Source organism: Paractinoplanes bogorensis, assembly GCF_018829635.1.
In the GTDB taxonomy this organism is placed as follows: Bacteria; Actinomycetota; Actinomycetes; order Mycobacteriales; family Micromonosporaceae; genus Actinoplanes; species Actinoplanes bogorensis.
In genome coordinates, this window is record NZ_JAHKKG010000001.1 from 618,491 (window position 1) to 847,017 (window position 228,527).

Annotated in this window: 203 protein-coding genes, 5 tRNA genes, 3 pseudogenes and 1 riboswitch (2 of these 212 running past the window's edge); of the genes and pseudogenes, 126 read left to right on the forward strand and 85 right to left on the reverse strand. The window is 70.3% G+C overall.

All coding sequences use genetic code 11. From position 1 onward, the window contains the following. The 6 genes from KOI35_RS02990 to KOI35_RS03015 all read left to right on the forward strand — a co-directional run. Positions 1-540: the 3' portion of an ABC transporter substrate-binding protein gene (locus KOI35_RS02990; protein ID WP_215784414.1), read on the forward strand. Its footprint begins 360 nt before the window's first position; 540 of the gene's 900 nt are visible here — the last part of the coding sequence; its start codon lies off the left edge, out of view; it ends in the stop codon at positions 538-540. Further along, positions 537-1,517: an ornithine cyclodeaminase family protein gene (locus KOI35_RS02995; protein WP_215784415.1), complete on the forward strand. Its 981-nt coding sequence runs from the start codon at positions 537-539 to the stop codon at positions 1,515-1,517. Before KOI35_RS02990 ends, KOI35_RS02995 begins: the two co-directional genes overlap by 4 nt. A gap of 32 nt (positions 1,518-1,549) precedes the next feature. Continuing rightward, on the forward strand, positions 1,550-2,755 hold the full coding sequence (locus KOI35_RS03000) for a plasmid pRiA4b ORF-3 family protein (protein ID WP_215784416.1): 1,206 nt from the start codon (positions 1,550-1,552) through the stop codon (positions 2,753-2,755). Positions 2,756-2,797: 42 nt separating this feature from the next. Further along, positions 2,798-4,846, forward strand: coding sequence for a TRAP transporter permease (locus KOI35_RS03005; protein ID WP_215784417.1), 2,049 nt, complete (start codon positions 2,798-2,800; stop codon positions 4,844-4,846). After that, on the forward strand, positions 4,843-5,847 hold the full coding sequence (locus KOI35_RS03010; RefSeq protein WP_215784418.1) for a TAXI family TRAP transporter solute-binding subunit: 1,005 nt from the start codon (positions 4,843-4,845) through the stop codon (positions 5,845-5,847). Before KOI35_RS03005 ends, KOI35_RS03010 begins: the two co-directional genes overlap by 4 nt. Before the next feature lie 153 nt (positions 5,848-6,000). Then, positions 6,001-6,669 (forward strand): DUF6745 domain-containing protein, encoded by a 669-nt coding sequence (locus KOI35_RS03015; protein ID WP_215784419.1) that lies wholly within the window; start codon positions 6,001-6,003, stop codon positions 6,667-6,669. Here the strand turns inward: KOI35_RS03015 and KOI35_RS03020 are convergent. Then, on the reverse strand, positions 6,666-6,959 hold the full coding sequence (locus KOI35_RS03020; RefSeq protein WP_215784420.1) for a hypothetical protein: 294 nt from the start codon (positions 6,957-6,959) through the stop codon (positions 6,666-6,668). The genes KOI35_RS03015 and KOI35_RS03020 overlap by 4 nt on opposite strands. 574 nt (positions 6,960-7,533) lie before the next feature. Between KOI35_RS03020 and KOI35_RS03025 the strand changes: the two genes are divergently transcribed. Then, positions 7,534-7,606 (forward strand) — tRNA-Trp (locus KOI35_RS03025). Between the two features lie 166 nt (positions 7,607-7,772). Here KOI35_RS03025 and KOI35_RS03030 read toward each other — a convergent pair. Next, positions 7,773-8,159, reverse strand: coding sequence for a VOC family protein (locus KOI35_RS03030; RefSeq protein ID WP_215784421.1), 387 nt, complete (start codon positions 8,157-8,159; stop codon positions 7,773-7,775). A gap of 50 nt (positions 8,160-8,209) precedes the next feature. On the opposite strand from KOI35_RS03030, the gene KOI35_RS03035 reads away from it, so the two are divergent. From KOI35_RS03035 to KOI35_RS03055, 5 genes and pseudogenes are all read left to right on the forward strand, one after another. Next, positions 8,210-8,281 (forward strand) — tRNA-Met (locus tag KOI35_RS03035). 40 nt (positions 8,282-8,321) lie between these two features. Further along, positions 8,322-8,639 (forward strand): annotated as a pseudogene (locus KOI35_RS03040) (ArsR/SmtB family transcription factor); the annotation flags it as partial. Positions 8,640-8,763: 124 nt separating this feature from the next. Continuing rightward, on the forward strand, positions 8,764-9,216 hold the full coding sequence (locus KOI35_RS03045; protein WP_215784423.1) for an SRPBCC family protein: 453 nt from the start codon (positions 8,764-8,766) through the stop codon (positions 9,214-9,216). Further along, the gene (locus KOI35_RS03050; protein WP_215784424.1) at positions 9,209-9,649 is read left to right on the forward strand and encodes a DUF6069 family protein; all 441 of its coding nucleotides are present in this window, start codon (positions 9,209-9,211) and stop codon (positions 9,647-9,649) included. The genes KOI35_RS03045 and KOI35_RS03050 overlap by 8 nt, the downstream gene beginning before the upstream one ends. After that, positions 9,646-10,335, forward strand: a complete 690-nt coding sequence (locus tag KOI35_RS03055; protein WP_215784425.1) for an ArsR/SmtB family transcription factor — start codon at positions 9,646-9,648, stop codon at positions 10,333-10,335. Before KOI35_RS03050 ends, KOI35_RS03055 begins: the two co-directional genes overlap by 4 nt. Here the strand turns inward: KOI35_RS03055 and KOI35_RS03060 are convergent. Next, complete coding sequence (locus KOI35_RS03060) at positions 10,301-10,993, reverse strand: TetR/AcrR family transcriptional regulator (RefSeq protein WP_215784426.1); 693 nt, start codon at positions 10,991-10,993, stop codon at positions 10,301-10,303. The genes KOI35_RS03055 and KOI35_RS03060 overlap by 35 nt on opposite strands. Before the next feature lie 27 nt (positions 10,994-11,020). Between KOI35_RS03060 and KOI35_RS03065 the strand changes: the two genes are divergently transcribed. Next, positions 11,021-11,854 carry an alpha/beta fold hydrolase gene (locus KOI35_RS03065; protein ID WP_215784427.1) on the forward strand — a complete coding sequence of 278 codons (834 nt, stop codon included), beginning with the start codon at positions 11,021-11,023 and terminating at the stop codon, positions 11,852-11,854. On the opposite strand, the gene KOI35_RS03070 is transcribed toward KOI35_RS03065, so the two are convergent. Continuing rightward, on the reverse strand, positions 11,838-12,620 hold the full coding sequence (locus KOI35_RS03070; RefSeq protein ID WP_215784428.1) for an SDR family NAD(P)-dependent oxidoreductase: 783 nt from the start codon (positions 12,618-12,620) through the stop codon (positions 11,838-11,840). The genes KOI35_RS03065 and KOI35_RS03070 overlap by 17 nt on opposite strands. Before the next feature lie 71 nt (positions 12,621-12,691). Here KOI35_RS03070 and KOI35_RS03075 point away from each other — a divergent pair, with 71 nt between their 5' ends. Continuing rightward, positions 12,692-14,431: a pyruvate dehydrogenase gene (locus tag KOI35_RS03075; RefSeq protein WP_215784429.1), complete on the forward strand. Its 1,740-nt coding sequence runs from the start codon at positions 12,692-12,694 to the stop codon at positions 14,429-14,431. Here KOI35_RS03075 and KOI35_RS03080 read toward each other — a convergent pair. Then, entirely contained in the window at positions 14,428-15,414 is a 987-nt protein-coding gene (locus tag KOI35_RS03080) for a fatty acid desaturase family protein (RefSeq protein ID WP_215784430.1), read from the reverse strand. The two genes, KOI35_RS03075 and KOI35_RS03080, sit on opposite strands and share 4 nt — an antisense overlap. 102 nt (positions 15,415-15,516) lie before the next feature. On the opposite strand from KOI35_RS03080, the gene KOI35_RS03085 reads away from it, so the two are divergent. Further along, positions 15,517-16,812, forward strand: a complete 1,296-nt coding sequence (locus tag KOI35_RS03085; RefSeq protein WP_215784431.1) for a sensor histidine kinase — start codon at positions 15,517-15,519, stop codon at positions 16,810-16,812. Continuing rightward, positions 16,764-17,399, forward strand: coding sequence for a response regulator transcription factor (locus KOI35_RS03090; RefSeq protein WP_215784432.1), 636 nt, complete (start codon positions 16,764-16,766; stop codon positions 17,397-17,399). Before KOI35_RS03085 ends, KOI35_RS03090 begins: the two co-directional genes overlap by 49 nt. Here the strand turns inward: KOI35_RS03090 and KOI35_RS03095 are convergent. After that, complete coding sequence (locus KOI35_RS03095) at positions 17,384-18,310, reverse strand: LLM class F420-dependent oxidoreductase (RefSeq protein WP_215784772.1); 927 nt, start codon at positions 18,308-18,310, stop codon at positions 17,384-17,386. The genes KOI35_RS03090 and KOI35_RS03095 overlap by 16 nt on opposite strands. Positions 18,311-18,582: 272 nt before the next feature. Between KOI35_RS03095 and KOI35_RS03100 the strand changes: the two genes are divergently transcribed. Then, positions 18,583-19,563 carry an ABC transporter substrate-binding protein gene (locus KOI35_RS03100; protein ID WP_215784773.1) on the forward strand — a complete coding sequence of 327 codons (981 nt, stop codon included), beginning with the start codon at positions 18,583-18,585 and terminating at the stop codon, positions 19,561-19,563. A 56-nt stretch (positions 19,564-19,619) separates the two neighbouring features. Then, positions 19,620-20,447, forward strand: coding sequence for an ABC transporter permease (locus tag KOI35_RS03105; protein WP_308120754.1), 828 nt, complete (start codon positions 19,620-19,622; stop codon positions 20,445-20,447). On the opposite strand, the gene KOI35_RS03110 is transcribed toward KOI35_RS03105, so the two are convergent. Further along, positions 20,444-21,208, reverse strand: coding sequence for a phytanoyl-CoA dioxygenase family protein (locus tag KOI35_RS03110; RefSeq protein WP_246612379.1), 765 nt, complete (start codon positions 21,206-21,208; stop codon positions 20,444-20,446). The two genes, KOI35_RS03105 and KOI35_RS03110, sit on opposite strands and share 4 nt — an antisense overlap. 97 nt (positions 21,209-21,305) lie before the next feature. Between KOI35_RS03110 and KOI35_RS03115 the strand changes: the two genes are divergently transcribed. From KOI35_RS03115 to KOI35_RS03130, 4 genes are all read left to right on the forward strand, one after another. Then, positions 21,306-22,058: an SIMPL domain-containing protein gene (locus tag KOI35_RS03115; protein WP_215784433.1), complete on the forward strand. Its 753-nt coding sequence runs from the start codon at positions 21,306-21,308 to the stop codon at positions 22,056-22,058. Between the two features lie 9 nt (positions 22,059-22,067). Then, positions 22,068-22,343 carry a DUF2199 domain-containing protein gene (locus KOI35_RS03120; RefSeq protein ID WP_215784434.1) on the forward strand — a complete coding sequence of 92 codons (276 nt, stop codon included), beginning with the start codon at positions 22,068-22,070 and terminating at the stop codon, positions 22,341-22,343. Beyond that, the gene (locus tag KOI35_RS03125) at positions 22,340-22,627 is read left to right on the forward strand and encodes a hypothetical protein (protein ID WP_215784435.1); all 288 of its coding nucleotides are present in this window, start codon (positions 22,340-22,342) and stop codon (positions 22,625-22,627) included. Before KOI35_RS03120 ends, KOI35_RS03125 begins: the two co-directional genes overlap by 4 nt. A gap of 108 nt (positions 22,628-22,735) precedes the next feature. After that, positions 22,736-23,029, forward strand: coding sequence for an OsmC family protein (locus tag KOI35_RS03130; RefSeq protein WP_308120755.1), 294 nt, complete (start codon positions 22,736-22,738; stop codon positions 23,027-23,029). Here the strand turns inward: KOI35_RS03130 and KOI35_RS03135 are convergent. Genes KOI35_RS03135 through KOI35_RS03145 form a run of 3 tightly spaced genes read right to left on the reverse strand, consistent with a single transcriptional unit; the run spans position 23,026 to position 25,153 of the window. Further along, on the reverse strand, positions 23,026-23,460 hold the full coding sequence (locus KOI35_RS03135) for a nitroreductase family deazaflavin-dependent oxidoreductase (protein WP_215784437.1): 435 nt from the start codon (positions 23,458-23,460) through the stop codon (positions 23,026-23,028). The two genes, KOI35_RS03130 and KOI35_RS03135, sit on opposite strands and share 4 nt — an antisense overlap. Before the next feature lie 31 nt (positions 23,461-23,491). Continuing rightward, a complete protein-coding gene (locus KOI35_RS03140; protein WP_215784438.1) occupies positions 23,492-24,697 on the reverse strand; it encodes an FAD-dependent oxidoreductase in 1,206 nt (401 codons plus the stop codon). A gap of 3 nt (positions 24,698-24,700) precedes the next feature. Further along, positions 24,701-25,153 carry a MarR family winged helix-turn-helix transcriptional regulator gene (locus KOI35_RS03145; protein WP_215784439.1) on the reverse strand — a complete coding sequence of 151 codons (453 nt, stop codon included), beginning with the start codon at positions 25,151-25,153 and terminating at the stop codon, positions 24,701-24,703. Between the two features lie 64 nt (positions 25,154-25,217). On the opposite strand from KOI35_RS03145, the gene KOI35_RS03150 reads away from it, so the two are divergent. The 4 genes from KOI35_RS03150 (at position 25,218) to KOI35_RS03165 (ending at position 28,269) form a co-directional block, all read left to right on the forward strand. Beyond that, complete coding sequence (locus KOI35_RS03150; RefSeq protein ID WP_215784440.1) at positions 25,218-25,826, forward strand: DUF3159 domain-containing protein; 609 nt, start codon at positions 25,218-25,220, stop codon at positions 25,824-25,826. Next, on the forward strand, positions 25,823-26,248 hold the full coding sequence (locus KOI35_RS03155; RefSeq protein WP_215784441.1) for a hypothetical protein: 426 nt from the start codon (positions 25,823-25,825) through the stop codon (positions 26,246-26,248). Before KOI35_RS03150 ends, KOI35_RS03155 begins: the two co-directional genes overlap by 4 nt. After that, a complete protein-coding gene (locus KOI35_RS03160; protein WP_246612380.1) occupies positions 26,245-27,765 on the forward strand; it encodes a multicopper oxidase family protein in 1,521 nt (506 codons plus the stop codon). The genes KOI35_RS03155 and KOI35_RS03160 overlap by 4 nt, the downstream gene beginning before the upstream one ends. A gap of 111 nt (positions 27,766-27,876) precedes the next feature. Next, positions 27,877-28,269 carry a hypothetical protein gene (locus KOI35_RS03165; RefSeq protein ID WP_215784443.1) on the forward strand — a complete coding sequence of 131 codons (393 nt, stop codon included), beginning with the start codon at positions 27,877-27,879 and terminating at the stop codon, positions 28,267-28,269. Between the two features lie 95 nt (positions 28,270-28,364). Here the strand turns inward: KOI35_RS03165 and ligD are convergent, their stop codons facing one another. The 5 genes from ligD to KOI35_RS03190 form a co-directional block, all read right to left on the reverse strand. Next, positions 28,365-29,336 carry a non-homologous end-joining DNA ligase gene (ligD, locus tag KOI35_RS03170; protein ID WP_215784444.1) on the reverse strand — a complete coding sequence of 324 codons (972 nt, stop codon included), beginning with the start codon at positions 29,334-29,336 and terminating at the stop codon, positions 28,365-28,367. A gap of 52 nt (positions 29,337-29,388) precedes the next feature. Continuing rightward, on the reverse strand, positions 29,389-29,967 hold the full coding sequence (locus KOI35_RS03175) for a hypothetical protein (RefSeq protein WP_215784445.1): 579 nt from the start codon (positions 29,965-29,967) through the stop codon (positions 29,389-29,391). Positions 29,968-30,068: 101 nt separating this feature from the next. After that, entirely contained in the window at positions 30,069-31,802 is a 1,734-nt protein-coding gene (locus KOI35_RS03180) for an acyl-CoA dehydrogenase (protein WP_438870577.1), read from the reverse strand. A 40-nt stretch (positions 31,803-31,842) separates the two neighbouring features. Continuing rightward, on the reverse strand, positions 31,843-33,630 hold the full coding sequence (locus tag KOI35_RS03185) for a sensor domain-containing diguanylate cyclase (protein WP_215784447.1): 1,788 nt from the start codon (positions 33,628-33,630) through the stop codon (positions 31,843-31,845). A 58-nt stretch (positions 33,631-33,688) separates the two neighbouring features. Next, complete coding sequence (locus tag KOI35_RS03190) at positions 33,689-35,614, reverse strand: alpha-amylase family glycosyl hydrolase (RefSeq protein WP_215784448.1); 1,926 nt, start codon at positions 35,612-35,614, stop codon at positions 33,689-33,691. Between the two features lie 72 nt (positions 35,615-35,686). Here KOI35_RS03190 and KOI35_RS03195 point away from each other — a divergent pair, with 72 nt between their 5' ends. Next, complete coding sequence (locus tag KOI35_RS03195; RefSeq protein ID WP_215784449.1) at positions 35,687-37,384, forward strand: alpha/beta hydrolase; 1,698 nt, start codon at positions 35,687-35,689, stop codon at positions 37,382-37,384. Here the strand turns inward: KOI35_RS03195 and KOI35_RS03200 are convergent. After that, a complete protein-coding gene (locus KOI35_RS03200; protein ID WP_215784450.1) occupies positions 37,361-37,915 on the reverse strand; it encodes an antibiotic biosynthesis monooxygenase in 555 nt (184 codons plus the stop codon). The genes KOI35_RS03195 and KOI35_RS03200 overlap by 24 nt on opposite strands. An 83-nt stretch (positions 37,916-37,998) precedes the next feature. Between KOI35_RS03200 and KOI35_RS03205 the strand changes: the two genes are divergently transcribed. The 4 genes from KOI35_RS03205 to KOI35_RS03220 all read left to right on the forward strand — a co-directional run bounded on the left by KOI35_RS03205 (position 37,999) and on the right by KOI35_RS03220 (position 44,313). Next, a complete protein-coding gene (locus tag KOI35_RS03205; protein ID WP_215784451.1) occupies positions 37,999-39,033 on the forward strand; it encodes a beta propeller repeat protein in 1,035 nt (344 codons plus the stop codon). A gap of 222 nt (positions 39,034-39,255) precedes the next feature. Beyond that, positions 39,256-42,045: a tetratricopeptide repeat protein gene (locus tag KOI35_RS03210; RefSeq protein ID WP_215784452.1), complete on the forward strand. Its 2,790-nt coding sequence runs from the start codon at positions 39,256-39,258 to the stop codon at positions 42,043-42,045. A gap of 16 nt (positions 42,046-42,061) precedes the next feature. Next, the gene (locus KOI35_RS03215; protein WP_215784453.1) at positions 42,062-43,858 is read left to right on the forward strand and encodes a penicillin acylase family protein; all 1,797 of its coding nucleotides are present in this window, start codon (positions 42,062-42,064) and stop codon (positions 43,856-43,858) included. A 5-nt stretch (positions 43,859-43,863) separates the two neighbouring features. Then, entirely contained in the window at positions 43,864-44,313 is a 450-nt protein-coding gene (locus KOI35_RS03220) for a YdeI/OmpD-associated family protein (protein WP_215784454.1), read from the forward strand. Between the two features lie 161 nt (positions 44,314-44,474). Here the strand turns inward: KOI35_RS03220 and KOI35_RS03225 are convergent, their stop codons facing one another. Beyond that, on the reverse strand, positions 44,475-45,686 hold the full coding sequence (locus tag KOI35_RS03225) for a hypothetical protein (RefSeq protein WP_215784455.1): 1,212 nt from the start codon (positions 45,684-45,686) through the stop codon (positions 44,475-44,477). Between the two features lie 230 nt (positions 45,687-45,916). Here KOI35_RS03225 and KOI35_RS03230 point away from each other — a divergent pair, with 230 nt between their 5' ends. After that, the gene (locus tag KOI35_RS03230; protein ID WP_215784456.1) at positions 45,917-47,608 is read left to right on the forward strand and encodes an alpha/beta fold hydrolase; all 1,692 of its coding nucleotides are present in this window, start codon (positions 45,917-45,919) and stop codon (positions 47,606-47,608) included. Between the two features lie 25 nt (positions 47,609-47,633). On the opposite strand, the gene KOI35_RS48210 is transcribed toward KOI35_RS03230, so the two are convergent. Continuing rightward, on the reverse strand, positions 47,634-47,762 hold the full coding sequence (locus tag KOI35_RS48210; protein ID WP_281419967.1) for a hypothetical protein: 129 nt from the start codon (positions 47,760-47,762) through the stop codon (positions 47,634-47,636). Between the two features lie 93 nt (positions 47,763-47,855). On the opposite strand from KOI35_RS48210, the gene KOI35_RS03235 reads away from it, so the two are divergent. Then, the gene (locus tag KOI35_RS03235; protein WP_215784457.1) at positions 47,856-48,815 is read left to right on the forward strand and encodes a GlxA family transcriptional regulator; all 960 of its coding nucleotides are present in this window, start codon (positions 47,856-47,858) and stop codon (positions 48,813-48,815) included. A gap of 30 nt (positions 48,816-48,845) precedes the next feature. After that, a complete protein-coding gene (locus KOI35_RS03240) occupies positions 48,846-50,237 on the forward strand; it encodes a glucose-6-phosphate dehydrogenase (RefSeq protein WP_215784458.1) in 1,392 nt (463 codons plus the stop codon). Here the strand turns inward: KOI35_RS03240 and KOI35_RS03245 are convergent. Further along, positions 50,231-50,899, reverse strand: coding sequence for a VOC family protein (locus tag KOI35_RS03245; protein WP_215784459.1), 669 nt, complete (start codon positions 50,897-50,899; stop codon positions 50,231-50,233). The genes KOI35_RS03240 and KOI35_RS03245 overlap by 7 nt on opposite strands. Before the next feature lie 94 nt (positions 50,900-50,993). Here KOI35_RS03245 and KOI35_RS03250 point away from each other — a divergent pair, with 94 nt between their 5' ends. From KOI35_RS03250 to KOI35_RS03260, 3 genes are read left to right on the forward strand one after another with little or no spacing between them, the layout of a single operon-like run. Beyond that, positions 50,994-51,431, forward strand: coding sequence for a MarR family winged helix-turn-helix transcriptional regulator (locus tag KOI35_RS03250; protein WP_215784460.1), 438 nt, complete (start codon positions 50,994-50,996; stop codon positions 51,429-51,431). After that, entirely contained in the window at positions 51,428-52,843 is a 1,416-nt protein-coding gene (locus tag KOI35_RS03255; protein WP_308120756.1) for an MFS transporter, read from the forward strand. The genes KOI35_RS03250 and KOI35_RS03255 overlap by 4 nt, the downstream gene beginning before the upstream one ends. A gap of 11 nt (positions 52,844-52,854) precedes the next feature. Continuing rightward, positions 52,855-53,433, forward strand: a complete 579-nt coding sequence (locus KOI35_RS03260; RefSeq protein WP_215784461.1) for a hydrolase — start codon at positions 52,855-52,857, stop codon at positions 53,431-53,433. A gap of 468 nt (positions 53,434-53,901) precedes the next feature. On the opposite strand, the gene KOI35_RS03265 is transcribed toward KOI35_RS03260, so the two are convergent. The 3 genes from KOI35_RS03265 to cbiE form a co-directional block, all read right to left on the reverse strand. After that, complete coding sequence (locus tag KOI35_RS03265) at positions 53,902-54,615, reverse strand: cobalt-precorrin-6A reductase (RefSeq protein WP_308120757.1); 714 nt, start codon at positions 54,613-54,615, stop codon at positions 53,902-53,904. A 127-nt stretch (positions 54,616-54,742) separates the two neighbouring features. Further along, on the reverse strand, positions 54,743-55,489 hold the full coding sequence (gene cobM / locus KOI35_RS03270) for a precorrin-4 C(11)-methyltransferase (protein ID WP_215784463.1): 747 nt from the start codon (positions 55,487-55,489) through the stop codon (positions 54,743-54,745). Next, positions 55,486-56,742, reverse strand: a complete 1,257-nt coding sequence (cbiE, locus tag KOI35_RS03275; protein WP_215784464.1) for a precorrin-6y C5,15-methyltransferase (decarboxylating) subunit CbiE — start codon at positions 56,740-56,742, stop codon at positions 55,486-55,488. Before cbiE ends, cobM begins: the two co-directional genes overlap by 4 nt. Positions 56,743-56,906: 164 nt before the next feature. Here cbiE and KOI35_RS03280 point away from each other — a divergent pair, with 164 nt between their 5' ends. From KOI35_RS03280 to KOI35_RS03330, 11 genes are all read left to right on the forward strand, one after another. Further along, positions 56,907-58,529, forward strand: a complete 1,623-nt coding sequence (locus KOI35_RS03280) for a ferredoxin reductase family protein (protein ID WP_246612382.1) — start codon at positions 56,907-56,909, stop codon at positions 58,527-58,529. A 20-nt stretch (positions 58,530-58,549) separates the two neighbouring features. Beyond that, entirely contained in the window at positions 58,550-59,041 is a 492-nt protein-coding gene (locus KOI35_RS03285) for an FMN-binding protein (protein WP_215784465.1), read from the forward strand. A 32-nt stretch (positions 59,042-59,073) separates the two neighbouring features. Then, a complete protein-coding gene (locus tag KOI35_RS03290) occupies positions 59,074-59,787 on the forward strand; it encodes an FAD:protein FMN transferase (protein WP_215784778.1) in 714 nt (237 codons plus the stop codon). Between the two features lie 187 nt (positions 59,788-59,974). Then, positions 59,975-61,558, forward strand: a complete 1,584-nt coding sequence (locus KOI35_RS03295) for an ABC transporter transmembrane domain-containing protein (RefSeq protein WP_246612383.1) — start codon at positions 59,975-59,977, stop codon at positions 61,556-61,558. Further along, positions 61,555-63,273 (forward strand): ABC transporter ATP-binding protein, encoded by a 1,719-nt coding sequence (locus KOI35_RS03300; RefSeq protein ID WP_215784467.1) that lies wholly within the window; start codon positions 61,555-61,557, stop codon positions 63,271-63,273. Before KOI35_RS03295 ends, KOI35_RS03300 begins: the two co-directional genes overlap by 4 nt. 263 nt (positions 63,274-63,536) lie before the next feature. Next, positions 63,537-63,746: a hypothetical protein gene (locus KOI35_RS03305; RefSeq protein ID WP_215784468.1), complete on the forward strand. Its 210-nt coding sequence runs from the start codon at positions 63,537-63,539 to the stop codon at positions 63,744-63,746. Between the two features lie 39 nt (positions 63,747-63,785). Further along, on the forward strand, positions 63,786-63,980 hold the full coding sequence (locus KOI35_RS03310; RefSeq protein WP_215784469.1) for a DUF1737 domain-containing protein: 195 nt from the start codon (positions 63,786-63,788) through the stop codon (positions 63,978-63,980). A gap of 31 nt (positions 63,981-64,011) precedes the next feature. After that, on the forward strand, positions 64,012-64,968 hold the full coding sequence (locus tag KOI35_RS03315) for a DUF4261 domain-containing protein (RefSeq protein ID WP_215784470.1): 957 nt from the start codon (positions 64,012-64,014) through the stop codon (positions 64,966-64,968). 137 nt (positions 64,969-65,105) lie between these two features. Then, a complete protein-coding gene (locus KOI35_RS03320; RefSeq protein ID WP_215784471.1) occupies positions 65,106-65,633 on the forward strand; it encodes a hypothetical protein in 528 nt (175 codons plus the stop codon). Beyond that, complete coding sequence (locus tag KOI35_RS03325) at positions 65,630-66,280, forward strand: hypothetical protein (protein ID WP_215784472.1); 651 nt, start codon at positions 65,630-65,632, stop codon at positions 66,278-66,280. Before KOI35_RS03320 ends, KOI35_RS03325 begins: the two co-directional genes overlap by 4 nt. Beyond that, positions 66,277-67,266, forward strand: a complete 990-nt coding sequence (locus tag KOI35_RS03330; protein WP_215784473.1) for a hypothetical protein — start codon at positions 66,277-66,279, stop codon at positions 67,264-67,266. The genes KOI35_RS03325 and KOI35_RS03330 overlap by 4 nt, the downstream gene beginning before the upstream one ends. On the opposite strand, the gene KOI35_RS03335 is transcribed toward KOI35_RS03330, so the two are convergent. Both KOI35_RS03335 and KOI35_RS03340 read right to left on the reverse strand, forming a co-directional pair. Beyond that, positions 67,251-67,562 carry a hypothetical protein gene (locus tag KOI35_RS03335; protein WP_215784474.1) on the reverse strand — a complete coding sequence of 104 codons (312 nt, stop codon included), beginning with the start codon at positions 67,560-67,562 and terminating at the stop codon, positions 67,251-67,253. The genes KOI35_RS03330 and KOI35_RS03335 overlap by 16 nt on opposite strands. A gap of 321 nt (positions 67,563-67,883) precedes the next feature. Further along, positions 67,884-68,147, reverse strand: a complete 264-nt coding sequence (locus KOI35_RS03340) for a hypothetical protein (RefSeq protein WP_215784475.1) — start codon at positions 68,145-68,147, stop codon at positions 67,884-67,886. Positions 68,148-68,257: 110 nt separating this feature from the next. Here KOI35_RS03340 and KOI35_RS03345 point away from each other — a divergent pair, with 110 nt between their 5' ends. After that, a complete protein-coding gene (locus KOI35_RS03345) occupies positions 68,258-70,858 on the forward strand; it encodes an amidohydrolase family protein (protein WP_215784476.1) in 2,601 nt (866 codons plus the stop codon). Positions 70,859-70,865: 7 nt separating this feature from the next. Here the strand turns inward: KOI35_RS03345 and KOI35_RS03350 are convergent, their stop codons facing one another. Continuing rightward, a complete protein-coding gene (locus KOI35_RS03350) occupies positions 70,866-71,795 on the reverse strand; it encodes a LysR family transcriptional regulator (protein WP_215784477.1) in 930 nt (309 codons plus the stop codon). A 124-nt stretch (positions 71,796-71,919) separates the two neighbouring features. On the opposite strand from KOI35_RS03350, the gene KOI35_RS03355 reads away from it, so the two are divergent. Then, complete coding sequence (locus tag KOI35_RS03355) at positions 71,920-73,530, forward strand: methyl-accepting chemotaxis protein (protein ID WP_215784478.1); 1,611 nt, start codon at positions 71,920-71,922, stop codon at positions 73,528-73,530. Positions 73,531-74,476: 946 nt separating this feature from the next. Further along, positions 74,477-74,947: pseudogene (locus KOI35_RS47025) on the forward strand (GGDEF domain-containing protein); the annotation flags it as partial. Between the two features lie 18 nt (positions 74,948-74,965). Here the strand turns inward: KOI35_RS47025 and KOI35_RS03365 are convergent. From KOI35_RS03365 to KOI35_RS03375, 3 genes are all read right to left on the reverse strand, one after another. Further along, positions 74,966-75,688 carry a lysozyme gene (locus KOI35_RS03365; RefSeq protein ID WP_308120758.1) on the reverse strand — a complete coding sequence of 241 codons (723 nt, stop codon included), beginning with the start codon at positions 75,686-75,688 and terminating at the stop codon, positions 74,966-74,968. Positions 75,689-75,864: 176 nt separating this feature from the next. After that, positions 75,865-76,464: an ICP22 family protein gene (locus KOI35_RS03370; RefSeq protein ID WP_215784480.1), complete on the reverse strand. Its 600-nt coding sequence runs from the start codon at positions 76,462-76,464 to the stop codon at positions 75,865-75,867. A gap of 230 nt (positions 76,465-76,694) precedes the next feature. Continuing rightward, complete coding sequence (locus KOI35_RS03375) at positions 76,695-77,015, reverse strand: tetratricopeptide repeat protein (RefSeq protein ID WP_215784481.1); 321 nt, start codon at positions 77,013-77,015, stop codon at positions 76,695-76,697. 433 nt (positions 77,016-77,448) lie between these two features. Between KOI35_RS03375 and KOI35_RS03380 the strand changes: the two genes are divergently transcribed. Continuing rightward, positions 77,449-77,841 carry a hypothetical protein gene (locus tag KOI35_RS03380; RefSeq protein ID WP_215784482.1) on the forward strand — a complete coding sequence of 131 codons (393 nt, stop codon included), beginning with the start codon at positions 77,449-77,451 and terminating at the stop codon, positions 77,839-77,841. A gap of 154 nt (positions 77,842-77,995) precedes the next feature. Beyond that, a pseudogene (locus tag KOI35_RS03385) lies at positions 77,996-78,372 on the forward strand (tyrosine-type recombinase/integrase); the annotation flags it as partial. Positions 78,373-78,389: 17 nt separating this feature from the next. Here the strand turns inward: KOI35_RS03385 and KOI35_RS03390 are convergent. The 3 genes from KOI35_RS03390 to KOI35_RS03400 form a co-directional block, all read right to left on the reverse strand. After that, a tRNA-Val gene (locus KOI35_RS03390) sits at positions 78,390-78,461 on the reverse strand. Positions 78,462-78,491: 30 nt separating this feature from the next. Then, positions 78,492-78,562 (reverse strand) — tRNA-Cys (locus KOI35_RS03395). A gap of 34 nt (positions 78,563-78,596) precedes the next feature. After that, positions 78,597-78,669 (reverse strand) — tRNA-Gly (locus tag KOI35_RS03400). 175 nt (positions 78,670-78,844) lie between these two features. Here KOI35_RS03400 and KOI35_RS03405 point away from each other — a divergent pair. Continuing rightward, positions 78,845-80,026 (forward strand): GNAT family N-acetyltransferase, encoded by a 1,182-nt coding sequence (locus KOI35_RS03405; RefSeq protein ID WP_215784483.1) that lies wholly within the window; start codon positions 78,845-78,847, stop codon positions 80,024-80,026. Positions 80,027-80,055: 29 nt separating this feature from the next. Next, entirely contained in the window at positions 80,056-80,352 is a 297-nt protein-coding gene (locus tag KOI35_RS48735) for a hypothetical protein (protein WP_308120759.1), read from the forward strand. Between the two features lie 217 nt (positions 80,353-80,569). Here KOI35_RS48735 and KOI35_RS03415 read toward each other — a convergent pair whose 3' ends face one another. After that, complete coding sequence (locus KOI35_RS03415; RefSeq protein ID WP_215784484.1) at positions 80,570-82,111, reverse strand: CocE/NonD family hydrolase; 1,542 nt, start codon at positions 82,109-82,111, stop codon at positions 80,570-80,572. Positions 82,112-82,326: 215 nt separating this feature from the next. Between KOI35_RS03415 and KOI35_RS03420 the strand changes: the two genes are divergently transcribed. Beyond that, positions 82,327-82,899, forward strand: coding sequence for a TetR/AcrR family transcriptional regulator (locus KOI35_RS03420; protein ID WP_215784485.1), 573 nt, complete (start codon positions 82,327-82,329; stop codon positions 82,897-82,899). A gap of 30 nt (positions 82,900-82,929) precedes the next feature. Beyond that, on the forward strand, positions 82,930-83,898 hold the full coding sequence (locus KOI35_RS03425) for an NYN domain-containing protein (RefSeq protein WP_215784486.1): 969 nt from the start codon (positions 82,930-82,932) through the stop codon (positions 83,896-83,898). 56 nt (positions 83,899-83,954) lie between these two features. Here the strand turns inward: KOI35_RS03425 and KOI35_RS03430 are convergent, their stop codons facing one another. Genes KOI35_RS03430 through KOI35_RS03440 form a run of 3 tightly spaced genes read right to left on the reverse strand, consistent with a single transcriptional unit; the run spans position 83,955 to position 86,773 of the window. Then, complete coding sequence (locus KOI35_RS03430; RefSeq protein WP_215784487.1) at positions 83,955-85,286, reverse strand: hypothetical protein; 1,332 nt, start codon at positions 85,284-85,286, stop codon at positions 83,955-83,957. A gap of 48 nt (positions 85,287-85,334) precedes the next feature. Continuing rightward, entirely contained in the window at positions 85,335-85,835 is a 501-nt protein-coding gene (locus KOI35_RS03435; protein ID WP_215784488.1) for a pyridoxamine 5'-phosphate oxidase family protein, read from the reverse strand. A 26-nt stretch (positions 85,836-85,861) separates the two neighbouring features. Next, positions 85,862-86,773: a phosphotransferase family protein gene (locus KOI35_RS03440; RefSeq protein WP_215784489.1), complete on the reverse strand. Its 912-nt coding sequence runs from the start codon at positions 86,771-86,773 to the stop codon at positions 85,862-85,864. Positions 86,774-86,809: 36 nt separating this feature from the next. Between KOI35_RS03440 and KOI35_RS03445 the strand changes: the two genes are divergently transcribed. Next, on the forward strand, positions 86,810-90,043 hold the full coding sequence (locus KOI35_RS03445; protein ID WP_215784490.1) for an NACHT domain-containing protein: 3,234 nt from the start codon (positions 86,810-86,812) through the stop codon (positions 90,041-90,043). A 7-nt stretch (positions 90,044-90,050) separates the two neighbouring features. Here KOI35_RS03445 and KOI35_RS03450 read toward each other — a convergent pair whose 3' ends face one another. Beyond that, a complete protein-coding gene (locus KOI35_RS03450; protein ID WP_308120761.1) occupies positions 90,051-90,437 on the reverse strand; it encodes a DUF1801 domain-containing protein in 387 nt (128 codons plus the stop codon). A 119-nt stretch (positions 90,438-90,556) separates the two neighbouring features. Here KOI35_RS03450 and KOI35_RS03455 point away from each other — a divergent pair, with 119 nt between their 5' ends. Continuing rightward, positions 90,557-91,204 carry a hypothetical protein gene (locus KOI35_RS03455; RefSeq protein ID WP_215784491.1) on the forward strand — a complete coding sequence of 216 codons (648 nt, stop codon included), beginning with the start codon at positions 90,557-90,559 and terminating at the stop codon, positions 91,202-91,204. A gap of 24 nt (positions 91,205-91,228) precedes the next feature. Beyond that, positions 91,229-91,858: an NADPH-dependent FMN reductase gene (locus tag KOI35_RS03460; RefSeq protein ID WP_215784492.1), complete on the forward strand. Its 630-nt coding sequence runs from the start codon at positions 91,229-91,231 to the stop codon at positions 91,856-91,858. Between the two features lie 158 nt (positions 91,859-92,016). On the opposite strand, the gene KOI35_RS03465 is transcribed toward KOI35_RS03460, so the two are convergent. Next, positions 92,017-92,505, reverse strand: a complete 489-nt coding sequence (locus KOI35_RS03465) for a DUF6463 family protein (protein ID WP_215784493.1) — start codon at positions 92,503-92,505, stop codon at positions 92,017-92,019. Between the two features lie 32 nt (positions 92,506-92,537). Here KOI35_RS03465 and KOI35_RS03470 point away from each other — a divergent pair, with 32 nt between their 5' ends. Together KOI35_RS03470 and KOI35_RS03475 are read left to right on the forward strand one after the other, a co-directional pair. Next, positions 92,538-93,131 carry a TetR/AcrR family transcriptional regulator gene (locus KOI35_RS03470; protein WP_215784494.1) on the forward strand — a complete coding sequence of 198 codons (594 nt, stop codon included), beginning with the start codon at positions 92,538-92,540 and terminating at the stop codon, positions 93,129-93,131. A gap of 274 nt (positions 93,132-93,405) precedes the next feature. After that, positions 93,406-93,816 (forward strand): hypothetical protein, encoded by a 411-nt coding sequence (locus KOI35_RS03475; protein WP_215784495.1) that lies wholly within the window; start codon positions 93,406-93,408, stop codon positions 93,814-93,816. Between the two features lie 4 nt (positions 93,817-93,820). On the opposite strand, the gene KOI35_RS03480 is transcribed toward KOI35_RS03475, so the two are convergent. Further along, positions 93,821-95,503, reverse strand: a complete 1,683-nt coding sequence (locus tag KOI35_RS03480) for a substrate-binding domain-containing protein (RefSeq protein ID WP_215784496.1) — start codon at positions 95,501-95,503, stop codon at positions 93,821-93,823. A 1,188-nt stretch (positions 95,504-96,691) separates the two neighbouring features. On the opposite strand from KOI35_RS03480, the gene KOI35_RS03485 reads away from it, so the two are divergent. Both KOI35_RS03485 and KOI35_RS03490 read left to right on the forward strand, forming a co-directional pair. Beyond that, positions 96,692-97,174, forward strand: a complete 483-nt coding sequence (locus KOI35_RS03485; protein WP_215784497.1) for an Lrp/AsnC family transcriptional regulator — start codon at positions 96,692-96,694, stop codon at positions 97,172-97,174. A 499-nt stretch (positions 97,175-97,673) separates the two neighbouring features. Then, positions 97,674-98,225: a hypothetical protein gene (locus tag KOI35_RS03490; RefSeq protein ID WP_215784498.1), complete on the forward strand. Its 552-nt coding sequence runs from the start codon at positions 97,674-97,676 to the stop codon at positions 98,223-98,225. 349 nt (positions 98,226-98,574) lie between these two features. Here the strand turns inward: KOI35_RS03490 and KOI35_RS03495 are convergent, their stop codons facing one another. After that, positions 98,575-100,113: an APC family permease gene (locus tag KOI35_RS03495; protein WP_308120762.1), complete on the reverse strand. Its 1,539-nt coding sequence runs from the start codon at positions 100,111-100,113 to the stop codon at positions 98,575-98,577. A 62-nt stretch (positions 100,114-100,175) separates the two neighbouring features. Then, entirely contained in the window at positions 100,176-100,874 is a 699-nt protein-coding gene (locus tag KOI35_RS03500) for a GOLPH3/VPS74 family protein (RefSeq protein ID WP_246612387.1), read from the reverse strand. 170 nt (positions 100,875-101,044) lie between these two features. Here KOI35_RS03500 and KOI35_RS03505 point away from each other — a divergent pair, with 170 nt between their 5' ends. Continuing rightward, complete coding sequence (locus KOI35_RS03505; RefSeq protein WP_215784499.1) at positions 101,045-101,893, forward strand: helix-turn-helix domain-containing protein; 849 nt, start codon at positions 101,045-101,047, stop codon at positions 101,891-101,893. Between the two features lie 46 nt (positions 101,894-101,939). Next, the gene (locus tag KOI35_RS03510) at positions 101,940-102,170 is read left to right on the forward strand and encodes a DUF397 domain-containing protein (RefSeq protein WP_215784782.1); all 231 of its coding nucleotides are present in this window, start codon (positions 101,940-101,942) and stop codon (positions 102,168-102,170) included. A 110-nt stretch (positions 102,171-102,280) separates the two neighbouring features. On the opposite strand, the gene KOI35_RS03515 is transcribed toward KOI35_RS03510, so the two are convergent. The 3 genes from KOI35_RS03515 to KOI35_RS03525 form a co-directional block, all read right to left on the reverse strand. Then, positions 102,281-103,345, reverse strand: coding sequence for an SIS domain-containing protein (locus KOI35_RS03515; RefSeq protein WP_215784500.1), 1,065 nt, complete (start codon positions 103,343-103,345; stop codon positions 102,281-102,283). A gap of 5 nt (positions 103,346-103,350) precedes the next feature. Continuing rightward, positions 103,351-104,586 (reverse strand): hypothetical protein, encoded by a 1,236-nt coding sequence (locus tag KOI35_RS03520; protein WP_215784501.1) that lies wholly within the window; start codon positions 104,584-104,586, stop codon positions 103,351-103,353. Between the two features lie 205 nt (positions 104,587-104,791). Then, entirely contained in the window at positions 104,792-105,403 is a 612-nt protein-coding gene (locus KOI35_RS03525) for a TetR/AcrR family transcriptional regulator (protein WP_215784502.1), read from the reverse strand. A 116-nt stretch (positions 105,404-105,519) separates the two neighbouring features. On the opposite strand from KOI35_RS03525, the gene KOI35_RS03530 reads away from it, so the two are divergent. After that, positions 105,520-106,800 (forward strand): glycosyltransferase, encoded by a 1,281-nt coding sequence (locus KOI35_RS03530; RefSeq protein ID WP_215784503.1) that lies wholly within the window; start codon positions 105,520-105,522, stop codon positions 106,798-106,800. Beyond that, positions 106,797-108,209: an aminobutyraldehyde dehydrogenase gene (locus KOI35_RS03535; protein WP_215784504.1), complete on the forward strand. Its 1,413-nt coding sequence runs from the start codon at positions 106,797-106,799 to the stop codon at positions 108,207-108,209. The genes KOI35_RS03530 and KOI35_RS03535 overlap by 4 nt, the downstream gene beginning before the upstream one ends. 6 nt (positions 108,210-108,215) lie before the next feature. Here the strand turns inward: KOI35_RS03535 and KOI35_RS48740 are convergent, their stop codons facing one another. The 4 genes from KOI35_RS48740 to KOI35_RS03555 all read right to left on the reverse strand — a co-directional run bounded on the left by KOI35_RS48740 (position 108,216) and on the right by KOI35_RS03555 (position 113,118). Next, positions 108,216-109,616, reverse strand: a complete 1,401-nt coding sequence (locus tag KOI35_RS48740; protein ID WP_215784505.1) for a GMC family oxidoreductase — start codon at positions 109,614-109,616, stop codon at positions 108,216-108,218. 78 nt (positions 109,617-109,694) lie between these two features. Beyond that, positions 109,695-110,348: a helix-turn-helix domain-containing protein gene (locus KOI35_RS03545; protein WP_215784506.1), complete on the reverse strand. Its 654-nt coding sequence runs from the start codon at positions 110,346-110,348 to the stop codon at positions 109,695-109,697. A 111-nt stretch (positions 110,349-110,459) separates the two neighbouring features. Beyond that, positions 110,460-110,972, reverse strand: a complete 513-nt coding sequence (locus KOI35_RS03550; protein WP_215784507.1) for a CAP domain-containing protein — start codon at positions 110,970-110,972, stop codon at positions 110,460-110,462. A 193-nt stretch (positions 110,973-111,165) separates the two neighbouring features. Further along, positions 111,166-113,118 carry a M4 family metallopeptidase gene (locus tag KOI35_RS03555; RefSeq protein ID WP_308120764.1) on the reverse strand — a complete coding sequence of 651 codons (1,953 nt, stop codon included), beginning with the start codon at positions 113,116-113,118 and terminating at the stop codon, positions 111,166-111,168. Between the two features lie 153 nt (positions 113,119-113,271). Between KOI35_RS03555 and KOI35_RS03560 the strand changes: the two genes are divergently transcribed. After that, positions 113,272-114,084 (forward strand): LLM class flavin-dependent oxidoreductase, encoded by an 813-nt coding sequence (locus tag KOI35_RS03560; protein ID WP_215784508.1) that lies wholly within the window; start codon positions 113,272-113,274, stop codon positions 114,082-114,084. Between the two features lie 109 nt (positions 114,085-114,193). Beyond that, positions 114,194-115,147, forward strand: coding sequence for a helix-turn-helix domain-containing protein (locus tag KOI35_RS03565; RefSeq protein WP_215784509.1), 954 nt, complete (start codon positions 114,194-114,196; stop codon positions 115,145-115,147). 117 nt (positions 115,148-115,264) lie between these two features. Here the strand turns inward: KOI35_RS03565 and KOI35_RS03570 are convergent, their stop codons facing one another. The 6 genes from KOI35_RS03570 to KOI35_RS03595 form a co-directional block, all read right to left on the reverse strand. After that, positions 115,265-116,230, reverse strand: a complete 966-nt coding sequence (locus KOI35_RS03570; RefSeq protein ID WP_215784510.1) for a class I SAM-dependent methyltransferase — start codon at positions 116,228-116,230, stop codon at positions 115,265-115,267. A 167-nt stretch (positions 116,231-116,397) separates the two neighbouring features. Next, positions 116,398-117,276, reverse strand: coding sequence for a hypothetical protein (locus tag KOI35_RS03575; protein WP_215784511.1), 879 nt, complete (start codon positions 117,274-117,276; stop codon positions 116,398-116,400). A gap of 140 nt (positions 117,277-117,416) precedes the next feature. After that, complete coding sequence (locus KOI35_RS03580) at positions 117,417-118,610, reverse strand: CynX/NimT family MFS transporter (RefSeq protein ID WP_308120765.1); 1,194 nt, start codon at positions 118,608-118,610, stop codon at positions 117,417-117,419. A 31-nt stretch (positions 118,611-118,641) separates the two neighbouring features. Then, positions 118,642-119,466, reverse strand: coding sequence for a siderophore-interacting protein (locus KOI35_RS03585; protein WP_215784512.1), 825 nt, complete (start codon positions 119,464-119,466; stop codon positions 118,642-118,644). Positions 119,467-119,731: 265 nt separating this feature from the next. Further along, positions 119,732-121,189 carry a hypothetical protein gene (locus tag KOI35_RS48745; protein ID WP_215784513.1) on the reverse strand — a complete coding sequence of 486 codons (1,458 nt, stop codon included), beginning with the start codon at positions 121,187-121,189 and terminating at the stop codon, positions 119,732-119,734. 359 nt (positions 121,190-121,548) lie between these two features. After that, on the reverse strand, positions 121,549-122,316 hold the full coding sequence (locus KOI35_RS03595) for a TetR/AcrR family transcriptional regulator (RefSeq protein WP_215784514.1): 768 nt from the start codon (positions 122,314-122,316) through the stop codon (positions 121,549-121,551). Positions 122,317-122,392: 76 nt separating this feature from the next. On the opposite strand from KOI35_RS03595, the gene KOI35_RS03600 reads away from it, so the two are divergent. Beyond that, the gene (locus KOI35_RS03600; protein ID WP_215784515.1) at positions 122,393-123,484 is read left to right on the forward strand and encodes an SDR family NAD(P)-dependent oxidoreductase; all 1,092 of its coding nucleotides are present in this window, start codon (positions 122,393-122,395) and stop codon (positions 123,482-123,484) included. 832 nt (positions 123,485-124,316) lie between these two features. Here the strand turns inward: KOI35_RS03600 and KOI35_RS03605 are convergent. Continuing rightward, positions 124,317-125,078, reverse strand: coding sequence for a glycerophosphodiester phosphodiesterase family protein (locus tag KOI35_RS03605; RefSeq protein WP_438870578.1), 762 nt, complete (start codon positions 125,076-125,078; stop codon positions 124,317-124,319). Between the two features lie 86 nt (positions 125,079-125,164). On the opposite strand from KOI35_RS03605, the gene KOI35_RS03610 reads away from it, so the two are divergent. The 14 genes from KOI35_RS03610 to KOI35_RS03675 all read left to right on the forward strand — a co-directional run bounded on the left by KOI35_RS03610 (position 125,165) and on the right by KOI35_RS03675 (position 143,471). Further along, a complete protein-coding gene (locus KOI35_RS03610; protein ID WP_246612390.1) occupies positions 125,165-126,796 on the forward strand; it encodes a GMC family oxidoreductase in 1,632 nt (543 codons plus the stop codon). A 13-nt stretch (positions 126,797-126,809) separates the two neighbouring features. Further along, the gene (locus tag KOI35_RS03615) at positions 126,810-127,844 is read left to right on the forward strand and encodes a quaternary amine ABC transporter ATP-binding protein (RefSeq protein ID WP_215784517.1); all 1,035 of its coding nucleotides are present in this window, start codon (positions 126,810-126,812) and stop codon (positions 127,842-127,844) included. Further along, on the forward strand, positions 127,841-129,781 hold the full coding sequence (locus KOI35_RS03620) for an ABC transporter permease (protein ID WP_215784518.1): 1,941 nt from the start codon (positions 127,841-127,843) through the stop codon (positions 129,779-129,781). The genes KOI35_RS03615 and KOI35_RS03620 overlap by 4 nt, the downstream gene beginning before the upstream one ends. After that, complete coding sequence (locus tag KOI35_RS03625) at positions 129,778-130,728, forward strand: ABC transporter substrate-binding protein (protein ID WP_215784519.1); 951 nt, start codon at positions 129,778-129,780, stop codon at positions 130,726-130,728. The genes KOI35_RS03620 and KOI35_RS03625 overlap by 4 nt, the downstream gene beginning before the upstream one ends. Then, a complete protein-coding gene (locus KOI35_RS03630; protein WP_215784520.1) occupies positions 130,725-133,079 on the forward strand; it encodes a GcvT family protein in 2,355 nt (784 codons plus the stop codon). Before KOI35_RS03625 ends, KOI35_RS03630 begins: the two co-directional genes overlap by 4 nt. A 3-nt stretch (positions 133,080-133,082) precedes the next feature. Then, positions 133,083-134,201, forward strand: a complete 1,119-nt coding sequence (locus KOI35_RS03635) for an aromatic ring-hydroxylating oxygenase subunit alpha (RefSeq protein ID WP_215784521.1) — start codon at positions 133,083-133,085, stop codon at positions 134,199-134,201. Between the two features lie 87 nt (positions 134,202-134,288). Beyond that, a complete protein-coding gene (locus KOI35_RS03640) occupies positions 134,289-135,068 on the forward strand; it encodes an L-type lectin-domain containing protein (RefSeq protein WP_308120766.1) in 780 nt (259 codons plus the stop codon). A gap of 79 nt (positions 135,069-135,147) precedes the next feature. After that, positions 135,148-135,960, forward strand: coding sequence for a glycosyltransferase family 2 protein (locus KOI35_RS03645; protein WP_215784522.1), 813 nt, complete (start codon positions 135,148-135,150; stop codon positions 135,958-135,960). After that, positions 135,957-137,081 (forward strand): glycosyltransferase family 4 protein, encoded by a 1,125-nt coding sequence (locus KOI35_RS48750; RefSeq protein ID WP_215784523.1) that lies wholly within the window; start codon positions 135,957-135,959, stop codon positions 137,079-137,081. The genes KOI35_RS03645 and KOI35_RS48750 overlap by 4 nt, the downstream gene beginning before the upstream one ends. Positions 137,082-137,092: 11 nt before the next feature. Continuing rightward, positions 137,093-139,021 carry a glycosyltransferase family protein gene (locus KOI35_RS03655; protein WP_215784524.1) on the forward strand — a complete coding sequence of 643 codons (1,929 nt, stop codon included), beginning with the start codon at positions 137,093-137,095 and terminating at the stop codon, positions 139,019-139,021. Beyond that, entirely contained in the window at positions 139,018-139,791 is a 774-nt protein-coding gene (locus KOI35_RS03660; protein WP_215784525.1) for a hypothetical protein, read from the forward strand. Before KOI35_RS03655 ends, KOI35_RS03660 begins: the two co-directional genes overlap by 4 nt. After that, the gene (locus tag KOI35_RS03665; protein WP_215784526.1) at positions 139,785-141,041 is read left to right on the forward strand and encodes a lipopolysaccharide biosynthesis protein; all 1,257 of its coding nucleotides are present in this window, start codon (positions 139,785-139,787) and stop codon (positions 141,039-141,041) included. Before KOI35_RS03660 ends, KOI35_RS03665 begins: the two co-directional genes overlap by 7 nt. Continuing rightward, a complete protein-coding gene (locus KOI35_RS03670; protein ID WP_215784527.1) occupies positions 141,038-142,270 on the forward strand; it encodes a glycosyltransferase family 4 protein in 1,233 nt (410 codons plus the stop codon). Before KOI35_RS03665 ends, KOI35_RS03670 begins: the two co-directional genes overlap by 4 nt. Next, positions 142,242-143,471 (forward strand): glycosyltransferase, encoded by a 1,230-nt coding sequence (locus tag KOI35_RS03675; RefSeq protein WP_308120767.1) that lies wholly within the window; start codon positions 142,242-142,244, stop codon positions 143,469-143,471. The genes KOI35_RS03670 and KOI35_RS03675 overlap by 29 nt, the downstream gene beginning before the upstream one ends. Here KOI35_RS03675 and KOI35_RS03680 read toward each other — a convergent pair. From KOI35_RS03680 to KOI35_RS03695, 4 genes are all read right to left on the reverse strand, one after another. Then, positions 143,405-144,862, reverse strand: coding sequence for a cellulase family glycosylhydrolase (locus KOI35_RS03680; protein WP_215784528.1), 1,458 nt, complete (start codon positions 144,860-144,862; stop codon positions 143,405-143,407). The two genes, KOI35_RS03675 and KOI35_RS03680, sit on opposite strands and share 67 nt — an antisense overlap. A gap of 295 nt (positions 144,863-145,157) precedes the next feature. Next, positions 145,158-146,633 carry a precorrin-2 C(20)-methyltransferase gene (locus KOI35_RS48755; protein ID WP_215784529.1) on the reverse strand — a complete coding sequence of 492 codons (1,476 nt, stop codon included), beginning with the start codon at positions 146,631-146,633 and terminating at the stop codon, positions 145,158-145,160. Further along, positions 146,630-147,247 (reverse strand): precorrin-8X methylmutase, encoded by a 618-nt coding sequence (locus tag KOI35_RS03690; RefSeq protein WP_215784530.1) that lies wholly within the window; start codon positions 147,245-147,247, stop codon positions 146,630-146,632. The genes KOI35_RS48755 and KOI35_RS03690 overlap by 4 nt, the downstream gene beginning before the upstream one ends. Continuing rightward, entirely contained in the window at positions 147,247-148,569 is a 1,323-nt protein-coding gene (locus KOI35_RS03695; RefSeq protein ID WP_308120768.1) for a ferredoxin-like domain-containing protein, read from the reverse strand. The genes KOI35_RS03690 and KOI35_RS03695 overlap by 1 nt, the downstream gene beginning before the upstream one ends. Positions 148,570-148,699: 130 nt before the next feature. After that, a riboswitch (cobalamin riboswitch) is annotated at positions 148,700-148,773 on the forward strand. A gap of 48 nt (positions 148,774-148,821) precedes the next feature. On the opposite strand from KOI35_RS03695, the gene cobN reads away from it, so the two are divergent. Next, positions 148,822-152,355 carry a cobaltochelatase subunit CobN gene (cobN, locus tag KOI35_RS03700; RefSeq protein WP_215784531.1) on the forward strand — a complete coding sequence of 1,178 codons (3,534 nt, stop codon included), beginning with the start codon at positions 148,822-148,824 and terminating at the stop codon, positions 152,353-152,355. Here cobN and KOI35_RS03705 read toward each other — a convergent pair. The 4 genes from KOI35_RS03705 to KOI35_RS48760 all read right to left on the reverse strand — a co-directional run bounded on the left by KOI35_RS03705 (position 152,352) and on the right by KOI35_RS48760 (position 156,649). Next, complete coding sequence (locus KOI35_RS03705) at positions 152,352-153,293, reverse strand: hypothetical protein (protein WP_215784532.1); 942 nt, start codon at positions 153,291-153,293, stop codon at positions 152,352-152,354. The two genes, cobN and KOI35_RS03705, sit on opposite strands and share 4 nt — an antisense overlap. Positions 153,294-153,361: 68 nt before the next feature. Next, positions 153,362-154,009, reverse strand: a complete 648-nt coding sequence (locus KOI35_RS03710; protein ID WP_215784533.1) for a hypothetical protein — start codon at positions 154,007-154,009, stop codon at positions 153,362-153,364. Between the two features lie 100 nt (positions 154,010-154,109). Then, positions 154,110-154,754, reverse strand: a complete 645-nt coding sequence (locus KOI35_RS03715) for a LuxR C-terminal-related transcriptional regulator (RefSeq protein WP_215784534.1) — start codon at positions 154,752-154,754, stop codon at positions 154,110-154,112. Continuing rightward, positions 154,745-156,649: a sensor histidine kinase gene (locus KOI35_RS48760; protein ID WP_215784535.1), complete on the reverse strand. Its 1,905-nt coding sequence runs from the start codon at positions 156,647-156,649 to the stop codon at positions 154,745-154,747. Before KOI35_RS48760 ends, KOI35_RS03715 begins: the two co-directional genes overlap by 10 nt. Positions 156,650-156,757: 108 nt before the next feature. On the opposite strand from KOI35_RS48760, the gene KOI35_RS03725 reads away from it, so the two are divergent. The 7 genes from KOI35_RS03725 to KOI35_RS03760 all read left to right on the forward strand — a co-directional run bounded on the left by KOI35_RS03725 (position 156,758) and on the right by KOI35_RS03760 (position 163,694). Further along, complete coding sequence (locus tag KOI35_RS03725; protein ID WP_215784536.1) at positions 156,758-157,318, forward strand: hypothetical protein; 561 nt, start codon at positions 156,758-156,760, stop codon at positions 157,316-157,318. A 64-nt stretch (positions 157,319-157,382) separates the two neighbouring features. Beyond that, positions 157,383-157,895, forward strand: a complete 513-nt coding sequence (locus tag KOI35_RS03730; protein WP_215784537.1) for a permease-like cell division protein FtsX — start codon at positions 157,383-157,385, stop codon at positions 157,893-157,895. A 214-nt stretch (positions 157,896-158,109) separates the two neighbouring features. Next, positions 158,110-159,867 carry a galactose-binding domain-containing protein gene (locus KOI35_RS03735; protein WP_215784538.1) on the forward strand — a complete coding sequence of 586 codons (1,758 nt, stop codon included), beginning with the start codon at positions 158,110-158,112 and terminating at the stop codon, positions 159,865-159,867. 126 nt (positions 159,868-159,993) lie between these two features. Continuing rightward, on the forward strand, positions 159,994-161,199 hold the full coding sequence (locus KOI35_RS47040; protein WP_308120770.1) for a DUF1996 domain-containing protein: 1,206 nt from the start codon (positions 159,994-159,996) through the stop codon (positions 161,197-161,199). 59 nt (positions 161,200-161,258) lie between these two features. Continuing rightward, the gene (locus tag KOI35_RS03750) at positions 161,259-162,305 is read left to right on the forward strand and encodes a LacI family DNA-binding transcriptional regulator (protein ID WP_246612392.1); all 1,047 of its coding nucleotides are present in this window, start codon (positions 161,259-161,261) and stop codon (positions 162,303-162,305) included. Between the two features lie 9 nt (positions 162,306-162,314). Then, positions 162,315-162,959: an SDR family oxidoreductase gene (locus tag KOI35_RS03755; RefSeq protein ID WP_215784539.1), complete on the forward strand. Its 645-nt coding sequence runs from the start codon at positions 162,315-162,317 to the stop codon at positions 162,957-162,959. 21 nt (positions 162,960-162,980) lie between these two features. Further along, entirely contained in the window at positions 162,981-163,694 is a 714-nt protein-coding gene (locus tag KOI35_RS03760) for a tetratricopeptide repeat protein (protein WP_215784540.1), read from the forward strand. On the opposite strand, the gene KOI35_RS03765 is transcribed toward KOI35_RS03760, so the two are convergent. Continuing rightward, a complete protein-coding gene (locus tag KOI35_RS03765) occupies positions 163,691-164,623 on the reverse strand; it encodes a GNAT family N-acetyltransferase (protein WP_215784541.1) in 933 nt (310 codons plus the stop codon). The two genes, KOI35_RS03760 and KOI35_RS03765, sit on opposite strands and share 4 nt — an antisense overlap. A gap of 213 nt (positions 164,624-164,836) precedes the next feature. Between KOI35_RS03765 and KOI35_RS03770 the strand changes: the two genes are divergently transcribed. From KOI35_RS03770 to KOI35_RS03805, 8 genes are all read left to right on the forward strand, one after another. Then, on the forward strand, positions 164,837-166,246 hold the full coding sequence (locus KOI35_RS03770) for an Hsp70 family protein (protein ID WP_215784542.1): 1,410 nt from the start codon (positions 164,837-164,839) through the stop codon (positions 166,244-166,246). A gap of 21 nt (positions 166,247-166,267) precedes the next feature. Then, positions 166,268-167,182: a TIGR03619 family F420-dependent LLM class oxidoreductase gene (locus KOI35_RS03775; RefSeq protein WP_215784543.1), complete on the forward strand. Its 915-nt coding sequence runs from the start codon at positions 166,268-166,270 to the stop codon at positions 167,180-167,182. A 730-nt stretch (positions 167,183-167,912) separates the two neighbouring features. Then, positions 167,913-168,935 carry an ABC transporter permease gene (locus tag KOI35_RS03780; RefSeq protein WP_215784544.1) on the forward strand — a complete coding sequence of 341 codons (1,023 nt, stop codon included), beginning with the start codon at positions 167,913-167,915 and terminating at the stop codon, positions 168,933-168,935. Positions 168,936-168,966: 31 nt separating this feature from the next. Further along, positions 168,967-170,712: an ABC transporter substrate-binding protein gene (locus KOI35_RS03785; protein ID WP_215784545.1), complete on the forward strand. Its 1,746-nt coding sequence runs from the start codon at positions 168,967-168,969 to the stop codon at positions 170,710-170,712. 187 nt (positions 170,713-170,899) lie between these two features. Continuing rightward, positions 170,900-171,877 (forward strand): ABC transporter permease, encoded by a 978-nt coding sequence (locus KOI35_RS03790; protein ID WP_215784546.1) that lies wholly within the window; start codon positions 170,900-170,902, stop codon positions 171,875-171,877. 49 nt (positions 171,878-171,926) lie between these two features. Next, positions 171,927-172,967, forward strand: coding sequence for an ABC transporter ATP-binding protein (locus KOI35_RS03795; RefSeq protein WP_215784547.1), 1,041 nt, complete (start codon positions 171,927-171,929; stop codon positions 172,965-172,967). A gap of 10 nt (positions 172,968-172,977) precedes the next feature. After that, entirely contained in the window at positions 172,978-174,033 is a 1,056-nt protein-coding gene (locus tag KOI35_RS03800) for an ABC transporter ATP-binding protein (RefSeq protein ID WP_215784548.1), read from the forward strand. Between the two features lie 2 nt (positions 174,034-174,035). Then, a complete protein-coding gene (locus tag KOI35_RS03805; RefSeq protein ID WP_215784549.1) occupies positions 174,036-174,656 on the forward strand; it encodes a carbohydrate-binding protein in 621 nt (206 codons plus the stop codon). 45 nt (positions 174,657-174,701) lie between these two features. Here KOI35_RS03805 and KOI35_RS03810 read toward each other — a convergent pair whose 3' ends face one another. Together KOI35_RS03810 and KOI35_RS03815 are read right to left on the reverse strand one after the other, a co-directional pair. Further along, positions 174,702-175,064, reverse strand: coding sequence for an Hsp20/alpha crystallin family protein (locus KOI35_RS03810; protein ID WP_215784550.1), 363 nt, complete (start codon positions 175,062-175,064; stop codon positions 174,702-174,704). Positions 175,065-175,200: 136 nt separating this feature from the next. After that, the gene (locus KOI35_RS03815) at positions 175,201-175,392 is read right to left on the reverse strand and encodes a cupin domain-containing protein (RefSeq protein WP_281419973.1); all 192 of its coding nucleotides are present in this window, start codon (positions 175,390-175,392) and stop codon (positions 175,201-175,203) included. On the opposite strand from KOI35_RS03815, the gene dinB reads away from it, so the two are divergent. Further along, positions 175,393-176,586, forward strand: a complete 1,194-nt coding sequence (gene dinB / locus KOI35_RS03820; RefSeq protein ID WP_215784552.1) for a DNA polymerase IV — start codon at positions 175,393-175,395, stop codon at positions 176,584-176,586. 9 nt (positions 176,587-176,595) lie between these two features. On the opposite strand, the gene KOI35_RS03825 is transcribed toward dinB, so the two are convergent. Beyond that, positions 176,596-176,970: a hypothetical protein gene (locus KOI35_RS03825; RefSeq protein WP_215784553.1), complete on the reverse strand. Its 375-nt coding sequence runs from the start codon at positions 176,968-176,970 to the stop codon at positions 176,596-176,598. A 175-nt stretch (positions 176,971-177,145) separates the two neighbouring features. On the opposite strand from KOI35_RS03825, the gene KOI35_RS03830 reads away from it, so the two are divergent. Beyond that, positions 177,146-177,793 (forward strand): response regulator, encoded by a 648-nt coding sequence (locus KOI35_RS03830; RefSeq protein WP_215784554.1) that lies wholly within the window; start codon positions 177,146-177,148, stop codon positions 177,791-177,793. After that, positions 177,790-179,523, forward strand: a complete 1,734-nt coding sequence (locus KOI35_RS48765; RefSeq protein ID WP_215784555.1) for a sensor histidine kinase — start codon at positions 177,790-177,792, stop codon at positions 179,521-179,523. Before KOI35_RS03830 ends, KOI35_RS48765 begins: the two co-directional genes overlap by 4 nt. Before the next feature lie 3 nt (positions 179,524-179,526). On the opposite strand, the gene KOI35_RS03840 is transcribed toward KOI35_RS48765, so the two are convergent. Then, positions 179,527-181,194 (reverse strand): caspase family protein, encoded by a 1,668-nt coding sequence (locus KOI35_RS03840; RefSeq protein ID WP_215784556.1) that lies wholly within the window; start codon positions 181,192-181,194, stop codon positions 179,527-179,529. Then, positions 181,194-181,571: a hypothetical protein gene (locus KOI35_RS03845; RefSeq protein ID WP_215784557.1), complete on the reverse strand. Its 378-nt coding sequence runs from the start codon at positions 181,569-181,571 to the stop codon at positions 181,194-181,196. The genes KOI35_RS03840 and KOI35_RS03845 overlap by 1 nt, the downstream gene beginning before the upstream one ends. Positions 181,572-181,666: 95 nt before the next feature. On the opposite strand from KOI35_RS03845, the gene cobF reads away from it, so the two are divergent. Next, entirely contained in the window at positions 181,667-182,422 is a 756-nt protein-coding gene (cobF, locus tag KOI35_RS03850; protein ID WP_215784558.1) for a precorrin-6A synthase (deacetylating), read from the forward strand. Position 182,423: 1 nt separating this feature from the next. On the opposite strand, the gene KOI35_RS03855 is transcribed toward cobF, so the two are convergent. Further along, positions 182,424-182,939 (reverse strand): hypothetical protein, encoded by a 516-nt coding sequence (locus KOI35_RS03855; protein ID WP_215784559.1) that lies wholly within the window; start codon positions 182,937-182,939, stop codon positions 182,424-182,426. 90 nt (positions 182,940-183,029) lie between these two features. On the opposite strand from KOI35_RS03855, the gene KOI35_RS03860 reads away from it, so the two are divergent. Next, a complete protein-coding gene (locus KOI35_RS03860) occupies positions 183,030-183,629 on the forward strand; it encodes a lipoprotein (RefSeq protein ID WP_308120771.1) in 600 nt (199 codons plus the stop codon). A 56-nt stretch (positions 183,630-183,685) separates the two neighbouring features. Here the strand turns inward: KOI35_RS03860 and KOI35_RS03865 are convergent, their stop codons facing one another. The 5 genes from KOI35_RS03865 to KOI35_RS03885 all read right to left on the reverse strand — a co-directional run bounded on the left by KOI35_RS03865 (position 183,686) and on the right by KOI35_RS03885 (position 193,851). Continuing rightward, the gene (locus KOI35_RS03865) at positions 183,686-184,873 is read right to left on the reverse strand and encodes an MFS transporter (RefSeq protein WP_215784561.1); all 1,188 of its coding nucleotides are present in this window, start codon (positions 184,871-184,873) and stop codon (positions 183,686-183,688) included. A gap of 158 nt (positions 184,874-185,031) precedes the next feature. Beyond that, positions 185,032-188,742: a patatin-like protein gene (locus KOI35_RS03870; RefSeq protein WP_215784562.1), complete on the reverse strand. Its 3,711-nt coding sequence runs from the start codon at positions 188,740-188,742 to the stop codon at positions 185,032-185,034. A 52-nt stretch (positions 188,743-188,794) separates the two neighbouring features. After that, positions 188,795-190,027, reverse strand: a complete 1,233-nt coding sequence (locus KOI35_RS03875) for a hypothetical protein (RefSeq protein ID WP_308120772.1) — start codon at positions 190,025-190,027, stop codon at positions 188,795-188,797. Beyond that, positions 190,020-191,159: a type III PLP-dependent enzyme gene (locus KOI35_RS03880; RefSeq protein ID WP_308120773.1), complete on the reverse strand. Its 1,140-nt coding sequence runs from the start codon at positions 191,157-191,159 to the stop codon at positions 190,020-190,022. Before KOI35_RS03880 ends, KOI35_RS03875 begins: the two co-directional genes overlap by 8 nt. Next, complete coding sequence (locus tag KOI35_RS03885) at positions 191,152-193,851, reverse strand: putative bifunctional diguanylate cyclase/phosphodiesterase (RefSeq protein WP_215784563.1); 2,700 nt, start codon at positions 193,849-193,851, stop codon at positions 191,152-191,154. Before KOI35_RS03885 ends, KOI35_RS03880 begins: the two co-directional genes overlap by 8 nt. A gap of 148 nt (positions 193,852-193,999) precedes the next feature. On the opposite strand from KOI35_RS03885, the gene KOI35_RS03890 reads away from it, so the two are divergent. From KOI35_RS03890 to KOI35_RS03920, 7 genes are all read left to right on the forward strand, one after another. After that, on the forward strand, positions 194,000-197,185 hold the full coding sequence (locus KOI35_RS03890) for a GH92 family glycosyl hydrolase (RefSeq protein ID WP_215784564.1): 3,186 nt from the start codon (positions 194,000-194,002) through the stop codon (positions 197,183-197,185). A 66-nt stretch (positions 197,186-197,251) separates the two neighbouring features. After that, the gene (locus KOI35_RS03895) at positions 197,252-197,869 is read left to right on the forward strand and encodes a hypothetical protein (RefSeq protein WP_308120775.1); all 618 of its coding nucleotides are present in this window, start codon (positions 197,252-197,254) and stop codon (positions 197,867-197,869) included. Between the two features lie 23 nt (positions 197,870-197,892). Further along, positions 197,893-198,168, forward strand: coding sequence for a hypothetical protein (locus KOI35_RS03900; protein ID WP_215784565.1), 276 nt, complete (start codon positions 197,893-197,895; stop codon positions 198,166-198,168). Continuing rightward, positions 198,165-198,512, forward strand: a complete 348-nt coding sequence (locus tag KOI35_RS03905) for a hypothetical protein (RefSeq protein WP_215784566.1) — start codon at positions 198,165-198,167, stop codon at positions 198,510-198,512. Before KOI35_RS03900 ends, KOI35_RS03905 begins: the two co-directional genes overlap by 4 nt. 25 nt (positions 198,513-198,537) lie before the next feature. Further along, positions 198,538-200,850 carry an ATP-binding protein gene (locus KOI35_RS48770; RefSeq protein ID WP_215784567.1) on the forward strand — a complete coding sequence of 771 codons (2,313 nt, stop codon included), beginning with the start codon at positions 198,538-198,540 and terminating at the stop codon, positions 200,848-200,850. 43 nt (positions 200,851-200,893) lie between these two features. Beyond that, on the forward strand, positions 200,894-201,607 hold the full coding sequence (locus KOI35_RS03915; RefSeq protein ID WP_215784568.1) for a hypothetical protein: 714 nt from the start codon (positions 200,894-200,896) through the stop codon (positions 201,605-201,607). A 40-nt stretch (positions 201,608-201,647) separates the two neighbouring features. Beyond that, a complete protein-coding gene (locus KOI35_RS03920) occupies positions 201,648-202,844 on the forward strand; it encodes an MFS transporter (RefSeq protein ID WP_215784569.1) in 1,197 nt (398 codons plus the stop codon). Positions 202,845-202,922: 78 nt separating this feature from the next. On the opposite strand, the gene KOI35_RS03925 is transcribed toward KOI35_RS03920, so the two are convergent. Both KOI35_RS03925 and KOI35_RS03930 read right to left on the reverse strand, forming a co-directional pair. Further along, positions 202,923-203,156: a toxin-antitoxin system HicB family antitoxin gene (locus tag KOI35_RS03925; RefSeq protein WP_215784570.1), complete on the reverse strand. Its 234-nt coding sequence runs from the start codon at positions 203,154-203,156 to the stop codon at positions 202,923-202,925. Continuing rightward, positions 203,153-203,497, reverse strand: coding sequence for a hypothetical protein (locus KOI35_RS03930; RefSeq protein ID WP_215784571.1), 345 nt, complete (start codon positions 203,495-203,497; stop codon positions 203,153-203,155). The genes KOI35_RS03925 and KOI35_RS03930 overlap by 4 nt, the downstream gene beginning before the upstream one ends. Positions 203,498-203,516: 19 nt before the next feature. Here KOI35_RS03930 and KOI35_RS03935 point away from each other — a divergent pair, with 19 nt between their 5' ends. Then, complete coding sequence (locus KOI35_RS03935; RefSeq protein ID WP_215784572.1) at positions 203,517-204,506, forward strand: PIN domain-containing protein; 990 nt, start codon at positions 203,517-203,519, stop codon at positions 204,504-204,506. A gap of 59 nt (positions 204,507-204,565) precedes the next feature. On the opposite strand, the gene KOI35_RS03940 is transcribed toward KOI35_RS03935, so the two are convergent. Continuing rightward, complete coding sequence (locus tag KOI35_RS03940; protein WP_215784573.1) at positions 204,566-206,608, reverse strand: NAD(+) synthase; 2,043 nt, start codon at positions 206,606-206,608, stop codon at positions 204,566-204,568. Positions 206,609-206,762: 154 nt separating this feature from the next. Here KOI35_RS03940 and KOI35_RS49400 point away from each other — a divergent pair, with 154 nt between their 5' ends. From KOI35_RS49400 to KOI35_RS03965, 5 genes are read left to right on the forward strand one after another with little or no spacing between them, the layout of a single operon-like run. Then, complete coding sequence (locus KOI35_RS49400; RefSeq protein WP_215784574.1) at positions 206,763-208,811, forward strand: glycoside hydrolase family 76 protein; 2,049 nt, start codon at positions 206,763-206,765, stop codon at positions 208,809-208,811. A gap of 30 nt (positions 208,812-208,841) precedes the next feature. Beyond that, positions 208,842-209,615: a class I SAM-dependent methyltransferase gene (locus KOI35_RS03950; RefSeq protein ID WP_215784575.1), complete on the forward strand. Its 774-nt coding sequence runs from the start codon at positions 208,842-208,844 to the stop codon at positions 209,613-209,615. Positions 209,616-209,626: 11 nt separating this feature from the next. Next, a complete protein-coding gene (locus KOI35_RS03955; RefSeq protein ID WP_215784576.1) occupies positions 209,627-210,193 on the forward strand; it encodes a dihydrofolate reductase family protein in 567 nt (188 codons plus the stop codon). Positions 210,194-210,238: 45 nt separating this feature from the next. Next, entirely contained in the window at positions 210,239-210,967 is a 729-nt protein-coding gene (locus KOI35_RS03960) for a hypothetical protein (protein WP_215784577.1), read from the forward strand. A 4-nt stretch (positions 210,968-210,971) separates the two neighbouring features. After that, positions 210,972-212,201, forward strand: a complete 1,230-nt coding sequence (locus tag KOI35_RS03965) for an MFS transporter (protein ID WP_215784578.1) — start codon at positions 210,972-210,974, stop codon at positions 212,199-212,201. A 68-nt stretch (positions 212,202-212,269) separates the two neighbouring features. Here KOI35_RS03965 and KOI35_RS03970 read toward each other — a convergent pair whose 3' ends face one another. Continuing rightward, positions 212,270-213,340, reverse strand: a complete 1,071-nt coding sequence (locus tag KOI35_RS03970) for a DNA glycosylase AlkZ-like family protein (protein ID WP_215784579.1) — start codon at positions 213,338-213,340, stop codon at positions 212,270-212,272. A 100-nt stretch (positions 213,341-213,440) separates the two neighbouring features. Beyond that, positions 213,441-217,640 carry a GH92 family glycosyl hydrolase gene (locus KOI35_RS03975; protein WP_215784580.1) on the reverse strand — a complete coding sequence of 1,400 codons (4,200 nt, stop codon included), beginning with the start codon at positions 217,638-217,640 and terminating at the stop codon, positions 213,441-213,443. Between the two features lie 213 nt (positions 217,641-217,853). Here KOI35_RS03975 and KOI35_RS03980 point away from each other — a divergent pair, with 213 nt between their 5' ends. Next, complete coding sequence (locus KOI35_RS03980) at positions 217,854-218,669, forward strand: PhzF family phenazine biosynthesis protein (RefSeq protein WP_215784581.1); 816 nt, start codon at positions 217,854-217,856, stop codon at positions 218,667-218,669. Here the strand turns inward: KOI35_RS03980 and KOI35_RS03985 are convergent. The 5 genes from KOI35_RS03985 to KOI35_RS04005 all read right to left on the reverse strand — a co-directional run bounded on the left by KOI35_RS03985 (position 218,648) and on the right by KOI35_RS04005 (position 222,671). After that, a complete protein-coding gene (locus KOI35_RS03985) occupies positions 218,648-219,166 on the reverse strand; it encodes a hypothetical protein (RefSeq protein ID WP_215784582.1) in 519 nt (172 codons plus the stop codon). The genes KOI35_RS03980 and KOI35_RS03985 overlap by 22 nt on opposite strands. A gap of 128 nt (positions 219,167-219,294) precedes the next feature. Continuing rightward, entirely contained in the window at positions 219,295-220,419 is a 1,125-nt protein-coding gene (locus tag KOI35_RS03990; protein ID WP_215784583.1) for a hypothetical protein, read from the reverse strand. Continuing rightward, complete coding sequence (locus KOI35_RS03995) at positions 220,389-220,916, reverse strand: P-loop NTPase family protein (protein ID WP_215784584.1); 528 nt, start codon at positions 220,914-220,916, stop codon at positions 220,389-220,391. Before KOI35_RS03995 ends, KOI35_RS03990 begins: the two co-directional genes overlap by 31 nt. Positions 220,917-220,920: 4 nt before the next feature. Next, a complete protein-coding gene (locus KOI35_RS04000) occupies positions 220,921-221,568 on the reverse strand; it encodes a response regulator (protein WP_215784585.1) in 648 nt (215 codons plus the stop codon). Beyond that, a complete protein-coding gene (locus KOI35_RS04005) occupies positions 221,565-222,671 on the reverse strand; it encodes a sensor histidine kinase (protein ID WP_215784586.1) in 1,107 nt (368 codons plus the stop codon). Before KOI35_RS04005 ends, KOI35_RS04000 begins: the two co-directional genes overlap by 4 nt. A gap of 120 nt (positions 222,672-222,791) precedes the next feature. Here KOI35_RS04005 and KOI35_RS04010 point away from each other — a divergent pair, with 120 nt between their 5' ends. From KOI35_RS04010 to KOI35_RS04020, 3 genes are read left to right on the forward strand one after another with little or no spacing between them, the layout of a single operon-like run. Further along, the gene (locus tag KOI35_RS04010) at positions 222,792-223,322 is read left to right on the forward strand and encodes a hypothetical protein (RefSeq protein WP_215784587.1); all 531 of its coding nucleotides are present in this window, start codon (positions 222,792-222,794) and stop codon (positions 223,320-223,322) included. 33 nt (positions 223,323-223,355) lie between these two features. Beyond that, positions 223,356-224,120, forward strand: a complete 765-nt coding sequence (locus KOI35_RS04015; protein WP_308120777.1) for an ArsR/SmtB family transcription factor — start codon at positions 223,356-223,358, stop codon at positions 224,118-224,120. Next, positions 224,117-224,554 (forward strand): hypothetical protein, encoded by a 438-nt coding sequence (locus KOI35_RS04020; protein ID WP_215784588.1) that lies wholly within the window; start codon positions 224,117-224,119, stop codon positions 224,552-224,554. The genes KOI35_RS04015 and KOI35_RS04020 overlap by 4 nt, the downstream gene beginning before the upstream one ends. A 147-nt stretch (positions 224,555-224,701) precedes the next feature. Here KOI35_RS04020 and KOI35_RS04025 read toward each other — a convergent pair whose 3' ends face one another. Next, a complete protein-coding gene (locus KOI35_RS04025) occupies positions 224,702-225,559 on the reverse strand; it encodes an NAD(P)-dependent oxidoreductase (RefSeq protein ID WP_215784589.1) in 858 nt (285 codons plus the stop codon). 334 nt (positions 225,560-225,893) lie between these two features. Here KOI35_RS04025 and KOI35_RS04030 point away from each other — a divergent pair, with 334 nt between their 5' ends. The 3 genes from KOI35_RS04030 to KOI35_RS04040 form a co-directional block, all read left to right on the forward strand. Beyond that, positions 225,894-226,874 carry a LacI family DNA-binding transcriptional regulator gene (locus KOI35_RS04030; protein ID WP_246612395.1) on the forward strand — a complete coding sequence of 327 codons (981 nt, stop codon included), beginning with the start codon at positions 225,894-225,896 and terminating at the stop codon, positions 226,872-226,874. A 116-nt stretch (positions 226,875-226,990) separates the two neighbouring features. Then, positions 226,991-227,428 carry a YfbO family protein gene (locus KOI35_RS04035; RefSeq protein WP_215784591.1) on the forward strand — a complete coding sequence of 146 codons (438 nt, stop codon included), beginning with the start codon at positions 226,991-226,993 and terminating at the stop codon, positions 227,426-227,428. Positions 227,429-228,014: 586 nt separating this feature from the next. Beyond that, a protein-coding gene (locus tag KOI35_RS04040; RefSeq protein WP_215784592.1) for an ABC transporter substrate-binding protein crosses the window boundary here: on the forward strand, positions 228,015-228,527 show its 5' portion. The gene runs 756 nt beyond the window's last position; only the first 513 of its 1,269 coding nucleotides appear in the window; its start codon is at positions 228,015-228,017; the stop codon falls past the right edge of the window.

Below are 228,527 nucleotides of genomic sequence, written 5' to 3' on the forward strand. Positions count from 1 at the left end.
ACCGCCGGCCTGATCCGTGAGGCGGGCGTGGATCCGGCCGGAATCACGTTCCTGCGGGACCTGTCCACCGCGATGTTCGTCGAGCTGTTCCACGCCGGGCTGGGCGATGCGATCGTCCTCGACCTCGTCACCGCGCTCGAGGTCGAGGCGTCCGGCGCGGGCACGATCGTCTATCGCCACCTGGACAGCGGCGGGACCATGCCGAACAGCGTCTACTACGCCCGCACCGACCGGGTGGCCGAGCTGGCCGACCGGTTCACCCGCTTCACCGCCTGCATCGACGCCGCGATGCAGGCGGTGCCGGGCACGCCGGCCGCGACGATCGACGCGATCCTCACCGCTCGCTGGCCGGGCAAGGATCTCGGCATCCTGCGCGAGGCCACCCGCCAGATGACCGCGAGCACGGTGTGGAAGACCGTGGCCGTCGATCCGGCCGGCAGCGACCGGTGGATGGGCATGATCGCCGAGGCGGCCATGGTCCGGACGGCCCCCCGGTTCGCCGACCTGTCCGACGACACCTTCATGAAGGCGTACCGATGACCCTGTTCCTCACCGAGGACGAACTCGCCGGGGTCGTCGACCTCGGCGACCTCATCGACAGCGTGCGCGCCCTGCACGCCGACCTCACCCTGGGCCAGGCGACGCAGCCCGTCCCGGCCATCATCGACACGGCGCCGTCCACCGTGCTGCTGCCGATGGTGTCCACCTCGCACCGCCTCGGTCTCACCGCCGTCAAGATCCTCACCGACGCTCAGGGTCACGGTTCGGTGCAACAGTCCACCGTGCTGCTGCTCGACGCCGCGACCGGGGACCGGCTCGCCGTCCTGCCCGGCCGCACGTGCACCCGGATGCGGACCGCGGCCACCAGCGCCGCGGCCACCGACGCGCTGGCCCGGGGCGACAGCCGGGTGCTGGGGCTGGTCGGAGCCGGGCCGCTGGCCGTCGAGCACGTCGCGGCCGTACGCCGGGTCCGGCCGATCGAGCGGGTGGTCGTCTGGTCGCGTACGAGGGAACGCCTTTCGTCCTTCCGGCAGGCTCTGCAGCGACGCGACATCGCCGACGGGACCACCCCGCTCGACGTGGTCGAGGCGGCCGGCATCCGGGAGGTCGTCGAGGCGGCCGACGTGTTGTGCACCCTCACGCCCGCGCGCGAGCCGGTCGTACGGGGGGAATGGTTCCGGCCCGGCCAGCACGTCAACGCCGTCGGGGCGCCACCCCGGCCCGACCATCGTGAGATCGACTCGGCCGGTCTGGCCCGCGCCACCGTGGTGGTCGACAGCACCGACGTCAGCCTGGCGAAATCCGGCGAGGCGGTGCTCTCGATCCGCGACGGCGCCACGACCGCCGACGACTTCCGGTGTGAGCTGGGTGACGTGCTGACCGGTCTCGCACCCGGTCGCCTCGGGTCCGAGCAGATCACGCTGTTCAACTCGGTCGGGCTGGCGCTGCAGGATCTGGCTTTCGGTGCCCTGGTGCTCCGGCCGGTTGCGGGCACCGTACGGGTGAAGGGCGGCTGAAGCCGGCCGCGGGCTTACGGCAGGATGGCCGGATGAGTCCTGTCAGTCGCGGTCGGAAGAAGTCGAAGTCCCGTCAGCCGGGCGAGCGGGTTCTGCGGGCGGTGCCGGCGGTTCCCGAGGAATGTGACTGCCCCGACTGCACCGGCGAGCCGCTCGATCCGGCCGAACTGCTGCCGTTGGCCGCCGACCTGCTCGCGGTCTCCGATCCGCTGGAAGCCGAGTTGTTCGGCGCGAACGTCGTGGCCGCGGGCGTCGACGTCGTTCCCGCGCTGGCTCAGAGCCACACGACCGAGTCGGTCGCGATGCTTCTCGCGATCGGGGCGGTGGAAGCGGCCGAGCAGATGACGCAGGCCGGCGTGCCCGCGCCGGCCTGGGCGGCCGAGCTCGCGCAGCCGATCACGGTGGGGCAGTGCCGGGTCTACGGCGACCAGGTCGGCGAGACGTCGATGCTGCTGTGCACCTTCGAGCGGGCCGGGCGCGCGCACGGCTTCCTGGTCGACGTCGACCACCTCGACTGTGACTCGGCGGCGGACATCCTGCTCTTCCCGATCCAGGCCCTGGGCGACGTCGAGCAGATGGTGCTGGGCGATGCCCGGGCGGCCGGCGTGGAGCCGTCCGTGGCCGAGCTCGATCCGGCCGAGTTCCGGTGGCAGGTCGAACGGGCCCTCGACGCCCGTGCCGTGCACGACGACGAGGACGGCGACGCCGACGACGACCTCGACGAGGAGGACGGGCCCGGTTATCACCCGGTTGCCGTGCTGCTGCGGGCACGGATGGCGGTTCTTCCCGAGCCACCGCGGCCGCCCGCCCCGCACGGGAACGACAAGGGGCCGGCCGCACTGGCCCGGCCCGTGGCCCGGCCCGCGGCCCGCAAACTGCCGGCGAAGCGCAAGACGTCCGACGGCCCGGCCCCGATCTATCAGGTCAAGGTCAGTCTGGTCGGCGCGGTCCCGCCGAACTGGCGACGTCTCGAGATCCCCGGCGACATCGGACTGGCCGACCTGCACCGCATGATTCAGACGTCGTTCGAGTGGGATGACAGCCACCTGCACGTCTTCGAGACCCCGTACGGCGAATTCGGTTTCGCCGACCGGGAGCTGGGCCATCGCGCCGAGAAACCGGTGACGCTGGAACAGGTCGCGCCCGACGTTCGGGACCGGGTGGGCTATGTCTACGACTTCGGCGACAACTGGGAACTCGAGATCGTGGTCGAGGAGATCCGCGACCGCCGGGAGTGACGACGGTTACCAACCGGTTGTCCAACCGGTACTGTCCGTTTCATGGACGGCAATCGATCTCCAACGCCGGAGGTCCTCCACGTCGACGACGAGGAGCTGCCCGCCCGTGACCTCAAGGGGCGCATCGGCCTGGGCGTCGCGATCGTCGCGTTCGCGGTCGCGCTGCTCGTGCTGTGGCAGGTGTTCCGGCCGCTCGCCCGGGGCAGCCAGTACTACCTGATCATCTTTCTGGCCGGCACGTTGCCGCTGGTCTTCCTGGCCTACCGGTCGCGCCACACCCGGCGCAGGAGCGACCGCCCGACGGTGGTCGACTGGGTGCTGGCTGTCGCCACGCTGATCGTCTGCCTCTATCCGGTCAACCCGTTCGGCGGCGGCTACGACGGGTTCCTCGACCGCCAGGGTCTGCTCGAGCCGGCCGACATCGCGTTCGGGGCCGTTCTGCTCGTGCTGGTCGTCGAGGCCTGCCGGCGGACCACCGGGTGGGCACTGCCGGTCGTCTGTCTCGCTTTCCTCGCGTACGGGTACTACGGCGGACTCCTCCCGCAGAACTGGCCGATCGCCCACTCCGGACTCGACTTCTCGCAGATCGTCGACGCGCTCTACAACTCGGGCAGCGGGTTCTACGGCACCCCGCTCGACGTCGCCGCCACGTACATCGTGCTGTTCACCATCTACGGCGCCGTGCTCGACCTCTCCGGGGCCAGCCGGTTCTTCGTCGACCTGTCGGTGGCCGCGTTCCGCAAGTCGCGCAGCGCCGCCGGCCGCACCGCTGTCGCCGCCGGGTTCCTGCTCGGCACCGTCTCGGGTTCGGGCACGGCCACCGCGGTCAGCGTCGGCGCGGTCACCTGGCCCATGCTGCGCCGCGCCGGATATCCGGCCGACCAGGCGGGCGGCATGCTGGCCGCGGCCGGTGTCGGGGCGATCCTCTCGCCGCCCACCCTCGGCGCGGCCGCGTTCATCGTCGCCGAATACCTCGACGTCTCCTACCTGACCGTCCTCGGCTGGGCGACCGTCCCGACGCTGCTCTACTACCTGGGCATCCTGCTCGCGGTCGAGATCGATGTAAGGCGTTTCCGCGTACGCTCCCTCGAGACGCCCCCGGTCAGCACGCTGCGGCTGCTGGCCCGGTTCGGCTACCACTTCTCGTCGCTGCTGCTGATCGTGCTGCTGCTCGCTCTGGGCCAGAGCGCGACCCGCGCCGTCGTCTACGCCACGCTGCTCGCGCTCGTTCTGTCCTTCCTCGACCGCAGCACCTGGCTGACCCCTCGACGGGTGTTCGCCGCCCTCAGCGCCGGCGTCCGCGGGGTGCTGCCGGTCGTCGCGGTATGCGCCGCCGCGGGCATCATCACCGCCACCACGACCAAGACCGGTCTCGGTACGCAGTTGGCCTCACTGCTCGTGCGCGGGGCCCGGGCCGTCACCGACAATCCGACCGCAGTGCTCGCCCTGACCGTGATCCTGGCCGCGATCGCGCTGGCCATCCTCGGCCTGGCCGTGCCGGTCACCGCCAGCTTCATCATCGGCTGGGTCATCATCGGACCCGCGCTGCTGGCCCTGGGCGTGCCCAAACCGGCGGCGGCGATGTTCGTCTTCTACTACTCGGTGCTCTCCGAGGTGACCCCGCCGACGGCGCTGGCCGCGGTGGGTGCGAGCGCGATCACCGGCGGCCGCACGATCCCGACGATGTGGCAGGCCCTCAAGTACGCGCTGCCGGCGTTCCTGGCCCCGATCGCGTTCGTGCTCACGCCGTCCGGCTCGTATCTGCTGGCGCGGGGGCCGTTCGCCGACATCGTGTGGGCCACGGCGGCGGCGATGCTGGGCGTGGCCGGGCTGGCCGTCGCGACCGGCGGCTGGGTGCTGGGCGTCGGCCGCGCCGGGGTCGGATCGCGTGTGCTGGCCGCACTTTCGGGGCTGCTGCTGCTCTATCTGGAGCCGCTCACGATCGGCGCGGGGATCGTGTTGCTGGCTGCCTCCGCCGTCTGGGCCGCCTTCGATCGCCGGTCCGCGACGCTCGCCGACGGCCCGCCCTCTTCGACCCGGGATGAGCCGGGCCGGGACTCCACGCGTACGGAAGAAACGGGGTTGAAATGAAAAGAATGGCAGTCGCCGCGGTCACGCTGGCCCTGACCGGCGCGGCGCTCACGGCCTGCGGCGGGCGGCAGGACGCGGCCCAGACCGACACCGGTGGTGACGTCACCTGCGAGGTCCCGAACGAGACGCGGATCGGCATCGCCACCGGCAACGCGACCGGCGTGTATTTCGCGCTCGGGAACGCGTACGCGGAACAGATCGGTGCCACCGGCGGCAAGGTCAAGGCGACCGCGTCCGAGACCGGTGCGTCGGTGCAGAACATCCAGCAGCTCGTCGCCGGCACCTACAACGTCGCGTTCTCGCTGGCCGACACCGCGGCCGACGCGATCAACGGCACCGGCAGTTTCGACAGCAAGCAGCCGATCGCCGCCCTGGCCCGCATCCACACCAACTACACGCAGGTGATCGTCCGTAAGGCGGCCGGGATCAAGGACGTGGCCGGGATGAAGGGCAAGCGGGTCTCCACCGGCTCACCGAAGTCCGGCACCGAGGTCATCGCCAACCGTCTGCTCACCGCGGCCGGACTCGACCCGGCCCAGGACATCAGCGCCCAGAAGCTCGACCTCACCAAGACCGTCGACGGTATGAAGGAGGGTTCGATCGACGCGCTGTTCTGGTCGGGCGGCCTGCCCACCCCCGGTGTCACCGATCTGCTCACCACCGCGGGCGGCCAGGTGCAGTTCCTCGACATCACGCCGCTGCTCCCGGACATGCAGAAGATCAACGAGGTGTACGAGGCCGGCACCATCCCCGCCGCGACGTACAAGCTCGCGGCCGACACCCCGACGATCGTCGTCCCCAACGTCCTGCTGGTGAAGGACGATCTCGACGCCAACGTCGCCTGTGTGCTGACCAAGGCCCTGTTCGACCGGAAGCCCCAGCTCGAGCAGGCCAACGCGGCCGCCAAGGAGATCACCCTGGACCAGGCCCGCAAGACCGACCCGGTGCCGCTGCACCGTGGCTCGGTCAAGGCTTTGGACGATCTTGGGGCACCCAAATAACCGATGGCGCACCGACGGGCGGTGGGTCATCATGGTCGCCATGATGACCTTCTCCCGGAAGGGCGCGTGCGCCCTCGCGCTTTGATCGCGACCGCGCGGCTCCGTCCCGCACTCTGGACCGACGCCGCCGAGATCCGCCAAGAGTGGCTTGACGTGGGACTCACCACCAAGCCGGTCGACCACACCACCACCGAAGAGGCGATCGCCTCGATCTACGCCCGGCATCGACGGCGTCGCCCCGAGTTCGTCTGGGTGACCTCGCCCCGAGCCGCGATGCCGTTCCTCGACGGGCTGCCCACCCACGAAGACCTGCGGCGTCCGCAGTTCCCGTGGCCGCTGGCCAGTGACATCGCGGCCGGGTTGTCCCAGCTGCGAAGTGACCTCGAGGCCGACTACACCGAACCACCGGCCGACCGTCCCGCGCCCAAACGCAAGAAGGGCGATCCGTGGCCGGTGCTCCCACCCGAACAGGCGCTGGCCGCGGGCTACCCGTTCCGCGAGGTGCTGCTGCAGGGCGTACGGAATGATCTGTTCCGTCGTCTGTCCAGTGTGTACCTGCCGGTCCGGGCCGCGCTGGGGCCGGTGCCGGTCGGGTGGTACGGGCATCAGGACGCCTACTGGATGGCCTTCGCCGACGTCCTGCGCCGGCTCGGACTCACACCGCTGCGGCGTCAGCACGAGTTCGAGACGTGGGCCGCCCTGACCCGCGCCGGCGGCTGGTGGTGGCCCGGCGAGCATCGGTGCGTGCTGGTCGAACGCCCGGTGACCCTGCGAACCGACCCGCTGTTCGTCGAATACGGCGACGGCTGGGCCGTGCACTAGTCACGTTCCCGGGCCTCGGCCAGCACTTCGCATTGTTCACGCCAGCCCGCACCGGCCAAGCCGATGACCAGATGGGTGGCGCCCGCATCGGCGTCGGCGGCGAACCACTCGGCCGCCTGGTGTGCGCTTCCGACGATGGGCAGTTGTCCGGCCAGGTTCTTGCTTTTCCCGTACGCCCGGAAGATGTTCGCGGCCATCTCCTCCGCTGACGGTCGTCCCGGGCCCGATCCGAGTGCTCCGGCCGCGCCGATGGTGATCGTCGGCGCGGCCCGGTTCTCCGCGGTCGCCATCTCGCTGAGCCGCGCCCGGTGCCGGGCGGAAATAAAAGGATTGCGGGCGGGAATGGGAGGCCCTATTGTTTGGGGAGTCCGCGAGAGAGCCGCACGAAAGGGGTCCGAGATGAAGTGGCATGACGCCGTTGTCGTCCGCCCGGGTGTGAGCGCCGCGGAGATGCCGGAATCGTTCCAGGGTCGAATGCCGCGAATGCCGAGGCCTCAACGCGAACGGCGGCTGGGTCGCAGTTGGCGCTGCGCGACGAACGGGCGATGGTCCTGACGTCGTAAGGCGACCGGCGTCCGGCGGCTGTGCCGGTCTCTCGTTGGGCCGTTGCGTTGTGGCTGCTCAGGGTGGTACCAACGGCTGTCGGGGGCGTTGGTGCTGGCTGGGAGGCCGTCGCAGGTGTCGAGCGTGGCTTTGCTGAGCATGCCCGGGTGATACTTCTGCTCGTGCTCGGCTGAGCCCGGTGAAGTGGCGGCTCGGTCATCACTCGCGATCGGCTCCGTGGTCCTGGCCGCACATTCTGACGTTTTACGGGCCGGCGGTTTCGCCATTCTTTTGACTGCGGAAGTCGTTTTTCTGTGTCCTATGGGTGTAGCTCAATTGGTAGAGCGACGGCCTCCAAAACCGTTAGGTGCGGGTTCGAGTCCTGCCGCCCGTGCTCGTCACATCTCGACAATTTCATAGGCATGTCCACATGAGAGGGGGCAGGGCGGCGGCGCACGCGGGCCGGCTGCGGCGGGTAGGGCGACCGTCGGGCTGGCTGGAGGGGAACACTTGCGCTACCCCACCAACGCGCTCCCGCCGTCCTGCCCCACGCGCGGCGATCAGTTGTCGTCCCGTACCAGGCAGAAGGGGTGGCCGACCGGGTCCAGCAGGACGCGTACGTGGGACTGCGGCTGGTGGTCGGCCAGTTTGGCCCCCAGGGCCTGCGCCTCGGCGACGGCTTCGTCCAGGTCGCCGACCTGGAAGTCGAAGTGCATCATCGGGCGCTGTCGTCCGTCGTTCGGGGGCCAGACCGGTGGTTCGTAACCGTCGGCCTGCTGGAAAACGACGAAGTTCGAGCCGTCGGGGCGTGTGGCCAGCACCGACGTGCCGGGCTCCTCGTGCACGAGCGGCCAGCCGATCAGATCGGAGTAGAAGCGGGCCAGTGCGGCCGGGTCCGGGGCCTCGACGGCCATGCCCCACCACATGCCCTGGATGTGTGACTGCATCCCCGCACCATAGGACCGGTTGCGGACGGTACGCGTCCGGAATGAGACCCGTCGTCGTAGCTCAGCGGGAGAGCGCCGCCCTCATAAGGCGGAGGCCGGTGGTTCGAGACCACCCGACGGCACATATTGAACTCTTCGGTTCAGTGTCATAAGGTGAACCGCATGGTTCAGCAAGAGGAACTGGATCGCGTGTTCGCCTCCCTGGCCGACGCGCAACGCCGAGCCGTGCTGATCCGTCTCGGCGACGGGCCGGCGACCATCGGCGAACTCGCCGAACCGGCCGGCATGACCCTGACCGGCATGAAAAAACACGTGCAGGTGCTGGAGGGCGCCGGCCTGGTCGTCACCGAAAAGGTGGGCCGCGCCCGGCAGTGCCGCCTCGCCCCGGCCCCACTCGACGAGGCGATGGCGTGGATCGCCTTCTACCAACGCTTGTGGGCGCGCCGCCTGGACGGGCTGGACGCCTACTTCACCCTGCGCCGAGGCCTCAGCGATTCCGCGCAGCCGGGCGGTTCCGCGCAGCCGGGCGGTTCCGCGCAACGAGACGCAGCTTGGCAATCCGACGAGAACCGCGCCCAGCGCACACCGACGATGGAGCAGAACGATGACGCTTGACATGCGACTGACCCGTGAGCTTCCGGCCACGCCGGAGGAGGTGTTCGACGCCTATACCGACGCTGAGAAGCAGAAGATCTGGTTCAGCATTCTCGACGAGACCCCGGGCATCGTGGAGATCGAGGTCGACCTGCGGGTCGGCGGTAAGCAGACCGCGGTCTGGGGGCCCGACAAGGACACGCTGTTCCGCGAGACCCAGACGTTCCTCGAGATCGACCGGCCCCGCCGGCTGGTCACCGAGTCGATCGGATCCGGGCCCGACGGTGCCGAGATGGCGACCCGCATCGAGATCACGTTCGAGGCTCAGGGCGACAACACGCTCGTGACCGTCGTGCAGAGCGGCTTCCCCGTTCCCGAGGTTCGCGACTTCTTCGTCAACGAGGTGTGGCAGGGCGCGTTCGCTCGCATCGAGGCGTTCCTCAAGCAGTCCGCCGATGCGTAAGGCCGCGACCGTCATCGCCGCCGCGGCCGGGGTCGCCGTCGTCGTCAACCTGGCCATCTACGCAGTGGGCCGGGCTGCGGGCGGCAGCTTCCGATTCACCGGCAACGGTGTCGTCAACGAGGTGGACGCGGCTACCGTCGCCGGCTTCACGGCGGTTCCCTTGCTGATCGGCCTGGTGCTGGTGGCGCTGCTGTCGCGTTTCGGGGGCTGGGTCACCCGTACGGCGGTGGTCGTCGCCCCGGTGCTGGCCGTGGTCACGATCTTCGTGATGACGATCCCGGCCGATCTGGACACCGCGAGCACGGTCACCCTGGCTCTCGCCCACTTGGTCCTGGCGCCGATCAGCGTGCTGGCCGTCCGCGCCCTGGCCCGCACACCGAGGCATGACGATGCGGCGCCGGCCGAACTGTCCCGGGCTCAGAATGAGGCATGACTTCGGCATCGGAACTGGCCCGGCTGGCGAGCCTGCTCGCTGACGAGAGCCGCGCCGCCATGTGCCTGGCTCTGCTGGACGGGCGCGCGTGGACGGCGGGCGAGCTGGCGGGCCAGGCCGGTGTCGCGGCGTCCACGGCGACCGAGCATCTGCACCGGCTCGTGCAGGGTGGGCTGCTGGTCGAGCGGAAACAGGGACGGCACCGGTACGTGCAGCTGGCCGATCCGGCCGCGGCGCAGCTGATCGAGGATCTGGCCGCCCGGCTCGACCCGCGGCCGGCCCGGGTGACCGGGTTGCGGGCGGCTACGGCGTCGGCCGCGCTGCGCCGGGGCCGGACCTGCTACGACCATCTCGCCGGGCAACTCGGGGTGGCGGTCACCGATGCCATGACGGCGCGCGGGCTGCTCGACCAGGACGGCGGGTTCGCGCTCACCCCGTACGGGAAGGAATGGCTTGTCGATCGTCTTGACCTGGATCTGCGGAGCCGGAGCCGGCCGCTCGCCCGCGGATGTCTGGATTGGACGGAGCGGCGGCAGCATCTGGCCGGGCTGGCCGGAGCAAGGCTGTGCGAGACCTTCCTCGAACGGCGCTGGGTGACCAGAATCGGATCGGGGCGTGCGGTGCGGCTGACCGCGGACGGCCGCGCCGCGCTCAGAGCGGACCTCGGTCTGGACGGGCTCGACTGAGTTGCAGGCCCGTGGCCAGCACGTCGACGGCGGCCAGCAGGCCCGCGTAGGGCATGTCCCGCCAGTCCGTCGCGACCGGTGGCAACGACGTGGACAGCGGATAGCGTTCGGCGAAGTCGGGGATCGGGGCGGCGCCGGCCACCCAGGCCTGTTCGTCGGCCGGGGTCAGCTTGCGATAGGCGGCGGCGGTCTGGGCCGTGGCCCGCACGGTCGCGTAGAGCATGGTGACCGCCGGCGCCCGCTGCGGATGCCCGCCGAGGATCGCGAGCAGCGCCTCCATCCAGTCCTGCTCGTTGGGGCCCTGCGACGCCTGCGCCCACGAGCGCTCGGTCAGCCACGGATGGGCCAGATAGAGCTCGAACAGCCCGGTCGCCCATCCGCGCAGCCCGGGTTGCAGCGCGGGGAGGGCGCTGGCGTGGTCCTGCATCAGCGCGACCATGTTGTCTTTCGTTCCCACGTACGGATACAGCGCCATCGCCGTCCGTTCAAAACGCGCGGCGACCGCACGGGTGGAGACGGCGTCGAGCCCGGACGTGTCGGCGATCGCGATCGCCGCGTCGAGGATCTCGTCGAGGTCGAGCTGCTGGCGCGGTCCGCGGCGGGGCGTGGGCAGGGTCGTCCCGCGGTGCCGCCAGAGCCGTCGAAGGTGATCGTCCATAACTCCTGACAGTGTATAGTGTTTTGCATGCCGAACGCGCGATTGCACGACGGATCCATCATCGAGGTCAACGTTCGAGGCGCCGGTCCCGCCATCCTCACCCCGGTGAGCACGGCGCTGATCGAGGGGGAGCAGGCCGAGACGATGCGGGCGTGGGGCGCCGACCCCCACCTCGGGCACAACCTGGCGACCGGACTGGCCGAGGCCGGCTTCCGGGTGATCACCGCCGACTACGAGGGCCATCGCCTCAATGAGCAGCCGGCGCCCCTCTCCCTGACCGTCGACGCCGTGGCCGCCGACCTGCTGGCGATCGCCGACGCGGCCGAGGCCGAGCGGTTCGCCTATTACGGCTATTCCTGGCTGGCCCTCTCCGGGCTGCAACTGGCCCTCCGGACCGATCGGCTGACCGCCCTGGCCATGGGCGGATACCCGCCGCTCGACGGCCCGTACGACGCGATGCTCGCCGTCACCAACAGCGCCCACCGGCTGGCCCTCGATCCGCCGCCCCCGCCGACCGGTGAGGCCGTGGCCGGGGACTGGGACTCGGTCGCTTTCACCCAGACCCCCGACCAGACCCGTCAGTTCGTGACGCTCTACGAGTCGTTGCGCGACTTCGACGACAGCCAGGTGCGGCTCGAGCTGCCGCGACTCGCGTTCGCCGGCGAGAAGGACAACATCCAGTACGGCCCGGACTGGGACAACGCCTACGTCACCCTGGCCGAGCCGTTGATCCGGAACCAGGACGCGCTCCGGTCCCAAGGCTGGCAGGTTCACATCGTCCCCGGCGCCGATCACATGGTCGCGATGCAGGCCGCCGCCGTGCTCCCGCTGCTCGTGCCGTTCCTCAGGTCGTCACGTTGAGCCAGCCGCCGTCGACGTAGTAGGTCGAGCCGACCGAATAGCCCGACCGCTCCGAGCACAGGAACACGAAGAAGTCCGCGATCTCGGCCGGCGTGGCGAACCGGCCGATCGGTGCGTTGTCGTCGGCGATCTTCTGCAGGTACTGCTCCCAGGTCTGGTCGGTACCTTCGGTGAGCGACTTCGCCGTCTTGATCCAGTCGCCGGTCATGACCAGGCCCGGGTTGACCGCGTTGACCCGGATGTTGTCGCCGATCAGCTCGTTGGCCAGGCACTTGGAGAACATCACGAGCGCCGCCTTGGTGGTGTTGTAGATCGGCTCGTAGCCCAGCGGCTGGGTGGCGCAGATCGACGCGTTGTGCAGGATCACGCCCCCGCCGCGGGCCTTCATCTGCGGCGCGATCGTGCGGGCCAGCCGGACGGCCGCCATCACGTGCAACTCCCAGTAGAACTGCCACCGCGCGTCGGGGGCGGTGAGGATCTTCTCCTCGCTGCCGGTGCCGGCGTTGTTGATCAGGATGTCGGCCCCGCCGAACTCGGCCTCGACGGCGGCGGCCACCTGGTCGGCGCTGTCGGGGGCGGTGAGGTCGGTGGCGACCGTGAGAACCCGCCCGTCGATCGAATCGGCTACCTCGCGCAGGCGGTCGGGGTCGCGGGCGACCAGCGCGACGTGTGCCCCCTCGGCCGCCAGACCGCGGGCGATCGCCTCACCGATCCCAGCATTACCTCCGGTAACCACCGCCACCTTGTCAGTGAGACGCAGATCCATTCCGAGCTCCGTTCGAGTGCGGGAGAAGCGGGTACCCCCAGAACGTTGCCACGAAGAGGCGGGAGTCCGGGGTGTTCGGGAAGTCGAAGTCGGTCGCCGACCAGTTGGTCGAGGTGCTGGTGCAGGCGGGCGTCGAGCGGATCTACGGGATCGTGGGGGACAGCCTGAACGCGTTGTCCGACGCGATCCGGCGCCACGACGCCATCGAGTGGGTGCACGTCCACAACGAGGAGGCGGCGGCCTTCATGGCGGCGGCCGAGGCCCAGGTCACGGGCAAGCTGGCGGTCTGCGCGGGCAGTTGCGGGCCGGGCAACACGCACCTGATCCAGGGCGTGTTCGACGCGCACCGATCGGCCGCGCCGGTGCTGGCCATCGCCTCGCACATCGTCTCGGGTGAGATCGGCACCGGCTTCTTCCAGGAGACCGACCCCAAGCGGCTGTTCGAGCAGGCCAGCCACTGGACCGAGCTCGTCTCGGCGCCGGCCCAGATGCCGCGGATGGCCCGGATCGGCATCCAGGAGGCGGTCGGCCGGCGCGGCGCGGCGGTGCTGGTCGTGCCCGGTGACGTGCTCGAGGCCGACGCGGTCAACGACACCGGGACCGGGCACGCGGTGGCCGGGCCGGTGCTCGGAACGCCGCCCGACGACGTGATCGCCGAGCTGGCCGAGCGCATCAACGCGGCCGGGACGGTCGCCGTCTTCGGCGGCATCGGGTGCGCCGGGGCCCGGGCCGAGGTGCTGGAGCTGGCCGAGAAGCTGGGCGCGCCGGTCGGGCATTCGCTGCGCGGCAAGGAATCGCTGCAGTACGACAACCCGTACGACGTGGGCATGTCGGGTCTGCTCGGCTACGGCGCCTGTTACCAGGCGACGCACGAGGCCGACCTGCTCCTGCTGCTCGGCACCGACTTCCCGTACCGGCAGTTCCTGCCTCAGAAGAACACGATCCAGATCGACATCGACCCGTCCCGTCTCGGTCGCCGCACCCCGCTCGATCTGGGCGTGGCCGGTGACGTCGGGCTTACTCTCCGCGCGCTCCTTCCGAAGCTGGAACGCAAGGATCACAAGTTCCTCCACATGATGCTGAAGAAGCACGTGGATGAGCTCGAGCGCGTCGTGGGGGCGTACACGGAAAGGGTGGAAGATCTTGTCCCGATCCACCCTGAGTACGTGGCGGCGATCCTGGACGAGGAGGCGGCCGACGACGCGATTTTCACCGCTGACACCGGGATGTGCACGAGCTGGGCGGCCCGCTACATCACGCCGAACGGGCGGCGCCGGCTGCTCGGATCGTTCGTGCACGGGACGATGGCCAACGCGCTGCCGCACGCGCTCGGTGCCCAGAAGCTCGACACATCACGGCAGGTCGTCTCGATGTCGGGTGACGGCGGTCTGGCCATGCTGCTCGGCGAACTGCTGACCGCCAAGCTGCACGATCTGCCGGTCAAGGTGGTCGTGTTCAACAACTCCAGCCTCGGCATGGTGCGTCTCGAGATGCTGGTGGCGGGCGATCCGCCGTACGAGACCGACCACGATCCGGTCGACTTCGCGGCGATCGCGCGGGCGGCCGGCCTGCACGCGATCAGGGTGGAGAAGCCGGACGAGGTACGCGGGGCGATGCGTGCGTTGCTCGACCACGACGGGCCGGCGCTGCTCGACGTGGTCACCGATCCGGACGCGCTGGAGATCCCGCCGCACATCACCAAGGAGGAGGCGGCCGGGTTCGCGCTCGCCGCCGGACGGTCGGTGCTGTCCGGCGGCGTCGGGCAGATGCTGCACCTGGCCCGGACCAACCTGCGCAACGTCCCGCGCTAGGACGAAGCGCGGAGATCAGCGCCGACGTCGTGCAGGTGACGCAGGGCCTGCCGGTACGAATCGGTCAGGCTGGTCATCTCGTACGGGACGCCGATCTCCGCGCAGTACTGCTGCACGATCGGCTGGGCCCGGCGCAGGTTCGGGGTCGGCATGCCGGGGAACAGGTGGTGCTCGATCTGGTAGTTGAGCCCGCCCAGGGCCACGTCGACGAACCGGCCGCCGCGTACGTTGCGCGAGGTCAGCACCTGCTTGCGCAGGAAGTCCTCGTCGCCGGTCGGGTGCGGCATGCCCTTGTGGTTGGGCGCGAACGTCATGCCCAGGTAGACGCCGAAGATCGCCTGGTGGACGACGAGGAACGCGAGCGCCTGCAGCGGGCTGAGCACCATGACCAGCGCCCCGACATAGGTGATCAGGTGCACCCCGAGGAGCGCGGCCTCGAGCGGTTTCTTCTTCTCGTTGATCCACCGGATGCTGTCCCGCTTGAGCGAGAGCCCGAGCAGGGTCAGCAGCGGGAAGAACAGGTAGGCCTGATAGCGGCCGATGAAACCGCGGGCATTTTCCGGTGACCAGGCCAGCACGCCCGGCCCGACGTCCGGGTCCAGATCGTCGTGGTTCGGGTTGGCGTGGTGCTTGGTGTGCTTCTCCATCCAGTAGCCGTAGGACATGCCGATCGCCAGGTTGCCCGCGATCAGGCCGGCCCGCGAGCTCGGCTTGTTGGTGCGGAACACCTGCCGGTGCGCGAGATCGTGGGCGACCAATGCGGTCTGCGCGAACACCACGGCCAGGAAGGCCGCCACCGCCAGCGTCCACCACGACGCGCCGATCAGGAAGAACGCGCTCCAGCCGAGCACGAGCGCACCGGCGACCAGGCTCAGCCGTACGGCGTAATAGCGCGGCTGCCGGCGCAGCAGCCCGGCCTCGTTGATCCGGCGGCCGAGTTCGGAGAAGGCGGTCGTGCGCGGCCGCTCTGCCATCGTCGTCATGCCCTACAGCAGACCGTGCCGGACCCCGCAAGGTCAGGAGTGCGGGCCCCCCAGCCGGTGGTAGGGCTAGCACTACTGAGTTGATCTCCCCGGTGGTTCAGGATGGAAAGCGTGGAGACAAGAGACTGGATTCGTGACGGGCTTCGAGCGGTGGCCGCCGGGGCGCTGTCGATCGTCCTGGCCGTGCTCAACCTTCCGCTCTTCGTGCTCTTCGTGCTGTCGCTGGTGCTGACGCCGGTGCTCGGCATCGGGTTCTTCCTGCTGCCGGCGGTGACCGCGCTGATCCGGCTCAAGGCCAACGCGGCCCGGGGCATGGCGGCCTGGCACGGCGTGCCCATCCCGCGGCCCTACCGCCCGAAGCCGGCCGGCGTCGCCCCGGTCGGCTGGAAGCGCTACCACTGGATCATCACCGACCCGGCCACCTGGCGCGACTTCGCCTGGCTGCTGCCGGGCGCGGTCGCCGGCCTGGTGCTCGGCATCCTCACGCTGGCCATCCCGGCCTACGGCGTCGAGGGCATCGTGCTGCTGCCGCTCTGGATCTATCTGGCCGAGGGCTGGTCCGGTTACGCCGCGATGTGGCCGATCGAGAGTGTCGGCGAGGGCTTCCTGTCGCTGCCCATGGGGCTGGCCATCCTCGCCCTCGGCATCGCGGTGGCGCCCTACCTGCGCCGGGCCGACGCGTGGTTCGTCCGGCTGTTCCTGGCCCCGACCCGCGCCGCCGAGCTGCGCCTGCGGGTCGACCAGCTGACCGTCACCCGGGCCGACACGGTCGACGCCCAGGCCGCCGAGCTGCGGCGGATCGAGCGCGACCTGCACGACGGCGCGCAGGCCCGGCTGGTGTCGCTCGGCATGACGATCGGGCTGGCCGAGGAGCTGATCGAGCGCGATCCGGCCACCGCCCGCAAGCTGCTCTCCGAGGCCCGCGACAACAGTTCCACCGCGCTGGTCGAGCTGCGTCACCTCGTCCGGGGAATTCACCCCCCGGTGCTGGCCGAGCGCGGTCTCGACGGGGCCGTGCGGGCGCTGGCGCTCAGTTCCCGGATACCCACCACAGTGGACTCCGACCTCACCGGCCGGCTCGAGACGCCGGTCGAGTCGGCCGCCTACTTCGCGATCGCCGAGGGCCTGGCCAACGTGCAACGGCACAGCGGCGCCACGTTCGCGTACGTGAGCATGCACCGGCTCGGCGACGTGCTGCACCTCGAGGTCGGCGACGACGGGCGGGGCGGCGCCGACATGACCAGCGGCACCGGGCTGGCCGGAATGGAGCGACGCCTGGCCGCCTTCGATGGCACGATGAGCCTGTCCAGTCCGCCAGGTGGACCGACCATCGTCTCCATGGAGCTGCCGTGCGCGTCGTCATCGCCGAGGACCATGCTCTCCTCCGGGACGGACTGACCCGCATCCTCGAGGCGTTCGACTTCGACGTCGTGGCCGTCGTCGACCGGGGGCCCGACGTCGTTCCGGCGCTGCTCGAGAACAAGCCCGACGTGGCCGTTCTCGATGTGCGCCTGCCGCCCACGTTCACCGACGAGGGGCTGCAAGCCGCGATTTCCGTACGCCGGGAGGCGCCGGGCCTGCCCATCCTGGTGCTCTCACAGCACGTGGAACCGCTCTACGCCCGGGAACTGCTCTCCGACCGCCGGGGCGGGGTCGGCTACCTGCTCAAGGACAGGGTCTCCGACGTGGCCCAGTTCATCGACGCCGTACGCCAGGTGGCCGGCGGCGGCACGGTGATGGACCCCGAGGTGGTGGCCCGGCTGCTCGACCGCTCGCGGCCGCTCGACGTGCTGACCGCCCGCGAGCGCGAGGTGCTGGGCGAGATGGCGACCGGGCGCTCCAACGCGGCGATCGCGGCCAAGCTCTTCGTCACCGAGAAGGCGGTCAGCAAGCACATCAACAACATCTTCACCAAGCTCGGCCTGCCGGTCTCGGAGGACGACAACCGCCGGGTGCTCGCCGTGCTGGCCTACTTGGACAGCTGAGGCAGCACCTCGGCGGCGATCAGGTCGATGTGGTCGAGGTCGTCCATCTCGATGATGCGCAGGTGCACGCGACCGGCGCCGATCTCGCGCATCTGTTCGATCCGCTCGACCAGCGCGGCGGGGGAGCCGGTTACCGGGTCTTCCGGCGGGAGGGCGCTCTTGACGTGCAGGGGAGCGGCCCGTTCGGCGGCCTCGGCATCGGTGCGGCCGATCGCGACCACGATGCCCGCCGACAGGGTCAGCTCTCGTCCGGTCTTCTCCGACGCCTGCCGCACGCGGTCGAACGCCGCCGCGGTCTCGGCCACGGTCTTGAACGGCATGTTGAACTCGTCGGCGAACCGGGCCGCCAGTTCCGGCGTACGGCGTGGGCCCTTGCCCCCGATGATGATCGGCGGGTGCGGTCGCTGGACCGGTCGCGGCAGTGCGTGGGCGTCCACCAGTTGGTAATGCTTTCCCTCGTACGAGTACATCTCGTCCTCGGGGGTGTGCCAAAGTCCGGTGAGGATCTCGAGCTGCTCCTCGAGGCGGTCGAAACGCTCGCCCACCGGGGGGAACGGGATCCCGTACGCGGTGTGTTCGCGCTCCACCCAGCCGGCGCCCATGCCCAGCTCAACGCGGCCGCCGCTCATCTGGTCGACCTGCGCCACGATGATCGACAAAGGACCGGGCAAACGGAATGTGGCGGAATTCACCATCGTGCCGATCCGCAGGGTGGTGGTCTCGCGCGCGAGCCCGGCCAGCGTGACCCAGGCGTCGGTCGGCCCGGGCAGTCCGGGCTCCGGGGTCAGCGCCCGGTAGTGATCGGCCCGCAGAAGTCCCTCGTAACCAGCGGATTCGGCGTGCCGCGCGAACCGCAGCTGGGTGTCATAAGAGGCACCACGATGGGGCTCGACGAACAGGCTTACGCGCATCATCGTCCTCAAGAGGCAGACGTTCCGGACGCATACCGGCTCATCATGATCGAATGTGAGAGATACGTCTACTTCGCTATTTGAGATGAATCTGTCATCGATGCTTGTGCCAGTTTGCCCTACGATCCCCGGTCGGGGCACCCCTGTCCCACGTTCGACCCCTACGACCGCGGCGCGCCCTTTGCCGTCGTTGTCGATTCCCCTCGGGAAGGATTCCGGTGCAGAGAAGGACCCTCGTACGTTCCGTTGTCGCCGGCGCGCTCGCTCTGACCATGAGCGCAGCCGCCGGGTGCAGCGACGACTCGGCTGACGGCGACGGAGGCTCCGGCTCCGCGTCGCTCGAAAAGATCACTTACCTGACCTCGTTCGGCACCTTCGGACGTGACTCATACGCGTACGTCGCCCTCGAGAAGGGCTACTTCAAGGACGCCGGCTTCGACGTCGAGGTCAAGCCCGGCGCCGGCTCCGGTGAGGGCATCAAGGCCATCGTCTCCGGTGCCGCCCAGTTCACCCCGATCGACCTCACCGGTGGCCTGATCGCGGCCGGCGGCAAGGACAAGACCACCGGCTTCACCGCGGTGAGCGCGATCCAGCAGCGCACGATGGCCGCCATCATCTCGCTCGACGGCAACGGCATCGCCTCGCCCAAGGACCTCGAGGGCAAGACGCTGGCCGACGCGCCCGGCTCGGTCGTGCGGACGCTGTTCCCGACCTACGCCAAGCTGGCCAACATCGACGACAAGAAGGTCACCTTCCAGAACGGCCAGGCGCAGACCCTGATCGGCACGCTCGCGTCGGGCAAGGTGCAGGGCATCGGTCAGTTCGTGGTGGGCAAGCCGACCGTCGAGACCGTCTCCAAGAAGACGGCCGTCGTGCTGCCCTACAGCGACTACCTGCAGGACCTCTACGGCAACGTCCTGATCACGTCGACCAAGTACGCGACGGACAACCCCGAGAAGGTCAAGAAGTTCACCGAGGCGCTGCTCAAGGGTCTGCAGTACTCCATCGACAACCCGGCCGAGGCCGGCACGATCATGGCCAAGTACGTCCAGACGGCCAACCCCAAGGGCGTCGAGGCCGAGCTCAAGCTGATGGGCCCGTACGTGAAGTCGGCCGCGGCCGGCATCCCGGTCGGTGCGCTCGACGCGGAGCGGGTCGCGCGCAGCATCGCGATCCTGCAGGGTTCCGGCCAGATCGACCCGGGTCTCAAGCCCGAGCAGGTCATCAACTTCGATCTGACCCCGAAGGCCTAGTTTTCCGGGGCGTGCCGGTGACGGCACGCCCCTTTCTTCTCGTCGGAGGAGCACCGGTGCAAGACACGCTGACGCCACCGTCGGAGGCCGCCGTGACCAGTCCCGCCCGTCCGGCCCGACGGTTCTCGGCCTCGCTGGTGGCCTGGCCGGTGCTCGGCATCGTCGTGACGGTCGCGGTGTGGTGGGCGGCCGTCGAGATCTTCGACATCCAGCCGATCATCCTGCCCTCCCCGCTGGACGTCGCCGAAAGCTTCGGCACCTACCCCGACCTGCTGCTCAGCACCACCTGGGACACCGTGCGGGTCACCCTGATCGGCTTCGCCCTGTCGATCGTCATCGGGGTCGCCCTCGGCACGGCCATCGCCGCCTGGAAGCCGTTCGAGCGCGCTTTCGGCCCGCTCCTGGTCGCCCTCAACGCGGTGCCCAAGGTGGCCCTGGCCCCGCTGATGATCGCCTGGTTCGGCTTCGGCACCACGCCGGTTCTGGCGATGGCGTTCCTGCTGTGCTTCTTCCCGATCGTGCTGTCCACGGCGACCGGCCTGACCAGCACGCCGGCCGACCTGGTCGAGCTGACCCGCTCGCTCGACGCGACCCGGGTGCAGACCTTTCTGCGCGTACGGGTTCCGGCCGCCCTGCCCCAGATCTTCGTCGGTCTGAAGCTGGCCATGCCGCTGGCCGTGATCGGTGTGGCGGTCGGCGAGATGCAGTCGGGCAGCGTCGACGAGGGCCTCGGCACGATCATCGTTCAGACCGCGGGCCAGGGCGACACCGCCACGGCGTTCGCCGCCCTGACCTTGATGGCCATCGTGAGCATCATCCTGTACTACGCGATCGTCGCCATCGAGCGCGTCGCCCTGCCCTGGGTCCGCGGCACCACGGCCTAAGCCAAGGCCTGACGGATCGTGCGGGCGACCGGGCCGTGGTTGTCGGCGTAGGGCGCTTCGCGGTGCTCTTCCGACGGGCTGATGCACGGCTGGGCCAGGAACCGGGGACGGGTGCCGTGGTGCGGTTGCGCGGCGTGCACGAGGAACGGGTGGCACACGAACACGTCGCCCGCCCGGCCCGTGGCCAGGGCGACCGGCCGGTGTGCCGAGGCGGTGTCGACCAGTGGTGACAGCACTTCGCCGGAGGCGCCCGCAGTGCCGTAGCGGCGCAACACCGGCGGAACGTCCATGTGCGACCCCACGCGGATCCGGGTGGGCGCATCACTCTCGTCGACGTCGGTGAAGAGGAACAGCGTCAGCATCGCCCGGTAGCTCGAATGCACGTTGGTCCAATAGGACGACTCGCCGGGCGGCGTGTAGGCACCCTCGATGTGCCAGCCGGCGTCGTCCGGTTCCTCGACATGCGGGAACCGCAACGGAAAGGCCCCGATCCCGTCCCGCCGCGGCTCCCAGCGGCCCGGCCCGACCAGGGCGTCGAGCGCATCGAGCAGAACGGGCATGGTCGCCGCCCGCGCGAACGGCGCCTGTGGCATGTGCCCGATCCAGTGGACGGGTTGCTTCCAGGTCGCGGGATCGCCGGGTTCCGCGTCGATCTCGGCCCAGAGCAGCCGCACACACTCGTCGACCAGATCGGCGGGCACCGCCTGCTCGATCCGCACGAACCCGTCGCGGACGAACTGCTCGATCACCTCAGCGTCCATGATTGGAGGCTGGCCGCTCCCGCCCGGGACAGCAACCGAATATGCCGCCCCGCCTGAGGTCCACCGAATCGGACAAAACGTACATTAGTCTGACGGAATGATTCGATCGCGCTTTGGCATTCCGGCTCTCGCTGTGCTGGCCGTCCTGGTCGGTGGCGGCCCGGCCTTCGCCGCTGAGGCCCGCTCGGCTTCGGTTGTCGCCCGCCCGGATTCGGCCGGCGACCTTCGACCCACCCCGGACAGCGTGGTGGTCACCGGCAACGGCGAGGTGTTCGGCCGGCCCGACGTGGTCACCGCTTCGTTCGGGGTCGAGGCCGAAGCCGCCACCGTGGCCGAGGCCCTGAAGCAGGCCACCGCGGCCGCCACCCGCATGCGGGACACGCTCGCCAAGGCCGGCCTGACCACGGACGACCTGCAGACCTCGAACGCCGGCATCAGCTCGAAGACCGACAAGAACGGCAAGGTCATCGGCTACACCGCCAACCAGGGCCTGACCGCGACCATCCGGAACCTGCCCAAGGCCGGCGAGATGATGACCGCCGCCATCAAGGCCGGCGGCGACGCGGCCCGGCTGAGCGGCGTCACCTTCAGCATCGAGAACAAGACCAAGCTGATCGCCGGGGCGCGGAAGAAGGCGTTCGCCGACGCCCGCGAGGCCGCCGCGCTCTACGCCCAGGAGGCCGGCCGCAAGCTGGGCCAGGTCATCAAGGTGACCGAGACCAGTTTCGGCGGCGGCGCCCTGCGCGGGTGGAGCAACGACATGGCCGCGGCCGACGCACCCATGCCGATCGAACCGGGCCGCCTGCCGCTGACCGCGACCGTCACCGTGGAGTGGGCGCTGGTCTCGTAGAGCGCGTCCGTGCCCGAACACCCCGTTGGATGCCACTGCTGCGGCGCGCCGCTCGACGGCGTCGATCTCGATATCCGCACGACGCTGCCGGATGCGATCCAGGCCCTGTCCGAGGAGCAACGCGCCGTGGCGTGGGGCAACAGTGATTTCCAGCGGGTCGAGGGCATCGGCGGTTTCCTGCGCTGCCTCATGCCGGTGCGCCTGACCGGCGGGGGCAGCGTACCGCCAACCACGTCATCCGCTTCGTCGGACCGGGCCGGACCGTCCACATCGAGCCGTTCATGACACCACCGCAGACGCCCGCGGCCGAGACGATCGCCGCGATGACCGAGGGTCTGCCCGCCAGGGCCATCGGCGAACTGACCGAGCACGACACCACCGTGGCCCGGCGGGCGTTCTGGCTCACCACCACCCCGAACGGCCGTGTCCAGCACGAGTTCTACGGCTACGCCGCAGCCCCCGGCACCCTCCTGGCCGTCACGTGCATGTACGACGACCCCGCCGACCTGGAGTGGGCCCAACACGTCTGGCGCTCGATCCGCCACACTGGCGGAACACGCGAATGGTGAATAACTGATGGGGGCGGCGTGGACGGGTTTTCCGTAGTGGTGGGGGCCGGATCATTTCGGGGGGACGGGGTTCGGTTTCCGCACCGGTGGACCGATGAGGGCGTCAGCGTGGAAGCCGATTTCACCGGGGCCCACCTGCTGCATCTGGCGGCGGCCGGGTGCGTGCTCAACGACCTCTATCGGGAAGCCCAGCAACTCGGGCTCGTGCTGAACGGAGTGCGGGTGACGGCGTCGGGCGGGTTCGACAGCGCGACGTGGGTTTCGACCGGGATCACGTACGGGATCGAACTGGATTCGACCGCCTCTGAAGAGGAGCGGACCGCGCTGGTGGCCCGGGTCGACGAGGTGGCCGAGATTCCGCGCGCGATTCGGGCCGGTGCGCCGGTGCAGCGCCGAGACTAAGGCAGCGGAAGCAATTCGAACACCGGGTGACGGTCGGCCTCGGCGGCGAACTTCTCGGGTGGCGCGTCCGGGCTCGCGTCGAAATACGGGCGGGTCGCGGTCGCCACGCCTACGTAGCGTTTGAGCACCATTCCCGTTTCGGCCGGGGCCATTTCCCGTACGGCGTAATCGTGGGTCTTTCCGCGACGAGTCAGACTGACCCGGCCGTTGGCGCGCGCGTTGTGGACCCAGGACACCACGCCGTACGGGGAAACCAGCCATTGCTTCGTTCCCTCCCGCACCACCGTGGCCGGATGCGTGAGCGGGCGCCCGGTCTTGCGGCCGGTCGTGGTCAGCATGTAAGTGCCGGGCACCACCCCGGCCCGCACGAACAGCCCGATCACGACGTCACCGATGCGGCGCCCCCGGCTGCGGCGGAACTGTCGTGGCATGGTTCCAGCCTGATCCCGGTGTCCACATGAGTCAACGCACGGTCGGGCCGAACATCTTCTGCCGCAGTCTCGGCACGCGCTGGCCCAGGCGGAGCAGGGACCGGAAGACGGCTCGGTTGGCCGGCCCGGCGAGTGTGGCGTTGCGGGCGTTGCGGGTCGAGAGCGCGAGCGCCCGATTGGCATAGGCGCGCATCGCGGTCTCGTAGCGGCCGACGGCACGCACCGGATCGTCGCCGGCGGTCAAGGCCTGGCGGAGCTGGTCGGCATCGCGCAGAGCGGTGTTGGCGCCGATGCCGGCCATCGGGGTCATGTTGTGGACGGCGTCGCCGAGCAGGGTGACCGCTGACGGATCCCAGTCGGGCAGGGTGGGCATGGTGCGTAGCGGCACGGTGCCGACGGTGCCGGGGTCGGTGGCCTCGACCACGGCCCGCAGGTGCGGGGCCCAGCCGCGGACCCGGTCGAGCACCAGGCTCTTGAGCCGCGCGCCGTCGAGGTCGCCGACGCCGGCCGGATAGGACGACGTGGCGGCGGCCCAGGCCCAGACGATGGTGCGATCGGCGCCGGCGGCCCACGTGGACAGGAACAACCAACCCCTTCCCGCCGGTACGACGTTGTTGATCCCGCCGTCGGTCAGTTCCCCGGGCAGCCGGGTGGCGAGGTCACCGGTGAGCGAAGTGCGGCCCGCGATGTTGAGGATGCCCAGTTCCTGACGTCGCAGCTCGGGCAGGCGCTGGCGGCGGACCCGGCTGTTGCTGCCGTCGGCGCCGATCAGCAGATCACCGTCGGCGTGGGTGCCGTCGGCGAAATGGGCCCGGACGCCGGAGCCGGTGAGTTCGTAGTGGTCGAATTCCTTGTCCCAGTGCACGGCGGGTTCGGTGCCGAGGAGCAGGGCCGCACGCAGGTCGTCGCGGTTGACGGCCCGGCGCTTCGTGACCGGGTCGGTGGCGTTGACGGGGAAGCGCTTGTCGACGGTGGCCAGCACCGAGCCGCGGGGGTCGTGGAAGCGGACGATCATCGGGGCGGGCACGCCGTCGGCGTCGATCTGCTTCCAGTTGGCGGCGGGCAGGCAGTGGTGCAGTGCTCGCAGGCCGTCGGCGTCGAGGTGGATGCCGTAGCTGGCCGGCTGTCCACCGTCGCGGGGCGATCGCTCGTAGACCTGGGCGTCGATGCCGGCCCCGCGCAGGCCGTGCAGCAGGGTGAGGCCGCCGAGACCGGCCCCGATGATGAGGACGCGCATCGCTCAGCCGCCGATCATCGTGCGCAGCAGGTGGTGCAGCTGCTCGGTCTGGTCCGGGCTCAGGGCCTTGGTCGCGGCCGCCTCGGCCGGCCGGGCGGCGTCGCGGGCCCGGCCGAGAACCTCGCGCCCGTGGTCGGTGAGAGTGACCGCGCGCAGCCGCCGGTCGCCCGGCACCAGCTCGCGGGAGGCGAGGTCGAGACGCTCGAGGTCGTCGACGATCCGCACGATCGACGCCTTGTCGTGGTCGGTCTGAGCGACCAGGTCGCGCTGGGTGAGTGGCCCGTCCGCCCGGAGGCGCATCAGAACCATCAGGTGGCGTCGCTCGAAGCCGAACGGAAGGAGGGCCTCGTCGATCGCGGCGGCCACCCGGTCGTGGGCGCGGCGCAGCAGGAGGCCGAGCGCGAACGGCGAGCCGGTCTGCGGGTTGTCCGGAGTTTCTGGTCGGTTGTCTGGCACACGCCGATACTATCTCACAAGAAACAGACTTGCTAGAAACAGTTTCTAGTGAAACGATCTGGTCATGAACGATTCCCCTCTGGCCGCCGTCCGGCTGGCCTGGAGCGACCCGCAGCGGTGGATCACCGCCCTGGTCGCCGCCGCACCGAGCCTGGTCTTCGTGGCCGTCAACGCGGCCACGTCGCTCTATCCGGCGATCACGGCCGCGGCCGTGGCGGCGCTGGCCGGACTGGGCTACCGCCTGGCCCGCCGGCAGTCATTGCGTTCCGCCCTCGTCGGCATCCTGATCGTGGCGGTCTGCGCGATCGCGGCTGCGGTCACCGGGCAGGCGCGCGGCTTCTTCCTGGTGCCGGCGCTGATCCCGTTCGCCGTGATCCTGGTCTGCGTGGTCAGCATCGTCGCGCGGCGGCCCCTGACCGGGCTGATCCTCAACCGGGTCACCGGCGGCCCCCGCGACTGGTGGCGGCACCCGGGACTGCTCCGGGTGCACCTGATCGCGACCGGCACGGCGATCGCCATCAACGTCGTCAACGCCGCCATCCAGGTGATCTTCTACGGTCGCGGCGACACCGTGGTGCTGGCCGTCGCGCACGCCGCCACCGGCCCGATCTTCGGAACCCTGGTCGCGGTCACGATCGTCGCGGTCCGGCGCACCCTGGCCCGGCCGCGGTGACTCCTCGTACCTGGCCGGCCGGGCTGTTCCGCCTGACCACCACGGTGGCCGCCGTGCTCGCCTGCAACCAGGCCGTCTTCGCCGGTCAGTTCCTGTCCGGCACCTACGTGGCACTGCGCCTGCACCGCGACGGGTCGACCTACACGGTCGCGGCGGTCGCCTCGACCGTCCTGGCTGCCGTCCTGTGGCGCCGCCTCGGCCGCGGACCGGCCTGGCCGATCCCGGCGACGATGGCCCTGGTCGCGCTGACGGCGGTGCAGACGTTCCTCGGCTACCGGCTGGTCCTCGCCGTCCACATCCCGCTCGGCGTCACGGTGATCATGCTGCTGATCGCCCTGACCGTGGCCGGATGGAGGCGCGGCCCGGTCCGGTCCGCATCGGTGCGCGGCCTGATCGCGTCGGGCCGGGAGCGTGGCCGATGACCACCCTCAGTCGTCGTGCGCTGCTCGGGATGGCCGGTCTGAGCGCCGCGGCCGGCATCGGCATTCCGCTTGGCCGTGGCCTCGCCGCCCCGACCTCGACCGGGCAGCTGCTCCGCAGCCGAGCGCCCCGCCCGCCGCTCTTCCAGCGCCGGCTCACCGTGCCGCCGGTGTTGCGACCCACCCGCTCGGCGGGCGACACCGATCACTACGAGATCGTCCAGACCGCCGTACGGGCGGAAATCCTCCCCGGTCTCACCACGGAGCTGTGGACCTACAACGGCAGCTTCCCCGGCCCGACGATCCACAGCACCCGGGGCCGCACGGTCCGGATCCGGCACGTCAACCGACTGCCCGTGCCGACCGTCGTCCACCTGCACGGCGGGCGCACGCCGGCGGCCGACGACGGATACCCGATCGACTTCGTCCACCCCCTCGACATGGCTCAGCACGTGGGACACCACATGGGCGGCGACGTCAGCCACGGCGAGCGCACCTACACCTATCCGCTGGACCAGCGCGCGGCGACTCTCTGGTATCACGACCACCGCATGGACTTCACCGGTCCCAGCGTCTGGCGTGGACTTGCCGGCTTCCACCTGCACCACGACGACGAGGAGGCCGCGCTGGGCCTGCCCGCCGGTGTCCCGCTCATGATCGCCGACCGCAGCTTCGACCGCGACGGCTCGCTGCTCTACCCCGCTCGTGCCGGTGGGCATGGGGTGACCGGCGACTACGTGGCCGGCGTGCTCGGCGACGTCATGCTGGTCAACGGGGTGCCCTGGCCCACCCACCCGGTCGGGCGTGGCACCTACCGTTTCCGGCTGCTCAACGCGGCCAACGCCCGCCGCCTGTCCGTACGCCTCGATCCGCCACCCCCGACCGGCCTCGTGCGGATCGGCACCGACGGTGGCCTGCTGGCCGCCCCGATCCGGCACGACCACCTCGAACTGGCCCCGGCTCAGCGCTTCGACATCCTGGTCGACTTCTCCGCGTACGCCCCCGGCACCGTGGTCACGATGGTCAACGACTTCGACATCGGTGCCATGGGGCAGATCATGCGATTCGTCGTCGGTGACGAACGGCTCGCCCCGTTCGCCGTTCCCGACCGGCTGTCCACGGTCACCCCGCCGCGTGCTTCGGACGCGGTGGTCACCAGGAGGTTCGATTTCCGTACGGGCGAGATCGCCGGCCACGACGGCTGGCTCGTCGGGCAGCAGCCGTTCCACCCGGACGTGATCGCCGCCCACGTCAAGCTCGGCACCGTCGAGATCTGGCAGCTCAACGCAGACTTCCACCATCCCGTCCACCTGCACCTGAGCCCGTTCCAGGTGCTCGGCCGGGGGAGCGGGGGACCCGGCCCGTACGACGCCGGATGGCAGGACACGATCGATCTGCGCCCCGGCGAACAGGCAAAGATCCTCGTCCACTTCGACGGCTATCCCGGCAAGTACGTCTTCCACTGCCACAACCTGGAACACGAGGACATGGCAATGATGGCCAACTTCGTCGCCACCTGATTCCCGGCCGCTTGTCCGACCGCGACGAAGGCGCGGTGAGCAGCGACGCAGGGACCTGCTCGGCGGACCTCACGCTGGTCCCGGGCTTCCGGGGGTCGATAGGGTCTCCGGATGTCTTGGGACGTGTTCCTGTTCAGGGCGCCCGCCGACGTGGCCGCGGTCGACGAGATCGCCGAGGACTTCGATCCCGACGCGCTCGGGCCGCTCGCGGAGGTGCTGCGCCGGCTCGGTGACGCGCTGCCCGAGGTCGATCTCGGCGATCCGGCCTGGGGCATGCTCGACGGGTCGTCGTGGCACATCGAGCTGAACATCGGGAAGCGCGACCCGGTCGACTCGATCATGCTCCACGTGCGCGGCGGTGGGGACGACGTCCTGCCGGTGATCGCCCGGATCGCGGCGGCGGTCGACGCGCGGGCGCTCGACATCTCGACGGGGGAGTTTCTGACCGGCGATCCGGGGCAGACCGCCGGTTGGCGCGGATTCCAGCAGTACCGCGATCGCTAGCGCAGTCTGGCTAGCGGGGACATGCCGCGGCGATGGTGAGCAGGGCCGTGCGCAGGTCCCAGTTGGCGGCCAGGTAGCAGCGCGCGGCCGGTCCCTCAGCTGCCGCCGGGGTCGGCCGGGCCTTCCAGTCCGGCTTTCTCGTCGCGGTCGGCCCATTCCAGCAGGGTCTCGAGCGAGTGTGCTTTGTCATCGATCGTGGCGTGCAGGTCACCGAGTTCGGCGAACCGGGCCGGGACCGTACGGATGGTGAAGTCGTGCGGATCGGCGTCGGGGATCTCGTCCCAGGTGACCGGGGTCGAAACCGTGGCGGTCGGGACGCCGCGCACAGAGTAGGCGCTCGCGATCGTGTGGTCGCGCGCATTCTGGTTGTAGTCGACGAACAGCTTGGCCGGGTCGCGATCCTTGCGCCACCACGTGGTCGTCACGTCGTCGGGGGCGCGGCGCTCCACCTCACGGGCGAAGGCGAGCGCGGCCCGCCGCACATCACCGAACCCCCACTCCGGCGTGATGCGCACATAGATGTGCAAGCCGCGGCCGCCGGACGTCTTCGGAAAGCCGGCGATCCCCAGGTCGTCGAGCACCTCGTGGGCCACGGCGGCCACCCGCCGCACCCGGTCGTAGTCGCAGTCGGGCATCGGGTCGAGGTCGATGCGCCACTCGTCGGGTTTCTCGGTGTCGGCCCGGCGCGAGTTCCACGGATGGAACTCGACCGTCGACATCTGCACGGCCCAGATGACGTCGGCCGGTTTGGTCACGCACAGTTCGTCGGCGTGCCGGTTGTAGCGCGGAAACTTCACCCGAACCGTCTCGAGCCACGGCGGCGCACCGTGCGGCACCCGCTTCTGGTGCACTTTTTCGCCGGCCAGCCCGTCCGGGAAGCGGTGCAGCATGCACGGCCGCTCACGCAACGCCCGCACGATGCCGTCGCTCACCGACAGGTAGTAGTTGACCAGGTCGAGCTTGGTCAGCCCGAGCTCGGGAAAGTAGATCCGGTCGGGGTTCGACACGCGCACCGCAAGGTCGCCGACCTGCACCTCGGTCGCCGGGCTCTTGCTCGAAGAGGCCATGCGCCCACCTTAGGTCCCGCCCCCGGCCCGCGCACCAACATCACCAAGGGCCTCAGCCCCGGAACGCCCGGATGGAATTGCTGCGTTGCCGAGCGCGGTCGTATTGATCCACCGCGTCGGGCCGGCTGACCATGATCGTGCCTCGGCTCTGCTCGTCGTGCCGCCTCTGCAACAGGGCCACACAGCGTGGGCAGGCGTCCAGCTTCGGCTTCTTCCGCGATCTCGAGGTGGCCGTGGCGTCCGACAGTCCGCACAGCAGATGGCCCGGACGTTCGGGATTCGGGCGGTGAGCCCGGCGGCTGTCGGCCAGCACGGTCCAGCCGATCGAGCGCCACGCCTTCAACGACTCGTTGCGATGGCGCTCGCCGTCCTCCACCGCGCGCTCCCAGGTCTCGGCGCGGCGCGATGCTCTTTCGGGGCGGCCCTCGTCCGGGATGGCCCGATCACGCACCGCGCCTGGACGTGCGCGCGCCATGTCCCGGCACGCGATGCATGGCGGCCAGTCCGGCGGCCGGACATGAAGAATCCGCTCGGCGGGATCGACTTTGCTGCCGCACAGAGTCCGCCCGGAGCGCACGGGATCGGGCCGATGCAGGAATCCGCCTGGGAGCCGAACCCAGCCGGGCTTCATGGAACTCATCCGCGACCACCCTTCGCCTGCTCCAGCTAAGCAACCGGCGAAGGGTGAGCGCGACGGTCGTGCGGCCGATCGGACCTCACCCGGATGACCAGTCAGCCCAGGACGGTGTCGTCCAGGTCGGCCAACAGGGTGTCTCCCGAGTCGAGCAGGTCGAGCAGCGGGCCGATGCGTGGCAGCTCGTGCGTGATGAAGTAGCGCGCGGCGAGCCGCTTGCCGTCGTAGAAGGCGCCCTCCTTGTCGCCTGCAGCAAGAAGCTGCGAGAGCCACAACCAGGCGATCACCAGGTGGCCGGTCGCCTCCAGGTAGGCGGTCGAGTTGGCCAGCGCCGCCGTCGGGTCGCCCGCCGCCCACAGCTTGCGCGTGGTGGTGGCCAGGCGGTCGCACATCGCGATCACCGGCTGACCCAGCTCGGTCGGCGCGGCCACCGCCGTGGTCACGATGCGGCCGATCAGCAGCTGCAGGCCGGCCCCGCCGCGCATGACCACCTTGCGGCCCAGCAGGTCGAGGCCCTGGATGCCGTCGGTGCCCTCGTGGATCGAGTTGAGCCGGTTGTCGCGGTAGAACTGCTCGACCGGGTATTCGCGGGTGTAGCCGTAACCGCCGTGCACCTGGATCGCGTGGTCGTTGGCCAGGCGGCACCACTGGGACGGCCACGCCTTGACGATCGGGGTCAGCACGTCGAGCAGCAGGTCGTTGTCGTCGGAGGGCTCGTCCAGCAGCTTGGACGCGTACAGGATCAGAGCCAGACCCCCTTCCACGTACGCCTTCGACGACAGCAGGAGGCGGCGCACGTCGGGGTGCTGAACGATCGGCACGGCCGGTGCCGCCGGGTCTTTGTCGGCCACGAGGCGACCCTGGGAACGGGAGCGTGCGTAGTCGAGGGCGTGCAGATAGCCGGTGTAGCCCAGCGCCACCGCGCCCGCCCCGACACCGATGCGCGCCTCGTTCATCATCTGGAACATGTAGACGAGGCCCTTGCCCTCTTCGCCGACCAGGTAGCCGGTGGCGTCGTCGAAGGAGAGCACGGCGTTGGTCGTGCCGCGGTAGCCCATCTTGTGGTTGAGCCCGGCCAGCGACACCCCGTTGCGCTCGCCGACCGTGCCGTCGGCCTCGATGTGGTGCTTGGGCACGATGAACAGCGACAGCCCCTTGACCCCGGCGGGCGCGCCCGCGGCCCGGGCCAGCACGAGGTGCACGATCGTCTCGGTGAGCTCGTGGTCGCCGCCCGAGATCCACATCTTCGAGCCGGTGACCCGATATGTCCCGTCGCCGGAGGGAACGGCTCGTGTCAGCACGTCGGCCAGAGACGACCCCGCCTGCGGCTCGGACAGGCACATCGTGCCGGTGAAACGGCCCTCCAGCATCGGGCGCACGAAGCGATCGATCTGAGCCGTGGACCCGTACGAGAGAAGCAGGTTGGCATTGCCCGCGGTGAGCAGCGAGTATGACGACGTGGCCAGGTTGGCCGCCTGGAACCACGCGAAGCAGGCGCGGGCCACGACGTGCGGCAGTTGCAGCCCGCCGACGTCGGCATCCATGGTGGCGCTGAGCAGACCGGTGTCGTTGAAGACCTTGAGCGCGGCCGCCACCTCGGGAATCACGTGCACCCGGGTGCCGTCGAAGGTGGGCTCCTCGAGGTCGGAGCGCCGGTTGTGCGGGGCGAAGTCGCGCTCGGCGATCTGGGCCGAGACGTCGAGGAAGGCGTCGAACGTCTCGCGGGAGTGTTCGGTGAACCTCTCGCGGGCGGTCAGCGCCTCGACGTCGAGCCACTCGTAGAGCAGGAAGTCGAGATCACGCCGCGAAAGGATCTTGGACACCGCCGGCACCGCCGTTCCTCGATGAATGCGAGGCCTCCAGTGTGCCCTCTCAGTCGGCCGCGCGGTGCCTCCCCACACGCTCCTGAGAAGAAGCCGGGCGAGCGTGCTTCATCGCGTACATGGCATGATCCGCCGCCCGCAACGCCGCATCCGGGTCGGAGGCGCCGGCCGCCAGGTGCACGCCGACACTCGCACCGATCTGCACCTGATGCCCGCCGATCGTGAACGGCTGCGCCAGCGCGTGCCGGATCCGGTCGGACATGCCGGACGCGTCGTCGGACGACAGCACCCCGGGCATCAGGATCACGAACTCGTCCCCACCGACCCGGGCCAGCACATCCCATTCCCGTACGCAGGAGGACAGTCGCCCGGCCACCTGGCGCAACAGTTCGTCACCGGCCTCGTGCCCGTGCACGTCGTTGACCGGCTTGAACCCGTCGAGGTCGACGAAGAGCACGGCCACCGGCTGGTTCCGCAGCGACGTGCCGAGCGCGTCCTGCATCCGGCGCCGGTTGGGCAGACCGGTCAGCGCGTCGTGCCCGGCCTCGTGTTTGAGCTGCTCCTGGGCGGCCTTGTTCTCGGAGATGTCGCGGGCGTTGATGACCACGCCGTGCAGCGACGGGTTGTGCATCTGGTTTGACGCGGTGAACTCGAACCAGCGGTACTGCCCGTTGCCGCCGCGCACCAGGCACTGCAGGCGCAGCACGGCGTCACTCCGCGCGATCAGCAGGGCGAACTGCTCCCGCATGTAGTCGCGGTGCTCGGGGTGCACGATGTCGAAGACGCTGGTGCCGACCAGCACGCCCTCGGAGAAGCCGAGCACGGCGGCCGCGCTCGGGCTGGAGTATTCGATGTTGCCGTCGCCGTCGAGCACCGACACCATGTCCGGCGCGTGCTGGAACAGGGCCTGGAAGCGCTCGTCGGCCCGGCGGCGCTGGATCTGGGTGCGGTAGCCGAGCACACCCATGGCCAGGACGCCGATCAGCAGCATCGCGCCCAGGGTCATGTTCAGCGTCTGGCTCTTGGTGTGCACGGCGCCGTCGAACGACTTCTTCGTCTGGATCCGCGCGTACGACCAGCCGCCGGGCAGCCCGCGCACCACGATCGCGATCATCGGTGTGCCGGCGACGGTGGTGTATTCGACGAACTCGTCCTGCGTGTTCGCGATGGCGTTGCGGACGGCCGGGTCGATCTGGGTGCCGAGCAGTTTCTCCTGGTTGGAGGCGGCGATCGTGCCGGTGCTGTCGGCGACCGCGGTCAGGTGCACGCTCGAGCTGAGTGTCACGGTGTACTGCTGCAGCGAGGTGGTCGCGACGTTGTTCAGGCCGATCATGATCGCGGCCGCGCTGCCGCCGACCACGACGGGCACGCCGACCGCCTCGAGGTAGACGCCGTCGACGGCCATGATCGAGGAGAAGCCGGCCTTCTGACCCGACTTGAGCATGGTGAACAGGGGCTGCCAGCCGGTGTTGCCGGCCGCGGGCACGCCGGTGCTGCGCGAGCTCGTGAGCACCTGGCCGTCGAGGGTGACCAGCAGGGCCCCGTACGAGAAAGTGCCGCTCTTGCTCGCGAACGCGGTCAGCGCGGCGCGGTCCTGAGCGTTGCCGCGGCCCAGGTGCAGGGTGGTCTGGCCGAGGAAATCGCCGAGCTCGCCGGCCGAGAGCAGCTGGAGCTGTCCGACCAGGGTGCCGTTGTTGACGGCGAGGGCGCGGGAGTCGGCCTTGTGCACGTCGTCGGCCGCCTGCAGGGCCGAGTGGTTGACCCAGAAGCCGATCGCTCCGGCGGCAGCCAGCAGCACCACGCCGACCACCACGGCGATCCAGTTGCGCAGCCGCATGTATTCGCCCCTCCTCGCTGTCTGAATTCGGCAGGGAGGGGCGGATCTGTAACGAAAATCAGCGCTCTATCAGCCAGACAAACCCCAAACCGGGCAAAAGCGCACGACCTTCCCGTACGACGAGAGGGCCGTCGCTGCTGAGTGCGGTCTCGAGCCAGCCGTACCGTCCGACCGCGGCCGCCTCGATCGTCTGCGGCTGCTCACTGAAGTTGGCCAGACCGACGAAGGTGCCGCTGCGCGGGTGCCGGCGCCGCCACGCGAATACATGCCCGTTGTCGACGCCGACGATCGAGGTCTCGCCGCCGCCGCGCAGGGCGAGCAGGTCCTTGCGGGCGGCGATCAGTTCGCGGAGCCCGGCGAACACGCGCCCCTCGAGCGAGGCCGGGTCGTGGCGCCGGGCCGCGGCCGCCCAGTCCATGTGCGGGCGGTGCATCCAGCGGTTGTCGTCGGCCAGGGCCGGATCGTCGAGGTACGAGAGGTCGTTGCGCATGCCGAGCTCGTCGCCCATGTAGATCAGCGGGATGCCGCCGTACGCGAACGCCACCGCATGCAGAAGCAGCAGCCTCCGTACGCCGGTGGGCCAGCTCGCCGGGTCGTCGGTGATCCCGCACAGCGACGCCGCCGAACCCGAGATCCGCGCGTCCCCGGTGTCCGGATTCTCCTGGAAGAGCGCTCCCCGGGCGTACGAGGAGGGAAATCGCCCGGAGAAGAACGAGTTGAGGAAATTACGGTGGTTCCACCAGTCCCAGCCGACCGCGGCCGCGTCCTCGGCGCTGATCGCCCAGCCGATGTCGTCGTGCCCGCGCACATAACTCACCCACGTCGCCTCGGCCGGGATCGGCTTCATCCGCGCGAGTGACTGGGCCATCAGCCGGGCGTCCTTGGTGGCCAGGCTGCTCCAGAGCATGACCATGAGCTGGTTGTGATAGGCCAGCTCGCACTCGGGCCGGTAGCGGTCGTGCCCGCCCAGATAGGGCACGAGGTCGTCGGGGGAGACGATCGCCTCGGCCTTGAAGATCACGCCGGGGGCGGCCAGCCGGACCAGAGCGTGCAGCGCCTGGACGATCCGGTGCACCTCGGGCTCGTTGAGGCAGGTCGTGCCGAGCCTCTTCCAGAGGAACGGGACGGCGTCCAGCCGGAAGACGTCGACGCCCTGGTTGGCCAGCCAGAGGATCGTCTCGAGCATGGCCCGGAACACGTTCGGGCTGGCCCAGTTGAGGTCCCACTGGTAGCTCCAGAACGTGGTCCAGACCCACCTTTTGTCGAACTCCGTGAACGACCCCGGGGCGCGGTCGGGGAAGACCGGCACGATCGTCCGCTCGTACGCGTCCGGCATCTCGCGGTCGGGAAAGGACATGTAGAAGTCCGCGTACGCGGGATCGCCCTCGCGCCAGGCGACCGCCCACGGATGTTCCATCGCGGTGTGGTTGAGCACCAGGTCGACGCAGAGGCTCATGCTCCGCTCGTGCAACCGGCCGGCCAGCGTGCTCAGGTCGTCCATCGTGCCCAGCCGGGGGTCGACCGCGCGATAGTCCATCACCGCGTACCCGCCGTCGTTCTCGCCCGGCCGGGGTTGCAGCAGCGGCATCAGGTGCAGATAGGTGACGCCGAGCTCGTCCAGATAGTCCAAATTGTCGGCTACCGCGCGAAGGGACCCGGCGAATCGGTCGGCATAGGCGACGTATCCGACCTGTCGGGCCCGCTGGTACCAGCGCGCGTCGATCTCTCGCCGGCGGTCGAGTTCCCGCAGTTCCGCGGGCCGGGCCGCGGCCGCGTCGAGCGCGGTCGTCACCAACTCGTTCAGGGGAACTGTGCCGTAGACGATCTCCAGCGGCTCGAAAATGTCGAGTAAGGATGTCTCGAACCGGGCAAGAAAGGCATGCGCCTCCGCTCGGCCCAGTCGTTCGGTGGCGTCGATGGTCAAAGATGGCAGCAGGGCCTCGAAAGCGCTTGCGGCCCGCGTGCGAACGGAAGATCCTGCCATCGGGTCAACGTAACCGCCGGTGGCGCTCGGGTCACGCATATCGACGGCCGTGACGAGGGGCAGGGAGAGTCGATGCGCAGATTGATGGTCGCCGCTCCCCTGATCCCCGCTCAGCGCCGCGTGATCGACGCGGTCACCGCCCCCAGCGTCGTCCCGCGCCGCCGCGTCGTGCGCTGCGGTCTGAGCGTGACCGGGTTCGGGTTGTGCGCCGTCTTCTACTGCCTCACCTACACGCCCTCCCTGCTACCGCGGCCCTGGTTTCTGCAGGGTGTCGTGGCCGGGCTGACCGCGACCTTCGGGTACGCGGGAGGGACGGCCCTCGGGGCGGTGGTTCGCCTGCGGTGGTCACCGTCGCGCCGGGTGGAACGGATCGCCTGGCGCGTACTCCTGATCCTCGTCCCGCCGCTGATCCTGCTGTCCCTCTGGCTCGGCGCCCGCTGGCAGCGGGAGTTGCGGCTGCGCCTGGGCATGGCCCCGCAACAGGAATACGACCTGGTCCGTACGGTCGGCATCAGCCTGCTGACCTTCGGCGTCCTGCTGCTGCTGGCCCGGTGCCTGCGGCTGGCCGCGTACGGATGCGCGCGCCTGTTCGGCCGGCTGGTGCCCGAGTCGGCGGCCTACTGCGCGGGTTTCGTGGTGGTGACCGTGCTCGGCTACTCGGCCTTCGACGGCCTGCTGGTCAGCAACCTCTACACCAGCGCCGACCGCTCGGCCGCGATCACCGACAGCGGGACGGGTAGTGGGGTCGTCCAGCCTGCTTCTCCGTTGCGGTCGGGGAGTGCCCAGTCGCTGGTGACGTGGGACTCGCTGGGCCGGCAGGGTCGGAATTTCGTCACCAAGGCGCCGGCTGTTCCTTCCCTCTCCGATTTCGCTGGTCGGACCGCTGTCGATCCCGTACGCATTTATGCCGGTTTGTCGTCGGCGGACACTCCCGCCGAGCGGGCCGCGCTGGTGGTGCGCGAGATGGACCGTACGCACGCCTGGGACCGCTCGGTCATCGCGGTCTTCACCCCGACCGGCACCGGCTGGGTCGACAACGACGTGCCGAGCTCGCTCGAATACATGTACGCGGGCGACACCGCGCTGGTCTCGATGCAATACAGCTATCTGCCGAGCTGGATCTCGTTCGCGGTCGACCGCTCGACGGTGGTCGAGGCCGCGTCCGCCCTGATCGCCGCCGTACGGACGCGGTGGGCTCTCATGCCGCACGACACGAGGCCGAAGCTGCTGATCTTCGGGGAGAGCCTGGGCACGTACGGAACCGAAAAGACCTTCGGCACGGCCGCCGCGATGGTCGAGGGGGCCGACGGCATCCTGCTCGAGGGCCCGACCTTCGCCAACCCGGTGCATCGCGAGCTGACCGCCGGCCGCGCCCCCGGATCGCCGGTGTGGGACCCGTCCTACCCCGGCCTGCCGGTCGAGTTCTCGTCGCAGTCGCACGACCTGCGCGACCTGACCGGCCCGCCGCGCAAGGTCGTCTACATGCAGAACTCGTCCGACCCGGTCGTCTGGTGGAGTCCGAGCCTGCTCTGGCACAAGCCCGACTGGCTCAAGGGCACCCGCGGCCCCGACGTCACGCCCGACATGCACTGGTACCCCGTGATCACGTTCTGGCAGACCACGGTCGACCTGCTCTTCGCCAACAAGGCCCCGGTCGGCCACGGTCACGTCTACAAGTCCGGCGCCGTCGACGGCTGGGCCGCGCTGGCCCCGCCGCCCGGTTGGACGGTCGCCGACACCGTACGGCTACGGGCCCTTCTTGACGGTTAGCCATGGCCGCAGCGCTCGGGTGATCTGGGGGAGCACCAGGTAGGTCATGATCGGCGTCAGGCAGAGCGTGCTGATCAGCGTCCGCAGCACGACGTTGAGGTCGACCAGCAGGTGATTCAGCGTCACGGCGGCCAGCAGGCTCACCGGGAAGAAGCCGAGCCAGATCGTCACGGCCTGCTTCCAGCGCGGCGGCGCCTTCTCGGTTATTTCGCGGGTGGTGGGTGGATCAAACCAACCTTCGATTCCCGTACGCCGTTCCGTGCGCGTGTGCTCCACGAAACCCTCGGCGGAGGACAGCCACCACTTTCGCTGGGGCGATTCCTCCCAGTTGCGCAGAGCGTCGGCGTCGGCGAACCGGTAGAGCATGTGCCAGTCGAGCGACGTCTGGTCGGGGCGCACCCAGCCCGTACCCAGGAAGCCCGGGAAGTCCTCGGCCAGCGTGGTGCCCGCGTTCACCCAGGCGATCATCTCGGCGGTCCGGGACGGGTCGGCGCGGCGGGTGATCGCGACGGTGACGGCAGGAGACTCCATGTCTCACATTGTGGTATCCCGGCGTTTCCGGCCGTGGGCGCTTCCGGTTTCCGTGCCGTGGCCCACACGGTAGGTTCCGCAGCATGACCTTGCAGCGAAAGTTGTCGATGGTTCTGGCGGTCGCTCTGATGACCGCGGGCGCCCCCGCGCCCGCCCAGGCCGGCGGCTCGGCCTCCTGGACTTTGACGCCGACCGGCACCGAGGCCCGGTTCCGCGGTCTCGCCCCGGTGAGCGACCGGGTGGCCTGGGTCGCCGGCTCGGCCGGCACCGTCCTGCGCACCGTCGACGGCGGCCGCAACTGGGCCTCGGTCGGCCCGGCCGACGCCGCCGCCCTCGAGTTCCGCGACATCGAGGCGTTCGACGCTCGCCACGCCGTCGCCCTGACCATCGGCAACGGCCCCGAGTCCCGCCTGTACGCCACCTCGGACGGCGGCCGCACCTGGAGCGAGACGTTCCGCAACGAGGACCCGGCCGCCTTCTACGACTGCCTGACCTTCCTCGACCGCCGGCACGGGCTGGCCCTGTCCGACCCGGTCGACGGCAAGTTCCGCATCCTGGCCACCCGCGACGGCGGCCGCACCTGGGCGGTGCAGCCCACGGCCGGCATGCCGGCCGCCCTCGACGGCGAGTTCGCGTTCGCGGCCAGCGGCACCTGCCTGGTCTCGGCCGGCGGCAAGGCCCTGTTCGCCACCGGCGGCGGCGCCACGGCCCGGGTCTTCACCTCACGCGACCTCGGCCGCACCTGGTCGGTCACCGGCACCCCGGTGCCGAGCGGCCCGAGTGCCGGCATCTACAGCCTGGCCGTACGCCCGTCCGGCGCCGCCATCGCGGTCGGCGGTGATTACACGACGCCGACCGCGGCCCCCGATGGCGCCGCCTACCTGCGCGGCCGCACCTGGACGGTGTCCCGAACCGTCCCCGGCGAATACCGTTCCGGCGCGGCCTGGCGAGGCAGCACGGCCCTGGCCGTAGGCCCGACCGGCAGCGACCTCTCCCACGACGGCGGCCGCACCTGGAAGCGCTTCGACACCGGCAGCTTCGACGCCGTCGAGTGCACGTCATCCGGCGCGTGCTGGGCCTCCGGCGAGAAGGGCCGCGTCGCTCGCCTGACCCGCTGATCCGCCGTCCGGCTCGGGGCGAGCGCCAGGCCCCCACCCGCGCCCACCCCGAGCCAGATCGATCGGCGCCGGACCCCGCGCCCGCCCCCGTAGCGGGCTCGACGCCCGACCGCGCCGTCCGTGCCAGACCTCCATCGTGGACGTCCACCGACGTCGGTGACAGGAGATTTACCGGAGATCGGGCCGGAGCCATCGGGGTTTGTCGTTGATACGATCCCGCCCATGAACGGCGCCTTCGCGCAGCGGCTGCGCGCTCGGCGCCGGCGGCTCGCGCTGACCCAGGAAGAGCTGGCCGAACGGGCGGGCATCAGCTCGCGGCACCTGCGCGATCTGGAAGCCGGGCGGATCGGCCGGCCCCAGCCCGCCACCCTGCGATTGCTGGCCGAGGCGCTCGAACTCGACGGTGCCGAGCGCGATCAGTTCTGGGCCACGCCCACGCCTCATCCCCTGCTGTTGCCGCCCGACGTTCCGGGGTTCTCCGGGCGTGCGGCCGAACTCGCCGAACTGGATCGAGCGACCGGACCCGTCGTGGTCACCGGACCGGCCGGCATCGGCAAGACGGCCCTGGTGGTGCGATGGGCGCACGGTGCGGTCGGGCGGCTCTTCGACGAGGTGCTCTACGCCGACCTGCGGGGATTCCATCCGGACGCGGCGCCGGCCGATCCGGGGGAGGCCGTCCGCGGATTCCTGGAGGCCCTGGGCGCCGAGTCGTCCGACGACGCCGCGCTCTATCGCGACCTGGTCTCCCGCCGCCGGATCCTCGTCGTCCTCGACAACGCCCGCAACGCCGCCCAGGTCCGGCCGCTGCTGCCGACCGGCTCGACGGCCCGGGCGGTCATCACCAGCCGGCATCGCCTGACCGACCTGGTCGCCACGAGTGCGGCCGCCTTGATCGCGTTGGATCTCCCGTCGAGCGACGAGGCGGTCGTGCTGCTGCACCGCCGAATCGGCCAACCGGCCCCGGACCCGGATCGCGCCGCCTCCGCCGCGGTCGGCGGAGCTGCGGACCCGGATCGCGCCGCCTCCGCCGCCGGGGCCGGCGCAGCTGCGGACCCGGATCGTGCTGCCTCCGCCTCCGCGGTCGGCGCAGCTGCGGACCCGGAACGTGCTGCCGTCGTGGAGCTGGCTGAGACGTGTGGGCGGCTGCCGCTGGCCCTGGTGATCGTGGCCGCCCGCGCGCGGCTCTCCGGACTGCCGCTCCCGGTTCTCGCGGCTCAACTGCGCTGGCCCGGCGGACGGCTGGAGGCGCTGGACGAGGGCGGCATCCGTGAGGTCTTCTCGTGGTCCTACCGCGCGTTGAGCCCAGCCGCGGCCCGCCTGTTCCGGCTCCTCGGTCTCGTCAGCGGTGACGACATCGCCGCCCCGGCGGTCGCCGCGCTGGCCGGGCGACCGCTGCCCGAGGCTCGCCGTGCCTTGGCCGAGCTCACCGCGGCCAACCTGATCGCCGAGCGCGCCCCGGGCCGGTTCACCTGGCACGACCTGCTCCGCGCCTACGCCGGTGACCTGGCCACCGAGCAGGAACCCGAGGAGGATCGCCGGGCCGCCCTCACCCGCCTGCTCGACCACTACACCCACAACGCCTACCACGCCGACCTGCTGATCAACCCGACCCGCGCCGCCCTGCCGATCGCCCTGACTACGCCCGACCACGCCGACAGCGCCGACCACGCCGACAGCGCCGTACGCGCCGATAGTGCCGTCCGCGCCGCCCGGGCCGACAACGCTGCCCGGGCCGACAACGCTGCCCGGGCCGACAACGCTGCCCGGGCCGACAACGCTGCCCGGGCCGACAACGCTGCCCGGGCCGACAACGCTGCCCGGGCCGACAACGCTGTCCGCGCCGGCAACGCTGTCCGCGCCGGCAACGCCGACAACGCCGACCACACCGTCCGCGCCGACAGCTCCGCCCTCGCCGACAATGCGCGGCCGTTGGACATGCGCGCGGCCATTGACTGGCTCACGGCCGAGCGCAGCTCCCTGCTGGCGGCGCTGCATCAGGCCAAGGAGGAAGGCCTCGACGCCCATGCGTGGCAGCTGGGCTGGGCGCTCGACACCTTCCTGCACGACCGCCGCGACTGGCACGAGGAAGGTGCGGCCTGGGCCGTCGCCCTGAGCGCTGCGACCACGATGGTCAACCAGCCCGCGGCCGCCCACGCGCACCGCTTCCTGGCGGTGGCCGATGCGCGGCTGGCCCGGTTCGACGAGGCCCGCCGGCACATGGCCCGCGCGGTCGAGGTGAGCCGAGCAGCCGACGACCGGGCCGGTGAGGCCGAGGCGATCTACGTCCTCTCCTATCTGCGCTGGCTGCAGGGCGACGTGGACGGCGCGCTCGATGACGCGACCCGGGCCCGAGCCATGTTCGCCGAGGTGGGCGACCCGTTCTGGGCGGCCAAGGCGGCCAACGCCGTCGGCTGGTATCAGACCGCGCGCGGCAAGTTGCTCGAGGCGATCGACGCGCACCGGGCCGCCCTCGACCTGCAGATCGACGACCGGCCCGGCCAGGTGGTCACCCTCGCCTCGATCGGGCAGGTGCACACCTATCTCGGCGATCCCGGCGGCGCCGTCTCGTGGCTGACCCGCGCGCTGGAGCTGGCTCGCGCGATGCCGAGCGAGCTGCTGGAGGCGCAGACCCTGGCCCAGCTGGGCGACGCCTACGACGCGGCCGGCGACGACCGGTCGGCTCGCGACTTCTGGTCGCAGGCGCACACGATGCTCGCGAACGCCCACCATCCGCAGGCCGCCGACGTCGGCCGCAAGCTGGACACCGCGGATCCCGGGCGCCGCGAGGACGCCGCGGATCCCGGGCGCCGCGAGGACGCCGCGGGTCCCGGGCGCCGCGAAGACGCCGCGGGTCCCGGGCGCCGCGAAGACGCCGCGGGTCCCGGGCGCCGCGAAGACGCCGCGGGTCCCGGGCGCCGCGAAGACATCGCGGGTCCCGGGCGCCGCGAAGACGGCGCAGGTCCCGGGTGCCGCGAAGATGCCACGGAACCGGGTCGCCCGGACCGAGGCTGATGGGTAAGGATGGCGGATGCGGGTTTTTCGGGACGGGTACGGGGTTCCGCATCTGCGGGCCGACTCGGTGGATGAGCTGGCCTTTCTCCAGGGGCGGATCACCGCCGCCGATCGGGGTGAGCAGATCGAGATCGAGCGCCGCCGCTCCGAGGGCCTGCTGTCCGAGCTGATCGGACCGGAGGGGCTCGGGTGGGACCGGTTCGCCCGCCGCGCCCGGATCGACGACACCGCGCGCCGCTGTTTCGCCAAGCTCGAACCCAGGACGCGGGAGTGGCTGCGGGCGTACGCGGAAGGGGTTCGCGCCGGCGGCATCGCCTGGCATCCGTGGTCGTCGCTCGGCGTGTTCCTGGCCCGGCACATCATGTTCGCCAGCTTCGGCAGCAAGCTGTGGAACGCGCACGTCGAACGCACCCTCGGCCCGCAGGCGGTCGGCTGGTTCCGGGCCGAGTCGGCCGCGAGTTCGGGCAGCAACGCCTGGTCGATTCCGGGCGAGATCGCCGGCGACCCGCATCGGCTGATCGAGCTGCCGGGCGTCTACCAGCAGATCCGGCTGTCGTGCCCGGAGTTCGACGTGGCCGGCCTGACCTTCGCCGGCGTCCCGGGCGTGCAGCATTTCGGGCACGCCGGCGGTGTCGCCTGGGCCGTCACCAACGCGATGGCCGACTACCAGGATCTGTTCATCGAAGAGGTGCGCGGTGCCGAGGCGCGCGGTCCGCGGGGGTGGGAACCAGTCAAGATCCACACCGAGACCATTCCCGTACGAGGGGGAGGCAGTGAACTGGTCGAGATCACCGAGACGGCCCGCGGGCCCCTCGTCGAAGGTTCACTGAGTCTGCGCACGCCCGCCCGGGTCGACTTCGATCTCGGCTTCGACGCGTTGCTGCCGCTGCTGCACGCGTCCACCGTGGACGATGTCGCCGCCGCCCTCGAGCGCTGGGTCGAGCCGGTCAACAGCATCCTCACCGCCGACACCAGCGGGCGTGTCCTGCAGCTCACCGTCGGCCGGGTTCCGGTGCGCGACAAGCGGAACGGGCGCGTTCCGGTGCCGGCGTGGGATCCGGCCTATGCCTGGGAGCCCGGTCATGTGCCGATGACCCGGGTCGAGGTGACCGGCACCGCGGTCAACGCCAACGACCGCCGGCCGGACACCGAGGCGTACGGGAACGCCTTTGCCTCGAAGAAACGGGCTCACCGGATCCGTCGGCTGATCGACGACGGGGTTCCTTCCCCGCGCATCCACATGGACACGCCGATGCCCGCCGACAGCGTCGAAGCCGGTCGGCTCGCGGCCTGGCGCAGCGAGATCGCGCGGCGGCTGGCCGAGCAGCCGGCGCTGAAGCCGCTGCTCGAGCCGACCGGGTTCGACCCGCTGTTCGACGGCTGGACCGAACCTCGCGCGCGGATCGGCACGACGCTCGACGGGGTGCTGGCCGGGCTCGGGCTGACCGCCGAAGAGGTGGTCGATCCGGCGACGATCGAGTCCGGTCCGTGGGGTGAGAGGCACCTGCTTGATCCCGTACGCCTCCCGGGGTCGGACGCCACCATCCCGCGCACCGAACTCGGCGGCGAACGCGACTCGGTGCTCTGCCTCTCCAGCATCCCGGGCGTGACCGACCTGTGCTCGAAAGGCCCGGTGGCCCGCTACGTCTGGGACATCGCCGACCGGCAGCGCAGCCGCTGGATCGTGCCGTTCGGGGCGTCCGGTGATCCCGGTTCGCCGCACTTCGCCGACCAGTTGCCGCTGTGGGCCGCGGGCGAGCTGATCCCGCTGGTCACAGACTGGTCCGCGCTGGTCGAGGAAGATCTAGGCTGAGTCTCATGGAGTTTCGCGCGGAGCTGCAGCGTACGGGGAACACGACCACCGGCTTCCAGGTGGCCGACGAGATCGTCACCGGGCTCGGCGGGGGCGGCCGGCCCAAGGTCACCGTGCTCGTCAACGGCTACACGTTCCGGTCGTCGATCGCCAAGATGGGCGGCAGCTACTGGCTCGGTGTCAGCTCCGAGCGCCGCGCCGAGGGCGGTCTGACCGGCGGTGAGACGTACGACGTGGTGGTCGAACTCGACACGGCCAAGCGCGAGATCGAGGTGCCGGACGACCTGCAGGCCGCGCTCGACGCCGAGCCCGCGGCCCGCGACTTCTGGGCCACGCTCTCGTTCTCGAACCAGCGCTACCACGTCGACCAGCTGACCGCGGCCAAGACGGCCGAGACCCGGGCCCGCCGGGTCGCCAAGTCGGTCGCGACCCTGGCCTCCGGCAAAGCGCGCTAGGGTCCGTCTGGCGGATCACGAGGGCCCGCGCCGAGGCCCAGGCGGCGCCTGACGGCGTCCGCAGGACGGCCGAATCCAACACCGGGATGCGACCGCCCTGCGGCCGACGTCAGCCACCACCTGGACCGCACCGCAGACCCGCGTGATCCGCCCGACGCACCCTAGACCGGCCGGTACGCCACCTCCGGGTCGAGCAGCCGCATCCAGGGCGGCTGCCACGGCGTGGCCCGGCCGCTCATCTCGTCGAGCAGGTTGGTGCGCCACGGGCCCGAGACGCCGTCGTCGGCCCACCACTTCGGCCACGAGTCGTAGCGCCGCTCGATCAGGACGCTGGTCGCGGTGGTCTGCACGCGCAGGAACAGCCAGCGCCCGTAGCGGGGGTCCGACTCGGCCCGCCGCAGCCCGCGCAGCAGCTCGCTGACCTCGCGGAAGGCGCCGAAGCTGGTCTCGCCGGGCCGGTCGGCGGGCGGGTGCGGGCCGGCCTGCACGCTCAGGCTGGTGGCGTCGGCGTAGGCCAGCACCGTGCAGCGGCCGTCGTGCCCGGGCGCCCGGTCGCGCATCCAGGCGGCCAGCGACTCGAGCTCGGCCGTGTCCGGCGGCTCGGGCCGGCTGAGCTCGCCCGCGTCGTGCATCGCGGCCCACACCAGGCGGTCGTGCTCGCCCTGGCTGAGCCGGCGGACCCGGCGCATCGGCGGGCGTTCCCCGGCCGGGATGCGCGGCGGCCGGGTGCCCGACGTGATGCCGCCCCGGCCCGCCGCGAACAGCGCCGCCCGCAGATCGAGCGCGGGCTCGGTGAGCCGGCCCAGCAGCCGTTCGAACGCCGCGCCGCCGACCTCGCCCCGGACGGCCGCGGTGACCAGGTCTTCGCTCGCCGTCCGCACCTCGTCGCGTTCGGCCGGTGTCGACAGCTCGTGCTGGCCCCACTCGGTGACGATCTCGCTGAGTTCCTGCAACGCGTTCTCGGTGCTCAGTACGGGACCGACGGTCTGCACCAGGCCGTCGCTCAGCCCGTCGCGATAGCGGACCCGCGACCAGCGGCCCTCGGCGTGCCACACCACGAAACCGAGCCGGTCGGCCTCGGCCAGCGCGGTCAGGTCGGTCCAGGGCAGCCACTCGGGGGCGCCGGTGAGCAGGTCGATCGGCGGGTCGGCGTCGGCCGTGGCGCTGTGGTCGCGGTCGTAGCCGAACAGGACCGCCCGGGCGCCGTCGATCAGGGCCAGGCGGGCCCAGCTGCCGCCGTGGTCGTCGCGGTGGGCGCCGCGCTCGTCGACATACCAGATGTCCGCGTAGCCGATGCCGCTCAGTGCGGCGGACAGCGTCGCCCAGCGGGTCCAGAGCAGTCCGGGGGCGGGCAGGTCGACATCGGTGAGCATCCGTCCACTGTGCCAAATGGCCGTGTGCCAATTACACCCCCCTCTCGGCTACTGCGCATGCTCTGCTAAATCGAGTCCCAATCACCATGCGTCACCGGCGCCGGGGTTCTCGCCCGGCATCTCCGTTTTTATGCGCATCGAGCAAGATCACTGTGCGTGCATCGACTATCTACAATGCCGGGGGTCCGCGGCACCGCAGCCGCGGTCCCACCGTCAGAAGGGTCGTCCGTATGCCACTGAAGACGCACCGACTACTGACCGCGGCACTCGCCGGCGTTGTCGCGGCCGGCGCCGCTCTGGTCGGCGCCAGTCCCGCTTCCGCCGGGGGCGCCAACTCGGAAGCTCGGCTCGTCGACGCTGTGCCTACGCCGAAGCTCGACTGGTACAAGTGTTACGACATCGCCGAGTGTGCCACCGTCCAACTGCCGCTCGACTATCGCAAGCCCAAGGGCAAGACCACCGAGATCGCCGTGCTCCGGGTCAAGGCCAAGAATCAGGCCAAGCGCATCGGCAGCCTGTTCGTCAACCCGGGTGGCCCGGGTGGCTCGGCCACCCAGCTCGCGCTGGCCGCGCCCTACTTCCTGAGTGACTCGCTGCTCGAGCGCTTCGACGTCGTCGGCGTCGACCCGCGCGGCATCGGCGCCAGCGAACAGGTCCGGTGCTTCCCGTCGGTCAAGGCGCAGACCGAGGTGCTCAACCTGATGAACGTGCCGTTCCCGGTCACTGCGGCCGAGGAACGCAACTACGTGGCCGGCTCCAAGAAGCTGGGCCAGGCCTGCTCGACCACCGGCCGTCCGCTGACCGCGCACTCGTCCACGGCCGAGGTCGCCCGTGACATGGACGTCGTCCGCCGGGCCGTGGGCGACAAGAAGCTCAGCTACCTCGGCTTCAGCTACGGCAGTGCACTCGGGCAGTACTACGCCAACATGTTCCCCGACCGCTTCCGGGCCCTGGTCGTCGACGGCGTGCTCGACCCGCAGTCGTGGGTCGGCAACAGCCGCCAGATCCTCGACCAGCGTCTGCGTTCGTCCGACGGCGCCCACAAGGCCCTGATCGAGATCCTGAAGCGCTGCGACAAGGCGGGCGAGACCAAGTGCGTGTTCGCCGAGGGTGACCCGGTCAAGCACTTCGACCAGGTCGCGCAGCGGCTCAAGACCGATCCGGTCGAGTTCCCGGACGGTGCCGGCGGCACGATCCAGGTGACCTACGCGGTCTTCATCGGCGCCGTCCTGGGCTCGCTCTACAGCCCCGACGCCGGGGCCGGAGTGACCCAGTTGGCCGACGAGGTCGCCACGGCGCAAGAGGGCGGCACGACTGCTCCGCTGCTCCAGCGGGTCAACGCGGCCAAGGCGTCCCGGGCCTACGACTTCCCGTACGAGAACGGCCTCGACGCGGGCAGCACGGTGATCTGCACCGACGGCTACCACCCGGCGAACGCGTCGTCGTGGCCGGCCGCCGTGGACCGCCGTGACAGCCAGGCGCCCTACTTCGGACGCTCGTGGGGCTGGATCGACAGTCAGTGCGCGAACAAGACCTGGACCGTGCGCGACCCGATCGCGTACACCGGGCCGTTCACCAACCGTACGAGCAGCAAGTTCCTGATCGTCGGCAGCTTCTGGGACCCGGCGACCAACTATGCCGGGGCGGTCTCGTCCCGCGCGCTGGCTCCGAACGCGAGCCTGCTGTCCAGCAACAACTGGGGTCACACCGCGTACGGGACCAGCGTCTGCTCGACCACCACGATCGACAACTATCTGCTGACCGGCACGGCTCCGCAGGACGGTAAGACCTGCACCGACGCGCCGCAGCCGTTCACCGAGGCGCTGCCCGCGGCTCCGTCGTCGCTCAAGGCCGCCACCGCCAAGCGGCTGCCGCCCGTCGCGACGCCGAAGCCCAACTCGATTCTGATTCCGGCCGGCTGATTGATTCCGTACGGGGCTTCCGTCGCTATTGAACGATGTGACGGAAGCCCTCGTCGGAAGGCTTCCAGTCGGCGCTGTCACGCGTGTCGGCGGTGTGACCGGTGATGGCGGCGGCGAGGATCAGGACGAAGAAGAGCGCGATAACGAAGGTCATGACAGAGAGTCTCGTCGCGCTCGCCCATGGTCGACAGTGGCAGTGATGCCATGCACCTTCAAAATCCTGCCAAACGGCCGTATGCTCCGTCACATGCTGCGCAATGTCGCCGTGATCGCCCTCCCGCCGGTCGCCGTTTTCGAGCTCGGCGTGCTGTGCGAGCTGTTCGGCTACGACCGCACGGCCGAGGGGCTCCCGGCCTACGACTTCGCCGTCTGCTCGCTCGACGGCGGTCCGGTGCCGAGCCGGGCCGGTTTCGACATTTCCGTACGCCATGACCTGTCCCGCACCGACGACGCCGACCTGGTCGTCGTCGCCCCGTTCGACAGCGTCGAGTTCGAGCCTCCTTCTGAAGTCCTCGACGCGCTGCGCCGGGCCCACGAGCGCGGTGCCTGGGTGATGAGCGTGTGCACCGGGGCGTTCGCGCTGGGTGCGGCCGGCCTGCTCGACGGGCGCCGCTGCACCACCCACTGGCTGCATGCGGCCCGCCTGGCCCAGCGCTACCCGGCCGCGATCGTCGACCCCGACGTGCTCTACGTGCAGGACGACCGCATCCTCACCAGCGCCGGCACGGCCGCCAGCATCGACGCCGGGCTGCACCTGATCCGCCAGGAGCACAGCACCGCCGTCGCCACGATGCTGGCCCGGCGGATGGTCGTGCCGCCGCACCGCGAGGGCGGCCAGGCGCAATACATCGAGACCCCGCTCCAGGCGATCGAGTGCGCGACCCTGCAGCCTGTGCTCACCGCCGTGCTCGCCGTCCTCGACCAGCCGCACACCGTCGACTCCATGGCCGAGCTGGCCCACATGGCCCCGCGGACGTTCGCCCGCAAGTTCCGCGACGAGACCGGCGCCACCCCGCACGATTGGCTGATCAGCCAGCGCATGCTGCTCGCCCGCAACCTGCTCGAGGAGTCCGACCTCGGCGTCGACACGATCGCGGCCCGGGTCGGGTTCGGCAGCGCGGCGACCCTGCGGCACCACTTCGCCCAGCGCCTGGCCACCACTCCGCAGGCCTACCGGGGGACGTTCCGATCGTCACAGCCGGTGTAGGGCCGCCCTCGGTGGGGCACGATCGAGGTCATGGCGAAAACTCCCGGCCCCACGGTGTTCGTGCTCTTCGGGGCGACCGGTGACCTGGCCCGGCGAATGGTGCTGCCGGCCTTCTACACACTGGCCATCGAGGGTCTGCTCCCCGAGGACTGGGTGCTGATCGGCAACGGCCGCGGGGACGTGTCGCACGAGAACTTTCGTGGACACGTACGGGAAGCGCTCGAAGAATTCGGCCCGAAACCGTCGAAGGGGCCGTGGAAGGAGTTCGCGTCCCGGTTGCGGTTCGCCGGGGGCGGGTTCAACTCGGATGACCCGGGCAGCCTGCTCGACGTGATTTCCGAGGCCCGCACGCGGAACTCGCAGCTCGTGCACTATCTGGCCATCCCGCCGGTCGCGTTCGAAGAGACGACCAAGGCGCTGGGGGAGCACGGCCTCGCGAAAGGGTCGCGGGTCGTGTTCGAGAAGCCGTTCGGCACGTCGCCGTCGTCGTTCCGCGCGCTCAACCGGCTCGTGCACCGCGTGCTCGACGAGGAGCAGGTCTATCGGATCGACCACTTCCTCGGCAAGGAGGCGACCCAGAACCTGCACTTGGCCCGGTTCGCCAACCAGGCACTGAGCGCGATGTGGAGCCGCGAGCACATCGAGAGCGTGCAGATCGACGTGCCCGAGACCCTGGGCGTCGAGCAGCGGGCCGAGTTCTACGACGCGACCGGCGCCGTGCTCGACATGCTGGTGACACACCTGTTCCAGGTCGCGGCCGAGGTCGCCATGGAGCCGCCGGCCAGCTTGGACGCGGCCGGCCTGCAGGCCGCGCGCGAACGGGTGATCCGGTCGTTCCGCCCGCTCGACCCGGCCGAGGTGGTGCTCGGGCAGCACACCGGCTACAAGTCGATCAAGGGGGTACGGCGGGGATCGGACACCGACACGTACGTGGCCGCCAAGCTGTGGATCGACAACCCGCGGTGGAAAGGGGTGCCGTTCCTGCTCCGTACGGGAAAACGGCTTTCCGCCAGCCGGCAGGTGGTCAGCCTGGTGCTCAAGACGCCCGCGAAGCCGCTGGCCGGACTGCCCGCGCAGGGCAACGTGCTGTCGTTCGACCTGGCCGGCGACGGCACCATCGACCTTTCGCTGCTGGTGAAGAAGCCCGGGGTAGCGCTCGAGGTGGAGCCCGGGTCGGTGCGGTTGCCGCTCGACACCCTGCCGGACGGGGAGCCGCTGCCGCCGTACTCGCGCCTGATCCACGACGTGCTGCTGGGGGACCGGTCGCTGTTCACCCGGCCCGACGGGTTGAGCGCGACGTGGAAGACCGTGGAGCCGTTGCTGACTTCCAAGCCAAAGCCTTCCCCGTACGCCCAGGGGTCGTGGGGCCCAGCGGCGGCGCGCAAGGTGGCGGCGCCGCACCGGTGGCTGCTCGGTCAGTGAGTCCTCAGGAAGACGGCGTTGCCGTCGGGGTCGGCCAGGCCGTCGGCGGTGCGGGTGGCGCCGAGCGCCAGCAACTCAGCCACGGTCTTCTCGTCGGCCTCGATCTCGAATCGGACGCGGTCCGGCCCGATCCGCGGGCTGTAGGGCGGCCCGCCCCACGTGATCTTCGTGCCGCCCCGGGGTGACTGGATCGCCGTCTCCTCGTCCTGGTCCCAGACCAGCGGCCAGCCCAGCGCGGCGCTCCAGAAATAGCCGACCTCCGGAGGGCCGTCGCCGGCCAGATCGCCCACGGCGCCGGTGCCGGCCAGGAAGTTGTTGCCCGGCTCGATCACACAGAACTCGTTGTCCTCGGGGTCGGCCAGCACGATATGGCCCTCGTCGCCCTTCTGCCCGACGTCGAAACGGCGGCCGCCCAGCTCGAGGGCGTGCGCCACCATGCGTTGCTGGTCGTCCAGAGACTGGCTGGTCAGGTTGAAGTGGGCGAGGTTGAGGCCCGGCTTCGGTACGTCGACCGGGAAGAACCGGATCGGGATCGCGCGGTCGTCATCCGGCGACACGAGGCGGTGGCCGTCCCGGTTCCAGCCCAGCAGGGCCGACCAGAAGGCGGCCAGCCGCTCGGGGTCCTGGGCGGCGAAGCAGATCGCGGTGAGGCGAGCAGTCATCTTCGCTTTCTACGACGTGGTGCGGTCGATCGCATCCGATTAATTGTTCAGGTAAGACTGGTCAGTTTTACCTGAAGGAATTACCGTTAGCCTGGTGAACGACATTCCGGAGAGTGCGGCCCGCGCCGCCACCGACCTGCGCGTGGTGTTCAGTCGCGTGCGGCGCCGGCTGCGTGAGGTGGCGGCGCTCGGCGACCTCACCCCTTCGCAGACGTCGGTGCTGAGCCGGCTCGACAAGGGCGGACCGGCCTCGATGAGCGACCTGGCCGCGGCCGAGCAGGTGCGCCCCCAGTCGATGGCGGCGACGCTGGCCGCGCTGGGCTCCGATGACCTGATCACCAAGCAGCCTGACCCGACCGACGGGCGCCGCCAGCTCGTCTCGCTCACTGAATCGGGCCGGGAGAAGATCGCCGTGTCGCGCCGCAGCCGCGAGGAGTGGCTGGCCCGGCAGCTCACCGACGACTTCACCGAGGCCGAGCGCCAGACCCTGATCGAGGCGATGGCCCTGCTCGACCGGCTGGCCAACCGGTGACCGGTCCGGCTGCTTCGCGGTCCGCCGGCGTCTCCGCTTCGGCCGGCTCGCGTTTCGATCGCAAGCTGATCGCGCCGATGGTCCTGGGCTCGATCCTCAACCCGGTCAACTCGTCGATGATCGCGGTCGCGCTGGTGCCGATCGGGGTCGCGCTGCACGCCCAGCCGGCCGCCACCGCGTGGCTCGTCTCCGGGCTCTACCTGGCCACGGCCACCGGCCAGCCCGTGGTCGGCAAACTCGTCGACCGCTACGGCCCCCGCGCCCTCTACCTGGCCGGAAGCGCACTGGTCGGCATCGCCGGCATCATCGGCCTGCTCGCACCCACGCTGGGCGTGCTCGTCGTCTCCCGCGTCCTGCTGGGCCTGGGCACCTGCGCCGGTTTCCCCGCCGCCATGTACCTGATCCGCCGCGAATCCGAGCGCACCGGCCTGGACAGCCCGCGCGGCGTCCTGACCACGCTCTCGGTCTCGGCCCAGACAATCGTCGTGATCGGACCCAGCCTGGGCGGCCTGCTCATCGGCGTGGCCGGCTGGCGCGCGATCTTCGCCGTGAACATTCCGCTGGCCGTCGCATGCATCATTCTTGCCCTCGTACGACTCCCACGCCCGGCCCGCCCCGCGACGCGTGAGCCGCTCGACCACCTCGGCATCGGCCTGTTCGCGGGCATGCTGACCGCGCTGATGCTGTTCCTGATGAGCCCCTCGATCGGCGAGCTCTGGCTCCTCGCCGTCACCGTCGCCTGCGGGGCCGCCTTCGGCTGGCGCGAGCTGCGTATCACCGAGCCGTTCCTCGACCTGCGCGTCTTCGGTGGCAACGCGCCGCTGATCGCCACGTACGGTCGCGCCCTGCTGGCCCAGACCGCCGCCTACGCGTACCTCTACGGCTTCACCCAATGGCTCGAAGCCGGCCGCGGCCTGAACGCCACCCACGCCGGCCTGCTCCTCCTACCCATGTCGCTGCTGGCCATCGGCGTCTCCACGGTCAGCGGCCGCCGCCCCGGTTTCCGGGCCAAGCTGCTGGTCGGCGCGACCGCCCAACTGGTCGTCAGCGTGCTGATGCTCGTCCTGAACGCCGGCAGTCCCGTGTGGCTGCTGGTCCTGATATCGGCCGTGTGCAGCCTGCCCCAGGGCCTGAACTCGCTGGCCAACCAGAACGCCCTCTACTACCAGGCCGACCCCGCCCGGATCGGCGCCTCGGCCGGCCTGCTCCGCACGTTCTCCTACCTGGGCGCCATGGTCTCGTCGGCCGCCACCGGAGTCTTCTTCGCCCACGGCGCCGACACCGCGGGCCTGCACTCGTTAGCCGGCTTCCTGATCGTCGTAGCGGCCTTGCTGATCATCATGGTCGCCGCCGACCGCTCCCTGTCCGGCCTGGGCCGCGGCACGTCCCCGGCCCCGTCCGCCCGCGTCTGAAAGGCTCCGCCATGCCCGTCACCACGCTCGATCCGCGCACCGCGCTGGTCGTGATCGACCTGCAGCAAGGCATCCTCGCGACCCCGGCCACACCGATCTCCGTAGCCGAAGTGGTCGCCCGCACCGCCACTCTGGCCGACGCCTTCCGCATTCACGGCCTGCCGGTGATCCTGGTCCGAGTCTCCGGCCACCCCGACGGCACCGACTCGGTGCCCGGCCGCACCGACACCGGCCCGCGCCCGTCCGCACCCCGCCCCGACGGCTGGGACGCCCCCGTCCCCGAGATCCGTGGAACCGACGACATCGTGGTGACCAAGCGCAATTGGGGCGCCTTCTACGGCACCGACCTGGACCTGCAACTACGCCGCCGCGGCATCACCCAGATCGTGCTCACCGGCGTTGCCACCAGCATCGGCGTCGAGTCAACGGCCCGAGCCGCCCACGAACACGGCTACCACGTCACTATCGCCACCGACGCCGTCTCCGACCGCGTCGAGGCCGCGCATCACAACAGCATCGACCACATCTTCCCCCGCCTGGCCGAGACCGGCTCCACGGCTGACATCCTCGCTCTGCTGAAACAACGCTGACGCCGGCCCGCCGGACGGTCGCGTCGTCGCCCTCTGCCGGCCACGATCACGCCGACCGCGGCTGGTCCGGCGTCGTCGAAGCTGTAGCCGACGGGACCCGGGATCTCCACCGCGCGGCCACGCGTTACAGCGGGGAAGGCCGCGTTCCGCCGTTTACCGGTCGCAAGCTCGGCCGGTCTTGGTCGGCGAGTTCGCGAGCTGTTTTGATTCGGGGACGTCGGCGGCCGGGTTCCACCCCGAGATCGCAGGCCAGTCGTCTGCTGCGTGACCCGGCCTACCACTGCTGTCGCCGTCGGAGTGCGGCCGCGCTCAAAGCGATGGGCGACGACGGTGCGGGTGACCACGGGCGGGACGCCTCGTCGGCGCGAGCGGTCGGTGGTTTCGCGAGGTCGATCATGCGCGGGCTCCGCACGAAACTCGGCGTTGCCGGGGGATCAGCCTCCGCGGGCTGACGCCGGGGCTGAATCGTCAGGGGGCGATCAACCGGGCCGCCTCGGCGACCGTGCTGACCGTTCGGGCCGACGGTGCCGTGGCCGGGCGATTCACCATGATGACCGGGATGTGACGCTCGCGGGCCGCGATCAGTTTGGCGTCCGGACCGCCGCTGTCCTTCGTCACCAGCACGTCGATCCGGTGCCGGGTCAGCAACCGGCGTTCGCCCTCGAGCGTGAACGGACCCCGGTCCAGCACCACCTCGAGCCGGGCGGGCATCGGCGGCTCCGGCGGCTCGACCGAACGCGCCAGGAACCAGGCGTCCACCGAAGCGAACTCGCCGATGCCCTGCCGCCCGGTCGTGAGAAAGACGCGGTGGCCGAGCCGGGGGAGCAGGGCGGCAGCTTCCCCCAGTTCCCGTACGCGGTGCCAGACGTCCCCGGCCTGCTCCGACCATCCGGGTCGACGCAGCACGATCAGCGGCACCCCGGTGACGGCGGCTGCGGCACCCGCGTTGTCACTGATCACCGCGGCGAACGGGTGCGTCGCGTCGACCAGCACGTCGATGCGCTCGGCCTCCAGATAAGCGGCCAGCCCCGGAGCGCCCCCGAACCCGCCGATCCGCACCTCACCGGCGGGCAGCAGGGGAGTGGACGTCCGGCCGGCAAGCGAGCTGATCACCGCGATGCCGCTCTGCGAAAGCGATCCCGCCAACGCCCGCGCTTCGCTGGTCCCGCCAAGAATCAGCACCCGTCGATCGGCCGGGCCCGATCCAGTCCGAGCGGCGCCGATGGTGGAGCCGCCGGCAACGACACCCTCATGCGGATTCAGGCTGACCTCACCGGGCTGCCCGTGCTCGCCGGAAATTTCTGACATGTCAGGTGTCGCGGCAGCGGGCGGCCGAGTACAGGTGACTGTCGGGGAACTGGGCCGCGGTCAGCGCCGGCCCCACGACGATCACTGCGGTTCGACGGATGCCGGCCTCGGTGATCTGGGCGGCGATGTCGTCCAGGGTTCCGCGCACGATCACCTCGTCGGGGCGGGAAGCGCGCGCCACCACCGCCACCGGGCACGATGGGCCGTAAGCGGGCAGCAACTCCTCGACCACCGCTTCGATTCGCTGTACGGCCAGGTGCAGCACCATCGTGGCGCCGCTGGCCGAGAGGGTCTTCAAGTCTTCGCCGGGTGGCATCGCGGTGGCCCGTTCGGCGGTTCGGGTCAGGATCACGGTCTGGGCCACCCCGGGAACCGTGAACTCGCGGGCCAATGATGCCGCCGCGGCCGCGAAGGACGGGACGCCGGGCGTCACGTCGTACGGGATGCCTTTCTCGTCCAGGCGGCGCATCTGTTCGGCCACCGCGCTGAACACCGACGGGTCGCCCGAATGCAGGCGGGCTACGTCGTGCCCGGCCGCGTGGGCGTTCGCCATCTCGGCGATGATCTCGTCGAGGGTCAGCGGCCACGTGTCGACCTGGCGGCTGCCGGGCGGGCCGAACTCCAGCAGTTCGGGCGGCACCAGACTGCCCGCATAGAGGCACACCGGCGAGGCGGCGATCAGGCGTTGCCCCCGCACGGTGATCAGGTCCGCCGCCCCGGGACCGGCCCCGATGAAGTGAACCGTCAAGACGTCACCGCGCCCGGAAAGGGCGTCACCGCGCCCGGAAGGCCGGCGGAAAGCCGGGTCACCGACCAGATCGTCACCGGCATCATCGGTCTCCATCCTGTGAAGCCGCCCACCGGCGAACCCCGGCTCACCGACAGGCGGGTCAGCTCGCCGCCCAGCTCGGCGTACGCGGCGGCCAGCGTGGCCTCGGACTCCAGCGTCACCGCGTTGGCGACCAGGCGGCCGCCGGGACGCAGCGCCGCCAGGCAGGCCTCGAGCACGCCCTCGCGGGTCAGGCCGCCGCCGATGAACACCGCGTCGGGCGTGGGCAGGCCGGTCAGCGCATCGGGCGCCGGGCCGGTGACGACCTCGAGCCCGGGCACACCGAGATAAAGAGCATTTGTCCGAATTGTGGTGACGCGAGCGGGCGAGGACTCCACGGCATAGGCCCGGCAGTCCGGATGGCTGCGCATCCACTCGATGCCGATCGACCCCGACCCGGCGCCGACATCCCACAACAGGGCGCCCGGCGTCGGCGCCAGCACGGCCATCGTCACCGCCCGCACCTCGCGCTTGGTGAGCTGCCCGTCGGTCTCGTAGAGCGAGTCGGACAGACCCGGCGCGACCGATATGCCGGAAACGCCAGGGGGGCACGACACGGCGATCACGTTCAAGGCGTCGCCCGGCGGATGCGCCCACGACGACGCGACCCCGGAGCAGATGTGCTCCGAAGGGCCGCCGAGCTGCGACAGCACGGTCATCGAAGCCGCGCCGAACCCGGCCTCGACGAGCAGTGACGCCACCCGACCCGGGGTCGTGGCGTCGCGGGACAGCACGAGCACGCGGCGGCCCGGGTTGAGGGCTCGGCGCAGGGTCGCCGGATCAGCGGTGACCAGGCTGATCACCTCGGTCGTGGCAAGCGGCCAGCCCAGGCGGGCGGCGGCCAGCGATACGGACGACGGGTGCGGAATTATCCGTACGCGGGAAGGGTCCGACAGCCGCATGATCGTCGCCCCGATGCCGTGGAACATCGGGTCGCCGCTGGCCAGCACCACGACCCCGGGCTCGAGCAGCGTGCCCAGGCCGGGCAGCAGCGGCGACGGCAGCGGAACCCGGCGCGCGGTCACCGACGGCGGCAACAGCGACAACTGTCGCGCGCTGCCCACGATCACCGGTGCTGAGGAGAGCGCGCTCACCGCCGTACGGGAAAGATCGGACCACCCGCCGGCGCCGATGCCGACCACCGTGACCAGGTCGGGGTTGTCGGCATCCACCCGCTGAACCTATCGCGCTCCTGGTCCGCGAGATTTTCCGCATCCGGTTGAGCGAAGGTGAGCCCGGGTGCGTAGAACACACCGACGGCTCCCCGAGACCGGGTCGTCACGTCAGCCGCAGGGGGTGGCCGGCGCCGAAGACGACCGCTGAACGGATGAGAACTATGGCGCAGGGACCGCCGACGTTCCAGACCTTTCAAGATCAGCGCTACTCGCCGGACGAGGACGCCCAGTTCTTCCGTGACCTGCGGGACGCGCCCGGGCAGGACCCCTGGGGTGACCAGGACGACGACCGAGGCCTGTCCGACGGCTACGGCGTAAGAGAGGTCGACGAGCCCTGGCCCGACGACCCCTATCGCGAGGACCCCTACCGGCGCAGCGACATCCTGGTCGAGTCGAACACCGACCCGACCGGCTGGAAGGCGTCCGGCCCGGCTCAGCCGCCGATCCCCGACGACCGTCCGCCCGCCGAGGCCATCTCGGGCAACCGCCTGCTCACCGTCCTGTTGTTCTTCGCCGGCCTGGCCACCAGCGTCTCGCTCTGGCTGTTCGAGACCGAGGCCGGCACGGTCGGCGACACCGCCAGCCTGATGCTCGCCGCGGGCCGGATCACCGGCCTGATCGGCGGCTATCTGCTCTTCATCCAGCTGCTGATGATGAGCCGGGTCAGCTGGCTCGAGGAGTGGGTGGGTGCCCGCGACCTGCTGCGCTGGCACCGCTGGCTGGGCACGTCGCTGACCTTCTTCGTGCTCGCCCACGTGGTGTTCATCGTCTACGGCTACGCGCTCACCGCCGAGACCGGCGTCGTCGAGCAGGGCTGGACGATCATCACCACGCTGCCCGAGATGCTCAGCGCCACCGCCGCCACGATCATCCTGGTGGTCATCAGCCTGATCTCGATGAGGGCGGCCAAGACCCGGCTCCCGTACGAGTTGTGGCACCTGATCCACCTCACCGGCTATCTGGTGCTCCTGCTCGGCTACGGTCACCAGGTCGCCACCGGGGCCAACCTGAGCGGCCCGTTCGCCTCGATCTTCTGGCCCGCCCTGACCGCGCTGGTCATCTCGGCGCTGGTCTGGGGCCGCCTGATCGAGCCGATCTGGCTCAACCTGCGGCACAAGTTCGAGGTGGCCGAGGTCGTCTCCGAGGGCGGCAACACGTTCTCGATCTACATCGACGGCAAGAAGCTGCAGAAGCTGCCCGCGCAGGCCGGCCAGTTCATGCGCTGGCGCTTCCTGACCCGCAACGGCTGGTGGCAGTCGCACCCGTTCTCGCTGTCGGCCGCGCCCAACGCGCAGTGGCTGCGGCTGACCGTGACCGCGGTCGGCGGGCACACCCGCAAGCTGGCCGCGATGAAGGCGGGCACGCCGGTCTGGGCCGAGGGGCCGTTCGGCGTGTTCACCGCCCAGCGGCGCACCCGGCGCCGGGCCCTGCTGATCGCCGGTGGCAGCGGCATCGCGCCGATCCGGGCCCTGCTCGAGGACATGCCGCCGGACACGATCGTGATCTACCGGGCCGGCCGCCCGGACGAGCTGGTGTTCCGCGGCGAGCTCGAGGAGCTGGCCGAGCAGCGGGACGCCTGGGTCCGCTACATCGTCGGCGGGCGCAACGACCCCGGGCCGCGCCGGCTGTTCACCCCCGAGGGCATGGTCGGCCTGGTGCCCGACGTGAGCCGGCGCGACGTCTACCTGTGCGGCCCGCCCGGGCTCGTCGAGGCCGCGGTCGAGACGTTGCGCGAGCTCGACGTCCCCGACAGTCAGCTGCACCTCGATCCCTTCGAGTTCTGATCCGACGAGGAGTTCTCCCCATGCGACGTAGTACCGCAGCCGCCGTAGGCACCCTGACCGGCGCCGCCCTGATCATCGGGGTGCGACTGAGCGTGACGCCGCCCGAGGCTCCCGTCGCCCAGTCCCAGGTGGCCGACCTGGCCGACGCCACCCCGGCGCCCTCCAAGAAGCCCGCGGCCAAAGAGACCTCGAAGCCGCCGGCCAAGGAGAAGGAGGCGGCCGCCCCCAAGAGCGGCCTCAAGGACGGCGTGTTCAAGGGCAACGCGGCCGCCAACCCGTACGGGAAGATCCAGGTCACCATCAAGGTCGAGGGTGGCGAGATCACGGCGGCCGAGGCGACCTACCCGACCGCGAACGACAGCGCGACGATCAACCCGCCGGCCATCGCCGCCCTCAAGCAGTCGACCCTCGACGCCCAGAACGCGGACGTCTCGGCCGTCTCCGGCGCCACCTACACCAGTGAGTCCTATGTCAAGTCACTGCAGGCAGCGCTGGACGCCGCAAAGGCGTAAGGTCACGCTCTGTGCGCCATGTCGAGCATGTGATGGGGACGACGGTCAGCATCGAGCTGACCGATGAGCGGCCGGACCTGGTCGCGGACGTGTGCCGGTGGCTGCACGAGGTCGACGCGAGGTTCAGCACCTACAAGGCCGACAGCGAGGTCTCCCGGTTCGGGCGCGGCGAGCTGCGGATCGAGGACTGCTCGGCCGACCTGCGGCACGTGCTCGAGGTCTGTGCCGATCTGTGGCGCGATACGGACGGTTACTTCGACGCGTACGCCTCGGGTTCGCTCGACCCGTCCGGCTATGTGAAGGGCTGGTCGGTCGAGGTGGCCTCGGCCCGGCTGGCCGCCGCCGGGTCGCACGACCACTACATCAACGCGGGCGGCGACATCCGCATGCGCGGGCGGCACCCCGAGGGCGGGCCGTGGCGGGTCGGCATCCGGCATCCGTGGGAGGCCGACAAGGTCAGCTGGGTGCTCGCGCTGCACGATGGTGCGGTGGCGACGTCGGGCACCTACGAGCGCGGCGATCACGTGATCAATCCCCGTACGGGAAAGCCGGCCTCGGGTCTTCGCTCGGTCACCGTGGTCGGGCCCGATCTGGCGGTGGCCGACGCCTATGCCACGGCGGCACTGGCGATGGGGGAGGCCGGGATCGCCTGGCTCGCGAAGCGCGCCGCCGACGGGTATGAGTCGGCCGTCGTGACCGACGATCAGCGGGCGTTCAGCTCGGCGAACCTGCCCGCGGCCGTCTGATACCACCTATTTTAGACGGCCGCTCCAGCCGTCCACAGGCCGCGTGGCCCGTCCGTGCGGTTATCCACAACCGGGTGAAACTGGGCGGCGTTCATCGACCCTCATGAGGCAGCATGGCGGCGTGGACTTACGGGGACCGGCACGTTTTCTCTGGTGGCTGATACGCACGAACAAGGGCCGAGTGGGGATGGGGGCGCTCTTCGGCTCGCTCTGGTTCCTGAGCCTGGCGACCACGCCGTGGCTGCTTTCCCGGGCCATCGACCACGGCCTCGCCCCGCGCCGTCCCGGCGTCCTGATCGGCTGGGCAATCGCCGTGCTGGTCGTCGGCGCGGCCAGTGCGGGCCTGGGCATCATGCGTCACCGCAGCATGACCCGGCTGCGGATGGCGGCCGCCCTGCAGACCGCCGACCTGGTGATGACCCACGCCACCCGGCTCGGTTCGGCCCTGCCCCGGCGCATCACCGCGGGCGAGGTCGTCACGATCGGCATCTCCGACGTCTGGACGATCGGCCGCGCCATGAACGTGGGCGGTGTCGGCGTCGCGTCGACCCTGGCCATCAGCGTGGTGGCGACGATCCTCTTCCGTACCTCACCGATGCTCGCCGTCGTCGTCCTGGTCGGCGTCCCGGTGCTCGCGTTCTTCGTCGGCCCGCTGCTCCAGCGCGGTCAGAAAGCCGGCCTCACCTACCGCGAGCAGCAGGGCGAGCTCAACACCCGCCTGGTCGACGTGCTGGGCGGCCTGCGCATCCTCAACGGACTCGGCGGCAAGGAGACACACCTTTCCCGGTACGACCGTGAGTCCGCGCACCTGCGTGACCAGGGATATCGCGTCGGCGGTCCGTTCAGCTGGATCGGTGCGCTGGGCGACGGGCTCCCGGTCGTCTTCCTGGCCGTGGTCGTCTGGCTGGCGGCCCGGCTCGCGGCCGGCGGGGAGCTGACCGTCGGCGAACTCGTGGCCGTCTACGGCTACACCGCCATGCTCGTCATCCCGGTCAACGTCCTGATCTTCTGCTCGTTCGACGTGACCCGCGGCCTGGTCGCGGCCCGCCGCGTGGTCGACTTCCTGCGCCTGCCCGCCGACGACCCGGGCGGCGTCCCCGGCCCCGACCGTGCGGCCACACTGCGCGATCCCGGCTCCGGGGTGGTCGCCGAGCCCGGGCAGCTGACCGCGCTGGCCGGCGCCCGCCCGTCCGACGCGGCCGGCGTGATCGACCGGCTCGGCCGCTACGGCCCGACCGACGCGACCTGGGGTGGCATCCCGCTCGCCGAGATCGCGCAGCCGGTGATCCGCGAGCGCATCCTGGTCGCCGAGCCCGCGGCCGACCTGTTCGCGGGCGAGCTGCGCGACGTCGTGGCCGGCCGCGACGACCCCGACGACGAACGGGTCCGGGCCGCGATCAGGGCCGCCGTCGCCCACGACGTGGCGTCCGAGCTCGACCGTCCGATCGAGTGGTCCGGTCGCAACATCTCCGGGGGCCAGCGTCAACGCGTACGGCTGGCTCGGGCCGTACACGCGGATCCGGAAATGCTGCTGGCCGCCGAGCCGACGTCGGCCGTCGACGCCCACACCGAGTCCGCCATCGCCGAACGCCTCACCGCCGCCCGGCGCGGCCGCGGCACGGTCGTGGCCACCACGTCACCCGTGCTGCTCGACCAGGCCGACGTCGTGCACTACCTCGTCGACGGCCGGGTCGCCGCCACCGGCACCCACCGGTCCCTGCTCGAATCGTCGCCCGGCTACCGCGACCTCGTCACCCGGGTGTTCTCGTGAACCTCCCTGCCAGTCTTCCGGTCGCTGATCAACGCGCCGTCGCCCGGGCCGCCCTGCGCCTCATCACCGCCGACCGCCGGTCGATCGCCGCCATGGCCGTCCTCAACGTGCTCGCCGCCGTGGCCGGCCTCGGTGGCCCGTGGCTGCTCGGCCGCATCATCGACACGGTCGCCTCGGGCGGTGGGCTCTCGACCGTCAACCAGCTCGCCGCGGGCGTGCTGGCCTGTGCGATCGCCCAGACCCTGCTGGCCCGCCAGTCGCTCGGCATCGCCTACCGCTTCGGCGAACGCACCGCCGCCCGCATCCGCGAGAGCTTCCTGCGCCGCTCGCTGGCCCTGCCCGCCGCCGTCATCGAACGCGTCCCGGCCGGCGACCTGGCCGCCCGCGGCACCACCGACGTCGACGCCGTGGCCAACACGCTGCGCGACATCCTGCCGAACATCCTGATCGGCGTCGTCCAGATCGTCTTCATCGTCGTGGCCGTGCTGGTGCTCAACCCGCTGCTCGGCCTGGTCGGCCTGCTCGGCCTGTCCGGCATCTGGTTCACCACCCGCTGGTACCTGCGCGTCGCCCGTCCCGCCTACCTGCGCGAGGGCGAGGCCAACTCCCGCCTGGCCGAGGAACTCGCGGCGACCACTGCTGGCGCCCGCACCATCGAGGCGTTCGGCCTGGCCCAGCGCCGCCTCGACGCGGGCCGCGAAGCCATCGCCGAGACCCGCCGCACCCGCCTGGCCACACTGCGCCTGCGTACGGTCTTCTTCCCTTCGGTCGAGATCTCGTACGCCGTACCCAGCGTCCTGGTCCTCACCGTGGGCGGCTTCCTCTACTTCAACGGCCACGCCACCCTCGGCACGGTCGGCGCCGCCGTCCTCTACCTGCGCCAGCTCGTCGGCCCGCTCGACATGATCCTGATCTGGATCGAGTCGCTGCAGAGCAGCAGCGCCTCCTTCGCCCGCATCGAGGGCCTGGCCGCCGTTCCCGCCGGCCCACCCTCCGCGACGAGTCTGCCCGAGAACGACCGCCTGGAGATAACGGACGTCCGCTACGCGTACGACGAGGGCCGCGACGTCCTGCACGACGTGACCCTCACGGTGCGCCCCGGCGAGCGCCTGGCCATCGTCGGCCTTTCCGGCGCCGGCAAGTCCACATTGGGTCGCCTGGTCGCCGGCGTCGACCGCCCCTCGACCGGCTCGGTGACGGTTGGTGGCGTCCCCGTGGCCGACCTGCCGCCCGACGAGCTACGCCGCCAGGTGGTCCTGGTGACCCAGGAGCACCACGTCTTCCGCGAGACGCTGCGCGACAACCTGATGATCCCCGCCCCCGACGACGAGTTGCGGCGAGCCCTGAAAACGGTAGGCGCCGACTGGGCCGACGACCTGGACCGAGACCTGGGCGTCTCGCCGCCCGACGGCGCCCAGGCCCAGCAGCTGGCCCTGGCCCGAGTGGTCCTGGCCGACCCGCACACAGTGATCCTCGACGAGGCAACGGCCCTGCTGGACCCCACCGCGGCCCGAACAGCCGAGCGCGCGTTGGCCGCAGTTCTCCACGAACGCACGGTGATCGCCATCGCCCACCGCCTGCAAACGGCTCACGACGCCGACCGGGTAGTGGTCATGGACGACGGCCGAATAATCGAGGTAGGCACCCACGACGACCTGGTAGCCGCAGACGGTTCCTACGCAGCGCTGTGGCGTTCCTGGCACAGCCGCGACTAGGCCGCGTCTGGCGGATCACGAGGGCCTGCGCCGAGGCTCAGGCGGCGCCTGACGGCGTCCGCAGGACGGCCGAATACAACACCGGTATGCGGCCGCCGTCAGCCACCGCCTGGACCGCACCGCAGACCCGCGTGATCCGCCAGACGCGCCCTAGCCATCTCCCGTTCAGGCATTTCATCGCAGCTCGTCGTGGGATCGATTCCGGCTGATGATTTGCGTTGACTCGGGGAATGGATATCGGTCAGGGGCCACCGCCCGGAGGCATGGAACTCCTCATGGCCTTCTGCTGCTGTGGCCCTTTCGTCCTGGTCGCCCTGTGGTTCCTCATGATCAAGAGCAGCGTCGACCGGGACAACCGCAAGGGCCGATGCGCTTCCTGCAGCGGCCGGGGCAAGGTCTTCCAGGGCACCAACTCGTACAGCACCACTTGCACGTCCTGCAACGGCACCGGCCAATATCGGCCGTATTCGTGAGCGGTTGGGCAGCGTAGCCCCGTGGGGCACGATGTCGTGATGACTGAACTTGCTCAGCGACTGCGCTATCGGCTCATCACGGGCCCCGACGATGCTGAGTTCTGTGGCCGGGTCAGCGACTTGGTGGAACAGGGGTACCGGCTGCACGGGTCTCCCGCGTTGACGTTCGATGGTCGACAGGTCATTGCCGCTCAGGCGTTGGTGCTGCCAGACCCGGCGGGCGGCGCCGGGTAGCCGGTGTCCGGGCCGTACTACCCTCCGCTGCATGCCTGACGATCACGTTTACGGAGTTCGGCTCTTCGTTCCAGGAACGGCAGCGTCGATGTCGCAGTGGCAGGCCGCGCTCGGCCGTTCCGGTCTGACGCTGGACGGGCCGTCGCTGACGTCGCCGCGGCTGGGCTTTCGCGGGCTGGTGGAGTGGGTCGGCAACGACGGGTCGTTCGGGGCGGCGTTCGGGCACGGGACCATGACGCCGGAAGAGCAGCGCGCCGTCGCCGGGGCCGGCAGTGCCCTCGTCGTGGATCTGCCGGTCTACCTCGGTGAGGCGGCCGGCGAGGTGGCGACGCTGATTGCCGCGCTGGGCGACGCGGGAGCGTTGGGCGTGCGGCTGGAGCAGTCCAAGCTCGGCTGGCCGATCGCTCGGTGGGTGGAGGCTCTTGCGGGCGGCGACCCGTGGCTTCTCTACCGCTGCGCCGTCGTCATGCTCGAGGACGGCGGGGTTTCACGATCCTGCGGCATGCACGCGTTCGGGTTTCCCGATGCGGCCGTCGAGGCCCCGCCGGCCGTGGCCAACGAGCTGCTCGGCGTGCTCAACGTGTATCAGCTGGCGGAGGACCCGACGCTGGTCAGCGGCGACACCTTCCAGCCCGACCAGGAGACTCCGCGCCGCCGGCTCGAGCGCTGGCCCGACGACGGCTACCCGGCGGGCCACGCCTGCCACAACCCGTTCGGCGTGTGGCGGCTCGGCGCCGAGGGAACTACGGCCGACTCGCGCAGCGAACTCCGGCCCGTGTTCATTCCGCCGCTGGTCGCCCTGCTCACTGCCGCCGAGCAGAAGGCCGACCGGACCCTCACCCGCGACGAGGTGGAACGGCTCACCAACGAGGGCACCTGCATGATGATGACCCACGACGACGCGAAGTCGCTCGAACGAGGCCGCGGCTACGCCGACCTGGAGCCGGAGCTGGTCTGGAGCCAGTGGCAGGTCCTGCGCGAATCCTGACGCCGTTTCCGGGTAGACCCGTCGAGCAGGCGAGGTGGCGACGCCGAGACCGCAATCTTTCAAAATGGCACTGACGTCGCTCCTGATTCCGACCGGCATCTGCAACGATCGCACCAATGTGGAACAGCTTGGAGATTGTGAAGCTGATCGTCGCCGGCATTACCCCCGTTGCCGTCGCCGTGCTTGCGTACGTACTTAATCGCGCTCTCAAGCGCGCGGAGAACCGTCAGTGGTTCAGTCAGAAACTGGTGGAGAAGCGGATCGCGCTACTCAGCGAGGCGCTGCCGGACCTCAACGACCTGTACTGCTACTTCGCATGGGTGGGCCGTTGGAAAGAACTCTCTCCACCGGAGATTCTGCTTCGGAAGCGACGGCTTGATCAGCTTTTCCATGCCAACAGCCCGTTCTTCTCCCCCGATGCCCGTAACGCCTACGAGAGCTTCGTGGACGCCCTGTTCGAGACCTTTGTTCAGCCTGGCAAGAGCGCGCGGCTTCGTACCGGACTGAGCTCGCAGCATGGAAACAGGATGATGACCTTCTCCGAAGGCTGGGAGCCAGGATGGAATGACATGTTCGCGGCCGAGGACAAACGCACGGCGCCGGACGTCGTCAAGGATCGGTACCAGGACTTGACCACCGTTCTTGGCTCCGAGGTGGGCGCATGATTGTTCAGTGGTGCTGTAAGGGCCTCGCGAAGGTCGGGGAAGCGGAGATCTTGAAGATCTTCTCCAACCCCGTCGGGCTGATCTGCCAGGACTGGTTTCGCAGTTGGAAGGCAAGCGGGTCGTTCGAAATGAGCGCCGCGATGGAGCGCCTCACCGAGGCCGGCCTTCACCGTCATGTCAATGACTTCACCAGCTCGGATCCGCAGACGCAGTTGCCGTTCTGCGAGGTCACACCGTTCATCTCGCTCTCGGCGGGATGCGTCGACCGAGTCGTGCAGTCGAAGACGAACCAGGTTCATCGCGCGCTACGGACGGCACTGGACTTCGCCACCACGGATTACTCCGACCCAGCCCGGCCCGAGTGTCCTGGCTGGGTTCTCTACTGCTACGTGGTCGTGGGCTCCAATCCGGCGGTACGGATCCCGACCGTCGCCGAAGAAGTACGCGAACTCAACCACAACCGCGCCTACTCCGGGTGGTACTGGCAGGGTGAGGTCGCGGCCAAGCTGAACGTGCCGTCCGCGCAGATCCTTTGCGCTGAGCGCTACGAACCGCGGCCAGGTTGGTCGCCTCGTATCACCAACGTCCTGGTCAACCCGGGGTTCTATCATCCGGCGGCGCTGCTTCCGGAACGGAGCATGCTGTGACGCTGCCGGCGGACCTATGGGAGGCGTTGAGGCTGGATCGCTCGGCGATCGAAGCGCAGGTCCGCTTTCACCGAGGCTATGCGGATCTTGAAGATCCGCCTTTCGACGTGCGTGCCATCGCGGAGATGATGCGTCATGGACCCCTGCCGGGCGCCGACGGCGGTGTCATCGACCTCCTTGGCCGGAACGCGCCACCGTTGGAGCACTATCGGCCTACTCCGTCCGACCCTTGGATCAGGCCAGGCGAGATCGCAGACTCCCTCCGCCTGTCGGCGGTCGCCAACCTTCTCCTGGACACCCGTGCTGGTCGCGCTGACCTGATCCGTGCAGGTCATGTCTATCGCGGGGCGGGGTTGCCGTTCGGTGATTTCCTCCTCGTCGCCGCGACTGGCGACCGAGGAATCTCGATCTCGGACGCTGACCGGTTATTCAGTGAGTCGTCACGTCTCCTCGAGCCGGTGCAATGGATCTATCTTCTCCTCGCGGCCGTAGCCGATCTTGAGCAAGCCGTGCCGGAGCAACTCATTACCTCGCAGTCGATTGCGGTCGGCGCGGCCTCGCAGCCCTTCTCGACCTGGTGGCAGATCGGTGATCTGACCTCCCGGCTGGCGCCGGACGAGGAGGAGATCCGGTTGGATCTGAACCGGGCGATAGCGGAGGTAGCCCGAGCTCACGGCCGACAGTTGGAATTTGCCATGGCGGACACATTCCACTGGTCGACCGGGCACTCTCGGGTAGACATCGTGGATCTGGATCTCGCTGGCGCCGTCGCGATCGCGGCCCGGGTGATGGCCACACGCGGGCTCCGCCGGTGGGACCCCGCTGAGGAGTTCCACGATCTTTCGCCACTCGCACTGGTATCGATTACGATCGGCATCCAACTCGGAGGCGAGGATCCCACTCCGGAAGACGAACCAGGCCCGGACCCGCTCGGTCCCACGCCGGATCGAGAGGATGCGGGACGCTTCGATCACGGCTTCGAGTGACTCTCCTCTTGGTCCTCGTCGGTGAGCGAATCATCGTTCAGCCGTACGGTGAGAACCTGCCGACTAATCTCAGCGGCGAGTCGATGGCGCTTGCTGAAGCGCTTTATCGCGAGGTTCAACGGGCGCAGCACGCCGTTGACCAGGGGAAGAAGTTCCTCATGAGTGACTGGTTGAGATCCCTGCAGTCTGCTCAGCAGTTCCATCAGCGGGTATAGATTGCTCGTCGACAAGACCTGAAAGACCGGACGAGCATCGTTGAGATTGCCAAGAAGCTGGGCCCGGATAGCGGATTCCACCCGTTTCCCATAGAACCCGGGCCGATTCGCAGTGTCCACGAATCCGGCAAGTGCAGCTTGGCAGTCTTCCGCACTCTCGAGTTCCTCCTCGCGAGCCTGATGCTCAGCGTCTCGGCCAGCGGGCGTCACAGGCGCACGACGCTGGACGCGCCGTCAACCAACGCGAGGATCATGACGAACCGCATCCCTCATCGAACCACAGGACGGCACGGCCTTGTCGCCTTTTCGGGGGTCGTGAGACGGATCAGATGCCCCCGGAACGTCGCAGCCGATGAACCCCTACGGCAGCGAGTAACCAGGACTCGAGATGGGGCGGGGCCCTCACTCCTCGGCGAGCTCGGTCAGGATGTCGGCGGCGTCCTGACTGCCGGCCGCGGCCAGGCGCCGCAACTCCTCCAAGTCGCCCCGCTCGGCGGCCAGCTGGACCAACTCGTCGGCGGCTGCGCTGCTGCCGGCGGAAGCCAGTGTGCGCAGCTCGGCCATGTCGCCGCGTTCGCCGGCCAGCTCTACCAACTGGTCGATCGCGTCGTGGTCTCCGGTTGCTGCCTGGGCCCGCAGGGCCGACAGCTCAGCATCATCACCCATCCCAGCATTGTCATCGCCGATTGCGATGGGTGTAAGCGGCAACTTCGTTCGGCGCGGGCCGCAATCGCCGTGATTCTTGAGGCATCCCACTTCAAGGAGCGCAGATAATCATGTCCCGCATCCTCATTCGCGGTGGCCACGTGCTGTCGATGGATCCGGCGGTCGGCGACCACCCCGCTGGCGACGTTCTCATCGAGGACGGTGTCATCACCTCCGTCGGCCCGGCCCTGCACGACGTTGACGCCGAGATCGTCGACGCCGCCGGCATGGTCGTCATGCCCGGTCTCATTGACACGCATCGGCACACCTGGCAGGGCGCCTTCGGCCAGGTCGCCGCCGACTGGACGCTCAACGAATACTTCGCCGGCATCATCGGGCGGCTGTCGCCCCGGTTCACGCCGGACGACGTACGTGCCGGCACCCACTTCGGGGCGCTCGAGGCACTCGACACCGGCGTCACCACGCTGTTCGACTGGGCGCACATCATGAACACCCCGGACCACGCCGACGCCTCGATCGACGCGTTGCGGGCGGCGGGGATCCGGTCGGTGTTCGGGCACGGGCCGCCCACCTCGGACCCGTCCTGGTACTACGCCAGTGACCGTCGGCACCCGGACGACATCCGGCGGATCGCCGCGCAGGCCGGTGGGCTGCTCACCGTGGCCATGGCCGCCCGCGGGCCGGAACTGTCCACCATCGACGCCACCGCGGACGATCTGCGGCTGGCCCGTGAGCTCGGGCTGCGCACCTCGATGCACGTCGGTGTCGGGCTGCTCGGGGCGCAACGGTCGATCAGCCAGCTGCACGAGCGTGGGCTGCTCGGGCCCGATCTGATCTTCCTGCACGCCAGCACCTCGACCGACGACGAGCTCAGGATGCTGGCCGACGCGGGTTCCAGTGCTTCCGTGTCGCCGCGGGTCGAGATGATGATGGGGCACGGGTTCCCGGCCACGGGACGGCTGCTCGCCGCCGGCGTCCGTCCGGCCCTGTCGGTCGACGTCACCGCGGGGGTGCCGGGCGACCTGTTCGGTGAGATGCGCGCGGCGATCGAGGCCGAGCGCCTGCGCCGCTACGACCAGCTCCTGCAACGAGGTGAGCAGCCGGACGCCGTACCGCTGACCACCCGCCAGGCCGTCGAGTTCGCCACGATCGACGGGGCGCGATCGCTCGGGCTGGACGACCGCATCGGCTCGCTGACCCCGGGCAAGCAGGCCGACGTGATCCTGATCAGGACCGGTCGCGTGCGCGATGCCGCCGCCGCGGTGGCCTTCGCCGCCGCCGGTGACGTGGACACCGTGCTGGTCGGTGGCGAGTTCCGCAAACGGCACGGCGTGAGCGCCGGCATTCGAGCCGCCGCACAGCGGGCCGAAGAGTCGCGGGAACGCATCGAACTGGCCGGGCCGGCCGACGAAGAGACCGCCACCTGGAATCAGGCCCTGAGCCACCACCCGTACGTCACGGTCGGCGCCACCAGCGTCGCCGACGTGCAGGCCGCGGTCCGGTTCGCCGCCCGGTACGACAAGTCGGTCGCGGTCCTGGCCACCGGGCACGGGGCGCTGACCTCGGCCGACGGCTCGGTGCTGATCAACGTGCGGCGGATGGACCAGATCACGATCGACGCGCGGGCCCGCACCGCCACCGTGGGCGCCGGTGTCGAGATGCAGAGCCTGATCGACGCGGCCGCCAAGGAGGGCCTCGCCCCGATCGCCGGCTCGTCGCCCAACGTCGGCGTCGTCGGTTTCACGCTGGGCGGCGGCCTCAGCCCGTTCCTGGGCCGGGCGCACGGTTTTGCGTCCGACCACGTGCGCCGGGCCGAGATCGTCACGCCGGACGGCGAGGTCCGCCAGATCGACGCCGACACCGAGCCCGATCTGTTCTGGGCGATCCGCGGCGGCAAGGGCAACTTCGGCGTCGTCACCTCGCTCACCGTCGACCTGCTGCCGATCACCCGTCTGTACGGCGGTGGCCTGTTCTATCCCGGTGAGCACGCGGCGGCCGTCGTGGAGGCGTATCGCGCCCTGATCGCGGAGGCGCCCGAGGAGCTCACGGCGTCGATCGCGTTCCTGCGGCTGCCGCCGGCGCCGTTCGTGCCGGAACCGCTGCGCGCCCGGTTCACCGTCCACGTGCGAATCGCGTACCTGGGAACCGCCGAGGACGGGGCCCGCCTGATCACACCCTTGCGCGAGGTGGCACCGCTGTTGATCGACTCGGTGGACGAGATGCCGTTCAGCGCGGTGGCCGCGATCCATGCCGATCCGGTGGACCCCCTTCCCGCGTACGAGGTCTCGGCCGAACTCGCCGATTTCCCCGCCGAGGCCGCCGAAGCCCTGCTGGCCGTGGCCGGTCCGGAATCCGGCACCGAGGTGCTGATGGTCGAGATCCGGCAGCTCGGCGGTGCCCTCGCGCGCGAACCACGGGTGCCCAGCGCGGTCGAGCATCGCACCGGCGGGTTCCAGATGTTCGTGGCCGCGGTCGGCGCGCCCGGCATGGCCGAGGACTTCCGGCCGGCACTGCGCACGGTGTCCGACGCCCTCGCACCGTGGGCCACCGGCAAAACCCAGATCAACTTCCTTTCCGCGTACGACGTGACAACCGCTGACATCACGAAGGCGTACGGGGAAACGGGTTTTGATCGTCTCCGGCACGTCAAGACGAAGTGGGACCCGCGGAACCTGTTCCGGATCAACCACAACATTCCGCCGTACGCCTGACCTGCCCTCAGCCGCCGGACGCGCCCGGGCGTCCGGCGGCGCGCAGGATGTTCGCCAGCAACGCCGCGGTGGCGGCCGACGGGGGACGGTCGCTCGGCAGCGCCATCGCCACCGGCAACTGGAGCGACTCGTCGTCCATGGCCACGAACGCCACCCCCTCCTCGTGCTCGTTGCCGACCTTGGGCGCGAGGGTGACGCCGAGCCCGTTGCGGACCAGCCCGAGCGCGGTCTCCTGATCGGCCGCCTCGAACGGCACCTGCCGCACCAGCCCGGCACTCGCGAACGCGCGGTCGGTCATGGTCCGGTTGCCCCAGCCCGGCGGGAAGTCGACGAACATCTCGTCGGCCACGTCCTCCAGGTCGACCGAGGTCGCGTCGGCCAGCCGGTGCCGCAGCGGGCAGCAGAAGAACCACGGTATCGAGCCGAGGACATGCAGCCGTACGCCGTCCGGGGCGTTCCGCGTGCCGACCATGGCCAGATCCAGCTCGCCGGCGATGATCGCCTCGAGATGACCCGCGGTGCCGCGCGGCGATGTGCGCAAGGTGAACTCCACCAGCGGGTGCGTGACGTGGAACCGGCCCAGCACCAGCGGCAGGTCGACCACGATCAGCCCGCGGGACTTCGGCCGCACCCCGATCGACGTCAGCGTCCCGATCCGGATCGTCCCGCGCAGACCGCCGCGCACCTGATCCACCGTGTCGCGGGCCCGGCGTTCCGCGATGAGCAGGGACCGGGCCTCGGGCAGCAGAGCCGATCCGGCGTCGGTCAGCGTGACCCCGGCCGCTTCCCGGACGAACACCGGCAGTCCCAGTTCCCGCTCCAGTTTCTGGATGGTCGCCGACACCGCCGACTGGGCCACCCGCACCCGCCGGGCGCCCCGGGTGAAGCTGCCCTCCTCGGCCACGGCGACGAAGTATTCGAGCTGGCGAAGTTCCACCGCACCACTATCCCGGTCGTGTGTTGCACCCGAATTGCACCCCGCCGGGTCCTCGGATCCACCCGGGCCCCTCCGATAGGGCGACTTGGCAACCCCCACCCCCGTCGTCCGGAGGCATTCCCCCATGGCTGTCGCCCCACCGTCCCGTCGCCGCCGTTTCGGTGATCTCCCCACCGGCGTCAAGGTGCTCACCGCCGTGGGTCTCGCCGCCCTGGTCGCGCTGACCGTCGGCATCGCCGGGATGGTGTCGCTGTCGAAGTCCAGCGAGGCCGCGCAGCGCATTTACAGCCGCAACCTGATGGCGGTCAAGGCGATCGAGGACGTACGCGCGGTCGCGCTCAAGGCCCGGCTCGCCGCGACGAACCAGGCCCTCGCTCAGTCGGTGGCGGCGGAGAAGAAGTACCGGGACGCCTTCGCGACCGACAGCGCCGCCTTCACCACCGCGATCACGCAGTACCGCGCGGCCATGTCGGGCGGCCGGACCGCCACTGTGGACTCGCTGCAGGCACTCTGGGACCAGTACCGCACGATCGTGCAGAACAAGCTGTTCCCGGTCGGTGCGGCCAACGAGCTGACGACCTGGGCGAAGATCCGGGACGCCGAGGTCCTGCCGGTCATGGACAAGTTCAACGCCGCCATCGACCAGCTGATCGCGGCCGAGAGTGCCGATGCCGCAGCCGCCGCCGACGCAGCCGCCGCGAACTACAAGTCGAGCCGCCTGCTCGACCTGAGCCTGCTCGTTGCGGGCCTGATCGCGGCCGGCGCGGTCGGCGTGCTGGTGTCGCGCACGATCGTGCGCTCGCTGCGTAAGGTCGAGGAGGTCTCGGAGGCGCTCGCGCACGGCGACCTGACCCACACCAGCGGCCTGACCACCAACGACGAGACCGGCCGGGTCGGCCGCGCGCTCGACACGGCCGTCGCCCAACTCCGCGACACGGTGTCGACCATCGACCAGTCGGCCGCGTCGCTGGCCGGCGCGGCCGAGGAGATCACGGCGACCGCGTCGCAGATCGCGGACTCGGCCGGCGAGACCTCCCGCCAGGCCCAGGCCGTCTCGACCGCGGCCGACGAGGTGACCGCGAGCGTCACGACGGTGTCGGCTGGTGGCGAGGAGATGGCGGCGGCGATCCGCGAGATCTCCCAGAACGCCGCCGAGGGCGCCCGGGTCGCGCAGGAGGCGGTGGCCGCCGCCAACGCCACCTCGCAGACGATGAACCAGCTCGGCGCGTCGTCGGCCGAGATCGGCAACGTCATCAAGGTGATCACCACGATCGCCGAGCAGACCAACCTGCTCGCGTTGAACGCCACCATCGAGGCGGCCCGCGCGGGCGAGGCGGGCAAGGGCTTCGCCGTGGTCGCGTCCGAGGTCAAGGACCTGGCCCAGGAGACCGCCAAGGCCACCGAGGAGATCTCCCGCCGGGTCGAGGCGATCCAGTCGGACGCGGGCGGCGCCGTCAGCGCCATCGAGATGATCACCGAGGTGATCGGCCGGATCAGCGACTTCCAGACCACGATCGCCTCGGCCGTGGAGGAGCAGACCGCCACCACCGCCGAGATGAACCGCAGCGTGGCCGAGGCGGCCGGAGCGAGCAGCGAGATCTCGGCGACGATCAACGGGGTCGCCACCTCGGCGCACACCACGAGCGAGGGCGTGGCCGACACCCGGCAGGCCACGGCCGAGTTGTCGCGCATGTCGACCGAGCTGAGCCGGCTGGTGTCGACCTTCAAGTACTGAGCTGTCGCCGCTGTCCCCTCAGCCGCTGCCCGATTCTGCCGTCGCCGCTGTCCTCTCAGCCGCTGCCCGATTCTGCCGAACAGTGGGTGTGCCGAACTGGCGGTGGTGCCTGGCTGCGGGGACAGCGGCGACCGCCGTGTACGTCCTGCTGCCGGACGGCGGCCGGTGGCACGCGATCGCGTACGCGCTGCTCGGCTCCCTGTGCGTGGCCGGTGTGGTGTTCGCGGTCCGGGTCTATCGCCCGCATCAGCCGACGACCTGGTACACGTTCGTCGGCGGGCTCGGGGTGTGGCTGGCGGGCTCGGTGATCAACCGGGTGACGGCCGAGCCGCCCTGGCCGGCCATCACCCAGGTGCTCGACCTGGCCGGCTATCCGCTGGTCGGCTGGGCCCTGGCCGCTCTGATCCGGGGGCGCGCCCGGGCTCATGACCGCACGGCACTGATCGACGGCAGCATCGTGGCGACCAGCCTCGCCCTGCTCTACTGGTCCCTGGTGGTCGGCACCACCACCGTGTCCCCGGTCCAACTGGTCGTCGCGTTGGGCGACGTCATGCTGTTCATGCTCGGCTCGCTGCTGATCACCACGCCGGGCGCCCGTACGGTCAGCTACCGGCTGCTGCTCACCGCGCTGCTGCTGACCGCGATAGCCGACATCTCGCTGGTCGTCATGCCGTCGGACCCGTCGCGGAGCGGACCGGCCGACGTCCTCGGCCTGCTGGGCAATGTGCTGGTCGCGACGGCCGCCCTGCACCCGTCGATGCGCCGGCTGACCGTGCCGCCGGCCAACCCGCCACGCTTCGTCCGGCCTCGGCTGATCCTGCTCGCGGTGGCCGTTCTGCTGGCTCCGGCGGTCAACCTGTACGACGGGCTGACCGGCCGCCCGGGTGAGGACTGGCTGACCACCGGCGTCGCCACGATCCTGCTGTTCGCCCTGGTCACCGCGCGCATGGCCGGACTCGTGCACCGGGTCGAGACCCAGTCCCGCGAACTCGAGCACCTGGCCGGCCACGACGCGCTCACCGGCCTGCCCAACCGCCGCCGCTGGGACGACCGGCTGACCACCGTCATGGCCGGCGGCGCCGCGACACTCATCGTCGGACTGCTCGACCTCGACCATTTCAAGGCCTTCAACGACACCCGTGGGCACCAGGCCGGCGACGACCTGCTGGCCGAGGCCGCCGCCGCCTGGCGGGCCTGTCTGCGCCCGGGTGACCTGCTGGCCCGCTACGGCGGGGAGGAGTTCGGACTGCTGATCACCGGCGGCACACTCGACGAAGCGGTCCGCACGGCTGAGCGGTTGTTGCGCGTTACGCCGTACGGGCAAACGTTCTCCGCGGGTCTGACTGTCTGGGACGGTCGGCAGAGCCCGGCCGAACTGCTGCACCGGGCCGATGAGCTGCTCTATGCGAGCAAGCAGGCCGGGCGGGCCCGAATCTCAACAGCGGCCGTTGCAGGCCAGGACGCGCAGGCGGTCGAGGGTGCCGTGCCACTGGTTCGAGTCACCGGAGAAGGGGCCGCGGCTCGAGTACTGCCAGAACGACCAGGTCGGCGCCCCCGCCGGTAGAACGCCGGGTGCGCTCGCATAGCGCGCCAGCCACAACGGCGAATTCGCCCAGAAACCCGAGTAGTTGCCGGTGCAGCGCTGCCACCAGTCCGTCGTGGTGTAGATGACGGCCCATCTTCCCGTACGGGCGTGGTAGCGATTCAGGAACGCGGCGATCCAATTGCGCATGTCGGTGGTGTTCAACCCGTAGCAGGTGTTCGTACCGGGGTACGGGTTGTATTCGATGTCGAGCGCACCGGGCAGGGTCCGGCCGTCGGGTGACCAGCCGCCACCGCGACCGACGAAGAAGTCGGCCTGTGCCTGCGCCGAACCGGGCGACCGGTTCGGCAGAGCGAAGTGGTACGCCCCGCGGATCATGCCCACGTTGTACGAGCCGTTGTACTGCTGCGCGAAATAGGGGTTGGTGTAGGAACTGCCCTCGGTCGCCTTGACGAAAGCGAACCGTGAACCGGCGTTCCACTGCGCCCGCCAATTCACATTTCCCTGGTGGCTGGCGACATCTTGGCCATAGGTGACGGGGGCGGCCTGGGCCGGTGCGGCGACGCTCAGGGTCGCCGCGATGCTCAGGGCGGTGAGAATGCCCGACAGCTTCACGGAATTTACCTCCACGGCTGGGTGAGCGTTCATTGCAGCCGCGACCACAGGTCGGCGGAAAGCAGGAACGCGACAGCCCGCGGATGACCCCGGATCAGGGTCGGAGTTCCGTCGGCGAGAACGGCTCGCTCAGGTATTTCTTCTACTCGCTTTCACGAGCCGTTCCGCCGTTTGGATCAGGCCCTCTTGGTGTGCTTCTTGTAGCCGTCGTTCGTGTCGGTGGCGGCCGGCTTGGTGGCGCCGTCGGTCGTGTCGGCGGCGTCAGGCTTGGTGTAGCCGTCGTTCGTGTCGGTCGCGGCGGGCTTGGTGCCGGCGTCGGTCGTGTCAGCGTCGGGGCCCTCGTCGCCCTGGTCCGCGGCGGGCTTGCCGTAGCCCTGGTCGGTGTTGTCGTCGGCGGGCTTGCCCTGGCCCCGGGTCGGCTTGTCGTCGCTGTCGTCGGCGGCCGGCTTGCCGTAACCCTGGTCCGTGTCGTCGGCGGTGGCGGGCTCCTCGCCGTTGCCCTGGCCGTCGCCCATGACGGCGGGCGTGTGGCGGTGGTGGTTCCGCATGTGGTGGTGGCGCCGGTGGTCGCGGAAGCCGAAGCCCTCGTCGAGGAAGGCGAGGCCATCGGCGAAGAAACCGTCTTCGTCGTCGAAGAACGCGACGCTGCCGAAGCCGGGCCCGTCACAGCCGCAGTGGTGCCCCTGAACGGCGGCCTGAGCGGCGGTCGCCGGAAGGAAAAGCGCACCGGCGGTGACCGCACCGGCGAGGATCGACTTGATAAGTGTTGACGGCATGCTGCAGCTCTTCTCAACTCAGTGAATGGTCGTCAGATCGACCGAATCGTCCACCCGCCTAACGATCTTGAGCGACGCAAAGACGCGCACCTCACCCTTTAGCGAAGGTGTAAGCGCCGTTCTCGGCGCTGATTAGCCTCGCTCTCAGCGCTGATTAGCCCCGCTCTCAGCGCTGATTCGAAAGCGATCGAGGCAGATATCCGTACCTCTAATCGGTTAAGCCAAACGGATCAGGCGTGACGTAATTGTTCGTGGATAGCGGCCGCGCGATCGCGGTCGGCCCGGGCCGCGGCCGATCGACCCGCGCTCTCGTGGGTTTCCGCGCGGCGGATCAGAGTGGCGGCCAGGCTGTGCCGATCGCCGGCCCGCTCGAAATTCTCGACCGCACCGTCGTAGTGGTGAATTGCTTCGCCGAAATCGCCGAGCCGGTGCGAAGCGAGGCCGAGCGTGTCCAGCGACGCCGCCTGTTCCTGCAAGGTGCCGATTCGCCGCTGCAGCACGAGGGCCTGATTGCATACGGCTACGGCCTCGCGATCGCGCCCGGACTGCACGTGCAGCCACCCCGTGGCGCTGAGGACGTCGCTGGATCCTGCGGAATATCGCAAGATCGTCTCCCAGATTTCTCCCAAGCGGGGGTGTCACCACCTGTGCGGGCATTCCGTCGCGCAAGCTCCGCCCTGGCGGGCCGTGGCCGGCTGGTCCAGATGGAGCACCCCACGTCTGACCGACCTGGACCAGCCGGGCCACGGCCCGGCTGTCTCGGTGTGCGGTGGATTGTTTCGCTGGGCTTGGGCATCCCGAGCCGCCGGGGTTCAGGGCGGGTAGCCCTGGCCGCCGGAGGCACATCCTGGGTGCAGGGTCGGAGATCCTGCCCGCCGGAGGCTTGCTGGCTCAACCGTGCCGAATCTCAAGCAGACGCTAAGGGGTGCCTGCCGACACCCGAATACAGGCGTGAACCCACCGTCGGTAGGCCGAGGAGAAACTTTGAGAAGGAACTGGACTGTTGCCTTCGCGGTCGGATTGGTCGCGATGATCGCGGGCTTCATACTCGGGCAGCAGACGGTACAAGTGCTTCCGGATGGCGGGTCAGTAACCTCTTGCGGCTCGGTCTTTGACAGCAAAGTCAGTGCTGTCTATCAACACGAAGCGACCGTGAATCTCGGCAACGTCCTCCTCGGCGCCCCTTACGGCGAGTCGAACGCCGGTGCTATGTGTGAACTCGCGCTCGGCCAGCGTGAGAACAACGTCATGTGGCTCTTGATACCGGGTGGCCTGCTGATGTTCGTGGCAATCGTTGGGCTCGCCGCAATCCTCTGGTCCGAACGGGAGTCCGGGCCGGGTCGACTGCCGAAAGCCAAGTTGCTTGGCCGCTTCTGACAGTAGTTACCTATCCACCTCAGCCCCCAGCCCCTCGCATCCGCGGGATGGCTGGGGGCTTCTTTGTGTCCAGTCGGGGCTCGTGGATTGCGCGGTCGGGTCGGCGCCAAGGCCGAAGGCCGGCGGCGCCGATTCCCTAACCGCGCCTTGAACCGATGCATGCTGGCTGCCGATTGCGCCGGGGCTGACCCCGCACGGGCTGCGTCATACGTATAAGACCCTGATGATCGAGCTGGGTACCCCGGCGCATCTGATGGACGCCTTCATGGGTCACGCGGATGGTTCGGTCCAGGCGCTGTATTCACACGTCACTGCCGACATGGTCGGGAGGCTGCTCGACGGTTTGACCGGTCTGTGGAGTGCGGCGCTCGACGTCCGGCGGGAGCTGAGCCCGCGTCACCGGTCGGTGCGCTCGATCGCCTGCTGACGGGAGGTCTGTGTGAGAGCGGCAAGATCGTCTCCCAAGATTCTCCCGACGGGCCCGGACGACGAAAAACGGGCTCCGTTCCCGAGGAACGAAACCCGCTCTGACCTGCTGTTCTATCTCGTGGGCGATACTGGGATCGAACCAGTGACCTCTTCCGTGTCAAGGAAGCGCGCTCCCGCTGCGCCAATCGCCCTCGGGTGTTCTGTTCTCAGCATTGCTGCCGAGGTGGAGACGGGATTTGAACCCGTGTAGACGGCTTTGCAGGCCGTTGCCTCGCCTCTCGGCCACTCCACCGAGCAGGCCCAGCACAGAAGTGAAGGCCTCTCCGAGCGGACGACGGGATTCGAACCCGCGACCCTCACCTTGGCAAGGTGATGCGCTACCAGCTGCGCTACGTCCGCATGTCCCCGCGGCTTCCCCCGGCGACGGAAGAAACATTAGCCGGTCCCCTACGGCCTTGCCAAACCGGGGTCCCCCGGCGCGTCGTGGGCCAGGGTTCACCAGGGGTTCCGAAGTTATCCACAGGCCGTGAACACGGCGAGCGGCCGGCGGCCCCTCCGGTGTTGGATGAGGGCCATGGAGTTCCGGCAGATCAGTTCGGCGGAGCGTACGGGGAAGATGTTTCCGCTTCAGTCCTACGCGTTTGTGGCGTCTCCGTGGCCTGAGGAGGACGAGGCGGCGTACGCGAAGCGCTCGGCTTTCTTCGAGACGGCGATCAGCATGGTGGCCGAGGAGGGTGGGCAGGCGCTGGCCTGCGCGGCCGCGCTGCGGATGCGGCAGAACGTGCGGGGGCTTGTCCACGACATGGCGGGTGTGGCCTCCGTGGCCTCGCATCCGTCGGCGCGGCGGCGGGGGCTGGTGCGCGGGGTGCTCGAGCGGCTGCTGCGCCAGGCCCGCGATGAGGGGCACACGGTCAGCGCGCTTTATCCGTTTCGGCCGTCGTTTTACGGGCGGTTTGGGTACGTGGGGACGCCGCGCCACCGGATTGCCACTTTTGCGCCCGAGGGGCTTGCGCATCTGACCCGGATGGAGCTGCCGGGCGAGGTGGAGTGGCTGCCGATGCGGGACGGGTTTGCCGCGGTGTCGCAGCTGCAGGAGCGGTTGCTGGGTGAGCGGCACGGGTTCGCGGTCTACGACGAGACGCGGGCGGCCGAGTTCCGGGAGAGCAAGCGGTGGGTCGCGGTCGCGCGGATGGACGGCGAAGTGGTGGGGGCTGTTGTTTACCGGGTGGAGGCGTACGGCGGGGACCTCTTTGCCTCTGATCTTCTGACCACGGGGCCGTGGGGGCGCGCGCTGCTGTTGCAGTTCTTCGGGCGGCACGTGGATCAGATCGCGCGGGTGCATGTGCGGGTGGGGACCGATGAGGTTCCGGAGCTGTGGGGCACCGACTTCGCGGTGACGACCGAGGGGCGGGTCGACTTTCCGACACATGGTGGGGCGATGGTGCGGGTGCTCGACATGGCGGGACTCGATGGCACCGCGGTGGGGGACGGGGATGTGACCGTCGAGATTCCGGACGATGAGCTGGTCGGTGGGCGGTGGCGCCTGGTGGGGGAGGGTGGCCGGCTCACCGTCACCAAGGGCACGGCGGATCCGAGGGTGACGCTCTCGGTGGGTGGGTTCAGTGGGTTGCTCTACGGGGTGCTCGACCCGATCGAAGTGATGACTCGCGGGCTCGGGCAGGTGGATGCGGCTGCGGTTGGTGCGCTCGGGCGGATGTTCCCGCGCGAGATGCCGTACATCTGCGCGGACTTCTGAGAGAGCGATCAGCGGGCGATAATCGCGGGATGAAGGACAAGGACAAGTCGATCCTGTCGTACAAGTCCGAGGGTTCCGTGCTGAGCATCTATTCGAGGGGGTCGGTGCTGTCGATCGGGTCGGTCGGGTCGGCGCTGTCCATCGGGTCGATCGGGTCTTACGGCTCGATCCTCTCCGTCGGGTCGTGGCTGTCGGTGGGCTCGATCCTGTCGGCGATCTCGGTCGCCTCGGTGATGTCGTGGCGAAAGCGGGGCGCGATTCTGGCCAGCGGCGACACGTCCAAGCGCGAGGCGCACGCCCACCGGAACAAGCACGAGCACGGCTGAACCCGCGAGCCCGCTCAACAAGAACAGGCAGCGATCGCTCAACAAGAACAGGCAGCGATCGCTCAACAGGAACAGGCAGCGGTCGCTCAACAAGAACAGGCAGCGGTCGCACGGCGAACACAGGCAGCGGTCGCACGCCAAAGACAGACAGCGGCCAACAGACAAGGGCCGCCTGCGGTGAAGCGGGCGGCCCCTGACGGCGTACGGGAAAAGGAAATCAGCGGGTCGGAACGTCCAGATAAGAGCCGCCCCCGATGGTGATCTGGCGGCCGGGCTCGTTGGCGTCGTAGTAGAGCGGATCCACCGTGTCGATCACGAGGGTCAGCGAGTGGCCCGCCGGCACGTCGTAGGCGGCTGCGGACAGGGACAGGTCGACGTCGTTCGTGCCGGTCCAGGTAACCGGTGAGTGGGTGATCAGGCGGGCCGTGCCGATCAGGTCCAGGTCGTAGAGGTAGACCACCGCGGAACCCTGGGACTGGGCCACGTCCAGGTGGACCTTCGGGATGCCGCGGATCTTGAGGGCTGAGCCGGGTCGGGTGGAGGCCCAGACTCCGGCGCGGCTGCGGTCGACCGTCGGGAGCCAGATCGCCGGGCGCTGGTTGGTGAAGGCCGAGACCCCGTTCGTCAGCAGGACCACCCCGCCGTTGGCGATCGTGTCCTTGTCGGTCGGCAGGGCCTTGGACCAGCCGGTGCTGGGGGCGCCACCGAGGAGGCCGGTGCCGTCGAGGGTGCGGATGCGGCCGAGCCCGTATCGCGTGGTCGACGTGCTCAGGCCGGACCAGTCGGCGTACGTCTCGGTGTTCGCATTGTCGGGGCGCACCAGCACGGGCTGCCCGCCGGCCGGACCGCCCCGCAGGTACTGGTCGAACCAGGACCGTACGCTGGTCCAGACGTCGTTCTGGAAGCCGAAGATGCCGCCCAGCTCGGCGATCGCGTGGTCGCCGGGCCGCAGCTCGAGCCGTTTCGGGCCGTTCAGCTGCCGGTAGAAGTCGACCAGCTGGTTGGGCGGGAAGAACGAGTCGCCCCAGGCGTTCGCGATCAGCACGGCGGGTGCGTTCGCGTTGATCTGCGGCAGGTAGGTCGCGGGGGAGCGGACGCGGGCCCACGCCTGCACTTCGGCGACGTTGCGGTCGGCCTTGAAGTCGGCCAGCTTGCCGCTGAGCTCGGGCCCGGGGTTACCGAGCAGGGTGGCCGCCAGTTCCAGCAGGCCGGCCGACTGGCGGTGCCGCGTCTGGTCGCTGTAGAGCGAGTACACCAGGTCGGTCCAGCCGCTCATCATGGCGACGACCCGGATCCGCTTGTCGAAGGCCGCGCCGAGCAGGCTGATTCCCGCCCCGTACGAGATCCCCGCCGTCCCCACTCGTGCCGGGTCGGCGGCCGTGTTGGCCAGCGTCCAGTCGATCACCTTGGACAGGTCGGCCATGTCGGACGGGCCGGCCGTGTTGATCTCGCCGCCGGACGACCACCAGCCGCGCGGCGTGTACGAGACGACCACGTACCCGCCCTCGGCCAGTTTCTTCGACTGGGCCAGGTATTCCAGATCGTTGAGGCCCCAGCTCGACGGCAGGATCACCGCCGGGTAGCGGCCCGTGGCAGCGGGCGCGATCACGTTGGCCTTGAGGGTGACCCCTTCGCCGGGGATGTCGACGAACTTGAAGCCGGTGGTGGTGGCGGCGGCCGCGGGGGCGGGCCCGGCGCCGGTCAGGACGAGACCGACGGCCAGGAGGACGGCGAGCAGGATCTTGCGGACGGGCTCCATGCGCTCTCCTCATGCAGAGCAGGACCACGAGCCCGTACGGGCGGACGCGGTGGCACGTCCGTCCTGGTGGGTTCGCGTATGGGAGGGCTGGAGCTCCAGTTTCCGCAGCGTAGGAGGTGGTTCCGAGAAATTGAACTTCATGACATTATCGTTACTGGCAAGTAACGTAGGTCACTTCGAAGGTTACTTCGAGGCGGAGGGAAAGGCGGCGGAGCTTGCTGTACGGGGTTCAAGCGCCACGCCGGCGCGACGCGCAACGCAATCGGGACGCCATCGTGCTCGCCGCCTGTGACCTGATGACCAGTGAGCGCACCGCGGTCGGGATGCCCGAGATCGCGCGCCGGGCGGGCGTCGGTCAGGCCACCCTCTATCGCCACTTTCCGGACCGGTACGCCCTCACCGCCGCGGTGATCGCCTACCAGGTCGACCGGCTCGAGGCCTGCGTGGTCGCGACCCGCCAGCAGCCGGCCGCCTTCCGCTCGATGCTCGACGCCGTGCTGCGGGCCCAGGTCACCATGCGTCCGCTGGTCCGGCTGGCCCGCCGGCTCGAACCCGCGGTGCAGGGCCGATACCTGCGGCGCATCGTCGCCCTGCTGGCCGAGCCGCTGCGCCGGGCCCAGGAACACGGCTACGTGCGCCGTGATCTCGAGCCGGGTGATCTGGTCCTGATCTTCACGATGGTCGAGGGCGTGCTCGAGGGAACGCTGGACGGCGAGGTCGAGGCGGGTGCCGCCGCCGCGCGCACGATCGACCTGGCCCTCGACGGCGTCTTTCGATCCGCCGCCTGAGCCTGGCGATCACGTGGCATCCTTTCAGTCATGAGGCCGCGGTGTTCCCTCTACGTGGACGTCGGCTACCTGCTGACCTCCGCGGCTGTTCGCGTGGCCGGGACCTCTCTGCGCAACGGCGTGCACGTCGACTACGAGGCGCTGATCCACGAGCTGGTGCAGCAGGCGGAAAAGGTCTCCGACCTGCCGATGCTGCGGGTGCACTGGTACGACTCGGCCAAGGACGGGGTGCCCGACGCCCGCCAGCAGCGCATCGGTGAACTGCCCAAGGTGAAGCTGCGGCTCGGCCGGTTCGGCATGGACGGACAGCAGAAGGGCGTCGACCTGCGCATCGGGCTCGACCTGGTGACGCACGCGCGGAACGGCGCGGCCGACGTCTTCGTCCTGGTCTCGGGCGACGACGACCTGACCGAGGCCGTCGAAGAGGCCCAGATCCACGGGGTGCAGGTCATCCTGCTGGCCGTGCCGAACAGCGACAACAAGCCGCACGGCATCAGCCGCCACCTGATGCGGGCGGCCGACGGGCTGGAGATCCTCTTCCCCAGCGCCATCGACCACACGGTGATGAAGGTCGAGATGCCACCGCCGCCCCCACCGGCGGCGCCGGCGGCCGTCACACCGGCCGTCATGCAGCCCCGGGCCACGCCGAAAGACCTGGCCGGGCTGGGCCGGCCGGGCGTGCCGCGGCCGGCCACCTCGGTGCTCGCCTACAGCGCGGTCACCGGCCGCGAGCCGCAGGTGATCGCCGAGTACGACGATTCGGCCGAACTCGCCGAGCAGGTCGACCTGGTGGTCGTCAACGTGCTGACCGCCTTCCGCAAGTCGGCCACGGCCGAGGCGCTGGCCGAGCTCAAGGCGGGCAAGCCGTCGATCCCGCGCGACATCGACAAGGCGTTGCTGACCGACCTGTCCGACCTGTGCGGGGTCTACGACCTGAGCGAACAGTTGCGGCACCGGTTGCGATCACAGTTCTGGAAGCGCTACGACGAAGCGCAGTGACGCTCCCGGTCGCCGCCGGCAACACCACCTAGGTGCGCCGGCGGCGGGAACCGCGCTTACGGCACGTAGATCTTCTTGCTCGTCGAGGCCTGGAAACCGGCCGGGTCGCCCGGGTAGCGGGCCCGCCACCAGCCGGACCGGGCCTCGGTCAGGCGGCCCTCGAACTCGTAGCCGCCCTCGCCGTCCCAGTAGGACTGCTGGTCGTCGCCGATCGTCAGCCAGTTGCCGCTGCCGGTCTCGGAGAACTGGAACTCGACCGGGATCGTGCCCGGCGTGCCCCGCTCACCCGGGAACTCGACACTGCCGTGCAGGTGGACGGCGCCGGAGGTCTCGCGGGCGGCCGTGAAGCGCGGGATCGTCGACGCCTGCAGCACAGCGATCGGCACGTCATGCTGGCTCGTCGCCACGAACGGGTCGGGGTATCCGTCCGGGCGGTCCGGCGCGATGTAGTAAGAGCGCAGGGTCATGCTCGAGTAGGGAGTGACCGTCAGCGTGTACGAGCCGTCGGCGGCGACCGGGACCACGTCGTACGAGTTGCAGTTGTCGAGCTCGTTGCACGCGCTCACGTTGACCCGGCCCGTGCTGACCGGCGCCCAGCCCTCAGGGGTCTTCCACGACGCCGTGCCGCTGACCGTGATCGACTCGCCGGCCTTGATCCGCTTGGCCGTGACGGTCGAGGTCACCCGGGTCGCGCGCGGCTTGATCAGGACGTCGGGCGCGGTGTAGGACGACGACAGGTAGTAGGGGAAGTCGTTGCTGTAGGGGAAGTTGACGAAGACCCGGCGACCGCTCTCGGAGATCGGGAGCTCGGCCGTGAACCGGCCGTCGGTGCCGGTCGTCGCGCTCTGCCACTCGGTGTTGAGCAGCTCGATTCCGGCGCCGGCCACCCGCCGGATCTCGCCGGTGCCGGGCATGCGGGCCTTGAGCACGCCGGTCACGGTGACCGACCGCTTCTCGTACGTCGCCGTCGCGGGTTTGACGGTGACCGAGTCGATGAACGTCACGACCCAGTAGGACAGTGTGCCCGCGTTTTGGCTGGTGGTGGTGACGCCGTCGTTGTCGGTGACGCTCACGTCGACCGGGTAGTCGCCGAACTGCGGCAGGATGAACGGCTCCTGCGTCGCCCAGACCGTGAACTCTCCCTCGCCGCTGCTGTGCCAGAACGAGCTGGTGGAGGCGATGACCTCACCCGCGCTGTTCTTCACGTCGGCCGACACCTTGGACACGCCCGCCTCGGACCGGATGCCGACCAGCAGGACGCCCGTGTTGCCCTCGAACTCGCTGGTCGCGTACTGGATCTCGGGACCCGCGGCGGCCCGCGCCGCCGCCGGGAACGCGAACACAGCCAGCATCGCCAGCACGGCCGTGATGAGCCGAGCCGTTCTCATATGGAGCCTCCCCCGTGTGGATGCGACATCGCATCGATGGCGGTGATCCTAGGGCGGGGGTACGACATTCTGCGCAAGCTTTTGCAGGAACTTCGGGATGCGGCCGGTGCCGTAGTCGTAGAAGCGGGCCCAGCTCGGTGTGATGGCGATCCGCGCCTGCTGGGGATACATCGCGCGGACGTTCTTCTCGAACTCGGCGGCCGCCTCGGCGGGCATGCTCTTGTGGGCCGCGGCCAGGTATTCCGGCACGATCCCGTCGACGATCGTGATGTTCGCGCGGCCGCGGATCGACAGCGCCCGGGCGCCGGTCGGGGTGTCGCCGGCCTCGATCGACAGCGCGACCTCGGGGTGCACCGCCAGCGACGCCAGCTTCGGGGCGGTGGTGGCGGTGGCGATCACGAACTCGGCGCCGGTCCAGAAATAGCCCACCGGCACGACCCGCGGGGTGCCGTCTTTCGCCGTGTACGCGAGATGAGCCCCCGAGGTGGCGGCGAGCAACTCCCGTGCGCCCTCGGCCGACAGTTCCTCGTCGATCTCCCGTTGTTCCATCCGCACAGGCTATGTCGGAGGCCCGGTCAGACCGGCGTCGGTTGGCCGATCTCGGCCAGGTAATACGCGGCCGCCGTGCGGAAGTCGTCCTCGACCGGCAATGCCGCGTCGCGCACCGCTCGCTGCCAGGCCGCGGCCTTGGGCACGCGGGCCGTCCGGCAGGCCAGTGTGGCCGAGCGGCGCAGCGTTTCCGCCGGTGCGAGGTCGGACCAGACTTCGAGATACGCGTCCCGCAGCATGCGCGTTTCCGATTCCGTGGCGTCGATCGAGCTCAGCGCCACCAGCAGACACCCGAACGGGTGCGCGACCGCCGCATCGCCCCAGTCGAAGAAACGGTTGCCCGGGAACACGTTGTCGTCGTGCAGGTCGTCGTGCTGCAGTGAGGCCGGCACGCCGTCCGCCGCTAATTCCGCACACCATTTCCCGTACGCCGTGACATCGACCTCGCCGTCCACGGGCTCCTCGGACAGCAGCGTCGCCAACCGTTCCGGCAGTACCGAAGGTCGCATGTCGGGCACGCCGATCGCCGTCATCTCCGGCGCTTTCGGAGCGAGCGTGCGCTGCAGAACCGCGTACGCCTGAAGCATCTCCCGCACGGCCGGCAGATCCCCGGGCCGCGTTTCCCGCAGCGTGGGCCCGCAGTCGGCGGTGAGCAGCCAGCCGCGATTCTCGTCGACGGCGAGCGGCGTCAATACCGACTGCGGAATCCAGCCGGCGAGTGCTTTCGCGAGCCCCGCCTCGTACGCGCAAGCCCTGGTATTGGCCTTGAACCAGCGAATGCCGGCGGCCGTGGTCGCCCGGTGCGTCACTGACCACGGTCGGACACGGGTCTCCTCGATCTCCCCGATGACCGGCGAGTTCAGCCCGTCGAGGGTGTCGCGAATCCAGGAATGGGCCTGGGCCTGCCACTGCGGGTCATGCCAGTCGTTGGCGCGCATGAATCCCGACTTTAGGGCGTGCGTCATCATGGGGCGATGCCTCAGGGACTGTCCTATGCCGATGCCGTCCGCATTCTGGGTGGTTCCGGGCCGCTCGCCAAAGCCGTCGACAATCTGCTCGGCGGGGCGCTCTCGGTGGCCACAGCGGGCGGCAGCGATGTCGCGCTCAGCTTTTTCGACGCCAAGAACGAGATGGTCCGGCTCGGTTCCCTGGTCACGACGAAAATCAATGATTCCGTACGCGGGTTGGGGCGCCACGACCGCAGCGAACGCCTTCAGGCCGCGCATGTCGTGCTGGTGGTGACCGCGTTTTTCGAGGCGCTCGACGAGTGCATGGCGGCCGCCGAGATCGACGATCCCGACTTCGACCGGGACGACCAGGTCAAGTTTATCGGCGGGGCGGACGGGGGAACGCTGGTCGGCCGTCTGCTCGGGGCGACTGTCCCGCTGCCGACTCCCGAGTTGTTCTACGACGATCTTCTGCGCAGCCTCACGTCCTGGTTCCTGAACACAGGCGTCCGGATGGAGGCATACCTGAGCGGATTGGCCGTCTATGACCAGGCCGGCGATCGTGCTCGGTTAGCCATGGGCGACCTGCTGCACGTCCGGCTTCCCCACCTCGCGACGGCCAAGTACGACGAGGCGCACCGCCGGCTCGCGGCCGAGATCCCCGAGTTCGCGATCTGGGCCGACCGCCTCGAGGCCCGCGCCACCACTCACGGCCTGGAACGCCTGGAAGCCGTCCTGCGCGAGGTCACCTCGGGCCGTGATCCGAGCCGGCACCGCGCCGCGCTGGCCCGCGCCCACCGGTCCGCGCTGGTCCGCCCGGTTCTCGGTGGCGACGCGGGTGAGCTGCTGATCCCGGCCCTGCAGGCGGCGTATCTGGACCCGATCTTCCGGGTTCGCACAGCGACCCCCGACGCCCGCCCGGCCGACGACCAGTGGTGGGCCGAGACCGGCACCCGGGCCGACATCGCCGGGTTCCTCGCCGCCTACCTGACCACCACCGCCGCCACCGAGGCCCCGATGCTGCTGCTCGGTCAGCCCGGCGCCGGCAAGTCCTCGCTCACCCGCATCCTGGCCGCGCGGCTGCCCGCCGAAGACTTCTTCGTCTGCCGGGTCGCGCTGCGTGAGGTGCCGGCCGAGGCCGAGATCCAGGACCAGATCGAGCTGGCGCTGCGGGCCGCGATCGGCGAGACGGTGTCGTGGGCCGAGCTGGCCGACACCGGTGGTGCCCTGCCCGTCGTGCTGCTCGACGGGTTCGACGAGCTGCTGCAGGCCACCGGCTTGCACCAGTCCGACTACCTGCAGCGGGTGGCCGCGTTCCAGCAGCGCGAGGAGTCGCTCGGCCGGCCGGTCGCGGTGATGGTGACCAGCCGGGTCGCGGTGGCCGATCGGGCCCGCCTGCCCCTGGGCGCGCTGGTCGTGCGGCTCGAACCCTTCGACGACGCCCAGATCGCACGCTGGCTGACCGTCTGGAACGAGACGAACGCGTTCGCCGTCGAGCCGCTGAACCCGGATGCGCTGCGCCACGTACGCCACCTGGCCGAACAGCCGCTGCTGCTGCTCATGCTGGCCCTCTACGACGGCACAACCCAAGCCCTGCGCGAGAAAGAAACGACGCTGGAAGGCGGCGAGCTCTACGAACGACTGCTCGCCTCGTTCGCGGCCCGCGAGGTACGCCGGGTTCACGCCGGACAGCCCGACTCGGCGATCCCGGCCCTGGTCGAGCAGGAGCTGCTGCGCCTGTCGGTGGTGGCGTTCGCGATGTTCCACCGGCTGCGCCTGTGGGTCACCGAACGCGAACTCGACGACGACCTGGCCGGCCTCGGTCTGACCCCGTCGCGGGCCGGGCGCACCGAGGGTTTCCGCACCCCGCTGACCGCCGGGCAGGAGATGGTCGGACGCTTCTTCTTCATCCAGCGCGCCCAGGCCGTGCGTGACGACCGGCCCCTGCAGACGTACGAGTTCCTGCACGCCACGTTTGGCGAATACCTGGTCGCCCGGCTGGTCGTGCAGGCCGTCCGCGACACCGAGGCCCGTGAACGGGCGAGCACGCTGGCCCTGCGCCTCGGTCCGGCCCAGGACGACGACCTGCTGCGCTCGCTGCTCGGGTTCACCGCCCTGACCAGCCGGGCCACGATCCTGCCGTTCGTGGCCGGACTGTTCGCGGCGGGCGATCGCGACCGCCTGCGGTCATGGCTGGTCGAGCGCACCGGGCAGGCGGTGCGGCGTCCGGCGTACGGGGAAAGCAGTTATCGCCCCGTCGACAAGCGCGCCGATCACTGGATGGCCACCTACTCGTTCAATCTCTTCCTGCTCGCGCTGGCCTGCGGGGCGGATCTGCGGGCGTCCGAGCTGTTCACCGAGACCAACGATCCGGCCTACTGGCTGCGCGGCTCGGCGCTGCAGTGGCGGGCGGCGACGCCGGGCAACATCTATGGGGACACGCTCCGGCTCCTCGACGTCGAACGCGACTGGCACCGCGGACGCCACGACATCGTGGTGCGTCTCGCCCTCGGCGGGGTCGAGCGACCGCCGAGCCCGCTGGATGTCGGCTGGTTCACCGAGAAGGCGCCCGGGGTCGAGACGCCGGCCGTCCACCGAGCCGATTTCGACCTCGTCACGCTGGTCCGGTCGATGCGGCTGAGCAGCACGGTCGGCGACAGCACGCTGCTGCACGCGCTCGAGCCGGTGATCGGCCGGATGCCGGAGGCGCTGACCACCTTTGTCGGCGACGCCTCGATGGCGCACCGCCTGGCCGAGCTGTGGCTGGCGTCCGGCTTCGAGGAGTCGATCGAGGTGCTGCTCATGCGCTACGACCGGGTGATCGCGGCGATCGCCGAGCTGGCCGCTCTGGGCGATCAGCACTGGACCCAGATCCGGGCCACCGTGACGCTGCTGATGCAGTGCCTGCGGGCCGACGCCGACCGGCTGCCGCCCGATCAGGTCGTGGCCGTCACCCGGGTGCTGGTCGCGCCGGCCGAACTGGCCACCCCGCGCAGCGCCGACCTGGCGTTGCGCTGCCTGCTGACGCCCCGGGTGGCCGCCCTGGAGTCGGCCGTGGCCCCGATGTGGATCATCCTGACCGATCACATGGGCGATCTCGACGACGAGCTCCTGGTCCGGGTGTTCCACGCGGTCATCAACGCCGGTGGAGACCCGGGCAAGATCCGCGACCTGGTCAGGCAGCTCGACGCCGGACAACGGACCGCGGCCGTGGAAGAGATCGACCCCGTCCTGGCCGTCCGATTGGCCGCCTTCCGCTGAGCTGCCGCTATCCGGCGGCCGCCGCGAACGAGCGGGCGATGATCTCGCGCAGCGCCGCCTGGTCGGCCTGGTCGACCCGCTTCACATAGAGGCAGCCCTTGCCCAGGGTGTGCGGTCCGAGGAGTTCGAGCATTTTCCCGTACGCCGCCAGGTCGCCGGTCAGATACAGCACGGTCTGCGCCTTACGGGGTGCGAAGCCGATCGCCGCGACATCCCCCTCGCGGCCCGACTCGTATTTGTAGTGCCTCGACCCGAACCCGACGATGCTCGTGCCCCACATCGCCGGCGGTTCGCCCGTGACCTCGCCCATCAGGGCCACCAGCAGGCGGGCGTCCCGCTGCCGTTGCTCGTCACCGATCGTCGCGAGGAATGCCTCGACAGCCTCAGTCGTCACGCGCCCAGGATCGCACAGGAGCAGGGCCGGAGCGGCTCGGTAGCAAGCGTCGCCGGGACGGGCACCCGGGGCGTCCGGCGACCTACCGTGATGATCACCCCCCTCGGAAGGACCCCCGGATGAGCTCTCGACTCCGCATCGCCGTCGCCGTGACGGCCGCCCTGACCACCCTGTCGATCCCGGGGGCCGCGCTGGCCTCGGGCGCCAAGGACTCCGACCGCGACGGCATGCCCGACAAGTACGAGAAGGCGAACGGTCTCAACCCGCGCAAGAACGACGCGCGCGCCGACAAGGACCACGACGGTCTGCCCAACCTGGCCGAGTTCCGGGCCGGCACCGATCCCCGCAAGGCCGACACCGACGGCGACGGCATCCGCGACGGCGACGACAAGCGACCGAAATTCAAGGACGGGCCCAAGGTCAAATTCCCCGTTTCCTCGTACGACGTCAGCAGCGGGGCGCTCGTCATGGCGTACGGGAAAGGGTCGTCGTTGACTGTGGTCGTCACGGACGACACCGAGCTGGAGTGGAAGGGGAAGGGCTGCGCCTCACCCGCCACGGTCGCGAACCTGGTGGCCGGCGTCGGTGTCGCCGAGCTGAAGCTGGCACGAAAGGCGCCCTCTTCGTCGCCGGACTCGTCGGACTCTTCCGCGCCGGACTCTTCCGCGCCGGATGATCATGGGCATCATGGGCGTGGCGTTACCCCGTCGGGGGATAGCACGCCGGTCGCCGACGAGATCGGGCTGGTGTGCGCCTCGGGCTCGTAACCCCGGCGCTCTAGGCTCGGCGGCATGACCCGCATCCTGCTGATCTCGGGCAGCACCCGTGAGGACTCCCTGCAGACCGCGGCGCTGCGCACGGCGGCCCGGTTCGCGCCGGAGGACATCAACGCCGGCCTGTTCGAGGGCCTGCGCGGGGTGCCCGCCTTCGTGCCGGGCGAGGACAGTCCGCACGACACGGTGGTGCTGCTGCGTCACCAGGTGCGCATCGCCGACGCGATCCTGATCAGCACACCCGAATACGCGGGCACGATCCCCGGCAGCCTCAAGAACCTGCTCGACTGGCTGCTCGAGGACAACCTGCTCGACGGCAAACCGGTGGCCTGGCTGTCCGTCTCGGGCGAGGGCGAAGACTACGGCGCTCGCAGCACGCTCGAGACCGTCCTCGGCCACACCAACGCCAAGGTGCTCAAGGCGGCCTGCATCCGCGTCCCGATCGACCCGTCCGCCGTCGACCGGTCGGGCCTGGTCACCGACCCGATGCTGCACCAGGCCCTGCAGGACGCGCTGCAGGCCCTGGTGCGGGTGTTGCAGATGTCGTCCCAGGCCCCGCCGCGGCCGGCCTGGCAGCACTATTCAACCGTGCTGCCCGTCATCGAACGTCGCGACACCTCCTCCCGCCCCGATTGGCAGGCCGGCTGACACAGCGGCTGATCTCGCGTCACGCTTTCCTGCGGCGCTGCGTCACGCTCTCACGTGGCGCTGCGTCACGCTCTCACGCGGCGCTGCGTCACGCTCTCACGCGGCGCTGCGTCACGCTCTCACGTGGCACTGCGTCACGCGGCGGGGAGCAGGGCGGCCTACTCGGTCGGTCTCGCGGCGGTGTTTTCGCCGGTTCTCGCGGCCGGAATCGCGACCGTGCCGCCGTCCGTTTCCCCGGCTGGTCTTGCGGGTGGTTTCGCGGCTTTTCGCGCGGCCCTGACGATCAGTAGTCCGGCGACGCTGCCGAGCAGGAACGGGGACGGGACCAGCAGCAGTCCGCCGACCAGGCACCAGGCGGCCAGGGCCCAGCCAAGGGCCGCCGGTGGAGTGATTCCGCGCCCGGCGAGGTGCCAGATCAGAATCCCGAGCAGCACCAGCGGCACGGAGAAGCTGCCCGGCCCGGCCCAGAAGGCGAGCCCGTTGCGCAGCCCGTCATCGGGCGGCCGCAGCGGGACCGAGGCCCACAGCCCACGCCCGATCCAGCCGCCGACGGTCGAGTGAGTGATCACGATGGACAGGGTCAGATGGCCGGCGCCGAGCCCGACCAGGATGACGCTCGCGATGCGGTTCTCTGTGTTGGTCAGCATAGAATATTATGGCTAGCACAGAGAGGGGTGGCGTGACAACCAGACGTGAGCAGACCAGCGGCGAAAGCCGAGACCTGATCCTCGCCGCGGCGGCCGAGTTGTTCGCGAGCAAGGGCTACCGCCCGACGACGTTCGCCGACGTGGCCGAGCGCTCCGGCATCAGCCGCGGCTCGATCCCCTGGCATTTCGGCAGCAAGGAGGGCTTGCTGCTGGCAGTCCTGGAGCGGTCGGTGCAGCAGCTGATCGTCGACCTCGGCCCCGAGCCGTTCCCCGACGCCGCCACCGAGCTCGAACGCATGGCCCGCGGCCTCGAGGCCCTCTTCAGCCGCCCGAATGCCAGGCTCTTCGTCACCTTGCTGGTCGAGGCGATGGAACCCGACTCACCCATCCACGACCGCTACGCCGCCATGCACGAAACGCTGCGCGCAAACGGCCGGCGAGCTTTGGAAAACCTGCTTCCCTCGTACGGCCCACGCCTCGACGCCCTGACCGCCGCCCTCGTAGGGGCGGCGATCGGCATCCACCAGCAGTGGCTGATCAACCCCACCCAGGTCGACCTGGCCCAGTCCCTCGACGCGTTGCGCGACATGGTGCTCGCCACCGTACGAGCCGCCGGCCAGCAATGACGTGATCGCGTAGCTCCGGCCGCTCACAAAAAGATCTTCATCGCCACCCGTCACTGTCCGAGCGGCGTGGCCGTTCGCTTGATAGGCGGGCGCAGAGGTCCCGTTGATCGAAACTCATCGCGAGTTTCCGGCGTGGAGGCGGTACATGGGTGCGGGTGCTCGGCGCGGGGGCGAGCGTACGGGAAAGTCCCCGAAGATAAAGAATCACCGCGACCGGTCGGAGGAACGTCCGGTCGGCCGGTCCGTCTCGCGTCGCCTGATCATCCTGGTCCCCGTGATCACGGCGCTGATCGTCGGGATCGCCAAGGGCCTGGCCGATGTCGGAGGCGCCCCGGGCCGCGACGACACGACGACCCACACGAACATCCAGGGCCCGCCGTCGTCGGCCCCGTCCGAGCCGCGGACCTACCTCGTGCCGCGCCGCAGTGAACCGGTGCGCTACTTCTACCGCGGCTCCTACCTGCCGCCCGACCAGGACTACGACGTGCAGGTCGACGGTTACGACTGTGGCCCGGTCCGGACCGACCGCGAGGGTGAGTTCGACATGGACATCACCCCGTGCGTGGTGACCACGGCCGACTCGACCGTCGAGGCCAGGCTCATGAGTAAAGGCAGCATCGTCGACAAGACCAGCCTCGACATCGACCTGCTGGAGACGGCGCAATCCCACGTGGCCGGTCCGTAGCCGGTCAGGCGCCTTTACGGCTGGCGATCGCCTCCAGGAAGATCTCGCCGATGGTGGCCGGGTCGGTGGCGATGAAGACGCCGCCCGAGCCGGCCGCCCTGGTGATCGCCTCCAGTTCCTTGCGGTCGATGGCCGTGCCCATGCCGATGATGATCATGCGGACCGGCTTCTTCGGGTCGCGCAGCTTCGTCATGCGGGCGACCAACTCGTCGATGGTGAGGCCGCCCGGGTTGTCGTTCTGGCCGTCGGTGTAGATGACCACCGAATTGGACACGCCCGGCTGCCAGCCCTGCTTGATGCGCTCGTACGCGGCCAGCGCCGTGTCGTAGAGCCCGGTGTCCCCGTCCGGCTTGGGGCGGATCCGGCCGATCGCGGCCTCGAGCTCGGCCCGGTGCGTGCCGCAGAGCGAGATCGGCACGTTCTCGATCCAGGGCTGCTTATCCTTCATGTTCGTCGAGAACGTCCAGTTACCCACCGACCAGCGATCGTCGAGCAGGCCCAGACCCTGCCGGGCAACCCCCTGCGTCACCTCGGCCCGGGTCAGGCCGCCGGCCGTCGGGACCTTCGCCTTCATCGAACCGGACACGTCGAACACCGCGAGCATCCGGCCCGGCTGGGTGATCGCGGTCCAACTCCCGAGCAGTTGCGTGATCGCCTTGGGGTCGACCGTCGCGGCCGGTGGAATCGTCGCCGGCGCACCCGCCGGAGCGACGAACCCGGCCCCGGCCGAACCGTCGGGCGCCCGGATCCCGGCCCGCGCCAACTGTCCGGCGAAGATTCCGGTGCTCAGCGCCGTCCGCAACGTCGCCGCGGCGGCCGCCTTCTGCGGATCGATGCCGGGCATGACCGCGTACGGGTAATCGAGCATCACCGACGTCGGCGGATAGATCGCGGCCAGCGATGCGGACGGTCGCTCCCGGTTGTAGGCGATGAGGTCGGCCTCGGACAGCGGTGCCAGGTCGACGCCGCCTTCACCGGAGAAACTCTCGAGGAGCGCGCTGCGATTGCCGGCCCGGTTCGCCGACAACGCCCGCATGGCGCCGACCTTCAACTTCGCGCCCGCCGCGTCGCTGCCCGCCACGCCGGCGATGACCAGCAGTCCGGCCAGTCCGGTGGCGTCCCGCTCGGGGTCGGCGGTGGCCGGTCGCAGAGACTTGTCGGTCGCGATTCGTTGGACGAGAGCTTTCCATTTTCCCGTACGGGCGTTGGCGCCTCCCGTGCTCGCCGACAGAGCGCTCGTCGGCGGAAGTGCCAGCACCAGGGGGCTCTCGGCGATCGACCCGAGCATCGCCGGTTTGAAGCCCGGTGCTTCCGAGGCGAGGCGTTGCAGCCAGGTGCTCGAATCCGGAACCCAGATGTCGGCCTGGGTGTCCTGCTGCCGGGTGCCGCCGTTGACCAGGCTGATTCCGTGCTGCCGCCCGACCGCGGCCGCCATCACCGTCGGGTCGACCGCCGTGACCGTGACGGTGACGCAGGTGCCGTCCCGGGTCCAGCTGTCCGCCGCGGCCGTGATGGCCGGCGCGATCTCCCCGGCCGCGGCCACTTTCAACGGCACGAGCGCGGGACACTCGTCGGCCGACAACTGCCGATAGCCGGCCCAGCCACCGCCCGCGACCGCGAGAACGGCGACCGCGGCCACCGAGGCCACCAGTCCTGAGCTGCGAAGGTGTCGATGACGGCCAGGCATCGGCACATCATGATCCGACCGCCCGCTCCGGAAAACAGCCGGACGGATGAGATTTTTCACCAACACTGCAAATAGTTGCCGACCGATGCGTTCATGGGTGCGCGCGTAGAGATCAATCAGCGGGAACGCCCCGACATGCGTCCCGCCGCCGTGGACGAGATGGACAGTCCCACAGCCCGGAAACTTCAGATGACGCACGGCCAGGGGGCACCAAGCCCGCACAGGAGGACACGCACGTGCACCCGCACGTCCGCCCGGCGGTCGCGTGCGTGGTCCGCGCGGCGCATGCGTGCCGCGGCGGACCTGGGTAGGCGCACGGCGACGGCGGGTCGGGCATTCGTGGTTGCGCGTCGCGGGCGGTCACGGAGACGACGCATGCTTGTGCACGGCGGGGTGGTGTCGGCGGGGCGAAGATGGTGCGCGTTGCGGGCGGTCACGGAGTCGACGCGTGCTTGTGCACGCGGGGTGGTGTCGGCGGGGCGAAGATGGTGCGCGTTGCGGGCGGGTGGCCTAAACGTGCGGGTTGACGCGGTCGGTGCTTAATCCGACGACGCGGCGGGCCGGCCCCGCTAGTCTGCGCGGATGGACACGCATGGCTGGGTGGTGGTCCTCAGCAAGCGCACCGGCACGTCGCGCCGGGTGTGGGAGCACGCCTGGTGGTCGTGACTGCGCGGCTGGGGCATCGACTGGAACCCGTTCACAGAAGCTGAACTCCGCATCGACTGCTACCGCGTCCCCCGCCTGGACGGCCCGGGCGCCGAGTGCCAGACCGTCTGGCGGGTCAAGCAGTCCGCCCTCGGTCGTCTCGGCATCGCCCCGCCGCCCAACACGTCTCTCTGAGTCGCGCTTCTGTTGGCCGCGCTGCGCCGGTGGCTGTCCGCGTCGGCAACGGTGAGTCTGGTGTTTGGGCTGCCCTGCATCGGTTGGGCTGTCCGCGTCGGCAACGGTGAGTCTGGTGTTTGGGCTGCCCCGCAACGGTGGGGCTGCTGACGCCGGCAATGGTGAGTCCGGTCTTGAGTCGCGTTGCGAAGGTGGCTGCCCGCCCCTGCGACGGTGAGCCCGGCTGTGGTCACGTCGGAGCGGCCACGACGTTGCTCTGGACTGCAGCGAAGCATCCTGCGCCGGGAAGTGGTTGTTGGGTGTGCGTTTGCACAGCAGAATGGGCGTCGACGGGGGAGGATGGCAACGATGCGATCTCTGGACGCTACCGATGCTCGGATTCTGCTGGCTCTGGACTCTGATCCGGATGCCACGGTGGTCGCCTTGGCGGAGCGTCTCTCCATGTCTCGCAACACGGTGCAGGCGCGGCTTCGGCGCATGCGGGAGTCGGGCGCGTTGGGGGCCTACTCGCGGCGCCTCGAACCGGCATCTCTCGGCTATCCGCTGATGGCGTTCATGACCCTGTCGCTCAGCCAGCGCGAAGGAGACCTGGCCGCTCAGCAGATCGTCCGGATCCCCGAGGTGGTCGAGATCCTGGCCACCACCGGCGACGGTGATCTGCTCGTGCGGATCGTGGCCAAGGACACCGGCGACCTCTATCGGATCACCAACCTGGTGGTGGCCGCGCCCGGGGTGGTTCGCACCTCGACGTCGATCGTGTTGCACGGGGTCGCGCCCAGCAGTGTGGACGGTCTGTTGCGCCGGCACGCGGCGGAGGCGCGCGCGACGTAGCGCGCGGCGGCAGTCGTCCGGCCGGGGTGCACTCGGCCGAAGCGCGTATGCCGTGAAGCGCCGATTTGTGCGAGCGTAACTCAGAGTGAGGTTCGGTCGTGGGGAACGGTCGACCACGGGCGGCCGATAATGGGCAGAATGGTGGCCGCGTCGTCCGGCATTCGTGTGGTTACTTGATCAATGGGAATATCGTGTGGATCATCCACGATGGCCGCTCGGCGGAAGTTGGTCAAGGGCATACACCAGGGGTAATGCACTCCGTGCGTAGTACTTGTCGTCCTGAACGTTTTGCCGAATCGAGGGACGAATCTACTGTGGCCATTGCAAGTTGCACGCCAAAACGGGCACTCGACGCGTCCGGTAGATGAATTGGCACATTCAATCGCGCGGCACGCATTGTCGTATCGAGGTCACGCTTCGTACTCTGATGGTCAACAATCATCGATCAAGATGAGTGCGAGAGCGGGCCGACCTGGCGGCGGCCTGCGGGGGAGCCGACATGCTGATCAAAGTCATCGACCGGATCACCGACAAGGCGCTCCACGAGATTATGTGGACCATGTACCGGGATGCCTTCGAAGAGCTGAATCACCTGGCGGTTCAGCGGCATCTGATGTTCCGGTCCGAGTTCGACGCGGTAATGGAAGACACCCGGGTCGACAAGTATCTTGCCCTCGACGATGACGGCACCATCTGCGGCGTGGCGACCTATACGAATGATCTGGACGCTGTGCCCTTGATCGCACCCCAGTACTTCGAACGGCACTGGCCGGAGCACTACTCGGCCCGCAAGATCTGGTACATCGGCTTCGTGGCGGTCAGCGAGCACGCGCAGGGTCGCGAGGCGTTCGGCCAGCTCGTCGAGCAGATGTACATGGTCGCGTCGGCGCAGAACGGGCTGGTCTGCCTGGACATCTGCAACCACAACGACGAGGTGCGGCGCATGTCGCGAGTGTTCCGGATGATGGTGAGCCGGCTCTCCGACAACATGAAGTTCACCCGCATCGACCAGCAGTCGTACTGGCTCTACGAATTCCCGTCCGCCGCTTGATCATTTCCGCAAACGATCAAGCGATGCGAGTCGTGACGCGAAAGTGATCACGTGGTGCGAGTCGTGACGCGAAAATGATCACGTGGTGCGAGTCGCGACGCGAAGTGATCACGCGGTGCGAGTCGCCGACGCGAGGCCGCGCGTGAATGCGAGCAAGCGGTAAGCGGAGCGACAGGGTAAGCCGACCGACGGAAACGGCTCGTGAAAACGCGGCAGGCCGCCGATGATTCGACGGTCTGCCGCGGAGCTGGGGGGAAACCATTCACGTCATAGGCGACCTCCTCATGGTCGGGGACTTCTCCCGTGGCGGGCGCGACGTCTCGCGTACGCGTGGGAAAGCTTTTGATCCTCAGTAGGGATAACCGCTGCGCGCGCCCACCGGGTCGGCGTGCAATGGCCGTAACATCGACGGGTTGTCGGGGACCGCACTGACCCGTCCCTCGGTTCCGCGGCCGATCGCCGCGTAGACCTCGGGGCGGGCGGCTCGCATGATCATGGCCCAGATGAAACCGACCACGGCCACGGCCAGATAGAGCGCCGGAATGAGCCACTGGAACGGTGAGTCGCCGTCGACCTGCAGCAGTTCGCCGAAGCCGATACACGTCGCCGCCAGCACGACGGTCAGCAGCAGGAAGGCCAGGGCGGGCGCGAGGTATGCCTTCCATATGCTCTCGCCGCGGCGGTTCTTCATGAAGAACGCCAGCACCGCCGCCGACGCCGCCCACATGAGAATCAGAACGCCGAGCCCGCCGATCGTGGTGAGCCACGCGAAGACGAAGACCAGCGGATCGGAGCCGACGAGGGCGTACAGGCTCAGCACGATGATCGCCAGCACGCTTTGCGTGATCGAGCCGAGCAACGGCGCTCCCGTACGGGGGTGAGTGCGTCCCCACGCGGCGGGGAGCACGCCTTCCCGGCCGAGCGCGAACTGATAGCGCGAAACGGCGGCGTGGAAGGCGAGCAGGGCCGCGAAGACGCTCGTCAGGAACAGCACGTAGCCGATGTCGACCAGGAACCCGGGCAGATGTGGACCGACGAGAGTGAAGACGAGGTCGGTCTGATGTTCGGCGGCTCGGGCGGCGATCTGGTCGGGGCCGGTGTTCACCGACATCGCCCAGGCCGAGACGCTGCACAGCACGCCGGCCAGGATCACCGCGATGTGGGTGGCCCGGGCGATCGTGCGCTTCGGGTCCTTGGCCTCCTCGGAGAGCACCACGGTGGCCTCGAAGCCGACGAAGCCGGCGATCGCGAGCACGAGCAGGATGCCGATCACCGGGGTGGCCAGCGGAGCGGGGGAGAACTGCGAGAAGGTGACGTGGCCGCCGGCCGGGTTGCCGATCATCACGATGTCGTAGATGAGCACGACCGCGATCTCCAGCACGAGCAGGACCGCCAGGACCTTGCCGCTCAGGTCGACCCAGAGCAGGCCGAGGATCGCGACCGCGAACCAGGCGGCTATCGCGCAGGCGTACCAGGGAACGGCGAAGCCGAACGCACCGAGGATGCCGCTCGCGACCGAGCCGAACAACCCGAACAGGCCTATCTGCATGAGTGAGTAGGCGGGCAGGGCGACGAAGGCCGCTCCGACGCCGATGATGCGGCCTAATCCATGACTGATGTAGGAGTAGAAGGCGCCGGTGTTGACGATGTGCCGGCTCATGGCGACGAAGCCGACGGTGAACAGGGAGAGCAGTCCCGCCGTCACCAGATAGGCGATCGGTACGGCCGTACTGCCGATGATCGCGTAGATCGTCGTGATCGAACCGATGATCACGGTCAATGGAGCCGCGCCCGCGACGCCGAAGAACACCACCGACGGTACGCCCAGCCTGTTCTTGGCCAGCGCCTTCGAGACGATGTCCGGCTCTTCGGGTTTCACTTGTGCCACCAGCAGCCTCCCGGCCCAATGTTCAGAGTTGTTGCGCCCCAGGTGATGGCGCCCGATGCCGCTCACCGACGGCCGACTGTGACGACCGAGCCCACCGAGGCCTCGGTGTATTCGACGAGCTCCCGCAGGTCGGCCGGGAGCGATCCGACGGCGCTGGGCAGCGACTGGAACGCGTGCCGGTGCGCCTCGAAGTCATAGAGCACGTGCCGGGTCAGCCCGGTGGCGGCGATCAGGCCGATCAGGACCCGGTCGCTGATGCTCATGCCGATGCCGCGGACCAGCAGGTTGGCCAGCCGGGCGGGTGCCCACGCGGCCGCGTTGCGCTGGGCCGCGCTGTTCGGCATATAGAGAGTCTCGGTCGAGAGCATGCGCCGCTTGGTGACGACCTCGACGGCGCCGAGTCGTGACAATCTCTCACCGACCCGGATCGCCGCGTCCTGCGAGAGGAAGGCCAGCCAGATCCGTACGTCCCGGTGTTGCGGCTGGGCGACCAGCAGGTCGAGAACGTCGTGCGCGAGTGCGTCCGACGGTGGGTGCCGGTCGAGGATGATCAGGTCTCCGTCGGAGATCCCGATCCGTCCTTCGAGGATCAGCTCGCCGAGCAGTGCTGCGGCCAGGCCCAGGCCGGTCGCACGTGGATGGAGTCTGGACCGGCCGGTGCGGTCCTCGTGTGCGATCAGGAAATACTGGTCAGCCAACACGCCGCCACGCCCCTTAGACAACGACTTGATGGTCTTGGTCGGGTTCCCAGTCATCACCATGGCCGCGATGATCACTGTGAGTAGAAAACGCTGTGACTCGATGTCCGCGCATCATGTACCCGCCGGAAGGGCATATACAAGAAGGCTAGTACTTTTTGTTTGGTACGCCGTGTTTGGATCATGAAGGCCTGGGCCGTAGTATCGGTCTTATCAGGACCGAGGGAGTCCAGGTGTCCGTAGATGAAGGGCCCACCCTGCGCCGCCGCCGTCTGGGAGCGGAGCTCAAAAGGTGCCGTGAAGCGGCCGGGCTGACGCAAGAGAACGTCTCGAGGCATTTCGAGTGGCATGCCGCGAAAGTCACGCGCATAGAGACGGCGCGTGTGGCGGTGACTCCACGCGACGTGAAAGACCTGCTGACGCTGTACGGCGTGGGTGATCAGGATTATCGCGAGGCGCTGGTCGAACTGGCCCGCCTGTCCCGCGAACGCACCTGGTGGACCGACTATCGGGACATCATGCGCCCCGGCAACTTCGTCGGCCTGGAGGCGGCCGCGGCCTCCATGCGCACCTGGGAGCCGATCATCGTGCCCGGGCTGCTGCAGACCGAGGCCTACATGCGCGCGCTCATCCGCACCGGCCGGTCGAACGAGTCACCACAGCAGACCGACCGCCGCGTCTCGCTGCGCCTCACCCGTCAGGGCCGGCTGCGCGGCGAGCGCCCACTCGAACTCACGGCCATTGTCGACGAATCGGTGGTGCGCCGGGTGGTCGGCGGTGACGAGGTGATGAACGATCAGCTTCGTCATCTTATCGAGGTCGCTCAATTACCGAATGTGATGCTGCAGATTCTGCCGTTCAGCGCCGGTGAACACACGTTCCTCGGCGGGTCAGCGGCCCTTTTGGAGTTCCGCGAGACCACCCATTTGGATGTTGTCTATCTGGAAGGTCTTGCGGGAGACTACTACGAAGAGCAACCGGCCGAGGTCGTCCGATACCGACAAGAGTTCGAACGATTGAGTGCCCGGGCGCTGGACCACCGATTGACCATCAAGATGATCGAGAGCCTGCTCGTCGCGTAGGCCCCCTCGACGAGAGACAACCGCATAACGAAGGGGGGTGCTTGAGTTGCTCACGCACCGGCTTAACGCTGCTGTTCTCACCGACGCGGTCTGGAAGAAGGCCAGCCGCAGCAACGGCAACGGCGGCAACAACTGTGTCGAGGTCGCGTTCCTCGACCAGGGCGTCGCTGTCCGGGACAGCAAGGACCGCTCCGGTCCGGCACTGATGTTCACGACCGCGGAATGGACCGCCTTCGTCGATTCCGCCAAGGACGGCGAATTCGACCTCGGTTCCTGAGGTCCTGCATTAATCGGCACGCACCGATTCCGCGTGCGTACGCAAAGTCAACTTCTCGGGTGCCGCGGCTCATTACGTAGTGTTGCGGCACCCGTACCAAGAATCACCACTCACCCGTTCCGGTGAATCTCCGACCACCATTTCGCGGCCACCAGTTCCGCGATCAGGGTCTCGGTCGTCAGCCGCACCCCGGCATCGTCGTCGTGACGAAACCGAACCGTTTCCGCGGCGCCCGCGACATCGTCGCCCACCGATACATAGGTGGACTTTCGCTCCCGCATCCAGTCGAGCGCCTGCTCGTCGTAACGGGAACCGGGGAAAAGCAGCGCGCGATACCGCAGCGTCTTGGTCAGATAGACGTCCACGTGCGCCCAGTCGCCGGTCTCGCAGCCGTCGGCCGCCTGCCGTGGACCCTCGCGGAACATCAGCGCCGACTGCAGCGCGGACGAGATCCGGTCGACCGGCGCGATCGGCCAGACCCCGTCGCCGTCGGCCAGCACGTCACTGACCCGGGGAAGCCAGGTGTCGCGGCGCTCGAGCAGGTCCTCCGTGGCTGCGGCGGTGCGCTCGATCAGCCGTACGGTGGGAAGCAGATCTTGATCGGAAAGCCGCCGGATCAGCGCGTCGAGCAGCAGTTGAGTGTGCTGAAAGGACCGGCAGGCGACTCCTCCGGACTCGGCGCCGGCGTGCATCTCGACGACGGCCGTGGCGCTCCTGGCGAGCGGGGAGTCCGGGTTGTTGGTGACGGCTACATAGGAGCGGCCGGCCATGGCGTCCAGGGTTTCGACGCTTGTGCCCGAGGCCGAGATCGCCACGAGCAGGCCGTCGACCGGCGGCGGGGCGTCCGAGGCGTATTCGGCCACCGCGTCGATGCCGTGGAAGCGCAGGCGGCGGGCCGCGACCAGGGCGGCGTAGCGGGAGCTGCCCATGCCCACGAAAGTCACACGTCTGGGTGTTCCTGGGTACGCGGCTGTGCCTGGGGACGCTGTGCCTGGGTGCGCGGCTGTGCCGGGGTGCGGGGCTGTGCCTGGGTGCTGCGTGTCTGGGTGCGTTGTGCCTGGGTGTGGAGCTGTGCCTAGGAATGCCCAGGGGTCTTCGTCGGTGAGCCGTGCGGCCAGCGCTCGCAGGGCAGCCGGCTTGGCCTCGAGGTCGGCCAGGAACAGAGCGGGATTCATGCGGATCACCCGTACCAGGAACGCAGGACACCCAGCGGCGCGTATCGCCAGCGGGGGAGGAACCGGGCCGCGTAGACCAGCTCGCGGCACTCCTGCTCGACCTCGAACGGCCGCAGCAGTTCGCGATCGAGCAGGCTGTCGAAACCCTTCGAGGCGAGACCTTTCCCGTACGCGGTGAGCAGCTCATCGGCCGTCCGCCGGCCCCATTCGACCAGCTCAGCGCGGTGCCGGCCGGCGGTGCGCTTGTTGGCGATCTCGGCCACGTGCAGGACGCTCATGCGCAGTTGGGCGACGTCGCGGGCGACCGGCTCGGGTCGCGCGGCGAGTGTCGGATTTCCGTCGAAGTCGATGACCGCGTAGCCGCCCCGCCACCGCAGAATCTGGCCCACGTGCAGGTCACCGTGCAGATGGATGGCTCGGCCGGGCCGCCGACGCGCGGGCGAGTCGAGATCGGCGGCCAGCCGCGCCCGAACCGTCGCCGGCCAGTTTTCGCCTGGAGCCTCGTAGCCGCTGATCGCCAGCCAGTCGCTCCCGTCGAGCTCGCCCCCGCTGGTTGCCGCTGTCGCATTGCCGCTGGTCGGTGCCGTGTTGTCGCTGATTGCCGCGGCTGCGTCGCTGCTGGTTGGCGCTGCCTTGCCGTCGTGGTTTGCTGACATGTTGTTGCTGCTGGTGGCCGGTGCCGGGTTGCTGGTGGCTGGTGTGCCGCCGGCTGCCGGGGCGGGGCTGCTGGTGGCCAGGGCCTCGTCGAGCAGGTCGGACCAGCCGTCGGCGGGTGGGGCGGGCTCGATCGGATGGGGCATCACGTGGGACGGGGTGGCGAGGGCGATGTGCAGCTCGGCGACCAGCGTGCCCAGGTCGGCGCCGAAGTTGGCGGGCGGGCCGCCGTCCAGAGCGGCCAGCAGGTCGTCGACACACCAGTCGTAGCCGTCCTGGCCGTCGGGGAGGAACTCGGTGACCAGGGCGACCAGGTTCGGCCCGTCGAACAGGGCGGCGTGCGGGGTGGGCATCCGGCGGAAACCGTTCGCGGCCAGGTGGGCCAGCAGCGGAGTCGAACGGTCGGGGGCTGGGGTGCGCATCCACTTCACGACCAGGCGCTCGCCGACCACGACAGACCGGTTTGTCTGGTCGACCGTGATCGGGCGCTCGTCCAGGGAGATGTCGTCATTTATCGAGACGAAAAGCTGGAGGCGAGGGTCGCGCGCGATGACCCGGCGGACCAGCTCGGCCGACTCGCCGCTCACGCCGCCTCCCAAAGGGTGGCGTGCGCCGGAGTTGAACGTGGGGTGGTGCGCGCGGGGGTTGAGCGTGGGATACGGCGTGGGGTGGCGTGCGCGGGGGTTGGACGTGGGACGTGGCGTGGGGTGGCGTGCGCGGGGGTTGGACATGGGATGCGGCGTGGGGTGGAGCGCGCCGGGGCTGAACTCGGGACGCGGCGAGGGGTGGCGCTCATGGGGTGAGCTCCAGGGGATTGCCGGTGGCCTGACGGGCGTACGAGAGGATCAGTTCCTCGGCGGTGGCCGCGTCGAGTGTGGGGTGGCGGGCGACGATGCGGTAGCCGTAGGCGTCCTCCAGGGCGACCAAGTTTCGGCCGATCGTCTGTGAGTCGGTGGCCAGCGTGAAGATCTCGCGGGCGGCGCCCAGCTCCAGGATCGTCTGGTACATCGACACCTGGCGGTCGAACAGCGTGGTCAGCAGGGCCGCGTAGACGCGGTTGCGGCCGGCCGAGCCGCCCAGTTCGCACAGCAGGCGTACGTCGGAATCCTCGGCATCCGTGGGCAGGCCGGAGCGGATCGTGACGACAAGTTTTTCCACCGGGTCGGTGAGGCCGGCCAGGCGGCGCATCCGTTCGGCGTAGAAGCGTTCCATGCCGGCCTGGTTCGCCTCGAGCAGCAGGTCGCTCAGGTCGGGATAGTGGTAGAGCACCGCGCCGGAGGTCAGCCCGGCCTCCTCGGCGACCTGGTTGAGCAGCACGCCGCCCGGGCCGTGCTGGATCATCGCGCGGCGGGCCGCCTCGACGAGGTCCGCCCGGCGCTCACTGCGCGTCTTCCGGGTTGCCAACTTGTTTCCGTTTCACTTGATCGTCAACTGGTCCCGACAACCATAGGCTCTGGGTATTGACCTCGCGCAAGACCACTTGTTGAATTGCCGTTCAACAACGAGTCCCGGGAGTGTTCATGCCTCTGACGGTTCTTTTCATGCCCGAGAGCGCGTACGGACCGACCAACAACTGCATCGGCATCGGTGACGTGCTGCGGCGCCGGGGCCACCGCGTGGTCTTCGCGGCCGAGGCGTCGTGGGCGGGCAAGCTGACCGCGCTGGGCTTCGAGGAAGACCTGGTGCACCTGGCGCCCGAGCCGGACACTCCGCAGGACGCCGGTCAGTTCTGGAAGGACTTCATCCGCGACACCGCGCCCGAGTTCCGTAAGCCGACGATCGAGCAGCTCGACACCTGGGTCAAGCCGGTCTGGCAGGAACTGATCGACGGCGCCAAGTTCTGCCAGCCGACGCTGCTCGAGATCATCGAGCGGGTCCGGCCGGATGTGATCGTCGAGGACAACGTGGTCGCGTTCCCGGCGCTCAACACGGCCGGCGTCCCGTTCGTCCGCATCGTGTCGTGCAACCCGCTCGAGGTGAAGGGGCCGGACATCGCGCCGGTGTTCTCGGGATATGCGGCCGACGACCGTACGGGATGGGAAGAATTTCGTTCCGAGTACGACCGTACGCATCGCCCGATGTGGGAGGCGTTCAACGCGTGGGTCGTCGAGCAGGGGGCGCCCGCGTTGCCCGAGCTCGAGTTCATCCACGACGGCGAGCTCAACCTGTACGTGTACCCCTCGGCGCTCGACTACACCGACGCGCGTCCGCTCGACTCGTCGTGGCAGCGCCTCGAATCGTCCGTACGGGAAACGGATTCTTCTTATGAACTGCCGGCCGGGTTCGCGGCTGATGGTCAGAAGATCATCTACTTCAGTCTGGGGTCGCTGGGGTCGGCCGATGTGGAGCTGATGCGGCGGGTGATCGCGGCGCTGGCCGGCACGCCGCACCGCTACATCGTGTCGAAGGGGCCGCTGCACGACGAGTTCGAGCTGGCCGACAACATGATCGGCGCCGAGTTCCTGCCCCAGACGTCGATCCTGCCGCTGGTCGACCTGGTGATCACGCACGGCGGCAACAACACGACGACCGAGGCCATGCACTTCGGGAAGCCGATGATCGTGCTGCCGCTGTTCTGGGACCAGTACGACAACGCGCAGCGGGTGGATGAGACCGGTTTCGGCGTACGCCTCGACCCGTACCGATTCACGCCGGAGGAGATGCACGCGGCGATCGACCGCCTGCTCACCGATGCTGCGCTCGCCACCCGGTTGGAGTCGGTCAGCTCGGCGATCCGGGCCTCGGACGGGCTGCGGCTGGCGGCCGACGCGATCGAGAAGATCGGATCGGCACGCTCATGACATCGCTGATCAACCCGGCTACCGGGGCGCCTCTGGCCGACATTCCGGACAGTGACGTGTCGGACGTCGGCCGGGCCGTCGCGCGGGCTCGGGGCGCCTTTGAGGAGTGGCGTTCGGCGACCCCGGCCGATCGGGCGCGGGTGCTGCTGCGGGTGGCCGACCTGGTGGAACGGGACGCCGACGCGCTCACCAGGCTCGAGGTGGAGGAGACGGGCAAGCCGCTCCCCGTCATGCGCGACGGCGAGCTGCCGTTCGGCGTCGACAATCTGCGGTTCTTCGCGGGGGCGGCGCGCTCGCTGGACGGCACCGGCGCGGGCACGCTGTCCGCCGGCTACACGTCGATGCTGATCCGCCGGCCGATCGGTGTGGTCGGCAGCATCGCGCCGTGGAACTTCCCGCTGATCATGGCGATCTGGAAGATCGGGCCGGCCGTGGCCGCGGGCAACGCGGTGGTGATCAAGCCGGCCCCGCAGACGCCGCGGAGCACGCTGGCCCTGGTCCGGCTGTTCGAGGAGGCGGGGGCGCCGGCCGGGCTCGTGCAGGCGGTGACCGGTGGTGCCGAGATCGGGTCGGCGCTGGTGGCCGACCCGGGCGTGGACATGGTCAGCGTGACCGGCTCGACCCGGACCGGGCAGGCGGTGATGCGTGGGGCTGTGGACGGGCTGAAACGCGTACACCTGGAACTTGGTGGTAAGGCCCCCGCGGTCGTCTTCGCCGACGCTGATCTGTCGGAGATGGCGGCCGGGGTGACCATGGGTGCGACCTACAACACCGGGCAGGACTGCACGGCCGCTACTCGGGTGTACGTGGACGCTGCGGTCTATGACGAGGCAGTGTCGGCGCTGGAGGCCGCGTTGTCGCGGGTGCGCGCGGGCGACCCGTGGGACGCGGGCACCGATATCGGGCCGCTGATCTCCGGCGGGCACCGCGACCGGGTTGCCGGATTCATCGACCGGGCCGTCGCCGGTGGGGCGCGGGTGGCGGTGGGCGGCAAGGCGCCGGCCGGTCCGGGCTTCTACTTCCCGCCGACGCTGGTGCTCGACGCCGACCAGAGCAGCGAGATCGTCCAGGACGAGATCTTCGGCCCGGTGATCGTGGTGGTGCCGTTCCGGTCGCAGGACGAGGACGACGCGGTAAGGCTGGCCAACGATGTGCGCTACGGGCTGGCGTCGTCGATCTGGACGCGCGACGTGGGCCGGGCGCTGCGCGTGGCGAACCGCCTCGACGTGGGCGTGACCTGGATAAACGACCACCTGCCGATCGCTTCCGAGGCGCCGCACGGCGGAGTGAAGGGCTCGGGCTTCGGCAAGGACATGAGCCAGGAGGCGGTCGGCGAGTACTCGGTGACCCGCCACCTGATGATCAAGCACGCGGCCCCGGCCGCCCGGGACTCGTTCCGGCCGGCCTGAGTCCGTCTACAAAGCGTGCTCGGCGGTGATGAAGGCGGCGGCCTGTTCGCCGACGAGCACGCTCGGGGCCATCGTGCCGGCGACCGGTGCCCGGGGCAGCACCGAGGCGTCGGCGACGCGCAGGCCCTCGCATCCGAGGACGCGCAGGCGGGAGTCGACGACGGCCGAGTTGTCGAGGCCCATCCGCGCGGTGCCGCACGGATGCCAGAACGTCCCGACCGTGTCGCGCACGTCGTGCTGCTCGGTCTCGGCAGCGGTCACGTACGGGCGCAGAGCCCGGCCCTGACCGATCGCGCGCGCCGTGTCGAGCGCCCGGAACGCGCTGTCCAGGTCGGCCGGGTTCGTGAGGAAGCCGGTCTCGATCAGCGGGTGTGCCTCGGGGTCGGCCGACGCGAGCCGGATCCGGCCGGTGTCGCGCATCCGCATGCCGATGTGGAAGGTGCCGCCGCGGACCTCCATGAACGTGGGCGGCTCGTCCGAGGACAGGTTCCAGAAGCAGCCGGCCCGGGTGTCGCCGAGTACCCGCAACCCGGGCAGCGGGAAGCGGGCGTGGTCGTCGAGATTGCGGCCGACGCCGGGCAGGTGGCGCCGCACCTCGATGGAGCAGGCGGCCAGCTCGGCGGCGTCGCCCACCCCGGAGAGCATCAGGATCTTCGGCGTCTGGACCGCCCCCAGCGAGAGCACGACCTCGGTGGACGCGTAGATCTGCCGTAGCCGGCCGTGGTGGCGGACCCGTACGCCGATGGCCCGGTTCCGCGGCCCGATCGTCTCGAACAGCACCCCGAGCACCAGCGCGCCGGACAGCACGGTCAGGTTGGCGTGGGGGCGCGGGCCGACGTAGGCCCGGTAGGGCGAGAGTCGCCGCCCGTCGTGAATGATCTCCTGCCGTGGTGCGGCACCCCGCTCGGACTCCATGAGCCGGCCGTTGGGGTGGAAGTAGCGCGGCAGACCGACCTGATCGGCGGCGGCGAGGACGGCCTCGGTGACCGGGTGGGCCTTGGACGCCGTCGTGATCCGCAGCGGGCCCTTCTCGATCCGGTCGAAAATCTCGAGGGCGGACTTGTGGCTCCACGCGGGGTCGCCGGTCTCGCGGGCGTAGAAATCCCAGTCGTCCCGGTGGCCGCGCACCCAGGTCGAGCCGTTGACACTGCCTCCGCCGCCCAGCACCCGGCCCATCGGGTAGAAGAGCCGGCGGTCGTGCACGGCGGGGGAGGGCTCGGTGCTGAAGTCCCAGACCGCCGGGCCGCCCAGGTTCTCCACCCACCGCGAGGGGTCGTCGACGGTCGGGCGCTCGTCCGTGTGGCCCGCCTCGAGCAGCAGCACCGAGACGCCGGGCCGCTCGGCCAGGCGGCCGGCCAGCGCCGATCCGGCCGGTCCGGAGCCGCACACGATGAAGTCGTAGTTCACCGGGCGACCCTGACGCGCGGGGCGCCGGAGAGACCACCTCGCGTCCGCTCAGCGGACGAGCTGCCCGGCCAAGGCCGCTCAGCGGACGAGCTGCCTGGCCAGCGCGTGGGCGGCCCGGCCCATCGGGACCGCGAACCGGCTGGCCGGCTCCGGACCGGCGAACGCGACCTGCAGCGCCGCGCTCCCGCCGCCGGGCAGCGCGACCGGGACCGCGTAACAGCTGAAACCCTTGTGCGGGTGGTCGGTGGCGATGCCCCCGCCGGCTCCCCGCGGCGCGGTTGTCGTCCCGGGCGTGAGCAGCCGGCCGGCCGCGGTGAAGCCGGGCAGGGAGGTGCCGGCCCGCATGTCGACCGGTATCGACAGCTGGCCCGGAACCGATTCGAGCAGGACGAACGACTCGCTCTGCGGCACGATCAGCGACACCGTGGCGCCGGTCTGCGCGCGCAGCACCCGCAGGACGCCGGTCGCCGCGTCGCGCAGCCCGGCGTACGGTTCCACGCGCCGGGCCAGCATCATCAGGTCGGACGACAGCACCCAGTAGTCGCCGACGTGCCGGACCGCGCCCACCTCGGCGAGCTGGCCGAGCAGCCGGTGCACGGTCGGCCGAGGCAACCCGGTCAGCCGCACGAGCCGGCCCACCTGGCCCTCCAGCCCGGCCTCGGGCAGGGCCTGGAGCAGCCGGAACGCCCCGTCGAGCACGCTCCGGCCGGGCGGCGTCTCTTTGCCGGTCATCCGGCCACGATAGCCACGGATCCCGGGGTCCACCCATGGCCGAAAGGTTGAAAGCACAATGACCGCGACCCGCGTTTCAGCAGGTCACGGTCATTGTTAGTCGAGAAACGGTCAGATACGGCCGAAGTCCTGGGTCCAGTACGGGGCACCGTCGGCGGTGTAGGCGACGCCCACGCCGACCGCGATGCTCGCGCAGTTCAGGATGTTCTTGCGGTGGCCCGGGCTGTTCATCCAGCCGGTGACGACCTGCTTGGGCGTGCGGTAGCCCCACGCGATGTTCTCGGCCGAGGCACCGTTGCGCGGGTAGCCGGCGCGGACCTCGCGGGTGACGAAGTTGCTGCCGTCCGAGCCGGTGTGCTCGAAGAAGTTGTTGGCGACCATGTCCTTGCTGTGGGCGCGGGCGGCGGCAACCAGGCGGTCATCGATGCGCAGGGCCTTGCAGCCGCGGGCGGTGCGCTCGGCGTTGGTCAGCTTGACGATCTCGGTCTCGTACGCGGCCTGGTCGACGACGGCAACCTTCTTCGGCGTCTCGGCCGTGGCGGCCGCGAAAGCGGGGGCGCCGAAGAGGGTCGGGATGGCGATGATGGCGGCGGCGGCGACGGCGTTGCGGACGAAACGCTTCAAGTTCGGGCTCCTTCATGTTCGGCTGCTGTCAGCAATACCGATCGGGGAGCGCCGCGCCGGATGAAGAAGCGGACCCGGAAGGCAACGTGGGGCAACGAGCCTGCTACCCCCGTACGGGGAAATGTCTGTTTCATGCATGAAAAGTGGGGCCGGCTCGCGTCAAGCCGGCCCCACTTCTGGGAGAGGAAAGCTCTTAGACGGTCAGCGTCCAGGAGTTGATGTAGCCGGTGTCGGCCCGGTAGATGTCCTGCACCCGCAGCTGCCAGGTGCCGTTCGCCGCCTCGCTCGACAGGTTCTTCGTGTACGTGGTGTTGACGTTGTCGGCGCTGTCGGTGCTCGACGTGGCCTTCAGGTTGTAGACCGTGCCGTCCGGAGCCACCAGGTCGACCCGCAGGTCACCCCGGTAGGTGTGGACGATGTTGACCGCGATCGTCGAGGTCGCCGAGGCGGCCCGGGCGCAGTTGCTGATCGCGATGCTGCTGCTCACCGCGGAGCCGGCGTCGGGAATGGTGACGTCGGTGCCGTTGGTGCCGGTGCACGTTCCCGTGGGCGGCGTGGTCGGCGGGGTGGTGGTGGGCGGCGGGGTGGTGCCACCGCCGGTGCAGGTCGGGTCGGCCGTCTGAGCCGGCACGCTGACCGCGTCCCAGGCCGCCTTGACCGTGTTGAACTCGGTGCAGCTGTTCGGGAAGAGGTTCTTCGCCGCGGTCAGCGTCCAGGTGCGGTACTTCAGGTACGACGAGGTCGACGTCTTCATCAGCATCGCGTTGTACATGATCTTGATCGCGTTCTGGATGCCGAGACCGGTGATCGCGCCCGAGCCGGAGCAGCGGGTGCTGGTCGGCTGCCCGTTGGTCGGGTTGGTGCCCTCGGCCATCAGGTAGAACCAGTGGTTGCCGGGGCCGGCCGCCGCGTGCACCTCGGAGCCGGGGGTGCTGCTCGAGTAGCAGTTGCTGTCACCGGCGAGCGACGGGTTGTACATGTACCGGATCGGGCCGCTGCCGACCAGGTTGACTTCCTCGCCGACCTGGTAGTCGGGTGCGTCGTTGGGGTTGTTGATGTACCACTCGGTCGCCGCGCCGATGGTGTCGGCGACGAACTCCTGGGTGCCCGAGCGCGAGATGCCACCGGGGGTGGTGTCGTCGATGCCGTGGCCGAGCTCGTGGCCGACCACGTCCGCCGACGCGATCCACTGACCGGCGGTGTTCTTGCCGATCTGCACCTGGGTGCCGTCGTAGTACGCGTTCTGGTCGTTCAGACCGACCCGGATCGGCCACGCGCCGCCGCTGCCGTTCTGGCCGTTGCGGCCGAGCCACGACGAGAGCATCGCGTACTGCTTCTGCGCCACGTAGAACGCGTCGACACAGCCGGTCTCGCGGTCGGTGCCGGAGCCGTTGCCCCACACGTTGTCCGAGCCGGTGAACGTCGCGTTGCCGGTCGCGTTCTGGCAGCGGATCGTGGTGTGGCTCGGGTCCTGCATCGAATAGGTCGAACCCGACAGGGTGGTGTCGATCGAGACCGAGCCGTTGATCCAGCCGGTTCCGGTGCCGGTGACGTCGGTGACCCGCTCGGTGGTGCGCAGCACCTTGCCGGTGGCGGCGTCGACGTCGACGGTCAGGCGGCTCGGGCCCTCGGCGCTGGTGCCGGCGACCGTGGTCGACCAGGCCAGCTTGGCCGCCGTGCCCTCTTCGGCGAGGATGACGAGCTTCGTGCCCTCGACGTTGCTGACCGTCTTGAGCTGGGCCTTCGCCGTCGCGGCGGCCGCGGTGTCGGAGATCTTGGCGACCGTCGACAGCTCGCCGATGGGCGCGCCCTGGGCGACCGACGTGTATTTGGTCGCCCCGGTCGAGTCGCTGACCACGACGAAGTCGCCGCCCTCGACCGGGAAGCCCTTGTACGTGCGCTTGTAGGGCACGTAGTTCATGCCGAACGACTGGATGGTCTTCTGCTGCTGGAAGGATTCGTTCGTGCCGGCGTGCAGGATCGCCGGGCGGCTCGCGACGAGGGCGTCCGCCTTGTCGGCGGCCAGCTTGGCGGAGGCCGAGGGGTCCACCGGCGCGGCCGTGGCCGGCCCGGTCACCGCGACCATGGCGGAGGCGGCCGCGGTTCCGGCCGCCAGCGCGATGATCAGAGGGGTTCGACGTTTCACGCGGGTACTCCTTTCCCGCCCGGGGGTTTGGGCGGGCTCAAGTCCGATGCTCAGAAACCTAGGCATCGACGCTCATCAGCGAATCAGGGAAAACCCTTGCGCGTACGCTCCACGACGTACGCGGGGTCTCTCCGGGCGCGCGACGATGGCGGTATGACTGAGCGAGAGTTCCGATTCGGGGTCGTCGCCGGGCGCGCGGCCAGTGGTGACGAGTGGGCCGCGACCGCGCGCCGAGCCGAGGAGCTGGGCTACGACACGCTGCTCATACCGGACACGCTGAACACGATGGCGCCGTTCCCGGCTCTGGCCGCGGCCGCCGCCGTCACGACCCGGCTGCACGTCGGCACCTATGTGCTGAGTGCGCCCAATCGCGCGCCCGGGCTGGTCGCCTGGGAGGCCTCGACCCTCCAGTTGATCAGTGGCGGGCGCTTCGAGCTGGGGATCGGCGGCGGGCGCCCGGGGGCCGAGAGTGACGCGGCCGCTCTGGGCCGAGATTTCGGTACGCCGGCCGAACGGCTCGCCCGTGTCGCGGAGACGATCGACGCGGTTCGCGAGCTCGAGAAACCGCCGTCGGTGCTGGTCGCGGCCAGTCGCCCGCGCATGCTCGGGCTGGCCGCCGAGCGGGCCGACACGGTCGCGCTAGGGCTGGCGCCGCGGTCCACCGAGACGGACCTCGCCCGTACGGTGGAAACTCTCCGCTCGGCCGCCGGTGACCGCTTCGCCCACCTCGAGCTTCATCTCAACGTCGCGGCGGTGGCCCCGACTCTGGCCGACGTGCCGCCGTGGGTGAGCCGGATGATCGGCAGCGCCCCGGTCGAGGGTGGGATCGCCTTCCTGACCGGCTCGGCCGAGCGGATCGCCGACGTGCTGGCCCGCCGGCGTGACGAGTTCGACATCTCGTACGTGGGGGTCAGCGGCTTCTTCATGGAGCAGTTCGCACCCGTGATGGAGTTGCTCCGCCGGTGATTGTTTGCAGTGCGTAATCTTCTGAGTTCGCAAAGTGACGGGCGCGACTCTGGCCGGGACGTTTCCGGTGGGGCATCATGACCGGACAGCGTCCCTTCAGGAGTGTGTGATGACCTCACAACTCGAGCTCGCGGCCCGCACCGCGTTCGCCCAGGTGCTCAACACCTGGCGCACCCGGCGTGGCCTCTCCAAGAAGCAGCTCGCCGCGTCGATGGGCTACCACCCGTCCTACATCAGCCACGTGGAGAGCCTGCGTCACCACCCGACCTTCGAGTTCGCCGGCCGCGCCGAGGCGGTCCTGGCGAGCGGTGGTGAGATCATTTCCCGGTACGAGCAGTGTCGCCAGGCGGCCGGCGAACCGGCACCCGCCCCGATCGTGCGCAACGACTACGAGCCCAGCCCGATGCTGCCGGCCACGCTCGTGATCGAAGAGGAGAACGCGACCCTCACCTACGCCGACGGCTGGTACTCGTGCCGTGTCGAGCGCGTCGTCCGCAACGTCGGGGACCGGCCCGTGACCTGCTTTCCCGTACGCGTCGACGTGGACCGCTACCCCGACGAGCCCGGGGTGTCACGCCGCCTCTACGCGGAGAGCCCGCTGCAGCTGTCCGACCTCGACTTCGCGGCCCTGGCCGGCGACGAACGACCCGAGCCGATGGACGTCCGGGTCACGCGATCGTCCGACGCGTACGTGAAAATGGTCCTGGTCTTTGGCAATGCGCGGGCGCGGTTCCCGCTCTACCCGGGCGAGCGCACCCGGGTCACCTACTCCTATCGGGTGCCCGCCAGCCTGTGGGGCCAGTGGTTCCAGCGCGACATCCGTTTCCCGACCCGGGCGCTGACGATGTCGCTGCGACTGCCGGCCTCGGTCGCGGCCGAGGTGAGTGCCGAGATCCTTTCGTACGCGGGCATCAAGGGCTTCTCACCCACCGAGTCGCCCGGCGAGGGCGGCACGGTCGTCTACACGCTGCGGTTGCGCGAGTTGCTGCTGACCAGCCAGATCCGGTTGCGGTGGCGCTTCGCCGAGCGCGCTTCCACGGGGTGGGCCGGCCGCGCCGCCTGACCCGGTTTTGTACCGCGCGCGGCCGGGCTTTTGTTTGGCCCTCCCGTGCGCGGCCGGGCCTTTGTCTGGCCCGCCCGTGCGCGGCCGGGCTTTTGTCTGGCCCGCGCGGGACGGGTCTCAGGCTGCGCCGACCGCTGGGCGTCGGGTGCGTGCCGCCTCCGCGCTGTCCTCGTCGTCCGCGCCCGGGTCGGTGATGGCCTCGCTCATGGTCGGGCGCCGTCGCCGCACCAGGGTGGCCGGGTCGTCGTCGGCCGGTCGCACGTCGCTCAACGTCAGACCCGCCTCGTCGGCCGTCGGGCGCCGCCCGCGCACCGCCCAGGCCGACGCGGTGAGTGCGATCTCGCCGTCACCCAGGCGTGCGTGCAGCCGCTCGCGAATGGCCGCCCGCTCGTCCTCGCCGAGTGTGGCCAGATAGGCCGGCGCCGCCCCCTGCCCACCCAGGAACGGCAGCCAGAAGTCATCGAACCCGCGGAACACCGTCGGCACCTCGATCGCCCGCGTGCTGACCTCGGCCAGCCCGGCCGCGGCCCAGGCGGCGCGCAGAGCCGGCTCATGGCAGATCGGAAAGCGCGGCCCTTCGTCATGCTCAGCCGCGGCCGGCACCACCTCGGCGGCGACGTCCCAGAAATGACGCATCATCCGCATGCCTTCGGCGTAGTCCCAGACATAGGACGCCACGACCGCCCCCGGAGCCGCCACCCGCGCGAACTCGGCCACCGCCGCCTCGGGCCGCGGCACGAAGTTGAGCGCAAGCCCGCTGACCACCACGTCAAAGCTCTCGTCGCGCAGCGGAAGGGCCGCCGCATCACCCGCGACCCGTCCCGCCGGCGCCGGCACCGACCGCAGAAACCCGAGCGACGGGTCGACCCCGACGACATGCGCGCTGTCCGTCGGACTCGTTGGCGCGGCCGACTCACTCGCCAGAACCGCGGACGTTAGGGCTCCGGTGCCACAACCGGCGTCGAGCCACCGCAGCCCGGACGGCAACCCCAGCCACCGAACGAACTCGACGGCGATCTTCCGGCTCCACCGCCCGACGTACGCCTCGTAGGCGTCGCCGACCTCCCACACGTCTCCGCTCACGGCCTTACTGTGCCGCAAACTCCTGTTGATCGGCGTCGCCGGTTCCCCAGCGTCTCGTCAGCACGGGGAATTTGATGGTCCGCAGAGGTGCAGCCGCCCGGTTGGTTCATTGTGGGGCGCGACCGTGAGAACTCGACGGCCCGGCGATCGCGCCCTGGATTCGCAGCTCAGGAACGCAGTTCCGCCAGAGTCGTGCCGGCGACGATGCGGGCGAAGTTCCCGGCGAAGTTGCTGTCGGTCAGTCGCTGAGCGAGTTCGTCCAGGTCGGCGAGCTCGCCATACGTCGCCCGAAGGAGTGTCCGCATCCCCTCGACGAGCCCTTGCTCGCGGCCCTGGTCGCGGTTTCGGCGAGCGATCTCGCGGCCTGTCTCCGTCTTCTCGAGTACGTTGCTCATGCCTCTCCTCCGCAGTTCGTCGATCACCTGGGTCGCCAGCGGCTCTTCCGCGAGCATACACAGCTCGATCTGGACCAGTTTTTCCTTGTTTACGCTGGTGGCGGCGATGCGATCGACCACCCTTTCGACGAGATCGGGTGGTGGTTTCTGCGACCACAGCGCCAAGGGCGCCAGTTGGCTGGCCAACAGTCGGCCGGGTTCCAGATCGTCGGGAACGTTGACCGACCGGTAGTCGAGCTCGGCCCGGTCACGGCGGAAGCGGCCCGAATATCCCCCACCCAGCGGCCAGATCGCGATCTGGTGGATTCGGTGATCCGGCTGGCGGAATCTGAGCGCCATGGACGCCCAGTAGTACATCATCCGTTCCTGGAAATCCTCGGTGCGCTTGACCTGGATCTCGATGTGGTAGACGTCGGTGGGCATCCCGTCGGTGCGCGGGACCACGAACACCTTGTCGCACAGGCGGCTGCGTTGCCGCGGTAGCTCGGTCGGCCCGTCGAGTATCTCTGTCCGGCTGTCTACTCTCGCGCCGCACAACACCTGCAGCGCCTCGTGTCGGTTCGTCTCCAGGAGTGCTTTGTAGAGGCCGTCGAAGTCACGGGCCGGCTTCGACGGCGGCCGATCTACATCGGACGTCACGCTTTCGGTCATGGCTCCCCTTCTGTCCCATGTCGGCATTGACGAGAGACAGCATGGCGCGCGCGCGACAACTAGTCAAGAGACGGGTTGACGTAAGCAAAGAATAGGCACGGGGCAATAGGTGTCGATCAGCGCGCCTCGAGCCGCAGCGGTCAGACCTGGCGGTCTCGGCCTGCGAACCAGCCGGCGATGATCTGCGGCACGATCAGGCACAGCACCAGCGTCAGCGGGGCCCGCCAACCGTCGGTGGCGTCGTGCAGGGCTCCGACCAGGAACGGGCCGGGGATGGCCATGATGTAGCCGACGCTCTGGGCGAAGGCGGACAACCGCACGACCGTGCCGGGGGTGCGGCCGCGCAGCGCGATCAAGGTCAGCACCAGCGGGAACGCGGTGTTCACGATGCCCAGGAAGATCGCCCACAGCCAGGGGGCCGCGGCCGGGTCCCACCACAGGCCGCCGTAGCCGGCCAGGCCGAAGACGCCCAGGCCGACCGCTATCCAGCTCTGGCTGCGCATCCGGCCGGCCAGCGCGGACAGGCCGAAGCCGAGCGGCACGCCCAGGAACGAGGTGACCGCGAACAGGATGCCGGCCTCCTCGGCCGAGACGCCGGCGTCGCGGTAGATCTGCGGGAGCCAACCGATGATGACGTACGCCGATGTCGACTGCATGCCGAAATAGACCGCTAGCGCCCAGGCGGTCGGGTTCCGGCCGACGCGTACGCGGGAATCGGTCTTGATCTCTTCCGAGGTGGCCGGTGTGAACGGCTCGCGGGCCAGCGGCAGCCACGACGGCAGGGCCAGCACCGCGACCGCCGCCCAGATGGCCAGGCCGAACCGCCAGTCGCCGGCCAGCGAGGTGATCGGAACCGTGGCCGCGGCCGCCGTCGTGGCGCCGACGTTGAGCGCGACCGTGTAGAGGCCGGTGGTGGCGCCGACCCGGTCCGGGAAGCGATCTTTGACCACCGACGGCAGCAGCACGTTGACCACCGCGATGCCGGCCAGCGCGACCAGGCTGAGCAGCAGGAACAGGGCGGTGCCGGGGGCGAACGGGCGCACCGCCAGGCCGGCGGCGAGCACCAGCAGGCCGACGATGATCACCCGGGACGCGCCGAAGCGGCGGGCCAGGCGGGGCGCCGTGAAGCCGACCGCGGCGAAGCAGACCACCGGTACGGAGGTCAGCAGGCCCGCCGTGGTCGAGCTCATGCCGAGCCCGCCGCGGATCTCGTCCAGCACCGGGCCGACGCTGGTCACCGCCAGCCGCAGGTTCACGGCGGCCAGCAGCAGCGCTACCAGCACCATCGCGCGCCCGCGACGCTTGTCGGTCAGGTCCTCTTCGGCAGCCACCACTTACACATCATGGCCCCGGCGAAGATCGGCGTCACGACCGGTCCTGCTCCTGTTCCACCTGCTGGTTCCACTCGCGCTTGGACGACTGCCAGCCGTCCTCGTTGAGCCCACGACGCCAGTAACCGGAGATCGAGAGCTGGTCCATCGGGATCTCCCGCTCGATCTTGAGGTAGCGGCGCAGTTCCTTCACGAAGTTCGCCTCGCCGTGCACGAACGCGTGCACCTGCCCGGCCGGGAACTCGTAACCGCGTACGGCCTCGACCAGCGCCTCCCCGACCGGTCGTCCGTCGCGGTGCAGCCAGATCAGCTCCGCGTCCGCCGGCACCTCGAGTTTCTGCTCCTCGTCGGGACTTTCGATTTCCACGTACGCCCGTACGCGCGCACCGCCGGGCATCCCCTCCAACGCGGCCGCGATGGCGGGCAGGGCGCTCTCGTCCCCGGCCAGCAGATGCCAGTCGGCGGTCGGCTCGGGAGCGTAGGCGCCGCCCGGTCCCATGAACCGGACCACGTCACCGGGCCGGGCCGCGGCCGCCCACGGACCGGCGATGCCCTCGTCGCCGTGCACCACGAAGTCGACCCACATCTCGGGGATCTCGGGGAGCCACTTGCGCACGGTGTACGTGCGGACGACCGGCTGTTCCTCGCGCGGCATCGTCTCGCGGATCGTGGGCAGGTCGAACGGCTCGGGATAGGTGACCCCGGGCCGGGGGAAGAGGATCTTGACGTAGTGGTCGGTGAAGGCGCCCGCCTCGATCCGGCTGAGCTCCTCACCGCCCAGCACGACGCGGATCATGTGCGGGGTGAGCTGTTCCACCCGGGTGACGACGGCCTCGGTCGCCGTTCGTGCTCTCGCCATGCCTGGTCCTTCGCATCCGGGGGTTCGCTGACAGGTGTACCGATGCCCGGGGCGTCCGTTTCTGCGGTGTCCGGGGTCCGGCCGTCCGGTTCCGCGGTGTCCGTTGGCTGGGCGTCCGCGGGGCCGGGGCGCGACCGGGTCCGGGCTGGGAGCGTCCGGGCCCTGGGATTTCGGTGTCCGTCGGTAAGGCTACCCTCACTTGTCAGCTCACGGGTAAAGGGCGGCCCGCGCGCTGCGGACCGCCCTTTACTCGCTTGCTTCGGGATTACTCCCAGGTGCTGCCCGGGAGCCGCCGGCGCCGGGTGAGCGCCATGATGATCAAGCCGATCATCAGGAGGACCGCCGCTCCGCCGACCACCGCGACCGTGTTGGTGCCGGTCTTGGCGAGCAGGCTGCCGTCATCCTTCTTGGCGCTGTCGGCCTGCACCTGGGCCACCTGGTCGGCGACCGGGGCCTTGTTGCCCGAGTTGAACTGCCCGTCCTCGTACGTGTAATCGGTGCCCGCCGCCGGAGCCTTGCTGCTCGTGGTGGCCTTGGGCTTCGGGGCCTTCGTCGTCGCGGGCGCCTCGACCTCGTCGCCGGTGTTGCTGCCCGACTCGGTGTTGCCGGTGCCCGACTCGGTGGCCGGCTTCGTGGTCGAGGGGGCCTTGGTCGCCGGCTTGGTGGTCGCCGGGGGCTTGGCCGGGGTGTTGGCCGGCTTGGTCGGGTCCGGGGTGAAGTCGTCCTTCACCGTCGGGGCCGTCGTCGGGGTGGTCGGGGCCTTGGTGGGCGGCTTGGTCGGCGAGACCGTGGTGTTCGGGGTGCCCGGCGTACCGCCGTTGTTCCCGCCGCCGTTGTTCCCGCCGTTGTTGTTGCCGCCGCCGCCGCCGTTGTTGCCGCCGCCGTTGTTGCCGCCGCCGTTGTTGCCGCCGCCGTTGTTGCCGCCGCCGTTGTTGCCGCCGCCGTTGTTGCCGCCGCCGTTGTTGCCGCCGCCGTTGTTGCCGCCGCCGTTGTTGCCCCCGCCGGCGTTGCCGACGGTGATGCGGACCGCGTCGATCGCGGGCGTCTGGTTGGCGCGCACCATCATCGGCGTGCGGTGGGAGCCGTCACCGGCCCACGAGGAGCACTGTGCGGTGCCCTCGGTCGGCATGCCCGGCACCTGGATGACCACCTCGTCGGGGGTGGCGCCACCCTTGCTGTCCTCGGTGGCGACGAAGAACGCCGGCACCGGGTCGGGCGCGGGCGCCTCGTCGGTGTTCGGCAGCATCCGGCACGCGGTGTGGAAGTGGCCGCGGACGAGGCCGTCCTTGAGGACCGAGCTCTCCACGTAGTAGCCGCCCTTGCCGGCCGCGAGGAAGCGGTCGCGGATCAGGTTGCGGGTGCTGATGGTCAGGCTGAACGGCGCGTTGACCGCGACGGCCCGGGGCGCGTTCGTGATCAGCAGGCTCGGGTTGTCCTTGGCCTCGCCGACCTCACCGAACTCGGTGGAGATGCAGCGGCTGCCCTCTTGGAAGCCGGTGTGCGGCGACAGGTTGCTGTCGACACACGTGTCGGTGAGGATCACCTGGCCGTTGACGACCTTGCCGGCGCCACTGCCCTCGGGCTGGCCGTTCTCGGCGGCGCCGGAGAGCGAGGCGAAGCCGACAGCGGCGCCCAGAGCGGCGATCACAGCTCCGGCCGCGAAGAGCCGTCGGTTGCGTCCCGACGGCGTGGCGGCCGCACGGCGGTAAGCAGGCCTACGCATGCGTGATACCTCTTCTTCGAAGAATCCACCCGGCCCAATTTCCGACCGGCTCCCAGACGGTAAAAGGCGTCCCGCCGGAAAGCAATTCCGGGAGCGAAATTGATGAATTCTTAGCCCAAACTTAAAGAAAAAATATGGGCCGCCCTGCGAACCCCTGGCATCGTCCGAACGGCTGATGTCCGGGGTTCAACCAAGGTCGCAAAAATCTTGCTGAGCTGGGATGTTCGCACAGAGTCACGTCTGAGTCACTCCGGCCGTCCCGCTGCCAAGAAATGTAGACCACGTTCGGTTCGATGCACCTTGGAGCTGCCTGGGAATTCTATTCCAGCGCCGCTTTCCGGCGATTACCGGCGCGCCGGTCAGTTGATAGCCGGGGCCCGCAGAGCGGCCAGAAAAAGATCTACGGCGACGGTCATCCGGGCAACGAACTCGTCTCGGGTGGCAACTTCGTGCTTGATCCCGACCGAGGTGCTGAGCAGCGTCCGGGCCACGTCGGCGGCTCGATCGGACGTGCGGGCGGCGGGCGTGGCGGCGGCGGGCGTGGACGTGGCGGCGGCGGGCGTGGGCGTGGCGGCGGCTGACTTGGGTGAGTCGGCGGCCGGCGTGGATGTGCCGGTGCCCGGCCGGGGTGTGGCGGCGGCGATGGCGTCGGTGACCAGTTCGCGGAACCGGCGCGGGTAGTCGCCCATGACCGTGCCCAGCAGCTCGGGATTGGTCTCCATCAGGACGGCGACCTCGCGAGCCATCGGGCCGATGTAGCGGCCGGTCCACCGGTCGAACGCCTCGATCAACCGATCGCGAAGGGGGCGCCCGGTGTCGGCCAGCGCCTGTTCGGCGGCGGCGACGTCCTCGTCGAGTGCCTGGACGACCGCGGCCCGGAAGAGGCTCGGCTTCGACTCGAACAGGAAGTAGAGCCCGGGGCGGGAGATGTTCGCGGCCCGGGCGACGTCTTCCATCGAGGTCTTGCGGTAGCCGAACCGGGCGAACGTCACGAGCGCCGCGCCGAGAACCTGCTCACGCCGTCCGCTCTCGGCGACCTCCACGCTTCCGCTCGAGCCCGGAACTCGCTCGCCGCTCGAGCCCGGAAGCCGCTCGCCGCTCATGCCCGGAACTCGCTCGCCCCTCATGCCCGGAAGCCTAACAGTGACTAGACGCGCTATACAGAATAGATAGTCCGCGTATAGTGAAAAGCCAGGAGGAAAGATGATCACTACTCGATTTGGCGCCGGGTCCACCGCGGACGACGTCGTGGCCGGGCTCGATCTCAGCGGCGTCCGGGCGATCGTCACGGGTGCGTCGTCCGGCATCGGAGTGGAGACGGCTCGCTCGCTGGCCCGCGCCGGCGCCCACGTCACCCTGGCCGTTCGCGATACGAGCGCCGGCGCCCGGACAGCGGCCGAAATCGCCGACTCCATCGCCCGCGCTCAGCCGGAAGCCGCCCGCGACCGGCCGGAAGCCGCCCGCGACCGGCCGGAAGCCGCCCGCGACCGGCCGGAAGCCGCCCGCGACCGGCCGGAAGCCGCCCGCGACCGGCCGGAAGCCGGCCGTGACCGGCTTGAGGTCAGCGCGCTTGATCTGGCCGATCAGTCGTCGGTTGCTGCCTTCGTCCAGCGGTGGCGCGGGCCGTTGCACCTGCTGATCAACAACGCCGGCGTGGTCACCAGCGACCTCCGGCGTACGGCCGAGGGCTGGGAATGGCAGTTTGCCACCAACCATCTCGGCCACTTCGCGCTCAGCCTCGGCCTGCACGACGCGCTGGCCGCCGGTGCCCGTGAGCGCGGTGAGGCCCGCATCGTCGCGCTCACGTCGGGGGCTCACATGCGGTCGCCGATCGTGTTCGACGATCTCCACTTCGAGCGCCGCGACTACGACCCGCAGGAAGCCTATGCGCAGTCGAAAACAGCCAATGTGCTGTTCGCGGTCGAGGCCACCCGGCGCTGGGCGACCGACGGCATCGTGGCCAACGCAGCCAACCCGGGCGGCGTCGCCACCGGTCTCCAGCGCGACTTCACGCCCGCGCAGAAGGAATACCTGGCCCGCGCCGAGGCAGCCGGCGTCTTCACCTACAAGACAACCCAGCAGGGCGCAGCCACCACGCTCGTGGCCGCGGTCGCGCCCGAGTTCGCCGGCGTCGGCGGCCGCTACCTCGACGACGGCAACGAGGCCGCAGTGGTCGGCGACGACGCGAACCTGTTCGAGAACAGCCACGCCGTCAAGCAGTGGGCGCTCGACCCCGAAACCGCGCGACGGCTGTGGACGGTAAGCACGGAGCTGGTCGGGCCAGAGCCCCGGTGACCACGCGGCGGTGACGGGTCACGCGGCGGTGAGGGGTCACGTGGCGGTGACGGTCACGTGGCGGTGACGGGTCATGCGGTGGTGACGGGTCACGCGGTGGTGAGGGGTCGCGCGCGGTGACGGGGTCACGCGGCGGTGACGGGTCGCGCGGGGCAGGTCCCCGACCACGAGTCCCTCAGCCACTGCGCCATGGCGCGGGGCGCGACCGACCGCGACCCCGAGACGCGCCGGGCCTCATCACCGGCCCACCCACGCCGGCCACACGACAGATGACGGCGATCACCCACCCACGGAGCCCGAAGAGGCCGCGCGGATCAGGACGCAGCCGTCGCGCGGTGGTGAGGAATCGCGCCGAGGGAGGACCGCGCGGCGGTGACGGGCTGCGCGGCGGTGACGGGCCGCGCGGCGGTGACGGGCCGCGCGGCGGTGAGGGGTCGCGCGCGTGAGAGGTCACGCGGCGGTGCCGGGGCACGCGGCGGTGAGGGGTCACGTCGTGGTGACGGGTCGCGCGCGTGAGAGGTCACGCGACGGTGACGGGCTGCGTGGCGGTGACGGGCTGCGTGGCGGTGACGGGCTGCGTGGCGGTGACGGGCCGCGTGGCGGTGACGGTCACGTGGCGGTGAGGGGTCATGCGGTGGTGACGGGCCGCGTGGCGGTGACGGGCCGCGTGGCGGTGACGGGCCGCGTGGCGGTGACGGGCCGCGTGGCGGTGACGGGCCGCGTGGCGGTGACGGGCCGCGTGGCGGTGACGGGCCGCGCGACGGCGGAGAATGCGCCCAGGGGAGAGCCGCGCGACGGTGAGGGGGCGCGCCGATAAAGCGCGCCGAAGCAGCTAGTCGGGCCAGACGCCTCGGGCGCGGTAGACGTCGCGCAGGACGGTCAGGCGGTCGGTCATGATGCCGTCTACGCCCAGGTCGAGCAGGCGGTTCATCTCGGCCGGCTCGTCGATTGTCCACACGTGTACGTGCAGGCCCAGGCGGTGGGCCAAGGTTACGAAGCGCCGGTCGACCACCGGGAACGGGCCCTGACGCGGGGGCACCTGCACGGCGGCCACCGAAGGGGGCAGGCGCAACCGCAGGCCGGCCAGTGACGCCATCCGCAGCCGCGCCACCCCGCGCATCCCGAGCGAGGTGGCCACCGCCGGACCGGCCAGTTCGCGCACCCGGGCCAGGCGCCGGTCGCTGAACGAGGCCAGCAGCACCCGGTCGGCCGCGCCCGACTCGCGGACGCAGGCGACCGTCGGGGCGACGCCGGTGTCGGACTTGACGTCGATGTTGAAGCGGACATGGGGCCAGGCCGCGAAGACCTCGTCGAGCCGGGGGACCGCGGCTGCCCCGCCGATCCGCACCGAGCGCAGGTCGGCCCAGGTCATCGACGAGATCCGGCCGGTGCCGTCGGTCACGCGGTCGAGCGTGGTGTCGTGGAAGACGACCGGCACCCCGTCGGCGGTGGCGTGCACGTCGGTCTCGACATAGCGGTAGCCGAGCCGGACGGCGCGCTCGAAGGCCTCCACCGTGTTCTCGTCGCCGTCGGCCGCGCCGCCCCGGTGGGCGAAGGCCAGCGGCGCCGGGAGGTCCAGGTAGGGCAGGGGCACCAACTGATCTTACGAGGCCCGGTTTGTTGCACTGAGGTAAAAGTCCGTCGATGACATTGACCGGCGGCAGTGCGCCTGATGATTCTTTGAAGCGGCGAAGACGGAGGTGGCGCGCGCTGGAAACGATCGAGTTCGACGTGGTGATCGTGGGTGGTGGGACGGCCGGTTCGGTCGTCGCGTCGCGGCTGTCGGCCGACCCCGACGTGCGGGTGTGCCTGATCGAGGGCGGCCCCTCCGACGTGGGTGACCAGCGGATTCTGCAGCTCCGCAACTGGTTGGGGCTGCTCGAGTCCGATTTCGACTACGACTATCCGATCGTGCCGCAGCCGCGCGGGAACTCGTATCTGCGGCATGCCCGGGCGCGGGTGCTGGGCGGCTGCTCGTCGCACAACACCATGATCAGTTTTCTGCCGCCGCCGGACGATTTCGCCGACTGGGTGAACGCGGGGGCCACCGGATGGTCGTACGAGGAAATGGTCCCGCTCTGGAAACGCCTGGCGATCAACATCACGCCGGTCGCCGAGCGTGACCGCAACCCGCTGGCCGAGGATTTCGTCACCGCCTGTCACGCCGCGCTGGGCGTGCCGGTGCACGAGGACTTCAACGCCGCGCCGTTCGCCGACGGCACCGGTTTCTTCCCGGTCGGCTACTACCCCGAGACGGGTGTCCGCTCGTCGGCCTCGGTCGCCTACCTGCACCCGCACCTCGACCGGCCCAATCTGACGATCCTGACCGAGCACTGGGCCTTCCACCTCGACCCGGATACCGGTATATCCGTTAAAAATGGGCAAACAGTCAAGAAGATCAAAGCGACCGGCGAGTACGTACTGTGCGCAGGTGCCGTCGACACTCCGCGACTACTTCTCCTCTCCGGTATCGGCCCGGCCAAAGACCTGGAGAAGCTCGGGATCAAAGTGCAGGCGGACGTGAAAGGGGTCGGCGAGAACCTGCTCGACCACCCGGAATCGCTCATCCTCTGGGAGGCGAGCCGCCCGATCCCGCCGATGTCGGCCATGGACTCGGACGCGGGCCTCTTCGTCCGGCGCGATCCCGCCGCCGACCGCCCCGACCTGATGTTCCACCTCTATCAGATCCCGTTCACGTTCAACACCGAGCGCCTCGGCTACGACGTGCCGGAACACGGTTTCGGCATGACGCCCAACATCCCGCGCCCGCGCAGCGTCGGCCGGCTCACCCTGGCCACCGCCGACCCGGAGACCAAGCCGCTGCTCGACTTCCGCTACTTCACCGACCCCGACGGCTACGACGAACAGACCATCGTGGACGGCCTGCGCCTGGCCCGCGAGGTGGCGGCGACCGAGCCCTTCGCGTCGTGGATCGCCCGCGAGATCGCGCCCGGGCCGGCGTTGCGGACCGATCAAGAGCTTTCCGCGTACGGCCGGGCCGCTCACCACACGGTCTATCACCCCGCGGGCACGTGCCGGATGGGCGCGTCCACGGACGACGGAGCGGTCGTCGATCCGGAGCTGAGGCTCAAAGGCGTTCCCAACGTACGCATCGCCGACGCCTCGATCTTCCCGCTGATGCCCTCGGTGAACCCGATGGTGACCGTGCTGATGATCGGCGAACGGGCAGCCGACCTGATCAGCGCCGAGCTGGCCGGTCGGAGAGAAGCCGAACTGGCGGGCCGGCGAGAAGCCGAACTGGCGGGCCGGACAGAAACCGGCCGCCGGGAAACAACCGGACGCCAGGAATAAGGGGGAACCGGGGATGACACCGATGATCGCGGTAGCGGATCTGTGGAAGGTGTTCGGTCCCCGGGCCGAGCGGGTCCCCGGCTCCGCGCTGGCCGACCTGCCCCGCGCCGAACTGCGCGCCCGCACCGGCTGCCTGGCCGCCGTCCGCGACGTCAGTTTCGAGGTGCGGCCGGGCGAGGTCTTCGTCGTGATGGGACTGTCCGGCAGCGGCAAGTCGACCCTCGTACGCTGCCTGACCCGGCTGATCGAACCGACCAGCGGCGAGATCAGCATCGGCGGGGAACCGGTGCGCGCGATGACCCCGAAACGGCTGCGCGACCTGCGGCGCCGGCAGGTGGCCATGGTGTTCCAGCACTTCGGGCTGCTGCCGCATCGCCAGGTGCTGGACAACGTCGCGTACGGGCTGGAGATCCAGGGTGTGACCAAGGCCGAACGGCACCGCAAGGCGACCGAGATGCTGGCCCTGGTCGGCCTGGACGGCCAGGAACACCACTATCCCGACCAGCTTTCCGGCGGCATGCAGCAGCGGGTCGGCCTGGCCCGGGCGCTGGCCACCGACCCCGAGGTGCTGCTGTTCGACGAGCCGTTCAGCGCGCTCGACCCGCTGATCCGGCGGGACATGCAGGCCGAGGTGCGCCGCCTGCACGCCGAGGTCGGCAAGACGCTGGTCTTCATCACGCACGACCTGGCCGAGGCGCTGACCCTGGGTGACCGGATCGCGGTGCTGCGCGACGGCGAGCTGGTGCAGGTGGGCACGCCCGAGGAACTGGTCGGGGCGCCGGTCGATTCCTATGTGGCGGATTTCGTCCGGGACGTGCCGCGCTCGGACGTGCTGACGCTGCGCTGGATCGTGCGCGACCCGGCCCCGGGCGAGCTGGTCGAGGACGTGCCCCTGCCGCATGGCACGGTCATCCGCGACGCCGTGCACCGGGTGATGCGCGCCGAGCGCCCGATCCAGGTGGTCGACGGCGAGAAGCGGCTCGGTGTGATCGACGCCGACCAGATGCTGGCCGCGTTGGTCAGCCATCATCGCCAGGTGCCGGCATGAGCGCGCCGACGTTGACCCGGCCCGGCGGGCGGGTGCTCGAGAAGGCCGCCGAAGCCGACGCGCCGAGACGCGGGGGCGCTACGCGGAGGCGTACGGCGGGAACGGTTTTGATCGTCCTCGCCGTGGTGGCCTATCTCGTCTTCCGCACGGACGGCGCGCCGGACAGCGACGACGCGGCCGCGTTCCGGTTCTTCGACAGCGTTCGGGACTGGGTCGACGCCAACCGGGACACCAGTCCGTTCTTCCTGTACGGGATCAACTACGTGCGCCTCGGTGTGCGGCTGCTGGTCGACGTGGTGCAGGCCGGGCTGTACGGGCTCGGGTTCGCCGGACTGGTCGCGGCGGTGTCGGCGATCGCGCTGGTGCTGGCCGGCTGGCGCACCGGCCTGCTGGCGTTTCTCGGTTTTCTGGCCTTCGGCGTGCTCGGCCTGTGGGACGAGAGCGTCGACACGCTCGTGCTGACCCTGTCCGCGGTGCTGCTCAGCGTGCTGATCGGGGTGCCGCTGGGCGTGCTCGCGGCCCGGGTCCGCTGGGTCGGCGCCACGCTGCGGCCGGTGCTCGACGTCATGCAGATCATGCCGACGTTCGCCTATCTGGCCCCGATGACGTTGCTGTTCCTGATCGGCGAGCCGGCCGCGGTGATCGCCACGATGATCTACGCGGTGCCGGCCACCATCCGGATCACCGCGCTCGGGATCAGCGAGGTGCCGCCGACCGCGGTGGAGGCTGCGACCGCGCTCGGCTCGACCCGGTGGCAGCTGCTGAGCAAGGTGCGGCTGCCGATGGCCCGGACCACGCTCGCGCTCGCGGTCAACCAGACGATCATGCTGGCGCTGTCCATGGTGGTCATCACGGCGCTGATCGACGCGCCCGGCCTGGGGCAGAACATCGTGAACGCCCTGGAGCGGGTCAACGTGGGCGCCGCCTTCAACGCCGGGGTCGCGATCGTGATCCTGGCCGTGGTGCTCGACCGGATCACCACGAACGCGGCTCGGCAGACGCGGATTCACCACGCCCGGCGGTCACGTCTCATCCAGACCGGCATCGCCATAGTCGTGGTCATCGCCGCCGCCCTGGTCACGATCAATCCGGAGAGCCTGCCGCAGTGGAGCGCTGCCGCCCCGGTCAACGACCTCGTCGGCTGGATCGAGCTGCACTGGTTCGACGCGACCGAGGGGATCAAGAACCGGGTCAGCGAGTTCCTGCTCAACCCGCTCGAGTCGGTGCTGGTGACCACGCCGTGGTGGCTGTTCGTGGCCGCCGTGGCCGCGTTCGGCACCCTGGTCAGCGGCTGGCGGGCGGCCCTGATCGCTGCCCTGTCGGCGGCCGGGATCGCCGGTCTCGGCCTCTGGCAGCACTCGATGCAGACGCTGGCCACGGTGCTGGTGGCGATCCTGCTGACGATGGTGATCGGCGTGTCCGTCGGCGTCTTCTGCGCCCGGCACGACCGGCTGGCCACCGCCGTCCGCCCGGTGCTCGACGCCGCCCAGACCATGCCGTCGTTCGTCTATCTGCTGCCCGCCGTGGCCCTGTTCGGCAACAGCCGCTTCACCGCGATCGTGGCCGCGATCATCTTCGCCGTGCCGCCGGTGGTCCGGCTGGTCGAGCGGGGTGTCCGCGACGTGCCGCCGACCGTCGTCGAAGCCGCGCTGAGCGCCGGCTCCACGCCCCGGCAGCTGCTCTGGAAGGTGCAGCTGCCGATGGCCCGGGGCGGCCTGCTGCTCGCAGCCAACCAGGGGATCGTCATGGTCCTGGCCATGGTCGTGGTGGGCGGCCTGGTCGGCGCGGGCGCCCTCGGCTACGACGTCGTCGCCGGCTTCTCCCAGCGCGAGCTGTTCGGCGAGGGTCTCGCCGCCGGTCTCGCCATCGTGCTGCTCGGCATCCTGCTCGACCGCCTGACCCAGGGTTTCCACGATTCGAAGGGACCTCGAAGATGAGAAGCATCCGTGTCGCCGTCGCGGCGACCTTGATAGTGAGCCTGACCGCGTGCGGCGGCGCCACCTCGGGCGCCGGCGAGGACAAGCCCAGCGACGGCGCCAAGGCGACGGTCAACCTGGCGATCAACCCATGGGTCGGGTACGAGGCCAACGCCGCGGTGATCGCCTACATCCTCGAGAAGAAGATGGGCTACCCGGTCGAGAAGAAGGAACTGAAGGAAGAGATCGCCTGGCAGGGCTTCGAGACCGGTGAGGTCGACGCGATCGTGGAGAACTGGGGGCACCCGGATCTCAAGAAGACCTACATCGAGGACAAGAAGGTCGCGGTCGAGGTCGGGCCGACCGGCAACGACGGCATCATCGGCTGGTACGTGCCGGAGTGGATGACCCAGCAGTACCCGGACATCACCGACTACAAGAACCTCAACAAGTACGCCAACCTGTTCAAGACCTCGGAGTCCAAGGGCAAGGGGCAGTTCCTGGCCGGTGACCCGTCCTTCGTCACCAACGACGAGGCCCTGGTCACCAACCTCAAGCTCGACTACACCGTGGTCTACTCGGGCAGCGAGGCCAGCATCATCAAGGCCGCCCAGCAGGCCACTGCGCAGAAGAAGCCGCTGCTCTTCTACTTCTACGAGCCGCAGTGGCTGTTCGCCAAGGAGAAGTACGTCCGGGTCAAGCTGCCCACCTACACCGAGGGCTGTGACAAGGACCCGAAGAAGGTCGCCTGCGACTACCCGGACTACGTGCTTGACAAGATCGCCAGCAAGAAGTTCGCCGACGCCAACAGCACGGCGTACCAGTTCATCAAGAACTTCAAGTGGACCAACGACGACCAGAACATCGTCTCGGACTACCTGACCAACCAGGGCATGGACGACGACCAGGCCGCTGAGAAGTGGGTCAACGAGCACGAGGCGACCTGGAAGCCCTGGGTCCCGGCATGACGAAGGTCGTGATCATCGGCGCCGGAGTGGTCGGCTGCGCGCTCGCCGATGAGCTCACCATGCGTGGGTGGACCGACGTGACCGTGCTCGAGCAGGGCCCGCTCTTCGTGACCGGCGGGTCCAGCTCGCACGCGCCGGGCCTGGTCTTCCAGACGAACCCGTCGCGGACCATGACCCGGCTCGCCCGGTACACCGTCGAGAAGCTGGGGGAGCTGGGCTGCTTCCGGCCGCTCGGCAGTCTCGAGGTGGCGACCACACCCGAGCGGCTGGCCGAGCTGCACCGCCGGTTCGGGTACGGCCAGTCGTGGGGGATCGGGTCGGCGATGCTCGACCCGGTCGCCTGCGCCGAACTGGTGCCGCTGCTCGACAAGGACCGGGTCCTGGGCGGGCTGCACGTGCCCACCGACGGCCTGGCCCTGGCTGTGCAGGCGTGTGAGGCGCAGGCGGCGCGGGCTCAGGAGCGGGGCGCGCGCTTCGTCGGACGGGCCGAGGTCACCAAGATCATCCAGGCCGACGGGCGGGTCGTCGGCGTGTGGACGGCCGACGCCGCCTATCCGGCCGACATCGTGGTCAGCTGCGCCGGGTTCTGGGGTCCGAAGATCGGTGAGTTGGCCGACACCACGATTCCACTGCTGCCGATGGCCCACCAGTTCGTGCGCACGTCGAACGTGAACGCGGTCGACGACATGCCGATCCTGCGCCATCAGGACCGGGATCTGTACTTCCGGGCGTACGGGGAAAGCCTTGGCATTGGCTCTTATCTCCACGAGCCGATGCCGGTCAGCCTGGATGAGCTGGCCGAGGGCCCACACCCGTCGATGCTCCCGTTCACCCCGGAGACGTTCGCCGAGTCGTGGGACGCCGCCGCCGAACTGCTGCCGGCGCTTCGCCACGCCGAGCGGACCGACGGCTTCAACGGCGTGTTCTCATTCACCGCCGACGGCTTCCCGCTGCTCGGCGAGTCGCGGACGCTGCCCGGGTTCTGGACGGCCGAGGCGATCTGGGTGACCCACTCGGCCGGGGCCGCCCGCGAGATGGCCGAGTGGCTGGTCAACGGTCGCCCGAGCCTCGACCTGCACGAATGCGACCTCAACCGCTTCGATCCGGCGCAGCTCGCCCCGGACTACACACGGCAGCGTTCGATCCGCAGTTTCGAAGAGGTGTACGACATCCTGCACCCGCTGGATCCGCCATCCGTCCGAAATATCCGAGTCAGCGCGTTCCATGCGCGGCAGACGGAGCTGGGTGCGGTGTTCGGTGAGGCGGCCGGGTGGGAGAGGCCGCTCTGGTACGGCGTCAACGCCGCCCCCGACCAGCCGAAAGCCCGTGACGAGTGGTCGAGCCGGCACTGGTCCCCGATCGCCGAGACCGAGGCCCGGATCACCCGGGAGCGGGTCGCCCTCTATGACATGACCTCGCTGATGCGGCTCGAGGTCGAGGGCCCGGTCAGCTTTCTGCAGGGCCTGACCAGCAACAATGTCGACAAGCCGGTCGGCTCGGTCACCTACACGCTGCTGCTGGACTCCGGTGGCGGCGTCCGCAGCGACGTCACCGTGGCCCGGCTCGGCGAGCAGCGCTTCCAGGTCGGCGTCAACGGCCCGATCGACCTGCACTGGCTGCGCGATCACGCGCCCGCGGGCGTCCGGATCCGGGACATCACCGGCGGCACCTGCGGTCTCGGCGTCTGGGGTCCGCGGGCCCGTGACCTGGTCGCCCCGCTCACCGACATCGACGTGTCGGCCGGCGCGTTCCGCTACTTCCAGGCCCGCGAGGGGTTCCTGGGCACGGTTCCGGTCACCATGCTGCGGCTGTCCTACGTGGGCGAGCTGGGCTGGGAGATCTACGCCCGGGCCGATCACGGGCTGCGCCTGTGGGACACGTTGTGGGAGGCCGGGCGCGATCTCGGGCTGATCGCGGCGGGCCGGGCCGCCTTCAGCAGCCTGCGCCTGGAGAAGGGCTATCGGCTGTGGGGCACCGACATGACCGCGGAGGACAGCCCGTACGAGGCCGGTCTGGGTTTCGCCGTACGCCGCGACGCCGGTGACTTCCTGGGCCGGGACGCGCTCGTCGACTCCGAACCGGAGCGCCGGCTCACCTGCCTGCTGCTGGCCGACGCGGGAGTGGTGCCGATGGGCCGCGAACCGGTCTACGCCGGGGGTGGGCCGGTCGGCTTCGTGACCAGTGCGGCCTACGGGCACACGGTCGGGGCGCCGATCGCGTACGCGTGGCTCCCGGCCGCCCTGGCCGTGCCCGGCACCGAGGTGACGATCGGCTGGTTCGACCGCCGGCTGGCCGCCACCGTCGCCGAGGAGCCGCTGTTCGATCCCAAGCACGAACGGCTGAGGGGATAACCCATGACCTCGTCGCTGATTCCCACTCTGGCCGGCCACTACTACACCGATCCGGCGATCTTCGCCCGCGAGCAGGAGGCGATCTTCGAGCGCATGTGGTTCTGCGCCGCGCGGGGATCGGACGTGGGCACGCCGGGCGCGTTCCGGACGGTCCAGGTCGGCCGGGAGAGTGTGCTGATCACCCGCGCCGCCGACGGGCGGGCCCGCGCGTTCCTCAACGTGTGCCGGCACCGGGGAGCGCAGTTGTGCGTGGAGGAGTCGGGGTCGGTCAAGCGCACCTTCAAGTGCATGTACCACGCGTGGGCGTACGGGCTGGACGGCAAGCTGGTGGCCGCGCCCAACCTGGTCAAGATGCCGGACGTCGACCGGGTCGAATACGGCCTGGTCAACGTGCACGTCCGTGAGTGGCTGGGCTACGTCTGGGTGTGCCTGGCCGACGAGCCGCCGTCGTTCGAGGCCGACGTGATCGGGGCGTGCGTCGAGCGGCTGGGTGATCTCGGTGCGATCGACCGCTACGACCTGCCGTCGCTCCAGGTGGGCCGGCGGATCCGGTACGACGTACGGGCGAACTGGAAGCTCATCATCGAGAACTTCATGGAGTGCTACCACTGTTCGACGATCCACCCCGAGCTCGTGCACGTGCTGCCGGAGTTCGCGGGCGGGTACGCCGCGCAGTACTACGTCGGCCACGGCGCCGAGTTCGGCCGCGACGTCGAGGGCTTCACCGTGGACGGCGGCGCCGGCGTGACCACGATCGGCACGATCGCGCCCGAGCAGGACCGCCGCTACTACGCCGTCACGATCAAGCCGCAGGTGTTCGTCAACCTGGTGCCCGACCACGTGATCTTCCACCGGATGTATCCGCTGGCCGCGGACCGCACGATCGTCGAGTGCGACTGGTTGTTCCTGCCCGAGGTGGTGGCGTCGGGCGCCGACCTGACCAACTCGGTCGAGCTCTTCGACCGGGTGAACCGGCAGGACTTCGAGGCCTGCGAGCGCTGCCAGCCGTCGATGTCGTCGCGGGCGTACGCGCGTGGGGGCGTGCTCGTCCCGAGTGAGCACCACATTGGCGCGTTCCATCAGTGGGTAACCGACCGACTGCCCCCAATCCGGGACAAATAGTATCGACTCGGTCACGCAGCTCTGCGCGCTGCCCTACCTTAAGGCTCGTCCTAGTGGGGCAAATTATCCGATTTGGAGCGCAGAACTGTGCTTTCTTCACGTTCCTCGAGACTGGCCCGTGGGGGGCTCATTGCCGCCCTGGCCCTCTCGATAGCCGGCGGGGGTGCGCCCGCGTACGCGGCCGGCGGCGACGATCCGCTGATCAACTACCCGACCTTCCGGGGCGCGGCGCGCAACCTGGACCGGAACGGGTCGGCCGACCTGATCCTCTCGTCCGGCGACAAGGCCCGGCAGAAGATCCTGCGGCTCACGCCCGGTGGCTTCCGGCAGTCCGGTTCGGCCTGGTCGACGACCAAGCTGGACGTCACCCGCTCGTTCGAGTCGACCTTCAAGGTCTACCTGCACCACTTCCGGCCGGGTGCCGACGGCATCGCGTTCGTCGTGCAGACCGAGGGCCCGCGGGCGCTCGGCGGCTGGGGTGGCGGTCTCGGTTACCGGGGCATCAAGCCCAGCCTGGCCGTCGAGTTCGACATCTATCAGAACTCGAACGACCCGAGCCGCAACCACCTCGCGGTGGTGCTCGGCGGTAACCCGGACTACCAGGACGAGACGGCCGAGTCGCCGATCCCGCTGTACGGCAAGCCGTTCACCGCGCGGGTCAACTACGACGCCGACGAGCAGATGCTGCGGGTCTATGTGCGCGCACTGAACGCGGGCTCGACCGAGCACCTCGTGCTGCGCCACGAGATCGACCTGGCCGACCACGTCGAGGACTCCGAGGCCTGGGTCGGCTTCACCGGCTCGACCGGCACCGGCCTCTCGAAGCAGGACATCTACTCCTGGAACGTCCAGGGGTCCGGCGCCTAGCAGGCAGTCCGCCGGCGTCGACCGGCGCCGGCGGCACCTTCATCCGCACTTTCATCCGCACCGAGTCTTGGAGACAACGATGTCTACGGTTCCCTACGCTCGCCCGGAGGCCGGCGCGGCGACCGAACTGCCGCCCCCGGTACTCGCGACCGCGAGTGAGCCGCTGGTCAGCATCATCATCCCGGCGCTGAACGAGGCGCGGAACCTGCCCCACGTGATGGCCGCACTGCCCCAGGTCGACGAGGTCATCCTGGTCGACGGCGGATCGACCGACGACACGGTCGACGTGGCCCGCCGCCTGATGCCCGGCGTCCGCATCGTGCAGCAGAACCGCAAGGGCAAGGGCAACGCGCTGGCCTGCGGATTCGCCGCGGCCACGGGCGACATCATCGTCATGATCGACGCGGACGGGTCGACCGACCCCAAGGAGATCCCGAGCTTCATCGAGGCGCTGCGGTCCGGCGCCGACTTCGCGAAGGGCTCGCGCTTCAGCGTCGGCGGCGGCAGCGCCGACATCACCCGGCTGCGCCGGCTCGGCAACCACGGCCTGAACCTCATGGTCAACGTCCTCTTCGGCACCCGGTACAGCGATCTCTGCTACGGCTACAACGCGTTCTGGGCCCGCCACCTCGACGTCTTCGACCTGGACAGCACCACCCCGCACGACGGTCGCCTGTGGGGGGACGGCTTCGAGATCGAGACCCTGCTCAACCTGCGGGCGGCCCGGGCCCGGCTGCGCATCGTCGAGGTGCCCAGCTTCGAGCAGCAGCGCATCCACGGCGAGAGCAACCTCAACGCGGTCACCGACGGCCTGCGGGTGCTGCGCACGATCGCCCGGGAGTGGACCCGGCGCCGGGCCGCCGCCCACCGGGCGCCGGAGCGCACCCGGTGAGGATCGGCGTCGTCACCAGCGCCTACCACCCGGACATCGGCGGAGTGGAGACCCACGTCCGCCGCCTGTGCGCCGCCCTGGTGGCCACCGGCGACGAGGTCGAGGTGCTCACCCAGCACGCCCTGGGCTCGGTCGAGACGATCGACGGGGTCGTGGTCCGCCGCTTCCCGCTCACCGTCCCGGCGCCGAACTACCGCTGCTCGATCGCGCTGTGGCGGTGGCTGCGGGCCAACGCCGGGCGCTACGACGTGCTGCACGCGCACAGCTACCACGCGCTGGCCGCGTTGCCGGCCGCGCTGACCAACCGCACGCCGCTGGTCTTCACGCCGCACTACCACGGCACCGGGCACAGCCGGCTGCGCGCGGTCCTGCACCCGATCTACCGCCCGCTCGGCCGCCGCATCGTGGCCCGGGCGGGCCGGATCATCTGTGTCACCCGGGCCGAACGGGAGCTGCTGGTCGGCCACTTCCCCGAGGCGGCGGGCCGGATGGTGGTCGTGCCCAACGGCACCGACCCGGCGCCCGACCTCGTGGCCGGGCCCGAGCCGGGCCGCGGCATCCTCTGTGTCGGCCGGCTCGAACGCTACAAGCGGGTCGACCGGGTGATCCGGGCCATGACCCGGCTGCCGGCCGACCACCGCCTCGACGTGGTCGGCTCCGGACCCGCCCGCGAGGAGTGGGAACAGCTCGCCGGCCGGCTGGGTCTCGGCCCCGAGCGGGTCGTCTTCCACGGCCGCCTGCCCGACGGCGCCTTCCAGGCCCGGATGGCGTCGGCCGCGGCGGTGGTGTCGGCCTCGGCCCACGAGGCGTTCGGCATGGCCGTGGCCGACGCGCTGACCGCCGGCATCCCGACCGTGGCGTCGTTCATCCCGGCCCACCGCGAACTGGCCGCCATGGCCGCCCCGGGTGCTCCGCTGTGGCTGGTCAACCCGGACGACGAGGTCGCGCTGGCCGAGACGCTGCAGGTCGCGGCGGGCACCGCCCGGGCCGAGGAGGGCCGCAACTCGCTGCCCACGTGGAGCGACGTCGTGCTGGCGACCCGCGCGGTCTACGCGGCCGTGGCGACACCGGTCCGCGTGATCCAGCAGACCAAGGCCGGGGCCGGGGCCGGCGACCGATGACCCTGACCCGGATGGTCGCCGAGGACCGTCTCGACCCGCCCGTCGTCGCGAGCCCGCCCGAAGCGCCCGCGACGGCGTCCCGGTGGCCCGGCGTGGCCTGCGCCGCGAGCCTGGTCGTGACCGGTGCGGCCGGGGCCGCGCTGCTGGTGGCGGCCAACCGGGCGGCCGAGCGGGACAGCGGCGACCAGTTCGGGTTCTTCTGGCTGGGCCTGCTGGTCTTCACCCTGCCTGCGGTGTTCTGGCTGGTGCGCCCGCGGACCGGTGCCCGGCTGCGGGTCGCGGTGCTGACCGCGTACGCCGGTTTCACGTACCTTCCCAAGCTTCTGCGTACGCCGGACGGCCCGCTCTATCACGACGAGTTCGCGCACTGGCGGCAGGCGCACGAGATCCTGATCCAGGGCCGGCTCTTCGAGCAGAACCCGATCGTCAAGGTGGTCGGCGACTTCCCCGGCCTGCACGCGACGGTCGCCTCGATCTCGGCCCTGACCGGCGTCTCGATCTGGCACGGCGCGCTGATCGTGCTGATCGCCGCCCACCTGCTGGTCGTGCTCGGCGTGTTCGTGCTGGCCGCCGAGATCTGGCCGGACGCCCGGGTCGCCGCCGTGGCCGCCATCCTCTACAGCCTGAACAGCTCGTTCCTGTTCTTCGACACCCAGTTCGGGTACGAGTCCCTGGCCATCCCGCTGCTCGTGTGGACGCTCGTCGCGCTGCACCGGGCGATGCGCGGCCCGGCCGGTCACGCCCGCTACGGCTGGTCGGCCGTGACCCTGATGCTGTCGGCGGCGACCATCGCGACCCATCACCTGACCGCCCTCGGCCTGCTCGGCGTCATGCTGATCCTGTGTGCGGTGGCCACCGCCCGGGCCCTGCGCCGCAGCCACCCGCGCGCGGTCACCTGGACGGCCTGGGCGCTGACCGTCGCCGCCGCCGTGCTCGTGGTGACCTACCTGGTCGTGGTGGCTCCGCGGACGGTCGGCTACCTCGATCCCTATCTGGCCAAGGCGCTCGACCAGGTCGCCGGGATGGCCGGCAGCAGCGGCTCGGGCAAGCGCACGCTGTTCCGCGAGTCGATCGCGCCGTGGTGGGAGCGCTACGCCGCGTTCGGCGCGCAGGGCCTGGCCGGACTGGCCATGGCGGCGGCCGCGTGGCGCCTGCGTTACCGCCGGCAGGGCGACGCGGTGTCCCGCACCGGCGCGCTCACCATGTTCGTGCTCGGCTCGCTCTACTTCCCGGCCGCGCTGCTGATCCTCACCCCGTCCGGGGCCGAGGGCGCGCGCCGCTCGTGGGCGTTCAGCTATCTCGGCCTCGCCGTCGTGGTCGCGCCGGTGGTGGTGGCGCTGCTCGACCACGCGGCCCGCCGGGCGACCCGGATCGCCGTGGCCGGCACGCTGCTCGGACTGTGCGCGGTCGCGCTGGTCGGCAACACCGCGGCCGGCATGAACCCGTCCTACCGCTTTCCGGGCCCGCCCGTCTTCGGCTCGGACACCCGCTCGTCCATCCCCGAGGTGTCGGCCGCGTCCGAGTGGCTGCGCACGACCCAGGGCCGGGACCTGCGGATCGTCGCCGACCGGTACTCCGGCCTGATCTTCGGCTCGTTCGGCGAGCAGCAGCCGGTCACCGGCTCGCAGTCGTTCCGCACCTACGACCTCTATCTGGCCCAGCCCGACCGCCGGATCGACCCGCACCTGATCGGGCAGCTCAGTTCGTGGCGGTTCGGCTATCTGATCGTCGACCGGCGGATGGCCCGGGAGGTACCCGAGATCCAGATCTACTTCGAGACCAACGAGCCGGTCCCGCACGACGGCAAGCCCGCGTTCTCGCTCGGCCAGCTCACCAAGTTCGACCACACACCGTGGACGATCAAGGTCTACGACAGCGGCAACATCGCGATCTACCGTTTCGACTTCGCCTCGCTCGGGCAGCGGGTGAGTGGCCGGTGACGACCGTCCGGCTGCTCGCCGCCACGTACGCCGCCCTGGGCCTGCTGGCCGCGGGGACGCACCTGCCCTGGCTGCTCGCCGTGGTCTGTCTGGCCGCGCTGGTCGCGATCGGCGAGCTGTGGCTGCGCGCGCTCACCGGCGAGGCCATGCCCCCGGTGGCCCGGATCGGCCTGGCCATCGCGTCCGGGCTGGTCAGCCTGCCGTTCGTGGCGATCACCCTGCACGCGGCCGGTGTCACCATCGGCACCCTCTCGATCGCCATCGGCCTCGCCGTGCTGGTCACCCTGCTCGGCGGGGCGGTGCTGGTGCGGGAGCGCTCGGGCGCCGCGCCGGCCGATCCGCGTCTGCCCCGCATGATCCTCGCGGTCGGCATCCCCGCTCTGCTCACTCTGGTCGCGGGGTTCGGTTCCCTTCAGCTGTACGACCGTCTGCCGCACCCGCCGCCGCCCGGCTACACGAGTCTGGCCCTCAACGGGTGGGCCGCCGGGATCGACCGCCCGGTCGCCATCCCGGCCCGTGGCGTGAAAGTCCCGGTCCGGATCAGCAGCGCCGGGTTGCCGGCCGCGACCGAGCCGCTGCGGGTGCGGATGGGCGCGCGGCTCGTCTCGGGCCGGACGCTGGCCGTCGCCGCCGACGCCACCAGCTCGGTCGACGTCTTCGTGCCGGCGCCGCCGGACGCCTGCCTGCATCGGATCGAGATCAGCCTGGGCGCGTCGAGCACCATCTTCTACGGCCGGGGCCCGGCCACCCGGGGGGCCGCCACGTGCTGAGGACCGTCGCGCGGGACTCGCTGGCCCGCAACAGCGTCCTGATCATGGCCAGCACGGTCGGGACGGCCGGGCTCGGCTACCTCTACTGGCTGCTCGCGGCTCATCGGCTGTCCCCGTCGGCGATCGGCGCGGCCACCGCCCTGATCTCCCTCTCGACCGTGGTCAGCATGGTGTCCAACCTGGGCATCGGGCACATGTTCATCCAGCGGCTGCCGGGCACGGGCGTACGGGAATGGTCCCGGATCGTCGGTGCCGGTCTGCTTCTCGGTTGTGGAGCCACGGCGGTTGCGTCCTTCGTCGCGGCCGGTCTGCTGCCCTCGCTGGCGGGCACGTTCGTCTTCCTGCGCAGTACGTCCGGCACGGTCGCGCTGGTCACCACGGCGGTCGCCCTGACCGCGACGACACTGCTCGACTACATCTTCATCGCCGACCGGTCCAGCCACGGCATGCTGACCCGCAACCTGGCCCTGGCCGTCGGCAAGGTGGTCACGCTGGCCGCGCTGACCTGGGCCGGCTATCAGGGCCCGGGCGTCGTGCTGATCGCCTGGACGCTGCCGTCGCTCGGCGTCACGGCTTACACGCTGACCACGATGATCGGCCGGCTGCGCCCGGGTGCCCGGCTCGACGGCGCCGGGGTCGGGCTCGAGCTGCGGCACATCCAGGGCTCGCTGAGCGGCCACCACCTGATCAACCTGGCCCAGGCCGGACCCACCGCGTTGCTGCCGGTGCTGGTCACGGCCCGGCTCGGGGCCGAGGCGAACGGGCACTTCTACGTGGCCTGGATGACCGCCTCGATCCTGTTCATGGTCTCGCCCGCGGTCGCCTCGGCGTTCTATGCCGAGCGCACCAACTCGGCCGCGACCGGCCTGCCCCGCGCCGCCGCCGTCGTGTTCGCCGTGATCGGCCCGCCCGCGCTGCTGCTGTTCCTGGCCGGCGACCGCATCCTCGGCCTGTTCAGCGCGGGCTTCGCGGCCGAGGGCGAGCTGCTGCTGCGGATCCTCGTGCTGGCCGCGCTGCCCGACGCGATCACCAACCTGGCCGTCGCGCACTGGCGTTCGCTCGGCCAGTTCCGCCGCTGCCTGCGGCTCAACCTGCTGATGGCCACCGTCTGCCTGGCCCTGACCTGGCTCTGGCTGCCCGGCACCGGCATCGAGGCCGCGGGCATCGCCTGGCTGGCCGGGCAGTCGGTGGGCGCACTGGCCGTCGCCATTTTTTGGATCAAGTCTCGACGAAAGGCCCCCGCTGCATGAGGATCCTGCACCTGTCCAACCTGTACGCCCCCGTCATCGGCGGGCTCGAGCGCAGCATCGCCACCAGCAGCGAGGAGCTGGTGCGGCGTGGGCACGAGGTCACCGTGCTCACGCTGGCGACCCCGCTGGCCGACCACGACGAGACGATCCGGGGCGTACGGGTGAAACGCGTGCGCAGCGTGGCCAACACCCTGCTGCCGCGGATGAACCAGGACGCGGGCAAACCGTTCCACCCGACCACGGCCGACCCGCTGACCACGGCGGCGATCCGGCGGGTGCTGCTCGACGGCGAGTACGACGTGGTGCACAGCCACGACTGGATGATGTACAGCTACCTGCCGCTGCGCTACGGCAAGGGTGGCCGGCCGCACGTGCACACGGCCCACGACTTCGGCTTCACGTGCGTCAAGAAGACCTTCGCCCGCAACGGCCGGCCGTGCGGCGGGCCGCGCCTGGGCCGGTGTGTGCCGTGTGCTGTGGAACAATACGGACGACCCAGGTCGGCTGTGCTGACCACGGCACTGCGGGCCCAGCGGCACCGGGGGATCGACGCGCTGACCGCGATCTCGCCCGCCGTGGCCGAGGGCGTGAGCGCGGGCCGGATCCACGGTGACCTGCCGGTCCAGGTGATCACGTCGCTGGTGCCGGACGGGCTCGACGAGCTGGCCCGCAACACCCCGCGCCCTTCGTGGCTGCCGGACGGGCCGTACCTGCTCTTCGTGGGCGCACTCGGGCCGCACAAGGGAATCGATGTGCTCTTCGAGGCTTTTCATCGTCTTTCCCGCGACGAGAATGCGCCGGCGCTGGTCTGCATCGGGACGCCGCGGGCGGACACTCCGCCGATCCCGGACGGCGTGATCGTGCGCCACAACGTGCCGCACCCCGAGGTGATGGCGGCCTGGCACCACGCGGCGGCCGGCGTCGTGCCGTCGATTCTCGAGCCGATGGGCCAGGTCGCGGTCGAGGCCCTGCTGGCCGGCACGCCGCTGATCGCCACCGCGGCCGGTGGCCTGGCCGACATGATCCGCGACGGCGAGAACGGCCTGCAGATCCCGGCCGGCGACCCGGACGCCCTGCTGGCCGCCGTCCGCCGGCTGCTCACCGACCCCGGCCTGACCGCGCGCCTGCGCACGGCCGGCCACCGGCGCGGGCTCGACTACACCGCCGCCCGCGTCGTCCCGCAGATCGAGGAGGTCTACCGTGCCTGCATCGCCGCGGCTGCCCGCTGACGGTCCGACCCGAGTGGTCGTCGTCGGCTCGGGCTGGCGGTTCCTCTCCGGCATCAGCTACTACACCTGCCGCCTGACCAATGCGCTGGCCGAGCGCTACGAGGTCGGCGCGATCCTGATGCGCCAGCTGCTGCCGACCCGGCTCTACCCCGGTCGCGGGCGGGTCGGGCAACGGCTCAACGACCTCGCGTACGCCCCCGGGGTCGAGGTCTTCGACGGCGTCGACTGGTGGGGGGTGCCGAGCCTGGTGCGGGCGGTGCGATTCCTGCGCTCGTTCCGGCCCGAGGTGCTCGTGCTCCAGTGGTGGACGGGCACGGTCCTGCACTCCTACCTGGTGCTGGCCGCAGCCGCCCGGCTGCTCGGGATCCGGGTGGTCGTCGAGTTCCACGAGGTGCAGGACACCGGCGAGGCCCAGCACCGGTGGGCCGCCTGGTACACCCGCACGCTGATCCGGCCCTTGCTGCGCCGCACCGAGGGCGTGATCGTGCACTCCGGCTTCGACCGGGTCCAACTGCGTTCCACGTACGACCTCGACGGGGTGCCGGACGAGATCGCGCTGCACGGGCCGTTCGACCATCACGACGCCGTTCCGGTGTCGCCCCGGGTGCCCGACGGGACGGTTCGGCTGCTGTTCTTCGGCACGATCCGCCCGTACAAGGGGCTGGAGGATCTGGTCGAGGCGTTCGGGCGGCTTCCGTCGAACTACACGCTGACCGTCGTGGGGGAGACGTGGGAGGGGTGGGACCGGCCCGCCTCGATGATCGCCGAGTCGCCCGCGGCCGGCCGGATCACCTTCGTCAACCGCTACGTCGCCGACTCCGAGGTCGACGGGTTCTTCGCCGATGCCGACCTGGTCGTGCTGCCCTATCGCCGCAGTTCGGCGAGCGGGCCGCTGCACATCGCGATGAGTCACGGCCTGCCCGTGGTCGTCACCGCCGTCGGCGGGCTGGTCGAGGCGGCGTCCGACTATTCGGGGACCACCTTCGTGGCCGCCGGCTCGCCGTCCGCGCTGGTCGACGCCGTACGGTCCGCGTCTCTGAACGTCGGAAGGCGGCACACCGACCCCTCCTCGTGGGAGAAGTCGGTGGCCGCCTTCACTCGGTTGTTCGCCCGGATGGGCGTGCTCCCGGTGGGTCAGGACGCCGTGATCACCGCGTCGTCGAACCAGACCGTGCCGGTGTTGTCGCCCGACTTGAGGTGAACCTGCATGCTGGCCGAGCCGGCCGGGGCGACCCCGTCCACGGCCAGCTTGGTCCAGCCGGTGGTGCCGGTCGGCAGGATGCTCGAGGACACGCCGCCGAGCCACTTGTCGTTGGCGTCGAACCAGCTCAGCGCGATCTGGGTGGTGCCCGTGGCCGCGTTGCCGCGGGCCCACACCTCGCCGTGCCACTTCTGGCCGGGCTTGACCGGGGCGATCGGCGCGACGCGGTAGGACGGCGACGAGCCGGCCGAGGTCTTACCGGTGTTGGTCATGCTGATCGACCACTTGCCCGTGCGGGCCATGCTCTGCGTCTTGACGGCCAGGCCCAGCTCGGGCATGTACGCGCGCCACGGGGTCAGGTTGTTGCCCGCTTCGAAGCTCGGGTCCATCAGGCTGACCGGCATGTTCGTGTTGGTCCAGCCCGCCTTGACCACAGCGGCGGCCGGCTTGGCGCTGCCGTCGAGACGGTAGAGCCCGTAGCTGTACTGGGCCGGGATCTTGGAGACGGCCGAGGTCGGGATGGCGCCCTGGGTGAAGTCGTTCAGCGTCCACGGTGCCACCGACTGCACGCCGGCCACCTCGGCCGCCTCGAACACGCGGGCCAGGAACGCGGCCTGCTCGCCCTCGGTGTTCTGGATGGTGTTGAGGCCGGTCTCGCCGATCACCATCGGGTAGGGGGCCACGGTGGCCTGCGCGTTCTTGATGATCGAGAGGGCGCGCTCGGAGTTGCCGTAGAGGTGGAAGTCGTAGTAGTCGATCGGGGTCGAGGCCAGGGCGGACTTGATCCGGGCCATGCCGGGAGCGCCCGACACACCGTCGACCGAGAAGGTCAGCGGCATCGTGGGGAACGCGCTGCGCAGCGACGGGATCAGCTTCCTGGCCCAGTTGACGGCCACGGTGTCGCCCGCGTTGAACTCGTTCTGCAGCTCGACCGACAGGACGCGCTTGTCGTCCTTGTAGGCCCGGAGGATCCGGTTCGCCCAGTTCTGGCTGTTGGCGATCTCGTCGTAGCCGTCCCACCAGTCGAACAGGGTGAACTTGACGGTCATGCCCCGTGCCGAGGCCATGTCCACGAACTGGGCCAGGCGCTGCTGATAGGTGTCGGACGGCATCGGGAAACCGAACTGGGTCGGGAAGATGATGATCCGCACGTTGTCGGCGCCGAGCGCGTCGGCCTTGGCCAGGTCGGCGTTGATCTTGGCGGCGTCCCAGTTCGTCCACATTTTCGACCAGCCCGCGCCCGACGGGTAGTAGTTCAGCGACTTCGCCGTCTTGACCGCGGCCAGGCGGGAGGCCAGCGTCGGAACCGTGCTGACCTCGGTCGCCTTGGTGGCGACGGCCTTGGTGGCCGCCGGCTTGGCGGCGGTCTTGGCCGGAGCGCTGGTCTTCATGACCGACTTGGCGGGAGCGGCGGGCTTGTGGGGCGCGGCGGTTGCCGGCGCGTGCGGCAGGGCGAGGCCCAGAAGCACGGACGAGGCGAGAGCGGCGGCACAGCGGCGAGCGGAGAACACGGCTGGTCGGGGCCCTTCGGTCAGAATGCGGAATGTTTCTTGGGAGCGCCCCCTCAATCGGTCGGATCGTTCGCGCTAGTTGGGTTTCCAAGTGGCAGTGCCGTTGCAGCCGGTGGTGGACAGGGTGCAGCGGCCGGGCACCCCGATCGGGCCCGGCTGTGCGGTGGTGCGCCTGTTACTCGGTGGGGTAGGTGCGGGGGGTGTAGACGAACGTGGTGCCGTCGCCGCGGCCGATCGCCCGGGTCTGCGACGACCCGATGATCAGCAGACAGCGCATGTCGACCGTGGCTGGGTCGAGCTCGGCCAGCGTGGTGACCCGGACCGACTCCTGCGGCCCGCCGACATCACGGCCGACGACGACCGGGGTGCTACCGGCGCGGTGCTCGAGCAGCAGGGCCCGGGCATCGACGAGCTGCTGTCGGCGCGACTTCGACGCCGGGTTGTAGACCGCGATCACCAGGTCGGCGCGGGCGGCGTGCTCGAGGCGGGAGGCGATCTGCGACCAGGGCTTGAGCCGGTCGGAGAGCGAGATGACGCAGAAGTCGTGCCCGAGCGGGGCGCCGGCCCGGCTCGCCACGGCCTGGGCGGCGGTGAGACCGGGGACGATCCGTACCTCGACGTCCTTCCACTGCGGGTCCTCGCTGACCTCGAGCACGGCGGCGGCCATGGCGAACACACCCGGATCGCCGGACGAGACGACGGCTACGTTGCGGCCGCGTTTGGCCAGGTCGAGGGCGAAGGCGGCCCGCTCGGCCTCGACCCGGTTGTCGGACGGGTGCTTGCGCTGGTGCGTCCGGGTTGCGACGCGGTCGAGGTAGGGCTGGTAGCCGATCAGGTCGTCGGCTGCCGCCAGGACGCCGCGGGCCTCCGCCGTGAGCCACATCGGGTCGCCCGGTCCGAGCCCGACGACAGTGACTTTCCCGGCTTTCCGCGAGGGGCGCCCACTGGGCACCAGGGCGAGGGAGAAGTACGGCACCGAGTCCGCGTCGACGTCGGCCAGGGGCGCGTGGCGCTCGCGGTCGGTGGTGGCGCGCTCGACGTAGAAGGCGTCGTCGAGCCGGCCCGCCCGTTCGAGGGCGGCGCGGACGCCGTCGAAGGTGCGGCCCAGCTTCATCACGGCGGCCGAGTCGGTGGCGGCCAGCCGGGCGGCCAGCTCGGCCGGGGGCAGGGTGCCGGGCAGGACGGTGAGGACCTCGTCGCGCTCCATCAGCGGGCGGCCGAGCACGGCCGAGGCGGCGCTGACCGAGGTGATCCCGGGGACGACCTGGGTTTCGTACGAGTGGGAAAGCCTTTTGTGCATGTGCATGTAGGAGCCGTAGAAGAACGGATCGCCCTCGGCCAGCACGACCACGTCACGGCCGGCGTCGAGATGCGCGGCCAGGCGGGCGGCGGCCTCGGCGTAGAACTCGTCGATCGCGCCCTGATAGCCGCCCGGGTGGTCGGTCTCCCCGGTCGTGACCGGGTAGATGAGCGGTTCCTCGATCTGGGTGTCCTTCAGCAGCCCGGCCGCGATCGCGCGGGCGTTGCTGCGACCGTGGCGGGCCGCGTGGTAGGCGATCACGTCGGCGTTCTCGATGAGGCGGGCGGCCTTGAGCGTGATCAGTTCCGGGTCGCCGGGGCCTACCCCGACGCCGTAGAGCTTGCCTTTCACTCTGCCTCCGACGCCAGGGCGTTGACGGCGGCCGCGGTCATGGCGCTGCCGCCACGACGGCCGTGCACGACCAGATATTCGAGGTCGGAGGCGGCCAGCGCCTCCTTGGACTCGGCGGCGCCGATGAAACCGACCGGGATGCCCAGCACGGCGGCCGGCCGCGGGGCGCCCTCGGCGATCAGCTCGAGCAGGCGGAACAGGGCCGTCGGGGCGTTACCGATGGCCACGACCGCGCCCTCCAGGTGGTCGAGCCACAGGTCGAGGGCGGCCGCGCTGCGGGTGGTGGCCAGGCGGGCGGCCAGGTCGGGCACCTCGGGAGCACGCAGGGTGCAGATGACCTCGTTGCCGGCCGGGAGGCGCTTGCGGGTGATGCCCGAGGCGACCATCTCGGCGTCGCACAGGATCGGGGCGCCGTCGAGCAGAGCCTTCCGGGCGGCGATGGCGACCTGCGGGGAGTACGCGATGTCGCGGACCAGGTCGACCATCCCGCACGCGTGGATCATGCGGACGGCGACCCGCGCCACCTCGGCGGGCAACCCGCCCAGGTCGGCCTCGGCCCGGATCGTGGCGAAGGAACGCCGATAGATCTCGGCGCCGTCCCTCTCGTACTCCATCAGTTCCTCCTCGCGGCGGCGACCGCGCGTGCGGTGTCGCCGGTGTACGTCTTTCCGTCCGGTTCCCGGCTCACGCGGTAGCCGTCCCCGGTGGCCTCGACCCGCACGTGCGCCCCGGATGGGCTGCCACACCCGCGGGCGCAGCCGATCCAGTGCACCGGCAGGCCGTCCCCGTACGTGGTGGTGGTATCGGCATCGGCGCGCACGTCGGCCAGGGATTTGGCGCAGCCGGGTTTTCCGGCGCAGGCGGTCACGCCGGTCCAGCGCGAGTGCGGGTCGGTTGGGAGTCCGGCCTCGTCGAGTGCTCGCGCCCAGCGGCGGGCGGCCTCGGGGGTCAGATCCGGCACGACAATTCCGCGACCGGGGGTGACGACTATGCGCCGGGCCGTGCTGAGCAGCGTGAGGGCCGGGCCGCCGAGCCGGCCGAGTGGCACCAGCGCGCCGACCGCTTGTAGGCCGTCGCTCTGCCGAACGATCCCTACCGGCGCCGTCGGCTCGCCGTTCCGCGCCGCCGCGTCGACGGGCATCCGCGCTTCGCGTCGTTCAAGATCGCTGGAGTCGCCATCCCTAACCCCCGCCCACCCTGGGGATAAGGAAGGGACCCTACCGCTTGTCAAGCCGCCGGAGTGGGTTATCCACAGGGCGGCCGCGGTGCGAGCGGCGACAGTTGCCGGGCCATCGGGCAGCTCGTGCAAACGCCACGCGGGCGTTGCCCGGGTCGGTTCAGCGGCGGTAGCGCGCTCGGCCAGGAACGCGTTCGCGGCGGCCAGCAGCGCCGGCACCACCTGATCTGCGGACACACGGATGCCGTGGTCCTCGTCGGCGAACAGAATGGCGAACTCGTCATCGCCCGGCTCCGCGAGCTTGCCGCCAGTTGGCGCGGCGACGGGGACGGCGGCCACGTCGGCGGACAGGGGGACTGCGCCGATCGCGAACAGGAAACGGCCGGGCAGGGCGGCCAAGGCCGGGTCGCCGCACAAGTCCCGGTCCAGCTGTTCGACCAACGCGCGGATCGTGGCGTCGGCCAGGGGTGGGGCGGCGATGTTGCGTACGGTCTCGTGGGTCTCGGAGGGCAGCAGACCGGCCTCCGCCAGCCGGGCCGCCAACTCCACGGGGTCGGCGTCGATCAAGGCTCTGAGCTGCACATTCGCGCGGGACGTCAGCTCCAGGAAGCCTGCCGGAGCCAAGGCGTGCAGAGCGGCCAGCTGCGGCCCGGTGATCATGCCGCCGGGGAGGCGGACCCGGGCCAGCGGGCCGTCGGCGGCCGTGTGCATACGCAGGGCGCCGGGGCACGCATCGACGTCGTTCGCACGGGCAGCCACGGCCCGGATACTACGTTCGATCCCGGGCGTGGGCGCATCCTCGGGTCGGGAGAGTCACACCGCGCGACCCTCCTTGACGCGGAGTGCGGGCGCCGGGGAGGGTGGTAGGTCACGAGCGGCGACGCTTGCGGAGGAAGCCGGTGGGAGTCCGGCGCGGTCCCGCCACTGTCACCGAGCCGGCAACGGCTCGGGAGCCAGGAACTCCGGTCGCCGCGATCTCTACTACCCGGGGCGCGGACCCCGAGGGGGAGCTTGCGCGTGTTCCTGCTGCTGTCGACCTCCGACACCGACCTGCTCAGTGCCCGGGCCAGCGGCTCACCGTGGCGCCTGGCCAACCCGGCCCGTACGACCGTCGCCGATCTGCCTGCCCTGCTCGAGGACGTGACGCTGGTCGTCGTCCGGATCCTCGGCGGGCGCCGGGCCTGGGAGGAAGGGCTCGACGCACTGCTTGCGGGGCCCATTCCGGTGGTCGTGCTGGGCGGCGAGCAGGCGCCGGACGCCGACCTCATGAAGCTGTCGACCGTCCCGGCCGGGGTGGCCGCCGAGGCCCACCTCTACCTGGCCCAGGGCGGCCCGGACAACCTGAGCGCGGTGCACGACTTCCTCTCCGACACCGTGCTGCTGACCGGGCACGGGTTCGCCCCGCCGCAGGCCGCACCCGACTGGGGCCACCTGCCCCGGTCGTCGTCAGAAAAAGCCGGGCCAACGGTGGCGGTGCTCTACTACCGCGCCCACCACATGGCCGGGAACACGGCGTTCATCGAGGCACTGTGCCGGGCGATCGAGGCCAAGGGCGGCCGCCCGTTGCCTCTGTTCACTTCTTCCCTCCGTACGGCCCCGGAAGAGCTCTTGACCGAATTGCGCAAAGCGGATGCGCTGGTGGTGACGGTGCTCGCCGCGGGTGGCACACGTCCCGCGACGGCAAGTGCGGGCGGCGACGACGAGGCGTGGGACGTCGGCGTGCTGGCCGGGCTGGACGTGCCGATCCTGCAGGGGCTGTGCCTGACCAGCAGCCGGGCCGCGTGGGAGGCCAGCGACGACGGTCTCTCCCCGCTCGACGCGGCGACCCAGGTGGCGATCCCCGAGTTCGACGGCCGGATCATCACCGTGCCGTTCTCGTTCAAAGAGATCGACCCGGACGGGCTGTCGGTCTACGTCGCCGACGAGGAGCGGGCGGCCCGGGTGGCCGGCATCGCGCTCGCGCACGCCCGGCTGCGGCACATCCCGCCGGCCGAGCGGCGCATCGTGCTGATGCTGTCGGCCTATCCGACCAAGCACTCGCGGATCGGCAACGCGGTCGGCCTCGACACCCCGGCCTCGACCGTGGCGCTGATCGAGGCCATGCGCGCGCACGGCTATCAGGTCGGCTCGTTCACCGATTACCACGGCGACGCGCTCATCCACGCGCTGATCGCGGCCGGCGGCCAGGACCCGGACTGGCTGACCGAGGACCAGATGAGCGAGAACAAGGTCAGAATCTCCGGTTCCGCGTACGCGTCCTGGTTCGCCACCCTGCCCGAAGATCTGCGGTCTTCGATGGAAGAGCACTGGGGCCCGCCGCCGGGCGAGCTCTATGTCGACGGCGGCGACATCGTGCTGGCCGCCCTGCGCGACGAGAACATCGTGGTGATGGTGCAGCCGCCGCGCGGGTTCGGCGCCAACCCGGTGGCCATCTATCACGACCCCGATCTGCCGCCGTCGCATCACTATCTGGCCGCGTACCGGTGGCTGGCCGACGACTTCGGCGCCCACGCGGTGGTGCACGTGGGCAAGCACGGCAACCTGGAGTGGCTGCCCGGCAAGAACGTCGGCATGTCCGCCTCGGACGGCACCGACGCGGCCCTGGGCGACCTGCCGCTGATCTATCCGTTCCTGGTCAACGACCCGGGCGAGGGCACCCAGGCCAAGCGCCGGGCGCACGCCACGCTGGTCGATCACCTGATTCCGCCGATGGCGCGGGCCGAGTCGTACGGGGACATCGCCCGCCTCGAGCAGCTGCTCGACGAGCACGCCAACATCGCCACGCTCGACCCGGCCAAGCTGCCGGCGATCCGGGCCCAGATCTGGACGCTGATCCAGGCCGCCCGGATGGACCACGACCTCGGGCTGGACAACCGGCCCGGTGACGAGGAGTTCGACGAGTTCATCCTGCACGTCGACGGGTGGCTCTGCGAGGTCAAGGACGTGCAGATCCGCGACGGGCTGCACATCCTGGGCGCGGCGCCAGTGGGCGAGGCGCGGGTCAACCTGGTGCTGGCCATGCTGCGGGCCCGCCAGATGTGGGCCGGTCAGGTGGCTGCGCTGCCCGGGCTGCGCGAGGCGCTGGGCCTGGCCGAGGACGCGTCGACCGCCGAGACGGATCTTGTCGAAGCAAAGGCGCGGGCGCTGGTCGTCGCGATGGAGGAAGCGGGCTGGCCCAGTTCTGCTGCCGGCATTGCGGACGATTCTCAGGTGCGCCGGGTACTCGAGTTCGCGGCCACCGAAATCGTGCCGCGCCTCGAGCGCACCACCGACGAGGTCAGCAACCTGCTGCACGCGCTCGACGGCGGCTACGTGCCGGCCGGTCCGAGCGGCTCCCCGCTGCGCGGCCTGATCAACGTGCTGCCCACCGGCCGCAACTTCTACTCGGTCGACCCCAAGGCGATCCCGAGCGCGCTGGCCTGGGAGACCGGCCAGGCCATGGCCGAGTCGCTGCTCGCCCGGTACAAGACCGACTACGGTGACTGGCCCCGCTCGGTCGGCCTCTCGGCGTGGGGCACGAGCGCCATGCGGACGGCCGGTGACGACATCGCCGAGATCCTGGCCCTGATCGGTGTTCGCCCGATCTGGGACCCCGCCTCACGCCGGGTCACCGGTCTCGAGCCGATCAGCCGCGAGGAGCTGGGCCGGCCCCGGGTCGATGTCACGGTCCGCATCTCGGGCTTCTTCCGTGACGCCTTCCCGCACGTCGTGGCCATGATGGACGACGCCTTCCGGATGATCGCCGAGCTCGACGAGCCGGACAACTATGTCCGGGCGCACGCCCTGGCCGACCGGGACGACCACGGCGACTGGCGGCGGGCCACCACGCGCATCTTCGGGTCGCGGCCGGGGGCGTACGGGGCGGGGATCCTGCCGTTGATCGAGAGCCGCAACTGGCGGGGTGACGCCGACATCGCCGAGGTCTATGCCGTGTGGGGCGGTTTCGCGTACGGACGTGACCTCGACGGTGTGCCCGCGCGCCCCGACATGGAGAACGCCTACCGGCGGATCGACATCGCGGCCAAGAACATCGACACCCGCGAGCACGACATCGCCGACTCGGACGACTACTACCAGTACCACGGCGGCATGATCGCCACGGTGCGCGCGCTGACCGGCAAGGCCCCGGCCGCCTATGTGGGCGACTCGACCAACCCGGACGCCACCCGCACCCGCAGCCTGACCGAGGAGACCGCGCGTGTCTTCCGGGCCCGCGTGGTCAACCCGCGCTGGATCGGTGCCATGCGCCGGCACGGCTACAAGGGCGCGTTCGAGCTGGCGGCCACGGTCGACTACCTGTTCGGCTTCGATGCCACGGCCGGGGTGGTCACCGACTACATGTACGAGCAGCTGGCCACCACGTACGCGCTGGACCCGGAGAACCAGAAGTTCTTCCAGCAGTCCAACACGTGGGCGCTGCACAGCATCACCGAGCGCCTGCTCGAGGCGGCCGAGCGCAAGCTGTGGGACGCCCCCGACCCGGACATGCTGAACCAGTTGCAGCAGCTCTACCTCGAGACCGAGGGCGACCTCGAGGACAACTAGGGAGTCTGGGCCCAGGCCGCCCAGGCGGCCCTCCACTCGGGCGAGGACGAGCCGCGCTGCCAGGCCTCGTGGGCGGGGCGGCTCGGCACGTCGGGGCCCAGGCCGGTGCCGTGGAGCAGGGTCTCGGCGACGGCCCGGCGGCGGAGGACGGGGTCGTCGCGGAACCAGGCGGCCTCGTGGTGCAGTGTGCCGAGCTCCGAGATCATGGCGCTGACGGCCGGCTCGGCGTCGGTGGCCGGGGCGTCGCTCAGCTCGGTCTGGCGTTGCACGGCGGCCGCCCACAGGGTCGTCCAATAGCCCGGGAGCGCCGGCTCGGGGCCGCCCTCGGCCATCCAGCGCCGCTGCTCGGCGGCCTCGGCCAGCGCCGCCTCGGCCAGCGCCCGGTGCGGTTCGCGGGCCAGGTCGGCGGGCAGCGGCTCGGGCTCGTGGTGCACGTAGTCAGGTGGGGTGCGTCGCCGGTCGAGCATCGGGATCGGGTCGGTGACGGTCTCGACGGCCGGCTCGCCGGGGTGCCAGTCGCGGCCGACGACGGTGATGCCGACGCCGTCGCGGTCGGCGCGGACGATCCACCAGCGATCGCCGGCGCGCAGCATGCGGGCGGCGACCGGGTGGCCGTCGACGCGCAGGGTCGCCGGGCCCTCGGTCCATTCGAGGTCGGCGAAGCGGTCGCCACCGCGGCGTACGTGATGTTCGAGGGTCTCGCGCAGCGGCCCGGGCTCGGCGCGGGCCGTCTCGACCTCGGCCGCGCGGCCATAGGTCAGCCGAACGGCGACGAGCCGGTCATCGGTGCTGTCGAGGCTGCCGAACGTCTCTTCGGCCGGGCGCAGACCCTCGGCCAGGCCGAAGACGGGCATGTCACTGGCGGCCAGGACCCGCCGCATGCGTTCGGACTGCTGGGCGAACAGCTCGTCGCGCCCGATGGATCGGTCGAACTCCATGATGTGCCTCCCCGACCCCAGTGTGGCAGTGCCGGCACCGGCCGGCACTGCCACGCGGGTTCATCAGGTCAGGTGATGATGTCGGTCGCGCCCGGTGCGTAGGAGAAGCAGACCCACCCGGCTCCGGTGATCGTGAAGCTGCCCGCGGTCACCTTGACCGTGGCCGAGCCGCGGGCCAGGTTGAGCGTGCGGCCCTTGCCCGCCCAGCTGAGCCCGGTGCCGCTGACGTAGCCGTCGTCCTCGTCGTAGTACTGGTTCGATGTTCCGTTGCGGTCACTGACGTTGACGTTCCAGTGGATGTCCCACGGGCCGCCCGAGTCGAGCACCAGGCTCATCCCGGTGGTCAGGCCGGCGCTGCCGCCGCCGCGCGGGCTGATCTGGACCCACGAGGTGCCGCAGTTGCCGGACCTCGAGCCGTACGCGTTGGCCGACACCCCGCCCTTGCTCGGCTTGACCAGCACGCCGGTCTTGGGAACATAGCTGCCCCTGCGGGCCGCCTCGGCCTTGGCCGCCGGCACCGAGGCCTGCGACCCGTCCGGCAGCGTGACGATCTCGTAGCCGTTGGCCCGCGCCACCGCGGCGTCGAACCCGCCGATCCGCATGCCGGACTCGTCGTCGGTGGACCCCACGGCGGCCTGCGCCGCCGACGGGATCATCGTGGTGACCATCCCGAGGGCCAGCAGGCCCGAGAGCATGATCTTCCTGGCAGAAATCACGTGTACCTCCCCGTGTCGTGATTGCTGCCACCGAAAATATCGACGATCTCGGATGGGTGAGATCCCGTCCGGGTGATCGTGCAACAACGGACAGAACGCCCTACGCCCGCAGAAACGTCAGCACGGCCAGCACCCGGCGATGTTCGCGCTCCTGCTGGGTCAGGTCGAGCTTGGTGAAGATCGACGTCACGTGCGCCTCGACCGTTTTGACGGCCAGATGCAGGTCAGCCGCCACGGCCACGTTGGACAGACCCTGAGCCATCAGCGCGAGCACGGCTCGCTCGCGGTCGGTCAGCCGCTCGAGCGGGTCACGCTCGCGGCGCCGGGCCACCAGCCGGGCCACCAGGTCGGGGTCGATCACCGTGTCGCCCCGGGCCACCCGGCGGATGTCCGAGCCGAACACGGCCAGGTCGGAGACGCGGTCCTTGAGCAGATAGCCGACGCCGCCCTCGAAGCCGGTCATCAGCCGCAGCGCGTGGTGCACCTCGACGTACTGGGACAGCAGCATCAGGCCCACCTCCGGGTGAGCGTCCCGGATCGCCGCCGCGGTCTCGATGCCCTCGTCCGAGAACGAGGGCGGCATCCGCAGGTCGATCACCGCGACCTCGGGCGGATCGGCCCGTACGAGGTCGAGCAGCCGCCCGCCGTCGCCGGCCTGGCCCATCACCGTGAAGCCGACGTCGGTCAGCACCCGGGCCATCCCCTCGCGGAACAGCACGGCGTCGTCGGCCAGCATCACCCGCACGGGATCACCGTCCGCAGTGTCGTGCCGTCCGGGCCGCTCCCGATCGTCAGGCGGGCGTCGAGCGTGGCCAGCCGGTCGGCCAGGCCCTCCAGCCCGCTGCCGCGCTGAGGCGACGCGCCACCGCCGCCGTCATCCGCGACCTCGACCGTGAGCAGCGCGTCGTCGCAGGTCAGGGTGACGGCCACGGCGGAGGCGCCGGAGTGCTTGGCCGCGTTGGTGAGTCCCTCGCTGACCACGAAGTAGGCCGTCGCCTCGACCTCGGGCGGCAGCCGTCGTGGCACCTCGACCGTCAGCCGCACCGGCACCGGCGACCGGTCGGCCAGGAACCCGGCCGCGGCCTCGAGCCCGTCCTGGGTGAGGACGGCGGGGTGCAGTCCGCGCGCCATCTCCCGGAGTTCGGCCGTCGCTTCGAGCAATTGTTTCCGTACGCCGTCGGCCCGCTCGGCAACCGCACCAGCCCCGCTCTCGGAAGCGAGCCGCACGACCGCCCCCAGTTCCATCGCCACCGTCACCAGGCGCTGCTGAGCGCCGTCGTGCAGGTCACGCTCGAGCCGGCGGCGCGCGGCGTCCCCGGCGGCGACCAGGCGCTGGGCGGTGGCGCGCAACTCCAACACCAGCCCGACCTGCGCGGCCAGATCGTCGAGGAGCCGCCGCTCGGCACTCGACAGGCTGTCGCCGGGCGCCTTGACCACGGTGATCGCTCCACGCTCCTGACCGTCGTGGAGCACCGGAACGGTGGTGCCGTCGGTTATCTCCGCTCCGGTGGGCCAGACCGACAAGGCCCGCGGACCGGTCCAGAGCACGACCTGACGGGCCCCGACGGCGTCGGCGATAGTGGCGGTCAGGGCATCGAGCAGGCCCCCGGCGGGCGCGCTGAGGTGGGCCGACAAGCGGGAGAGCGCCTCGTACGGGGTGGCGCGATGCCCGTGGACGAGCCGGTCGGCCAGCTTCTGCGCACGTCGGCGCAGCGGCTCGAACGCGACGGCGACCAGGCCGGTGGCGATCAGCGACAGCAGGGTGCCGTAACCGTCGACGAGACTGCCGATGCCGGTCACCACGACGGCATAACCGAGCGTCACGACCGCGGCCATCGCGCCGAACACCAGCGACTTGTTGATCACCGGGTCGATGTCGTAGAGGCGGTAGCGCAGGATGGCCGCGCCGGCCGCGACGGCGACGAGTGGGGCGGCCAGCGTGCCCGCGAGCGGGGAACCCCAGACCACCAGGCCGAAGACCATGATCGCGGCGGATACCGTCACGGCGTACAGGAAGAAACGCAGTTGACGGGCCTCGTCACCGCGTGCCCGGCGGACCCGCAGGACGACGCAGGCGGCCCAGGTGAGCTGGAAGAGCAGGTAGGCGATCGGGCGCGCGATGTCGTAGAACGCCGTCGCGGCAGCAGATCCGGGCAGGCTGAGCGGGTGGCCGGCGACCAGGCCGGTGCGGGCGTATTCGACCGGCCACAACGCCGACACGGTGGACAGGGTCAGGCCGAGCGCGGCGAGCACGGCGATCACCGGGCGCCAGCCGGGGGAGGGGAGGCGGCCGGTCGGGAAACACATCACGGCCACGCCGACCAGCACCAGCACCAGCGGGAGAGGCCAGACGCCGAGCCAGCCGATCCAGCTCGCGGCGGGCAGCGGGCCGGGATGCAGGCCGTACTGGCGACCGGCGAACATCACCGCGTGGGCGACGCCGACCGCCACGAACAGGCGGCCCTCGGGATGACCGGGGCGGCGGTGCACCACGTAGAGGCCGACGGCCGTGAAGGTCGCGGCGATGAGTCCGTTGTGGATGTTGCCGACATGCGGGCCGAGCGCGAGCCCGCCGGCGACAAGCCCGGCCGTCAGGACGCCCACCACCCAGCTCGGGCTCCTGGTCACGGCGCGGCTCACGCCTCGTATCGTGCCAGCCGCACCACCCCGGCGGACCAGGGTTAACCCGGCACTTTCACCGGGGCCACCCGGATGTATCTGGCGGCCCGGCCGACGACCTTGAAGGGTATGACGCCTCTCGACCGGACCCTGCACTCCTCGCTGATCGTCGCGCCGGTGATCTATCTGGTGGCCGACGTGCTCTACACCCTCCGCGGCTGGGACGACCCGACGGCCGCGGTCTTCCACATCCTCGGTGCCGCCGCCTACATCCTCGTCGTGTTCCGCCTGGCCGGCCTGGACAGCGGGTGGCTCTCGGCGGCCCTGCTGGTCGTCGGCGCGCTGGGTGCGGCGGGCAACGTCGGCTACGGCTTCAACACCATCCACGTCTCGCTGGGCGACACCGACCTGGTCGACGCCACCGGTGCGGCCACCCTGATCAAGCCGCTCGGCCTGCTCTTCCCGCTGACCCTGCTGCTGGCCGCGGTCGTCGTACGCCGGGTCGGGCCGGGCGGGGTTGCGCCGGCACTGGGTGTGGCGGCTCTGGCGTGGCCGGTCGCCCACATCGCCAACATCGGATGGCTGGCCGTGCTGGTCAACGTCGTCCTCGTCGTCGCCTTCGCGGTCGTCCGGCGCTCTCTGGCCCACGTCGCCGCGCCGCCGCGGCCCGCCACGGCGGCCTCGCTGTGACGGCTTCGATGGTGGAACTGGTGGCCCCCGCGAGGAGCCGGGCGACCAGGTAGGGTCCGCGTCCGTGAGTGAGCCCTTCGTCGATGTCCCGCCGCCGCCGTCGCCCGCACCGCCCACCGACCGGGCGGCCCGGCGCGTCGTCCTGATCGCCGCGGTCGCGGTCGTCTCGCTGCTGGCGGGCTCGGCCATGGCCGTGGCGGCGGTGCTGCTGCTCGGCTGGCGGCCCCAGCCCGAGCGGACGTACACCGTCCTGGTCCATCTGAACTCCGATGTCACGACCGAGCAGAAGGCCGCCATCGAACAGGCGGTGGGGCAGGTGCCGAACGCGGGCGCGGTCAAATACACCGACAAGGTCACGTCCCTGGCCAAGATGAAGGAGCTGCTCAAGGACCGGCCCGACCTCGCGGACACCCTGACCGAGAAGTACGCGCCGGAGTCGTTCGAGACCACGGTCAAGACCCGCGAGATGACCTGCGACGGCATCCCGGGCATCCGCAAGCTGCCCGGCGTGAGCACCCTCAAGGTGATCGCGCCGATCACCAAGACCCGGCCCCCGCTCGAGGTCGTCTGCTACTGACGTACGGCGCGAAACGCCCCTGACGGTTCCGGAACCGTCAGGGGCGTTCTGCTGTTCACCTGCGAGAACCCGTGAGAAAGCGCTTCCCGAGCCGCTACCAGGCATTGACACGCGCCGACACGCCGGTTCACAGTGTCGTCACAAAGAGCGCTTTCACGAGCCGGTCCCCAGGTGGAAATCGCTCCGACACATCCCCCTAAAGCAGGAGTCCTCCATGACATCCCCGGTCCTGGACGGGCTCGGGACGCCTCGCAGAAGGCTGTCCCCGGCCCGGATTCTCACGCTCGGCACGGCCCTCACCGGGCTGATCGCCGCCTTCTTCGTCGCCACCACGCAGAACGCTTCGGCCGCCGAGGTGGTCGTCTCGCAGGGCAAGCCCGCCACCGCGAGCTCGACCGAGGTGGCCGGCGCCTACCTGCCCGGCGAGGCCGTCGACGGCAACAACGGCACCCGCTGGGCCAGCTCGTTCACCGCGAACGCGTGGTGGCAGGTCGACCTCGGTGCGTCCACGTCGGTCAGCCGGATCGCGATCAACTGGGAGGGCGCGTACGCCAAGGCCTTCAACATCCAGTTCTCGGCCAACGGCAGCAGCTACACGCAGGCGTACGCCACCACGACCGGTGCCGGTGGCCAGCAGAGCATCGCGGTCAGCGGCACGGCCCGGTACGTGCGGATCAACCTGACCGAGCGGGCGCTGCCGATCTACGGCTACTCGTTCTGGGAGTTCCAGGTCTTCTCGGGTGGCACCACGAACCCGCCGACCACGCCGCCCACGACGCCGCCGAACGGCACCACGCGACTGCTCTCCTACAACAAGCCCGCGCTGGCCAGCACCTGGCAGAACGACGTCAACTGCAACCCGTGCAGCCCGGACAAGGCGTTCGACAACGACCCGGCCAGCCGCTGGGCGACCAGCTCGACCAACGGCTGGGTCGACCCGGGCTGGATCTCGGTCGACCTGGGCGCCACCGCGCAGATCAGCCAGGTCGTGCTGCAGTGGGACCCGGCGTACGCGAAGAGCTACCAGATCCAGGTGTCGAACGACAACGCGAACTGGACGCCGATCTATTCGACGACCACCGGTGACGGGCTCAAGGACGTCATCAACGCGACCGGCACCGGCCGGTACGTGCGGATGTACGGCACCGTGCGCAGCAGCGCCTACGGCTACTCGCTGTGGGAGTTCAGCATCTACGGCACTGGTGGCGCTCCGAACACGCCGCCGGCCAAGCCCGCCGACCCGGCCTTCCCGGCCACCCGGCTGGTCTTCGAGGACAACTTCAACGACGCCGCCGGCACCAAACCGAGCACGGCCAAGTGGACGTACGACCCGGGTGTCCCGCAGAACGGCGAGATCCAGTACTACACGCCGAACAGCGAGAACGCGCAGACCGACGGCACGGGCAACCTGGTCATCGAGGCTCGCCGGCAGGACTACCAGGGCCGGCAGTACACCTCGGCCCGGATGAACACCGGAGGCAAGTTCAGCACCCAGTACGGCCGGTTCGAGGCCCGGATCAAGGTGCCGAAGGGCAACGGCCTGTGGCCCGCGTTCTGGATGATGGGCGACGACTTCCTCAGTGGACGCCCGTGGCCGTACAACGGCGAGATCGACATCATGGAGGTCCTCGGCCGCAACACCAACGAGATGTACACGACGCTGCACGCCCCGGCCTACAACGGTGGTGGCGGCTACGGCCAGAAGAACGCGGCCGGTGTGGACCTCTCGAACGACTTCCACGTCTACGCCGCCGAGTGGGACAGCAAGGGCATCCGGTTCTTCCTGGACGGCCGGCAGGTCTTCGACGCGGCCAAGGACACCGTGGAGAACACCCGCGGCCCGTGGATCTTCGACCACAAGTTCTACCTGATCCTCAACCTGGCCGTCGGTGGCGACTTCCCCGGTCCGATCGACGCCGGCACCCCGTTCCCGTCCCGCATGCTCGTCGACTACGTGCGCGTCTACCAGTGATTGCCCGGCCGGGGGTCTCGTGCGGAGACCCCCGGCCCCCTTCCTTCCCCCAGAGGATGGCAACTTATGCGTAAAAGTCCGTTCTTAGCCGCGGCGGCCGCGGCCCTTCTCGGTACCTATCTCCTGGTGAGTGCCGGCGGTGCCAGCGCCGCGGATTCCCTCATCTCCCAGGGCAAGACCGCCACTGCCAGCTCGACGGAGTCGGCCGCCTTCCCGGCGTCCAACGCGGTCGACGGCAACCTCGGCACCCGCTGGTCGAGTGCCTTCAGCGATCCCCAGTGGCTGCAGGTCGACCTCGGCGCCAGTGCCACGATCTCGTCGGTGGTGCTCAACTGGGAGGCCGCGTACGCGCGGAGCTTCAGCCTGAAGACCTCGGCCAACGGCTCGTCGTGGACCACGCTCTACAACACCACGAACGGCACCGGCGGACGGCAGACCATCACGGCGACCGGCACCGGGCGCTACGTCCGGCTCGAGACCACCGTACGGGCAACGCAGTGGGGTGTTTCTCTCACCGAGTTCCAGGTGTACGGCAGTGGTGGCTCGACGACCACCCCGACGATCCCGCCCGGGGCCGTGCGGGTGGCCGAGTTCCTGGCCGACTGCCCGTTCAGCCACCGGCTGCCGGACGACCCGATCGTCTTCCCCAACATGCCGGGCGCCTCGCACATGCACAGCTTCTTCGGCAGCGAGGTCACCAACGCGTTCAGCCAGACGCAGGACCTGCTCAACGCGAACAGCAACTGCAACCCGTCGATCGACAAGTCGTCGTACTGGATCCCGACCCTGTACAACGGCAACACCCCGGTCGAGCCGACCACCGGCATCTTCTACTACCTCGGTGAGGGTGTGCGGGACGACCTGATCGCGCAGACCCAGCCGTTCCCGCTCGGCCTGCGGGTGGTGGCCGGCAACGCCAAGGCGACCGGTCCGAACGACAACACCATCTCGCGCTGGTCGTGCCTGCACGCCGGTGAGGTGGGGTCGTCGCACGACTTCGTGAACTGTCCGGCGGGCACGATGCTGGAGTCGTACCTCGACTTCCCGCACTGCTGGGACGGCCGCAACCTGGACTCACCGGATCACAAGAGCCACATGGCGTACCCGGTGAACAACGCCTGCCCGGCCAGCCACCCGGTCGTGGTGCCGAAACTGCGGCAGGTCATGCGCTACCCGGTCAACGGCAACCCGGCCAACTTCCGGCTCGCCTCGGGTCCCGGCTACACGATGCACGGCGACTTCTTCAACGCCTGGCCGGTCGACGAACTGGCCCGGCGCGTGAACGACTGCATCCGTCTCATCGTCAAGTGCGGTACGGACGGGCGTCCCTGATGAGCGCGGGTGCCGCTGCCGGAGGCGGCACCCGCCACGGCGCTGCTATAACGGACCGCATGACAACCCGGCCCGCGCGCGGTGGGCAGCATCCGACGATGGACCAGGTCGCCGAGGCGGCCGGGGTGTCGCGCGCGACCGTGTCCCGAGTGATCAACGGCGCCCCCAGCGTCGACGCCAAGATCCGTGAGATGGTCCAGCGGGCGATCGCCGAGACCGGCTACGTGCCCAACGTGGCCGCCCGCAGCCTGGTGACCCGCCGGTCGAACTCGGTCGCGTTGGTGATCAGCGAGCCCGACCGGCCGGACAACAACTCGTTCCTCAACCGGATCTTCACCGACCCCTACTTCGGGCGGATCACGGCCGGCGCCACCGGGGCGCTGCGCCCGCACGACGTCCACCTGGTCGTCATCCCGACCGACTCCACCGACCATCACCAGGTGGTCCGCTACCTGCGCCAGGGCCACGTGGACGGGGTGCTGCTGATCAGCAGCCACGAGCAGGACACGCTGCCCCGCCAGGTGCACGACCTGGGCATCCCGGCGGTCGTGTCGGCCCGGCCCACGTCGCCCATCGCGGTCAGCTACGTCGACGTCGACCAGCGGCTCGGCGCCCGGCTGGCCGCGGAACGCCTGCTCGACCGCGGCTGCCGGCGGCTGGCCACGATCAGCGGGCCGCTCGACATCCCGTCCGGGCTCGACCGGCTCGACGGATTCCGGTCGTTCCTGGCCAACCGCGGGTTCGCCGACGTGCCCACGGTCGAGGGCGACTTCACCCGGGCCGGCGGCGAGACGGCGGCCCGGCGGCTGCTGGCCGAGCACCCCGACCTGGACGGCCTGTTCGTGGCCAACGACCTGATGGCCGAGGGCGCGCTGCGCACGGTGCAGGATCTGGGCCGCCGGGTGCCCGACGACATCGCCGTGGTCGGTTTTGACGACAGCACCGCCGCGCTCGACTGCCGACCGCTGCTCACCACCGTGCGCCAGCCGGTCGAAGAGATGGCGGCCGAGATGGCCGAGGTGCTGCTGGCCCAGATCGCCACGCCGGGCCGGCTGCCGCGCTCGGTCACGTTCCAGCCCACGCTGGTGGTCCGCGACTCGGCATAGGTTGGTGCCATGGACATTCTCGTCGCCGGCGGTCACGGTCAGATCGCCCTCCGCCTGCTCCAGCTGCTCGCCGCCGAGGGGCACACCGCCCGCGGCCTGATCCGCAAGCCCGATCAGGCCGCCGATCTGCAGGCGGTCGGTGCCGTCCCGGTCATCGGTGATCTCGAGAACGATCAAACCCTTTCCCCGTACGTCAAGGGGGCCGACGCCGTGGTCTTCGCGGCCGGGGCAGGGCCGGGCAGTGGTCCCGCCCGCAAGCGCACGGTCGACCTCGGCGGTGCCGTCAAGCTGGCCGACGCCGCGGTTGACCAGGGCGTGCGCCGCTATCTGATGGTCTCGTCGATCGGCGCTCAGGATCCGGCCTCGGGCGGCGAGTCGATGCGCCCCTATCTCGAGGCCAAGGCCGAGGCCGACGCGTACGTCACGGCCCGCGCCGACCTCGACTGGACGATCGTGCGCCCGGGTGGCCTGACCGACGAACCCGGCACCGGACTGATCACGGCCAGCCGCGAACTGGGTGGTCGTGCCTCGGTGCCGCGCGCCGATGTGGCCGCCGTACTGGCCGCCTGCCTCACCACGCCATCCACGGTCGGGGTGATCTTCGAACTTTTCGGCGGCACGACGCCGATCGATGAGGCACTGCGCTCTTTGTGATGGGTAAGTAACGTAACGCGCATGGGGAGCGAGTCGACCGCGGGAACGCTGCTCGCCGCCGGCAACGAGGCGATGCTCGAGGCGGCCTTCCGCACCGGCGACTTCCTCGGCGCGTGGCAGCTGCTCGAGGGAGCGCGCCGGCATGCCTGCGACGACGAGGACAGGGTGGCCGAGGCGGCCGCCCTGACCCGGCTCGGCATGCTGGCCCACTTCGCGGCGATGGGCGGCGACCTGGCCCGGGCCGACTGGGCCACCGAGGAGCAGCTGTTCACCGCCGCGCTGCGGATCCAGCGCGAGGTCGGCGACGCGGCCGGGGCCGCCGAGTCGCTGTTCGGTCTCGGCCTGGTCCACCAGGTGCTGCGCGGCGACTGGGAGACCGCGATGCCCTACTACAGCGAGGCGCTGGCGCTGGCCGAGAGCTACGCCGACGAGATGGTGCGCTCCGAGGTGCACCGGCACATCGGCTTCTTCCACGTCTTCGTCTCCGGCGACAGCGAGCGCGGCCTGCGTCATCTGCGCATGTCACAGGTGCTGCGCGAGCGCTACGGCGACCCGCGGCGGGTGGCCACCGGCACGCTCGCGCTGGGCGAGGCCGAGCTGGCCGCGGGCAACCTGACCGACGCGCTGCGCCTGCTGCGCGACGCGGTCGATCAGGCCCGCCAGGCCAACCTGTCGCCGCAGCGGATCGGCTGGGCCGAGCACGCCCTGGCCGACGCCGAGCGAGCGGCCGCCTAAAAATCCTTGGCCATCTGCTCGGAGGCGACCTCGAGGCCGAGCGCGTCGGCGAACTGCTCGGCCCCGGGCGTCGCGGCGGCGATCCACAGACCCATCCGCGGTACGCCGTGGCGCGCGTACTCGGCCTCGGCTGCGGCGACCAGTTCCCGCCCGTACCCGCGGCCCCGGTATTCGGGGTCGACGGCGAGGTAGTGGATCGTGCCCGTGCCGGGGCGGGCCGGGGCCGGCATCGAGTACCAGATCCAGCCGATCGGACGGCCCCCGGCGACGGCGTGGCGCAGGGCGACCCCGGGGCTGTCGACGCCGCGCGGAGCCAGCACGGCGGCGACGTCGCGGGCGCGGTCCGGGGGAGCCTGGTCCCGGGTCAGGGCGACCGGGTTCGTCGTGACCAGTTCGTCCAGCCGGTACGCGTAGTCGCGCGGGGACATCGACACGAGCTCGACGCGGGTCCCGGGCGACGGGCCGACCGGACGGGCGCGCAGCTGGGCGAACATCCGGTAGCCGAGGCGCCGGTAGAGCCGCCGCGCGCCGGTGTTCACGCCGAAGACGTGCAGGCCGGCGCGATGCACACCCCGCTCGGCGAGATCGGCCTCGCCCGCGTGCAGCATGGCGCTGCCGTAGCCGCGGTTCTGGCGCTCCGGGCGTACGGAAATCTCGCTTATCCAGGCCATCGCCGGGTAGACGGCCCCGGGCAACGCGATCCACAGGAAGCCGACCTCGTCGTCGCCGTCCATCCCCTTGCGCAGCAGTTGCCCGGCCGTGTTCACCCCGTCCGGCAGCAGCTGGTCGGTCTGCCGGGTCGCCTCGGCGTGGGCGTCGGCCGACGTGACGCCGTAGTTCTCCACCATGGCCTCGGCGAAGAGCGCGATGATCGACGGCCGTCGCCGGGACAGCTCGGTCTGCGTCAGGTCGACCAGGACGAGTGCCATGCCTTGCACCCTGCCATGTTTTGTCCGTGAGAATTATTCAGGGCGGTGGCGACCGATGTGGTGACCTGCGGCAACGCGCTTGTCAAGGTATGCCCTGAATAACCCTCAGTAAGTCGGATGTCCGACGGATCGATCGCGGTCAGTTCTGTCGGGTCGGTGACGATGTTAATTTGACGACCAGAGTCACGAAACACGCTGGTCCAGGGGGCGGCCTTGACCGACGCGTACCCGTTCTTTCATCGTGTGGTCGGCGTCGACCTCGGCACCAGCTCGTGCGCGGTCTCGGTCTGGGACGGCGCGAAGCTGCTGATGGTCCGCGGCCCGACCGGCGCCGCCACGATGCCCGCCACCGTAGGGCAGGACAGGGCCGGTCAGGTGATCGCCGGGGTGCCGCCGGCCGACGACCCGGAAAACGTGATCGCCGGGGTCAAGCGCCTGCTCGGCAGCGGCGAGCCGGTCCGGTTCCGGGGCCGCACCTATCAGCCCCGCGAGATCTGCGCGTTCCTGCTGATCGAGCTGAAGCGGCAGGCCGAGACGTTCGTCGGCGAGCCCATCCACGACGTGGTCATCACGGTGTCGGCGGCCGCCGGCGAGGCCCAGCGGCGGGCGTTGCGCGAGGCGGCCGGGCTGGCCCAGCTCAACGTGCGCCGGCTGGTCGAGGATCCGGCCGCGGCCGCGATGGCCCTGGGCGCCGACGCGCGGCCGGGCACGTACGCGATCTACGACCTGGGCGGCGGCACCTGCGACGCCTCGGTCGTGCGGGTCGCCGACGGCACCATCGAGGTGCTCGGCACCTCGGGCGACCAGCGGCTCGGCGGCGACGACTTCGACGAGCTGATCGTGGCCTTCGCCCTGCGCCAGATCCGCGAGCGCTACCACGTCGACCTCAGCCGCGACCCGACGATCCGGCGGCGGATCCGCTGGGAGGCCGAGATCCGCAAGCGTGAGCTGTCGGTCGCCGACCACACCACGCTCGAACTGCCGGTGCTCACGGCCACGGTGAGCGCGAGCGTGCCGCTGAGCCGCCGCGCGTTCGAGGCGATGATCGAGCCGGACGTGCAGCGCTCGCTCGACCTGCTGACCGAGGCGATCGCGGCGGCCCGGGCGGCGCACGGCGTGGGCTGGGGCGACATCGACGAGGTGGTGCTGGCCGGCGGTTCGACCCGCATCCCGGCCGTCCGCGACCGGCTGGCCGGCTACTTCGGATGGGGCGCGGCCCGGCTGCGCACCGACCTCGACCCGGCCGAGCTGGCGGCCCGCGGGGCCGGGCTGGTGGCCCGCGACTACGAGCCGGCGTCGCTGTTCGAGGGCTCGCCGGTCGGGCTGCTCAGCGCCAGCCTGCGCCTGCGGGCCGAGCTGGCCGCGCCCGCGGTCGTGGCGGCCGACGAACCGGCCGAGACCCCCGACCCGCCCGGCCCGTCCGGCCCGCCCGCCGAGACCCCGGCCGACTTCCGCCGGGTGGCCGAGGCGGCCTACATGCTGCTGCTCCAGGACGGCGAGCACGACGGCCTGGGCTCGGCCTACGGCGCCTTCATCGCCGCCGTGCAGGCCGCGGCGCCGGACGCCCGCCTCACCGAGCTGGGCGAGACGCTCAGCGCCGAGTACAACCGCGCCGCCAGCTAGGGCACGCCCTAGGCTTTCCCCATGCTGATCAGTTGTGGCGCCCCGGTGGCCGGGGCGTGGGCCGAACCGGGCTCGCTCGGCGACTTCGCGGCGCGGGCCGAGGAACTGGGCTATCACGGGCTGTGGGGGTTCCAGCGCCTGCTGGTCGGCACCGGGCAGGCGATGCTGCCGGTCTATCAGAGCGTGCTCGACCCACTGCTCGCGCTGACCTGGGCCGCCGCCCGCACCCGGACCATCCGGCTGGGCGTGGCGGTGATCAACATTCCGTACGTCTCGCCGGCCTACCTGGCCAAGCAGGCCGCCACCCTCGACGTGCTCTCCGGCGGCCGCTTCGACCTGGGCCTGGGCACCGGGTGGTCGGAGCCCGAGTTCGTGGCCACCGGCTCCGACCCCCATCCCCGGGGGAAGCGCCTGCACGAGTACCTCGAGGTGCTGCGCACGCTGTGGAACGACCCGGTGGCGTCGTTCGACGGCGAGCTCTACCGGCTGCCGGCCAGCACGATGGCCCCGCCGCCGGTGCAGCCGGGCGGGCCGCCGGTGCTGCTCGGCGGCACGGCTGACGTCGCCCTGCGCCGGGCCGGGCGGCTGGCCGCGGGCTGGGTGAGCAGCAGCCGGCTGAGCTTCGCAGACATCGCGCGCGGCACGCAGATCGTGCGGCGGGCGGCCGAGGAGGCGGGCCGCGACCCGGATTCCGTCCGCATCGTCGTGCGGGCCGTCGTGCAGCCGGGCCTCCGGGACGACGCCGTGCCGCTCTCGGGGGACTGGGAGCAGATCCGGGCCGGGGCGGAGCAGTACGCCGAGGCCGGGGTCACGGAGCTGTTCTACGACCTCAACTGGGATCCGCTGATCGGATCGCCGGACGCCGATCCGGCCGTGGCCCGCGAGCGCGCCGCCGAGATCCTGACCGCGCTGCGACCCCCGTCCAACCACCCCTGACCGGACTCGAGCCTGAGCCCATGCTCACTCTGTGTCGTGCCCATGATCGCCGCGGGCGTAGCGGATCGCTCCCCGTCGCCCCGGCGTCGCCCTGTGTCGATGTGTCCGGGCCTTCGGTGAAGACGCGCTTCGAAGTCTTATATAGCGTCGAATAGAGGGGGCATTCGTTATCGAAATGGCGGCCGTCTTCCTATCGGGCTCTTTCTGAGCCTCACGCACGGTAGTCCCGAGGGCACGCGGATCCGGCGCGCGGGATGGAGAATTCGTGTCCCGCAACCCGGGACGGCCGTCGATCCGCCCCCGGAGTGCCAGGTCAGCCGAAGATCTTGCGTCACCGGGGCCGTCGCGCCGAAGAATGTCACGGTCCGTGCCATCCAAGATCGATACTGTGACGAAACCGGATGGAAACAGCGACCCGCCACAGCCTGAACCTGTCTTTGATAACTTTGCGCAACAGTACGATTGCCCTCCGGCTTTCTATACCGGACATAGGAGGCAAAGTTGATCGACGTTATGGGCGTTTTATGGGCTTGAGCACGGCTTCATACCCCGCGCGAGTGACACTCCAGGTGACATGGCCTATCCATGGCTTTCAGCGGGCTGTTATTCATTCGATGCGTCAACTCATTTCCTACAGGCCAGTTCCCGGCTACCTTTCCCAACGCAGCATCCGAAAACCTCTCACGCACGACGCATGCGAGGTGTGTCGTTCGATGGAGGTGACCGACGCTTGGAACCGCTGATCGAAGAGGCTGAGCTCGCCCGTCAGGGCGCGCCCACCGACGCGATTGCAGCGCCGACCGGCGAGATCAAGAAGGTGGACACCCGCCGTAAGTCGCCGACGCAGATCGCCCTCGCGCGCCTGCGCAAGGACAAGGTCGCGGTGATCTGTGCGAGCATCTTCGTCGCCTTCGTCCTGATCGCCATCTTCGCGCCGCTGCTTGCCAAGCTCGAGGGCCAAGACCCGACGACGCTGCATCAAGACCTGACCGACCGTTACGGCTACCCGACCATCACGCCCAACGGCGAGCACTGGTTCGGGGTCGAGCCCCGGCTGGGCCGCGACCTCTTCGCCCGCTGGGTCTACGGCGCACGTCCGTCGCTGATCGTGGCCGGCTCGGTCACGGTGATCACCACGATCATCGGCGTCGTCGTCGGTCTGGTGTCCGGCTTCATGGGCGGCTGGATCGACCGGGTGCTGTCCTGGGTCATCGACTTCGTCCTGAGCCTGCCCTACCTGCTCTTCGCGATCGCCGTCCCGGCCGCTCTGCTGGCCATCTTCCTCGGCACCACGGAGGGGGTCGCGGCGAACGAGGTCGCGACCGTGCGTTTCTACTCGCTCATCCTCGTGCTCTCCTTCTTCGGCTGGGCCAGCCTCGCGCGATTGATCCGCGGCGAGGTGCTCACCCTGCGCGAGCGGGAGTTCATCGCCGCGGCCAAAGTGCTCGGCGTGCCGACCCGCAAGGTGCTCTTCAAGGAGCTGCTGCCCAACCTGGTGGCGCCCATTGTCATCTCGGTCTCGTTGGCCCTGCCTTCCTACATCGTGACCGAGGCAGGCCTCACCTATCTCGGCGTCGGCTTGACCGAGCCCACGCCGTCCTGGGGTCTGACCATCGCGCAAGCACAGAACTGGTACCGGGCCGATCCGCTGTACCTGTGGATCCCGGTCGCCGGCATCACGATCCTCGTGCTCGCGCTGAGCTTGCTCGGCGACTCGATTCGTGACGCATTTGATCCCCGCACCCGACGGTGACGTGGTGACGCCCAGTATGAGAAGAGGAGAAATGGCAAGGCGATTCAACGTTGCCATTGCGGCCACCGCCGCGTTGGCGCTCGCGGTGGCGGGCTGCAGCAGCCCGTCGTCGAACAACGATTCGAGCAATGGGGGCGGGAGCTCCGACGACATCACCACCCAGGTGCAGTCGCAGGACCCGGCGGCCAAGGGCCCGGCCAAGGAGATTCCGGGCTCGCGTAAGGGCGGCACGATCAACATCGTGGCCCAGACGACGCCGAACACGCTCGACCCGACCGACACGTACTACCAGGACTCGCTGGCCATCGCGAAGCTTCTCTTCCGTACGCCGACGCAGTTCGACATCCGTGACGGCAAGGCCGTGCTCGTTCCCGACCTCACCGACCTCGGCACGGTCTCCAGCAACGGCTTGGACTGGACGTTCAAGATGCAGCCGGGGATCAAGTACGAGGACGGCACCGAGGTCAAGGTCGAGGACCTCGCGTACGCGATCAAGCGGTCCTTCGCCCACGACATCTACGCCAACGGCCCGGCGTACCAGATGCAGTACTTCAAGGACGGCGACAAGTACAAGGGCCCCTACAAGGACGGCGACACCTTCGCCGGCGTGGAGACCCAGGGCACCGACACCCTGATCATCCACCTGGCCAAGGCCTTCTCGGCGCTGCCCTACTACATGACGTTCCCTGCGTTCACGCCGATCCCCAAGGCGAAGGACACCAAGCAGGACTACAAGAACAAGCCGCTCGCGACCGGCCCCTACAAGTTCAAGGCCTACCAGCCCGGCACCTCGCTGGACCTGGAGAAGAACACGAACTGGGACCCGAACACCGACGCGGCCCGGCACCAGTACCCGGACGCCTTCGCCTTCAAGTGGGGCGGTGACATCGTCAAGAACCAGCAGGCGGTGCTCAACAGCAACGGCGCCGACGCCAGCACGCTGGCCTACGACCCGCTCGACGCGTCGCTGATCCCGCAGATCACCGGCGAGAAGAAGTCGCAGCTGGTCACCGGTGAGGGCACCTGCACCCGGGCCTGGCAGCTGGACACCCGCAAGATCCCGCTCGAGGTCCGCAAGGCGATCGCCAAGGCGTGGCCGTACGACGCGATCTGGAAGGCCGCGGGTTACAACGACTACACGGCCATCCCGGCCAGCACGGTGCTGCCGCCCTCGGTGCAGGGCTACAAGAAGTACACGCCGATCGCCGACCTGACCGGCACCGGCGCCGGTGACCCGGAAGCCGCGAAGAAGATGCTCGCGGATGCCGGCAAGTCCGGCTTCGAGCTGAGCTACTACTTCGACAACACCAAGCCGATCAACCAGCAGACCAGCCAGGTCCGGGCCGACGCCCTGACCAAGGCCGGCTTCGTGGTCAAGCCGATCGGTGTCGCCACCGCTGACCTGCGCGCCAAGGTCGGCGACTACGACGCGCCGGTCAACATGGGCCAGAGCCCGGCCGGCTGGTGCTCCGACTGGCCGACCGGCTCGTCGTGGCTGCCGGTGCTCTTCCAGACGCACAGCATCGCCGACGGCGTCAGCTGGGGCATGCTGAGCGACAAGGCGCTCGACAAGGAGATCGACGACGTCAACAACCTGCCGGCCGAGGAGTCGACCGACAAGTGGGCCGCCCTGGACGAGAAGGTCCTCGGCATGTACGTCGCCATCCCGACCTACTACGACAAGCAGGCCGTGCTGCAGGGTTCGAACATCGGCACCACCGTCGGTGACCCGACCGCGGGCATGCCGCTCTTCACCTCGATGTACCTGAAGAGCTGACCCAGTTCCGTAGTAGTAGACAGTAAGTAGTACAAAGCGACAAAACCGGGGTGGTTCGGCCCGCCAGTCAGCGGGCCGGGCCACCCCGGGCGCAAGAATGAGACCTCCGGCGCCGCGGCCATCGCCCCCGCGCCCGAACCACTCCGGGAGCCACACCCCGGCGCCGTGATGAAAGAGGAGCCCAGCGGTGCTGCTGTACATCCTGAAACGCGTCCTGAGCGCGATCTCCGTCGTGATCGTGACGCTGGTGGCCAGCTTCGCGCTGTTCTTCTTCGCGCCGACCGACCCGGCCGGCGTCATCTGCGGGCCGCGCTGCACCCCCGAGCGCATCGCCGACATCGAGCAGAGCCTCGGGCTCAACCAGCCCAAGGCCGAGCAGGTGCTGCTCTACATGAAGGGCATCGTCGCCGGCCGCGAGTTCAGCAGCGGCGGGGTGACGCAGCACTGCGCCGCGCCCTGCCTGGGCTACTCATACACGCTGGGCCAGCCGGTGACCAAGCTGATCGGGGCCGCCCTGCCCGTCACGATCTCGATCGTCATCGGCGGCGCGGTGGTCTATCTGCTCGTCGGCATCCTGGCCGGCACGATCGCGGCCCAGGTACGCGGAACGTCGGCCGACCGTTTCGTCGTCGGTACGACGCTGGTCGTCCAGGCGATCCCGTACTTCGTCTTCGCCCTGATGATCGCGCTCTACGCCACGTTCCTGCCCGCGTCCGGATACACCTCGTTCTTCGAGAATCCGTTCCTCTGGGCCAGCGGTCTGCTCGCGGCCTGGCTGACGATCGGGGTCACCAACGCCGCGGCCTACACCCGATACTCCCGCGCCTCCATGATCGAGGCGCTCGGGCAGGACTTCGTCCGCACGGCCACGTCGAAGGGCATCAGCCGGCGCCGCGTGGTCTACCGCCACGGCCTGCGCGCGGGGCTCACCCCGGTGGTCACCATCTTCGGTATCGACCTGGCGTTCCAGCTCACCGGCGCGATCTTCACCGAGAGCATCTTCGGCCTGCCCGGCATCGGCCTGCTGGCTCTGCGGGCGTTCAACCAGTACGACCTGCCCGTGCTCATGGGCGGCGTGCTGATCGGCTCGGTCGTGCTCGTCGTGATGAACCTCGTCGTCGACATCGCGTACACCGCGCTCGACCCCCGGGTGCGCCTCGGATGACCCCGCGCAGCGCTTCCGTTCCCCGATCCCGCCGCACGAAGGCAGCAGCATGAGCGAGAACACGCACGAGGATGCCTACCTCGAGGTCACCGACCTGCAGGTGCAGTTCCCGACGGCCGACGGCCTGGTCCGGGCGGTGCAGGGGCTGAGCTACTCGGTGCCGCTGGGCCGCACGCTGGCCATCGTGGGCGAGTCCGGCTCGGGCAAGAGCGTCTCCAGCATGGCCGTGCTCGGTCTGCACGACCGCAAGGTCGCCCGCATCTCGGGCTCGATCAAGGTCGGCGGCCGCGAGATCGTCGGCATGAGCGAGAAGGAGCTCGAGGGCTTCCGCGGCGGCGGGGCCGCGATGATCTTCCAGGACCCGCAGTCCTCGCTCCACCCGTACTTCACCGTCGGCGACCAGATCATGGAGTCGTACCGGGCGCACACCAAGGTCAGCAAGCGGGCGGCCAAGGAACGCGCGATCGACATGCTCAACCGGGTCGGCATCCCCAACCCGAAGCGGCGCGTCGACCAGTACCCGCACGAGTTCTCCGGCGGTATGCGGCAGCGCGCGATGATCGCGATGGCCCTGGTCAACGACCCCAAGCTGCTGATCGCGGACGAGCCCACCACGGCCCTCGACGTGACCGTGCAGGCCCAGATCCTCGACCTGATCGCCGACCTGCAGCGCGACTTCGGCTCCGCGGTCGTCTTCATCACCCACGACCTGGGCGTGGTGGCCGAGATCGCCGACGACATCCTGGTCATGTACGCCGGTACGGCCGTCGAGCACGGCCCGGTCAAGAAGATCCTGGCCGAGCCCCTCCACCCGTACGCGTGGGGCCTGCTCGAGAGCATCCCGGCGCTGACCGGCGACCCGCAGCCGCTGCACCCGATCCCCGGCACGCCGCCGAGCCTGCTCGCGCTGCCCAGCGGATGCCCGTTCCACCCGCGCTGCGAGTTCAAGGACCGCGTGCCGAACAATCACTGCACCACGCTGCGGCCCGACCTGATCCCGCGGACCGGTGATCTGGGCCGCACGTCGCGATGCCACCTGAAGGACCCCGACCAGGTCTTCGAGCTCGAAGTCCTGCCCCGGCTGCCGTAAGAGGACCATCATGACCGCAACCACCACCGCCAAGTCCGGGGTCCGCTCGGTGCCCGGTGCACCGCTGCTCGAGCTCGACGCCGTCAAGATGCACTTCAAGACCAAGGGTGAGGGTCTCCTGGCCCGCCGCACCCAGTGGGTGCAGGCCGTCGACGGCGTCGACCTGACCGTCCAGCCGGGTGAGACCCTCGGCCTGGTCGGGGAGTCCGGCTGTGGCAAGTCCACGACCGCGCGCCTGATCACGCGTCTGCTCGAGCCCACCGGCGGTCAGATCCGCTATCAGGGCGTCGACATCGCGCACATGTCGGACCGGCAGCTGCGGCCCTACCGGCGCGAGATCCAGCTGATCTTCCAGGATCCGTACTCGTCGCTGAACCCCCGGCACACCGTCGGCACGATCGTCGGCACCGCGCTGCGTACCCACGAGATGGTGGCCAAGAGCGGCGAGCTGAAGCGGGTGCAGGAGCTGCTCGAGCTGGTCGGCCTCAACCCGGAGCACTACAACCGCTACCCGCACGAGTTCTCCGGCGGCCAGCGCCAGCGCATCGGCATCGCCCGCGCACTGGCGGCCCGACCCAAGATCATCGTGGCCGACGAGCCGGTGTCCGCCCTCGACGTGTCGATCCAGGCCCAGGTCATGAACCTGCTGGAGGAGCTGCGCAAGGAACTCGGCATCGCGTTCGTGTTCATCGCGCACGACCTCGGCGTGGTGCGGCACTTCTGCGACCGGATCGCGGTCATGTACCTCGGCCGGGTCGTCGAGGAGGGTCCGCGCGACTCGCTCTACGAGAAGCCGCAGCACCCGTACACCCAGGCCCTGCTCTCGGCCGTGCCGGACATCGGCGTCGTCCGCGGCACCCCGCCGAAGAACCGGATCCGCCTGGTCGGCGACGTGCCGAGCCCGGTCGACCCGCCGTCGGGCTGCCGCTTCCGTACGCGTTGCTGGAAGGCTCAGGACATCTGCGCCACCGAAGACCCGGCGCTGATCGAGCGGGCCCCGGCCCAGCAGGTGGCCTGCCACTTCGCCGAGCCGCCGGCCGAGTCGATCCTCGCCGAGACGGCCTGACGTTGGTCGCTCCACCGCCCCGGCAATCCGTCTATCGCACCAAGGCCTACCGGGTCCGGCAGCGCTCGCTGTTCGCGCTGGCCGGGCTCGGCCTGGTCCTCGTCGGCTACGGCATCGGCCGCTGGCAGGACTCGCCGGCCCCGGCCGCGGCTCTGCCCCCTTCGAGTGTGGCGTCGTCGGCTGTCCCGTCGGCCGCGCCGACCACCAGTGAGCCGCCCACGCCGACGGTCTATCCCAAGCTGGAGCCCGAGGCGGCCGACGGCAACGTGGGCATCCAGTCGCAGGACACCGAGGACGAGGGCGGCGGGCAGAACGTCGGCTGGATCGCCAACGGCGACCAGTTGCGCTTCGACGACGTCGAGTTCGGGCCGGTGCCCGCGACCAAGCTGGACGTGCGGGTGGCGGGCGACGCCGAGGGCGGGCGGATGGAGATCCGGCTCGACGGCGCCGACCAGAAGCCGATCGGGACGCTGAACGTGACCAAGACCGGCGGATGGCAGAACTGGCGGACCGATCAGGTCGACATCACGCCGACCACCGGCAAGCACACGGTGTTCCTGACGTTCGTCCGCGAGGACGGCAACGAGTTCCTCAACATCAACTGGTTGCAGTTCGTCCACTGATCTCACAACGGAGAAAGCCGCGCTCATCGCGCGGCTTTTCTCTGTCTAGGCGGCTGCTCCGGCCAGGGCTTCCTCGACGACCGGGATGTGCAGGGTCACGACGCCGTTGTCACACAGGGCCTCGAGCCGGTCGGTGTCGAGGCTCTCGGCCTCGCTCAGGTCGACCTCGCGCGTGACCGGGTTGGCGGCCTCGCCCTGGTCCGCGCGACGCTCCGCGCGAATGGTCAGGACGCCGTCGGCGACCGAGACGTCGATGCCGGCCCGGTCGACACCCGGCAGATCGATGTCGACATAGAAGGTCCCGTCGATCCGGTACGCGGCGAGCCGCGCCCCGGAGCTGCGGGTGCTGTCGAACACGCGGCACGTGAGCTGGTCGAGCTCGCGGACCGTCGCGCCGTGAGGCGACATGGTGGTTCCTCCAGGCGGAGTTCTTCTCTGCGGGATCCGAGAGGGGTGTACTCGGGTCCGGTCTGACCAACGAAGATTCTGGCCCCGGGATTCCCCGTTGGACATGACCGCCGTCACGATATGGCCGAATTCTTCGTTACGATCTGTTGTCGTCGAGCCGAAAGCCGTCGAACTCGAAGCCCGGCGCCACCACACCGCTGACCAGCACATATTCGATGCCCGTGGGCCCGGCCGCCGGCCACACCCCGGCCGGGACGAACACCTGCGGGTGGTGTCCCTCACCGACACCCAGAGTGACCGCGCTCTCTTGTATCGTTTGCTCGAACATATGTTCTATAGTGCTCGCGTGGCGATCCTGCATGCCGACCTCGACGCCTTCTACGCGTCGGTCGAGCAGCGTGACGATCCGGCGCTGCGGGGGCGTCCGGTGCTGGTCGGCGGCGGGGTCGTGCTGGCCGCGAGCTACGAGGCCAAGGCGCTGGGCGTCCGCACCCCGATGGGCATCAGCCAGGCCCGGGCGCTGTGCCCGCGGGCCGTCGTGGTGCCTCCGCGGATGAAGGCCTACTCCACGGCCAGCAAGGCGGTCTTCGAGATCTTCCGCGACACCACGCCGCTGGTCGAGGGCATCTCCATCGACGAGGCGTTCCTCGACGTGGGCGGCCTGCTGCGGGTCAGCGGCACCCCGCGCGAGATCGCGGCCCGGCTGCGGGCCGAGGTGCGGGCCCAGGTCGGCCTGCCGATCACGGTCGGCATCGCCGGCACGAAGTTCCTGGCCAAGGTGGCCAGCGCCGTCGGCAAGCCGGACGGTCTGCTCGAGGTGCCGGCCGGCGGCGAGATCGCGTTCCTGCACCCGCTGCCGGTCGAGCGGCTGTGGGGCGTCGGCCCGGTCACCTCGGCCAAGCTTCGCAGCAGCCGGGTCAACACGGTCGGCGACGTCGCCCGCATCGGCGAGGCCGCGCTGGTGTCGATGCTCGGCCCCGGCTACGGACGCCACCTCTACGCGCTTGCCCACAACCGTGACCCGCGGCGGGTCCGGGTCGGACACCGTCGCGGGTCGATCGGCGCGCAGTGCGCCCTGGGTCGCCGGCCGCGCCCGTTCGCCGAGGTCGAGGCCACCCTCGACGCGCTGGTCGACCGGGTCACCCGCCGCATGCGGTCGGCTCACCGGGCCGGCCGTACGGTGACGCTGCGCCTGCGCTTCGACGACTTCGGCCGCGCCACCCGGTCCCGGTCGCTGCTCACGGCCACCATGCAGACCCGCCAGATCCAGGAGACGGCCCGTCAGTTGCTCACCGAGGCCCGGGAACTGATCGCGGAACGGGGCCTGACCCTGGTCGGTGTGGCCGTCAGCAACCTCGACGGCGACGGCCACTACCAGCCCTCGCTGTTCGACGAGGCCGACGACGACCGCCTCGACGTGGCGATGGACGCCGTACGGGATCGGTTCGGCTCGTCATCTCTGACCCGGGCCGCCACCATCGGCCGCGACCTGTCCCCGTCCGTCCCGATCCTCCCCGACTAGGGTCCTGACTCAGTCGCTGACCGGCACCGGGCGGCGCGACGGGACCAGCATCATCGCCACGGAGGCGATGGTGACCACGACGAACAGGCCGACCGCGAACTGCAGGGCCGCCGGCACACCGACGAAGAAGGCCGGCAACGCGGTGAGCATCGAGATGATCCGGGCACCGGCCGCGATCCGCACCGCGCCGCGGCGACCGGTACGCCAGGCCCACACCACGGCCACGAGGGTGATCACGCCGAGGACGGCGTCGATGAGCAGGATCGCGTACGGCGGTCCGGACTCGGCGCCGTCGGGGGTGGGACTGAACGCCGATGCGATGTCGGAGAGACCGAGCAGGAACGCGATGACGAGGCCGGCTTTGTTGACGCGGGAGAGTTCCATGACTGTCGCCTCTTCTTCAGGCCGAGCATCCCCTGCTGGATGCCGATGGGTCGAGCATGGGGCGGGGCGCGTTCCCCCGGCATCGGGTCGCGGCCCCGTCCGGGCGGGAGATGTCCCGGGCCGACCGGGAACTTTCTCCTGGGTCGGTGAGCGGCTCAAGCCCCATGATGGTCGCATGGCCGCCATCACCGTCGTCCTGGTCGACGACCACCCCGTCGTGCGCGGCGGGCTGCGGGCACTGATCGAGTCGTTCGACGGGTTCCGGGTGGTCGGCGAGGCGGCGGACGGCGACCAGGCGGTGCGCGAGGTTCAGCTGCACCGGCCCGACGTCGTGATCATGGACGTGATGATGCCGAACGTCGACGGGGTCGAGGCGACCCGCCGGATCGTCCGCGCCGTGCCCGGCACCGCGGTGCTGGTTCTGTCCATGGCGGACGAGGACGACGTGGTGTTCAGCGCGATGCAGGCCGGCGCCCGGGGCTACCTGCTCAAGGGCGCGGCCCAGGAGGAGATCGACCGGGCGTTGCGGGCCGTGGTGGCCGGTGAGGCGATCTTCGGACCGGGCATCGCGGCCCGGGTGCTGGGACTGTTCAGCCGGGAGCCGGCCGGGGCCGAGCCGTTCCCCGATCTGACGCCGCGCGAGCGCGAGGTGCTCGACCTGGTCGCCCGGGGGCGGCGCAACGCCGCGATCGCCGGGGCGCTGAACCTGTCGCCCAAGACGGTCGCCAACCACCTGTCCTCGATCTTCACGAAGCTGCAGGTCACCGACCGGTCCGCGGCGATCGTGCGGGCGCGGGACAGCGGGATGGGCCGGGCGCCGTGACCACCACGTGGCTGCCCTTCACGGTGGCGCTGCTGCTGCTCGCGGCCGCCGTGGTCGTGCTGCGGCGGCAACCGGCGCCGATCGTCGTGCTGCTCGGCGCGACCGTGGTGACCGGGCTCGCCGCGGCGGTCGTGCGCACGACCGCGGGCCCGGGACCGGTGGCCGACCGGTTGTGGGTTCTCGCCGTCGTGGTGCTGCTCCCGGTCGCGCTCGTGCTGTTTCCGGACGGCCGCCCACCCCCGGGTCTCGGCTGGACGGCCGTCGCCGTGGTCGCCGTCTCCGGTGGCATCGCGGTGCTCTTCCCTTCGCCGTACGCCTTCAGCCAGCTCAGCGAGGTAGCCGCGTACCTGTTGGTCCTCGCCGTTCAATGGTGGCGCTTCGAGCACTCCGGACGCGAGGCCCGGCGGCAGTTGCAGTGGCTGGCGTTGGGCGCCGTGCCCGGCCCGGTCCTCGCCACGATCATGAGCTTCGCCGTCGCCCACGAGGTGGCGGCCGTCGTGTTCGTGGTCGTCTGGGCCGTCTTCCTGATCTGCCTGTGCGTCGGCCTGATCGCGCCCGGCCGGTGGGACGTCCGTGCCGTGATCCTCTCGGTCAGCGTGCACGGGCTGACCGTCCTGCTGGTGACCAGCGTCTTCGCCGCCGTGCTGGCCGGGCTCGAGGCCTTCGCCGGGCCCGGCCTCGACCCGGCGCCGGGCGCGCTCGGACTGATCGCCGCCGCCTGCGCCCTCGGCTACGCGCCGTTCGCGCGACTGTTCCGGCAGATTCTCGAGGTGCTGCTGTTCGGCGCGCGCCGCGACCCGATCCAGGCCGCGTGGGAGGCCGGCGACCGGCTCGGTGACGACCCGGTGCCCGCGCTGCGTTCGCTCCGCGAGTCCCTCGCCCTGCCGTACGCGGCCCTGACCGACCACGCGGGCGAGCCGGTCGCGGTGAGCGGCCGGCCGGCCGAACAGGTCGTCCGCCGGCCGTTGCCGGACGGGGCCGGCGCCCTCGAGGTCGGACTGCGGCCGGGCCAGTTCGGCCTGTTGCGCGCCGACGAACAGGTTCTCGCGGTGCTGACGCCCGCGCTGGCCCAGCTCATGCACGCCCGGCGGCTGCGGACCGAACTGCAGACGTCCCGTACGGCCGTCGTCGAGAGCGTCGAGGAGGAGCGCCGGCGGCTGCGACGTGACCTGCACGACGGCCTGGGCCCCCGGCTGACCGGCATCGCGTACGCGTCCGACGCGGCCGGCAACGTGCTGGCCCGTGACCCCGGACGAGCGGCCGACCTGATCGCCGGGGTGCGTACGGAAGCGGGCGAGGCCATCGTCGAGATCCGGCGCCTGGTCGAGGGGTTGCGACCGCCCAGCCTCGACCAGATGGGTCTGGAACGGACGATCCGCCAGCACGCCCGCCACCTGCTGCGACCGGACGGCCGACCGGTCACGGTGGACGTCCGGGTGCCCGGGCCGCTGCCCGGCCTGGGGGCCGCCGTCGAGGTCACCGCCTATCGGATCGTGGTCGAGGCGCTGACCAACGCGGCGCGGCACTCGGGCGGCGACAGCGCCACGGTCACCCTGCGGCTCGACGACTCGGACCTGGCCGTCGAGGTCAGCGACGACGGACCGTCCCGGGAACCGTGGGTGCCCGGGTGCGGCCTCACCTCGATGCGGGAACGGGTGGAGATGCTGGGCGGCAGCCTGACGGCGGGGGCGGCGACCATTTCCGTACGGCTGCCGCTGCCGCCCGATTGACGGTCAGCGGATCCGGACGTTGCAGTAGCGGCTGCTCAGGTAGACATTCGTGGCGCCCAGCGGGTCCAGTTGCACCGGGCCGGCGCCCTTCTCCTGCACCTTCGTGTCGAGCGTGCGGCCGTCGGAGGCGTCGTGCAGTTCGTAGTCGCAGGAGTTGTTGCCGTGGTCGTCGAGCGCTTCGACGGTGACGAGACCGCTCGCCGGGAAGACGTCGGTGTCGCCCAGCACCTCGGGGACGAAGGGGAGCTTGACCTCGCCCGCGCCGGGGCGGGGCTGGGTCAGGCAGCCGGGGTCGTTCGCGGTCCAGCGGAACTCGCCGGAATCGCGGACCTGCACGGTGACCGGCAGGTAGACATCGGTGGGGACCGCGAGGGGCTGGGCAGCACCGACGCGCTGGACCGTGACGTCGCAGCCGGGGTCGTTGCCCTGGGCGTTGTCCTTGATGGTGAGCCGCCACGGGGACTGTGCGGTGAAGCTCTGCGCCGAGGTCATCACGGCCGGGGGCGAGGCACCGTCGTTGTCGTCGCCGAACTGGGTCAGGGCGAACACCGCGCCGGCCACCACGACTGCGGCGGCGGCCCCGGCGTAGATCCAGCGCCGCCGGTCGGGCGCCGGCGCGGCGACGGGGGCGGCGGCGGGCATGTCGCCGGGCGTGTCGCCGGCCGGTGCGAGCGCGGGTGGGTCGGTATCCGACAAATCGCCGGCCAGGGCTGCGGCGGCGGCCCCGGCGACCGTACGGCTGTCGTCGTTCGCGAGATGTTCCAGCGCCTCCCGGGCCGCGATCGCCATCCCGGCGTGCCGGCCGTGGGCGAGCCGGGCCAGCTCGGTCACGGCACCGGCCCGGATGCTCCCGATCGGATGGTCGATCACCGACTGCAGCTCGGGCGGCAGCGGCGCCGCGCTCGTCACCGGGCGGCTGCGCCGGGCCACGTACAGCTCGCCCTGCATCTCGACGTCACGGCTCGGGGTCTGGTGCGGGTTGCGTTCGCGGACCCGGTCGAAGACGTAGTCGTAGAGCTCGTTCAGCGACACCCAGCCGTCCTGGTCGCGGTCGGCGTCGCCGGTGGCCAGGCCCTCGACCAGCGCCGAGGTGAACACCGAGGGGCGCCGGCTGAGCTCGTCGGAGTCGGCCAGCTGGTCGCCCTCGAACGCGTATTCCATCGCGCTCGACGCCGTGATGACCGCCCGTCCGCGTCCGCCGCCGTGGAAGCTGTCGAACACGTTGACGTCGCCCGCCGCGCGCACCTTCACGCCGGTGCTGAACGCGCCGCCGTAGCAGCAGTCGAGCAGCAGCACGATGCTCCGCGACCGGCTGGCCCGCATGCAGCGCTGCACGAAGTCGGCCGAGACGGCGGTCGAGCCCAGCCGGTTGGGCCGGGTGTTGCGGGTGGCGAAGAACAGTTCGCCCGAGTCGCCCTTGAGCCCGTGGCACGAGAAGTGCAGCAGCAGGACGTCGTCGGGGCGGCTGTCGGAGAACAGGTCCTCGATCTCCTCGCGGATGACGTGCGCGGGTTCGTTGCGGACGACCCGGACGTCGAAGTCGCCGATCGCCGCGTCGCCGAGCACACCGGCCAGCGCCTCGGCGTCGGCCTGGGGCGCGAGCAGGTGGTTCAGCCCCTCGTGGTCGTACGTGTCGTTGGCGACGATCAGGGCCTTGCGCGAGCCGGACATCAGGTGCCGTGCCGGCTCACGAAGAGATCCACCAACCGTTCCTGCTCGGCCACCGACGCCTCGGACAGCTCGAGGACGTCGCCGCCGAGCTCGAGCCGGACCGTGCGCCTGGTGCCGTCGGAACGACCGAGCCATCCCCGTACGACCGTGACGACCGACCGCAGCACCTCGGGGTTCTGCCCGAGCAGCACCAGGATCGCGCCGACCGCCTGCATGTCGAACGCTCGTGTGCCGGGCGGGGGAGCGCCACCGGGCAGCGTCTGTACGTCGTCCACGTCGAGCCGGCGCAGTTCGGCGCGGAGCTGACCGGTCAGCCCGTCGAGCCGTTCCGGGTCGGCGCCGTCCTCGGCCAGGAAGAGCCGCAGTCCCTCACTCATCGATCCACCATGCACCCGCGGTGACGGCGTGGGAACTATCCGAAAGGTGACCCTGCTCCGACGTATCCACCGGCCGCTGAGGCACACTGGTGCGGGTGCGGAAGATCTACTTGATCGGGATCGGTGCCGGCGACCCCGACCACCTGACCCTGCAGGCGGCTAAGGCCATCGGGCGTACGGACGTGTTCTTCCTGCTCGACAAGGGCGAGGCCAAGCAGAGCATGATCGATCTGCGGGAGCGGATCGTGCGCGGCTACTCCAAGCCGAGCCGGCGCATGGTGTCCGGCCGCGACCCCGACCGTGACCGCACCCCGGCCGATTACGAGGGCACGATTGCCGACTGGCGGCACCGGCGGGCCCTGGTGGTCGAGGAGATGCTGGTCGAGCACCTGCGCGAGGACGAGACCGGCTCGTTCCTGGTCTGGGGCGACCCCAGCCTGTACGACTCCTCGCTCGCGATCCTGGACGACGTGCTGGCCCGGGGCGCGATCGAGTTCGAGTACGAGGTCATCCCTGGCATCAGCAGTGTCTCGGCGCTGGCGGCCAAGCACCGCGTGCCGCTGAACCGGGTCGGGCAGCCGTTCCAGGTCACCACCGGGCGGCGGCTGGCCGAGGGCTGGCCCGAGGGCGTCGACGACGTGGTCGTGATGCTCGACGCCCAGCAGGCCTTCACCGCCCACCCCGAGGCGGAGATCTTCTGGGGTGCCTATGTCAGCACCGAGGACGAGATCCTGCGCTCGGGCCGGGTGTCCGACGTGGCCGACGACATCGTCAAGACACGCGCGGACGCCCGGGCCGAACACGGCTGGATCATGGACACCTATCTGCTGCGGCGTCCCCCGTCGTCGTAGGTCAGTAGTTGACCGTGACGCCGACCGTCTTGCACGCGGCCGTGATCGCCTTGCCGGAGGCCTCGTACTCCGGGTTCTCGATCTCGGTCATCGGGCTGGCCGAGTTCGCGACCTCGGCCGCGCCGGCGGCGAACTTCTTCACGGCCAGACCGACCTTGGTCTCGCTGGAACCGGCGGCCTTCTCCAGTTCGGTGCCGAGCCCGCCGAGCACCTTGGCCATGTCGGCGTCGCTGGGCTCGCCCTGAGCCGACTGGAGCAGCTGGATCAGTTCGGCCTTGAACGCCTTGTCGGCCTTGCCGGCGGCGTTGCAGATCGCCTTGTCGGTCGGGGCGTCGGCGGCGGCCGGGGCGGCGTCGGCGGGCGCCGCGTCCGTCGGCTCGGCGGCCGGGGCCGCGCTGGTGGCCGTGGTGGCCGCCGGCTCGGTCCAGGCGGCCGTGGTGTCGTCGCCACCGCAGGCGGCCAGGGTCATGAACGAAGCGCCGATCAGGGCGGTGAGAACGGTGCGCAGGCGAAGCATGGAACGAACCCCCGTACTAAATGAGCTGTCGGCGCGGGACTGTACCCGAGGTTTGAGCAGGATCAAATCAGCCCCTACACTTTCGATCCCGTGAGACTCCGTACCCCTGCCGCAGTTGCCTTTTTCGCGTCGTTTGCCCTGGTCGGATGCCAGTCCGAGGAGCCCGGGAACGCGTCACCAGCCGCCCCGAGTCCGCCGCCGCAGGTAGTGGCTGAGGCGGCCCGGGTAGGCGCCGCGGGCAGCGGCTGCGAGCTTCCCGTGACGTTCGGCCTGCAGGCCTCCTGGCGGCCCCAGGCGGTGACGCTCGGGAAGAACGATCCGCTGGCCTCGCTCGCCCGCCGCGGCACACTGACGCTGGTCTGCGAGATCGACGCGAAGCCGGCCGGTCCGATCGGCTTCCTGCGCGTCTACACGGGGAAGGCGGGTGATCCGCGGGCCGCCCTGACCGGGTTCATCGGGACGTCCGCGAAGGACCCGGTCTTCAGCGAGCAGCGGGTCGGCGACCTGCCGCTGCTCGAGGTGGCCTATCAGGCCAAGAGCGAGCTCGAGGACACGCTCGAGCCCGAGCGGGCGTTCGCCGTGCAGGCCGGCTCGCAGCTGGTCGTGGTGGCTCTCGACAGCCTCGACGGCGACGAGCAGGCGGCCATGCTCCCCGCCTTCGAGCTGGCCAAGAGCAGCCTGACCGAGTAGCGCCCGGCGCAGGCGGGCGCGGTGGGCGAGAGCGAGACGGCGACGGGCGGAACGGGTCATCGCGAAACCTCCGGGAGGAGAGCGGGGGAACGACGAGCGGCCAACGCGAACAGGGCGACGGCGGGAACCACGAACAGACCGGCCACCGAGATGCCGGCTCCGACGGCCCGGCGCTGGGCCACGAACCCGGCCGGCGGGCCCCCGGCCACCTGACCGAGCGCGTCGGCCTGCGAAACGATCGAGAACACGGTGGCCCGGGACTGCGGCTGGGTGGCCGACACGAGCCAGACGTTGAGGATCGGGGTGGCGGAGTCGCGCAGCAGGCGTACGGCCAGATAGAGCCCGACCGCCGCCCACCACTGACCGGCCAGGCCCAGGCCGACCATGCCGACCGCGATGAGCGCCTGCACCACCGCCAGCACCCGGCCGACCCGATGTGGCCGCACCACGTCGATCCATCGCCCGGCCACTCCGGTGACGACGATCGAGCCGAGGGCGGCCAGCATCGCCAGGCCGCCGAAGACCAGTTCGGACGGATAGCGGCCGGTGAACGGCAGCAGGAACGGCTGGCTCAGCCGGTCGAAACCCTCGCTGCTCATGCCGGCGAACAGGGTGCCCGCGACGATGCCGCCGAGGACCAGGCTTCCCCGTACGGCCCGAGCGCCCGCGACGACCAGGCCGCGGGTTTCCGCCGGGCGCCAGTGATTCTCGGTCATGAGCACGATCAGCAGCACCGCGAGGACCAGCGTCACCACAGCACCGGCCACGATGGGCAGTGCGGGTGCGATCGCGGTGAGGGCGACCGCGGCCACGATGCCGAGCAGCCCACCGGCCTGGGTCAGCTGGCCGCCCCGGATGAAGGCCCGGTTGACCAGTTCGGGCGCGATCTCGTCGGCGGCCCAGGCCTCCTCGGCCCCGTCGACACAGACGGCACCGATCGCCCAGATGACATTGGCGACGAGGATCGCGGCGTACGTGGGAAGCAGTCCCCAGACCAGAAGACCGACCCCCATGAGCAGGTAGCCCGCGATCACGGAGAGCCGCCGGCTGTATCGGTCGGCGATCACGCCGGTCGGCACCTGGGCGATGAAGCAGACCGCCTCCATCAGCGTGCCGACGAGGACGAGCTGAAGCGGCGACAGTCCGACGACGGTCGCCTGGTAGATGAGGTTGAGAGTGAAGGCGGTGCGGGACGCGAACGCGCCCACCCCGCAGATGAGCAGGTAGAGCCGATAGGACGACATGCGGAAGCGCTCCGGGATCGGATGAACCCGGTGCCGCTCAACGCGCCGCTGCTGCTAAGAGGGCCATCAACCCGGCAGGAGACGCGGGGCACCGGCGGGACAGGCGATGCCGTACGCAGTTGTCATGCCGCCGATCTTCGGCATCCGCGCCGCCCGCGTCAACCCATTTCCGGTGCGGTCAGTTTCCGGTCGATCGCCCGGCTGATCCGCTGCCCGGCCCGGGTCAGTCGCAGCGTCCGGGCGTCGTCGGTGCACAGCAGGTAGCGGTAGGCCCGGCCGGTGTACTGCAGGCGCAGGATCAGCGCCTCCTCGGTCGGGCGGGGCGGGGGCGCGCGGTAGATCTGCGGGGTCGCCTCGCTCACCAGCGTGCGCCCGATCCGCCGGCACGCGCTCCACGGCGCGAACCAGGGGACGACCAGCATCAGCACGGTCGCGAAGACCACGGCGGTGACGGTGGCCGCGATCATCCACGGTTCGGTGTCCCGCCAGGTGTCGGCCTTGGCCCAGCGCACCAGGGCGATCGCGGCGAGCAGGAAGACCACCGCGTAGACGATGCTCCAGCCGGCGGCGCTGCCCGAGGGGTGCACGGTGAACTGCGTCCGGTAGGCGCCGTCGGTCTCCACCCAGGTGCCCAGGCGCCGGCCGAGCACCCAGGCCAGCCCGATCATGACGACCAGCACGACGCCGGTGGTCAGGGCGGCCCCGACGACCAGGTCAGCCGGTTCCTGGTCGGCCAGCCAGCCGGACACCGCGGGCACGCCGAACACGATCGCGGCGGCCAGTGCGGCGACGACGGCCGCTCCGACCAGCATCGGCCGGCGCCGGGACCAGGCCCGGACGAGTTGACGCCGGAAGACCACGGCCGGGCTCGGCGGCACCGCGGGCAGACTGCCCAGGATGATCAGGGACAGGGCGGCCACGGCCACCAGCAGCACGACCGAGGCGCCGCGCTGAGCGTCCTGGCCCTTGTTGCCGACGTCGGTCAGGGCGTAGACGACGAGCGGCACCACCGGCGCCAGCAGCACCACGCCGTGCAGCATCGTCCCGGTGCGCAGCGCGCCGTAGGCGAACGCACCGAGCAGGGCGCCCGCGCCGGCCGCGGCGGCCGGTCCCGAGGCCCACGCGGGCAGGCTGCCGAGCAGGGCCAGCACGACCAGGAAACCGCCGAGGCTGAAGCCGAGCAACGCCAGGAACTTGGCCACTCCGCCGCCGCCGGTGACCCCGCGGATCGCGAAGTAGGGCAGCAGGGCCGCGCCCCGGACGGCCCGGGTCACCGGTTTCAGGACGGGCAGGCCCGACCGGCCACTGTCGAGCACGGTCACCGCCACGCTGGCCGCCTCGACCGTGGTCCGCAGCAGCCGATCGCTGGCCGCCTCCTCGCCGAGCGTCTCGTGCCCGATCCCGGCCCGGTCGAAGGCGGCCAGCGCCTCGATCCCCAGGGCGGCCGGCGGATCGGGGCGGCTCAGCGTCTCCAGCAGCTTCTCGTTGGCCGACAGGAACTGCACGCCGCGGGAGCGGGGGTTCCCGCCGTCCTTCTGGTCGGTCCGGATCGCGCGGGCCAGCGGCGGCAGCTCCTCGGCGGCGATGCCCGCCTGCACCGACCAGATGGCGAAGTCGGCCACGGCGTGCAGGGCCGCGGGCAGGCCGTCCGGGGGCACGTCGGGACCGTAGATCGGGATCAGCTCGGCGATCGCGTCCCGGCGGAGGCCGACCAGCTGCGGCGGCACTCCGCCCGCGAAGGTGCTGTCGATCCGGTTCAGGAGCCGCTCGGCCAGGGCGGCCGGAGCGGTGCCGGGGAGGCTGCCGTCGAGGATGGCGATCCGCCGGAGCCGGGCCGGGTTGAGCAGGATCCGGCACAGCGTGGCCGCCGCGTCCATCCGCCCCCAAGTCCAGTCGTTGACCCGCCACGACTGCTTGAGGAAGCCGCCGAAGCGGGACAGAGCGAGCCCGGCCCCCTTGTCGGCCGGGGTCACCGAATACCTGGCGAACGGGTTCGACGTCATCAGGCTGACCTGGATGAGATCGACCGCCTGGGACATCCCGGTCTCGGTCTCCTCGGCCAGACAGGTCGTCAGCACCTCGAGCGCCAGGAGCCGCGCGAGGATCCGGGTGACCTGGTCGGGGAGGTCCCGCTCGGCCGGGACGGCGTCGGCGGTCAGCAGGTCGCGCCACGGGCCGAGCTCGCCCAGGGTGATCTGGTCGGGGCTCAGCGAGCGCAGGATCGGCTCGGTCAGCGCGACCTTCCGCGCGATCTCCTCGACCTGGGCGCGGACGGGTTCACCGATGACGGCCGGGCCCAGCATCTTGTCGCGATAGGCGTCCAACCTCTTCCGCCAGTACGCCTCGTCCGGATCGCCGGCCGCCTCGGTGTCCCACGGCCGATCCAGCTCGACCCGCAGCTTGCGCACGTGGAGCCGGTCCTCGAACAGCTTCGTCCGGTTCTCGCTCACCCGCTGGGCCGGGTCGGCGACCACCCAGGCCAGTCGCGAGTAGAGGTCGAGCGCGGTCTCGGCCAGATGCTCGGCCGTCGTGATGCCCCAGGCCCAGCCGGTGCCGCCGGTCATGATCGCCCGCGCGCACTCGGGCACCGGGGCCTGTGGCAGATAGGGCAGGCCGGGTCCGTACGCGGTCTGGGCCCGCTCGGCACACACCCGGGTGCGCTCGTAGGGCCAGTCCCGTGCCGGTGGCACCCGGGCCGCGAGATCCCGGCTGGCCCGCCGGATCCGGAGTTGCTTGTAGAGCTTGTCCAGCCGGTCGGCGGTGTCGTAGAGGTCTTCCGGGCCGCCGTCGAGGGAGGCGAGAAGCTCGTGCCGCCCGGTCCGCCGGGACGCCGCCGCCCGGTTGTGCCGGTCGATCTCCTCGACGAAGGTGCGGCTGCCCTGGCCGGACAGGGCGCCCAGCAGCAGGCCGGACGACTCGAGCACGGTCGGCATGTCCTCCGGCCGGTCCGGGGTCTCGTCCGCGGTGGCCGACGCGTGCGGATAGACCAGCAGCATCACCCGCCGTACGGGTCCGCCGCCGGGCAGACGGTCGACCGCTTCCAGCGCCTCGCGGGTCGGGGTGTTGGCCAGCAGCCCGCCGTCGACCGCGAACCGGGACCGGTCGTCGACCCCGGGATCGGCCCACGAGGCGACCGCGCTCATGTTGGGCCGGCCGAGCCCGGGCGGCGTCGCTCCCTGGTGGACCGGCACATAGGACGGTTCAAACGCGAACGGGAACGACGCCGTGCTGCGGGCGGCCAGCGCGAGCCGGTCCACCGTCTCGTTGATGCACTTCGGGTCGAAGTCGGTGGACTGCTCGACGCCCGGGGGCACCGATTCCTTGCTGTCGTGGCGGAAGTGGAACCGGCCGGTGTGCACGCTCTGCGGCAGCTTCTGCCCGAGCGCGTCCACGCTGACCGTCTGCGCGCCGTGCAGCAGGGTGGTGGTGATCGTCAGGTCGACCGGCCGTTTCTCCGGCGGGCGCCGGCGATAGTCGGACGCCAGGCGCTTGAAGGTGGCCCGCAACTGCGGCAGGAAGTACTCGTCGCCCTGCAGCAGCGAGACCGGCGAGCCGCGGAACGGCGTACGCAGCAGGGCGTCGATGTCCCCCTGCTCGGCCCACAGCTCGCGGAGTTGCCGCAGGTCGGCCGTCTCGTTGATCTGGGCCAGAGCCAGGGCGGCGCCGTTGATGCCGCCGGCCGAGGTGCCCGAGATGACGTCGGCGCGCGCCTCGGCCCCGACCAGATCGAGCAGCGCCGCGTACGGGCCGTCGCGGCGGGTGACCCGGTCGATCTCGTGCACCGCCCCGCCCATCCACACGGCGAGACTGACCCCGCCGTTGAGCACGACCGCGAACCGGATCTCTTCCTTCGGAATTTCGACCGTCATCGCCCGACCTCCTGTTTCCGCAGGTTATGACCACGGCGGGAGGGCGGCGGCGCTATGTCGCGGACTGGACAGGGTCGGTCCTCCGGAAGAGGTGCGGGGCGACCGTAAGGGCGGCCCACAACAGCAGCGTGATGACGCCCAGGATCAGGGACGCCGCGCTCGCGGCCAGGCCGATGGCGGGGGCGGCGTAGAGCATCGGGAGCAGGCGCACCGCGACGGCGCCGCCCAGCGCGCGGACCGAGGCGCTGTAGGCGAGGTCGCGGGTCACCGACTCGGGCCGGGCCTCGACGGCCACCCGGGCGTCCATGTCGCCCTCGAAGGCGGTCTGGCTCAGGCCGGCCGCGAACTGGGCCAGCAGCACCAGCGGGGCCCAGTGCGGGGCCAGGATCCAGCCCGCCAGCATGCCCAGGCCCCAGAGCGACCAGCGCAGCACGGCGGGCAGGTGCAGCCGGCCGAGGGCGGTCACCGCCCGGGTGGCCAGCAGGGTGCCGGCGCAGAAGGCGATGGCGGCCACGGCCACCCACCGGTCGCCGTGGAGTTCGGCCGTGACCGGGACGGCCAGCAGGGCCGGCCCGGAGGCGAGCAGCATGACGCCGGCCCCGGCCAGCAGCAGGCGGGGCTGGGGGAGGCGCCACGTGAAGGACACCGGCACCGACGGCGCCGGTGCGATCCGGGCCCGGCGCGCCACCAGCACCGTGGGCAGCAGCGAACCGAGGTAGACGACGAACACGGCGATCAGCAGCCCGCCGGTCGGGTAGCCGTGCGGGCCGACCGGCAGCAGGGCGGCCAAGGCGGTACCGGCCGCTTCCACGCCGGCGATCGAGACCGCGTACCGGGTCATCGAGCGGGCCGATGAGTCCACCGCGGACACCTCGGCCCGCATGCCCGCGAACCCGGCCCAGGCCGCGACGTGCTGCACCGCGACCAGCACCGCGATCAGCCACGCGGGCCAGCCGGCGATCAGGCCGAACAGCGTGCCGAACCGCAGCATCACCTCGATGCCGGCCGCGCCGCGGAGCAGCACCCGGCCGTCCAGGTGACGCGCCAGCCAGCCGGTGACCGGGGCCGACAGCACGACGCCGACCAGCATGGCGGCGTTGTAGAGCGCGGCCTCGGCCAGCCCGCCCCGGGCGGTGGCGATGAGCACCACCAGCGTCCAGCCCAGGGCCAGGCCGAACGAGTCGACCACGCCGGAGACGAGCAGCTCGCGCAGCCGCCCGGCACGACGCATGCCGCCGGGGCCCGCGCGACGGCGGCCCCGGCGGGATACGCGCGGATCAGTCACGCGTGAAGAGCGGCGTGGGTGGGGGGAAACCGTTGAAGTTCGACGCGTACGCCAGGGTGTAGCCCCCGGTGCTGCCCAGATAGATCACGTCGCCGGTGGTCAGGCCGTCCGGCAGCAGGATCCCCGCACCGATGGTGTCGGTGCTGTCGCACGACGGTCCGGTCAGCGTGTAGGGAACCAGGTCGCCGTCCCGGCCCGCCCGCACCGGGAACGACCACCCGCCCGGCGTCTGCAGCACCTCCATCAGGCCGTTGTAGGCGCCCACCTCGAGATAGAGCCAGTTCTCGTCGCCCCGGAACTCCTGCCCGATCACGGTCGCCGCGAGCACGCCGGCCTCGGCCACCAGGTTGCGCCCGGGCTCGGCGACCAGCAGCGCCGGGCGGTAGGGCAGGGCGGCGATCGCCTCGGCGGTGATCGAGCCGATCCGCTCGATGCCGGGCACGTCTTCGGTGTAGCGGGCCGGGAACCCGCCGCCCAGGTCGAGCATCTCGAGCCGGATGTCGTCGTGCCGCAGCCGGTCCATCAGCTTGCCGGCCATGTCGACCGCCTCGGCCCAGGCGTCCGGGCGCACGCACTGGGATCCGACGTGGAAGGTGATCCCGTACGGGCGCAGCCCGAGCCGCTCGGCCAGCAGCAGGAGGTCGTACGCGTCCTCGGTGTCGGTGCCGAACTTGCGGGACAGCGGGAAGACGCTGGAGTGGTCGTCGACGCGCAGCCGGACGTAGACGGCCGCGCCCGGCGCGTGCTCGGCGATCTTGGCCAGCTCGCCCGGGGAGTCGAAACTGAACCGCCACAGGCCGGCCGCGTGGGCGGCCGCGATGTGCGCGGGCGGCTTCACCGGGTTGCTGAACAGCACGTCGGCCGGGTCCACCCCGATCGCCTCGAGCACGCGCAGCTCCCCGAGCGAGGCGATCTCGAAACCGGCCCCCAGGTCGTCCAGCGTGCGCAGCACCTCGGGGGACGGGTTGCACTTCATCGCGTAGTGGACCCGGACGTCCGGCAGCGCCCGCCGGAACGCCGTGTACCGGTCGCTCACCGCGCCGAGGTCGGTCATCAGGTAGGGCGTCGGCAGGCCGAGCGGCTCGAGCCGTTCAGGGGACAGCGAGGCGGGCATCATGGTCTCCTCAGGCACGGGCGGCAGCGCCCTCGACGAACAGCCGCCCGGCCTCGCCGGCCGGCACGGGACGCGAGAAGTAGTAACCCTGCGCGAAGTGGCAGCCCATCTCGCGCAGCGCGGCGAGCTGGCCGAACTCCTCGATGCCCTCGGCCACGGTGTCCATGCCGAGGCTCTTGCCGAGCTGGACGATGGTGTCGGCCAGCGCGGTGTCGTCGGTCAGGGCGCCGAGCCGCTCGACGAACGAGCGGTCGATCTTGAGGGTGTCGACCGGGAACCGGCGCAGGTAGGCCAGCGACGAGTAGCCGGTGCCGAAGTCGTCGATGGCCAGCGTGACGCCGAGCGCCTTGAGGCGTACGAGCTGCTCGAGGTTGTCGTCGGTGTCGGTCATCAGCACGCTCTCGGTCATCTCGAGGCACAGCTGGTCGGCCGGCATGCCGGTCTCGGCCAGGATGTCCGCGACGACCTCGACCAGGTCGGCCCGGTCGAACTGGCGTACCGACACGTTGACCGCCATCTTGACCGGACGCCCGCCGGCCCGGCTCCACTCGACGGCGTGCCGGCACGCCTCGCGCAGCACCCATCGGCCCAGCGGCACGATCAGCCCGGTGGCCTCGGCGATCGGGATGAACTCGGCCGGCGGGATCAGGCCGCGCTCGGGGTGCTCCCAGCGGGCCAGCGCCTCGAACCCGATGACCTCGCTGGTGGCCAGGTCGATGGTCGGCTGGTAGTGCAGGTGCAGCTGCTTGCGTTCGAGCGCCAGGCGCAGGTCGGCCTCGAGCTCGAGCCGGGCGACCAGGCCGGACAGCATCTCGGGGTCGTAGCTGGCGTAGCCGCTGCCGCCGGCCGACTTGGCCTTGTACATGGCCAGGTCGGCGTTGCGCATGAGCTGCTCGGCGCCGTCGGCCTCGCCGCCGTCGAGCAGTCCGGCCGCGGCCAGGCCGATGCTCGCCTGCACGTGGATGTTGCGGCTGTCGCTGGCGAACGGCTCCTCGAGCACGTCGATGATGCGCTGCGCGACCTGCTCCGGATCCGTGCCGTCGGCGGGCGCCGAGATCAGCACGGCGAACTCGTCCCCGCCGAACCGAGCCACAAGATCGTTTTCCCGTACGGACGCACGCAGCCGATCGGCCACCTGAACGAGCAACTGGTCGCCGGCCAGGTGTCCGAGACTGTCGTTGACCTCCTTGAACCCGTCCAGGTCGAGGAAGAGCACGGTGACCTCGCCGTCGGCCGGCCTGTCGCGCAGCGCCTCGCCGACCCGCTCGCGGAACAGCGCCCGGTTGGCCAGCTGGGTCAGCGCGTCGTGGTACGCCTCGTGGACGAGCTGGTCCTGCAGCTCCTTGCGCTCGCTGATGTCGCGGGTGTTGAGCACCAGGCCGGCCACGCTGGGGTCGCTCAGCAGGTTCGTGATGGTCATCTCGGCCTGCCGCACGCGGCCGTCGCGGTGCTGGACCGAGAGCTCCAGCACCGTGGTCGCGTACGGGCGGCCGGCCACCTGGCGCAGCGCCTGGGCCAGCCGCAGGCCGGACTCGGGGTCGATCAGCTTGGTCAGCCGGCGGCCGTTGAGCGAGCGGGCCGGGTAGCCGAAGACCCGCTGCACCGACTCGCTCTGGTAGAGCACGTCGGCCTCCGGGCTGACCACGGTGACGACGTCCGAGCTGTGCTGCACGAGGGCGTGGAACCGCTGCTCGCTGGCGAACAGGTCGGCCGTCCGGGCGGCGACCCGGGCCTCGAGCGTCCGGGTGAGGTTGCGGTTCTCGCGGAGCGTGAGCAGCTGGCGGCCGACGATCAGCAGGATCAGGGCCGAACGGGTGTAGGCGACGAAGATGTTCGTGTGGCCGGTGGTGGCGTACCAGATCACCGACGTGAACAGGGCCGCGAGCACCGCCACGTACGGGAGAAGGATCCCGATCGGCTGCGCGCTCTCGTCGACGGTGGCGGTGGCGGGTTCCTCGGTGCGGCGGGCCGGCACGAGGGCGGCCAGCAGGATCAGCGAGAAGCCGGTGAACCAGCCGATGTCGGTCGGGCCGCCCGAGTTGTAGGCGTCGAGCAGGTTGAGATAGGCGTACGCGATGTCGGAGACCGCGAAGGCCACGATGCCGATGCCGACCAGCGCCACCTGATGGAAGGTGCGGCCGTTGCGGCGCTGCTGGGCCAGCATGTAGAGCACCATCGTCACGATCACCACGTCGCCCAGCGGGTAGGCCAGGCTGACGTAGAGCGCGAGCCCGGCCTTACCGCCCTCGAGCAGCGGCGAGACCACGAAGATCCAGGCCATCAGCACGAGCGAGGCCGCGACCATCAGGCCGTCCAGCACGCTGCGCATCCGGCTGGCCAGCGCCTGGGCGCGGCTCGGCAGTACGAGCAGGCCGGCCGAGGTGAGCACGATCATGCCGAGGTAGCCGAGGTCGGCCTCCGAGGGCAGCGGCACCTCCCGGCCGACGAGGCCGTACCAGCAGGCCACCGCCTGGCCCAGGCCCCAGCTCAGCACGCCCAGCCCGATCAGGCTCCAGCCCCAGCGCATCCGGCCGGTGAAGCGACGCCCTCGATAGAGGCACGCGACGGCGGCGGCGATCGCGCCCAGGCACAGACCGAAGTTGGAGACGGCCAGCGTGAAGCCGGGTCCGCCGGCGCCGGTGCTGAGGATGAACGCGAAGGCGATGACTACCGCGCCGACGAGTCCGCACAGGCGGGTGCTGGCTGTCATCAGACGTGTCTCCGGTTCGCCGGGGGCTGGTAGACCGAAGATCGGGAGCCCGGCGCCGGACCTTGAGGAGGGTCACGGGTGCAATTCGGTTGCCAACCCATTGACGTACGTAACTTCGTGGTGACAACGTTGTCACGGGAGGTTCACCATGCACTTGCTGCTCAGCGCTGTCCTTGTCACCGGCCTTTTCGCGGCCCCCGCGGCTCCCGCGGCCGCTGCGGAACCCGTTGATCTCGTACGGCCGTTCGTGGGCACCGAGAACTTCGGCAACACGTTCCCCGGCGCCAGCGCGCCGTTCGGCATGGTGCAGGTCAGTCCGGACACCGGCGGGCAGGGCGGCTACGACTACAAGCAGTCCTCGATCTACGGGTTCAGCCAGACCCACCTCTCCGGGGTCGGCTGCGGCGTGGCCGGCGAGCTCCCGATCATGCCGACCACCGGCGCGATCACCAGCGTGGATCCGAACGTCTACAAGTCGGCCTACAGCCACGACGACGAGGAGGCCTCGCCGGGCTACTACCGGGTCGGGCTCTCCAGGTACGGCGTCGGCGCCGAGCTCACCGCGACCGAGCGCACCGGCTGGCAGCGCTACACGTTCCCGTCCACCGGGTCGGCCAACGTCCTGTTCAACACGGGCAAGGCCAACCAGTCGGTGTTCGACTCCGAGATCCACGTGGTCGGCGACCGGACGATCGAGGGCCGGGTCGAGGCCGGCAACTTCTGCGCCGGCAAGGACGACCACACCGTCTTCTTCACCGCGTCGTTCGACCGGCCGTTCGCCTCGTACGGCACCTGGCGCGGGTCGTCCGTCTCGGCCGGCAGCCGGGATGCGGCCGGATCGGGGTCGAACGGCGCGTACGTCACGTTCAACGCCGCGTCCGACCGGGATGTCGTGGTGAAGGTCGGGCTCTCGTACACCGGACTGGCCGGGGCGCGGGCGAATCTGGCCGCGGAGACTGCTTCCTCGTACGACTTCGACGCGGTTCGGTCATCGTTGCGGGCCCAGTGGGTCACCGCCCTGAACAAGATCAAGATCGGCGGCGGCTCGTCCGACCGGCAGGCGGCGTTCTACACGGCGCTCTACCACTCGCTGCTGCACCCCAACCTGGCCGGCGACGTGGACGGCTCGTACGTGGGCTTCGACCGCGCCGTGCACAAGGCCTCGGGCTACACGCCGTACCAGAACTTCTCGCTCTGGGACACGTACCGCCCGCAGAACCAGCTGCTCGAACTGCTCACCCCCGACGTCGCGCGGGATGTGGCGCTGAGCGTGCTCGCGATCGGCCGCGACGGGGGCTGGTTGCCGCGGTGGGCGCTGGCCAACAGCGAGACCAACATCATGACCGGCGACCCGGTGACACCGTTCCTGGTCGAGGCGTGGTCGAAGGGTCTGCTGGCCGGCTACGAGTCTTCTGCTTACGATCTGCTGCGCAAAAACGCTCTGAGCGAGCCGCCCGCCGGATCGCCCTACAACGGGCGTACGGGCATCAAGTACTACAGCGAACGCGGCTACATCCCGTCCGGGCTGAAGCTGGGCACCGACTGCGTGCACAAGGGCGGCGACAACGACTGCGTGCACCCGGCCTCGGCCACCCTCGAGTACGCGGCCGCCGACGCCTCCCTCGCCCTGATGGCGGCCGGGCTCGGCAAGACCGACGACGCACGCCTGTTCGCCGGGCGCGGCCAGTGGTACCGCAACCTCTGGGACTCCTCGATCAAGCAGTTCCGTCCGCGCACCACCAGCGGCACCTGGCTCACCCCGTACGACCCGGTGGCGGCGGCCCAGCAGTTCCACGAGGGCGGGGCCTACCAGTACCAGTGGCTCGTCCCCCAGGATCCGGCCGGTCTGGTGAGCCTGATGGGCGGGCGGGCCGCTTCACAGAAACGTCTCGACGACTTCTTCGTCTACCCGAAGCTGCTGACCGATCCGTCCGGAACCGTGCGCAAGGACTGGATCGCCAGCCCGTACGACTACTACGCCAAGGCGACCTACAACCCGAACAACGAGCCCGACCTGCTCGCGCCGTACATGTATCACTGGGCCGGAGCCCCCGCGAAGACGGCGACCGTCGTGCGGGCCGCGATGACGCTCTTCACCACCGGCCCCGACGGCATGACCGGCAACGACGATCTGGGCACGATGAGCGCCTGGTACGTGTTCTCGTCGCTCGGCCTCTATCCGACCATGAGCGGGGCGAACTTCCTGGCCGTGTCGTCGCCGCAGTTCCCGTCGGCCGTCGTGTCCCTTCCGTCGGGCACCCTGACGATCAACGCTCCCGGCGCATCGGATCAAAATCGGTACATTCGGCGCGTACGGGTAAATGGTTCCTCGTTGTCGAAGAACTGGATCCCGTGGTCGGCAATCGGCTCGGGCGGCACGATCACGCACACGCTCGGCACGTCGCCGTCGTCGTGGGGCACCTCGGCCGCGGCCGAACCCCCGTCGGTCAACAAGGCGCCGCTGGACGGCCGGACGGAACTGTCGGCGGCGGTGCGCCCTTTTGAGGTGGCGCTCCCGGCCGGAGGCAGCGCTCAGTTGTCCGTCGATCTGGTCGGGCAGGCGCCCGGCAGCCTGCGACCCCAGGTCAACGTGGTGGCGCCGTCCGGATTCTCCGTCTCTGTTCGCCAGCCGGGCCCGATCGTCTCGCGACACCTGCCGACGTCGGCCTCGGCCACCATCACGGTGACCGCACCGGCGGGGGCCGCCGTAGGGTCGTATCCGCTGGAAGTGACCATCCCCGCCTTTTCGCTGCGCCGGACCGCCACGCTGACCGTCACGACGCCGTCGTCCTGTGCCGCCTCGTCGGCTGCCGGGCAGTGCGCGGTGACCCTGACGCCGACCCTCGACGGCACGGCCACGGTGGCTGCGCCCGCCTCCGGCAACTTCGACGGCGGGGGCTGGAGCTACGACGCCGACCTGATGCCCGTCGCCGGCCCCGTCACCTGGGGCGGCGTGACCTACGCGGCCCCCGACCCGACCGGGGCGGCCCTGAACTTCACCGCCGCCGCGGGCCGGACCCTGCTGCTGCCCGCGGGCTCGTACACCTCGGCCAACCTCGTGCTGACCAGCCACAACGGGCCGGTCGGGAGCTCGGTCACGATCGGCTACACGGACGGCACCTACTCGTCGGCCCCGGTCACCGTCCCCGACTGGTGCGGCACCGGCGACGCCGTTCTCGCCATGCCGCACCGCATCAAGGCCGGCCAGGGCGTGGACGGGCCGCCGGTGTCACTGTTCGGTGCGGCTTTCCCGGTCACGCAGGGGAAGCAGATCCGCTCGATCACCCTGCCCGACGACCCGCGCGTCTACGTGTATGCGTTGACGCTCGCCTAACGGGCGGACCCGCTGGAACACGGGAAACCGGCGGCGCTTTCGGGGCGGCTCGGCTTGAATCCTGTGGTGATCAAGCTGCAGGCCGTTGTGGAAGTCCCGGGCTTCGATGCCGCGTCGCGGCCGCCATGGCCGGTTGCCGAGATGGCGGCGGGTTCGTGGTTGGAGCTCGCGGCCGATTGCACGGATCGGCAGATCGGTCTCTTCGTGGCCGCCCTGGCCGATGTCGCTTCCCCTGGCGGACGTGACGAGGTCGTGGACACGCTCGTCGCCGAGGAGTGCCTCATCGTGCCGGGCGGCTTACGCCTGACCGACACGGTCACCGGGATGGCGGTGGTCCCGGGCTGCTGTGCTGGTCTGGAGGACTGGCGTGACTGGGTGCGGGCTCTCGACGGTGAGTCGCCGTGGCTGGGGCACGATCCGGGGCCGGTGATCGAGTTCGCTGATGACGGGTTGCGCGTCTGGCAGAAGGGCGACCACGGCCGACCGGCCGGGGCGAGCGTCTTCGTGCATCGGCTCGAACTGGTCGATCTTTTGCGAAGCGTGCACCGGGATCTGGTGGGGTTCCTCGCGGCGGTTGACGCATGGGCGGTGCGGATCGGGCTGGCGGAACGGGGACGGGCACTCGTCGAAGCGGTCGACCGGCACTTCGCGATCACGGCGGCTCTCGAGGTGCCGCGCGCGTAATACGTGCGTAGTACGCTGGGAGTGTGCCGTACGAGTGGGAGGACTGGGCTCTGGCCGCGCTGCTCGGGATGGAGCCCTACGAGGTGCGGCAAGTGCTCGGGGCCCGTCGGCGTTGGCCGCGGCGGGCCGTCAGCGACACCGGGGTCGCTGTGCTCAGCGTGTGGGCCCGCACGGCGGCGGGGCGGCCGCTGATCGTGGCGGTTCATCACACCGCCGGGCTGACCTGGAAGATCATTGGGGCCCGGGCGATGACGGACGTGGAGCTGCTGGAGTTCACCCGCTGGGAGGAGACGCGATGAGTCACGACGAAGACCTGCCGCAGACGCCTGAGCAGCTTGCGGCGTTCATGGAGAGACTGACCTTCGACGCACCGCCCGCGCCCGCCGACGAGGCGACCCTGCTCGACGCGTTGCCTCCGGCCGGGTCGGCGGTCATGGTGGTGCGTTCGCTGCGTCTGCCGGTCGAGCTCGACGAGGCGGTTGCGGCGGCGGCGGCCGCGACCGAGGTGCCCAAGACGACGTGGATCCGCCAGGCGATCGAGATGGCCCTGGCCGTGCAGGCCGAGGACGATCAGCCGATCTCCCGGGCCGAGGCGTTGCGTGCCCTGACCCTGCTGCGCCCGGCGAGGCACGGCACGGCCTGAGCGGTCGCCATAGATAATCGCGGCCGTGAATGAGCTCGGGCGCCGGATCGTCGAACTGCGGCTGAGCCGTGGGCTGTCGCAGGAGCAGTTGGCCGGGAAGACCGGGCTGGGTCTGCGCACGATCGGCGACATCGAGCGCGGAACGACGCGACGCCCGCACCGGGAGACGTTGCGGGTGCTGTGCGACGGGCTCGGGACGGACGCGGCCGAGCGGGCCGAGCTCTACGGCCTCGCGCGGAAGAAGGCCCCGCCGTCGACCCGGCTCAGAAAGAGCAAGCGACCCGATCTGGCCGCCGCCCCCACCGCCCTGCTCGGACGGGACGACGAGCTGGCCCAGCTGGCCGCGCTGGTGCTCGACCCCGGTGTGCGGCTCGTGTCGGTGGTCGGGGCGGGCGGCGTGGGCAAGAGCCGGCTGGCGCTGGAGGCGGGCTGGCGGCTGGCCGGCCGGTTCGACCGGGTCGCCGGGGCCGACCTCAGCGTGCTCGACGACCCGGCCGACGTGCCGCAGGCGGTGGCCGACGCGGTGCGGTGCCGAGGCGTCGGCCGGGAGCCGCTGGACGCGCTGGTCCAGCTCATCGGCGACCGGCGCTGGCTGCTCGTGCTGGACAGCTTCGAGCACGTGGCCGGGGCCGCGCGCTGGGTGGCCGACCTGCTGGGCCGCTGCCACCGGCTGACCGTGCTGGCCACCAGCCGCTCGCCGTTGCGGCTGCGCAGCGAGCACGTGCTGCGGCTGCTTCCGCTGGCCGGGGCGGACGCGGTGGGACTGCTGGTCGAGCGGGCCTCCGCCGTACGGCTCGGCTTCCGGCGCACCGACGACAACGCCGCGGCACTGGACGCCCTGTGCCGACGGCTGGACCGGCTGCCCCTCGCGATCGAGCTGGCTGCGGCTCAACTGGCGGTTCAGGAGCCGGGCGAGCTGCTGGCCGAGCTGCCCGAACTGCTGGGGGCGGCCGACATGCCGGAACGCCATCAGACGTTGCGGCTCACGGTCGAGTGGAGCACCGGACGGCTCGACGAGCGGGAACGACTGGTGCTGGGCGCGCTGGCGATCTTCGCCGGAGGTGCCGCGCCGGGCGATCTCGAGGCGGTGCTGAGCGCGGCCGGGATCACCGTGCCCCGCGTCCGTGGCTCGGTCGGGCAGCTCGCCGCGGACAGCCTGGTCACGCTGATCGACCGGGATGGAGACGCGCGGATCACCATGTTGGACACGGTGCGGGAAGTGGCCGCGGGGCCTGACTCCGTACGGGAAGCTCATGCCCTTTTCTTTCTCGCTCTGGTGCGCGCCGGGGACGATCGGGTGGACGCCGAGCGTGACAACGTCCGGGCCGCCGTGTCGTGGTCGGTGACCCATCGGCCCGAGACGCTGGACGTGCCGCTGGTCAAGGCGCTGACCGCCGTTCATGTGGCGCGCGCCCGGTTCGGCGAGGCGAGCCGCACCCTGCTTCGCATCGCCGAGGCGACAACCGCTTCTCCCGTACGGGCGTGGGCCCTTCACGGCGCCTCGATCGCGGCCAACGAGGCCGGGCGGCCCGAAGAGGCGCTCCGGCTCGCGACGCGATGCACCGAACTGTTCGACGAGGACAGTGACGTCAGTGCGGCGCTCACCGTCGCGGGCAACGCGCAGAAGTTCCTCGGCCACTACGCGGAAGCCCGCGCCAGCCACCGGGCCAGCCTCGACCTGGCGCGGGCGGCCGGCGACCGGCGACGCGTGACGATCTCGCTCAACAACCTGGGCACGCTGGCCCACGACCGGGGCGAGTACGACCGGGCCCGCGAGCACTACCGGGACAGCCTGGCCATCAAGGAGGAGCTGGGCGACCGGCGCGGCGCCGCGGTGACCCGGATGAACCTGGCCGGCGTGGAGAACGACCTGGGCGCGTACGCGTCGTCGCACGAGCATCTGGTCGCCGCGGTGGCCGCGTTCCGGGAACTCAACGACACATCTCCCACGGCGTACGCGCTCGGCATGCTCGCCGAGGCCAGGCTGGGATCGGACCTGGTGGACGAGGCCGAGGCGACGGCCCGCGAGGCGCTGGAGATGGCCCGGGCGGCCGAATACCGTCCCGGCATCGGTCTCGCGCTGGCCCGGCTGGGCGATGTCGCGCTGGCCCGCGGCGACCGGGACGCGGCGGCGAAGCTGCTGACCGAGGCGTTCGGACACGCCAACGGCCGCCCCGAACAGGCCCGGACGCTCGACCGCCTGGCCGCCGCCACGCTGTCCCGCGATTTCCTGCACCGGGCCGCCGAGCTGCGCGCCACACACGACCTGCCGGTGCCGCCGGCCGATCGCGAGCTGCACCTCTATCTGGCGGAAAAGCTGGCAGTTTCGCCCGCGTAATTCCGCCGCAGACAGACATCGGCCGCGTCCCTACTGTCGTGCCGTGCGTAGCTTCCGTGTCGTGGCGGCCGCTGTTCTGGCCGCCCATTTCCTGACTCCCACCGCCGCCCACGCGGCCACCCTCGCGCTCGGTTCCAGCCCCGCCAGCGCGGCCGCCAACAGCCTGGTCGACACCACCGTGCCCGCCAACCGCTGGCTGGTCCGCATCCACGGCGGCGACGGCTCGTGCTCGGGCGCTCTGATCACGCAGAGCTGGCTGCTCACCCGCGACGGCTGCCCGACGACCGGCGACATCGACGCGGGTGGCCAGATCCGGCGCGCCACGTTCACCGCCCGCCAGGGACGGCTGCTGCTGGCCCGGCTCGACACCCCGGTGACCGGCTTCACGGCCCGTACCCTGGCCACGCAGGACCCGGCCGCCGGCACCGACGTGTGGCGGTACAGCGGCGGCAACCGTTACCTGGACGAGTACGTGAAGCTGGCCGCCCGCACCACGGACGCCAACCTGACCGTGAGCGGCACCCCCGGCACGTTCGTCCGGGGCGACGAGGGCGGCCCGGTCACCGCGGGCGACACCCTCGTCGGCATCACCGACTACCCGTCGCGGTACACCGAGGACGGCTACCTCGACGTCACCGGCCCGATCGGCGTGCTCAGCGTCGCCCGCCACCGCCAGTGGCTCCTCGACACGATGGCCGCCAACCCGCCCTTGGTCATCAAGTTCCCGACCTGCCCCATCTTCGTCTGCCCCCGATAATCGGTGTCGCCGGGCGGTCCCGGGCCGGTACGAAGATCGGGTGGCCTTTCTCGCGCTGTTCGTCGCCGTTCTGCTGCTCGGGATCGCCGACGCGATGGTCAACAGCTACATCGTGCTCTTCGGGGCCGACGCCGTCGGACTGTCGCCGCTGCAGGTCGGGGTCTGGTCGTCGGTGTTCGCGCTCGGCGGCATCACGATCGGGTGGTGGCTGGGCCGGTTGTTCGACCGTCGACCGGCACGGACGTACGCCATCATCGTCATCCTGCTCGGCGTCGCCGGTTATGCGCTGCTGCCGCGGGTGTCCAGCTTCTTCGTGCTGCTGCTGATGGCGGCCACCGTGCTCGGGGCGATGGGCGCGGCCTTCCCGCAGTTGTTCGCGCTGGCCCGGGCCGTGCTGGGCGAGGGCACCGCCGGGCAGCGCTCGGCCCCCCTGCTGCGCGCGGCCTGGTCACTGGCCTGGGCGACCGGACCCCTGCTGGGCGCGGTGGTGCTGGCCCACGGCGGCTATTCGTGGCTGATGTGGACCGCCGCCACCGTGTTCCTGGCCTCCGCCCTGGCCGTCTTCGCCGTGCCGCGCCCCCGCGCCGTCGAACCCACCGGCAAGGTTCCCGGCGCCACACCCATTCTGCTGACCGTCAGCATCATGGTCTTCTTCGCCGCCATGTTCGCCGGCGGGCTGGCGCTGCCGCTGTTCGCCACCAGGGTCCTCGACCAGCCGCCGTCCTCGATCGGCATCCTGTTCAGCGTCTGCGCCGCCGTCGAGGTGGTAGCCACCCTGGTGCTGACCGTCCTGCCCGAACGCATCAGCCAGAGCACCCTGATCCTCACCGGTTTCGCGTCCCTGGCCGCGTTCTACGCCGTAGCCGTAGTCGCCACCGGCATGCCGCTGCTCATCACCGCCCACGTCTTCCGCGGCATCGGCATCGCCGTGGTCGCCGGGGCCGGCATCCGCTACTTCCAGGACCTGCTCGCCCCGGCCACCGGCCGCGCCACCACGCTTTTCGCCAACGCATGCACCGCCGGCCTGCTCGTCTCCGGCATCCTGGCCGGCCTGGCGGTCGAACACTACGGCTACCGCACAACGCTCATCCTCTGCGGCATCACCGCCGCGCTCGGCGGTGCGTTGTTCGCCGCGGACAATCAAAAACGCCGCTCCCGTACGCCCTCTCGACTCCCTCAACCGCAACCCACACCGAACCCGCCTCCTCGCCGGCCCGAGCGAAACACCGGGCCGTAGCGCCCGCCCGGGATGTTCCCGGTGGTCCCGCACAACGGTCCCCGCCCGACAGTCACAGCGACAGCAAGGCAGCCGAGCTCAGGTCGTGCCGTGCCGGGCTGGGCGCAGCAGGGTCAGGGCACGCAACGCCTCGGCCCGGGAGATCGGCTGATCGTCCTCGGCCTGCACGGCCAGGGCCATCTCGATCGCCTGGCGGATCCACGTCGTCTTGGGCACCTCGGTCGCGGCCGCGGCGGCGGCAACCGCCTCGTCGAGCTCGCCCGGCAGGCGCAGCTGCTCAGGCTTCTGAGGCAGGTCTTCGTCGTGACTCATCGCTTCTCCTCCCAGCGGGTGAACTCCAGCAGCTCCACGTCCGTCATCGCCCGGGCACCAACGATCTTCCAGGTCAGCCCGGCGGTGTGATGAACCGCCACGATCAGCGGCCGCCCTGTTTGTGCCCGAGCGCGGTCGGCCGGGATTTGGGCGGCGCCAGGCCGCAGAGTTATCACTCGGCAACAACCCCAAGTGGTCTCGGGGCAGCATCGGTTGTTCCGTCGCCAGTTCGAGGCCGTCCAGTGGGTGCGGCTCGGGTTTGGCTGGCACACTCGGATCTGCCGTACAACCGGCCCGTCCTCGGCCACGGTGAAGCTGCGCTGCGGGTAGCCGATCTCCACGGCGGGAGTTCGCCGGCCGATGGTGGACGTACTGAAGGTGATGCGCTCGGAGGCCGGTTCGGTGCTGCCGGCCGAGCCAGCCCCGTTCGCACCGGCCCGGAAGTCGGTGGGGTCGGCCGGCCGTCGGTGCGATACTCCGCCCGTGTTGCTGACTCCACTTCCCGGCGCTGACCGGCAATCCCTGCTGAGTCTGCTGCAAGAACGCGCGAACGAGGCTGGGAACCTGCGTAACCGGCTCGACCAGCTTCCGCCGTTCCAGACGTTCTACCAGTACCTCGAATGGGCGAGATTCGGCGTTCAGGCGTTGAGCGCAAGGGTCCGACCGCTCGAGGCGTCGGCGATGTTCCAGACGCGCCGCTGGGAACTGCTCCTCGGGGTGGGCACCGACCACGACATCGCTCGCCTTCTCATGACGCAGGAGCTGGACGACAGGGCGGTGGTCCTCAAGGCGGCCTATGAGGACCTAAAGGCGGAGTTTGAGCGCTGGACGACACCGGCGCGTCTGCTCGTGTTCGACACGGTCGTCTACATGGAGCACCCGCAGAAGCTCGAAGAACTGGACTTCTGGGGGCTGACGGGCGAGATCAACCGCGGGATCCACCTCGTCGTGCCGATTGCCGTCATCGATGAGCTGGACAACCTCAAGAACCGCGGCCACGAAGCGAAGAAGTGGCGCGCGGCGTACAGCCTCGCCGTGCTCGACCGCGTCATCAGCGGCAAGAAGAAGAACGTGGCGGGCGCCGTCTACGGCCACGTTCTGCGCGCGGCCACCCGATCCACGGGAGACGGCCCGGCGCTTGAGCGCGGCCCTGTCACCATTGATCTGCTGCTCGACCCGCCGGACCACGTCCGCCTGCCGAACACGGACGACGAGATCGTCGACCGGGCCGTGAACGTACAGGCACTGGCCGGCAAGCCGGTCACGCTCGTGTCGTACGACACCGGGATGATCATGCGTGCCCGCAACGCCGGGCTCGACGTGATCAAACTGGTCCAGGCGAAGGACTAGGACGCCGGAACGCGTGAGCAAGGCGTCGCGCCACTAGGACACCGCTGACGCATTTCAGATCAGGGCGAAGGTTCAGCCCAAGCATCATCCCAGCGTTGCAAGTCGCGCAGCCAGGCGTTGGCGTTGCCGTCCGAGGGGGCCCGCCAGTCGCCGCGCGGGGAGAGCGAACCGCCCGCCGAGACCTTCGGGCCGTTGGGCATGGCCGAGCGCTTGAACTGGGCGAACGCGAAGAACCGGCGGCAGAACGTCTCGAGCCAGTGCCGGATCTCGGGCAGGTCGTAGGCCACCCGCTTGGGGTCGGGGAAGTTCGGCGGCCACGCCCCGGACTCCGCGTCACGCCACGCGTGCCAGGCCATGAAGCCGATCTTCGAGGGGCGCATGCCGTAGCGCAGCACGTGGAAGAGGGCGAAGTCGTGCAACGCGTACGGCCCGATCGTGCTCTCGGTCGACTGCAGCTCGGCCCCCGGCACCAGTTCCGGGCTGATCTCGGTGCCGAGCACGTCGGTCAGCACCTCGCCGACCTCGTCGGCGAAGATCTTCTCGGACACCACCCAGCGGATCAGGTGCTGCATCAGCGTCTTGGGCACGCCGCCGTTGACGTTGTAGTGGCTCATCTGGTCGCCGACGCCGTAGGTGCACCATCCCAGCGCCAGCTCGGACAGGTCGCCGGTGCCGAGCACGATGCCGCCACGCTGGTTGGCCAGCCGGAACAGGTAGTCGGTGCGCAGCCCGGCCTGCACGTTCTCGAACGTGACGTCGTAGACCGGCTCGCCCTGGGCGAACGGATGGCCCATCTCGGACAGCATCAGCCGGGCGGTGTCGGTGATGTCCAGCTCGGCCGCGGTGACGCCGAGCGAGCGCATCAGGCGGTGCGCGTTGTCCTTGGTGTTCTTGCTGGTGGCGAAGCCGGGCATGGTGAACGCGAGGATGTCGCGGCGCGGGCGGCCGGCCCGGTCCATCGCCCGCGCGGCCACGATCAGCGCGTGGGTCGAGTCGAGGCCGCCGGAGACGCCGATGACGACCTTCGGATTGCCGATCGAGGCCAGGCGTTGCTGCAGGCCGGCGACCTGGATGTTGTACGCCTCGTAGCAGTCGAGATCGAGTCGCGCGCGGTCGGCCGGGACGAAGGGGAAGCGTTCAACTTTCCTGATAAATCCGACATCGTCGGCGGGCGGGGTCATCGTTAGGTGAATTGTCCGAAATGCTGCGGTGCGGGCGGCGTGCGTACGCCGGTTGTCGTCGAACGAACCCATTCGCAGCCGCTCCTGCCGCAGCCGGTCGAGGTCGACGTCGGCCACGGCCATCCGGTCGTCGAGCGGGAACCGGTCGGTCTCGGCCAGCAGCGCGCCGTTCTCGTAGATCATCGTCTGCCCGTCCCAGGACAGGTCGGTCGTCGACTCGCCCAGCCCGGCCGCGGCGTACAGATAGGCGGCCAGGCAGCGCGCCGACGCCGACTGGCACAGCAGCCGCCGGTCCTCGGCCCGGCCCACCGTGATCGGGCTGCCCGACAGGTTGACCAGCACGGTCGCGCCGGCCAGGGCGGCCTCGGCGCTGGGCGGAATGGGGACCCACATGTCTTCGCAGATCTCCGCGTGCACCACCAGGCCGGGCACGTCGTCGGCGGCGAACAGCAGGTCCGTACCGAAGGGAATGTTGTCGCCGTAGAACCCGCCGCGCTCGTCGTCGCCCGCCGCGATCTGCCGCTTCTCGTAGAACTCGCGGTAGTTCGGCAGGTACGACTTCGGCGCGATGCCCAGGATCCGCCCGCGGTGAATGACCACGGCGCAGTTGTAGATGCGGTTGCGGTGCAGCAGGGGCGCGCCGACGATCAGCATCGGCAGCAGCTCGGCCGAGCCCTCGACCACCGTCCGCAGCCCGGCCAGCACGTCGTCGAGCAGTACGTCCTGCATCAGCAGGTCTTCGATCGAATAGCCGCAGAGCCCGAGCTCGGGGAAGAGCGCGACCGCCACGCCCTGCTCGTGACACCGCCGCGCCTGGGTGAGGATCGCCTCGGCGTTGGCCGCCGGATCCCCGACGACGGCGTGGTTGGTGCACGCGGCCACGCGCGCGAACCCGTGCTGATAGATCGAGCGGAAGTTCACCCGACCATCATCACCATCCGTTCGCACCGCTGTCCCGGCAACCCCCTCCCGACGTCGAGGAGCACGTGTGGAGGATCTGCGTCAGCCGCACAGGTGACCGGGTTTCTCTTAACAACCCTTGTCATCAGACGTTCATGTTCATCAATATGTAGGAGTGAAGCGCGCCGTCCTCGCGGTTGTCACGTTCTTCGCCGTCCTCCTGAGCGGCACCCCCGCCGCCCAGGCCCGGCCCACCACCGACCCGGAGGCCGTGGTCTCCCTCCCGCTCGCCGCCGCCGTCGTCTGCTCGGTGAACTGCGACCAGCTCGACCCGTCGCGCGCCCAGCAGGACACGTTCCCCGTTCCCGACAAGACGCAGAACGGCCGCCGCATCTCTCTGCACCTCTCCGACGCCGACGCGATGGCCTGGGGCAGCATCGACAACGGCGGCGCGGGCGACTCGATCTGGCTCGACCGCACCTTCGACGGCGGCGCCACCTGGGACGGCCTACTCGGCAAGGCGTCCATCCCGAGCTCGTGGACCGGCACCCGCACCCTCATGTACAACCTCTCCGACCCGTCCCACCACCGGCGCGGCATGATCCGGGCCTGCGGCGACGCAGCCGGCGTCCAGTGCACCGACTGGGTCCGCGCCCAGGCCTGCGACGTGGTCTGCGACGGCACCACGACCGCGGTCGGCGACTACCAGCCGGTGCCGGCCACGACGCTCAGCGGCCGCACCATCGCCCTGCACATGGACAGCCGGGGCATGGGCTGGGCCACGATCAGCGGCGGCACGACCGGCGACGAGGTCTGGCTCGACCGATCCTGGGACGAGGGCGCCACGTGGGCCGGCGGCAGCTCCCTGGGTCGGGTCAGCGGCACCCGCACCGCGCTTTTCGCGACCAGAGACACCAAGGCTTTCCTGTACGGGGGTAGCCTGCGCGCCTGCGGACGAGCCGTCACCGGCAACAACGGCAGCTGTACGGCGTGGGCGCGCCCGTCCGACAACCGGGCCGCGGCGGCCGTCGACGCGCTCATGTACTCGTATCAACCGGACACGGCGTGGTGGCTGTCGAGCTGGTGGAACTCGGCCGACACGATCACCGCGGTAATGGCCTGGATGAAGCGCACCGGCCGCACCGACTACCGGTGGGCGGTCGACCGCACTTTCACCGTGAACCGGGTCGCCTTCCCGGCCGGGGTGAAGAGCAGCGACGCCATCGAGGGCCACTTCATCAGCCGGGCCGTCGACGACGCGGGCTGGTGGGGGCTGGCCTGGGTGCAGGCGTACGACCTGACCGGCGACAGCAAGTACCTGTCCGAGGCGGTGACCATCGCCAACTACGTGCACAGCTTCTGGGACACGTCGACCTGTGGCGGGGGCGTCTGGTGGGACCGGGAACGGACGTACAAGAACGCGGTGACGGTCGGTCTCTACATCCGCTTGGCGGCGGCCCTGCACAACCGCATCGCCGGCGACACGACGTGGCTGAACCGGGCCACGACCGGCTGGAACTGGTTCACCGGGAGCGGTCTGATCAACACGTCCAACCTGGTCAACGACGGTCTGACCAGTGCCTGCGCCAACAACCGGGACACGGTCTGGACGTACAACCAGGGCCTGGCCATCGGGGCCGCGGTCGAGCTGTATCGGGCCACCGGCAACGCGGCCGTGCTGACCAGAGCGCGGGCGCTGGCCGACGCCGCGACGGCCAACGGCACCCTGACCAAAAACGGCATCTTGACCGAGTCCTGCGACGCGGCCGACCGCACCTGCGACGACAACCAGAAGCAGTTCAAGGGCATCTTCATGCGTTTCCTGATGGAGCTGGCCGACGTGACCGGTGCCTACCGGGCCTACGCGCGGACCCAGGCCGACAGCATCTGGGCCGCGGACCGCGACTCGTTGAACCGGGTGGGACAGCGCTGGACCGGGGCGACGTCGTCGACCTATCCGAACGCACGCGACTGGCGCACGCAGGCGTCGGCGCTGGGCGCGCTGCTGGCCGCCACCGACCCGCCACCCGGTACCAACCCGCCGCCGACCACCCCGCCCACCACCACGCCTCCGCCGAGCGAAGCGGCGTGGGCCGCCGGTGTGCAGTATCGAGTCGGTGACGTGGTGAGCTACGACGGCCGGCGCTACTCCTGTCGGCAAGCGCACACCGCACAGGCCGGCTGGGAACCGCCCTATGTGGCCGCTCTGTGGCTTCCGCTGTGACGGCTTGCGGCGGTTGGTCATGCTGCGGTGATGGACGATCGGAATCCCGCCCGGGTGTTCGGTGAGGTGGCCGAGGACTACGACCGCGTACGGCCGCCTTATCCGGAGGCGCTCATCGACGACGTGCTGGCCTACGGTGAGCCCGGCCGGCGAGCGTTGGAGGTCGGGGCGGGCACGGGGCGCGCCACCGAGGCGTTGGCGGCGAGAGGCGTGCCGGTCGTCGCGGTGGAGCCGGATGCCGCCATGGCCGACGTTCTCGCTCGTCGCGTGGCCCGGTTCCCCGATGTCGAGGTGGTTCGGAGCAGTTTCGAGGAGTTCCGGGCCACCGAACGGTTCGGGCTGCTGTTCAGCGCCGAAGCCTGGCACTGGACCCGGACCGAAACGCGGTGGGCGTCGGCCGCGGCGGCGCTCGGCGCGGGCGGGACGCTGGCGATCTGGTGGAACACCGAGCGGATCGCCGACCCGGAGCTGCGAACCGCCCTGCTGGGAGTGTTCGCGCGGCACGCACCGTCGGTCGTCGTCAACGACCAGCCGCGCGCGCCCGAACTGGTGTGGAAGCAGTGGCCCGGCGACCAACTGTCCGAGGTCGCCGAGTTCGGCGATCGGGCGAGCCGCCACTATCGCCGCCCGCTCGCCATGCCGGCGGCCGACTATCTGGGCCTGACCCGAACCCGGTCGCAATACCGGATGCTGCCGCGCGAGACCCGCCGCGAGCTGCTGACCGCTCTGACCGACCTGTTCGACGACGAGGTTCCCCTCGACGTGTACTCGACGCTGCTGCTCGCCCGCCGCCGCGACTGGTAAGCATTCAGGTCATGAGAGTCGTCGCACAGCAGTGGATGTCCCTCGACGGATACGCCTCGGGCCCGGACGGGGAGGAGCCCCTGTTCGCGGCCATCCCGCCCGACGCCGACGCGGCCAGCCAGAAATGGAACGACAACCTGCTCGACGACGTGGACGCCGTCCTGCTGGGCCGCCGCTCCTACGAGTCGTTCGTGCAGTTCTGGCCGACCGCCACCGAGCCGATCGCCGCCCGGGTCAACACCATCGACAAGGTCGTGTTCTCCGCAACGCTCGAGTCCGCACCCTGGGGCGACCACCCGCCGGCCACCATCCACCACGACGCCGTCAGTTACCTCCGCGAGCGCCGCTCGACGGAGACCACCCTGCTCGTCTGGGGTTCGCTGGCCCTGATGCACGACCTGATGGCGGCGGGCGAACTGGACGAGCTCGACCTGTTCGTCGCCCCGGCCGCACTCGGCGCCGGCACGCCGTTGATTCCCGCCGGCACGCCCCTGGCCCTGACCCAGCTGGGCGGCGAGATCTGGCCCGGCGCCACCCACCTGCGTTACGCCGTCAACCGTCCCGCGGCCGCCGGCTGACGTCGCCGGCCGGTTGGTGCACCCGATGTCTTCTACGATGGTGCCGTGATCCGCCATGTTCTTGACGATGCCGGCGCCTTGAGCGACCGGGCTCGTGCCTTTCTCGACGAACATGGCCGACGCTCACCGATTTCGCTCGCCGACCCTGACCGGTGGTACGAGTGCACCAACGGGGACGGCTCCTCGGCGCCTGGCCCCGACGGTGGCCTGGAGCGATTGACGGCTTTTGTCACCCGGTTCGGCGGGATGACGTTTTGTCCGGAACGGCCGGGCTGCTTCGGCCACCAGCATCCGTACGAGTTCGACGGCTTCGTCTCATCCGGGTGGGAGGAACTCGACGACGGTGACTACGCGGCCGTTGTCGGGTCCAAGGACGGCTGCTCGCTCACGCTGAGCTGGTCGACCGGGCGCATCGGTGTGGTGGAAGCGGACTACTGGATAGCGGACAGCGCCACCAACCTGATCGAGTCGTGCGCTTTGGGACAGAGCGTCTACGACAGTGACGCATGGACGGAAGCTGTCGAGCTGGAGGGTAAGGGGAAGGGCTGGGGGCTGACCGCCGTCGGCTCGGATGCCTTCCGCGGTGCCGTCGGCGAGGTCGTCGAGGCGTCGTGCGAGTGGAATCGGTGGTACCTCGACGAGCACGTCGCAGTGCATGGCTGGCGCGTGACGTACGAACGGGAGCGCAACGAAGCGGTGATGGCGTGGTATCGCGATGCGGAGGGCCGCCGGCGGATCGAGGCGGTGGCCGGCCCGCTGCGGCCGGCGGACTGAACGCGTGAGGGCGTTTCGTGGTGCGGCGACGGGAGAGTCCGGCCCGGGCCGGGGAATCGCGCGGCCGGGGGTGCAGCGGGCCCTGATCGCGCTGGTTCAGGTGCTTGGGCTGGCGGTGTGGTTCTCCGCGTCGGCGGTTGTGCCGGCGTTGCGCGAGGCGTGGCAGATCAGTGATACCGCCTCCGTGTGGCTGACCGCCTCGGTGCAGTTGGGCTTTGTGGCCGGTGCCGTCACGTCGGCCGCCCTCAACCTGGCCGATCGGGTTCGGGCGCCGCTGCTGATGGCCGTGTGCGCGACGCTGGCCGCGGCATGCACCGCGGTGTTCGCGCTCGCCGTGGACGGGCTGGCCGGAGCTGTGCCGTTGCGCTTTCTCACCGGGGTGTTCCTGGCGGGTGTCTATCCGGTCGGCATGAAGCTGACCGCGTCGTGGGCGCCGCCCGCCCGGCGGGGGCTCGCGTTCGGCGTGATGATCGGGGCGCTGACGCTGGGCTCGGCGCTGCCGCACCTGATCCGCGGGCTGGGTGAGCTGCCGTGGCGCGGGGTGATGGGCGCCGCCGCCGGGTGTGCTGTGCTCGGTGCGGTTGTGGCGGCTTTCCTCGTACGGGAAGGACCGCAGTTCGCCTCTGGGGTTCCGATCCGACCGCAGCCGCGCTATGCGCTGGAGATGTTCCGCCAGCGTGGGCCGCGACTGGTGAACCTCGGCTATTTCGGGCACATGTGGGAGCTCTATGCACTGTGGACGTGGTTGCCGTCGTTCCTGATCGCCGGCCGGGGCGACACGAACGTCAGCCTGCTCGCCTTCCTGGCCATCGGGATCGCGGGAGTGGCCGGGTGCCTGATCGGCGGGTGGGCGGCGGATCGGTACGGGCGTCCGCCGGCCGCGATTGCCGCGCTTGTCGTGAGCGGGTTGTGTTGCGTGGTGTCGCCGTTGTTCTTCACCGCCCCGCCCGTTTTCGTGGCTGTACTCGGCGTGGTGTGGGGCGCAGCGGTGATCGCCGACTCCGGGGTGTTCTCGACGTCGCTGAGCGAGGTGGCCGACAAGCGCTATGTGGGGACCGCGTTGACGGCTCAGACGGCCATCGGGTTCGCGTTGACCGTGGTCACCATCCAGCTCGTCCCGGTGCTGGCGGGGGCGGTGGGCTGGCGGTGGGCGTTCTGGCTGCTCGTCCCGGGACCCGTGGTGGGCGCGCTCGCCATGCGCCAGTTCGGCCGCCGCCCGAGCCCCGTGTCGTGACGGGCGGCGCGTGCGGCAGGAGTGCGGGCGGCGCGTTCAACAAAGGGCGGGCGACACGAACCAGGCAGTCAGGCCGGTAGGTCGAGTCCTAGGCCCAGCCATTGCGCCAGGTCGCGGATCTCGGCCCGCACCGCCGCCTTGACCTTGGCCGGGAACGGCTCGTCCTCGTGGATGGCGTCGACCCGCAGCACGCCGTGGCGGCGGTCGGCGGTGGCGTCGAGCTTTCCGATCAGGCGGTCGTGGTGCAGGATCGGCATCGCCCAGTAGCCCCAGCGCCGCGCGGCGGCCGGCTTGTACATCTCGAGGTTGTAGTCGAACTCGAACAGCTCGACCATCCGCTTGCGATCGAAGATCAGCCGGTCGAGCGGGGACAGCAGCACCGTACGCCCGTCGAACGGCTGGCCGAGCTGGGCCGGATCGACCCGCCACTTGCCCCGGACCCCGTCGACCCGGGCCTCGATACCGGACGCGGGCAGGTCGCGGAACGGCCGCGCGATGCCCAGCGAGCCCAGCCGACGCTCGGCACGGATCCGCATCGCCTCGTCGTACGGGATCGTCTCGGCCGGGTAGACGCGGCGAGCCAGGTCCCACATGCGGTCGCGGCCGTCGCGGTCGGCCAGGGCGATCTCGCCCCGCACGACCAGGCATTCGAGCATCATGCCGACGTTGCGGTTGTTGTTCCAGCCGGACGAACCCCACGGCACCTGCGACGTGTCGGGGATCTCGGACTGGGGGAGCGGGCCGTCGCGGTCGAGCCGGTCGAGCACGTCGCGCCGGAAGCGGTCGTTGGCGTCGACCCAGTGCTGCGCGCCGGGCGAGCCGAACTGGGAGTCGGGCGCCTGGTGCGCGGCCATCTCGGCCCGGAAGAGCGGGATGTCGTCCATCGGGCGGATCAGGCCGCGCAGTTCGACGTACGTGCGGTCGGCCAACCCGTCGGCCAGCATCGCGGGCCGGTAGGACGATCCGAGCCGGCTCCACAGCACGAGGTCGGCGCTGGGGGCGACGGCGGCGGTCTGGTCGTATTGCAGGAACGTGAGCCGGCCGAGCGCCGCGTCAACCGAGGATGGCCGGGGGAGAGCGAGAAGCTGCGCCCGTACGGCGATACGCCGCGCCTCGTCCCGATTCAGCTCGACGACCATGGCTACGACACTAGGCCCCGCGACATGAACAGGAGCGGGGAGCAGCACAAAGAAGAGTGCGGGGCGGCGAGAGAGGACTCCCGCCGCCCCGCACCTAGGGTCACAGCTTCGAGCACTGCCCCAGTCGGAGGCCGCTGCCCGCATTCTTGAGCCCGTTGTTGACCGGTGCCGGGCTGTTACCCGTACAGGTCAATGGGCCGTTGATCGTATTGCCGGCGACCACGGTCGACGTCTTGCCGGTGGTCAGGGTGACGATTCCCCGTACGGTCGAACCCTCGATCGACACCGGCCCCGAGTTGGTGGCCGTGACAAAACCGGTCACGTTGGTGCCGAGCAGTGCGACCGTGCCGGCCCCGGTGGCCGTGAGCGCCGCCTTGAGGGTGGCGCCGGTCGCGTACACCGAAGCCCCGTTCCGTACGGTGACCAGGCCCTTGACCGTCGCGCCGGGGGCCAGACAGGTGACGCCGGAGCTGACCGTGAGCGCCCCGGACACCTCGTCCGCGATGGTCGTCGTGCAGGCCGGCGCCGGTTTCCCGAGCAGTTCGATCTCGGCGAGAGTGGCCCCGCCGTCGACCGTGATCGAGTAGTGCTTGTACCGTCCCGGCGACGCGATCTTGAACGGCCGGGTCTGCAGCCGCCAGTCGAACTTCTGGTCCTTACGCGTGTCGATCGTCGTCCAGGTCGTGCCGTCGTACGAGCCGCGCACGGTCCACGACGACGGGTCGGCGCCGGCCGCCGCGCCCGAGGTCAGCGTGTAGTACGTGGCCTGCTCGCCGGCACTGGCGAACTCGTAGGTGAACGCGCCGGTGAGACCGGCCTGTGTGGTGCTGGTGTCGTCGACCAGCGCCGGCACCGACGCCGTGCCCTGGCCCGGCCCGGTCAGGTCGCGCAGCGGGGTGGCCACCGCGTTGCCACTGGTGAGCGACGGCGGCGGCGAATCGGCACCCCACGTCGACGGGTTCGGGCCCATCTTGAAGTCCAGAACCGCGCCGTCGGCGAGTGCCGAGTGCGGGATCGACGTACCGGCCGATTTGCCGTTGATCTTCAAGTCCTGGACGTAGACGTTCGTCGCGGAATTCCCAGGCGCGTTGATGACGATCTTCTTGCCGTTCTCCAGGTTGACCGTGGCCTTCTTGAAGAGCGGCGACCCCACCGCGTACTGCGGCGACCCCATCTGCAGCGGGTAGAGGCCGAGCGCCGAGAACACCTGCCAGGCCGACATCTCGCCGTTGTCCTCGTCGCCGGGGTAGCCCTGCCCGATCTCGCTGCCCAGGTAGAGCCGGGACAACGCCTCCCGCGCCAGCTTCTGTGCCTTGGCGGGCTGCCCGGCGTAGTCGTACATGTAGATGATGTGGTGCGACGGCTGGTTGCTGTGCCCGTACTGGCCCATCCGGACGTCGCGCGCCTCGACCATCTCGTGGATCGTTCCCCCGTACGAGCCGGGGAAGGTCGCCGTCTCCGGAGTCGAGAAGAACTCGTCGAGCTTGTCGCCCAGCCCCTTCTTCCCGCCGTACAGGTTGGCCAGCCCCTGCCCGTCCTGCGGCACGTGGAACGCCATGTTCCAGCCGTTCGTCTCGGTGTAGTCGTAGCCCCAGACCCGCGGGTCGTACGACCCTGACGGCTGCCGCCACACCCCGGCCGAGCTCTTGCCCTGGAAGAAGCCGACCGACTTGTCGAACATGTTGACGTAGTTCTGAGCCCGGTTGCGGAAGTACTCGGCCTCCTCGGCGTACCGCTTCTCACCGGTCTTCTCGGCCAGCGCCGACGCCATGTTCGCGATGCCGAAGTCGTTGATGTAGCCGTCCATGGCCCAGCTCATCGCCTCGCCGGTGGCGTCGCTCGGGGTGTAGCCCTTGAAGATCGAGCTGGCCAGCCCCTTGCGCCCGACGTTCTGGTTGGGCGGGGTCACCGTGGCGTTCTTCACCGCCGCGGCGTAGGCCTCCTCAACATCAAAACCCTTCACCCCTTTCCCGTACGCGTCGGCGAACGCCACATCGGACGAGGTGCCCACCATCAGGTTGGCGTAGCCGGGCGACGACCAGCGCGAGATCCACCCGCCGTCCCGGTACTGCTGCACGAACCCGTCCACCATCTCGCCCGCCTGCTTCGGCGTGAGCAGCGAATAGGCGGGCCAGGTCGTCCGGTAGGTGTCCCAGAACCCGTTGTTGACATAGACCTTGCCGTCCTTGACCGGCGCTCCGGTCTCGGTCGGCGTGCTGGCCGGGCTGGTCACCGCCGACTGCACGGTGTGCTTGTAGACCGGCGTCTCGTTGGTGCCGGTGTTCTCGAAGGCCGAGTTCGGGTAGAGGAACAGCCGGTAGAGGTTCGAGTAGAGGGTGACCAGCTGGTCCTCGGTCGCGCCCTCGACCTCGATCGTCCGCATCTTGGCTTCCCACTGCGCGAGGGCGGCGTCACGCACCGACTCGAGCGTGGCGTCGGTGCCGATCTCGAGGTCGAGGTTGTGCTTGGCCTGGGCCACGCTGATCAGCGAGGTGGCGATCCGCATCTGTACGGTCTTGGCACCGAAGCTGACGTAGCCGGTGGACGGCCGGTTGCCGGTGGCCAGCGAGCCGCTCGCGGTCACGTCCTGGTCGAACGTCGCGTACACGAACATCCGGGTCCAGCCGGCCGACAGTCCGCCGCTGTTCACGTCGGTCCAGCCGCTGATCGAGCGGTTGGCCGCGTCGATGGTCAGGCCGGCGTTGTTGTTGACGTTGTCCAGGATCAGGTTGCCGCTGTCGCCCGGGAACCCGAACTTGAACAGGGCCGCGTGGTCGGTCGGGGCGAACTCGGTCTTGAGCCCGTTGTCGAACGTGACGCCGTAGTAGTACGGCTTGGCGACCTCGTTGTCGTGCGTGAACGGCAGCGCCCGGGCGGTGCGGGCCGGGTTGAGCGCGGTCGACGGCATGACCTGGAACGTCTGGCGGTCACCCATCCACGGGCTGGGCTCGTGGCTGGCCGAGAACGCCTGGATGGTCGGCTTGTTGTCGGCGTTGTTCTGCCGCGACCACTGATAGAGCCAGCTCGTCGAACCGGCGTCGGTCACCGGGGTCCAGAAGTTGAAACCGTGTGGGACGGCGGTGGCCGGGAAGTTGTTGCCCCGGGAGAAGTCACTGCTCGACTGCGTTCCGCGGCGCGTGTCCACGTACGCGGAAAGCTTGTCCTGGGGTCTCGCCGCTGCAACGTCACCGATGGTGATGTCGTCGAACCACGTGCGGAAGCTGGTCGGGCCGCTCGGCTTGTCGTAGCCGACGAGCACGCGGTCGATGGTCTTGCCCTTGGCCACGGCTCCGATCCGGGACTTCTTGAGGTTCCACTGGCTGGTGTAGAGCGTCTTGCTCTTGCCCTGCTCGGTGGGGCTCACCGTGATGCCGTGCTGGTCCTTCGCGTTCAGGCCGGACAGGTAGGTGCCGTCGGTGAAGGCGAGATCGACGGCCGTGTACGTGGCCGGGTTGCTCTGGTCGGCCCGGTTGAACTCGGGGAACACCAGGTAGCTGAGCTCGGTGTCGTCCTGCACCGCGATGTCGACGTCGAAGACCTTGTTGTACGCGTATCCGCGGCCCTCGGCGGTGTGCCGCCCGGCGATCTGGAACGCCTTGAGCCCGGTGTAACCCGTGTTGGCCTTGGCCGTCGGCGAGCTGGCCGGACCACCGCCGACCCGGCTCTGCATCGGGCCCTCGGCCGGTGGCGTGGTGTTGGCGTCGGCCAGCTCGAGGTCGGCCAGCTGGGTCAGGTTCCCGCTGCCGTGCGCGCTGATGCTGAGCCGATAGACCTTGAACGACGCCGGGTTCGCGACCTCGTACGTCTTGGTCTGGAACCGCTCGTCGAACGTCTGCCCGGTCTGCGTGTCGACCGTCGTCCAGCTGCTGCCGTCGGCCGAACCCTCGAGCGTCCAGTCCTTGGGGTCGCGCTCGGGCGAATCGTTGGCGCTGGTCAGCGCGTATTTGACGACGGTCTTGGCCTCGTCCAGCGTGTACTGGGCCCAGCTGCTCGGGGTGTCGACCAGCCACTTGGTCGCGGAGTCACCGTCGTTGAGGTTGTTGCCGTTCTCGCCGGAGTTGGGCTCGGCGTTCACGGCGATCGCGGTGACGTTGCCCCGCAGGCTGCCCGGCATGCCGACGGTCACGGTGCCGTCGACGCCGTTGGCCCGCTCGGTCGTGTCGGTCCAGTCGGGCTGCGGCTGGCCGGCCTCGAAGCTCGACGCGAAGCCGGGCTCCGCCGCTCGGGCCGGCGATCCCATCATCATCGATCCCACCAGACTCAAGGGCAATGCCGCGACTAACCACCGTGGTCGGCGCATCCGGGCTCCTTCGATCATTCCGCGTAACGTGCGCGACACATCGTTACTGGTAAATCAATCAATGAGCAAGGGTGAAACGCACACAATCAAGCAACGGATGACATCGATGTCAGGGCGAGCCTTGTGTCCCGTTCTAGCCCGCGTTATGGTCACTTCGGGCGGCCAGGCGACTCGGCGCTCGTGTTCGAACTTGTGCGATCCAGGGGAGCGGTCGTGAAGGTCGCCGTGGTGCGCGCGTGCCGCCGCGACGGCACCGGCGGCAGCCCCACCGCGGTCCTCTGCCACGGCGACGCCCCACCCGACCTGCCGTCCCGCTGCCGCCTGGCGTCCCGCGTCGGCGCCTCGCACACGGTGGTCGTCTCGGGCCTGGCGTCGGGCGTGGTCGACCTGCGCTTCTACACCGCCGAGGGCGAACTGCCGGCCTGCGGCCACGGCACGGTCGCCGCCCTGGCGTTCCTGGCCGACCGGGCCGGTGTCGCCGACTTCGAGGTCCACCTGCGCGTCGGCAGCCGCATCCTGCCCGGCCGGGTCGATGGCCGGCTGGCCGTCTTCGAGGAACCGCGGGTCGCCCTGCGCCTGCCGACCGCCGGCGAGCTGGACGCCGTGCTGCCCGCGCTGGGCCTGTGGCCGCTGACGGTCGGCGTGCTGGCCGCCTCGACCGGCCGCTGGCGACTGCTGATCCCGGTCGACTCGCGGGAGGCGTTGGCCGCGCTGAACCCCGACCCGTTCCGCCTGCGCGACGCAACCGAGCGACGGGGCCTGCTCGGCTGCTACGTCTACACCCGGCCCGACGACACGGGCCGGGCGGCGGCCCGCATGTTCGCCCCCGCGATCGGCGTGCCCGAGGACGCCGCCAACGCCAACAGCACCGCCTGCCTGGCCGCGGCCATACCCGGCCGCGAACTGACCGTGGACATGGGCGACGCCCTGGGCCACCCGTCCACGATCGTGGCGGTGGCCCGCCCGTACGGCATCGTCGAGGTGGGCGGCGAGGCCACCGTCACCGACTACATCGACCTCAGACCCTGACCGTCCCGCACCTGCTCGAGATCCAGCCGATAGCCGATCAACCTCCGCACGGGGTCGAACCGGATGGCGGTCACGTCCTCGCGCCGGCCCGTTCCGAGCTCCAGCCGGACGATCCGGCGTACGTGCCACCGCCGTTCGGCGCGCTGCCGCAGCTCGTCCGTGGGCTCGTACAGGTCGGTCTCGTAATACTCGGCGATGCTGAGTTCGCCCCGTACCCGGACCCACGCCCCGGACGGCGGAAGTGGCTGGGCGGCCTCACTGACGTAGATGCCGAGCCCGTTCACGTCGAGCATCCACCCGTCGGGCCAGCTGCTCTCCACCGCGACGACCCGTCCGACCAGGTCATCACCGTGCCGCTGGCCGTCGCCGGGCGCGTCGAGCACGGCCCGGTCGTGGCACTGCAGCGCGAGAGCCATCTCGACCACCCCACCGACCTCGGCCCGGAAGTCGTCACTACCGACGACATGGTCGGGAACGAACACCTCACGCCACAGCATCCTCCGATCATCCCGGCCCGGTCCGGGCCGGTGCGGTAAAACCTGATGATCTCGCCGGGACGCCGTCAGCTCTTTTCGGAGGCCGGCCGGCTCCTCGTTCTTCGAGGTCGACCGGATGGCTTCGGCGGTCAGAAGTCCCGGGAGTCGTCGAACCACGTGTTCGCAGCGGTGGTCAGGTCGCCGAGCGGCGTTGCGGTCGTCAACAAGTGGACGGCGACCGCGGCGTCCTCCCGCTCGGTTGTCTCGATGCTGGGCAGGCCGTTGATCGTGTGGACGAAACCCCGTACCGCGTCCTCAATCGTCGCCTCGGTGGTCGCGTCGCGGATCGTGGTCTCGGCGGCCCGGAAGGCCTTGACCGCGACGCGCGCGGACCGGGCCGGCCACCCGGCGAACGGCAGGCCGTACTCGGTGGCGAACCACTCCGGGGTGCGCAGCTTGGACACCGAGGAGTGGCGCCACGGGCGGTCCAGGCCGCGTAACTCGGTGCGCAGCCGCTTGCCGTCCCGGTCGCCCACGTTCCACGCGATCAGGTGGGTCAGCTCCGGCCACGACGCCAGCGGTGCCAGGCCCGGCAACTCCGGCACGTAACGCAACTGCAGCGAGTCCAGGCTCGACAACGCGGTCAGGGCGTCGAGGCCGGTGAGGCTGCCAGACAGTTCGAGGTGGCGCAGGCCGGGGAACTGCAGCAGGCCGGCGCAGTCGAACGGTTGCCGCAGCGGAGGCACCGACACCGCGACCGACGTCGCGCCGGCCAGGGCGGGCAGGGCCGGCAGCGCGTACGGCCGGTCCGGCGCGACCACGGTGTCCGGATGAAAGCGCAGTGCGGGACACGGTGCGCCCGGCGCGAGCGACGGTGTGAGCAGGCTGATGTCACCGGCCGCCGCGAACCGTCCGGCCGGCAGCACCAGACGCACGGGACCGCGGCGCAGGGTGATGGTCAGGTCGTGAATGTCGGCGTCGCCGGCGTCCAGATCGTGCGCGGCGTGCGGAGTCCACGCGAAGCCCTCGATCGGGCGGCGACCCGCCCACGCGACCCAGCCGGTGTCGTCGCCCTCGTAGGCGAACCAGCGCGGCCACGGCGACCCCGCGGGAGTGGTGAAAGTGTCGAAGACGCTCCAGTCCAGCCGGTCGTCCGGCGCCACCGGGAGGTCCGAGCGCGCGTCGCCGAGCGAGCAACTGCCGACGCCGGGCCGGCGGATCAGGCGGTGGCTGTCCGGGCCGGTCAGCGAGAGGACGGCATCGTCGCCAGCCATGTCTCCACCTCCCTGGGGGAACGCAGCAGCACGGTTTCCGGGAAGTCGGGACTGGCGTGCCACAGACGCATCCGGCGGCGTTTGCGGCCGAACGACTTCACGTGGAAGACCAGCATCGACTCGCGGTCGAGGAAGGCTCCCCGCCACGTCTCGTAGTTGCCGTTGCAGATCGAGGTGTGCCGCACGATGTTGGTGACCGTGCGGCGCAGCAGGCGGCTCCACGAACGCCAGCGCGGCAGATCGAGCCCGACGATCAGGTCGGCCCGCTCCAGGGCCAGGTCGTGCCACATCCCGTACGCCGCGTCGATCACCCACTCGTCGGCGGCCAGCAGGTCGCGGATGATGTCGCGCTGTTCCGCCTCGGGCACCGGCACCCAGCCGGGACGCCAGGTCAGGTCGTCGATCGGGTGGTAGGGCAGGCCGAGCCGGGCGCCGACCCGGGCCGCCAGCGTCGACTTGCCGGAGCCGGTCACCCCGTAGATCAGGATCCGTTGCACGGTCTCACGATAGGAGACCGTCTTCGAACGCGACGATCACCAGCTGGACACGGTCCCGTACGCCGAGTTTGGCGATCGCCCGGGTGATGTGCGTCTTGGCGGTCAGCGGGCTGATCACCAGCTCCCGGGCGATCTCCTCATTGGACAGGCCGGTCGCGACCAGCCGTACCACCTCGCGTTCGCGCTCGGTCAGCACGGCCAGCCGGTCGCCGCCGGCCGGAGCCGCGACCGGGCGGTGCGCGAACTGGCCCACCACCCGCCGGGTGACGCTGGGGGAGAGCAGCGCGTCGCCCGCCGCCACCACCCGGACCGCCTGGCGCAGACCGTCCGGGCCGACCTCCTTGGTCAGGAAGCCGCTGGCCCCGGCGGCCAGCGCCGCGAACACGTACTCGTCGGTCTCGAACGTGGTCAGGATGATCACGCGGCACGGCAGGCCCTCGGTCCGGATCGTGCGGGTGGCGGCGATCCCGTCCAGGCCGGGCATCCGGATGTCCATCAGGATCACGTCGGGGCGCAGGGCGCGGGCCGTACGGACGGCCTCGTCGCCGGTGGAGGCCTCGCCGACGACCGTGATCTCCTTGTCGCGCCGGAGCAGGCTGCGGAACCCGGCCCGGACGAGATGCTGGTCGTCGGCGAGAAGAACCGAGATCATTCGCGGGCACCGAAGGGGATCGTCGCCCGTACGGCGAAACCGGTCTTGCCCGCACCCGCCGTGAGTGCCCCGCCCAGCGCGGCCACCCGCTCGCGCATGCCCGCGATCCCGTTACCGTCGACCACTTCGCCCGGGGAATCGCCGTCGTCCTGCACGTCGACGACGACACTGGTCGGGGCGTAGCGCAACGTGATCACGACCCGTGAGGCCCCGGCGTGCCGCACCGTGTTGGTCAGCGCCTCCTGCACCACGCGATAGACCGCCGTCGCGACCGGGGCCGGCACTTCCGCCCGCTCCCCGAACTCGTTCACCGATACCGTCAGCCCGGCCCCGCGCACCTGATCGGCCAGCCGCTCGACCGAGTCCAGGCCCTCCACCGGCTCCGACGTCCCACCTTCGCGCAGCACGTCGACGAGCGATTTCAGATCAGACATGGCCTTTCCCCGTACGTCCTGAGCCAGCCGGAGAGACGACCGCGCCTCCTCGGGATCGGAGTCGAAGGCGTCGAGCGCGACGTTGAGATGCACGCCCACCACGGCCAGCGTGTGGGAGACGACGTCGTGCAGATCGCGGGCGATGCCGACCCGTTCCTCGGCCCGTCGCCGCCGCGCCTCGAGTTCCCGTTCGTGCTGGTCGGCCTCGAGCCGCAGGGCCATCTCGTTCTGCCAGCGGCGGGTGTTCAGATAGGCCGTCGTGCCGGCCAGCACCGCGGCCAGCCACAGCGCGTCGCCGCCGACGTGGGCGAGGGCCCAGTCGCCGCTGTGGTCGAGATTGACGAAGCCGTCCCAGGCGGCGCCGTAGGCCAGCGCCAGCCCGCCCGCGATCGCGGCGAACCGGAGCCGGCCGGCCAGCACGACGGCCACGAACGCGGCGGTGGCGGGCCAGACCCAGCCCGAGCCGACGAGATCCGACCCGCGCAGGCCGATCACGAACAGGAGCGAGAGCACCAGGACCGTACGGGGAAAGCGGTTGAGGAAGAAGGCCAGGATCGCCAGCCAGGCCGCCAGCGAGATCGTCATGATGGTGTCGGTGTTGCCGCCGGTGATCGCGAGCCCGGCGGGCACACCGACCAGGGTCAGGGCCGGAGCGAGGTATCTGTTCATGGCCGGGACGCTATGGCCGGTCGGGGTGGTGGCACGTCGTCTCGGAGCGGACACTTCCATCGACGCCTCCCGACTACCCGCGTGCACCAGATGGAGTATCCCCGCCATTAGGGTGTGCGTGTGACCGCCGCGGAACTGCTGGCCGCTTCCGGCCGCTTCTCCCTCACCCCCGGACTCACCGACGCGGAGCTCTCCGCCATCGAGCGCGAGTTCGAGTTCACCTTCGCCGACGACCATCGCGCCTTCCTGGCCGCCGTCGTGCCGACCGGTCGCGGCTGGCCGGATTGGCGTTCGCCCGACCGTTCGGTTCTGCGCGAGCGGCTGGCCTGGCCGGTCGAGGGCGTGCTGTTCGACGTCGAGACCAACAATTTCTGGTACGAGGGTTGGGGTCCCCGCCCCCCTGTGGTCGCCCAAGCCGTCGCGGCCGCCCGGTTCTCGCTGATGACGGTGCCGCGCCTGGTCCCGGTCTATTCGCACCGGTTCCTGCCCGCCGCCACGAACGGTCACCCGGTCCTCTCGGTCTATCAGACCGACATCATCTTCTACGGCAACGACCTGACCGACTGGCTGAACCGCGAGTTCGGCCTGGGCACCGCGGCGTCCGGCGATCCTCGCGCCTTCGCTCCGTTCTGGCGTGACCTGACGGGTTGACGACATGCAGGTAATTGCCTGCATAATGATCGGGTGAGCCTGGACCCGGTCTTCAAGGCGCTCGCCGACCCGACCCGGCGACTGCTGCTCGACCGTCTGCGCGAACAGAACGGCCAGACGCTGGGCGAGCTGTGCGAGCGGCTGAACATGGCTCGCCAGTCCGCCACCCAGCATCTCGACGTGCTGCAACGGGCCAACCTGGTGACCGTCGTGCGGCGGGGGCGCGAGCGTCTGCACTACCTGAACCCGGTGCCGATCCACGAGATCGAGGACCGCTGGATCGCCGGTTTCGACCGCCCACGCCTGCAGGTGCTGAGCGCCATCAAACAACAGGCCGAGGAGTACGCCATGACTGTGCCCGATTACGTGTACGTCACCTACATCCGAGCCGGAGCCACCGAGGTGTGGAAGGCGCTGACCGACGCCGACCTGACCGCCCGCTGGTGGGGACACGCCAACGTCAGCGACTGGCAGCCCGGCTCGACCTGGGAGCATCGGCGGGTCGACGACCCCGGCGTGGCCGACGTGACCGGCCGGGTGATCGAGTCCGACCCGCCGACCCGCCTGGTGATCACCTTTGAGGACGACCCGTCCGCGGCCCGGGAGCCGTCGGTCGTCACCTTTCTCGTGGAGGCGTACGGGGAAATCGTCCGTCTCACCGTGACCCACGAGAAGCTGGCCAACGCCGACCAGCGGGGCGGCATCTCGCGCGGCTGGCCCGCCGTGCTGGCCAACCTGAAGTCGCTGCTCGAAACCGGCGAGACCCTGCCGCAGAACCCGTGGGAGATGCACCGATGACACTGTCCGACGCCTTCGCTGATCTGCTCGTCACGGCCGCCAAGGTCGGGCCGGCGCCGTCGCCCGGGCCCGGCGAGTGGGGTGCCGAGCAGATCCTGGCCCATCTCACTGTGGTCAACGCCGTCACGATCGGCGCCGTCGCCTCGGTCGGAGCGGGTTTCCCGGCCACGTACGACATGCGGGCGGCGCACGACCCGTGGACGCTGGCCCGGGTCAACTCCCGGACTTCTCTCGCCCGGTTGCGTGATCAGGGGCAGGCGCTCTGTGCGTTGTCATCGTCCCTGTCGCCGTCCGAGCTGGACACGCTGATCCCCGCGCTGCTGATCTCGAACGGCGAGATCCTGGTCGACCAGCCCCTGCCGTTGCGCGACCTGCTGACCGGGCTGGCCGACGTCGAGCTCCCCGGCCACCGGGCGCAGCTCCTAGCCCTCTAAGGCCTCTTTCATAACTGAGGCGGGGCTACGGAGGGGCCCAGATCCCGCCTGGCGGCGTCCCGCGAAAGCCCGGTTCCAACACTGGGAGCCGGACTTCCACGGGCCACCACCAGACGAAATCTGGACCCCGCCTCACTCCCGCCCCAGTTATGAAAGAGGCCTTAGCCGTTCAACAATCTCGGCCGGGCTCAGCGCGCGGTCGTTCTCCGGGTCGTCCTGGGCCAGCGCGGTCCGGGCGACACCGGCGTAGACGTCGGCGATGGCGGTGAACAACTCCGGCGTCAGCCCCGCCGCCTGCTGGGTGACGGCCACCTCGTTCATCTCGCCGACATAGCGGTGGGCCTTGGTCGCCGCCCGGGCCACGCCGTCGCTGTCGGCCAGCCCGTTGCGCTCGAGGTCGGCCAGCACCGCATCCAGCACGCCGTGCGCGCCGGCCGTCCGCATGGCCTGCGTGACCAGTGCGGTCAGCCCCTTGTAGACGCTGCCGGTGCACATCTTGAGCGCACTGGCCGCGCCCACGTCCGGGCCGAGCACGATCGGTTCGATCAGGCCGTTCCAGGGAAGCTCGGCCACGGCTGAGGCGTGCGTGCCGGACAGATAGAGGCGGGCGCCCGGCTTGACCGTCGGCGGCGGTCCCGAGATCGACCCGTCCACGACGTCGAGCCCGCCGAGCGCCGTCCCGATCCGGCCCATGGTGGCCGGGGAGACGGCGTTGAGATCGGCGACGATCAGGGCTCCGGCTCGGCCGGCTTGCTGGGCGGCGGTGGCGATCGCGCCTGCCGTGTCGACCGCGGCGCCCGGCGGAGTCACCGAGAGCACGATGTCAGCCGCCGCCATCACGTCGACGAGCGTGGGCAGCACGTCAAGTCCGGCCTCGTCGGCGAGACGAGCCGTCCGAGCCGACCGCCCGTCGAGCGTGGTGACGACCCGGGCACCCCCATCAAGCAGAGCCCGCCCCAGGCCCGCCCCCATGAACCCGGCACTGACCAGCGCAACCGTAGTCATCGCCCACCCCTCCCACTCTTCACGATCCGCACAGGCGGGTGACAGCTCCAACCTAGGCCGCGGTGGTTCCCTTGACTCAACGGCGAGGCTTCGCAGGCTCTCGGCCCCGCCGGCAACCCGCCCCGCGGTCTCCCCGTGCCCGCGGGGCGGGATACCGCGGCCGTGCCCCGCCCCGGCTCAATCCGCGCTGTCCGGGCGTCCGGGGCACGGCCGCCCACCCGGGCTGTGGACGAAGGGCGCAGCCATCGACACTGGTGTCATACTTAGCCGTCTTGTTGCTGAGAGTGCTCGGAGCGTTATGCCCGTCGACGATGTGACCGTTCGCCGGCCTACGTTGACTCAGGTTGCCGCGCTGGCGGGAGTCAGCCTCAAGACGGCCTCCCGCGCGCTCAACCAGGAGCCCAACGTGGCGCCGTCGACCGGGCGGCGGGTGCGCGACGCGGCCGACCTGCTCGGCTACCGGCTCAACGGCATCGCCCGCGAGTTGCGGCGCGGCGCCACCTCGGCGCTGGTCGGGCTGGTCAGCGGCGATCTGACCAACCCGTTCTATTCGGCCGTGGCCAGCGGCATCGAGCGGGAGCTACGCCAGCACGGGCTTCTGCTGATCACGGCCAACAACGACGAAGACGCCATGCTCGAGCGCAGCCTGGTCGACGCGTTCCTCGAACGGCGTGTACGCGCCCTGCTCGTCATCCCCAGCGCCGACGATCACGAATACCTGGCCATCGAGGGCAACCGGGGCGTCCCCTTCGTCTTCCTCGACCGGCCGCCGGACGGGCTGTCCGCCGACGCCGTGCTGATCGACAACGCTGGTGGGGCCCGGTCGGCCGGGGAGCACCTGCTGGGCGCGGGGCACCGCCGGATCGCGCTCGTGTCCGACCTGGTGCGGATGGCACCGCAGCGGGCGCGGATAGACGGTTTCGTCGGGGCGATGCGGGCGGCCGGCAACGACGCGTGGGAGCCGTTCCTGCGGACGGGCGTGCACGACGTCCGGCAGGCCGAGCGCACGGTCCGCGACCTGCTCGCGCTCGACCAGCCACCGACGGCGGTGTTCACCACCAACAACCGGCTCACCACCGGCGCGCTGCGAGCCATGCGCGAGCTGGCCGACCCGCCGGCCCTGATCGGTTTCGACGATTTCGACCTGGCCGACGTGCTCGGCACCACCGTGGTGGCCCACGACATGACCGCCCTCGGCCGCGAGGCGGCGCGCCTTGCCTACGAACGCATCAGCGGCCATTCCGGCCCGGCCCGGACCATCGTGATATCCACATCAATCATTGCCCGAGGTTCCGGCGAGCGCCCTCCACGCTGAGAGAGAGTTCCTTCCGTACGGGCGGCACACCGTGGCCGGGGGATGTTTCAGCTCACGGCCGATCGGATGTCGCCATTCCCGCTTTCCGGCGGCGCGGGTGATGCCAGGATTCGGCTGTGGGTCCGACGAGAGGGTTGCCTGACCTGCTGGCCGAGATCGCGTCCCAAGGCGGCTACGAGTCCGGGTTCGGACCGGAGCCGGTCGTCAGCCTCGAATCGTTCTTCGAAGGGAACGACGACCTCGGGTCAATCGGCAGCAATCTCGCCGATCACCCGGGTGTGCAACAGTTCTTCACCGTCCTGCGCCATGTCCGCGAACGACCCGAAGTCCACGACGTTTGGGTCGGCATCAGCGAGGTCATGGGCGACGACGAGTGGCCGTTCAGCAATCACGTGTACGTCGTCACGAGCGCCTCGGCGGACGAGTTGCTGCGCTGGACCACGGCCCTCAGCCCCGAGCCCGAAATCGCCTCCGGCTGGTGGAACGACGTGCCGCCGCTCAAGTCGATACCGGTGTCGGCCGGAATGCGGGTTCTGACGCTCTGGTGGGACTGACGCCGCATTTCGTGGCCGCTCCGGCCGGCAGTTGGCCGGGGCTGAGCCGTTCCCCGATCTGACGCCGCGCGGCCCGACATCCGATCCCGCCCCGGGCGCCGCATCCCATCGCCCGACGTTGCCCGGGAGCCTCCGAGCTCTAGGCCCGGGAGACGCCGCGTCCTCGGCCCGGAAGACTCCGCACCCTCGGGCGTGCGCCACACCGTCACCGGCACACCGCAGCGCCGGCCCGGACCAGGGGCCGCGGAGATCGGCAACTTTCGACACAATGGGCGGGTTCTGCGAGGCGGGCTGCGCACGGGCCGCCCGACCCGTCAGAAGTGAACACGGAAGGCGGCTGGGAGCGACGCCCCGCGTACGGGAGGTGACCGAAATGCACCCACTCTGCGAGCGCTCAAAGATTTCGAAGATCACGAAAGCAGCGACCGGCGCCGATGAATGTGCAGGTCAGCGATCTTCCGCTCAGGTAACAACACAGTGCGCACGTAACGACACGGAAACAGGCGTTGACACTTGTGCGGTTGAGACGGCACGGTACTCCCCATCTGCGTGACAACGATGTCAATACTTCGATAAGGGGATAGCCATGCGTCTTACTCGACGTGCTGCGGTGGCAGCAGTCGGTGTCGCCGCGCTCCTGACCGCTGGCGCCTGTGGGTCCAGTGACGACGGGGGCAGCGGTTCGGGCTCGACCAAGGTCGAGGTCTTCACCTGGTGGGCCGACGGCGGCGAGAAGGCCGGCCTCGACGGCCTGGTCAGCCAGTTCGGCACCGACTGCGCCGGGCAGACCTTCGAGAACGGCGCGGTCGCCGGTGGCGCCGGCGCCAACGCGAAGTCCGTGCTCGCGTCCCGCCTGCAGCAGGGCGACCCGCCGGACACGTTCCAGGCGCACGCGGGCGCCGAGCTGCTCGACTACATCAACGCGGGCCAGATCGAGGACATCAGCGCCGACTACGACTCGTGGGGCCTCAAGCAGGCGTTCCCGCAGGGTCTGATCGACAACCTGACCGTCGACGGCAAGATCTACTCCGTCCCGGCCAACATCCACCGGGCCAACGTGGTGTGGACCAACAAGAAGGTCCTGACCGACGCCGGCATC

What these genes read in the sequence shown, in the direction of transcription:
- KOI35_RS02995 (WP_215784415.1), top strand. Translation starts at nt 537, where the DNA reads ATGACCCTGTTCCTCACCGAGGACGAACTCGCCGGGGTCGTCGACCTC.
- KOI35_RS03000 (WP_215784416.1), top strand. Translation starts at nt 1,550, where the DNA reads ATGAGTCCTGTCAGTCGCGGTCGGAAGAAGTCGAAGTCCCGTCAGCCG.
- KOI35_RS03005 (WP_215784417.1), top strand. Translation starts at nt 2,798, where the DNA reads ATGGACGGCAATCGATCTCCAACGCCGGAGGTCCTCCACGTCGACGAC.
- KOI35_RS03010 (WP_215784418.1), top strand. Translation starts at nt 4,843, where the DNA reads ATGAAAAGAATGGCAGTCGCCGCGGTCACGCTGGCCCTGACCGGCGCG.
- KOI35_RS03020 (WP_215784420.1), bottom strand. Translation starts at nt 6,959, where the DNA reads ATGGCGACCGCGGAGAACCGGGCCGCGCCGACGATCACCATCGGCGCG.
- KOI35_RS03030 (WP_215784421.1), bottom strand. Translation starts at nt 8,159, where the DNA reads ATGCAGTCACACATCCAGGGCATGTGGTGGGGCATGGCCGTCGAGGCC.
- KOI35_RS03045 (WP_215784423.1), top strand. Translation starts at nt 8,764, where the DNA reads ATGACGCTTGACATGCGACTGACCCGTGAGCTTCCGGCCACGCCGGAG.
- KOI35_RS03050 (WP_215784424.1), top strand. Translation starts at nt 9,209, where the DNA reads ATGCGTAAGGCCGCGACCGTCATCGCCGCCGCGGCCGGGGTCGCCGTC.
- KOI35_RS03055 (WP_215784425.1), top strand. Translation starts at nt 9,646, where the DNA reads ATGACTTCGGCATCGGAACTGGCCCGGCTGGCGAGCCTGCTCGCTGAC.
- KOI35_RS03060 (WP_215784426.1), bottom strand. Translation starts at nt 10,993, where the DNA reads ATGGACGATCACCTTCGACGGCTCTGGCGGCACCGCGGGACGACCCTG.
- KOI35_RS03065 (WP_215784427.1), top strand. Translation starts at nt 11,021, where the DNA reads ATGCCGAACGCGCGATTGCACGACGGATCCATCATCGAGGTCAACGTT.
- KOI35_RS03070 (WP_215784428.1), bottom strand. Translation starts at nt 12,620, where the DNA reads ATGGATCTGCGTCTCACTGACAAGGTGGCGGTGGTTACCGGAGGTAAT.
- KOI35_RS03080 (WP_215784430.1), bottom strand. Translation starts at nt 15,414, where the DNA reads ATGACGACGATGGCAGAGCGGCCGCGCACGACCGCCTTCTCCGAACTC.
- KOI35_RS03085 (WP_215784431.1), top strand. Translation starts at nt 15,517, where the DNA reads ATGGAAAGCGTGGAGACAAGAGACTGGATTCGTGACGGGCTTCGAGCG.
- KOI35_RS03095 (WP_215784772.1), bottom strand. Translation starts at nt 18,310, where the DNA reads ATGCGCGTAAGCCTGTTCGTCGAGCCCCATCGTGGTGCCTCTTATGAC.
- KOI35_RS03100 (WP_215784773.1), top strand. Translation starts at nt 18,583, where the DNA reads ATGAGCGCAGCCGCCGGGTGCAGCGACGACTCGGCTGACGGCGACGGA.
- KOI35_RS03110 (WP_246612379.1), bottom strand. Translation starts at nt 21,208, where the DNA reads ATGGACGCTGAGGTGATCGAGCAGTTCGTCCGCGACGGGTTCGTGCGG.
- KOI35_RS03115 (WP_215784433.1), top strand. Translation starts at nt 21,306, where the DNA reads ATGATTCGATCGCGCTTTGGCATTCCGGCTCTCGCTGTGCTGGCCGTC.
- KOI35_RS03125 (WP_215784435.1), top strand. Translation starts at nt 22,340, where the DNA reads ATGACACCACCGCAGACGCCCGCGGCCGAGACGATCGCCGCGATGACC.
- KOI35_RS03135 (WP_215784437.1), bottom strand. Translation starts at nt 23,460, where the DNA reads ATGCCACGACAGTTCCGCCGCAGCCGGGGGCGCCGCATCGGTGACGTC.
- KOI35_RS03140 (WP_215784438.1), bottom strand. Translation starts at nt 24,697, where the DNA reads ATGCGCGTCCTCATCATCGGGGCCGGTCTCGGCGGCCTCACCCTGCTG.
- KOI35_RS03150 (WP_215784440.1), top strand. Translation starts at nt 25,218, where the DNA reads ATGAACGATTCCCCTCTGGCCGCCGTCCGGCTGGCCTGGAGCGACCCG.
- KOI35_RS03160 (WP_246612380.1), top strand. Translation starts at nt 26,245, where the DNA reads ATGACCACCCTCAGTCGTCGTGCGCTGCTCGGGATGGCCGGTCTGAGC.
- KOI35_RS03165 (WP_215784443.1), top strand. Translation starts at nt 27,877, where the DNA reads ATGTCTTGGGACGTGTTCCTGTTCAGGGCGCCCGCCGACGTGGCCGCG.
- ligD (WP_215784444.1), bottom strand. Translation starts at nt 29,336, where the DNA reads ATGGCCTCTTCGAGCAAGAGCCCGGCGACCGAGGTGCAGGTCGGCGAC.
- KOI35_RS03175 (WP_215784445.1), bottom strand. Translation starts at nt 29,967, where the DNA reads ATGAAGCCCGGCTGGGTTCGGCTCCCAGGCGGATTCCTGCATCGGCCC.
- KOI35_RS03185 (WP_215784447.1), bottom strand. Translation starts at nt 33,630, where the DNA reads ATGCGGCTGCGCAACTGGATCGCCGTGGTGGTCGGCGTGGTGCTGCTG.
- KOI35_RS03190 (WP_215784448.1), bottom strand. Translation starts at nt 35,614, where the DNA reads ATGGCAGGATCTTCCGTTCGCACGCGGGCCGCAAGCGCTTTCGAGGCC.
- KOI35_RS03195 (WP_215784449.1), top strand. Translation starts at nt 35,687, where the DNA reads ATGCGCAGATTGATGGTCGCCGCTCCCCTGATCCCCGCTCAGCGCCGC.
- KOI35_RS03200 (WP_215784450.1), bottom strand. Translation starts at nt 37,915, where the DNA reads ATGGAGTCTCCTGCCGTCACCGTCGCGATCACCCGCCGCGCCGACCCG.
- KOI35_RS03205 (WP_215784451.1), top strand. Translation starts at nt 37,999, where the DNA reads ATGACCTTGCAGCGAAAGTTGTCGATGGTTCTGGCGGTCGCTCTGATG.
- KOI35_RS03210 (WP_215784452.1), top strand. Translation starts at nt 39,256, where the DNA reads ATGAACGGCGCCTTCGCGCAGCGGCTGCGCGCTCGGCGCCGGCGGCTC.
- KOI35_RS03215 (WP_215784453.1), top strand. Translation starts at nt 42,062, where the DNA reads ATGCGGGTTTTTCGGGACGGGTACGGGGTTCCGCATCTGCGGGCCGAC.
- KOI35_RS03220 (WP_215784454.1), top strand. Translation starts at nt 43,864, where the DNA reads ATGGAGTTTCGCGCGGAGCTGCAGCGTACGGGGAACACGACCACCGGC.
- KOI35_RS03225 (WP_215784455.1), bottom strand. Translation starts at nt 45,686, where the DNA reads ATGCTCACCGATGTCGACCTGCCCGCCCCCGGACTGCTCTGGACCCGC.
- KOI35_RS03230 (WP_215784456.1), top strand. Translation starts at nt 45,917, where the DNA reads ATGCCACTGAAGACGCACCGACTACTGACCGCGGCACTCGCCGGCGTT.
- KOI35_RS48210 (WP_281419967.1), bottom strand. Translation starts at nt 47,762, where the DNA reads ATGACCTTCGTTATCGCGCTCTTCTTCGTCCTGATCCTCGCCGCCGCC.
- KOI35_RS03235 (WP_215784457.1), top strand. Translation starts at nt 47,856, where the DNA reads ATGCTGCGCAATGTCGCCGTGATCGCCCTCCCGCCGGTCGCCGTTTTC.
- KOI35_RS03240 (WP_215784458.1), top strand. Translation starts at nt 48,846, where the DNA reads ATGGCGAAAACTCCCGGCCCCACGGTGTTCGTGCTCTTCGGGGCGACC.
- KOI35_RS03245 (WP_215784459.1), bottom strand. Translation starts at nt 50,899, where the DNA reads ATGACTGCTCGCCTCACCGCGATCTGCTTCGCCGCCCAGGACCCCGAG.
- KOI35_RS03260 (WP_215784461.1), top strand. Translation starts at nt 52,855, where the DNA reads ATGCCCGTCACCACGCTCGATCCGCGCACCGCGCTGGTCGTGATCGAC.
- KOI35_RS03280 (WP_246612382.1), top strand. Translation starts at nt 56,907, where the DNA reads ATGGCGCAGGGACCGCCGACGTTCCAGACCTTTCAAGATCAGCGCTAC.
- KOI35_RS03285 (WP_215784465.1), top strand. Translation starts at nt 58,550, where the DNA reads ATGCGACGTAGTACCGCAGCCGCCGTAGGCACCCTGACCGGCGCCGCC.
- KOI35_RS03290 (WP_215784778.1), top strand. Translation starts at nt 59,074, where the DNA reads ATGGGGACGACGGTCAGCATCGAGCTGACCGATGAGCGGCCGGACCTG.
- KOI35_RS03295 (WP_246612383.1), top strand. Translation starts at nt 59,975, where the DNA reads ATGGGGGCGCTCTTCGGCTCGCTCTGGTTCCTGAGCCTGGCGACCACG.
- KOI35_RS03305 (WP_215784468.1), top strand. Translation starts at nt 63,537, where the DNA reads ATGGAACTCCTCATGGCCTTCTGCTGCTGTGGCCCTTTCGTCCTGGTC.
- KOI35_RS03310 (WP_215784469.1), top strand. Translation starts at nt 63,786, where the DNA reads ATGACTGAACTTGCTCAGCGACTGCGCTATCGGCTCATCACGGGCCCC.
- KOI35_RS03315 (WP_215784470.1), top strand. Translation starts at nt 64,012, where the DNA reads ATGCCTGACGATCACGTTTACGGAGTTCGGCTCTTCGTTCCAGGAACG.
- KOI35_RS03325 (WP_215784472.1), top strand. Translation starts at nt 65,630, where the DNA reads ATGATTGTTCAGTGGTGCTGTAAGGGCCTCGCGAAGGTCGGGGAAGCG.
- KOI35_RS03340 (WP_215784475.1), bottom strand. Translation starts at nt 68,147, where the DNA reads ATGGGTGATGATGCTGAGCTGTCGGCCCTGCGGGCCCAGGCAGCAACC.
- KOI35_RS03345 (WP_215784476.1), top strand. Translation starts at nt 68,258, where the DNA reads ATGTCCCGCATCCTCATTCGCGGTGGCCACGTGCTGTCGATGGATCCG.
- KOI35_RS03355 (WP_215784478.1), top strand. Translation starts at nt 71,920, where the DNA reads ATGGCTGTCGCCCCACCGTCCCGTCGCCGCCGTTTCGGTGATCTCCCC.
- KOI35_RS03370 (WP_215784480.1), bottom strand. Translation starts at nt 76,464, where the DNA reads ATGCCGTCAACACTTATCAAGTCGATCCTCGCCGGTGCGGTCACCGCC.
- KOI35_RS03405 (WP_215784483.1), top strand. Translation starts at nt 78,845, where the DNA reads ATGGAGTTCCGGCAGATCAGTTCGGCGGAGCGTACGGGGAAGATGTTT.
- KOI35_RS48735 (WP_308120759.1), top strand. Translation starts at nt 80,056, where the DNA reads ATGAAGGACAAGGACAAGTCGATCCTGTCGTACAAGTCCGAGGGTTCC.
- KOI35_RS03415 (WP_215784484.1), bottom strand. Translation starts at nt 82,111, where the DNA reads ATGGAGCCCGTCCGCAAGATCCTGCTCGCCGTCCTCCTGGCCGTCGGT.
- KOI35_RS03425 (WP_215784486.1), top strand. Translation starts at nt 82,930, where the DNA reads ATGAGGCCGCGGTGTTCCCTCTACGTGGACGTCGGCTACCTGCTGACC.
- KOI35_RS03430 (WP_215784487.1), bottom strand. Translation starts at nt 85,286, where the DNA reads ATGAGAACGGCTCGGCTCATCACGGCCGTGCTGGCGATGCTGGCTGTG.
- KOI35_RS03435 (WP_215784488.1), bottom strand. Translation starts at nt 85,835, where the DNA reads ATGGAACAACGGGAGATCGACGAGGAACTGTCGGCCGAGGGCGCACGG.
- KOI35_RS03440 (WP_215784489.1), bottom strand. Translation starts at nt 86,773, where the DNA reads ATGCGCGCCAACGACTGGCATGACCCGCAGTGGCAGGCCCAGGCCCAT.
- KOI35_RS03445 (WP_215784490.1), top strand. Translation starts at nt 86,810, where the DNA reads ATGCCTCAGGGACTGTCCTATGCCGATGCCGTCCGCATTCTGGGTGGT.
- KOI35_RS03455 (WP_215784491.1), top strand. Translation starts at nt 90,557, where the DNA reads ATGAGCTCTCGACTCCGCATCGCCGTCGCCGTGACGGCCGCCCTGACC.
- KOI35_RS03460 (WP_215784492.1), top strand. Translation starts at nt 91,229, where the DNA reads ATGACCCGCATCCTGCTGATCTCGGGCAGCACCCGTGAGGACTCCCTG.
- KOI35_RS03465 (WP_215784493.1), bottom strand. Translation starts at nt 92,505, where the DNA reads ATGCTGACCAACACAGAGAACCGCATCGCGAGCGTCATCCTGGTCGGG.
- KOI35_RS03480 (WP_215784496.1), bottom strand. Translation starts at nt 95,503, where the DNA reads ATGCCTGGCCGTCATCGACACCTTCGCAGCTCAGGACTGGTGGCCTCG.
- KOI35_RS03485 (WP_215784497.1), top strand. Translation starts at nt 96,692, where the DNA reads ATGCGATCTCTGGACGCTACCGATGCTCGGATTCTGCTGGCTCTGGAC.
- KOI35_RS03490 (WP_215784498.1), top strand. Translation starts at nt 97,674, where the DNA reads ATGCTGATCAAAGTCATCGACCGGATCACCGACAAGGCGCTCCACGAG.
- KOI35_RS03500 (WP_246612387.1), bottom strand. Translation starts at nt 100,874, where the DNA reads ATGGTGATGACTGGGAACCCGACCAAGACCATCAAGTCGTTGTCTAAG.
- KOI35_RS03515 (WP_215784500.1), bottom strand. Translation starts at nt 103,345, where the DNA reads ATGAATCCCGCTCTGTTCCTGGCCGACCTCGAGGCCAAGCCGGCTGCC.
- KOI35_RS03530 (WP_215784503.1), top strand. Translation starts at nt 105,520, where the DNA reads ATGCCTCTGACGGTTCTTTTCATGCCCGAGAGCGCGTACGGACCGACC.
- KOI35_RS03535 (WP_215784504.1), top strand. Translation starts at nt 106,797, where the DNA reads ATGACATCGCTGATCAACCCGGCTACCGGGGCGCCTCTGGCCGACATT.
- KOI35_RS03545 (WP_215784506.1), bottom strand. Translation starts at nt 110,348, where the DNA reads ATGACCGGCAAAGAGACGCCGCCCGGCCGGAGCGTGCTCGACGGGGCG.
- KOI35_RS03560 (WP_215784508.1), top strand. Translation starts at nt 113,272, where the DNA reads ATGACTGAGCGAGAGTTCCGATTCGGGGTCGTCGCCGGGCGCGCGGCC.
- KOI35_RS03565 (WP_215784509.1), top strand. Translation starts at nt 114,194, where the DNA reads ATGACCTCACAACTCGAGCTCGCGGCCCGCACCGCGTTCGCCCAGGTG.
- KOI35_RS03575 (WP_215784511.1), bottom strand. Translation starts at nt 117,276, where the DNA reads ATGACCGAAAGCGTGACGTCCGATGTAGATCGGCCGCCGTCGAAGCCG.
- KOI35_RS03585 (WP_215784512.1), bottom strand. Translation starts at nt 119,466, where the DNA reads ATGGCGAGAGCACGAACGGCGACCGAGGCCGTCGTCACCCGGGTGGAA.
- KOI35_RS48745 (WP_215784513.1), bottom strand. Translation starts at nt 121,189, where the DNA reads ATGCGTAGGCCTGCTTACCGCCGTGCGGCCGCCACGCCGTCGGGACGC.
- KOI35_RS03595 (WP_215784514.1), bottom strand. Translation starts at nt 122,316, where the DNA reads ATGAGGGGCGAGCGAGTTCCGGGCATGAGCGGCGAGCGGCTTCCGGGC.
- KOI35_RS03600 (WP_215784515.1), top strand. Translation starts at nt 122,393, where the DNA reads ATGATCACTACTCGATTTGGCGCCGGGTCCACCGCGGACGACGTCGTG.
- KOI35_RS03615 (WP_215784517.1), top strand. Translation starts at nt 126,810, where the DNA reads ATGACACCGATGATCGCGGTAGCGGATCTGTGGAAGGTGTTCGGTCCC.
- KOI35_RS03620 (WP_215784518.1), top strand. Translation starts at nt 127,841, where the DNA reads ATGAGCGCGCCGACGTTGACCCGGCCCGGCGGGCGGGTGCTCGAGAAG.
- KOI35_RS03625 (WP_215784519.1), top strand. Translation starts at nt 129,778, where the DNA reads ATGAGAAGCATCCGTGTCGCCGTCGCGGCGACCTTGATAGTGAGCCTG.
- KOI35_RS03630 (WP_215784520.1), top strand. Translation starts at nt 130,725, where the DNA reads ATGACGAAGGTCGTGATCATCGGCGCCGGAGTGGTCGGCTGCGCGCTC.
- KOI35_RS03635 (WP_215784521.1), top strand. Translation starts at nt 133,083, where the DNA reads ATGACCTCGTCGCTGATTCCCACTCTGGCCGGCCACTACTACACCGAT.
- KOI35_RS03645 (WP_215784522.1), top strand. Translation starts at nt 135,148, where the DNA reads ATGTCTACGGTTCCCTACGCTCGCCCGGAGGCCGGCGCGGCGACCGAA.
- KOI35_RS03655 (WP_215784524.1), top strand. Translation starts at nt 137,093, where the DNA reads ATGGTCGCCGAGGACCGTCTCGACCCGCCCGTCGTCGCGAGCCCGCCC.
- KOI35_RS03670 (WP_215784527.1), top strand. Translation starts at nt 141,038, where the DNA reads ATGAGGATCCTGCACCTGTCCAACCTGTACGCCCCCGTCATCGGCGGG.
- KOI35_RS03680 (WP_215784528.1), bottom strand. Translation starts at nt 144,862, where the DNA reads ATGAAGACCAGCGCTCCGGCCAAGACCGCCGCCAAGCCGGCGGCCACC.
- KOI35_RS03690 (WP_215784530.1), bottom strand. Translation starts at nt 147,247, where the DNA reads ATGGAGTACGAGAGGGACGGCGCCGAGATCTATCGGCGTTCCTTCGCC.
- KOI35_RS03705 (WP_215784532.1), bottom strand. Translation starts at nt 153,293, where the DNA reads ATGGAGTTCGACCGATCCATCGGGCGCGACGAGCTGTTCGCCCAGCAG.
- KOI35_RS03725 (WP_215784536.1), top strand. Translation starts at nt 156,758, where the DNA reads ATGACGCCTCTCGACCGGACCCTGCACTCCTCGCTGATCGTCGCGCCG.
- KOI35_RS03735 (WP_215784538.1), top strand. Translation starts at nt 158,110, where the DNA reads ATGACATCCCCGGTCCTGGACGGGCTCGGGACGCCTCGCAGAAGGCTG.
- KOI35_RS03750 (WP_246612392.1), top strand. Translation starts at nt 161,259, where the DNA reads ATGACAACCCGGCCCGCGCGCGGTGGGCAGCATCCGACGATGGACCAG.
- KOI35_RS03755 (WP_215784539.1), top strand. Translation starts at nt 162,315, where the DNA reads ATGGACATTCTCGTCGCCGGCGGTCACGGTCAGATCGCCCTCCGCCTG.
- KOI35_RS03760 (WP_215784540.1), top strand. Translation starts at nt 162,981, where the DNA reads ATGGGGAGCGAGTCGACCGCGGGAACGCTGCTCGCCGCCGGCAACGAG.
- KOI35_RS03765 (WP_215784541.1), bottom strand. Translation starts at nt 164,623, where the DNA reads ATGGCACTCGTCCTGGTCGACCTGACGCAGACCGAGCTGTCCCGGCGA.
- KOI35_RS03775 (WP_215784543.1), top strand. Translation starts at nt 166,268, where the DNA reads ATGCTGATCAGTTGTGGCGCCCCGGTGGCCGGGGCGTGGGCCGAACCG.
- KOI35_RS03785 (WP_215784545.1), top strand. Translation starts at nt 168,967, where the DNA reads ATGGCAAGGCGATTCAACGTTGCCATTGCGGCCACCGCCGCGTTGGCG.
- KOI35_RS03795 (WP_215784547.1), top strand. Translation starts at nt 171,927, where the DNA reads ATGAGCGAGAACACGCACGAGGATGCCTACCTCGAGGTCACCGACCTG.
- KOI35_RS03800 (WP_215784548.1), top strand. Translation starts at nt 172,978, where the DNA reads ATGACCGCAACCACCACCGCCAAGTCCGGGGTCCGCTCGGTGCCCGGT.
- KOI35_RS03810 (WP_215784550.1), bottom strand. Translation starts at nt 175,064, where the DNA reads ATGTCGCCTCACGGCGCGACGGTCCGCGAGCTCGACCAGCTCACGTGC.
- KOI35_RS03815 (WP_281419973.1), bottom strand. Translation starts at nt 175,392, where the DNA reads ATGTTCGAGCAAACGATACAAGAGAGCGCGGTCACTCTGGGTGTCGGT.
- dinB (WP_215784552.1), top strand. Translation starts at nt 175,393, where the DNA reads ATGTTCTATAGTGCTCGCGTGGCGATCCTGCATGCCGACCTCGACGCC.
- KOI35_RS03825 (WP_215784553.1), bottom strand. Translation starts at nt 176,970, where the DNA reads ATGGAACTCTCCCGCGTCAACAAAGCCGGCCTCGTCATCGCGTTCCTG.
- KOI35_RS03830 (WP_215784554.1), top strand. Translation starts at nt 177,146, where the DNA reads ATGGCCGCCATCACCGTCGTCCTGGTCGACGACCACCCCGTCGTGCGC.
- KOI35_RS03840 (WP_215784556.1), bottom strand. Translation starts at nt 181,194, where the DNA reads ATGTCCGGCTCGCGCAAGGCCCTGATCGTCGCCAACGACACGTACGAC.
- KOI35_RS03845 (WP_215784557.1), bottom strand. Translation starts at nt 181,571, where the DNA reads ATGAGTGAGGGACTGCGGCTCTTCCTGGCCGAGGACGGCGCCGACCCG.
- KOI35_RS03855 (WP_215784559.1), bottom strand. Translation starts at nt 182,939, where the DNA reads ATGCTTCGCCTGCGCACCGTTCTCACCGCCCTGATCGGCGCTTCGTTC.
- KOI35_RS03865 (WP_215784561.1), bottom strand. Translation starts at nt 184,873, where the DNA reads ATGTCGTCCTATCGGCTCTACCTGCTCATCTGCGGGGTGGGCGCGTTC.
- KOI35_RS03870 (WP_215784562.1), bottom strand. Translation starts at nt 188,742, where the DNA reads ATGACGGTCGAAATTCCGAAGGAAGAGATCCGGTTCGCGGTCGTGCTC.
- KOI35_RS03885 (WP_215784563.1), bottom strand. Translation starts at nt 193,851, where the DNA reads ATGACAGCCAGCACCCGCCTGTGCGGACTCGTCGGCGCGGTAGTCATC.
- KOI35_RS03890 (WP_215784564.1), top strand. Translation starts at nt 194,000, where the DNA reads ATGCACTTGCTGCTCAGCGCTGTCCTTGTCACCGGCCTTTTCGCGGCC.
- KOI35_RS03905 (WP_215784566.1), top strand. Translation starts at nt 198,165, where the DNA reads ATGAGTCACGACGAAGACCTGCCGCAGACGCCTGAGCAGCTTGCGGCG.
- KOI35_RS03925 (WP_215784570.1), bottom strand. Translation starts at nt 203,156, where the DNA reads ATGAGTCACGACGAAGACCTGCCTCAGAAGCCTGAGCAGCTGCGCCTG.
- KOI35_RS03935 (WP_215784572.1), top strand. Translation starts at nt 203,517, where the DNA reads ATGGTGGACGTACTGAAGGTGATGCGCTCGGAGGCCGGTTCGGTGCTG.
- KOI35_RS03950 (WP_215784575.1), top strand. Translation starts at nt 208,842, where the DNA reads ATGGACGATCGGAATCCCGCCCGGGTGTTCGGTGAGGTGGCCGAGGAC.
- KOI35_RS03955 (WP_215784576.1), top strand. Translation starts at nt 209,627, where the DNA reads ATGAGAGTCGTCGCACAGCAGTGGATGTCCCTCGACGGATACGCCTCG.
- KOI35_RS03970 (WP_215784579.1), bottom strand. Translation starts at nt 213,340, where the DNA reads ATGGTCGTCGAGCTGAATCGGGACGAGGCGCGGCGTATCGCCGTACGG.
- KOI35_RS03975 (WP_215784580.1), bottom strand. Translation starts at nt 217,640, where the DNA reads ATGCGCCGACCACGGTGGTTAGTCGCGGCATTGCCCTTGAGTCTGGTG.
- KOI35_RS03985 (WP_215784582.1), bottom strand. Translation starts at nt 219,166, where the DNA reads ATGCTGTGGCGTGAGGTGTTCGTTCCCGACCATGTCGTCGGTAGTGAC.
- KOI35_RS03990 (WP_215784583.1), bottom strand. Translation starts at nt 220,419, where the DNA reads ATGGCTGGCGACGATGCCGTCCTCTCGCTGACCGGCCCGGACAGCCAC.
- KOI35_RS04000 (WP_215784585.1), bottom strand. Translation starts at nt 221,568, where the DNA reads ATGATCTCGGTTCTTCTCGCCGACGACCAGCATCTCGTCCGGGCCGGG.
- KOI35_RS04005 (WP_215784586.1), bottom strand. Translation starts at nt 222,671, where the DNA reads ATGAACAGATACCTCGCTCCGGCCCTGACCCTGGTCGGTGTGCCCGCC.
- KOI35_RS04020 (WP_215784588.1), top strand. Translation starts at nt 224,117, where the DNA reads ATGACACTGTCCGACGCCTTCGCTGATCTGCTCGTCACGGCCGCCAAG.
- KOI35_RS04025 (WP_215784589.1), bottom strand. Translation starts at nt 225,559, where the DNA reads ATGACTACGGTTGCGCTGGTCAGTGCCGGGTTCATGGGGGCGGGCCTG.